The sequence below is a fragment of the Maribacter flavus genome (genome assembly GCF_008386635.1).
In the GTDB taxonomy this organism is placed as follows: Bacteria; Bacteroidota; Bacteroidia; order Flavobacteriales; family Flavobacteriaceae; genus Maribacter; species Maribacter flavus.
Genome location: NZ_VUOE01000003.1, coordinates 1 through 230,686, shown reverse-complemented (window position 1 = coordinate 230,686; position 230,686 = coordinate 1). Strand labels below are relative to the sequence as shown.

General features: G+C 40.6%; 194 protein-coding genes, 3 tRNA genes, 1 rRNA gene and 2 riboswitches (1 of these 200 cut by a window edge). Of the genes, 56 read left to right on the top strand and 142 right to left on the bottom strand.

The genetic code is table 11. The annotated features are described in order from the left end of the window. Both F0361_RS17145 and rpe read left to right on the top strand, forming a co-directional pair. On the top strand, positions 1-443 hold the 3' end of the coding sequence (locus tag F0361_RS17145; protein WP_154920651.1) for a tetratricopeptide repeat protein. It extends 541 nt beyond the left edge of the window; 443 of the gene's 984 nt are visible here — the last part of the coding sequence; its start codon lies beyond the left edge, outside the window; its stop codon occupies positions 441-443. 67 nt (positions 444-510) lie between these two features. Then, positions 511-1,176 (top strand): ribulose-phosphate 3-epimerase, encoded by a 666-nt coding sequence (gene rpe, locus F0361_RS17140; protein ID WP_154920649.1) that lies wholly within the window; start codon positions 511-513, stop codon positions 1,174-1,176. Positions 1,177-1,335: 159 nt separating this feature from the next. Here the strand turns inward: rpe and F0361_RS17135 are convergent, their stop codons facing one another. Beyond that, complete coding sequence (locus F0361_RS17135; RefSeq protein ID WP_246160924.1) at positions 1,336-1,761, bottom strand: CBS domain-containing protein; 426 nt, start codon at positions 1,759-1,761, stop codon at positions 1,336-1,338. A 274-nt stretch (positions 1,762-2,035) separates the two neighbouring features. Here F0361_RS17135 and F0361_RS17130 point away from each other — a divergent pair, with 274 nt between their 5' ends. After that, positions 2,036-3,019, top strand: coding sequence for a YpdA family putative bacillithiol disulfide reductase (locus F0361_RS17130; protein WP_154920647.1), 984 nt, complete (start codon positions 2,036-2,038; stop codon positions 3,017-3,019). Here the strand turns inward: F0361_RS17130 and F0361_RS17125 are convergent. The 19 genes from F0361_RS17125 to F0361_RS17035 form a co-directional block, all read right to left on the bottom strand. Then, a complete protein-coding gene (locus tag F0361_RS17125; RefSeq protein ID WP_154920645.1) occupies positions 3,016-4,419 on the bottom strand; it encodes a TolC family protein in 1,404 nt (467 codons plus the stop codon). The genes F0361_RS17130 and F0361_RS17125 overlap by 4 nt on opposite strands. Positions 4,420-4,434: 15 nt before the next feature. Continuing rightward, complete coding sequence (locus F0361_RS17120; protein ID WP_154920643.1) at positions 4,435-7,572, bottom strand: efflux RND transporter permease subunit; 3,138 nt, start codon at positions 7,570-7,572, stop codon at positions 4,435-4,437. Positions 7,573-7,601: 29 nt separating this feature from the next. Beyond that, complete coding sequence (locus F0361_RS17115; RefSeq protein ID WP_154920641.1) at positions 7,602-8,723, bottom strand: efflux RND transporter periplasmic adaptor subunit; 1,122 nt, start codon at positions 8,721-8,723, stop codon at positions 7,602-7,604. Positions 8,724-8,743: 20 nt separating this feature from the next. After that, positions 8,744-9,229 carry a GbsR/MarR family transcriptional regulator gene (locus F0361_RS17110; protein ID WP_138259348.1) on the bottom strand — a complete coding sequence of 162 codons (486 nt, stop codon included), beginning with the start codon at positions 9,227-9,229 and terminating at the stop codon, positions 8,744-8,746. A gap of 374 nt (positions 9,230-9,603) precedes the next feature. After that, positions 9,604-9,677: transfer RNA gene (locus F0361_RS17105), tRNA-Arg, on the bottom strand. Between the two features lie 117 nt (positions 9,678-9,794). Then, the gene (locus F0361_RS17100) at positions 9,795-10,244 is read right to left on the bottom strand and encodes a GatB/YqeY domain-containing protein (protein ID WP_154920639.1); all 450 of its coding nucleotides are present in this window, start codon (positions 10,242-10,244) and stop codon (positions 9,795-9,797) included. 85 nt (positions 10,245-10,329) lie between these two features. Next, complete coding sequence (ftsZ, locus tag F0361_RS17095) at positions 10,330-12,240, bottom strand: cell division protein FtsZ (protein ID WP_154920637.1); 1,911 nt, start codon at positions 12,238-12,240, stop codon at positions 10,330-10,332. Positions 12,241-12,280: 40 nt separating this feature from the next. Continuing rightward, positions 12,281-13,606, bottom strand: coding sequence for a cell division protein FtsA (ftsA, locus tag F0361_RS17090; RefSeq protein WP_138259345.1), 1,326 nt, complete (start codon positions 13,604-13,606; stop codon positions 12,281-12,283). Positions 13,607-13,610: 4 nt separating this feature from the next. After that, the gene (locus tag F0361_RS17085) at positions 13,611-14,330 is read right to left on the bottom strand and encodes a cell division protein FtsQ/DivIB (protein WP_154920635.1); all 720 of its coding nucleotides are present in this window, start codon (positions 14,328-14,330) and stop codon (positions 13,611-13,613) included. Next, complete coding sequence (gene murC, locus F0361_RS17080) at positions 14,320-15,672, bottom strand: UDP-N-acetylmuramate--L-alanine ligase (protein ID WP_154920633.1); 1,353 nt, start codon at positions 15,670-15,672, stop codon at positions 14,320-14,322. Before murC ends, F0361_RS17085 begins: the two co-directional genes overlap by 11 nt. Before the next feature lie 5 nt (positions 15,673-15,677). Next, entirely contained in the window at positions 15,678-16,766 is a 1,089-nt protein-coding gene (gene murG, locus F0361_RS17075) for an undecaprenyldiphospho-muramoylpentapeptide beta-N-acetylglucosaminyltransferase (RefSeq protein ID WP_154920631.1), read from the bottom strand. Next, positions 16,753-17,955, bottom strand: coding sequence for an FtsW/RodA/SpoVE family cell cycle protein (locus F0361_RS17070; RefSeq protein ID WP_154920629.1), 1,203 nt, complete (start codon positions 17,953-17,955; stop codon positions 16,753-16,755). Before F0361_RS17070 ends, murG begins: the two co-directional genes overlap by 14 nt. A 3-nt stretch (positions 17,956-17,958) precedes the next feature. After that, positions 17,959-19,293 (bottom strand): UDP-N-acetylmuramoyl-L-alanine--D-glutamate ligase, encoded by a 1,335-nt coding sequence (gene murD / locus F0361_RS17065; protein WP_154920627.1) that lies wholly within the window; start codon positions 19,291-19,293, stop codon positions 17,959-17,961. Further along, positions 19,294-20,514, bottom strand: coding sequence for a phospho-N-acetylmuramoyl-pentapeptide-transferase (gene mraY / locus F0361_RS17060; protein WP_154920625.1), 1,221 nt, complete (start codon positions 20,512-20,514; stop codon positions 19,294-19,296). A 76-nt stretch (positions 20,515-20,590) separates the two neighbouring features. Then, positions 20,591-22,054: a UDP-N-acetylmuramoyl-L-alanyl-D-glutamate--2,6-diaminopimelate ligase gene (locus F0361_RS17055; RefSeq protein ID WP_154920623.1), complete on the bottom strand. Its 1,464-nt coding sequence runs from the start codon at positions 22,052-22,054 to the stop codon at positions 20,591-20,593. After that, on the bottom strand, positions 22,051-24,057 hold the full coding sequence (locus F0361_RS17050; protein WP_154920621.1) for a penicillin-binding protein: 2,007 nt from the start codon (positions 24,055-24,057) through the stop codon (positions 22,051-22,053). The genes F0361_RS17055 and F0361_RS17050 overlap by 4 nt, the downstream gene beginning before the upstream one ends. Positions 24,058-24,060: 3 nt before the next feature. Continuing rightward, complete coding sequence (locus F0361_RS17045; RefSeq protein ID WP_138259336.1) at positions 24,061-24,393, bottom strand: FtsL-like putative cell division protein; 333 nt, start codon at positions 24,391-24,393, stop codon at positions 24,061-24,063. Positions 24,394-24,403: 10 nt separating this feature from the next. Next, positions 24,404-25,318 (bottom strand): 16S rRNA (cytosine(1402)-N(4))-methyltransferase RsmH, encoded by a 915-nt coding sequence (gene rsmH, locus F0361_RS17040; protein ID WP_246160923.1) that lies wholly within the window; start codon positions 25,316-25,318, stop codon positions 24,404-24,406. After that, positions 25,287-25,760: a division/cell wall cluster transcriptional repressor MraZ gene (locus F0361_RS17035; RefSeq protein ID WP_138259335.1), complete on the bottom strand. Its 474-nt coding sequence runs from the start codon at positions 25,758-25,760 to the stop codon at positions 25,287-25,289. Before F0361_RS17035 ends, rsmH begins: the two co-directional genes overlap by 32 nt. A gap of 259 nt (positions 25,761-26,019) precedes the next feature. On the opposite strand from F0361_RS17035, the gene F0361_RS17030 reads away from it, so the two are divergent. Beyond that, positions 26,020-26,784: an alpha/beta fold hydrolase gene (locus F0361_RS17030; RefSeq protein WP_138259334.1), complete on the top strand. Its 765-nt coding sequence runs from the start codon at positions 26,020-26,022 to the stop codon at positions 26,782-26,784. Positions 26,785-26,794: 10 nt separating this feature from the next. Then, positions 26,795-27,421 carry a ribosome biogenesis GTP-binding protein YihA/YsxC gene (gene yihA, locus F0361_RS17025; protein ID WP_154920619.1) on the top strand — a complete coding sequence of 209 codons (627 nt, stop codon included), beginning with the start codon at positions 26,795-26,797 and terminating at the stop codon, positions 27,419-27,421. A gap of 16 nt (positions 27,422-27,437) precedes the next feature. Here yihA and gldC read toward each other — a convergent pair whose 3' ends face one another. Both gldC and gldB read right to left on the bottom strand, forming a co-directional pair. Then, positions 27,438-27,773, bottom strand: a complete 336-nt coding sequence (gene gldC, locus F0361_RS17020; RefSeq protein WP_138259332.1) for a gliding motility protein GldC — start codon at positions 27,771-27,773, stop codon at positions 27,438-27,440. Then, the gene (gldB, locus tag F0361_RS17015; protein ID WP_154920617.1) at positions 27,774-28,730 is read right to left on the bottom strand and encodes a gliding motility lipoprotein GldB; all 957 of its coding nucleotides are present in this window, start codon (positions 28,728-28,730) and stop codon (positions 27,774-27,776) included. An 88-nt stretch (positions 28,731-28,818) separates the two neighbouring features. Here gldB and nadE point away from each other — a divergent pair, with 88 nt between their 5' ends. Together nadE and F0361_RS17005 are read left to right on the top strand one after the other, a co-directional pair. After that, the gene (gene nadE / locus F0361_RS17010; protein ID WP_138259330.1) at positions 28,819-29,607 is read left to right on the top strand and encodes an NAD(+) synthase; all 789 of its coding nucleotides are present in this window, start codon (positions 28,819-28,821) and stop codon (positions 29,605-29,607) included. A 170-nt stretch (positions 29,608-29,777) separates the two neighbouring features. Further along, complete coding sequence (locus F0361_RS17005) at positions 29,778-30,407, top strand: response regulator (RefSeq protein WP_138259329.1); 630 nt, start codon at positions 29,778-29,780, stop codon at positions 30,405-30,407. A gap of 61 nt (positions 30,408-30,468) precedes the next feature. Here F0361_RS17005 and dnaG read toward each other — a convergent pair whose 3' ends face one another. Then, positions 30,469-32,448: a DNA primase gene (gene dnaG, locus F0361_RS17000; protein WP_154920615.1), complete on the bottom strand. Its 1,980-nt coding sequence runs from the start codon at positions 32,446-32,448 to the stop codon at positions 30,469-30,471. 174 nt (positions 32,449-32,622) lie between these two features. Here dnaG and F0361_RS16995 point away from each other — a divergent pair, with 174 nt between their 5' ends. Together F0361_RS16995 and F0361_RS16990 are read left to right on the top strand one after the other, a co-directional pair. Then, the gene (locus F0361_RS16995; protein ID WP_154920613.1) at positions 32,623-33,228 is read left to right on the top strand and encodes an SIMPL domain-containing protein; all 606 of its coding nucleotides are present in this window, start codon (positions 32,623-32,625) and stop codon (positions 33,226-33,228) included. A gap of 11 nt (positions 33,229-33,239) precedes the next feature. Then, entirely contained in the window at positions 33,240-33,479 is a 240-nt protein-coding gene (locus F0361_RS16990) for a zinc-ribbon domain-containing protein (protein ID WP_154920611.1), read from the top strand. Between the two features lie 52 nt (positions 33,480-33,531). Here F0361_RS16990 and F0361_RS16985 read toward each other — a convergent pair whose 3' ends face one another. From F0361_RS16985 to rsgA, 10 genes are all read right to left on the bottom strand, one after another. Beyond that, entirely contained in the window at positions 33,532-34,611 is a 1,080-nt protein-coding gene (locus F0361_RS16985; RefSeq protein ID WP_154920609.1) for a coiled-coil domain-containing protein, read from the bottom strand. A gap of 120 nt (positions 34,612-34,731) precedes the next feature. Beyond that, positions 34,732-35,487, bottom strand: coding sequence for a hypothetical protein (locus F0361_RS16980; protein ID WP_154920607.1), 756 nt, complete (start codon positions 35,485-35,487; stop codon positions 34,732-34,734). Beyond that, a complete protein-coding gene (locus tag F0361_RS16975) occupies positions 35,474-36,037 on the bottom strand; it encodes an RNA polymerase sigma factor (protein ID WP_154920605.1) in 564 nt (187 codons plus the stop codon). The genes F0361_RS16980 and F0361_RS16975 overlap by 14 nt, the downstream gene beginning before the upstream one ends. Positions 36,038-36,375: 338 nt before the next feature. Beyond that, entirely contained in the window at positions 36,376-37,353 is a 978-nt protein-coding gene (locus F0361_RS16970) for a polyprenyl synthetase family protein (protein ID WP_154920603.1), read from the bottom strand. Between the two features lie 116 nt (positions 37,354-37,469). Further along, complete coding sequence (gene rlmN, locus F0361_RS16965) at positions 37,470-38,516, bottom strand: 23S rRNA (adenine(2503)-C(2))-methyltransferase RlmN (RefSeq protein WP_154920601.1); 1,047 nt, start codon at positions 38,514-38,516, stop codon at positions 37,470-37,472. A gap of 93 nt (positions 38,517-38,609) precedes the next feature. Then, the gene (gene queA, locus F0361_RS16960; protein WP_138259320.1) at positions 38,610-39,662 is read right to left on the bottom strand and encodes a tRNA preQ1(34) S-adenosylmethionine ribosyltransferase-isomerase QueA; all 1,053 of its coding nucleotides are present in this window, start codon (positions 39,660-39,662) and stop codon (positions 38,610-38,612) included. A 170-nt stretch (positions 39,663-39,832) separates the two neighbouring features. Then, entirely contained in the window at positions 39,833-41,062 is a 1,230-nt protein-coding gene (locus F0361_RS16955; protein ID WP_154920598.1) for a 3-phosphoshikimate 1-carboxyvinyltransferase, read from the bottom strand. A gap of 36 nt (positions 41,063-41,098) precedes the next feature. Beyond that, positions 41,099-41,425 carry a nucleotide pyrophosphohydrolase gene (locus F0361_RS16950; RefSeq protein ID WP_154920596.1) on the bottom strand — a complete coding sequence of 109 codons (327 nt, stop codon included), beginning with the start codon at positions 41,423-41,425 and terminating at the stop codon, positions 41,099-41,101. After that, positions 41,425-41,877: a D-aminoacyl-tRNA deacylase gene (dtd, locus tag F0361_RS16945; RefSeq protein ID WP_154920594.1), complete on the bottom strand. Its 453-nt coding sequence runs from the start codon at positions 41,875-41,877 to the stop codon at positions 41,425-41,427. Before dtd ends, F0361_RS16950 begins: the two co-directional genes overlap by 1 nt. Next, the gene (rsgA, locus tag F0361_RS16940; RefSeq protein WP_154920591.1) at positions 41,874-42,827 is read right to left on the bottom strand and encodes a ribosome small subunit-dependent GTPase A; all 954 of its coding nucleotides are present in this window, start codon (positions 42,825-42,827) and stop codon (positions 41,874-41,876) included. Before rsgA ends, dtd begins: the two co-directional genes overlap by 4 nt. Before the next feature lie 162 nt (positions 42,828-42,989). Here rsgA and F0361_RS16935 point away from each other — a divergent pair, with 162 nt between their 5' ends. Next, the gene (locus F0361_RS16935) at positions 42,990-43,430 is read left to right on the top strand and encodes a hypothetical protein (RefSeq protein WP_154920589.1); all 441 of its coding nucleotides are present in this window, start codon (positions 42,990-42,992) and stop codon (positions 43,428-43,430) included. A gap of 31 nt (positions 43,431-43,461) precedes the next feature. On the opposite strand, the gene F0361_RS16930 is transcribed toward F0361_RS16935, so the two are convergent. From F0361_RS16930 to F0361_RS16845, 18 genes are all read right to left on the bottom strand, one after another. Then, complete coding sequence (locus F0361_RS16930; protein ID WP_138259314.1) at positions 43,462-44,544, bottom strand: bifunctional 3-deoxy-7-phosphoheptulonate synthase/chorismate mutase type II; 1,083 nt, start codon at positions 44,542-44,544, stop codon at positions 43,462-43,464. After that, on the bottom strand, positions 44,544-45,404 hold the full coding sequence (locus F0361_RS16925; protein ID WP_154920587.1) for a prephenate dehydrogenase: 861 nt from the start codon (positions 45,402-45,404) through the stop codon (positions 44,544-44,546). The genes F0361_RS16930 and F0361_RS16925 overlap by 1 nt, the downstream gene beginning before the upstream one ends. 75 nt (positions 45,405-45,479) lie before the next feature. After that, a complete protein-coding gene (locus F0361_RS16920; protein ID WP_154920585.1) occupies positions 45,480-46,628 on the bottom strand; it encodes a pyridoxal phosphate-dependent aminotransferase in 1,149 nt (382 codons plus the stop codon). Further along, positions 46,625-47,452, bottom strand: a complete 828-nt coding sequence (locus tag F0361_RS16915) for a prephenate dehydratase (protein WP_154920583.1) — start codon at positions 47,450-47,452, stop codon at positions 46,625-46,627. Before F0361_RS16915 ends, F0361_RS16920 begins: the two co-directional genes overlap by 4 nt. 239 nt (positions 47,453-47,691) lie before the next feature. Beyond that, entirely contained in the window at positions 47,692-48,156 is a 465-nt protein-coding gene (locus F0361_RS16910; protein ID WP_154920581.1) for a hypothetical protein, read from the bottom strand. A gap of 114 nt (positions 48,157-48,270) precedes the next feature. Beyond that, positions 48,271-48,990 carry a head GIN domain-containing protein gene (locus tag F0361_RS16905; RefSeq protein ID WP_246160922.1) on the bottom strand — a complete coding sequence of 240 codons (720 nt, stop codon included), beginning with the start codon at positions 48,988-48,990 and terminating at the stop codon, positions 48,271-48,273. A gap of 84 nt (positions 48,991-49,074) precedes the next feature. Continuing rightward, a complete protein-coding gene (locus tag F0361_RS16900; RefSeq protein ID WP_154920577.1) occupies positions 49,075-50,172 on the bottom strand; it encodes an acyloxyacyl hydrolase in 1,098 nt (365 codons plus the stop codon). Positions 50,173-50,407: 235 nt separating this feature from the next. After that, positions 50,408-51,361: a methylenetetrahydrofolate reductase [NAD(P)H] gene (metF, locus tag F0361_RS16895; protein WP_154920575.1), complete on the bottom strand. Its 954-nt coding sequence runs from the start codon at positions 51,359-51,361 to the stop codon at positions 50,408-50,410. Positions 51,362-51,577: 216 nt separating this feature from the next. Next, a complete protein-coding gene (gene metH, locus F0361_RS16890; protein ID WP_154920573.1) occupies positions 51,578-54,274 on the bottom strand; it encodes a methionine synthase in 2,697 nt (898 codons plus the stop codon). Between the two features lie 2 nt (positions 54,275-54,276). Next, a complete protein-coding gene (locus F0361_RS16885; protein WP_138259305.1) occupies positions 54,277-55,281 on the bottom strand; it encodes a homocysteine S-methyltransferase family protein in 1,005 nt (334 codons plus the stop codon). A 93-nt stretch (positions 55,282-55,374) separates the two neighbouring features. Further along, positions 55,375-55,500: riboswitch (SAM riboswitch) on the bottom strand. A 139-nt stretch (positions 55,501-55,639) separates the two neighbouring features. Then, positions 55,640-56,701 carry an NAD(P)/FAD-dependent oxidoreductase gene (locus F0361_RS16880; protein WP_154920571.1) on the bottom strand — a complete coding sequence of 354 codons (1,062 nt, stop codon included), beginning with the start codon at positions 56,699-56,701 and terminating at the stop codon, positions 55,640-55,642. Positions 56,702-56,760: 59 nt separating this feature from the next. Continuing rightward, a complete protein-coding gene (gene cobA / locus F0361_RS16875; RefSeq protein ID WP_154920569.1) occupies positions 56,761-57,597 on the bottom strand; it encodes a uroporphyrinogen-III C-methyltransferase in 837 nt (278 codons plus the stop codon). Between the two features lies 1 nt (position 57,598). After that, positions 57,599-59,689, bottom strand: coding sequence for a HEPN domain-containing protein (locus tag F0361_RS16870; RefSeq protein WP_154920567.1), 2,091 nt, complete (start codon positions 59,687-59,689; stop codon positions 57,599-57,601). Positions 59,690-59,798: 109 nt separating this feature from the next. Continuing rightward, entirely contained in the window at positions 59,799-61,046 is a 1,248-nt protein-coding gene (locus F0361_RS16865) for a sulfate adenylyltransferase subunit 1 (protein WP_154920565.1), read from the bottom strand. Between the two features lie 102 nt (positions 61,047-61,148). Continuing rightward, entirely contained in the window at positions 61,149-62,087 is a 939-nt protein-coding gene (cysD, locus tag F0361_RS16860) for a sulfate adenylyltransferase subunit CysD (RefSeq protein WP_138259300.1), read from the bottom strand. Between the two features lie 9 nt (positions 62,088-62,096). Continuing rightward, the gene (locus tag F0361_RS16855) at positions 62,097-62,720 is read right to left on the bottom strand and encodes a phosphoadenosine phosphosulfate reductase domain-containing protein (protein WP_154920563.1); all 624 of its coding nucleotides are present in this window, start codon (positions 62,718-62,720) and stop codon (positions 62,097-62,099) included. Positions 62,721-62,727: 7 nt separating this feature from the next. Further along, on the bottom strand, positions 62,728-62,991 hold the full coding sequence (locus F0361_RS16850) for a DUF2061 domain-containing protein (RefSeq protein ID WP_094997718.1): 264 nt from the start codon (positions 62,989-62,991) through the stop codon (positions 62,728-62,730). 179 nt (positions 62,992-63,170) lie between these two features. Then, a complete protein-coding gene (locus F0361_RS16845; protein WP_138259298.1) occupies positions 63,171-63,602 on the bottom strand; it encodes an RrF2 family transcriptional regulator in 432 nt (143 codons plus the stop codon). 224 nt (positions 63,603-63,826) lie between these two features. Here F0361_RS16845 and F0361_RS16840 point away from each other — a divergent pair, with 224 nt between their 5' ends. From F0361_RS16840 to F0361_RS16820, 5 genes are all read left to right on the top strand, one after another. Then, positions 63,827-64,294, top strand: a complete 468-nt coding sequence (locus F0361_RS16840; RefSeq protein ID WP_154920561.1) for a (2Fe-2S)-binding protein — start codon at positions 63,827-63,829, stop codon at positions 64,292-64,294. Between the two features lie 31 nt (positions 64,295-64,325). Beyond that, positions 64,326-66,557: a xanthine dehydrogenase family protein molybdopterin-binding subunit gene (locus F0361_RS16835; RefSeq protein WP_138259296.1), complete on the top strand. Its 2,232-nt coding sequence runs from the start codon at positions 64,326-64,328 to the stop codon at positions 66,555-66,557. A gap of 222 nt (positions 66,558-66,779) precedes the next feature. Next, positions 66,780-67,247 (top strand): (2Fe-2S)-binding protein, encoded by a 468-nt coding sequence (locus F0361_RS16830; RefSeq protein ID WP_154920559.1) that lies wholly within the window; start codon positions 66,780-66,782, stop codon positions 67,245-67,247. Between the two features lie 5 nt (positions 67,248-67,252). After that, positions 67,253-69,523 carry a xanthine dehydrogenase family protein molybdopterin-binding subunit gene (locus F0361_RS16825; RefSeq protein ID WP_154920557.1) on the top strand — a complete coding sequence of 757 codons (2,271 nt, stop codon included), beginning with the start codon at positions 67,253-67,255 and terminating at the stop codon, positions 69,521-69,523. 31 nt (positions 69,524-69,554) lie between these two features. Beyond that, a complete protein-coding gene (locus F0361_RS16820; protein WP_154920555.1) occupies positions 69,555-71,801 on the top strand; it encodes a xanthine dehydrogenase family protein molybdopterin-binding subunit in 2,247 nt (748 codons plus the stop codon). A 15-nt stretch (positions 71,802-71,816) separates the two neighbouring features. Here the strand turns inward: F0361_RS16820 and F0361_RS16815 are convergent, their stop codons facing one another. From F0361_RS16815 to metK, 11 genes are all read right to left on the bottom strand, one after another. After that, complete coding sequence (locus tag F0361_RS16815) at positions 71,817-72,230, bottom strand: GNAT family N-acetyltransferase (RefSeq protein ID WP_154920553.1); 414 nt, start codon at positions 72,228-72,230, stop codon at positions 71,817-71,819. A gap of 98 nt (positions 72,231-72,328) precedes the next feature. Continuing rightward, the gene (locus F0361_RS16810; protein ID WP_154920551.1) at positions 72,329-73,597 is read right to left on the bottom strand and encodes an acetyl-CoA hydrolase/transferase family protein; all 1,269 of its coding nucleotides are present in this window, start codon (positions 73,595-73,597) and stop codon (positions 72,329-72,331) included. Between the two features lie 109 nt (positions 73,598-73,706). Then, positions 73,707-74,186, bottom strand: a complete 480-nt coding sequence (locus tag F0361_RS16805) for an META domain-containing protein (RefSeq protein ID WP_154920549.1) — start codon at positions 74,184-74,186, stop codon at positions 73,707-73,709. A 91-nt stretch (positions 74,187-74,277) separates the two neighbouring features. Continuing rightward, positions 74,278-74,694, bottom strand: coding sequence for a YybH family protein (locus F0361_RS16800; protein WP_154920547.1), 417 nt, complete (start codon positions 74,692-74,694; stop codon positions 74,278-74,280). A gap of 217 nt (positions 74,695-74,911) precedes the next feature. Next, a complete protein-coding gene (locus tag F0361_RS16795; protein ID WP_154920545.1) occupies positions 74,912-75,598 on the bottom strand; it encodes a uracil-DNA glycosylase family protein in 687 nt (228 codons plus the stop codon). A gap of 216 nt (positions 75,599-75,814) precedes the next feature. After that, complete coding sequence (locus F0361_RS16790; protein WP_154920543.1) at positions 75,815-76,348, bottom strand: YybH family protein; 534 nt, start codon at positions 76,346-76,348, stop codon at positions 75,815-75,817. A 398-nt stretch (positions 76,349-76,746) separates the two neighbouring features. After that, positions 76,747-77,910, bottom strand: coding sequence for a trans-sulfuration enzyme family protein (locus tag F0361_RS16785; RefSeq protein ID WP_154920540.1), 1,164 nt, complete (start codon positions 77,908-77,910; stop codon positions 76,747-76,749). 218 nt (positions 77,911-78,128) lie between these two features. Continuing rightward, positions 78,129-81,515, bottom strand: a complete 3,387-nt coding sequence (gene thrA, locus F0361_RS16780) for a bifunctional aspartate kinase/homoserine dehydrogenase I (RefSeq protein ID WP_154920538.1) — start codon at positions 81,513-81,515, stop codon at positions 78,129-78,131. 61 nt (positions 81,516-81,576) lie between these two features. Continuing rightward, positions 81,577-82,857 (bottom strand): O-acetylhomoserine aminocarboxypropyltransferase/cysteine synthase family protein, encoded by a 1,281-nt coding sequence (locus tag F0361_RS16775; protein WP_154920536.1) that lies wholly within the window; start codon positions 82,855-82,857, stop codon positions 81,577-81,579. Positions 82,858-82,999: 142 nt separating this feature from the next. Beyond that, positions 83,000-83,115, bottom strand: a riboswitch (SAM riboswitch). 202 nt (positions 83,116-83,317) lie between these two features. After that, complete coding sequence (locus F0361_RS16770; RefSeq protein ID WP_154920534.1) at positions 83,318-85,258, bottom strand: CocE/NonD family hydrolase; 1,941 nt, start codon at positions 85,256-85,258, stop codon at positions 83,318-83,320. Between the two features lie 103 nt (positions 85,259-85,361). Continuing rightward, positions 85,362-86,618 (bottom strand): methionine adenosyltransferase, encoded by a 1,257-nt coding sequence (gene metK, locus F0361_RS16765; RefSeq protein WP_154920767.1) that lies wholly within the window; start codon positions 86,616-86,618, stop codon positions 85,362-85,364. A gap of 331 nt (positions 86,619-86,949) precedes the next feature. On the opposite strand from metK, the gene F0361_RS16760 reads away from it, so the two are divergent. Beyond that, positions 86,950-87,564, top strand: coding sequence for a deoxynucleoside kinase (locus tag F0361_RS16760; RefSeq protein WP_138259619.1), 615 nt, complete (start codon positions 86,950-86,952; stop codon positions 87,562-87,564). Between the two features lie 10 nt (positions 87,565-87,574). On the opposite strand, the gene F0361_RS16755 is transcribed toward F0361_RS16760, so the two are convergent. After that, positions 87,575-88,600 (bottom strand): App1 family protein, encoded by a 1,026-nt coding sequence (locus tag F0361_RS16755; protein ID WP_246160921.1) that lies wholly within the window; start codon positions 88,598-88,600, stop codon positions 87,575-87,577. Between the two features lie 170 nt (positions 88,601-88,770). Here F0361_RS16755 and F0361_RS16750 point away from each other — a divergent pair, with 170 nt between their 5' ends. Then, positions 88,771-89,472, top strand: coding sequence for an energy transducer TonB (locus F0361_RS16750; protein WP_154920532.1), 702 nt, complete (start codon positions 88,771-88,773; stop codon positions 89,470-89,472). A gap of 83 nt (positions 89,473-89,555) precedes the next feature. On the opposite strand, the gene F0361_RS16745 is transcribed toward F0361_RS16750, so the two are convergent. The 4 genes from F0361_RS16745 to F0361_RS16730 all read right to left on the bottom strand — a co-directional run bounded on the left by F0361_RS16745 (position 89,556) and on the right by F0361_RS16730 (position 96,258). After that, positions 89,556-91,979, bottom strand: a complete 2,424-nt coding sequence (locus tag F0361_RS16745) for a sodium-translocating pyrophosphatase (protein WP_154920530.1) — start codon at positions 91,977-91,979, stop codon at positions 89,556-89,558. A gap of 103 nt (positions 91,980-92,082) precedes the next feature. Further along, positions 92,083-92,610: an inorganic diphosphatase gene (locus F0361_RS16740; protein WP_154920528.1), complete on the bottom strand. Its 528-nt coding sequence runs from the start codon at positions 92,608-92,610 to the stop codon at positions 92,083-92,085. 67 nt (positions 92,611-92,677) lie between these two features. Further along, positions 92,678-95,179: a DUF5686 and carboxypeptidase-like regulatory domain-containing protein gene (locus tag F0361_RS16735; protein WP_154920526.1), complete on the bottom strand. Its 2,502-nt coding sequence runs from the start codon at positions 95,177-95,179 to the stop codon at positions 92,678-92,680. Positions 95,180-95,280: 101 nt separating this feature from the next. After that, positions 95,281-96,258: a pyruvate dehydrogenase complex E1 component subunit beta gene (locus F0361_RS16730; protein ID WP_138259614.1), complete on the bottom strand. Its 978-nt coding sequence runs from the start codon at positions 96,256-96,258 to the stop codon at positions 95,281-95,283. 176 nt (positions 96,259-96,434) lie between these two features. Between F0361_RS16730 and F0361_RS16725 the strand changes: the two genes are divergently transcribed. From F0361_RS16725 to F0361_RS16705, 5 genes are all read left to right on the top strand, one after another. Beyond that, on the top strand, positions 96,435-97,175 hold the full coding sequence (locus tag F0361_RS16725; RefSeq protein WP_154920524.1) for an electron transfer flavoprotein subunit beta/FixA family protein: 741 nt from the start codon (positions 96,435-96,437) through the stop codon (positions 97,173-97,175). Positions 97,176-97,211: 36 nt separating this feature from the next. After that, positions 97,212-98,177, top strand: a complete 966-nt coding sequence (locus F0361_RS16720) for an electron transfer flavoprotein subunit alpha/FixB family protein (protein ID WP_154920522.1) — start codon at positions 97,212-97,214, stop codon at positions 98,175-98,177. A gap of 85 nt (positions 98,178-98,262) precedes the next feature. Further along, positions 98,263-98,892 (top strand): bifunctional nuclease family protein, encoded by a 630-nt coding sequence (locus F0361_RS16715; RefSeq protein ID WP_138259611.1) that lies wholly within the window; start codon positions 98,263-98,265, stop codon positions 98,890-98,892. A gap of 18 nt (positions 98,893-98,910) precedes the next feature. Beyond that, complete coding sequence (locus F0361_RS16710) at positions 98,911-100,377, top strand: NupC/NupG family nucleoside CNT transporter (RefSeq protein WP_154920520.1); 1,467 nt, start codon at positions 98,911-98,913, stop codon at positions 100,375-100,377. Positions 100,378-100,526: 149 nt separating this feature from the next. Beyond that, complete coding sequence (locus F0361_RS16705; RefSeq protein ID WP_154920517.1) at positions 100,527-101,351, top strand: thymidylate synthase; 825 nt, start codon at positions 100,527-100,529, stop codon at positions 101,349-101,351. A 68-nt stretch (positions 101,352-101,419) separates the two neighbouring features. Here F0361_RS16705 and F0361_RS16700 read toward each other — a convergent pair whose 3' ends face one another. Next, complete coding sequence (locus F0361_RS16700; RefSeq protein WP_138259606.1) at positions 101,420-101,716, bottom strand: isoamylase early set domain-containing protein; 297 nt, start codon at positions 101,714-101,716, stop codon at positions 101,420-101,422. 150 nt (positions 101,717-101,866) lie between these two features. After that, on the bottom strand, positions 101,867-102,952 hold the full coding sequence (locus F0361_RS16695; protein ID WP_154920515.1) for an aminotransferase class V-fold PLP-dependent enzyme: 1,086 nt from the start codon (positions 102,950-102,952) through the stop codon (positions 101,867-101,869). 135 nt (positions 102,953-103,087) lie between these two features. On the opposite strand from F0361_RS16695, the gene F0361_RS16690 reads away from it, so the two are divergent. After that, positions 103,088-103,597, top strand: a complete 510-nt coding sequence (locus F0361_RS16690) for a dihydrofolate reductase (protein WP_246160920.1) — start codon at positions 103,088-103,090, stop codon at positions 103,595-103,597. A gap of 23 nt (positions 103,598-103,620) precedes the next feature. On the opposite strand, the gene murI is transcribed toward F0361_RS16690, so the two are convergent. After that, positions 103,621-104,409 (bottom strand): glutamate racemase, encoded by a 789-nt coding sequence (murI, locus tag F0361_RS16685; RefSeq protein WP_154920513.1) that lies wholly within the window; start codon positions 104,407-104,409, stop codon positions 103,621-103,623. 8 nt (positions 104,410-104,417) lie between these two features. Next, the gene (gene pafA, locus F0361_RS16680; RefSeq protein ID WP_154920511.1) at positions 104,418-106,088 is read right to left on the bottom strand and encodes an alkaline phosphatase PafA; all 1,671 of its coding nucleotides are present in this window, start codon (positions 106,086-106,088) and stop codon (positions 104,418-104,420) included. Positions 106,089-106,199: 111 nt separating this feature from the next. Here pafA and F0361_RS16675 point away from each other — a divergent pair, with 111 nt between their 5' ends. Next, positions 106,200-106,937 (top strand): MlaE family ABC transporter permease, encoded by a 738-nt coding sequence (locus tag F0361_RS16675; protein ID WP_138259602.1) that lies wholly within the window; start codon positions 106,200-106,202, stop codon positions 106,935-106,937. Further along, positions 106,937-107,704, top strand: coding sequence for an ABC transporter ATP-binding protein (locus tag F0361_RS16670; protein ID WP_154920509.1), 768 nt, complete (start codon positions 106,937-106,939; stop codon positions 107,702-107,704). Before F0361_RS16675 ends, F0361_RS16670 begins: the two co-directional genes overlap by 1 nt. Here the strand turns inward: F0361_RS16670 and F0361_RS16665 are convergent. The 9 genes from F0361_RS16665 to porV form a co-directional block, all read right to left on the bottom strand. Next, on the bottom strand, positions 107,701-109,170 hold the full coding sequence (locus F0361_RS16665) for a DUF389 domain-containing protein (RefSeq protein WP_154920507.1): 1,470 nt from the start codon (positions 109,168-109,170) through the stop codon (positions 107,701-107,703). The two genes, F0361_RS16670 and F0361_RS16665, sit on opposite strands and share 4 nt — an antisense overlap. Before the next feature lie 2 nt (positions 109,171-109,172). Next, positions 109,173-110,252, bottom strand: a complete 1,080-nt coding sequence (locus tag F0361_RS16660) for a mannose-1-phosphate guanylyltransferase (RefSeq protein WP_154920505.1) — start codon at positions 110,250-110,252, stop codon at positions 109,173-109,175. A gap of 1 nt (position 110,253) precedes the next feature. Then, on the bottom strand, positions 110,254-110,856 hold the full coding sequence (locus F0361_RS16655) for a SprT-like domain-containing protein (protein WP_154920503.1): 603 nt from the start codon (positions 110,854-110,856) through the stop codon (positions 110,254-110,256). Between the two features lie 91 nt (positions 110,857-110,947). Then, on the bottom strand, positions 110,948-111,628 hold the full coding sequence (locus F0361_RS16650; protein WP_154920501.1) for an SDR family NAD(P)-dependent oxidoreductase: 681 nt from the start codon (positions 111,626-111,628) through the stop codon (positions 110,948-110,950). After that, on the bottom strand, positions 111,628-112,674 hold the full coding sequence (locus F0361_RS16645; protein WP_154920499.1) for a M28 family metallopeptidase: 1,047 nt from the start codon (positions 112,672-112,674) through the stop codon (positions 111,628-111,630). Before F0361_RS16645 ends, F0361_RS16650 begins: the two co-directional genes overlap by 1 nt. A gap of 79 nt (positions 112,675-112,753) precedes the next feature. Continuing rightward, positions 112,754-114,415, bottom strand: a complete 1,662-nt coding sequence (locus F0361_RS16640) for a pyruvate dehydrogenase complex dihydrolipoamide acetyltransferase (RefSeq protein WP_154920497.1) — start codon at positions 114,413-114,415, stop codon at positions 112,754-112,756. A gap of 4 nt (positions 114,416-114,419) precedes the next feature. After that, positions 114,420-115,418 carry a pyruvate dehydrogenase (acetyl-transferring) E1 component subunit alpha gene (pdhA, locus tag F0361_RS16635; protein ID WP_138259594.1) on the bottom strand — a complete coding sequence of 333 codons (999 nt, stop codon included), beginning with the start codon at positions 115,416-115,418 and terminating at the stop codon, positions 114,420-114,422. 186 nt (positions 115,419-115,604) lie between these two features. Next, positions 115,605-116,090 carry a cytidine deaminase gene (gene cdd, locus F0361_RS16630; protein ID WP_154920495.1) on the bottom strand — a complete coding sequence of 162 codons (486 nt, stop codon included), beginning with the start codon at positions 116,088-116,090 and terminating at the stop codon, positions 115,605-115,607. 76 nt (positions 116,091-116,166) lie between these two features. Next, positions 116,167-117,318 (bottom strand): type IX secretion system outer membrane channel protein PorV, encoded by a 1,152-nt coding sequence (gene porV / locus F0361_RS16625; RefSeq protein WP_154920493.1) that lies wholly within the window; start codon positions 117,316-117,318, stop codon positions 116,167-116,169. 391 nt (positions 117,319-117,709) lie between these two features. On the opposite strand from porV, the gene gldJ reads away from it, so the two are divergent. Further along, positions 117,710-119,374, top strand: a complete 1,665-nt coding sequence (gldJ, locus tag F0361_RS16620; RefSeq protein WP_138259591.1) for a gliding motility lipoprotein GldJ — start codon at positions 117,710-117,712, stop codon at positions 119,372-119,374. 63 nt (positions 119,375-119,437) lie between these two features. Further along, positions 119,438-120,709: a UDP-N-acetylmuramoyl-tripeptide--D-alanyl-D-alanine ligase gene (locus F0361_RS16615; protein ID WP_154920491.1), complete on the top strand. Its 1,272-nt coding sequence runs from the start codon at positions 119,438-119,440 to the stop codon at positions 120,707-120,709. A gap of 37 nt (positions 120,710-120,746) precedes the next feature. Here the strand turns inward: F0361_RS16615 and F0361_RS16610 are convergent. Beyond that, positions 120,747-120,821: transfer RNA gene (locus tag F0361_RS16610), tRNA-Val, on the bottom strand. 174 nt (positions 120,822-120,995) lie between these two features. Between F0361_RS16610 and F0361_RS16605 the strand changes: the two genes are divergently transcribed. The 5 genes from F0361_RS16605 (at position 120,996) to F0361_RS16585 (ending at position 129,603) form a co-directional block, all read left to right on the top strand. Continuing rightward, positions 120,996-124,196 (top strand): DUF1553 domain-containing protein, encoded by a 3,201-nt coding sequence (locus F0361_RS16605; RefSeq protein WP_154920488.1) that lies wholly within the window; start codon positions 120,996-120,998, stop codon positions 124,194-124,196. Positions 124,197-124,207: 11 nt separating this feature from the next. Next, the gene (locus F0361_RS16600; protein WP_170258014.1) at positions 124,208-125,674 is read left to right on the top strand and encodes a DUF1501 domain-containing protein; all 1,467 of its coding nucleotides are present in this window, start codon (positions 124,208-124,210) and stop codon (positions 125,672-125,674) included. A 13-nt stretch (positions 125,675-125,687) separates the two neighbouring features. Then, the gene (locus F0361_RS16595) at positions 125,688-126,740 is read left to right on the top strand and encodes a 6-bladed beta-propeller (protein ID WP_154920486.1); all 1,053 of its coding nucleotides are present in this window, start codon (positions 125,688-125,690) and stop codon (positions 126,738-126,740) included. 15 nt (positions 126,741-126,755) lie between these two features. Next, on the top strand, positions 126,756-128,117 hold the full coding sequence (locus F0361_RS16590) for a c-type cytochrome domain-containing protein (RefSeq protein WP_154920484.1): 1,362 nt from the start codon (positions 126,756-126,758) through the stop codon (positions 128,115-128,117). Positions 128,118-128,376: 259 nt separating this feature from the next. After that, positions 128,377-129,603, top strand: a complete 1,227-nt coding sequence (locus tag F0361_RS16585; protein ID WP_154920482.1) for a site-specific integrase — start codon at positions 128,377-128,379, stop codon at positions 129,601-129,603. A gap of 213 nt (positions 129,604-129,816) precedes the next feature. Here F0361_RS16585 and F0361_RS16580 read toward each other — a convergent pair whose 3' ends face one another. From F0361_RS16580 to F0361_RS16465, 25 genes are all read right to left on the bottom strand, one after another. Beyond that, complete coding sequence (locus F0361_RS16580) at positions 129,817-130,701, bottom strand: polysaccharide deacetylase family protein (RefSeq protein ID WP_161598258.1); 885 nt, start codon at positions 130,699-130,701, stop codon at positions 129,817-129,819. A gap of 310 nt (positions 130,702-131,011) precedes the next feature. Next, positions 131,012-131,929 (bottom strand): glycosyltransferase, encoded by a 918-nt coding sequence (locus tag F0361_RS16575; protein WP_154920479.1) that lies wholly within the window; start codon positions 131,927-131,929, stop codon positions 131,012-131,014. A gap of 201 nt (positions 131,930-132,130) precedes the next feature. Continuing rightward, on the bottom strand, positions 132,131-132,934 hold the full coding sequence (locus tag F0361_RS16570) for a glycosyltransferase family 2 protein (protein ID WP_154920477.1): 804 nt from the start codon (positions 132,932-132,934) through the stop codon (positions 132,131-132,133). Positions 132,935-133,172: 238 nt separating this feature from the next. Then, on the bottom strand, positions 133,173-134,486 hold the full coding sequence (locus F0361_RS16565) for a condensation domain-containing protein (RefSeq protein ID WP_154920475.1): 1,314 nt from the start codon (positions 134,484-134,486) through the stop codon (positions 133,173-133,175). 190 nt (positions 134,487-134,676) lie between these two features. Beyond that, on the bottom strand, positions 134,677-136,422 hold the full coding sequence (locus tag F0361_RS16560) for an ABC transporter ATP-binding protein (RefSeq protein ID WP_154920473.1): 1,746 nt from the start codon (positions 136,420-136,422) through the stop codon (positions 134,677-134,679). 204 nt (positions 136,423-136,626) lie between these two features. After that, positions 136,627-137,898: a hypothetical protein gene (locus F0361_RS16555; RefSeq protein ID WP_154920471.1), complete on the bottom strand. Its 1,272-nt coding sequence runs from the start codon at positions 137,896-137,898 to the stop codon at positions 136,627-136,629. Between the two features lie 22 nt (positions 137,899-137,920). Then, complete coding sequence (locus F0361_RS16550) at positions 137,921-138,886, bottom strand: JmjC domain-containing protein (protein WP_154920469.1); 966 nt, start codon at positions 138,884-138,886, stop codon at positions 137,921-137,923. A 260-nt stretch (positions 138,887-139,146) separates the two neighbouring features. Beyond that, complete coding sequence (locus F0361_RS16545; protein WP_154920467.1) at positions 139,147-140,394, bottom strand: JmjC domain-containing protein; 1,248 nt, start codon at positions 140,392-140,394, stop codon at positions 139,147-139,149. Beyond that, the gene (locus tag F0361_RS16540; protein WP_154920465.1) at positions 140,330-140,980 is read right to left on the bottom strand and encodes a class I SAM-dependent methyltransferase; all 651 of its coding nucleotides are present in this window, start codon (positions 140,978-140,980) and stop codon (positions 140,330-140,332) included. The genes F0361_RS16545 and F0361_RS16540 overlap by 65 nt, the downstream gene beginning before the upstream one ends. Before the next feature lie 227 nt (positions 140,981-141,207). Beyond that, positions 141,208-141,870, bottom strand: a complete 663-nt coding sequence (locus tag F0361_RS16535; RefSeq protein ID WP_154920463.1) for a class I SAM-dependent methyltransferase — start codon at positions 141,868-141,870, stop codon at positions 141,208-141,210. Between the two features lie 47 nt (positions 141,871-141,917). Further along, entirely contained in the window at positions 141,918-144,269 is a 2,352-nt protein-coding gene (locus tag F0361_RS16530; protein ID WP_154920461.1) for an ABC transporter permease, read from the bottom strand. Positions 144,270-144,281: 12 nt separating this feature from the next. Beyond that, a complete protein-coding gene (locus F0361_RS16525) occupies positions 144,282-144,536 on the bottom strand; it encodes a hypothetical protein (RefSeq protein WP_154920459.1) in 255 nt (84 codons plus the stop codon). After that, positions 144,533-145,084: a FlmC family 2OG-Fe(II) oxygenase gene (locus F0361_RS16520; RefSeq protein ID WP_154920457.1), complete on the bottom strand. Its 552-nt coding sequence runs from the start codon at positions 145,082-145,084 to the stop codon at positions 144,533-144,535. Before F0361_RS16520 ends, F0361_RS16525 begins: the two co-directional genes overlap by 4 nt. 14 nt (positions 145,085-145,098) lie before the next feature. Then, positions 145,099-146,022: a cupin-like domain-containing protein gene (locus F0361_RS16515; RefSeq protein ID WP_154920455.1), complete on the bottom strand. Its 924-nt coding sequence runs from the start codon at positions 146,020-146,022 to the stop codon at positions 145,099-145,101. 48 nt (positions 146,023-146,070) lie between these two features. Continuing rightward, positions 146,071-148,026, bottom strand: a complete 1,956-nt coding sequence (locus tag F0361_RS16510) for a S8 family peptidase (RefSeq protein ID WP_154920453.1) — start codon at positions 148,024-148,026, stop codon at positions 146,071-146,073. A 6-nt stretch (positions 148,027-148,032) separates the two neighbouring features. Beyond that, positions 148,033-148,767, bottom strand: coding sequence for a hypothetical protein (locus F0361_RS16505; RefSeq protein WP_154920451.1), 735 nt, complete (start codon positions 148,765-148,767; stop codon positions 148,033-148,035). Positions 148,768-148,921: 154 nt separating this feature from the next. Next, entirely contained in the window at positions 148,922-150,382 is a 1,461-nt protein-coding gene (locus tag F0361_RS16500; RefSeq protein WP_154920450.1) for a radical SAM/SPASM domain-containing protein, read from the bottom strand. Between the two features lie 470 nt (positions 150,383-150,852). Further along, positions 150,853-151,035: a FlmA family RiPP peptide gene (locus F0361_RS16495; RefSeq protein WP_154920448.1), complete on the bottom strand. Its 183-nt coding sequence runs from the start codon at positions 151,033-151,035 to the stop codon at positions 150,853-150,855. Positions 151,036-151,065: 30 nt separating this feature from the next. Next, positions 151,066-151,248 carry a FlmA family RiPP peptide gene (locus F0361_RS16490; protein ID WP_154920446.1) on the bottom strand — a complete coding sequence of 61 codons (183 nt, stop codon included), beginning with the start codon at positions 151,246-151,248 and terminating at the stop codon, positions 151,066-151,068. Between the two features lie 30 nt (positions 151,249-151,278). Continuing rightward, positions 151,279-151,452 carry a FlmA family RiPP peptide gene (locus F0361_RS18755; protein WP_161598257.1) on the bottom strand — a complete coding sequence of 58 codons (174 nt, stop codon included), beginning with the start codon at positions 151,450-151,452 and terminating at the stop codon, positions 151,279-151,281. Between the two features lie 65 nt (positions 151,453-151,517). Next, positions 151,518-153,467 (bottom strand): S41 family peptidase, encoded by a 1,950-nt coding sequence (locus F0361_RS16485; RefSeq protein ID WP_154920444.1) that lies wholly within the window; start codon positions 153,465-153,467, stop codon positions 151,518-151,520. Between the two features lie 2 nt (positions 153,468-153,469). Further along, entirely contained in the window at positions 153,470-154,366 is an 897-nt protein-coding gene (locus tag F0361_RS16480; RefSeq protein ID WP_154920442.1) for a peptide arginase, FlmR/OhkR family, read from the bottom strand. A gap of 62 nt (positions 154,367-154,428) precedes the next feature. Then, positions 154,429-155,253, bottom strand: coding sequence for a helix-turn-helix domain-containing protein (locus tag F0361_RS16475; RefSeq protein ID WP_154920440.1), 825 nt, complete (start codon positions 155,251-155,253; stop codon positions 154,429-154,431). Beyond that, positions 155,217-157,313, bottom strand: a complete 2,097-nt coding sequence (locus F0361_RS16470) for a carbamoyltransferase C-terminal domain-containing protein (protein WP_154920438.1) — start codon at positions 157,311-157,313, stop codon at positions 155,217-155,219. The genes F0361_RS16475 and F0361_RS16470 overlap by 37 nt, the downstream gene beginning before the upstream one ends. A 280-nt stretch (positions 157,314-157,593) precedes the next feature. Continuing rightward, a complete protein-coding gene (locus F0361_RS16465) occupies positions 157,594-158,112 on the bottom strand; it encodes a UpxY family transcription antiterminator (RefSeq protein ID WP_154920436.1) in 519 nt (172 codons plus the stop codon). A gap of 525 nt (positions 158,113-158,637) precedes the next feature. Here F0361_RS16465 and F0361_RS16460 point away from each other — a divergent pair. Next, positions 158,638-159,303, top strand: a complete 666-nt coding sequence (locus F0361_RS16460; RefSeq protein WP_161598256.1) for a response regulator — start codon at positions 158,638-158,640, stop codon at positions 159,301-159,303. Positions 159,304-160,196: 893 nt separating this feature from the next. Here F0361_RS16460 and F0361_RS16455 read toward each other — a convergent pair. The 4 genes from F0361_RS16455 to F0361_RS16440 all read right to left on the bottom strand — a co-directional run bounded on the left by F0361_RS16455 (position 160,197) and on the right by F0361_RS16440 (position 163,268). Then, the gene (locus tag F0361_RS16455; protein WP_154920432.1) at positions 160,197-161,558 is read right to left on the bottom strand and encodes an ATP-binding protein; all 1,362 of its coding nucleotides are present in this window, start codon (positions 161,556-161,558) and stop codon (positions 160,197-160,199) included. Between the two features lie 167 nt (positions 161,559-161,725). After that, entirely contained in the window at positions 161,726-162,178 is a 453-nt protein-coding gene (locus tag F0361_RS16450; protein WP_154920430.1) for a JAB domain-containing protein, read from the bottom strand. Between the two features lie 80 nt (positions 162,179-162,258). Next, the gene (locus tag F0361_RS16445; RefSeq protein WP_154920429.1) at positions 162,259-162,441 is read right to left on the bottom strand and encodes a hypothetical protein; all 183 of its coding nucleotides are present in this window, start codon (positions 162,439-162,441) and stop codon (positions 162,259-162,261) included. A 23-nt stretch (positions 162,442-162,464) separates the two neighbouring features. Then, positions 162,465-163,268, bottom strand: coding sequence for a M23 family metallopeptidase (locus F0361_RS16440; RefSeq protein ID WP_154920428.1), 804 nt, complete (start codon positions 163,266-163,268; stop codon positions 162,465-162,467). 63 nt (positions 163,269-163,331) lie between these two features. Between F0361_RS16440 and F0361_RS16435 the strand changes: the two genes are divergently transcribed. From F0361_RS16435 to F0361_RS16415, 5 genes are all read left to right on the top strand, one after another. Next, entirely contained in the window at positions 163,332-164,555 is a 1,224-nt protein-coding gene (locus F0361_RS16435; protein WP_154920427.1) for a hypothetical protein, read from the top strand. A 121-nt stretch (positions 164,556-164,676) separates the two neighbouring features. After that, complete coding sequence (locus tag F0361_RS16430; RefSeq protein ID WP_154920426.1) at positions 164,677-165,504, top strand: hypothetical protein; 828 nt, start codon at positions 164,677-164,679, stop codon at positions 165,502-165,504. Positions 165,505-165,553: 49 nt separating this feature from the next. Continuing rightward, positions 165,554-167,098: a toprim domain-containing protein gene (locus tag F0361_RS16425; RefSeq protein ID WP_154920425.1), complete on the top strand. Its 1,545-nt coding sequence runs from the start codon at positions 165,554-165,556 to the stop codon at positions 167,096-167,098. A gap of 15 nt (positions 167,099-167,113) precedes the next feature. Next, positions 167,114-169,636, top strand: a complete 2,523-nt coding sequence (locus F0361_RS16420; protein WP_154920424.1) for a type IV secretory system conjugative DNA transfer family protein — start codon at positions 167,114-167,116, stop codon at positions 169,634-169,636. A 5-nt stretch (positions 169,637-169,641) separates the two neighbouring features. After that, complete coding sequence (locus tag F0361_RS16415; RefSeq protein ID WP_161598255.1) at positions 169,642-170,034, top strand: helix-turn-helix domain-containing protein; 393 nt, start codon at positions 169,642-169,644, stop codon at positions 170,032-170,034. A gap of 164 nt (positions 170,035-170,198) precedes the next feature. Here F0361_RS16415 and F0361_RS16410 read toward each other — a convergent pair whose 3' ends face one another. Next, the gene (locus F0361_RS16410; protein WP_154920421.1) at positions 170,199-170,459 is read right to left on the bottom strand and encodes a hypothetical protein; all 261 of its coding nucleotides are present in this window, start codon (positions 170,457-170,459) and stop codon (positions 170,199-170,201) included. A gap of 112 nt (positions 170,460-170,571) precedes the next feature. On the opposite strand from F0361_RS16410, the gene F0361_RS16405 reads away from it, so the two are divergent. Then, entirely contained in the window at positions 170,572-171,351 is a 780-nt protein-coding gene (locus tag F0361_RS16405; protein WP_154920419.1) for an SOS response-associated peptidase, read from the top strand. Between the two features lie 102 nt (positions 171,352-171,453). Continuing rightward, a complete protein-coding gene (locus F0361_RS16400) occupies positions 171,454-171,660 on the top strand; it encodes a hypothetical protein (protein WP_154920417.1) in 207 nt (68 codons plus the stop codon). A gap of 80 nt (positions 171,661-171,740) precedes the next feature. On the opposite strand, the gene F0361_RS16395 is transcribed toward F0361_RS16400, so the two are convergent. The 8 genes from F0361_RS16395 to F0361_RS16360 form a co-directional block, all read right to left on the bottom strand. Continuing rightward, complete coding sequence (locus F0361_RS16395; protein WP_154920415.1) at positions 171,741-174,020, bottom strand: relaxase/mobilization nuclease domain-containing protein; 2,280 nt, start codon at positions 174,018-174,020, stop codon at positions 171,741-171,743. Beyond that, a complete protein-coding gene (gene mobC, locus F0361_RS16390; protein ID WP_154920413.1) occupies positions 174,021-174,512 on the bottom strand; it encodes a plasmid mobilization relaxosome protein MobC in 492 nt (163 codons plus the stop codon). Positions 174,513-175,465: 953 nt separating this feature from the next. Next, entirely contained in the window at positions 175,466-177,988 is a 2,523-nt protein-coding gene (locus F0361_RS16385; protein WP_154920411.1) for a glycoside hydrolase family 2 TIM barrel-domain containing protein, read from the bottom strand. Positions 177,989-178,062: 74 nt separating this feature from the next. Beyond that, the gene (locus F0361_RS16380; RefSeq protein WP_154920409.1) at positions 178,063-179,949 is read right to left on the bottom strand and encodes a beta-N-acetylhexosaminidase; all 1,887 of its coding nucleotides are present in this window, start codon (positions 179,947-179,949) and stop codon (positions 178,063-178,065) included. Further along, entirely contained in the window at positions 179,946-180,161 is a 216-nt protein-coding gene (locus F0361_RS16375; protein WP_154920407.1) for a hypothetical protein, read from the bottom strand. The genes F0361_RS16380 and F0361_RS16375 overlap by 4 nt, the downstream gene beginning before the upstream one ends. A 66-nt stretch (positions 180,162-180,227) precedes the next feature. Beyond that, the gene (locus F0361_RS16370) at positions 180,228-182,339 is read right to left on the bottom strand and encodes a hypothetical protein (protein WP_154920405.1); all 2,112 of its coding nucleotides are present in this window, start codon (positions 182,337-182,339) and stop codon (positions 180,228-180,230) included. Positions 182,340-182,364: 25 nt separating this feature from the next. Continuing rightward, a complete protein-coding gene (locus F0361_RS16365) occupies positions 182,365-183,159 on the bottom strand; it encodes an SDR family NAD(P)-dependent oxidoreductase (RefSeq protein ID WP_154920403.1) in 795 nt (264 codons plus the stop codon). A 33-nt stretch (positions 183,160-183,192) separates the two neighbouring features. Continuing rightward, complete coding sequence (locus F0361_RS16360; RefSeq protein ID WP_154920401.1) at positions 183,193-186,966, bottom strand: ThuA domain-containing protein; 3,774 nt, start codon at positions 186,964-186,966, stop codon at positions 183,193-183,195. A gap of 126 nt (positions 186,967-187,092) precedes the next feature. Between F0361_RS16360 and F0361_RS16355 the strand changes: the two genes are divergently transcribed. The 12 genes from F0361_RS16355 to F0361_RS16300 all read left to right on the top strand — a co-directional run bounded on the left by F0361_RS16355 (position 187,093) and on the right by F0361_RS16300 (position 199,359). Next, on the top strand, positions 187,093-187,824 hold the full coding sequence (locus F0361_RS16355; protein WP_154920399.1) for an NUDIX hydrolase: 732 nt from the start codon (positions 187,093-187,095) through the stop codon (positions 187,822-187,824). Between the two features lie 292 nt (positions 187,825-188,116). Further along, a complete protein-coding gene (locus F0361_RS16350) occupies positions 188,117-188,461 on the top strand; it encodes a hypothetical protein (protein WP_154920397.1) in 345 nt (114 codons plus the stop codon). After that, positions 188,418-188,753 (top strand): TrbC/VirB2 family protein, encoded by a 336-nt coding sequence (locus F0361_RS16345; RefSeq protein ID WP_154920396.1) that lies wholly within the window; start codon positions 188,418-188,420, stop codon positions 188,751-188,753. The genes F0361_RS16350 and F0361_RS16345 overlap by 44 nt, the downstream gene beginning before the upstream one ends. 11 nt (positions 188,754-188,764) lie before the next feature. Then, on the top strand, positions 188,765-189,088 hold the full coding sequence (locus F0361_RS16340; protein WP_154920394.1) for a DUF4133 domain-containing protein: 324 nt from the start codon (positions 188,765-188,767) through the stop codon (positions 189,086-189,088). After that, positions 189,073-191,610 (top strand): TraG family conjugative transposon ATPase, encoded by a 2,538-nt coding sequence (locus F0361_RS16335; RefSeq protein ID WP_154920392.1) that lies wholly within the window; start codon positions 189,073-189,075, stop codon positions 191,608-191,610. Before F0361_RS16340 ends, F0361_RS16335 begins: the two co-directional genes overlap by 16 nt. 4 nt (positions 191,611-191,614) lie before the next feature. Further along, on the top strand, positions 191,615-192,235 hold the full coding sequence (locus F0361_RS16330) for a hypothetical protein (protein WP_154920390.1): 621 nt from the start codon (positions 191,615-191,617) through the stop codon (positions 192,233-192,235). Beyond that, complete coding sequence (locus tag F0361_RS16325) at positions 192,222-193,148, top strand: hypothetical protein (protein WP_154920388.1); 927 nt, start codon at positions 192,222-192,224, stop codon at positions 193,146-193,148. Before F0361_RS16330 ends, F0361_RS16325 begins: the two co-directional genes overlap by 14 nt. Before the next feature lie 47 nt (positions 193,149-193,195). Then, entirely contained in the window at positions 193,196-193,813 is a 618-nt protein-coding gene (locus F0361_RS16320; RefSeq protein ID WP_154920386.1) for a hypothetical protein, read from the top strand. A 2-nt stretch (positions 193,814-193,815) separates the two neighbouring features. Next, complete coding sequence (gene traM / locus F0361_RS16315) at positions 193,816-194,832, top strand: conjugative transposon protein TraM (RefSeq protein ID WP_154920384.1); 1,017 nt, start codon at positions 193,816-193,818, stop codon at positions 194,830-194,832. A 3-nt stretch (positions 194,833-194,835) separates the two neighbouring features. Further along, positions 194,836-195,771 (top strand): DUF4138 domain-containing protein, encoded by a 936-nt coding sequence (locus tag F0361_RS16310; protein ID WP_154920382.1) that lies wholly within the window; start codon positions 194,836-194,838, stop codon positions 195,769-195,771. Further along, the gene (locus F0361_RS16305; RefSeq protein WP_154920380.1) at positions 195,771-196,310 is read left to right on the top strand and encodes a conjugal transfer protein TraO; all 540 of its coding nucleotides are present in this window, start codon (positions 195,771-195,773) and stop codon (positions 196,308-196,310) included. The genes F0361_RS16310 and F0361_RS16305 overlap by 1 nt, the downstream gene beginning before the upstream one ends. A gap of 10 nt (positions 196,311-196,320) precedes the next feature. Then, positions 196,321-199,359, top strand: coding sequence for a TraQ conjugal transfer family protein (locus tag F0361_RS16300; RefSeq protein ID WP_154920378.1), 3,039 nt, complete (start codon positions 196,321-196,323; stop codon positions 199,357-199,359). On the opposite strand, the gene F0361_RS16295 is transcribed toward F0361_RS16300, so the two are convergent. The 21 genes from F0361_RS16295 to nhaD form a co-directional block, all read right to left on the bottom strand. Next, positions 199,360-199,761 carry a hypothetical protein gene (locus F0361_RS16295; protein WP_154920376.1) on the bottom strand — a complete coding sequence of 134 codons (402 nt, stop codon included), beginning with the start codon at positions 199,759-199,761 and terminating at the stop codon, positions 199,360-199,362. Positions 199,762-200,209: 448 nt separating this feature from the next. Beyond that, positions 200,210-201,007 carry a DUF5655 domain-containing protein gene (locus F0361_RS16290; RefSeq protein ID WP_317131745.1) on the bottom strand — a complete coding sequence of 266 codons (798 nt, stop codon included), beginning with the start codon at positions 201,005-201,007 and terminating at the stop codon, positions 200,210-200,212. Between the two features lie 118 nt (positions 201,008-201,125). Further along, positions 201,126-201,824, bottom strand: coding sequence for a M48 family metallopeptidase (locus F0361_RS16285; protein ID WP_154920374.1), 699 nt, complete (start codon positions 201,822-201,824; stop codon positions 201,126-201,128). After that, complete coding sequence (locus F0361_RS16280; RefSeq protein WP_154920372.1) at positions 201,824-205,033, bottom strand: type I restriction endonuclease subunit R; 3,210 nt, start codon at positions 205,031-205,033, stop codon at positions 201,824-201,826. Before F0361_RS16280 ends, F0361_RS16285 begins: the two co-directional genes overlap by 1 nt. Beyond that, positions 205,033-205,551 carry a Pycsar system effector family protein gene (locus F0361_RS16275; RefSeq protein WP_154920370.1) on the bottom strand — a complete coding sequence of 173 codons (519 nt, stop codon included), beginning with the start codon at positions 205,549-205,551 and terminating at the stop codon, positions 205,033-205,035. Before F0361_RS16275 ends, F0361_RS16280 begins: the two co-directional genes overlap by 1 nt. Before the next feature lie 3 nt (positions 205,552-205,554). Beyond that, on the bottom strand, positions 205,555-206,571 hold the full coding sequence (locus F0361_RS16270) for an adenylate/guanylate cyclase domain-containing protein (protein ID WP_154920368.1): 1,017 nt from the start codon (positions 206,569-206,571) through the stop codon (positions 205,555-205,557). After that, on the bottom strand, positions 206,571-207,302 hold the full coding sequence (locus tag F0361_RS16265; protein WP_154920366.1) for an adenylate/guanylate cyclase domain-containing protein: 732 nt from the start codon (positions 207,300-207,302) through the stop codon (positions 206,571-206,573). The genes F0361_RS16270 and F0361_RS16265 overlap by 1 nt, the downstream gene beginning before the upstream one ends. Before the next feature lie 5 nt (positions 207,303-207,307). Next, positions 207,308-208,141, bottom strand: coding sequence for a DUF2971 domain-containing protein (locus tag F0361_RS16260; protein ID WP_154920364.1), 834 nt, complete (start codon positions 208,139-208,141; stop codon positions 207,308-207,310). 6 nt (positions 208,142-208,147) lie between these two features. Next, the gene (locus F0361_RS16255) at positions 208,148-209,419 is read right to left on the bottom strand and encodes a restriction endonuclease subunit S (protein ID WP_154920362.1); all 1,272 of its coding nucleotides are present in this window, start codon (positions 209,417-209,419) and stop codon (positions 208,148-208,150) included. Beyond that, positions 209,419-210,696 (bottom strand): phospholipase D family protein, encoded by a 1,278-nt coding sequence (locus F0361_RS16250; protein WP_154920360.1) that lies wholly within the window; start codon positions 210,694-210,696, stop codon positions 209,419-209,421. Before F0361_RS16250 ends, F0361_RS16255 begins: the two co-directional genes overlap by 1 nt. A gap of 21 nt (positions 210,697-210,717) precedes the next feature. Beyond that, positions 210,718-212,436, bottom strand: a complete 1,719-nt coding sequence (locus tag F0361_RS16245) for a Fic family protein (RefSeq protein ID WP_154920358.1) — start codon at positions 212,434-212,436, stop codon at positions 210,718-210,720. Then, positions 212,433-213,959, bottom strand: coding sequence for a type I restriction-modification system subunit M (locus F0361_RS16240; protein WP_154920356.1), 1,527 nt, complete (start codon positions 213,957-213,959; stop codon positions 212,433-212,435). The genes F0361_RS16245 and F0361_RS16240 overlap by 4 nt, the downstream gene beginning before the upstream one ends. Before the next feature lie 6 nt (positions 213,960-213,965). Next, entirely contained in the window at positions 213,966-214,520 is a 555-nt protein-coding gene (locus tag F0361_RS16235) for a restriction endonuclease subunit S (RefSeq protein ID WP_154920354.1), read from the bottom strand. 346 nt (positions 214,521-214,866) lie between these two features. Beyond that, positions 214,867-215,127 (bottom strand): hypothetical protein, encoded by a 261-nt coding sequence (locus tag F0361_RS16230; protein WP_154920352.1) that lies wholly within the window; start codon positions 215,125-215,127, stop codon positions 214,867-214,869. A gap of 2 nt (positions 215,128-215,129) precedes the next feature. After that, positions 215,130-215,399 carry a helix-turn-helix domain-containing protein gene (locus F0361_RS16225; protein ID WP_154920350.1) on the bottom strand — a complete coding sequence of 90 codons (270 nt, stop codon included), beginning with the start codon at positions 215,397-215,399 and terminating at the stop codon, positions 215,130-215,132. A gap of 253 nt (positions 215,400-215,652) precedes the next feature. Continuing rightward, positions 215,653-215,727: transfer RNA gene (locus F0361_RS16220), tRNA-Val, on the bottom strand. A 58-nt stretch (positions 215,728-215,785) separates the two neighbouring features. Next, complete coding sequence (locus F0361_RS16215; protein WP_154920348.1) at positions 215,786-216,997, bottom strand: bifunctional folylpolyglutamate synthase/dihydrofolate synthase; 1,212 nt, start codon at positions 216,995-216,997, stop codon at positions 215,786-215,788. Continuing rightward, positions 216,994-217,929, bottom strand: coding sequence for a cell envelope integrity protein TolA (locus F0361_RS16210; protein ID WP_154920346.1), 936 nt, complete (start codon positions 217,927-217,929; stop codon positions 216,994-216,996). The genes F0361_RS16215 and F0361_RS16210 overlap by 4 nt, the downstream gene beginning before the upstream one ends. Beyond that, positions 217,929-218,315 (bottom strand): ExbD/TolR family protein, encoded by a 387-nt coding sequence (locus F0361_RS16205; protein WP_094997637.1) that lies wholly within the window; start codon positions 218,313-218,315, stop codon positions 217,929-217,931. Before F0361_RS16205 ends, F0361_RS16210 begins: the two co-directional genes overlap by 1 nt. 9 nt (positions 218,316-218,324) lie before the next feature. Then, complete coding sequence (locus tag F0361_RS16200; protein ID WP_138259584.1) at positions 218,325-219,017, bottom strand: MotA/TolQ/ExbB proton channel family protein; 693 nt, start codon at positions 219,015-219,017, stop codon at positions 218,325-218,327. A 50-nt stretch (positions 219,018-219,067) separates the two neighbouring features. Further along, positions 219,068-220,402 (bottom strand): sodium:proton antiporter NhaD, encoded by a 1,335-nt coding sequence (gene nhaD, locus F0361_RS16195; RefSeq protein ID WP_138259583.1) that lies wholly within the window; start codon positions 220,400-220,402, stop codon positions 219,068-219,070. A gap of 295 nt (positions 220,403-220,697) precedes the next feature. Between nhaD and F0361_RS16190 the strand changes: the two genes are divergently transcribed. The 4 genes from F0361_RS16190 to F0361_RS16175 all read left to right on the top strand — a co-directional run bounded on the left by F0361_RS16190 (position 220,698) and on the right by F0361_RS16175 (position 228,828). Next, positions 220,698-221,837 (top strand): acyl-CoA dehydrogenase, encoded by a 1,140-nt coding sequence (locus tag F0361_RS16190; protein ID WP_154920344.1) that lies wholly within the window; start codon positions 220,698-220,700, stop codon positions 221,835-221,837. Between the two features lie 318 nt (positions 221,838-222,155). Beyond that, positions 222,156-226,664, top strand: a complete 4,509-nt coding sequence (gene gltB, locus F0361_RS16185; protein ID WP_154920342.1) for a glutamate synthase large subunit — start codon at positions 222,156-222,158, stop codon at positions 226,662-226,664. A gap of 9 nt (positions 226,665-226,673) precedes the next feature. Beyond that, positions 226,674-228,140, top strand: a complete 1,467-nt coding sequence (locus F0361_RS16180; RefSeq protein WP_154920340.1) for a glutamate synthase subunit beta — start codon at positions 226,674-226,676, stop codon at positions 228,138-228,140. A 169-nt stretch (positions 228,141-228,309) separates the two neighbouring features. After that, the gene (locus F0361_RS16175) at positions 228,310-228,828 is read left to right on the top strand and encodes a hypothetical protein (protein WP_154920338.1); all 519 of its coding nucleotides are present in this window, start codon (positions 228,310-228,312) and stop codon (positions 228,826-228,828) included. Positions 228,829-228,935: 107 nt separating this feature from the next. Here the strand turns inward: F0361_RS16175 and F0361_RS16170 are convergent, their stop codons facing one another. Both F0361_RS16170 and rrf read right to left on the bottom strand, forming a co-directional pair. Further along, positions 228,936-230,507, bottom strand: a complete 1,572-nt coding sequence (locus F0361_RS16170) for a sulfatase (protein ID WP_154920336.1) — start codon at positions 230,505-230,507, stop codon at positions 228,936-228,938. Positions 230,508-230,599: 92 nt separating this feature from the next. Beyond that, a 5S ribosomal RNA gene (rrf, locus tag F0361_RS16165) occupies positions 230,600-230,686 on the bottom strand; the annotation flags it as partial.

Below are 230,686 nucleotides of genomic sequence, written 5' to 3'. Positions count from 1 at the left end.
CATATTATCTGGAACACGACTATGAAAAAGCATATGATGCGTATCTAAACTGCAGGAAATCAGGAGAGCTGGATGACAATATTGTTTCAAGTACGCATTGGCTATATATGATTCAGCGTAGGCTTGGAAACGAAACATTGGCAAATGAAATACTGGAACCTATTACCCAAAAAATGGAAATTATTGAAAACCAAAGCTATTACGAACTTTGTAAGCTGTACAAAGGTTTGATCCCCCTAGATTCCCTCCTTCTAACCAAATCTGGAAATCCATCGAACGATGCCGTGGCCTACGGACTTTCTAACTGGTTTTTTTATAACAATGATAAAGAAAAAGCCAAAGAGCTAATTTTGGATTTAGTGGATAGCCCTTCATGGAGTTCTTTTGGATATATAGCAGCGGAAAGTGATCTGATACATTACTTTGACAAGATGAAACCGTAAAGCGAATCACAATGGGTTATGCAAAACTCAAATCACTATTTTTGCATAATCATTTAGCAGATATAAAATGCAAAAAACAAAAATAGCCCCATCACTACTTGCAGCGGATTTTGGAAATTTACAACGTGATGTTGAAATGGTGAACAACAGTGTTGCAGATTGGCACCATATCGATGTTATGGACGGCGTTTTTGTCCCCAACATTTCCTACGGAATGCCCGTTATCAAGGCTATTCAAAAACATACCACCAAACCCTTGGACGTACATTTGATGATCGTTGATCCGGACAGATATATTGGCACCTTTGCTGAACTTGGTGCTGCTATTATAACGGTTCATTACGAAGCTTGTAGCCATTTGCATAGAACCATACAGGCTATCAAGGCAGCGGGGATGAAAGCTGGGGTTGCCTTAAATCCGCATACCAATATCAATCTGTTGGAGGACATTATCAGTGATATTGATTTGGTATTGATCATGAGCGTGAACCCGGGTTTTGGTGGCCAGTCCTTCATTGAAAACACCTACGAAAAAATCAAGACCCTAAAGGAGCTTATCCAGCGAAAAAATGCTTCGGCCCTTATTGAAATAGATGGCGGCGTATCCACGGAAAATGCTAGAAAGTTGATCGACGCCGGTGCGGATGTATTGGTAGCCGGCAGCTTTGTCTTCAAAAGTGAAAACCCGTTGCAGACCATTTCGGAGCTTAAATCGGTCGCGGATGGAATTTAAACTACCCCAGACGTACTACTTGAGGCATTCATTATAGTCTTGGTTTTTGATTTCAGATGAAGCTTAAGGAAAAGAGAACCTTCGGCTTTACAATTATTAAATAGCAAAAGGTGGCCAACGGATCACAAGGATTCTGACCACCCTATGCATAACCTAAAACTAATACTGCTCCAAAAGGTATTTTATCAAATCGGTAGTGGTAACAATCCCTACCAATTTTTCGCCATCAACGACCGGAAGGGCGTGAAATTCCCTATTTGCCAAAATTTCGGCTACTTCTTTGATCGTTGTATTTGAGGAAATACTCTTCAGGTTTTTGGCCATCACTTGTGAGATGGTGAACATATTATAGACAATGGTTTCCACATCGGAATCCTCTTCGTAGGCGCCATCGGCAAAACTGATTCGAAGCAAATCCGTCAAGCTCAACATTCCAATTATGGCATCACCTTCCACAACGGGAATATGGCGAATATGGTTCTCCTTAAAAAGGCGTTCCGCAGTTTCCAATTGATCGTTACTGTTTAAGGTGATAATCTTTTTTGTCATAATGGTGGATACGGGTACTCTATGTCTTAGACTCATAACTATGATTTTTAATGATATTTAAAGTTCGGTTAAACAAAGGGCCTAAAGCATGATATAAATCATATACAATAATAAATTGCGTCCCTTTTTCAATTTATTTTCAGCCATTATTTCTAACTAAAATGGCTAGTTTTGCAAAACGGTATTTCGAAGTCTGATTGAGTAAATTACCTCTGGGCAAGCCCACGAGGTATTCTTTGGAAACGAACTTTTAATTTCGAGGCAAACCTCGGGGTATTAACCCTTTTGAGGTGCCAATAAAATATAGTCAATGGGATTATTGGATATTGCGATTATAGGAGGAGGGCCAATTGGTATCGCCTGTGGACTGGAAGCACAAAAGAAAGGACTTTCCTATGTTATACTGGAAAAAGGGCCCATTGTGAATTCCTTGTTCAATTATCCGGCGAACATGCAGTTCTTTTCCTCTTCGGAGCGATTGGAAATAGACGACATCCCATTTATCAGCAAAGAGGCCAAACCGAAGCGAGACGAAGCCCTGGAGTATTACCGAAGGATTGTGACATCCAACAAACTGAATATACAGCTTTTTGAGAAAGTGTTGGAAGTTCAAAAGGCTAACGATATTTTTCATGTAAGGACAAGCAAGGGACAGTACCAAGCAAATCACGTTATCGTAGCCACGGGTTTTTATGATATTCCCAACCTACTGAACGTACCTGGGGAGGATTTGCCAAAAGTATCCCATTACTACGATAATCCCCATTATTATGCCGGTCAAAAAGTAGCGGTCGTAGGCGCCAGCAACAGTGCCATCGATGCGGCCCTGGAATGTTGGAGAAAGGGTGCGGAAGTTACGTTGATTATTAGGGGTACGGAAGTCGGTCAGCGCGTAAAGTATTGGGTACGGCCGGATATCATCAACAGAATTGAGGAAGGCAGAATTACCGCCTTCTACAATAGCACTGTAAAGGCCATTCACGAAGATACCTTGGAAATTACAAATGAAAAGGGAGAGACCAAAACGATTCCCAATGATTTTGTACTGGCCCTTACAGGCTATAAGCCCAATTTTCAGTTCTTGGAAATGCTGGGTATACATATTACCAAAGATGAAAAGCGATTACCGGAATACGACCCGGAAACCATGGAAACCAATGTAGAAAATCTTTATTTGGCAGGGGTAATCTGTGGCGGTATGGAAACCCACAAATGGTTTATAGAAAATTCAAGGATCCATGCAAAAATGATTGTTGCGCATATTCTGGACAAAAACCAAAAAAGACATCCTTAATTCCAGCCTCCACCCAAAGCAAGGTATAAGTTTACCACGGCTTGTAACTTATTGTTTTTGGTAGAGATAAGGTCCAAATTTGTATTCAGCGCATTTTGTCTTGCGTTCAATACTTCCAGATAATTAGCCAAACCATTATCCAATAGTTCTTGGGAATATTCCCGAGCCATTGTATAAGCTTCATATTCCTTTTTCTTCACTTCAATTTTTTTCATGGCCGCATGGTAGGAATAAAGTGCATCGGATACTTCCTTAGAGGCGTTCAGCAAGGCAAATTTAAAATCCAACATAGACTGTTCTTGTTGGGCCTGACTTACTTCATATTGTGTTCGTATTCTCCTACCATTGAACAATGGCTGTGTAAGACCCCCTACTACGGATGCAAATAAGGAATTAGTATCAAACAATGTATTAAAATCCAAACTTTGAAGTCCTCCATTGGCGGTTAGGGTAATGGATGGATAAAAATTACTTCGGGCTACATTGGTTAGTTCAAAAGCATTTACCAGGCCATACTCGGCGGATATAACATCGGGCCGGTTTGCCAAGAGTTGGGTGGGTACCCCAATACTCAGTGGTGTATTTATTTTTTGCTCTTCCAAGGTACTTCTTACAATTTCCTTTGGTTCATCACCCAAAATCAAGGACATGGAATTTTCCAAAAGCTTTACTGAATTTTCCAAGTCGATCAACAAGGCTTGGGCCGTATACAATTGGGCCTCCGTTTGTTTTACGGCGACCTCCGTAACATTTCCCGACTCTTTTAATGCTTTGGTGGTCTCCAATCCGCTGGAACGGGTTTCTATGGTCAATTTCGTAATCTGGATTTGCTCGTCCAAAGACAATAGTTGATAATAGAGAGAAGCTATATTTCCCACCAAGGTACTTTTTACTGCTTTATGGGCGGCGACTGATTGTAGGTAACTCGCCTCGAAAGCCCTTTTATTACTTCTGATTTTACCCCAAATATCTGCCTCCCAAGACAGTCCACCACTTACCTCGTATTGATCCAACCTACTAAAAAGACCTCCAAACTGACTATTCCCGGAAATCTCCGTATGGGTATATTTTGGGTTGAGATTCAGGGTAGGAAAATAGCCGGCCTTTCCCTGTTTCAGATAAGCTTCAGAAATCAAAATGCGTTGAATGGCCTTTCTAATGTCAATATTATTTTGAAGACCTTCTTCTATATAACCTTGAAGATATGGGTCTGTAAACAATTCCTTCCATGAAATTGTTGCCAGGGAAACACTATCCCTCTGTAGGGAATCCGTTCTAAAATATTGTGACTCCGATACCACATCCTTTGGTCTTTCATACGTTTTGGCAGAAAAGCATGAAACCAAGATTATTGGCAAAAGTACCGTACAACCAATTTTTATATATTTTGACAATCGCATACTATATTAGTTATTCTATTTTTCTACCGTTTCGAATTTTGGCCCTCCGGATACTTTTTCCTGTAACCACTGAAAGAAAATGAACAAGGTGGGAATAACGAAGACACCCACTACGGTACCAATGAACAAACCTCCTACGGCACCAGTACCAATAGACCTATTTCCTTCTGCCCCTACTCCACCTGCGAGCGCCAAGGGCATTAATCCCAATATGAAGGCAAAGGAGGTCATCAAAATTGGACGTAGTCTTGATTCTGCACCTTCCACGGCAGCGTCTAGGATTGATAACCCATGCTTTCTTCGCTGCAGGGCAAATTCCACAATTAAAATCGCGTTCTTGGCAAGAAGACCTACTAACATGATTAAGGCGATTTGGAAGTATATATTATTTTGCAGTCCCGCCAATTGTGTAGTGAAATAGGCCCCAAAAACACCTAAGGGTAACGAAAGCAATACAGAAAAAGGTATTAGATAACTTTCATATTGCGCCGCAAGCAGGAAATACACGAACACCAGTGACAATAGAAAAATAGTCGTGGTCTGGTCTCCAGCATTCACTTCTTCACGTGTCAGGCCAGAATACGCAATTGAAAACGTTGTTGGTAAGGATTGGGCCACTTCTTCCACGGCCTTTATAGCATCTCCCGAGCTATATCCTGGATTCGTGGCGGCCGTAATTTTCGTGGAGTTGAACAAATTAAACCGTGTTACGGATTGTGGTCCATACACCCTTTCCAAACTGATAAATTCCGTAATGGGGGTCATGACACCTTCGGAAGTTCTTACGAACATTTGGTCCAGATTGTCGCGATCGGCCCTATCCTCTGGAAGCGCCTGAACATACACACGGTACTGTTTACCAAAACGGGAAAAATCCGCAGCAAAGATACTCCCGATATACCCCTGTAGGGTAGCAAAAATACTACTTATGGATACCCCAAGTTCCTTGGCCCTTGGCACGTTTATTTCCAGCTCATACTGTGGATATCCCGTATCAAATGAGGATTGTGCATATTGAATCTCCGGCCTTTGGGTCAAGCTGGAAATAAATTCCTTGTTCACTTTATCCAAATCCGTAAAAGAACCACTGGCGCGATCTAATAAATTAACCTCTACACCCGAAGAACGTCCAAAACCCGGAATACTTGGAGGGGCAAAGAATACTATATTGGCTTCAGGAATCGTTGCCGCCGCTCCAAACATTTTTGCCGTTATGGCTTCCATAGACAAGGTATCTGCTCCCCGCTCGTCCCAATCCTTAAGACGAACAAAACCTAGACCATAATTACTGCCTGCACCACCCAAAAAGCTACGCCCCTCAATAACGGACCCATCCAAAACCCCTGGTATCTGCTTGATTTTAGAATACAACTCTTCGTTGACCTCATGGGTTCTGTCAATGGAGGAACCCGGGGGAAGCTCAATGTTCATAAATACGATACCACGATCTTCATCGGGAACAAAACCAGTCCTGACCATACTTGATGACCACCAGATACCAACAAAGGCCAGGACAAGAATAAATACGGTTACCCACTTATGTTTGTACAGAAAATGAACGGAACGGCCATATTTCTGGGTAGTAGCCCTAAAAGCGCTATTAAACGCATCGAAGAATCGCTCTTTAAAATTTTTCTTTTTTCCTTCATCCTTCTCCGTATGCGGCTTTAAGAACAATGCACAAAGTGCCGGGCTCAAGGTAAGCGCATTAATTGCAGAAATAATGATAGCCACAATCAAGGTTACACCAAATTGCTCATAAAATACCCCTGTAGGTCCCGTAACAAACGTTACTGGTATAAATACGGCCGCCATGACCAGAGTGATGGATATAATCGCTCCCGATATTTCGTTCATAGCCGTTATTGTTGCCTGCTTGGCATCCTTGGCTCCCTTATCCAATTTGGCGTGTACTGCTTCCACAACAACAATGGCGTCATCCACCACAATACCAATTGCCAATACCAAGGCAAACAAAGTCAACAAGTTGATGGAATAACCAAAAAGATTCAAGAAGAAAAATGTTCCAATTATGGAAACAGGAACGGCTATGGCAGGAATGAGGGTAGACCTAAAGTCCTGTAGAAAAATAAAAACGACGAGGAATACCAACAAAAAGGCCTCTACCAAGGTACTGGCCACCTTTTTTATAGAAGCGTTCAAGAAATTGTTGGTGTTATACGGTACAAAAATGTTGATACCAGCCGGGAGGTCTTCCTTAATTAGTTCTAGCCTATTTTCAATTTCAAGAATTATTTCCCTGGCATTAGATCCTTTGGTTTGATAGATTCCCATATTTACTGCCGGATAGCCTGACGTCATAGAGCTTGCCGCATACGATTGGGCACCTAATTCTATTTCGGCAATATCTTCAAGCCTCAGAAAACGTCCATTATCCAAAGCCTTTACCACAATATTACTGTACTGTTCCTGCGTTTTAAACCTTCCTCCATATTTTATTACATAGCTAAAGGCCTCTCCGTCGTTTTCACCTAGGGAGCCTGCTGCAGCTTCTAAACTCTGTTCGTTCAAGACGGCTACCACATCCGAAGGTATTAATCCATAGGCCGCTAATTTTTCGGGCTGCAACCAAATTCGCATGGCATAATCCTTGGAGCCAAATACATTGACATTACCAACACCATTTACCCTCTGAATCTCAGGAATTACATTTATTTTAAGGTAATTCTGCACAAAGGTTTCATCATAATCCGGATTGGTACTATAAAAAGACATAAACATCAGCGCACTGGTCTGTTGTTTTTGTGTAGTAACACCTGTCTGTATAACGGCCTGTGGTAGAAGTGAATTGGCCCTAGCTACCCGGTTTTGAACGTTTACCGCCGCGATATCGGGACTTACATCTTGGTCAAAAAATACGTCAATAGTGGCAGTACCGCTATTGGTGGCCGTGGATGTAAGATAGGTCATCCCTTCCACACCGTTAATTTGTTCCTCCAAGGGAATAATTACACTTTCCAAAATAGTCTCGGCATTCGCACCGGGATAGTTGGCACTCACGCTAATAGTAGGAGGCGCAATATCCGGATATTGGGTAATGGGCAGTGACGTAAGACCCAGTAATCCCAAGATGACGATTATAATCGAAATTACGGTTGAAAGTACTGGCCGTTCAATAAACTTTTTTAGCATATTCTAATGTGTTATCCGAAGTTCTACTATTATCTGAATAAAATTTTAATGGGCTTTGCAACGCTATCGAAGGCAACGGATTTTGGAATAATTTTGGTATCCCCCCTTAATTTGTCAATCCCTAGACCCACAATTTTATCACCTTCTTCGATACCGCTTTCCACCATGTAGAGATTATCCACCTCGTTAATAACAGCAATACTTTTGGATACGGCCATACTATCTGAATGGACCTGGTATACATATACACTGCCCTGTCTGTCAAAAGTGCTTTCCTTGGGAACTACCACAACATTCTCAAACTTTTTGGGTATTCTGATCTTAGCGCTGTTACCATTGGTCAAAATCCTTGAAGGGTTGTCAAATTTGGCCCTAAAGGTGATAGCACCCGTAGCGGCGTCCACTTGTGAATTTATGGTCTCGATTTTCCCTTTTTGATCATATACCCTTCCATTGGCGAGAATTAATTCAACTTCGGGTAAGTTCTGTATCTTTTCGTTTATGGTGTTGCCTTTCGTATCCTGAATAAAATTCAGATAATCCTTTTCGTTCATGGAGAAATAAGCATACACTTTACTGATATCCGCAACAATAGTAAGAGGCTGATCGTTGTTTGGACTGACCAAAGCTCCTCTTCTAAATCTGATGGACCCTACAAAACCATCAACTGGACTTTTAATACTCCCGTAGTTGATGTTGGCATTGATGGAATTATACGTGCTCTTTGCCTGTTGCAACTTTGCCTTTGCAGTTTCCAGCTGCACACTGCTGATAATATTCTTTTCAACCAAAGGTTTTAATTTATCCACTTCCACTTGAGCGGCATTGACGTTTGCCAAAGCAGCAGCGGCATCCTGACTTAGGGATTGGGTTTCCAATTTAAAAAGGGTCTCTCCTTTTTTTACCTGTTCCCCCTCATCCACCAAAACATCCGTAATATAACCTGAGATTTTGGCCCTAACCTCACTATTAACAATGCCCTCAATACTTGCCGGATAGGTAGTAAAAGAAGTGACATCCTTGGTGGGTATTTCTATTACCTGAAATGAAGGGGCTGCGGATTGATTACCCGAATTTTCATTGGTTTTACCTCCACAGGAAATTAAGATCAGAGTCGAAATTACAAATAGGAGCGTGTAGATTTTCTTCATTTTGAATAACTAAATAGTTTTTAATTTTGTTCTTTGAAATCCCTTATTCGTTGTAAGGTCTGTTCAATATTCAATTTTTCCTGCTCTAGGAAGTCGTGGAATATATTTCCGATATACCCCTTTTTTCTATAATTTTCAGGATTGTTCTCCTGATTGAACTTATTTACTTTTTGGGTAAGTTCTAGATCAGAAATTATCGTTTCAAACCGCTCTTTTAGCATGTTTTGCAAAAAACTACCAGAACTCCTAAAATATCTTTTCCGCTTACCGGGCCGTGTATAGTATTCCAAGTACTTTAATTGCAACAGGAGATTTAAATTTGTGGAAACAGAACTTTTACTGGCCTGGGTAATCTCCATGAGCTCTTCAAAAGAAAAGCCCTCTTGAGAGGATAAAACCATTATCGCATAGATTCGGGCGGCCAATGGTGGCAAATTGTGGCGCCTTTCAAAATAAAGCCCCAATTCCTCTATCAACATTCGTTTATGTTCTGAGCATAGCCCCATAGTACAAATTCTGTAACAAAGCTACTTTACAGTTCGTTTTGTTCCGAACTAACTATAATAAAATTTCGTTAATTTTTTAAAATTAGAATCGAGAGAATTGAATGATATTTGTGGAATACCAACAAAAAATCCAGATTCATTTAAATGAATCTGGATTTAATTAGTGACCGCGGAGGGATTGGTTGCGCCTTTCCAACAAAGCTCCGCTTTGAAAATAGTCCAAACAAAAAAACGCTCAAGCGGAATAAAATCAAAATGAAGAACCATATCGGGATTGGCTGCGCCTTTCCCTCAAAGCTCCGCTTTGAAAATAGTCCAAACAAAAAAAACGCTCAAGCAAGCTTGGCGTTTTTTCCTTTTGAACTATTTATTCGTGACCGCGGAGGGATTCAAACCCCCAACCCTCAGAGCCGAAATCTGATGCGCTATTCAGTTGCGCCACGCGGCCTTATTTAATAATATGAGTGAAAAACTCAAATTTACCGTTACAATATTCAATTCACAAATCCGATGCTGAATTCTCCCGATAGCTGTCGGGAGCGCCACTTGGTCATTATATTATGAACTAAGAGCTTAATATTTGTTTTACGATGGCTGATATGGTCTTACCATCCGCCTGACCGGCCAACTCCTTGGACACGATTCCCATTACCTTGCCCATGTCCTTCATGCCAGAAGCACCTGTGGCATCAATGGTCTGGACCACAACTTTTTCAATTTCTTCCTCAGTAAGCTGTTCTGGCAAGAACTGCACGATTACGGCAGCCTGGGCCAACTCCGGTTCCGCCAAATCCTGTCTTCCTTGTTCCACAAAAATAGCGGCACTGTCCTTCCGTTGCTTAACCAATTTCTGCAGCAACTTTATTTCATCCTCTTCGCTTAATTCCTTTCCTGAGCCGCTGGTACTTTCCAACAAAAGAGCGGATTTGATGGCCCTTAAAGACTCCAAGGCCACCGTGTCCTTGGCCTTCATCGCGACCTTCATTTGCTCCATTACTTTTGCCTGTAAACTCATCGTTTGTGGTTTTTGGATTGCAAAGATAAATAATAAACCCGAAAACAAAATTTGTTTTCGGGTTCAAATAGATATCGAAATAACACTAATCTACATTATCGTGCAAGAACGAATTATTGGACCGCAATTGAATCTCATCGTTACTATCGTCACTTAAGGTCGTTCTTGAAATTTTTTTTTCCCTAGGGTTTTCGTTCAAATTAACGCCCTGCCTCTTATAGGCAGGCTCTTTCTCAATTTCATCAATATTGCTCAAGCTGTTTTTGAACTTGTAATTGAAATCCTTTAACTTTCTCCTTCGTTCGTCCGCACGCTGTCTAAGCAATTCCTCAATTGGGGTCTCCATGGGATCTATAGAGGTTTCATCCCTATTATGTTCCTTTGGGGCAACCGTTCTTTTTTCAAAAACCAGTTCGTCCTCTATAATTTTGGGCTCAAATTCCTCTGCTTTGGATTTGGCCCCGGTTAACCTATTCTCCAATTCCATATAATCGTCCAAACTGTATCGAGTCTCTCCTTTTTTATTGTACTCCAAAACAGGGATTATCTCCACGCTATCGTTTACGTCCAAATCCTTGATTTCATCATCCAAGTTAAAGACTACAACATTGTCCTTTTCATCATCCTCCAAGGGCATTTCAAAACTCATGGCAAATTGGTCCTCTTCTTCCCTTTCGTACCTTAAAACTTCAGGCTCTACCACTTCGATATCCCTAATTTTGGCCGTTGCATCTATAATTACAAAATCATCCTCGGACAAAGATTCGGCAATTACCTCGTCATAGAAGACGTTAAAATTCCGGATATAATTGGTAGTAGGAATCAAGTCAAAATCGCCCGAATCCAAAAACTGATAGCGCTCCTGGGGTTTTTCAATCACCTCCTCTTCCTCTTCAACTTCCAAGGTATGGACAGTACGTTTTGTAGTTAAGAGTTCAGCTTCCGCCTTTTGGTTGTCCTCCAATGTATGGATGATTTTTTTTGACTCGGTGTTTACGATATCATCCTGTTGTTCCACGTTAAATCCCGTGGCGATAACGGTAACCGCGATAGATTCGCCCAAGGACTCGTCCTCACCAACACCCATAATGATATTGGCACCATAACCCGCTTCAATTTGAATGTGATCGTTAATTTCCCCAATTTCGTCAATCGTAATTTCCTGCGCCCCGGAAACAATAAGCAACAATACGTTCTTGGCACCGGTAATCTTGTTATCGTTCAATAATGGGGAATCCAATGCCTTCATAATGGCCTCGTTCGCCCTTGAGGAACCTGAAGCTATGGCTGAACCCATGATTGCTGTTCCGCTATTGGAAAGAACGGTCTTGGCATCGCGCAAGTCGATGTTTTGTGTATAATGATGTGTTATCACCTCCGCAATTCCCCTAGCGGCGGTTGCCAAAACCTCATCGGCCTTTGAAAAACCGGCCTTAAACCCAAGATTTCCATAGACTTCCCGTAATTTATTATTGTTGATAACAATCAAGGAATCTACATTCTTCCGCAACTTTTCTATACCCTGATGGGCTTGATCACAACGCATTTTACCTTCAAACTGGAACGGCATGGTAACAATACCCACCGTTAGTATATCCATTTCCTTGGCAAACTTGGCAATTACGGGAGCAGCACCAGTTCCTGTTCCCCCGCCCATACCAGCGGTAATGAAAATCATTTTTGTCGTACGGTCCAGCATTCCTTTGATATCTTCCATGCTCTCCATAGCGGCCTGCTCACCGATTTCCGGATTGGCACCAGCTCCCAATCCCTCCGTCAGTGATACCCCCAATTGAATCTTGTTGGGTACCGGACTATTGTCCAAGGCCTGTGCATCCGTATTGCAGATGACGAAATCTACCCCGTTGATACCGGCCTGGAACATGTGGTTTATGGCATTACTGCCCCCGCCACCCACTCCAATGACCTTTATGACATTGCTTTGATTTTTTGGAAGATCAAAAGAGATACTATCAAATTCGTTGTGATTACTCATACTATTATTATTACTGGTTATTATGCGCTTATTCTAGTTCTTATTCGGCGTTATCCAAAAAATCCTTCAACTTTTCGGACCATCGGTCAAAAACGGATTTCCGCTCCTTCATAGGTTGATTCACCTTAACCTCTTCTTCAAAACCGGCCATGACAGGTTCCTCCTCCTTCTTGATCTTATTTTTATTGATGGCCGACTTCCTTTCTTCCTTCCTAATGGCGTTCATTAACAAACCTACGGCCGTGGCGTAAAGTGGACTGGCCACTTCCTCGTCTGAATCCCCTGCCAAATGCTCGTTGGGGTAGCCTATACGGGTATCCATTCCCGTAATATATTCCACCAACTGCTTTAAGTGCTTCAATTGACTTCCACCTCCAGTGAGTACGATGCCCGCAATCAATTTCTTCTTTTGTTCGTCATGTCCATAGTTCTTGATCTCTACATATACCTGCTCTATAATTTCGACCACTCTGGCATGTATGATTTTGGAAAGGTTCTTTAAGGTGATTTCCTTAGGTTCACGGCCCCTCAAACCTTGTATGGATACGATTTCATTGTCCTTGTTCTCCCCGGGCCAAGCGGAACCAAAACGTACCTTAAGACTTTCGGCCTGTTTTTCTATGATGGAGCAGCCTTCCTTAATATCCTCGGTTATAACGCCGCCACCAAAAGGAATTACGGCCGTATGACGGATAATACCATCTTTAAAAATGGCCAGATCTGTAGTTCCGCCCCCTATATCGATCAAAGCTACTCCCGCTTCCTTCTCTTCCATGCTCAACACGGCATCGGCAGATGCCAGTGGCTCCAGGGTAATGTTCCCCAAGTCCAATCCGGCACTTTTGATACAACGGCCTACGTTCTTGATAGAGGAAACCTGGCCCACCACAACATGGAAATTGGCCTCCAGCCTGCCCCCGTACATTCCGATAGGCTCTTTTATTTCGGCCTGGCCATCCACCTTATACTCCTGTGGCAATACATGAATGATTTCTTCCCCGGGGAGCATAATCAGTTTATAGACCTGATTGACCAAGGAATCCAAATCGTCCTCATTGATAACTTCCTCTGAATCCTTTCTGGTAATATAGTCACTGTGCTGCAGGCTTCTAATGTGCTGACCGGCAATCCCTACCACAACGGAACCTATTTTTAGTCCGGAATTGGTTTCGGCCTGTTCCACGGCCTGCTGTATGGATTTTATCGTTTGCGTGATATTGTTAACAACGCCCCTGTGCACCCCGAGACTTTTGGATTTACCGATTCCCAAAATCTCGATTTTGCCGTACTCATTCTTTTTTCCGATGATGGCCACGATCTTAGTGGTCCCTATGTCCAATCCTACCGAATAATTTCCTTGTTCCATGTTGTTATATTTTAGTGCACACTACCTGGTTATTGAATTCCAAACTTACTTCCGCAAAATCCTCCAAGGTATTATCCTTGTTCGCCTTGGCATAAAAGGCCTTAAAATTGCTGAACTTCCCTTCCAAATTTTCAATACCCCCTAAATTCACCACAAACTGGTTCAGCCTAAACTTCAATTGGTAATCATCCTCCGCCTTTATATGAATACCAATCACGTTCTTTCGTAAAAAATCGTCCTTGTTTATAAACTCCAAAATCCTGTACACATCCTCAAGGCTCTTACCCGTTATATTGCCTGTTATAATAGGCACCCTAGCCGAATAATTGGATGAAAACGGCATACGTTTTCCTTCATCATCCAGATAGTACTTTGAATCCCCCTCAATGCGTCCAATGGGTTTGCGTTGAACAATTTTAGACGTCAGCTCACCGTCTATAGTGACATAGACTTGGGCACTTTTCACCATTTCATTGGCCTCAAGGGCCTTTTCTATAGTATTCAAAACTATATTTTCTTTAGGCACATTTTCGAGCCGCCCATAATTTTGTATTAACAATTTATTAACCGCTCCCTCAGTAATATAGAGGTTTTGGTCACCCAGAAATTCCACTCTGGAACGGACTACGTTCTTCTTATTGCTCCTATTGTTAGAAAACGCGTAAAGCCCCATTATTACGAACAATAGCGCAACTATTTTCAATAAGTTCCAATCAATGCGCATACTCCAATTCTTTTGTTACTTTCATAATTTCCAACCCAATATCACCTGCACCCATCATGACGAGCACTTCTGGATTTTGGGCTTTTATTTCCGATACCAAATCCCCTTTTTCCACAACTTTTGTTTGGGCGTTGGTCATCTTTCCCATCAACCAAGCAGCATCAATTCCCTCCATGGGCTCTTCCCTGGCCGGATAAATTTCCAATAGCAAAACACTCGGAAATTTTGATAGACTTTTTGCAAAATCATCCCCAAAATCCTTGGTCCGACTGAACAAATGTGGCTGAAAAATGGCCAAAATCCTTTTGTTGGGATGCATTTCAACAATGGCATCATACACGGCATCTATTTCAGTGGGGTGATGGGCATAATCATCGATGAGGACAAAATCCTCGTTCTTGATACGGTAGGAAAATCGTCTCTGAACACCCTTGAAAGATGCCAAAGCTTCGGCTAGGCGATACGGTGGGGAACCTGCTTGTATCGCCATGGCAAAAGCGACCAAACCGTTCAACAGGTTGTGTCTTCCCGGTTTGTTGAATCGAACCCCGGTAAATGTTCCTTCCGGAGTTCCCAAATCAAAAATGTAGGTACCATGTTCTATTTTTAAATTCCGGATGCAATAATCCGAATCATCCTCTATCCCATAGGTTATGCCGTTTAAAGGCAAACCCTTACGAACAAAAAGCTTTCCTCCAGGCTTTATTCGGGCCACAAAGTCAAGAAACGACTTTTGTAGTTCCTGGGCATTCCCGTAAATATCCAAGTGATCCGCATCCATGGAAGTAATACAGGCCACATTGGGCGACAATCTCAAAAAGGACCGATCGAACTCATCCGCTTCCACCACGGAATACTCGGTTCCCTCTAAAAGAAAATTGCTGTTAAAATCCTCCGAAATACCGCCCAAAAATGCCGTTAACGGAGTTCCCGTTTCACGAAGCAAATGAGCAAGAATGCTTGATGTGGTCGTCTTTCCATGGGTGCCCGCAACGGCGAAACAGAAGGAATCCTTGGTAATCAAACCCAAGACTTCAGAACGCTTTTTGATGACAAAATCGTTCCTTAGAAAATATTGATATTCTGAATGTGTACTTTTTACCGCCGGCGTATACACCACCAAGGTTTCCTCTGGGTTTAGAAACGGTTTGGGAACCAATTCCAAATCATCCTTATAATGCACGGAAATAGCATGGTCGGATAGTTCAATGGTCAGAGGAGTTTCGGTCTTATCGTAACCAGCCACTTCCTTCCCGATAAACTTGAAATACCGGGCCAATGCGGACATACCTATACCTCCGATACCAATGAAGTAAACCCTATGTATATCCTTTATTTCCATGTTGGCTAATTCAACAATTTTTCAATTTCATCACAAATGTCCTTCGTGGCATTGGGCAGTGCCAAAGCCTTTATATTTTTGGAAAGTCGTTCCCGTTTTTCTTCCGATTCGAAAACCGACAAAAACTCTTCTTTAAACTTTTCTTCCAAATCACTTTCCTTAATCATGACGGCGGCATCTTCGGCCACCAAGGCTTGTGAATTTTTTGTCTGATGGTCCTCCGCCACCACAGGTGATGGAATAAAGATGGTAGGCTTTCCTACCAAACATAACTCCGAAACCGCTCCCGCCCCAGATCTGGAAATGATCATATCCGCCGCGGCATAGGCATTTGCCATATCGTTCAAAAAGGCATGTACCTTCACATAATCCGAATTTTTACCTTCGTACATCTTTACATACCCCTTTCCACATTGCCAGATCAACTGAAGGTTCAAGGATTTGAAAAACTCCAGGTTATCCGCAATCAAGGCATTGATTCGCTTGGAGCCCAAACTGCCCCCTAGCACCAAAAGGGTTTTCTTTTGCGTGTTCAAACCAAAAAATCGTAACGCATCAGACCTATCCTCCTGTATGGAAATTAAATCGGCCCTTACGGGATTTCCGGTTTTCACGATTTTATCGGCAGGAAAAAATCGTTCCATACCATCGTAGGCCACACAAATCTTGGCCACCTTGTCCTTAAGTAGTTTGTTCGTGATTCCGGCAAAGGAGTTTTGTTCCTGTAGTACACAAGGTATTCCGCTGCTTGTGGCCACTTTCAATAAAGGACCACTGGCAAAACCGCCCGTACCCACTACGGCGTGGGGCTTAAATTTGCTTACTATTTTACGTGCCTTTATCAAACTACTTATCAGTTTTAATGGAAACATTACATTTTTTAGGGTCAGTTTCCGTTGTATCCCCGTTATCCACAATCCCTCAATTTTGTATCCCGCTTGCGGGACCTTCTCCATTTCCATTCGGTCTTTTGCCCCAACAAAAAGGAACTCCGCATTGGGATGTCTTCTTTTAAGTTCGTCGGCAATTGAAATCGCCGGATAAATATGTCCCCCCGTTCCGCCACCGGATATGATAAACCTATAACTGCCCACTCAATACTTCTAAAGGGTTGCTTTCATCAATATCCACGGTACTTTCCGTCGTCTGCTGCATGCTTTTGTTACTGGCACTTAGAATGATGCCTATCGCCAGACAGGTCATCCAACTGGAAGTTCCCCCACTACTGATCAATGGTAAATTTTGACCCGTTACGGGAAACAGCTCCACGGCCACTGCCATATTGATCAAAGCCTGAAAAACTATGGGCAAACCAACACCTAGCACCAACAATTTGCTAAAAATGGTGGTGCAGCCATTGGCGACCACCACGATCCTGAACAACAAAAACAAGTAAAAAAACATAAGGGCAAATCCGCCCAATAGCCCATATTCCTCTACAATAATGGCATAGATAAAATCCGACGAACTCTGGGGAAGGAAATTTTTCTGTACGCTTTTCCCGGCACCTTTGCCCATAACACCGCCCGTAGCGATGGCTATTTTGGCCTTTTCTATCTGATAGTTGGCCTCGGTATCCTCCGGATTGCTAAAACTATCGATACGGCTCATCCAGGTATCGACCCTATTTGGGAACAAATCGGGTGCCGCCTTGGCCACCAAAATGAACAGGGCCAAACAGGCGATGCCCGTTCCAACGATACCCAATAAATATTTTATGGGATATCCCCCCAAAAAGCAAAGCATCAAGACCATAGAAAAAATAATCCCGGCCGTAGAAAAATTTGCGGGCAAGATCAACACCACTACCAAAAAGACCGGCAACCATAAGGTTACAATACTTTCAGAAAAGGTAACCTTTACATCCCGAACCTTGGAAAGATACCGGGCAACATAGATCATCAAAACTACGGCTGCCAAGTTGGAAGGCTGAAACCCGAATCCTACCAAGGGTAAACGAATCCAACGGCTTGCATTGGTTTCCCCCGCTGTAGTCCCCTGGGCCAGCACAAAGATCAAGAGCACGATGACAATGGGCATGGCTATTAAGGAAAGACCCTTGAAAAAATGGGTGGGTATTTTATGTACCCCGTAAATGATACCGAAACCTAAGAACAATAACAAGGCATGCTTCACTAGATGGCCAACCGTTGTGCCATTACCCACTACATAGACCAAATTACTACTGGCACTGTAAACGGGCAAAAACGAAAACAACGCCAAAAGTGCCGCAATGGCCCAAATGGCTTTGTCACCGTTGATATTTTGCAATAGGTTTCGCACGGATTATAGGTTTTTTACACAGTTTTTGAATTGATTGCCCCGATCTTCATAGTTCTGAAAAAGGTCAAAGCTTGCACAGGCTGGGGACAACAATACAGTATCGCCCCTTTCCGCGATTTTATAAGCGACCTTTACAGCTTCCTCCATGGCAAAAGTTTCCACCAATAGGTCCACTACGTTACCAAAGGTTTCCTTTATTTTTTCATTATCGACACCAAGACAGATAATGGCCTTAACCTTCTCCCTCACCAAGGGCATCAACTCCTTGTACTCGTTGCCCTTATCAACACCACCAACAATCCAGACAACGGGAGTTTTTACGCTCTCCAAAGCGTAATACGTGGCATTTACATTGGTAGCCTTGGAATCATTGATATACTGTACATGGTGTATTTTCAATACCTTCTCCAACCTGTGGGGAGCGCCCTGAAAATTAGAAATGCATTCCCGAATGGTTTCTTTACGGATACCCACCAATTTTGCCACCATTGCCGCTGCCATGGTATTCTTTAAGTTATGCTGGCCTTCCAATGCTAAGCTGTCTGTCATCATTTTTATCGTGTCTTCTTGAGTTGTTATTTTAATTTCATTTTCGTCTAAACTGGCCCCTTCCCCTATGGATTGTTTTAGGGAAAAAGGGAGTAATTTGGATTTGATCGGGTGCTTGCTCAGCCAATCACCAATAACTTCATCGTCCTGGTCATAGATGAAATAATCGGCCGACTGCTGGTTTTTTGTAATCAGGAATTTGGAGGCTATATAGTTCTCAAATTTATAATCATAGCGATCCAAATGGTCTGGCGTAATATTCGTTAGGACGGAAATATGGGGTCTAAAATCCCTGATTCCATCCAACTGAAAACTACTGATTTCCAAAACATAATAGTCAAAGGCTTCCTCTGCGACCATTTTCGCAAAGCTGTCCCCAATGTTACCCGCCATTCCCACATTCAAACCGCCATTTTTCAAAATGTGGTAGGTAAGCATTGTGGTGGTAGTTTTGCCGTTACTTCCTGTAATCCCAATAATTGTTGCATCGGTATATCTGGATGCAAATTCGATTTCCGATATCACTGGAACTCCCTTACTGGCAAGCGCCTTTACCAATGGAACGGTATCCGGTATCCCCGGACTCTTCATGACCAAATCGGCCTTTAATAGTTTGTCCTCAGTATGCTTGGATTCTTCCCAATCGATTCCAAAATGTTCAAGAACGTTCTTATACTTTTCCTTTATTTTCCCCTTATCGGAAACAAAAACCTCATAGCCTTTTTGCTTCCCTAAGATGGCCGTACCCACGCCACTTTCTCCACCGCCAAGCACCACCAAAAATGCCATCTATCGTATTTTTAAGGTAACGATTGTGGCCACGGCCAGCATAATCCCAACAATCCAAAAACGGGTTACGATCTTGCTTTCATGGTAGCCTTTCTTCTGGTAATGATGATGCAAAGGGGACATCAAAAAAATACGTCTTCCTTCCCCAAATTTCTTTTTGGTATACTTGAAATAGGCCACCTGCGTCATTACCGATAGGGACTCCGCGAAAAAAATACCGCACAAGACGGGAATCAAGAGTTCCTTTCTAACGATGATGGCGATAACCGCAATCACCCCGCCTATTGTCAAACTTCCCGTATCACCCATAAAAACTTGGGCGGGATAGGTATTGTACCAAAGAAAGCCTACCAAGGCACCAACAAATGCGGTGATGAATATTAGCAACTCTCCTACCCTTGGGATATACATGATATCCAGGTATTCTGAAAAAATGATGTTACCGGAAACCAGGGCGAATACCCCCAATGTAAATACAATAATGGCGGAAGTCCCTGCTGCCAGACCGTCAATACCGTCGGTTAAATTGGCACCGTTTGAAACGGCCGTAACGATCAAGATGATAATAGGAATGAAAATCAACCAGGCGTACTCCTTGGCGCCTTCTCCCATCCAACCAATAAAACTGCCGTAATCGAATTCATTGTTCTTGAAGAAGGGAACCGTGGTCATGGTCGATTTGATTTCCTCACCTCGTACCTCTTCAACCGTAAATTGCTCCGTAATAATGGTCTTATTATGGTCTCGCATGGTAACTGCTGGATGAAAGTATAGTACCGCACCCACAATGAGGCCCAAAACGACCTGACCCATTACCTTAAACCTACCTTTTAAACCTTCCTTGTTCTTTTTGAAAACCTTGATATAGTCATCGATAAAACCGATAACCCCCATCCATACAGTTGTAAAAATCAATAAAATGATGTAGATATTCTCCAATCTGGCAAAAAGTAGCACAGGGATCAAAGTGGCCATGATGATGATGATTCCCCCCATTGTAGGAGTTCCTGCTTTTTGCTTTTGCCCTTCCAAACCTAGGTCTCGGATGGTCTCGCCCACCTGTTGTTTTTGAAGAAAAAGTATGATTTTTTTACCGTAAGCTGTAGCGATTATCAGCGAAAACAAAATGGCCATACCCGCACGAAACGTACTGAACTGGAACAGGCTCGCCCCAGGTAGCTGGTATTGTTTCTCCAAATATTCGAACAGGTAGGTTAACATAATTTATTCAAGTTCAAGCGCAAGTGTCAAGTTCAAAAAGTATCGAATCAACGCTTAACCATTAATTTTCGTTTTCTTATTTATCCAAGCTTTGCAACAGTTCCTTAACTATTTTAAAATCATCGAAATCAATGCGTGTACCATTGGTTTCCTGATAGGTTTCATGCCCCTTTCCGGCAATCAAAATGATATCATTGGCATTTGCCAGTTGGCAGGCGGTCCTAATGGCCTGCTCCCGATTCTCAATAGATAAAATTTTTTTGGTGTTCTGCGGCTCAACCCCTGCTTCCATTTCGGCGATAATGGCGCTTGGCGATTCCGTCCTTGGATTGTCCGAAGTGAAAATTGCCGTGTTGCTCATTTCCGAAGCGATATTGCCCATTACCGGACGCTTTGATCTGTCTCTGTCGCCACCACACCCCACAACGGTGATGACGTTTTCATTTCCAGTCCTCAACGTGCCGATTGTCTCGAGCACATTTTTTAAAGCATCCGGCGTATGGGCATAATCAACTATAGCCGTTATTTTATCCTTTGATATATAATATTGAAATCTTCCATCCACATTTTCCAATTCGCTCAGCAAACGCAGGCATTCCAACTTTTCAAGTCCCAACAAATCAGCCGCGGCGTAAATGGCCAAGATGTTATAGGCGTTGAAATGACCTATTAGCTTTGTCCACAATTCGTTATCGTCTATTTTGAGCAATTGCCCGTCGAATTGGTTTTCCAAAATCTGCGCCCTGTAATCGGCATAATTTTTTAAGGCATAAGTAAACTTTCTTGCCTTTGTATTTTGGAGCATTACCAAGCCGTTCTTATCGTCAATATTCGTTAGTGCGAAAGCCTTTTTGGAAAGGTTGTCAAACAATTTCTTTTTGGTATCCCGATATTCCGCAAAGGTCTTGTGGTAATCCAGGTGATCATGGGATAGGTTCGTAAAAATGGCCCCTTCAAATACCAATCCCTCCGTTCTCTTCTGATGGATTCCATGGGAACTTACCTCCATAAAACAGTACTCTACGCCGGCATCGTTCATCAACTTAAGATGCTTATTGATGACCAGGGCATCTGGAGTGGTATGGTTAGTTGGGTATTCCGTGTCATCGATCATAATCTTAATAGTCGATAGCAAGCCCACTTTAAAGCCGGCCTTTTTGAACAGTTGGTACAAAAGGCTGGAAACGGTCGTTTTTCCATTGGTCCCCGTTACCCCTACCAGTTTTAAGTTTTTGGATGGCGTATCGTAATAATTGGAAGCCATAATGGCCAAGGCTTGTTGGCCGTTTTCGACGGCAACATAGGTAACGCCATCCACCATTTTCTTGGGAAGTTCCTCACAAATAATGGCCCTCGCCCCAAGCGCTACCGCCTTGTCCATGTATTTATGTCCATCTGTGACCGTACCCCTAGTGGCGACAAAGGCATCCCCGCTCTGTACCTTTCTGGAGTCAAAGCATACCGAGGCCACTTCACAGTTCGTGGTACCACTTACTGCGGAAATATGCACACCGTACAATATGTCCTTCAATACCTTCACGATAGTTCCAATACTATTTTTTTCACCTTCTTTAAATCGGTTCCTTTGGATATGGACTGATTTTTAACTTTTCCGTTCCCTTTCACCTCAACTTCCAATCCCAGATTTTCCAAAATGGAAATCGCATCCATTCCGCTCATGCCACGCACGTTGGGCACTTCCTTATATTCCTTTTGGATATTGGCATAATACCCCTGATAAGCATCCTCCAACCTCGTTTCCAACACCTCCTTAACATCAACTTCATCGATCAATGGGGAGGTGGCATATATTTTTTGAGCGATGGACTTAAAGACAGGACCGGATACATCGGCCCCATAATAGCCAACACTTTTATCTGGCTCATGTATAACCACGATACAAGAGTATTTTGGGTCATCCGCTGGAAAATAACCTGCAAACGAAGAGATGTATTTTAGCTTGTCCGGATCTTTGCTCACGTAATTTTTCTGGCAAGTGCCAGTTTTTCCCGCCATTGAGAAATTGGGAGAATACAGCCCATGACCGGTTCCATGCTTCTTCTCTACCACATCCTTTAATAGCTGTTGTACCTTTTTGGCAGTTTCCATGGAGCAGATGGACGGGTTCAACACTTCCTTATCAAATTTCTTGACAGTTTTGTTCCATTCTTTTACCTCCTTAATCAAGCGAGGCTTTATCAATTCCCCATCATTGGCGATGGCATTGTAGAAAGCCAAGGTTTGTAAAGGGGTCATGGCCACTTCATATCCGTAGGCCATTTGCGCCAAGGATAGTCCGGACCATCCTTTGTCCCCAGGATATCTCAATACAGGCTTGCCCTCACCTTTTACTGGGAGGCCCAACTCCTTATGGATATCCATGCTCATGAGTCGGTTTACATATTTCTCCGGGTCTTCCTTGTAATTGTTATGTATAATTTTGGCAAAGGCCGTGTTGGAAGAAACCTCAAAAGCTTCCGCTACGGAAATTTCACCATACCCGCCATTTTTTGAGTCTCTTACATAATGGTTATAAATTTTCCATCTTCCTTTTTCCGTATCTACCACGGTACTGGTATCGATAACCTTATCCTCCAAGGCTGCCACCAAATTCACCAACTTAAAAGTGGAGCCCGGTTCATGGGATTCGCCAATAGCATAGTTCAAACGCTCGTAATATTTACCTTCCGAGGTCCTGCCCAAATTGGAAATGGCCTTTACCTCACCCGTTTTTGTTTCCATGACGATAACGGTGCCATGGTCCGCCTTGTATTTTTCCAGTTGCTTCAAAAGCGCATGGTGCGCAATATCCTGGATATTGATATCAATGGTGGAATAGACATCGTAGCCATCCTTTGGTTCTACGATATTATCATAACCAATGGGTTTCCATTGGTTTTTCGCAATCTTTACTTTGGATCTTTTACCTTCAATACCACTTAAGTAATCGCTAAAGGCGCCTTCCATTCCCACCCGGGTTCTGTAACCGTTTTCGTCCACGCGTTCATAGCCTACGCTTCTCTCTGCTATTTTCCCAAGTGGATGTTCCCGTTTTGTGTTTTGGTCGATAACGATACCACCTTTAAAGGGGCCTTTGTTGAAGAGCGGAAAACTTTTCACCGCCATGTATTCGGAATAATCCAAATTTCTGGCGATCAAGGCGTACCTATTTTGATTCTGCCTGGCCTTTCTTAGAATTTGTTGGTAATAGGAAGACTCTTTGTTAAATAGTTTTGCCAATGCATCCGACAAGGGCTTAACATTTTCCTGAAAATCCTTTTCACTTACGGTAACCGCATCGAAATGTATGTTGTACTTTGATACGGAGGTAGCCAGTAGACTGCCATCATCGGAATAAAGATTGCCCCTATTGGGAGCTATGGTGAACATTTTGGTGGTTCTGGTTTCGGCCAAGGCCATATACTTCTCACCATCAATCACTTGTATGGAAACCAATTTGAACAATACCGCACCTGCAAAAACCACAAGGCATGCCGCAACGATATACAATCTGGACAATATGGATTTTTCAGTTACCGGCATTGGTTAATTAGAAGCTTTTAATGATTTTACCTTTATTTTTTTTGGAGGTGTTTCCGATGGATACAAACCCTTTTCTTCCACCGTACTTGTTATGGTGGATTCCAACTTTAACTTTTGCAGGTCTGACCGAGCGTCCACAAACTCATTTTTCAATTCTTTGACACTTTCGTTCAGAGCGGCGATTTTATGCACTTTCTTGTCCGCACTATGCGAACTGCTTATCATGATTGCCGCTAAAAAGGAGGTGAAAATGATGAACCTCCAGTTCTTAAGCGAATCCCCATCCACTAAAAACTTTCCCTTCAAAATGTCCAGTATGCCTTTTTTTACTTTCATCAATCCGTAATTATATACGTTCAGCGATTCTAAGCTTTGCGCTTCTTGCCCTATTATTATTCGCTATTTCCTCCTTTTTTGGGACGATAAGCGATCCTACTTTTTTCAAAGGCACATTGGTGTTGCCGTAAAAATCCTTTTCGGGCTCTCCCTCAAACTGCCCGGCCCTTATGAACCTCTTCACCAAACGGTCTTCCAGTGAATGGTAGCTGATCACACTCAACCTACCCCCTATATTCAAAAGATCCGGCACTTGCTCCAAAAACTCTTTGATGACCGCCACCTCTTGGTTCACCTCAATACGAATCGCCTGGTAGACCTGTGCCAAAATTTTGTGCCTTTTGTGCTCCGGCAAAAACTTCTTTAACACCTCCTTCAATTGTTCCGTAGTACTTATAGGTTCACGCTCCCTTTCTAACAGTATGGTGTTCGCCATGGCATTTGCATTTCTCAAATCCCCGTACTCAAAAAGCACGCGCCTCAACTCATCATAGGAATAACCGTTAACCACTTCTTTAGCGGATAGGGCGTTGCGCTTGCTCATCCTCATATCCAAGGCCGCGTCAAACCTGGTGGAAAAACCTCTTTCCGCTTCATCGAACTGGTGTGAGGATACCCCGAAATCCGCCAGGATCCCATCCACTTTCCGTATGCCATAGAACTTTAAAAACTGGGTCAGATACCTGAAATTTTCACTGATCAACACGAATCTACCGTCATCCAACCGATTCAATTGCGCATCCTCATCTTGATCAAAAGCAAACAACTTTCCTGTTTCGCCCAATCTTTTCAATATTTCACTTGAATGCCCACCACCGCCAAAAGTCACATCCACATACACGCCACCTTCCTTGATTGCCAGCCCATCCACGGATTCTTTTAGCAAAACTGGATTATGATACATCCCCTTCCGGCTTTTCTGCATATTTCACCTGGTAGGCCAACTGCTCCCTTTCCTCTGGGGAAGATTCCACATCCCCGTCATAAGTGGCCTTGTCCCAAATCTCCAAGTGCCGGTCCATTGGGGACAACACCACGTCCTTTTTTATATCCACAAGACCTATTACATCCTTGGGAATCAACAATCTACCCGCCGAATCTATTTCCACCTGCCTTAATCCCGAAGTAAATTTTCGCTTAAACTCACGGTCCTTCCTGCTGTCCCCTAGCTTTTCATTGAGCTTTTTGACCTCAGATTCCCACTCGTGCTTTGGATACAGTTCCAAACACTCATCGTAATAGGACTTTTTAATAAAAAAGCCATTTCCCAACATTGGAGCCATTTGATTCCTAAGGGATATAGGTAGCATTACCCTTCCCTTGGCATCCGCCTTGCAGTTGTAAACACCTGAAAAATAGATTTCCAAAATTGTTGGCCTTTCTTATATAACTCAAATATATAAATATTATTACCACATTTTACCACAAAAAACCACTTTGTTAATAAAATAGCTAATTTTTGCGGCATTTTTGACACAAGTTGATTCCAAATCACCACTAATGACATTTTCCAACAAAACTTTAATCGCATGAACTGGCCGTGACCCTGCATTTTTGGATGGTATATTAATACCACGCTATTCTATCTAAATACCTATATTTGCCCAAATGTCAGAACCCTAGTAGATGGATGACGAAATAATCAAAGACGGGAAGTTCAGGTATATTGAAAAAGGGGAAGGAACTCCCATCATTATCCTGCACGGTCTCATGGGCGGCCTGAGCAATTTTCACGGTGTTACGGATCATTTCCCTAAAAAAGGGTATAAAGTTCTGGTTCCAGAACTTCCAATATATGATATGCCCATGCTCAAGACCAATGTAAAGAACTTTGCCAAATACTTGGAAAAGTTCATTGAATTCAAAGGCCTTAAAGACGTTATTTTATTAGGAAATTCCTTGGGGGGCCATATTGGTCTGCTACATACCAAATTATATCCGGAAATGGTAAAGGCCTTGGTCATTACCGGTAGTTCTGGGCTCTATGAAAGTGCCATGGGCGACGGATATCCCAAAAGGGGCGATTATGAATTCATCAAAAAAAAGGCGCAGGATGTTTTCTACGACCCGGAAGTAGCTACCAAGGAAATCGTGGACGAGGTCTATGCAACGGTTAACGACCGCATGAAATTGGTCAAAACACTTGCCATCGCCAAGAGTGCCATTAGGCACAACATGAGTACTGATTTACCCACAATGCATACTCCCACGTGTATTATATGGGGCGAAAACGATACGGTAACCCCACCCGATGTTGCTGAACTCTTCCACGAGCTGCTACCGGATTCCAATTTGTTTTGGATCAAGGAATGTGGCCATGCACCTATGATGGAACATCCGGAGGAGTTCAATTCCATATTGGAAAAGTGGTTACAGGAGCGTAATTTTTAGACCAAACCAAATGAAAATTTCATCGGCGGAATTTGTGATGAGCAATTCAGAGGTTGCCAAATGCCCCAATGAACCCCTGCCCGAATACGCCTTTATTGGAAGGTCCAACGTTGGAAAATCGTCCTTGATCAACATGTTGACGGACCGAAAAAACCTGGCCAAGACATCCGGCAGGCCTGGAAAGACCCAATTGATAAACCATTTTAAGATCAACAATAATTGGTTTTTGGTGGATCTTCCCGGTTACGGTTATGCCCAGGTTTCCAAAAAGGACAAAAAGACCTTTCAAAAATATATCACCAACTATTTTCTAGAGCGCCAACAACTGGTATGCTCCTTTGTCTTGATCGATATCAGGCATAAACCACAGACCATTGATTTGGAATTTATGCAGTGGATGGGCGAAAACGGAATTCCCTTTTCAATCATTTTTACAAAAGCCGACAAGTTAAGGCCGATGGCCATTCAAAGACAGGTCGCGGACTACATAAACTACTTGTTAAACGATATGTGGGAGGAGGCCCCTCACTATTTCATTACATCCTCGAGCAAGAAAGTAGGAAGGGATGAGGTTCTGGCGTATATCGACGCCATAAACCTGGAATATATTGAGGCGCAGAAAAACAGGCCGATTTAGTAAATCCTAATAACAACTATTTTTTGAGTTCCAATTTTTCCGCAAAATAATCGCAGAAATCCTTCATGGTGGCCGTCATTTTCTCATCCTGGGTGGCCCTCATAAATGTATCCGATAATGAAACCAAGGTCTGATGAAAAAATACTTTCATTTCATCTACAGGCATGTCCTTGGTCCAAAGGTCAATTTTAAGGGATTCCTGGTTTTTACTGTCCCAAACGGAAAGTAACATGGCTTTGGCTTCCTCATTATCTATGCCTCCGTCCTGGGCGGACCATGAAAGTGTTTCTGGTACTCGGTTTTCGTCAAGCCCCACTTTCAGGGTAATTTCCGACTCATGTAAATCTGCCATCTAACTTCTTGGTTTATAATTCGATTTCTTGAAAATTTCCTCTGCCGGCATGGTCAGCAATTGTTTCAAATTGACCTCGTTGTTTTCCATGAAAGCCCGCACGATCTGCCAACCTATATATCTACCTAAGCGTCCAGGGGACTCATTGTCCAGTTCCAGACCAAATTTTGAAAAAGGAGCCGGATCCAAAAATCGTTGGTTCAATCGGGTTTCCGTACTATATAGGTATTCGTTCTCAATAAAATTTCTCCAGATGGGTTCTTCATTGGCCACGGCCCAATCCATTTCATCCGCTGTATATCCGATTTTGAGCTCGTCCTTGGCATAAGGCATCAATTTGTCCTTTAAATAAAGTTCCTTCCCAAAATAAATCATTCGGGCCAAATAAGTCCGTTCCCTAGGTCTGGGAACCACTTTTTTGGCAAAGGCACTTGCTACATCGCTCACCATAAACTTTCGGTCCAAAATTTTTGCAACATACCGTTGAAAACCGCCGTAATATTTATGTTGGGAACCTAGATAGTTGTCCAAGCCAATGAACAATAAGGTATCTGCCAAGATGATCCGGTTATCGTAATCCACGTCATTGGTAACGGTGATGATTTTAGGGGTTTGCTGTTCGGGAAAATAATACTTGATATGTCTGAAAAGATCCACCAGCCCTTCTTCCTCGTCCTCAAAACTATTGAAGGTATTACCTACCTGTTGAAACAGCTCAATTTGTAGTGAATCCTTCATCTTGGCCACCCAAACACTGTCAGGGGCAGGGAAAAGGTAAGGATACATTTTGCGCAATTTAGGGAGGCCTTCTTCCCCGGCATCGGCAAACAACCGATCAAACCTTTCTATTTTAAGGTCCATAGGAACTTTTGAAATCTCCTCTTCGACCTTATCGCTGTCATTACATCCAATAAAAATCAGTAAAATTGATAAAACGATAAAAATGGGTTTTCTCATACCAAGTATTTCCGAATACATTTTATTTTTAAATAAGGACAACTTATTTTAGGCAAAGTTAATCGATCCAAACAAATTTAATACGGGTATGCAAACGGAAAAAGTTATCGATCACATAGTAGGTTGGCTGAAGGATTACGCAACGAATGCAAACCAAAAAGGGTTTGTAATAGGTGTTTCCGGGGGGATAGATTCTGCAGTCACTTCGACCTTGTGCGCCAAAACGGGTCTGGACCTTCTTTGCCTTGAGATGCCCATACACCAAGCGGCCAATCAAGTGGACAGGGCTTCCAACCACATCGATTGGTTGCAAAGGAATTTCCCCAACGTGAGCAGGCAACCCGTGAACCTCACCCCTGTTTTTGATAGCCTCGTAGCGGCATTTCCCAAAGTGGAGAACGAGGAGGAGCGCTTTATGTCCTTGGCAAATACCCGGGCCAGGCTGCGTATGACCAGTCTTTATTATTTCGCCGCATTGCATAAGTATCTGGTGGCCGGAACGGGCAACAAGGTGGAAGACTTTGGTGTTGGATTCTACACAAAATACGGGGATGGCGGTGTCGATTTAAGTCCGATTGCCGACTTGTTAAAGACCGAAGTCTATGAGATTGCAAAAAAAATGGGCGTTAACGAAGAAATTATCAAGGCGGCTCCCACCGATGGCCTTTGGGGCGATGACAGAACGGACGAAGACCAGATTGGGGCGTCCTACCCAGAACTGGAATGGGCCATGCGGATGAAGAACGAAGGCAAAACCCTGGACGATTTCACGGGAAGGGACAAAGAAGTTTTTGCTATCTTCACAAGATTCAATACCATGAACCGTCATAAAATGGAACCCATCCCAGTTTGTATAATTCCAGAATCCATTAAATAACCACTCACCTATTAATCAGGTTAATAAATCGAATAATAATTCGATTTTGATCGCGTTTTAGAAAAATAGTACATCTTTGCTTTCTAAATTTGATATTTTAGTCCTACATTGCATGTACTCTTTTTCCTTAAAAAGCTAAACCGACTAAACTATCTTGAAAAAACAACATAATGATAAAAGTTTTAATTGCGGACAACCATCCTATCATCCGAATGGGAGTAAGGGCGGTTCTGGATTCCGCTAATGGTTTTGAAATGGTGGACGATGTTTCCACCACTGAAGAGCTTTTCCAAAAACTACAGATTGTAACCCCCGATGTTGTAATGCTTGAAATGGACATTCCGGAGATGAACGGAATTGCCGCTTTAAGAAAAATTAAAAAAGATTATCCCAACGTAAAAGTACTTATGTACAGTGGACAATCTGAGGATGTCTACGCACTTAGTGCCATTAGGGCAGGAGCTTTTGGATATCTATCCAAGGCCTCTGATGTGGATTATATCATCTCGGCGGTGAAAAAAGTTAGTGAAGGTAGTATGTTCATAACCAATGAGTTGGCCCAAAGATTGGCCTTTGATGAAGGAACCAAAAAACCTAGAAGGTTCTTCCGTAAACTATCCACAAGGGAAATTGAGGTGCTTAAATTGTTGGCCAGTGGAAAAAGAAACAAAGAGGTTGCCCAAGGTTTAAATCTAAACGAAAAAACCGTAAGTACCTACAAAGCTCGTTTAATGAAAAAATTGAACGTAGACAATATGGTAGATTTGCTTCAGCAAGCCAAAGCCTTGGAACTCTATTAAAAAATAGTTTGACATTATAAAGAAGACCCGCCATTAATGTGGGTCTTTTTCGTTGAGTACCTTACGATAGTACCCTATTGAGCTTTTGGTTCAACAGCTTATTTAACTGTAGGTAGTTCATTATTTCCTCCAAAATTTCCTTATTGTCCTGCTCCGGGGTTTCGGTTTCATTTTGCAGGGCCTGCATCCTTTTTTTTATCAAGAAACAACGTAGGGTAAGGATGGTCTCACTGACCAATTGGGCGATACCACTCCCCTTTTCCTTTGGGTAGATATCCTTACGTTCCCAATTATGTAGGGCATATTTTTCCTCTTCCATGAGAATGGACGATACTTCATTGGCCATTTCCTGTTCCAAGGCGGCGATAAAATCACTGACCTTAAAATCCTCATTTTCATTCAGTGCGGCAATCAACTTGTAATATACGTCCCTAAATGTTGGGTTTGCCAACTCTATCTCATCTTCCTGTAAATCCAAGTACACTTTTTCGTAGACTTTGATCTCAAGCGATTCCGGTTCCAAAACCAAGTCTCCGCTTTCGTTTTCCTTTAAAACCAGGTCTTCAAACTCCTCTTTCCTATTCCCATATAACAAAAGGCTTTCAATAATCTTGCGTTCCAGTTCATATTGCACATCCAATTTTTCACCAACCGGCTCACTCCGCACCACATCAAAGGCCTTCTGCTTCTGTTTTTCCTGCTTTAGGGCATCGGCTTGGTCCTTTTTTCCAATTTGCGCCAAGGTACTGAAGAGCACACTTTCTGAAATGTTCATGATCTGTGCACATTCCTGCACATAGATTTCCTTTTTGATCCGGTCCGGAATCTTGGAGATACTGTTTACGATATCGCGTACCGTATCCGCTCTTTTTATGGGGTCATCCGATGCTTCCTTCACAAGCAATGAGGCCTTGAACCTTATAAAATCCTTGGAATTGTCCTTTAAAAACTGTTCTACCTCGTCCAATTCATTGTTCTTGGCAAAACTGTCTGGATCCTCACCTTCTGGAAACGTACAGATACGCACGTTCATTCCCTGTTCCAAGATCAAATCCACACCCCTCAACGAAGCCCGTAAACCGGCGGCATCCCCATCAAAAAGTACGGTAACGTTTTTCGTCAACCGGTTTATCAATCGGATTTGCTCCGGGGTCAAAGCCGTACCACTGGACGAAACCACGTTGTGGATTCCACGTTGATAAAACTGGATAACATCGGTATAACCCTCCACCAAAAAACAATTGTCCTCCTTGGCAATGGCCTGTTTGGCATGGTAAATACCATAGAGCACCTTGCTTTTGTGATAGATATCGCTCTCCGGCGAATTCAGATATTTCGCCGCTTTTTTGTCATTGGTCAGGATACGTCCGCCAAAACCCAAGACCCGGCCACTAAGGGAATGAATGGGAAACATGACCCTTCCTTTGAACCGATCGAACTTTTTTGGGTTGTTCGGGTTATTGGTATCCTCTTTGACTATTGTAAGTCCTGTTTTTTCCAGGTATTCCAATTTATAGCCTTGGTCGAGTGCCGCTGTGGTAAAACCGTCCCATTGGTCCAGACAGTATCCCAGACCGAATATTTTAATGGTCTCCTCCGTAAAGCCACGCTCCTTGAAATAGCTAAGTCCTATGGCTTTTCCAAATTCCGACTCCCAAAGTATGTTCTGGAAGTAGGTACTTGCATATTCTGAAACCAAATACATACTCTCACGTTCATTGGCCTGCTCCTTCTCCTCGTTGGACTGTTCTGTCTCCTCAACCTCTATATTGTATTTTTTTGCCAGATATTTTATAGCTTCCGGATAGGTAAAATGTTCGTGTTCCATTAAAAAGGCCACCACGTTACCTCCCTTTCCGCTACTGAAATCCTTCCATATCTGTTTGACCGGGGAAACCATGAAACTCGGGGTACGTTCATCGGTAAATGGGCTGAGTCCCTTAAAATTGGAACCGGATTTTTTCAATTGCACAAAATCTCCGATCACTTCCTCCAAACGGGCCGTCTCATAAACTTGATCAATCGTGGTTTTGGAAATCATCTAGAATCAGTGTTTTTGCTCCTTGAGTTTAAAAGGGAATATCAAATGTATCAAAATGAAGTGAATATTCTTTCCTTCGAGGGTAATGGGAACCACTACAATTTTAAAAATTACGCCTATTCCAAAAAATGGAAACTAGTAGTACCTTAGTACTATCTCTGAAAACAGAAAAACATGAAAAAATCATTTTTGCTTCTTATGTCCTTTTGCTTTATTAATTCAATTCTAGCACAGGAAACCCCAAACTCCATTAACGTCAATGGAGCCTACGAATACGAAATTGAACCTACCTATACCAGTAGCATGATCGTAAGCCTCAATAACGTCTACTACGACACACAAACGGTTAGCCTTGAAGAGTTAATAAAAACTTATAAGGACAAACTGGGGCAGGCAGGTTTGGACGTGTCAAAACTGAAAAATGACCCTTTGTCCTACGCATTGATGGGATATGAAAAAGATGGAGTAATCTTGACCTTCACTACGGATTCTTTGGAAGAGATGCAGAATTTTCTTCTAGTTAGGGCCTTGGGCGTATCCCGTTCCGAAACGTCCATGAAAGCGACTTTGACCGATAGCCAAATGGCCGACTATGCACAGAGAGCCTATGAGAACGCAAAACAGAAAGCAGAGGCCATCGCCAAAAAGATAGGACGATCCATAGGAAAGGCTGTCTATATAAGCGACGGAAACAATCAGGAAATAAACGAATCGCTTTATTACGGCAACACGCTGAAGAAACGCACGTACTTTCTTGATGCCTCTTTTGAACTGCTTTAGATACCTTTGACATGATTCTTTTCTTTGGTACACGGCCCGGAAAAACAGAAATCAAAAACCTGGATAACCTAGCCTGCCCTTATTGCAATCAAATAGGTACCTTAACATCTTATATTTCAGGAAATTACTTTCATGTTTTTTGGATAAAACTTTTCAAGATTTCGGCATCGAAAATGGTGGAATGTAGCCATTGCAAACGAGTGTACTACCCAGATGAATTTTCAGAGGAAATGAAAAGGCTCACAAATTAAAAAAGGGCATACCGTACAGGTATGCCCTCACCAATTCAAATAATCATATAATTTAGAGATCGAAACGAAGACCCAAGGACACATTTCGTTGTTCAATGGCCGCATCCTTGAAAATTGGATTTAGGTCATATTTGAGATACAACAGCACGCCGTCAAATCCCGCATAAGCACTTAGACCATAGATAAGGTTGTTGGTATTGTAATCCCTTTTCAATTTATCTTTCACACTGCTGCCATCTTGGTCGTATTTCAGTTTTTGCCTTGTACCGATGTTAAAACCTCCATAACCCCCTATTCCCAAACGAAACTGATTGCGAAGGGAATATCTTATGGTTTTCTCCGTTTGTTTTAATTTTGAGGGACCGAATTCAAAATGAACGGGAAATACAAGGTTGTCCATCCTAAATTTGGATTTGTCAAGATCAAACTGAAACGGTTGAAGCTCGGCAACACCTTGGTCGTTTAGAACAAGATACTGATTGTCCTTCATCTTAAGACCGTTGAACTGGAATGAAAACCCATAGTTCAACCTTAGAAAATTGGTATTTTCAAACACCCTGGTCCGCCACTGCCAACCCATTTCAAAAAACCGACTCCCTCCTAACTGATATGGAGAATCGTTCAGGGATTGACCGTCGATAATGGCATTGTTAAAGCCTGTTGCAAGAACAAAATCAGAATACGTACGTCTATCATATCTCAAATCCCGTTTCCAATAATTGGTGTTAAAAACGTAGCTTTCCGCGGGCTTTCCCCCAATATCGATACCTATTCGTATTTGACCCTCGGGTACGGAATCTACTTGGATATCGTTGAACAAAATCCCTTCATTACGTTGCAGTAAGGAAATCTGATTATCGATAATCGCGAGCCTGTTTTCTATATTCAAAGCACGCTTTTCTGCAGCTTCCTCTTTTAGTTTTTGGGCATCCTCCTCAGAAATTATTCCATCCTCAAGTCGCTTGTTTATTTCCGAAACCTCTACTTTCAAGGCCTCCTTTTCCTGTTTTGTTACTTTTTCTTTTTGACTCTTCAGGGCTTTGACCTTTTTTTCATAATCTTCCTGTGCGGAGATTGATTGAACCACAAACAAGGTGATACATAGCAAGACAAATGTTGTAATTGTTCTCATTTCTTTTTTCGATTTTGATTTTGATTGACCCATTGCTTCGACTTCGCTCAGGGCAAGTGAATAAACTCCAGTCCCTGTAGTAAAATACAGAGCTCAATAAATAATAAATGATTAAATGATTTAGTCGTTCCTGTCGGCCACGGCCGTTCTAACCTTCAGAAAACCGGCCTTTAAGGTTTCAAATAGTTGATCTCGGAAGGATTGATCAAGTTCTTCCTCCACCTCGGTCAACAAGGCTATTGCATTGACCGTAGTATTGTTTTCAACTAATTTTTGTCTCAGGATTTCCTTTTGTGCGTTCATTAAAAGAGAATCTACTTCCGCATCCGTTATATTTCCATGAAGTTCCATGACATTTACCTGGGCGATGACCTCAGCGATTTTTGCATCTAGAATTTCCACGGGGACCGTAGGAATAATTTCATCCTCCAAAGGTGCCTTGGGCTTATTGGAAACTAGCATGTCCATTTCTTGAGCCGACCCCTGTTGGCCCTGTGACGTTGGCCCTAGGTCTCCATCCTGATTCCCTTTTGTTTCCTCATTTTTAGTTACTACAAAGGCTTCGGGCCGTGTAATTTCAAAAACAGTGGAGTCATTGAAATCCTTGTTTTGTTCAATGATTTTGGGCTGTTCTACATCGACCACTATATTCGGGGATATCCCTTCAATTTCTTCAGATCGGGTAAAGAAAAAAAGCGAGGCTCCCAAAAGTAGGATAAAACTTGCCGCTATTCCCATCCAGAAATAACCGTTTTTTCGTTGCTCCGTTGAGGTTTCCAATTGACCTGAAATCCTTTCCCAAGCCCCATCCGAAGGAGCGATTCTCCTTTCTTCCAACTTGCTTTTAATATACTTTTCAAACTTATCTGGTTCCATACCCAATAATATTTTGTTCCTGTAATTGCTCTTGGAGCATTTTCCGGGCCTTAAAAAGTTGGGATTTGGAGGTGCTTTCCGCAATATCCAACATTTTGGCAATCTCTTGATGTTTGTATCCTTCTATGGTATACATTAAAAAGACCATTTTATAGCCTTGTGGCAAGGCATCAATAAGTCTTTGGATGTGTTCCGTATCCAAATCGGAAACGAGTTCAGACGAATTGGATTGATTATCCTCATATACTTCATCGTCATACACTACAAATTGCTGTTTTCTAAGGAAGGAAATACTCTCCCGAATCATGATCCTCCGCACCCAACCTTCAAAGCTTCCCTCAAATTTAAAGGTGTCCAAATGTTTGAACATCTTCACAAAACCTTGGATCATTACATCCTCTGCAAAATGTATATCCTTTATATATTGTCTACAGACACTAAGCATCTTTGGGGCATGTTGGGTATACAAAACCTTTTGGGCTTCCCTATTCCCATTAATGGCCTTTTGTATCAGTTGCCGTTCGTTTCTATAAAAGGGTATAATTTTCAAATCCTTTATGGTCTTCTATTTACTTAGACGCTTACCAAGTCTATTTGGTTGCCCAGAAATCAAAATAATTTTAAATTAATTGGTTACTATCATTTAAAGTACACCTTGATAGGCTATCACACCTTTGTTTTCAAGACCTGACAGGTTTTCATTCTCAATGGAGCATGCCAACCATTATAATTCTTATTAAGTAGTACTAAAATTAAAATAGGGTCTCAACTACCTGTCCAAAAGAAAATTTGATTCATGTAGAGGTACGGTACTTTAATGGTTCATTAATTTGTACGGGAGTCCTTTTGTTAATGGATATCCAGATTACAAAGTAGCCAAAATAGAAATTACTTTTTACGCTCTACCACATAATTTACCATGAGTTCCAAGGAATCCCGGTAATCTGATTTTGGATATTGATGCAGCAAGGAAAGGGCTTCGTCTTTAAATTGGAGCATTTTGGCAACCGCATATTCCAAGCCGCCCACTTGTTTGACAAAGGCGATGACCTCCTTTACCCGCTTTTTGTTTTTATTGTGGTTCTTGACCGAATTTATCAACCAGCCCTTTTCCTTTTTAGAACAGTTGTTCAAGGCATAGATCAACGGAAGGGTCATTTTTTGCTCCTTGATATCGATTCCGGTCGGTTTCCCTATTTTCTCCTCCCCGTAGTCAAAAAGGTCATCTTTTATCTGAAAAGCCATACCACATAATTCTCCAAATTTCCTGAAAGTTTCCACATCGGGACTATCGGGTTTTACGGAACAAGCGCCAAGGCTGCAACAGGCTGCGATCAAAGTTGCGGTTTTTTGCCGTATGATATCGTAATATACATCTTCGGTAATATCCAATCTTCTGGCCTTTTCTATTTGTAGCAGTTCTCCTTCGCTCATTTCCCTTACGGCAACGGAAATAATTCTGAGTAGATCAAAATCACCGTTATCAATGGAAAGCAACAGTCCTTTAGACAAGAGGTAATCTCCCACCAAAACGGCAATTTTGTTTTTCCAAAGGGCATTGATAGAGAAAAAACCGCGACGCTTGTCGCTTTCGTCCACCACGTCATCGTGGACCAAAGTAGCCGTGTGTATCAATTCGATAACGGAAGCCCCTCTATACGTCCGCTCGTTTACCTCCCCTTGGTTCAATAATTTGGCCGTGAGAAAAACGAACATGGGTCGCATCTGTTTGCCTTTCCTGTTGACGATGTAATACGTAATTCTATTGAGGAGGGCAACCTTAGAGGTCATGGAATCCCGGAATTTGGTTTCAAAGAGATCCATTTCCCGGGTGATCGGTTCCTTTATTTGAGATACGATTTTCAAGCAGTCTGGCTTAGAATGTCAAAATTAGGGAAAAGAGGGGATTAAGCAGTAATTAGGGAATAGGAATTAGGGGTTAGCTGTTTGCAAAAAGACTTTTCATTTCTCACTTTTAACTTTTAACTTCCCGACTTATTGGCCAACTGTCCGCAGGCCGCATCAATATCCTTACCCCGGGACCTTCTAACCGTCACCGTGATTCCGTTTTTCTCCAAAGTTTCTACGTACATCTCAATGGCTTTATTGGAGGCCTGTTGAAAATCACCGTCATCAATGGGGTTATACTCGATCAGGTTGACTTTGGACGGGGCAAATCGGCAAAATTCGACCAGGGCATCCACATCCTTTCGCTGGTCGTTAATACCTTCCCAGACCACATATTCATAAGTAATCCTGCTTTTGGTCTTTTGGTACCAATATACCAGTGCCTCCCTTAGGTCGGCCAATGTAAACGTCGCATTAAAGGGCATTATGGACGTTCTGGTTTCGTCAATGGCGGAATGCAGAGAAACAGCCAATTTAAACTTCACGGCTTCATCGGCCATTTTTTTGATGAGCTTTGGAACGCCTGAAGTAGAAACGGTAATCCGCTTTGGGGACATGCCCAATCCTTCTGGAGACGTTATTTTTTCAATGGCCTTCAATACATTGTTGTAGTTCATCAACGGCTCTCCCATTCCCATGAATACGATGTTGCTCAAGGGCCTGTCAAAATACAATCGGCTTTCATTATCTATGGCCACTACCTGATCGTAGATTTCATCTGGATTCAGGTTTCGCATCCGTTTTAAACGGGCCGTAGCGCAAAATTTGCAGTCCAGACTGCAACCTACCTGACTTGATACACAGGCCGTAGTCCGTGTTTTGGTAGGAATCAAAACCGACTCCACCACCAAATCGTCATGCAACCGAACCGCGTTTTTTATAGTTCCGTCGGAACTGCGTTGCATTTGATCTACCTGAATATGGTTGATTACAAAATTCTCCTCCAACATATCCCTGGTCGCCTTGGACAAGTTGGTCATTACATCAAAAGAATGCGCGGATTTTTGCCATAGCCATTCATACACTTGATTGCCCCGGAACGCTTTGTCTCCTTGGGATACAAAAAAATCCCGAAGCTGTTCCCTGGTCAATGCCCTAATGTCCCTTTTCTTGCTTTCCATATGAAAGTTGTAATGCATATCGACAAAAATCCCGCTTTTCAACGGACTGATAAAGCGGGATTTACATCGTCGGTCTAAACTATTTAAGGCTAATTACCGTAAAATGAGCATGGCATCGCCATAGGAATAAAACCTATAGCTTTCCATAATCGCCTCCTTATAAGCCTTTTTCATTAAATCATGGCCCATAAAAGCCGATATCATCATCAGCAACGTAGATTTTGGCAAATGAAAATTGGTGATCATCGAATTGGCAATGCTGAACTCATACGGAGGAAAAATGAATTTATTGGTCCACCCTTCAAACGTATTCAAGGTGCGATTGGAAGAAACTGCACTTTCCAATCCTCGCATGGCAGTGGTTCCCACGGCACAGATTCGTTTTTTCTTGGCAATGGCATTATTGACTACTTCAGTGGCCTTTTCATCAATGATCAACTCCTCGCTATCCATTTTATGTTTGGATAGATCTTCTACCTCAACCGGGTTAAATGTTCCAAGTCCAACATGTAAGGTTAGTTCGGCAAAATTTATGCCCTTGATTTCCAACCTTTTCAACAAGTGTTTTGAAAAATGAAGTCCCGCCGTTGGGGCAGCTACCGCACCTTCATGCTTGGCATAAATGGTCTGGTACCTTTCCTCGTCCTCAGGCTCCACGTTCCTTTTTATGTATTTGGGTAACGGGGTTTCGCCCAGTTCCCTAAGTTTTCTTCTAAAATCCAAATAAGCACCATCGTAAAGGAACCTCAACGTCCTACCACGGGATGTAGTGTTGTCGATAACCTCGGCGACCAAGGTTTCATCATCTCCAAAATACAGTTTGTTTCCAATTCTGATCTTTCTGGCAGGATCTACCAAAACGTCCCAAAGGCGCTGCTCCTCGTTGAGCTCGCGCAAAAGAAATACCTCGATACGGGCCCCTGTTTTTTCTTTGTTACCGTACAATCTAGCCGGAAAAACTTTCGTGTTGTTGAGTACCATCACATCGCCCTCATCAAAATAATCGATCATATCCTTGAACATTTTATGCTCAATTTTACCAGTTTTGGTATCTATGACCATTAATTTGGATTCATCCCTATTCTCGGACGGATGTTCTGCCAATAGCTCCTTGGGAAGCTCAAAATTAAAATTGGATAGTTTCATTCGTTTAATATTAGGTCAATAGCTTGATATTTAAACATTTCCTTTTGTAGAGGTATTTAACGTATCATAACAAATCCCTGGATGAGGGTTTCATTTAGCTATTTATTGTATTGCATTTTGCGGCTGCAAATATACGACCCATAACAGGGGGTTGTCAAGTAAAAGATAAATTATAATTCCCGCACCTTAAAATGCAGTTTTTGAAGATCGTACCAAAAATCGGGATAGGACTTTGTAACCACCATGGCATCGTTGATGACCAATGAAGTTCTCAAGGCCAAGGGAGCAAAGGCCATGGCCATTCTATGGTCATTGTAGGTATCTATAGCAACGTCGCTGTTCATTAGGGTTGAAGTCCCTAGGGTAAGCGTTTTGTCCGTTACGGAAATATCCGCTCCCAGTTTTGTAAGCTCGGTGTTTAGGGCTTCCAATCTATCGGTTTCCTTGATTTTTAGGGTATGAAGTCCCGTCAGGTGGCAACCGATTCCCATTCCAAAACACGTAACCGCGATGGTCTGGGCGATATCCGGGGCATTTGCCAAATCAAATTCAATAAAGGAGGTAGGATTATTGGAAACTTTTTTTAATGTAATCCTGTTTTCTCCGAAGGAGGTCTCCACACCAAAATCGGTATAAATCTCCTGAAGCACGCTATCGCCTTGGAGACTATTTTTTTTGTAGGCCGATAATGTAATTTCCGTCCCCACCTCCGATAATGCCACGATGCCGTAAAAATATGACGCTGAACTCCAGTCAGATTCCACTACCAAGGTAACAGGGTTGACCGATGCTTTGGGTTTAACCGAAATCGTATTCCCTTGAAAACTAGTTTCTATTTCAATTTCATTCAGTAAACCCAAGGTCATATTTATATAGGGTACAGAGGTTATTTTCCCAACAAGTTCCAGCTCAAGACCATTTTCCAAACTGGGTGCTATCAACAATAGTGAAGAAATATATTGGCTACTAATATTGGCCGGCAGACTTACCCGGTTTTTGGATAGCTTTTTCCCTTTGATGCGAAGAGGCGGATACCCTACTTCCTTCTCATACGAAATGTTGGCCCCGAGTTCGTTCAAGGCATCGACCAAAATTTTAATAGGTCGTTCCGTCATTCTTTTAGAGCCGGTCAGCACAACATCGCTCCCTTCAAGTGCCGCAAAATAACCTGTCAGAAAACGCATAGCGGTACCCGCATGGTGAATGTCCACAGTACCTTCCCGCTTAGTTAGCCCTGCTTCCATGACTTGGGCATCATCTGAATTTGAAAGGTTCTCTATTTTGATACCGGGATATAGTGCCGATAGTAAAAGTGAACGGTTGGATTCACTCTTTGAACCCGTTATTTTAATCGTATCCTTAAGTAAATTATTCTCAGGACCGGAAAGGTGAAGTTTCAAGATAAATGAAATTAAAAACGAAGGCCAAAGATACTATTATTTCAGCTTTTTGTTGTTGTGATGACGATCATGATCACGCCTAGTTTTCAAATCTAACTTTTTATCAAAAGCAAGTTGCAAATCTACACCGGTCTGGTTGGCCAAACATAGTACTACAAAGAGGACATCCGCCAGTTCCTCACCCAAATCCTTGGATTTATCGGACTCCTTTTCGCTTTGCTCACCGTACCTACGGGCAATAATACGGGCTACTTCACCCACCTCTTCGGTCAATTGCGCCATATTGGTGAGTTCATTGAAGTAACGGACACCATGTTGCCGTATCCATTCGTCGACCGCCTTCTGTGCATTTTCTATGTTCATTATTCCTTGTTTTTTGTATCGATGATTATTGTCACGGGGCCATCATTTAGAAGATCTACCTTCATATCCGCACCAAAAATGCCCGTTCCTACTTTTTTACCAATTTCCAACTCCAATTTGTGAACGAATTTTTCATAAAGTGGGATGGCGGTTTCTGGTTTTGCAGCCTTAATGTAAGAAGGTCGATTGCCTTTTTTGGTCGAGGCGTGCAAGGTAAACTGACTTACCACAATAATTTCGCCACCAATATCCAATATGGATTTGTTCATCACTCCAGCCTCATCATTGAATATTCGAAGATTTAGAACCTTTTTAACTAGCCAATCGATATCCTCCTCGCTATCCTCGGCAACAATACCTAGTAATAAAAGAACGCCTTGTCCAATTGAAGAAATGACTTTTCCCTCAACGGTTACACGTGCCTTGGCTACTCTCTGTATGACCGTTCTCATTTTCTTTCTCCGTACATATCCATCCTATAAGTATCGTCCTCGCCATTGATCATTTGTAAATAGCTTTTATAGCGGCTCCAGGAAACCTTACCCGCTTCCAATGCCCTTTTTACCGCACAATGGGGCTCATCCACATGAATACAATTGTTGAACTTGCAGTCCTGCTTCAACTCAAATAGTTCCGGAAAGTAGTCCCCTATTTCTTCCTTTTCCATATCCACGATACCAAATCCTTTGATACCGGGGGTATCTATTATTTGTGCCCCAAAACTTAAATCGAACATTTCGGCAAAAGTGGTTGTATGCTGTCCCTGTAAATGTTGTTGGGAAATCTCCGCGGTTTTTATTTCCAAATTGGGTTCTATGGCATTGATCAAGGTAGATTTTCCAACACCGGAATGTCCGGAAAACATGGAGGTTTTTCCTTTCATCATTTCCTTGATTTTGTCCACATTCTTTCCAGTCTTCGCCGATATTCCTATACAGGTGTACCCAATTTCCCGATATAGGGACGCCAAAAACTTTATCTCATCGGTTTCTTCTTGGGAATAGGTATCGATCTTGTTAAAGACCAATACAACTGGAACATCATACGCTTCAGCGGTTACCAAAAACCGGTCAATGAATATCGTGTAGGTAATCGGGTTGTTCAATGTAATCAACAAAAAGACCTGGTCAAGGTTGGCGGCGATGATATGGGTCTGTTTGGAGAGATTTACGGATTTACGGATGATATAGTTTTTTCGGTCTTCAATACTATGGATGACACCTACCTTTTCATCACCCTTGTCATCCAATTCAAAATGGACATGGTCACCAACTGCTATGGGATTGGTACTTTTTATACCTTTAATCCTGAATTTGCCCTTTATTCGGCATTCATAGAAAGAACCGTCCGCACCTTTTACGGTATACCAACTTCCTGTTGATTTATAGACTTTTCCTTCCATTTTGTTCATGTTTCCAGCTACAAAGAAACGACAATACTTTTAGAATCCATTCGCTTACATCTTTTAACCCATACTTGTAATTTATTGTGCCGCCTAATAGTAGTTTACAGTAAATTTGACGTATAAGAAAACTAATTATTCATCCATTTAAAAACCAAAATCATGAGAAAATTACTATTTATCCCTTTTGTTACTTTTTTAGTGGCAAACGCCGCACAATCCCAGGAATATAAAATAATTACCACCGTAGAATCCATAGTACCCAGTGGATTGGGAAGATCTAGGATTATTGATGGAAATGCAGATAGGGATTACAAAGAATTTTCATCCATACAAACAGAAGACGACAATTCTAGGAATAAAGCGGACCGCTCCGATATACGGGTAAAGGATTTTGAGGAAACCAAACTGCTTAATTTCTATAATATTGCTGGTATCCGGTTTCAAAATATTGCTGCCAACGATGCCCTGATATCTTCTAAACTTACGGCCATGGCCGCCGAGGGATGGGAGCTTGTTTTTGTGACCAGTGGGGTTGAAGCGGACGCTGGAGAAAAGGACGGGCAGGGAATTTTTGTAACTCGCTTCGTATTCAAGAAATAAAAAAATCCCGGTCAATGACCGGGATTTTATTTTATCCATTTACAATCTTCTCCTGATGGTTGATGGACTCTTGGTGAATGGCCTTGAACATTCTCAAGATAAATTCTTCGCTCAATCCTTTACTTTCCCCTTCCAAAATCATGGCACCCAAGATTTGGTTCCAACGGTTGGATTGTAGCACGGCAACGTTACGCTCCTTTTTCAATGCCCCGATACTATCGGAAATCTTCATACGCTTTCCTAGGATATCTATCAATTGATTATCTATTACGTCAATTTGGGCGCGTAGATTGCTTAATTTAGAATTATACTCCGCCTCAACATCGGTCTCCTTTCTAATCTTCAGATCTTTCATAATCTGGATTAGCCTTTTTGGTGTTACCTGCTGGGCGGCATCGCTCCAAGCGTTATCGGGATCGTGGTGCGTTTCGATCATCAAACCATCAAAATTAAGATCTAGGGCGGTTTGGGATACATCAAAGATCATATCCCTTTTTCCTGTAATATGCGATGGATCGTTGATCAATGGTAAATCTGGAAACTTGTCCTGAAACTCGACCGCCATTTGCCACTCCGGGATATTCCTATATTTGCTTTTCTCGTAGGTGGAAAAGCCACGGTGAATGGCGCCCAATTTTTTGACTCCAGCGGTATACAATCTTTCTATACCTCCCAACCAGAGGGCCAAATCCGGATTTACAGGATTTTTTACCAAAACGATTTTGTCGGTTCCCTCCAAGGCATCGGCCAATTCTTGCATGATAAATGGACTTACAGTGGAACGGGCCCCGATCCACAACAAATCCACATCATACTCCAGCGCCAATTCCACATGCGCCCTATTGGCAACTTCGGTGGCCGTTTTTAACCCGGTTTCCTCACGTACTTTCTGTAACCATTTTAGGCCCAGGGCACCTACTCCCTCAAAGTTCCCAGGACGTGTTCTTGGTTTCCAAATACCTGCACGGTAATAATTTACATCGGTATCCTTTAATTCATGGGCGATTTTTAAAACCTGCTCTTCTGTTTCAGCACTACACGGTCCTGCAATTACCAGCGGATGGCTCAAGTTCATATCATCCAACCAGGATCTCATTTCTTTCTTGTTCTCCATTACTTCTTATTTATCGGTATTCCTTTTAAAATTGATTTTATTTTGTTCGTATTGTTCATTTCATTGTAAATACCCTCAAAATCATCCTCTTTCAACAATTCCCTAAATTCCATCAGGTTTTGAATGTATTCGTTTAAGGTCTCTATGACGTTTTCCTTGTTCTGCTCAAAAATGGGCGTCCACATGGCAGGTGAACTTTTTGCCAAACGCACGGTGCTTTCAAATCCACTGCCTGCCATGTCAAAAATATCGCGTTCATTTTTCTCTTTTTCAATTACCGTCTTTCCTAACATAAAAGAGCTTATGTGTGACAAATGGGAGACATAGGCGATATGCTTGTCGTGGGCCTTTGGGTTCATATACCGAATCCTCATTCCCAACAGCTGAAAAATCTCCAAGGCCCTTTCCTGCAATTTAAAGGCGGTCTTTTCCACTTCACAGATAATATTGGTTTTGCCCTCGTACAAGCCCAGTACGGCTGCGGATGGCCCTGAAAACTCCGTACCCGCTATGGGATGACAGGCCAAAAAATTTCGTCTTTTGGGATGGTTGGCTAAGGCCTTGCAAATGAGTTCCTTGGTGGAACCGGCATCGCATACCACACAATCATCATCAACAACATCCAAGATTCTTGGCAATTCCTTCACCATTTCGTTCACAGGAATGCTTACCAGAACGAAATCCGCTTCGGGCAAATCCCCATAGTTGGCCTTATGCTCTATTAGTCCCAGAGACAGGGCCTCCTCCAAATGGTCCGGATTCGCATCTATACCAAATACGATAGCATCGGGCATTATTGCCTTAATATCCTTTACAAAGGAACCTCCTATTAGACCTATTCCAATTACAAAAACGTTCATAGGTCTCCCTTTGCCCCTCCCAAGGAGGGGAATTTTGATGTTATTATCATGTTTTCTAACCTGTGCATCTACTATCTATTCAAATCTTGAAATAGCCTCCTGAATCTTCTCTTTTGATACGCAAAGGGAAAATCGGATATACCCCTCCCCGTTACTTCCAAAAATGGTTCCCGGTGTGATGAAGATATCCCTATCATATAAAATATTGTCTATAAATGCTTCTGCCGAGGTAATACTCATGGGCAATTTGGCCCAAACGAACATACCCACGGCATCTTCATCATAAATACAGCCCAATTTTTTCGCCAATTGGAAAATAAGTTGCCTGCGCTCCCTGTAAAGCTCGTTGAGGTCACTATACCACGCATCCGTGCTTTCCAAAGCGGTTATGGCTCCTTTTTGAATACCATAAAACATTCCGGAATCCATGTTGCTCTTCACCTTTAGCACGGCCTCCAAAAATTCTGCATTTCCCAAAACGAAACCAACGCGCCATCCGGCCATATTGAATGTCTTGCTCAACGAATTCAGTTCCAAGCAGACCTCTTTGGCTCCATCGATCGAGAGCATACTTTGCGGATTATCGTTCAGTACAAAACTGTAGGGGTTATCGTTCACTAAAAGAATATCGTTTCTTTTAGCAAAGGCAATCAATTTTGAAAATTGTTCCCAAGTCGCGGTTGCCCCGGTGGGCATGTGCGGATAGCTTACCCACATCAGTTTCACTTTTGAAAGGTCTTGGGCCTCCAAAATGTCCAAATCCGGGAACCAACCATTACCTTCCGTGAGATCGTAATAAACCGGCACCGCCTCCACCAAGTTCGTAACGGATGTATAGGTAGGATACCCCGGATTGGGCACCAACACTTCATCGCCCTTGTTCAAAAAGGCCATGCTAATATGCATGATTCCTTCCTTGGAACCCATTAAAGGTAGTATTTCGTTTCCAGCATCGACCGTTACCCCGAATTTCCTTTTGTAGAACTCGGCAATGGCATTTCTAAATTCGGGCAAGCCCTGGTAGCTTTGATATTGATGTGCACCATCGTCCAGAATGGCCTTTTGAACGGTTTGTATAACTGCTTCGGAAGGGGCCAGATCCGGACTTCCAATACCCATGTTTATAATGGGCCTACCTTTGGCCATAAGCCCTCTTACCTCCCTCAATTTCTTGGAGAAATAATATTCCTGAACCGATTCCAATCGTTTGGCAGTTCGTATCATAACATGGCGTTTTTATATTCTCCCAATATCTTTACCTCCTCCAACATGATATTCAAGAGTGATTTTGCTTTATCAAAATCCTCGTATTTGTTAAATGTCACATCCACAAAAAAAGAATATTTCCAAGGTGTTTCAATCACGGGGAGGGACTGAATTTTGGTCAGGTTTAAATTACAGTCGCTCATCACGTTCAGCACTGTGGCCAAACTACCGCGTTTGTGGTCCGTTAAAAACCGTAATGACGCCTTGTTTATCTCTTCCTTGGATAGTTCCTTGTTTTTTGTTTTGACAATGATAAAACGGGTAGAATTATTTTTGATGGTCTGTATATCGTCCGCTACGATGTCCAAATCGTATAATTCTGCCGCGACCTTGGGAGCGATGGCCGCAATATGCCTTAATTTTTTATCGTGTATGCGCTTTGCCGTTTCTGCCGTATCCACATCCTCCACCAGTTTAATATTGGGATAATCCTTAAAGAACTCCTTGCACTGCAATAATGCCATGGGGTGGGAACTTACCTCCCTAATATCCTTGAATTTCTGACCTTTCAACACCATGAGATTATGATGGATATTCAGATAATATTCCCCTATGATATGAAGGTTGTTCTTATGCACCAAGGCATAGTTTGGAATGATGGACCCGGCGATGGAGTTTTCAATGGCCATGATACCTTTGTCCGCATTCTTTCTAAGTAATTCATCCACTACGGCATCAAACGAAAGACATTCTACCAAATCCACTTGCTCATCAAAATAATCCTTGGCTACTTGATGGTGGTTAGACCCTTTAATTCCTTGTATGGCTACTCTTATTGGCACGACTTTTTTCTAAAAAAAAAGTCCCGTTTTTCACGGGACCTTTCGTATTATTTTGTTTGCAACATACTACAACAGTCCCGTACCTCTCTTAAAAAAGAAGTAAAAATAAAAACCATTCCAGAAATATTGCTTTGTCATAATCTTTAAAACCGGGGCTAAAGTAATAATTATATTCAAATCTCCAAGTGAAGTCCCCAGACTTTTTTAAAAAATTAGATAAAACATTGAAAAAGTGATTCCTAAAACTTCAACGCCAACCCAACGCCCCTATCCGAGGGCACCAACCTATAAGTCGTTTTTCCCAGACTGTCGTTGAATTCCAATATGGCATCTTTCTTATTCTTATTGGCAAGGCAATAGAAGATGGATCCCACGACCGCCGTACCTGCAAAGCCAATTATTGGCGCTGTGGTATCATTGTCATTGTTCTCATTGACCAAGTACCAAATCCCAAAACCTAGGTTGGCGGTCGCTGCCGCGAAGGTAACGCCGTATTGCTTTTTGGCCTTGGACCAATATACTTCCGAAGCGGGATTTGAATCCATGGCCATACCAAATTCCTTCCAGGTCATTTTATCCTTGTCCTGATAAAACTGATCTCCCCACATTCCTTGAAAAACGGTTATTTCTTGGGCAACGGAATTTTGCAGTGCGAACATGAACGTCACTAAAGTTACAAACTGAAATATTTTTGATGAATTCATAGTATTTTTTTGTTTAAAGATAAATAAGAAATATTGAACAAGAATAAGTCGTGTATCCTTTAACATGTTTTTAATATGCAGATAGGGTACATCGGTTGGAAACGGGTTCCAAAACTAGTCCCTAAAGACCAACCTTCCGTTGAAGATTACGGATACGTCCACGGTGTTCGGTCGGTTATAGGAAATAACATCCCCGTACCCCCTTATGACCCCGGAAATGGATTCCTGCGGATTGACCAAGATATCATTACTTCCCCTATGATTTATGGAAACGTTTTGGGAGACCAATGCTTGCGCTTCCACCCTGGAATCCCCTGCAGCTATGTTCACATTCAAATTTTGGGTGTTTCCCCTTAATGTAAAATAGGCTATACCGTTTACGACAATGCTGAGGTTTCCCGTATTGAGATTTAGGTCGAATTCGCCGTCCGTGGTTTCCGCCTCAGAAACCAAAAAACTTTCAGAAAGCAACGTGAGGGTTGGATAGGAGAGCACACCATCGCTCGTTATGGCCAATCCCGTGCTACTTCTGATTTCACTGATATTGGGCGAAGTTACATATACGGTGGTCAGCCCGTACTCCCTAAAAAAATTGCACCCATTTTCATTTCTAAGTATGAGTCGGTCACCCTCCACCGCAACAGATATTTCTTCCCACAAATTCTCCCCTGTCGCTACCTCCACCTTCTGGGTATCCCCTTGTTTCAAAACCAAGGCAATTTTTTCAAAAACGGTTATCTTATCGAATTCAGGCACTTCAACTTCCTCACGTATGATTTCACCTGAAGTTTGTAAGCAATCGGGTGCATTTTCGTTACTACATGATGTAGGCACTAAACAAATAATGAAAATCACAAAGCAATGATGCAACCATCGCTTACATTTATTTTTTTGATGATTTTTGTTCCTAAACATTTTCTATAATCGTATTCCCATTCCAAATTCGACGGCTTCGGCAGCGGCACCATGTGATTTCAATGTAATGGCACCAAACCATTGCTTTCCAAAATAGCGTTTTAAACCAACTCTATTATACACACGTCCCTCAAAATCAAAGGGATAATACACATAATAGCCCAGCTGCGTGATAACAGACACTTTATTGATGAACAGTTCATGACCCAAGAAAACGCCAATTCGTTTGTAATCATCATCGGATTGGACATCCATTTCGGGAAATGACGTGGCCTGAAACCGAATCAGTTCCTTCAAAAAACTCGAGAAAAACACATCGGCCCCTACGTGAATGGCACTTTTCCTCCCCAATCTTTTATCGGCATATCCAGAAAAAATAAGAAATCCGTATTGTCCAGAGCCTATTACATCGCTTTCGTTGAGTCCCCCGCGCAAAATCAGATTATAACGGACCGGTTCAGTCACTTTTTCACGGTTGGGAGTCCTTATATAGGCCAATTCCTCACCACCGTCCAAATCATAGGTAAGTCCCAAATTGAGCGCAAAGGTATTGGTAGACGTATTGGGTGCCCTAAAATTACCATTGGAATAATGAATTATGGAGATTCCCCCCTTCATCCCCAGCCCAGATATTAGGTTCTCCTTATGATAATTGAGCATTAAGTAGGTAGAACTCATAAAGTCCGAGCCATAGGCATTGTTCCTAAAATTTTCTTCTCGATCATACGGATTGGTCGTATAAGCTATCCCCTGCCCGATCCTAAATTGGATTTTCCTTTTTAAGAAATAGAAATTGTAATGCGCGTATAGCCCGTAGTTCTCTCCCAAGGTTGGATTGTTCATGTCCTGATATATGAAGGAAGCCCCATAATCCGGATAGTTATACAATTCCTCCCATTCTTGGGAACCATAGGTTTTTCGGTTATATCCTAAAATCAATCCCCCGGGGTGATCGGTTATTAAATGGGAAATATCCGTATTATGAAGTAGGACCGAGCCATAGAACTGACTTAGGTCTAAGGTATGCTTTTTGACCTCCGCATCTTGGGAAAAACACAAAGTTCCCAAAAGGGATAAAAACAAAAAACATTTCCAATTCATGAATGGCAAAGGTAGTGAAGTTGGGGGATAGTTTTTGGTTGTTCGTTGTTGGTTGTTAGCGGTTGGCGGTTAGCAGTTGGCGGTTAGCAGTTAGCAGTTAGCAGTTAGCAGTTAGCAGTTAGCAGTTAGCAGTTAGCAGTTAGCAGTTAGCAGTTAGCAAAAAAACATTTTTCATTCTTCATTTTTCATTTTTCATTATTTGCTTTTCACTTTAACCATTTGGCGTCCAGCGAACCTAAAACACCTCTTTCGCTATGGCCTTGATATTGTCGGATTTTCCCATGGAATAGTAATGTAGTACAGGTACACCGGCCGACTTCAATTCCTTGGATTGCTGAATGGCCCATTCTATACCTACTTGTCGTACATCTTTGTTATTCTGACAAGCTTCCACCGCATCTATTAAATCCTGGGGAATATCGATCCGAAACACCTGCGGCAACAATTGCAGATGTCTTTTTACCGCAATGGGCTTGATTCCCGGAATAATGGGCACGGTAATACCTATATTTTTGGCAGCTTCCACAAATTCAAAGAATTTTTGATTGTCGAAGAACATCTGCGTCACCACATAGTCCGCCCCGGCATCCACTTTTTCTTTGAGGCGTTTTAGATCGGACTGCAAAGAAGGAGCCTCCAAATGCTTTTCGGGATATCCGGCCACGCCTATACAGAAATTAGCATTATCATCAGAGTCAATGGTTTCATGCAAATATTCCCCACGACTCAGATTCCGTATTTGGGAAACCAATTCCTTGGCATAGCAATGGCCCCCTTCTGTGGGCGTAAAGTATCTTTCTTCTTTCATAGAATCCCCCCGGAGCGCCATTACATTATCAATACCCAGATAATGACAATCCACCAACACATATTCCGTTTCCTCCTTGGTAAAACCGCCGCACAACAGATGCGGAACCGTATCCACATGATATTTGTGCTGGATGGAGGAACAAATCCCCACCGTACCGGGCCGCATACGGGTTACCTTTTTCTCCAAAAGTCCACCTTTGTCTATATACACATACTCCTCCCTGGAGGTGGTCACATCGATAAATGGCGGTTGGAACTCCATCAGCGGATCTATATTATCATACAGTTCCTGAATGCTTTTGCCCTTCACGGGCGGTATCAATTCAAAGGAAAACAAGGTCTTACCCTTGGCTTGTTTTATATGTTCCGTTACTTTCATAGGCTTCTCCCCCGCCCTCTCCCAAGGAGAGAGCTTAATTGGGGACTCAATTTATTATTTTAAAATTTCAACCTTCTACAATGAACATGACCGATACTTTTATTCCCCCTTTGGGGGCTAGGTGGCCTTCGTTTTTTGGGCGTTCGGGCGGGCTTTCCGCTATATTTTTATAAATCTACAATTTATAAAAGATGCCGCTTCAATCCCTAACGCATATCAATCATCGGCAATATTTGGCGCGAGCCATTTTTTGGCCTTTTCCAAACTGATTCCTTTTCTTTGGGCAAAATCTGCTACTTGGTCTTCCTTAATTTTTCCCAGTCCAAAATATTTCGCTTCCGCATTGGCAAAATAATACCCTGAAACCGATGCTGCCGGCCACATGGCCAGACTGTCCGTTAGCTTTACCCCTATTCTTTCCTCTACTTGAAGTAATTCCCAAATGGTCAGTTTTTCCAAATGATCAGGACATGCTGGGTATCCCGGGGCCGGGCGTATTCCTTTGTACGATTCCTTAATCAATTCCTCATTACTTAAATTTTCATCCTTGGCATAGCCCCAATAGTTGATTCTCACCTCCTTATGCAAATATTCCGCAAAGGCTTCGGCCAAACGGTCCGCCAATGCCTTGACCATAATGGAACTGTAATCATCCAAATTCCTTTCGAATTCCGCAGCCAATTCAGCGGTACCAAAACCTGTGGAAACACAGAAAGTCCCAATATAATCCTGGACACCGCTTTCCTTTGGTGCAATAAAATCGGCCAATGCATAATCTGCAACGCCTTCCCTGCGCTGTAACTGTTGTCTTAGTGTCCTAAACTCATAGGTATTTCCATCATCAGGATTCCTGACCTCGATATCATCAGCATTTACGGTATTTGCCGGAAACAATCCAAATACAGCTTTTGCTTTTAGCTGTTTCTTGTCTAATATATCCTTGAGCATTTTTTGCGCATCAGAAAATAAATCTCTTGCTTGTTCCCCAACCACTTCGTCGGTCAATATATCGGGATATTTCCCATGTAATTCCCAACTTCTAAAGAAAGGGGTCCAATCAATATAGGAGACTAATTTATCCAGCTCTTGATTTTCTATCACCTGTATCCCCATCATATGAGGTTCCTTTATTTTAGCGTTGCCCCAGTCGATTTGAAACTTATTCTCACGGGCCTGCACTATGGTTTTATATTCCTTCTTTACGGAACGCTTTAAAAATTTGTCCCTAAAGTCATCATAGTCTTCCTTAATTCTGATTTTGTAAGCCGACGAAGTTTCTTTCTGTAGAAGATCGCCAACGACGGTTACGGCCCTGGAAGCATCGTTTACATGGACCACGGCCTCCGTATATTGGGGATCAATTTTGACTGCGGTATGGGCCTTGCTCGTCGTTGCCCCTCCAATCAGTAATGGGATATTAAAATTGTTTCGTTGCATCTCCTTCGCAAGATGTACCATTTCATCCAAGGAAGGGGTGATCAATCCGCTCAGGCCTATGATATCCACATTATGGTTTATGGCTTCCTGTATTATTTTTTCCGGAGGTACCATTACCCCCAAATCAATAATCTCATAATTGTTACACGCCAGCACCACACTGACAATATTTTTTCCAATATCGTGGACATCCCCCTTCACGGTCGCCATCAATATTTTTCCATTACCTTCGGAGTCCCCTTCCTGCGGATTGGCCAATTTCTCCTCTTCAATATAGGGCAACAAATAGGCAACGGCTTTTTTCATGACCCGCGCCGATTTCACTACTTGGGGCAGGAACATTTTACCGCTCCCGAATAAATCCCCTACCACGTTCATCCCGGTCATCAAATGTCCTTCAATGACTTCAATAGGTTTGTCAGATGCCTGTCTGGCTTCTTCCACATCCACTTCAATATACTGATCGATTCCTTTGACCAATGCCCTTGTAATTCGTTCCTGCAAGGGTTCCTCTCTCCAAGAATTATCCACCTTGCTTTCCTTGGCCTTACCTACAAAGGATTCCGCAAATTCCAGGAGCCGCTCCGTTGCATCTTCTCGACGGTTTAACATTACGTCCTCTACGTGCTCCAGAAGGTCCTTGGGAATATCGTCATATACCTCCAACATCGTTGGGTTTACGATACCCATGTTCATTCCGGCCTTTATCGCATGATACAAAAACACCGAATGCATGGCCTCCCGAACTGGATTATTACCACGAAATGAAAAAGAAACATTACTTACACCACCACTAACACTGCAATAGGGTAAGTTTTCCCTAACCCATTTCGTAGCTTTTATGAAATCGAGCGCATTCAATTTGTGTTCGTCCATCCCCGTAGCTACTGGAAATATATTCAGGTCAAAAATGATGTCCTCTGGAGGAAAGCCCACTTGGTTAACCAGAATATCGTAAGAACGTCGGGCGATTTCAATACGTCTTTCGTAATTGTCCGCCTGGCCAACTTCATCAAAAGCCATAACGATGACCGCAGCCCCATATCGCTTTATCAATTTGGCGTGATGTATGAATTCCGCTTCGCCCTCTTTTAGACTAATGGAATTAACAACACATTTACCCTGAACCACTTGCAGACCTGCTTCGATAATCTCCCATTTGGAACTATCGATCATGATGGGGACACGCGCAATATCTGGTTCGGCAATGACCAAATTCAAAAACTTGACCATGGCTGCTTTACCATCGATCAGTCCATCGTCCATGTTGATATCGATTATCTGGGCTCCTCCTTCTACCTGTTCCCTAGCAACATCCAATGCTTCTTCAAATTTTTCCTCTTTTATCAGTCGCAGAAATCTTTTGGAACCAGCTACGTTGGTCCTTTCTCCTACGTTAATAAAATTACTTTCTGGTGTAACCACTAAAGGTTCCAGACCGCTTAGTTTAAGGTATTTTTTTTGTTTGCTTTCCATATCTATACCTGCTCTACCATTAATGGCCTTGGCTTGTAATCCTTAACCAAATCAGCAATTGCTTTAATATGGGCGGGCGTAGTTCCACAACAACCCCCAATAATATTAATCAACCCTTTATCCAAATACTCCTTAATTTGACTCGCCATTTGTTCCGGATTTTGGTCGTATTCCCCAAAAGCATTGGGCAGTCCGGCATTGGGATGGGCCGAGATTCCGAACTCACTCTTCTTGGAAAGGACCTCTAAATGGGGCACTAAGTCCTTAGCTCCCAAGGCACAGTTGAGTCCTACAGTTAACAAAGGAATATGGGATACGCTAATAAGAAATGCCTCCGCGGTTTGACCCGTTAACGTTCTGCCAGATGCATCCGTAATGGTCCCGCTTATCATGATTGGAACGTCTATATTTCGTTCTTCCTTTACTTCTTCTATTGCAAATAAAGCGGCCTTACAATTTAAGGTGTCCGTTATGGTTTCTATCAACAAAACATCCACACCACCATCCAAAAGGGCTTCTACTTGTTGTTTATACGCTATGCGTAATTCCTCAAAAGTAATGGCCCTGTAACCTGAATCATTTACATCTGGGGACATACTGGCTGTTTTATTCGTTGGTCCCATACTACCTGCTACAAAGCGTGGTTTTTCTGGTGTTGTCAATGTGTATTCTTCGGCAACTTTTTTGGCGATGACGGCCGATTCATAATTAAAATCATAGACAAAATCCTCCATCTCATAATCTGCCATAGCTATGGTGGTGCTGGAAAAAGTATTGGTCTCAATGATATCCGCCCCAGCCTCTAGATATTTACGATGTACCTCCGCCAAAGCTTCTGGCTGCGTAAGGGCCAACATATCGTTATTTCCTTTAACATCAATGTGCCAATCCTTAAATCGTTCACCACGAAAATCCGTCTCTGTAAACTTGTATTGCTGCAACATAGTGCCCATCGCACCATCCAATACCAAAATTCTTTTTTGAATTTCCTCTTTTATATTGCTCATTTCTGTTTCATATTGGACGTTATAACCTCCTATTTTAAATCATTTAAATGTAACGTAAGGAATCAAGAATAGGAATTTGGGCTAGGCCTTTTGGGGTTATCTTTCCCGATGGCATTCGGGATAGAACGTAGCACCTACTTACCTACTGACCAAATCAGACTAGACCAAGGGTTGCCAAGGCTTCAATGGGTCTATTCCCTCCACCTTTCTTGATAACAATACAGTTTTTAATAGAACTGGGGCAAAGTAACGGCTCTACCCGTTCAAAACCAAATAATCATTTTTGTAAAGACTTTTCCATAACAAAAAACCCTTCAATTAGTATTCTTGAAGGGTTCCTTAGTCGTTTCAAAAATTACTATGCTATACTTTGTACCACTTCTTTTTTAGCCTCTTTTTTGGAGCCATCAAATCCTTCTACACCACCAACCGTAGTATATTTCATCACATATCGTTTGCCGGGATTGATGATTTGATAAGCATACTGACACATTACCGCCGCTTCATGAAAACCGGAAAGAATCAATTTCAACTTGCCCTCATATGTATTGACATCTCCAATGGCAAAAACTCCCGGTATATTTGTCTGATAGTCCTTGGCATTGTTCACCTTTATAGCATTCTTCTCAATTTCCAATCCCCAATTTCCGATAGGACCCAATTTCGGTGAAAGTCCGAAAAGCGGAATAAAATTATCCACTTCTAGGTAGGTTTCACCCTTTTCGGCGTCGTTATGTTTGATGACAACGGCTTCCAACTTCTCATCGCCATATAATTTTTTAACCTCGGCTTCCGTGAATAATTTTATTTTACCCAATTTGGCCAATTCCGATGCTCTCTCAACGGAGTCCAAGGCTCCTCGAAATTCATTTCTACGGTGAACCAAGGATACTTCCGAAGCGACATCGGCCAAGAAAATGGCCCAGTCTAGGGCAGAATCTCCTCCACCGGCAATAACCACCTTTTTACCACGATAGACCTCCGGGTCCTTAACCATATAGGCCACGCCTTTATCCTCAAAATCCACAATATTGGAAATGGGAGGCTTTCTTGGCTCGAAAGAGCCCAAACCGCCTGCAATCACCACAACGGGTGCATGGTGCTGTGTACCTTTGTTCGTGGTAACTATATAGGAGCCATCTTCTTGTTTGTCCAAGGTTTCCGCCCGTTCTCCCAAGGTAAATCCGGCTTCAAATGGCTTTATCTGTTCCATAAGATTATCCACTAATGTACCCGCCAATATTTCCGGAAAAGCTGGAATATCATAAATCGGTTTTTTGGGATAAATCTCCGAGCACTGACCACCAGGCTGTGGCAATGCATCGATAAGATGGCATTTTAATTTTAGCAGTCCTGCTTCAAATACGGTAAATAATCCTGTTGGGCCTGCACCTATGATTACAATATCTGTTTTTATCATACTTCTTAATTAGGATTTAGTGGTTAGGAGTTAGCTGTTTAGGTAAAAAAATCTTTTATCTATTCACTTAGAACTTTTAACTCTTTACTATTTACATATCGTTTTTTTATTTCGATAAGCTTTTGCCGATGTCCAACCACTTCACCAATAATAATGATGGCAGGATTGGACAACCTATTCTTCTTTACTTCGTCTTCTATATTGGAAATAGTCCCTACCGCTATTTTCTCGTCTTTCCAAGTACCATTTTGGATAATGGCAATAGCTGTTTCGTCCTTCCCTTCCTTTTTAAAAAAAGAAACAATTTCGGGTAATTTGGACATTCCCATGAGAATGACAACCGTAGCATTACTTTTAGCTGCCAAGGCTACGTCTCCTGATAATTTATGCTGTTTTGTAGTTCCCGTAATGACCCAAAAACTCTCCGAAACCCCTCTTTTGGTAACTGGGATATTTTGGTAGGCCGGCACACTTAAACTGGACGAAATTCCAGGAACCATTGCCGTTTCCAGACCGTGGGAAGCTGCAAATTCCATTTCCTCCGCACCACGGCCGAAAACAAAGGGATCACCCCCTTTTAACCGGACTACGTGTCCGTGGGATTTTGCTCTGGAAACAATCAACTCATTTATTTGGTCCTGTTGATAGGTGTAACAACCTTTTCTTTTTCCAACGAATATCATTTCTGCCTTTGGGGCATATTGTAAAAGCTCTTCGTTAACAAGAGCATCATATAAAACTACATCAGCGCTTTGAAGGGCATTTATTGCCTTAACGGTAATCAATTCAGGGTCACCCGGTCCTGCTCCCAAAACAGTTAACCTCCCCCCCGTTTGGAAGGGAGTGTTTACTGCCGCTGCGATTGTTTTTTGATTGGGTTGTTTGTTAAACTGCATTTTAAACTTGCGCTAATTCTCGTTCCCTATACTTTTCAACGGTTTCTAAAAACAATCTTGCATTTTTCAAATAGGAAGTCGCAAATTCTCTCGTGGGCTCATTTTTGTTGATTTGCAAAACCATGTTCTCAAAACCACCCGAAACCTCGATTCTACCATTGGCAACAAACTTCTCATCGAAATCCTTGATAATACTGGCGTGGGTGTTCACTTTGGTATTTTCTGATGTCAATAAGGCCTTGGCCGAATTGACCATTGAGGCATAGGCATAATAAATACTGGCAGCCCATTTTTCCTCCTCAAATTTCTCTTGGGCATTCTGAATTTTTTCCTCACTTTCAAAAAGTAAGGTGGCTATCAAATCAATGACAACCCCGGCACACTCTCCCACACCTATAGCCTTCTCATATCTTTCGGTATTTCCCCAATCAACAAAATCATCGGCAGTTAAATCATCGACATTGGATAAATGGGTCAAGAAATCGTAGAAATACATTTGTCCTTTTTCGGCATAATAATCGGGAAAGGATTTTCCATTGCCGTTAGCATCAAAATCGTCCAATATCAATCGTAAGGCTTCAGGTCCCCGCTTACTGGGCACTTTTACTACCTTATCCGCAAAACGTCCATTTCCATTTCCATCATTTCCACCTCCCAATAATACCTGTAAGGCAGGGGCCACCAATTTATCCTTAGTTCTAACGGACATTCCTTGGAAACCAATATTGGCCATATTGTGCTGTCCACAGGCGTTCATGCATCCGCTTATTTTAATGACCACATCTGGATTTTCAATATATTGTGGATATTCTGCTTTTATTACCCGTTCCAACTCCTCCGCTATTCCCGTACTACTCGCAATACCCAGATTGCAGGTATCCGTTCCGGGACAGGCGGTAATATCCAAGGCCTTATTATAACCGGCTTCAGCAAAGCCTAGTTTTTTTAGTTCCGCGAAGAAAAATGGAATGGCATCCTCTCTTACATGGGGAATCAATATATTTTGGCGCAAAGTCAACCGGAATTCACCCGCAGCATAGTTCTGTACCAAATCCGCTAACAATCTGGCCTTTTCCGTATAAAAGTCTCCCAAAAGAACCTTAATTCCTATCGCCACAAAACCATCTTGTTTCTGTGGTAGGATGTTGGTAGACTTCCATTTTTCAAATTCCTTGATATCGTCAATTTCTACTTTTGGAGCTTCGAGCTCGGAAACTTTTATTTTAGGGTATTCCAAGGCATCAATGGGATAGGTTTTAAAGGGAATTGCCTTGCATTCTTCATCGATCAGTTTTCTAAAACCATCCAAGCCCACATCTTTTAATAAGAACTTCATTCTGGCTTTTGCCCTGCTTTTTCGTTCTCCAAAGCGGTCAAAAACACGGACCACTACTTCCATCAGAGGAATTATTTTATCCGAAGGCAAAAACTCATATAAAACATCTGCATGCCTCGGTTGTGACCCCAATCCCCCACCAAGCATCACTTTAAAACCTTTAATACCTTCTTTGATTTTGGCAATAAAACCAAGGTCGTGCATGTAGGAAAGTCCGGTATCTTCATCCGAAGCGGAAAAGGAAACCTTAAACTTTCTTCCCATTTCCTGACTCACGGGATTTCTCAAAAAATATTGAAAAAGGGCGTGGGCATAGGGCGATACATCAAAAGGCTCGTTTATATCGATGCCTGCGGTTTCACTGGCCGTTACATTGCGTACCGTATTACCACAGGCTTCCCTGAGGGTAATATCATCCTTTTCCAACTCCGCCCAGAGTTCAGGAGTCCTGTTCAAATCCACATAATGAATTTGGATATCCTGTCTGGTCGTAATATGGAGCCTACCTCTAGAATACTCGTCCGAAACCTCACAAATACGATGCAATTGTTTAGATGTTACCTTTCCGTAAGGCAGCTTAATCCTGATCATTTGAACCCCTGGTTGACGCTGTCCATAAACTCCCCTGGCCAAGCGAAGACTTCGAAATTTCTCCTCATCCAACTTACCCCCGTGGAATTCATGAATCTTTCGTTCCAACTCTAGGATGTCCTTTTCAACAATCGGATTTTCTATTTCTGTTCTAAAACTTTGCATTGCTATTTTTTATTTGATCTTGTCCTGCTGCTTTTATAATAATATAAATCCTATCGGATTAATATGTTTTAATTTAAAATTATATTCAACATTTAATTCAGGATTACGACTAACTTATAAACCCGGCTCCTACCGTATTATTTGATTGTGTATCGATAAGAATAAAGGAACCATTGGTCCTATGATTTTTGAACTTATCGTAAAAAATAGGTTTGTTTAACCTAAAACTCACCTCCGCAATATCGTTCATACCCAACGACTGGGCTTCGGCATCCACTCCGGAATAATCCGGTGCAATTTTATGATGCACCTGATCAACCTTGGCCAATACCTTATTGACCCCATGCTGAACCACATATTTGTTCCCTGCCGCCAACGGCTTGGAATCCATCCAGGAAATGGTAGCTGTAAATTGCTTTTCTATGGTTGGGAGGTCATTGGCCTTGACCAACATATCACCCCGGCTCAGATTAATTTCGTCTTCCAACGTAATGGTCACAGATGACCTTCTAGAAGCCGTTTTATATTTTTTATCGTAAACATAAATGTCCTTGATTTTAGACCTTGTCTGTGAAGGTAGGGCGACTACCTCATCACCCACACTCAACTCACCTCCGTAGACCTTACCTGCAAAGCCCCTAAAATCATGATGCTCCTCTGTTTTTGGACGGATAACATACTGCACGGGAAAACGAGGCGTGCCCACATTGGAAACCGCTGCAAGATCCAAAGCTTCCAAATGCTCCAATAAAGTTTCCCCCTTATACCAAGGTGTATTTTCGGATTTATTTACGACATTATCACCCTTAAGGGCACTGACCGGAACAAACGTGATTTTTTGATCGGCATAATCCCGTTTCTCCATCAGTTTTTCAAAATCGGCCTTAATTTCATTGTATCGTTCCTCTGAAAAATCGACGAGATCCATTTTATTGATGGCCACCACTACTTCCTTTATACGTAGAAGATTATTGATGAAAAAATGCCTGTTGGTTTGTTCAATAACCCCTTTACGAGCATCGATCAAAATAATGGCCGCTTGCGAGGTAGAGGCACCCGTTACCATGTTTCGGGTATATTCCACATGTCCTGGGGTATCGGCAATAATGTAGCTTTTCTTCGCAGTGGAAAAATAGATATGGGCTACATCTATGGTAATTCCCTGTTCTCTTTCAGCCACTAAACCATCCGTAGCCAAGGAAAAATCCAAATAATCGTATCCTTTTTGCTTACTGGTCCTTTCTATGGCTTCGAGTTTATCCGAAGTCAAGGATTTGGTATCGTAAAGTATCCTTCCAATCAAGGTACTTTTACCATCATCCACACTACCTGCCGTTGCTATTTTTAGTACTTCCATTTTTATGCGGTTAGCCATTAGGTTTTAGCTGCTGGCCATTAATTATTATTTGATTTATATCCGATAGCTAATAGCCAACGGCAGAATTTTCAAAAGAAAATTCTAAAAATATCCTTGTTGTTTTCTTTTTTCCATGGCCGCTTCGGAACGTTTGTCGTCTATACGGGCACCTCGTTCTGAAATGGAAGAATCCCTAATTTCGGCTACCACCTTATCTATACTAATGGCATCCGAAAGAACGGCCGCCGTACAGGACATATCACCTACCGTTCTAAAACGGACCATCCGTTCTTCCACAACCTCATCCTCATCCCTGAATACAATTCCATCTTCGGCCGACCATATCATACCGTCCCTAAGAAAGGTCTTGCGCTTATGTGCAAAATAGATGGAAGGAATCTCTATTCCTTCATCCTTTATATAGGACCAAACATCCAGCTCCGTCCAGTTGGAAATAGGGAACACGCGTACGTTCTGACCCAACTCGATCTGACCGTTCAACATATCGAACAATTCCGGTCTTTGGTTTCTTTCGTCCCATTGTCCAAAATCGTCACGAACAGAAAATATCCTTTCCTTGGCCCTTGCTTTTTCCTCATCCCTACGGGCACCTCCAATACAAGCATCGAACTTAAACTCTTCAATAGCATCCAACAGCGTCGTTGTCTGCAAACTGTTTCTACTGGAATATCTTCCAGACTCTTCCTTGACCTTTCCTTGGTCAATGGAGTCCTGGACATTTCTAACAATAAGTTCCAATCCCAGTTCCTTAACCAAACGATCTCTAAATTCTATGGTCTCGGGAAAATTATGTCCGGTATCAATATGCATCAAGGGAAAAGGAATTTTAGCGGGCCAGAAGGCCTTTTGGGCCAACCTTACCAAAGTAATCGAGTCCTTTCCTCCCGAAAACAATAAAACCGGTTTTTCAAATTGTGCCGCTACCTCCCTCAAAATATAAATGGCCTCATTTTCTAGGGCATTGATATGGGCGGTATTCTCACCGATTTCAACTGGTACTTCCAATTCTTTTACTTCCATAGGTATTCTTTATGTATGTAATCCGCACTCCCTATTGGCCAAAACCTTGGTGGGATCAAAATAGTTATGTTCATTGGGAAGATCGAACTTCCTTAAATAGGTGTCTAATTGGGTATCATTGTAATGATAGAAAGGACTCACTTTTAGCACCCCGTCCTTGCTCAAACTTAATATATCCAAACTATCACGCAAAGCTGTCTGACCTTTGCGCAAGTTCGTAAACCAAACATCTGGTTTAAAGTCGGCCATGGCCCTGGCGAAAGGTTCCAATTTCACTTGCTTGGTAAATTCCTCATGTCGTGGATCATCTATTTGTGGAATTCCCATTATGGCATCCCTATGGGCAGAGGTCTGTCTCGGAACATATAATTTGATGTTCAATTGTAACCTTTCAATTAGCTCCTCCGCGTGTTTATAAGTCTTTGGGGTATTGTATCCCGTATCGCACCAAATCACAGGAATGTCCTGACTTACTTGCGATACCGCATGTAAAATAGCGACTTCATAAGGCCGAAAATTGGTAGTAACCACTGGGGTATTACCGTGTTTCACGGCCCAAGAGATTATTTCCTCTGGTGGTATACCCTTGAATTGGGCGTTCAATTGTTGAATTTGAGATGTTGAAAATGCCATACCTTTTTTATTTGCCCCATTTTATTAAGTTCCACAACCTTTCATGAAAAAAATAGAGAATCATTTTCGTGACAAAATCTATTGACGCTATGGATGCCGCAATTGAAATCTTACCTGTAAGGATGTATGAAATAACAAGTGTGTCCAGAGTTCCTATGATACGCCAGCTAAATGCCTTGGCAATACTTCGTATAGGCTTTTCGGATTTTTTATCCTCCGCGTAGGTCGTTTTTGTGGTTTTCTTATCTAAAACAAGTTGATCTGCAATCATCTTAAATTGTAAATTTTATTACCCTACTTATCTAGTAGAGTTTTCAAAAATAGAATTTAATTTTTACCTATCACCAATGAAATCCTTAAAATTTATAATTACCCTATAGAATTAGTAGATTATTAACAAAACAGGGGTGAAATTGAGATATTTCCAACAAGAGGTTTAGATGGGCAAACTTATTTCTCGTCTTTGGGTTGATTGCAAAGAATATCCTGTAAGGTATTGTTTCGGTATACCGCCAAGGCACTGTCCCTAACTTGGAGCATCAATTTGTGGACGGAGCATGTCCTTTCGTCCGGGCAATCGTCACAGCTTTCGTAAAAATTAAGGCTTACACAAGGTACCATGGCAATAGGCCCTTCCAGTACCCGCATAACATCGGTCATATATATTTGGTCTGGGTCCTTCAAGAGGTAATATCCACCACCCTTACCTTTTTTGGAACTCAAAAATCCAGATTTACGTAGGCTTAGGAGAATACTTTCCAAAAACTTTTGGGATATATTCTCATGCTCCGCTATTTCGGAAATCTGGACGGGTTTTCGATTTTTTTGGTTTCCCAAATACGCAAGGGCCTTTAATCCGTATTTTGTCTTCTTGGAAAGCATATTTCAAAGATAATTAAAATTAAGGTTGAGAAATTTGGTGTAGCGATTTAGTCGATATAAACGTAAACTGAAATAACACTGATTGCCAGTTACGTGTGAGTTCAGTTAGCAGACTCTTTCTATGGCCAGTATCAAAATAAAAAAATGTTAATCTAAGACAATACTTGCTCCATTACTTATAAATATTTAGTAACTTAATGCATCCGATTCAAAACAAACTCACTATGTCAAAATTCAGCTTAAAGATAAATGGAAAGACCCTAGAGGTCGATGTAGACGATAGCACACCCATGTTATGGGTGCTCAGGGACCATCTTAATTTGGTGGGAACAAAATATGGTTGCGGCATTGCCCAGTGTGGTGCCTGCACCGTTCACTTGGGAGATAACGCGATTCGTTCGTGCCAATTACCTGTTTCCTCTGTTGGCGACCAAGAAATTACAACCATAGAAGGACTTTCTGAAAACGGCGATCATCCAGTACAAAAAGCATGGCTAGAGATAGATGTTCCACAATGTGGCTACTGTCAAGCCGGTCAAATCATGAGTGCAACGGCCCTACTAAAGCGAAATCCTTCCCCCAGCGATGAAGAAATAGAAACGGCTATGAACGGAAACATTTGTAGATGTGGAACTTATGTACGCATCAAGAAAGCCATAAAAATGGCAGTCTCAGAGACTCAGAATGCATGACTCGTACAAAGCACCAAAAAAATCAAAAAAAATGACACTCGTAAAAACAAAAATAGGAAGACGATCTTTTATAAGAACTTCGGCACTTGCCGGTGGTGGTATGATGGTGGGTTTTAGTTGGCTCGCCTCTTGTAAAATGACCCCTGAAGAAGTGAACAGCCTTCCAAAAGAATGGTTTGACATCAATGGTTTTCTAAAAATTGGTGATAATGGATTGGTAACAATCATGTCTCCCAATCCAGAAATCGGACAGAACGTAAAAACGGCCATGCCTATGATTGTGGCCGATGAATTGGACGTAGATTGGAAAAACGTCATTGTGGAACAGGCGCCGCTAAATTTGGATGTTTTCCAGAGACAGTTGGCCGGCGGAAGCCAATCCATCCGAGCAGGATGGGAAGGGTTGCGTATGGCTGGTGCTACAGCGAGAAAAATGTTGAGACAGGCCGCTGCCAAAGCTTGGGAGGTCCCCTTGGAAGAGGTGACCACATCCAACGGAACGCTCTACCACAAAGCAAGCAACAAATCGGCCGGTTATGGTGAAATGGCATCTGCAGCGGTGGGTGTAGCTTCTCCCAATGACCCACCAGAAAATATTGAAGTTCCGGAAGAAGTTGAGTTAAAGGACATAAATGATTTTACGATAATAGGTACGGACAGATTAAATGTTGACGGACCAAAAATAGTTACAGGAAAACCATTGTTCGGAATCGATGTCCAAGAGGAAGGTATGCTTACAGCCATGATAGTGCATCCTGAGGCTTTTGGGCAAACCTTTAAATCAATGGATGCCGAATCAATCAAATCCATGCCGGGAATCATAGATGTTTTCCCTGTTGATGTATATCCAGAAGGGGTTGAAAAACAGTGGTCCGATGGAGGTGGAATACCACAACTAGTTGCAATTGTGGGTGAAAGTACGTGGCAGTGCATGCAGGCCAAAAAAGCTTTAAAAGTGGAATGGGAAAGCCCATCTAACTTGGAAAGTACCGAAAGCTATGAGGACGATTTAGCAAAATTGTTGGATGCTCCCGCAAAAGAACCTGCTCGTAGCGATGGGGATTTTAACAAGGCCATTAAAGGTGCGGCCAAAGTCATCGAGCGAACCTATAGTGCTCCATTTTTGGCCCACAATACAATGGAGCCCATGAACTTTTTTGCCAACGTAACTGCGGACAAGGCCGAAGTGAAAGGTCCTATACAGACTCCTGAGTTTTTGGAAAAGACCTTATCCTCTGTGTTAGGATTGCCCATTGATAAAATAGATGTTGGCATGACTCGTATGGGTGGTGGATTTGGACGTAGGCTCTACGGACACTTTGGTGTAGAGGCAGCCGTTATTTCCAAAAAAGTACAGGCTCCGATCAAATTGGTGTATACCCGAGAGGACGACATGACCCAAGGAACCTACCGCCCTGCCTACAAAGTGAGGTTCAAGGCAGGATTGGACAAGGATAACAATCTAATAGCTTGGTCCGTGAAGGGAGTTGGAACTAATGATGATTTAGTTTTTGAAAATAGATTCCCTGCGGGAGCGGTAGATAATTATTTAGCTGAAAAGACAAGCCTACAGACCAAAATTACGACAGGGGCATGGAGAGCACCTAGGTCTAACTTTATGGCCGGTGCAGAGCAGTCCTTTATGGACGAGGTAGCCGAATTGGCCGGTAAAGACCCTATCGAATTCCGTTTGGAATTGTTCGACAGGGCGATAAAAGACCCCGTTGGACCACCTGAGAAAAATGATTACGATCCCGAACGCTATGCCGGTGTTTTAAAATTAGTTAAGGAAAAAGCCAATTGGGACGGTTTGGATAATGGTAAAGCCAGGGGAGTATCCGCCTATTACTGCCACAATTCCTATGTAGCCCAAGTATTGGATCTTACCATGGACGGTAACAAACCTATGGTAGAAAAGGTTGTTTGTGCCGTGGATTGTGGAATCGTAATCAATCCAATCAGTGCCAAAAACCAGATTGAAGGGGGTATTATAGACGGTATTGGACATGCTACTTATTCTCAAATGACCTTTGAGAACGGGGTTCCGCAGCAGCAGAACTTCGACTCCTATCATTTAATTAGAAATAGCGAGGCGCCCAAACAGATAGAGTCCTATTTTGTGGATAACGGTATAGACCCTACCGGACTTGGAGAACCTTCGTTGCCACCTGTTATCGGGGCATTGGCGAATGCCATGTATAAGGCTACCGGAAAACGCGTCTACAATCAACCCTTTATTCTTGAAAAGGAAATAGTGGGATAGTATATTGCTTAGCCTATAATTGCTAGGTATTACCGTTACGACCCCACGGCCGTAAATTTGAAAAGTGTTATCGAAGTTTTTTTCGGTAACACTTTTTTAATTCCACGCCAACCAAAGCTAAAAGTCATATAACCTACTTTATTTTGAACTTCCCTACCTTAGTTTTCCTTTTGTATATCAATATTTTGTAATTTCAACAAGGACAACAACTTATCAAAAATTATGGCAGCATTCTCATTAAAAATCAACGGAACACAACATGAAATCAATGTTGACCCAACAACTCCCATGCTTTGGGTACTTAGAGATCATTTACATATGGTAGGAACCAAATACGGTTGCGGAATTGCCCAATGCGGTGCCTGTACGATACATCTGGGCGACAATGCCGTTAGATCTTGTCAGCTTCCTGTATCATCCGTGGGCGACCAGGAAATTACCACGATAGAAGGGCTTTCAGAAAATGGGGACCATCCGGTTCAGAAAGCTTGGCTAGAAGTGGACGTTCCTCAGTGCGGTTATTGCCAGGCAGGTCAGATTATGACGGCTTCCGCCCTACTGAAGAAAAACCCAAATCCATCGGACACCGAAATTGAAAATGCCATGAATGGAAATATATGCCGATGTGGAACATATACCAGAATTAGAAAAGCCATAAAAATGGCTGCCAACACTAACCAAAATTCATAAAACAGATGACCCATATCAAAACAAAACTAGGAAGACGTGCATTTATAAAAAACACCAGTCTTGCGGGAGGTGGACTGGTACTAGGATTTAGTTGGCTAAATTCCTGTAAACCTAAGGGTGCGGATGCCGTGGCGATGGAATTGGAAATGCCAAAGGAATGGTATGAAATCAATGGATATTTAAAAATTGGGGATAATGGGGTCGTTACCATTATGTCCCCCAATCCAGAAATTGGACAAAACGTTCGGACCTCGATGCCCATGATCGTTGCGGACGAACTGGAGGTGGACTGGAAAAATGTGGTCGTTGAGCAAGCACCCTTAAATACAAATCTGTATAGTTGGCAGGTAGCCGGCGGCAGTAGATCGATAAGCAGTTCTTGGCAAAACCTACGTATGGCGGGAGCCACCGCCAGACAGATGCTAAAAAATGCAGCGGCACAGGCGTGGCAGGTGCCCGCTGGAGAAATTACCGCTATTGCAGGTGTTCTTTCACACGAAGCAAGCGGCAATTTCGCCGGATATGGCGAAATGGCTTCAGCTGCGGCGAGCTTGGAAGTGCCCGAAGAAATAGAATTGAAGGAGATTGCAGATTTTTCCATTATCGGAACATCACGTAAAAATGTGGATGGCAAAAAAATAGTAACGGGCCAACCCCTATTTGGATTGGACGTACAGCGGGAAGGTATGTTGATCGCCTCATTGGTTCATCCGCCTGCCTTTGGCATGAAACTTAAATCCTTTGATGCGGAGTCTGCCAAGCAGATGCCAGGAATTCATGATATTTTTTCCATCAAACTATACGATGAAGATTACAAAAAAAATACCTTTCACTTTACGGCCTTCAATGAGTTGATCGCTGTGGTAGGGGAAAGCACTTGGCAGGTATTTCAGGCCAAGAAAGCTTTGAATATCGAATGGGAAAACGCTTCCGATATTACAGAAACCGTAACCATGTTCGGCAATGATATGGAAGTTAACTTTCCCGCCGGTATGGAAGATTCGGAGACCCATACCACCAAATTAAAGGAATTGGTGACTTCCAAAGGAAAGGTAACACGCAAAGATGGCGATCCTGAAACCGCCTTTAAAAATGCCGCCAAAATTATTGAGCGGAGTTATAGTTGTCCGTTTTTGGCACACAATACCATGGAACCCATGAATTTCTTTGCACATGTAACGGAAGACCATGCGGAGTTATTAGGTCCTACACAAACCCCAGAATGGATGGAACCCGCCGTTTCCGAAGTTTTAGGATTACCCTTGGAAAGCATTGATATTCAAATGACGCGACAAGGAGGTGGTTTTGGTAGGAGGCTTTATGGCCATTTTATGGTGGAGACCGCCTTGATATCCAAAAAAATGAAAGCTCCCGTGAAATTGGTCTATAGTCGGGAAGATGATATGACGCAAGGGATTTATCGCCCAGCGTATTATGCCACCTATCGTGCGGCCTTGGACGCAGATAATAAATTGATAGCCTTTCATGTAAAGGGCGGGGGAATTCCGGAAAGCCCAGTATTCGCCAATCGATTCCCTGCCGGAGCCATTGACAATTATTTAGCTGAAGACTTTACCCTTAATTCCAACATTACCACCGGTGCATTTAGAGCGCCACGCTCCAATTTTATCGCCGGGGCGGAACAGTCCTTTTTGGATGAACTGGCCGAGGAAATGGGCAAGGATCCCATCGATTTCAGATTGGAACTACTAAAACGAGCCCAAGAGAACCCGGTCGGGGAAAAGGAATCCAACGATTATGACGCGGCCCGATATGCAGGGGTGCTGGAATTGGTAAAAGAAAAAGCGAATTGGGGCCAATCCGAAGCGGGAGTTCACAGAGGGGTTTCAGCCTATTTCTGCCACGACAGTTACGTTGCCCAGGTATTGGATATGGTACTGGAAAATAACAAACCCGTCGTTCAGAAAGTTACGGCTGCCATCGATTGTGGTATTGTGGTAAACCCCGATGCGGCATCGAACCTATCCGAAGGGGGAGCTATTGACGGAATTGGCCATGCTATGTATAGTGGCCTTACCTTTAAGGACGGTGCTCCAGAACAGAACAACTTTGACCGGTATCGATTGATTCGGCATAGCGAAGCACCAAAATCCATTGAAACGCACTTTGTGAAAAATGACATAGACCCAACAGGCATGGGTGAACCGCCATTTCCTCCCGTTATGGGGGCCTTGGCGAATGCATTGTATAAGGCTACGGGCAGAAGACATTATCATCAACCCTTTATAACGGACAAACCGCCATTAGTAGGATAATGCTCAAAACGAATCTAAAATATCAGAATAAGTGACCACCGTTAAAACTAAAATTGGACGTCGATCATTTATAAAAAGTAGTGCCTTGGCCGGTGGTGGAATGGTACTGGGCTTTAGCTGGTTAGCATCCTGCAAAATGTCAGCGGAAGAAGTGAACCAACTACCAAAGGAATGGTTTAAAATCAACGGATATTTAAGAATAGCGGACAATGGTCAGGTGACCATTCTATCACCTAATCCGGAGGGAGGTCAAAATGTAAAGACCTCCATGCCCATGATTGTTGCGGATGAGCTGGGCGTGGATTGGAAGGATGTAATCGTGGAGCAGGCACCCTTGGATACGGCGGCTTTTACACTTCAATTTTTGGGTGGAAGCCAATCCATTCGCAGGGGTTGGGAAGGGCTGCGTATGGCCGGTGCCTCCGCTAAGGCCATGTTGATTGCTGCGGCGGCCCAAGATTGGCAAGTACCATCAGAAGAAATCAGTGCACGTAAAGGCATTTTAACACATACCGAAAGTGACAAAAGTGCTTCCTATGGCGAAATGGCATCCGCTGCGGCAACTATGAAGGTACCCGAAGAAGTGCAATTAAAGGAAATCAAGGATTTCACCATTATTGGTACATCCCAAAAAAATGTGGACGGCCACAAAATCGTTACGGGTAAACCTTTATTTGGAGTAGACACCTATAAAGAGGGCATGTTGACCGCCATGATTGTAACGCCCCCGGCATTTGGGCTCAAACTAAAATCTATTGACGACAGCGAGGCAAAAAACATGCCCGGTATCCAATCCATCTTTACCATCGAGGTATTTAATGACGACTATGAGAAAGCCTTCTTTGATACGCGAACGTTCAACGAGGTTGCGGTCATTGTGGGCAATTCCACATGGGAAGTCATGAATGCAAAAAAAGCCTTGAAAATAGATTGCGAACCCATTGAAGGTATTACGGAGACCCGAAACCGCTTTGGCAGAAAATGGGAGGAATACACCCCGGGCGGACTGGAAAGCACAGCCAAACACTATGCGGAGATGGAAGCCATCGCTTCCAAAAAAGCGACGGTGAAACGTAGGGACGGCCATCCTGAAAATGCCTTTAAAAATGCGGCCAAGGTTTTGGAGGCCACCTACACGGCACCTTTCTTGGCGCACAATTGCATGGAGCCCATGAACTTTTTTGCCGATGTTTCCGATAATAAAGCCTTGCTCATTGGTCCGTTGCAAAAACCTGAACTAACGGAACAGACCCTTTCGGCCCGATTGGGCATACCCATTGAAAATATAGAGATACAGATGACCCGTTTGGGCGGTGGGTATGGCCGAAGGTCCTATGCACATTGGCTCGTGGAGGCGGCCCTTATTTCCCAGAAAATGAAGGCCCCCGTAAAATTGGTGTATTCCCGCGAGGACGATATGACCAATGGTATTTACCGACCCTCCTACAGGGCCACCTATCGGGCGGCGCTGGATGCCAATAACAACCTCATCGGCTTTCATGTAAAGACGGGTGGAATTCCTCAGAGTCCCCTGCATGAAAACCGCTTTCCCGCCGGAGCCGTTGAGAATTACTTGGCGGAAGATTGGACCATCGACACCAACCTGACCGTAGGTTCCTTTAGGGCACCCAGCTCCAATTTTATCGCCTGTGCAGAACAGTCCTTCCTGGATGAAGTGGCCGAAGCCACTGGTAAGGACCCCATAGACTTTAGGTTGGAACTATTGGAACGCGCCCAGCACAATCCCGTTGGGGAAAATAATGATTATGAGGCCCACCGCTATGCCGGCGTATTGAAACTAGTAAAGGAAAAGTCCAATTGGTCCAATAGGGATAGCGTGGCGCGAGGCGTGGCCGCCTATTTCTGCCATAATTCTTATGCGGCCCAGGTATTGGACCTGACGTGGGAAAACAATGAACCGGTCGTTCAAAAGGTAACCTGCGCAATCGATTGTGGAATCGTGGTCAACCCGGATGCCGCAACGAATCTGGCCGAGGGCGGTATCGTGGACGGGATAGGCAATGCACTCTACGGCGAAATTTCCTTTAAGGACGGTGTGCCGGACCAACAAAATTTTGATACCTACCGCATGATCCGCATGCGCGAGGCGCCCAAGGAAATCGATGTGCACTTTGTGGAAAGTGACATCCATCCCACGGGATTGGGGGAACCTTCCTTCCCTCCTATTTTTGCCGCCTTGGCGAATGCCATGTACAAGGCGACGGGAAAACGCGCGTACAAACAGCCCTTTTTAAAGGAACGGGAACTGCTGGGGTAATTCGTGGATTACTTCCTAGGGATTGGAAAACAATAGAAAAGGAGTTTCTTTGTTCGAAGGCTGCACGGTGCCGATTTCCGAAAAACCCAGTTTTGACAGTAGTCTTTGGGAGCGTACATTATCGGATGTTGTCAACGCCAGCACTTTTGGGAAGTTCAGTGGCGATACACCATAGTCCATGACGGAGCGGCACGCTTCCAACATATAGCCAAAGCCTTCAAATTGGGGTAATTGGGCAAAGCCGATATCGGGTGCATCGAGATAATCCCTTTTTAAAAATCCGCAGATACCCAAAGGCGCATTGGTATCCTTTACCGAAACCATCCAAAGTCCGAAGCCACGCTCCCTATATGATGCCAACAAGCTATATTCTATATACGCCGCCGCATCGGTCAATGAGATTATGCCGCGATCGCCAATATGTTCCAACTAGGTGGGACTGTTCAAAAGTTCATAAATGAAATCGGCATCGGCTAGGGTAGCCTCCTGGATGTGGAGTCTTTCGGTTTCGATTGGTATCATGTAAATCAACTTCTAAAACGCTCATAAGCTGCGCGTTCCAGTTCCTCCCTGTGGTCCGGATGTGCAATTGCTATAGGCGACTTTGCACGTTCCTTCAGGTTTTTCCCGAAGAGATTGGTGGTACCATATTCCGTCACTACATAATGTACATGGGCGCGGGTGGTCGTAACGCCTGCACCTTGTTTTAAATAGGGTGTTATTTTGGATATTCCCTTTGCGGTAACCGATGGCATGGCAAATATAGGTTTCCCCCCTTTGGACAAGGAAGCGCCCCTAATGAAATCCATTTGTCCCCCTACCCCGGAAAATTGTCGGTTTCCTATGGTATCGGCGCAAATCTGTCCGGTCAAATCGATTTCTTGGGCACTATTGATGGCCGTTACTTTTGGATTTTTACGAGTGATCGCCGTATCGTTCGTATACGCCGCTTCCTTAAAATGAACCAATGGATTGTCGTCCACAAAATCATATAGTTTTCGGGAGCCTACGGCAAAACAGGTGACGATCTTGCCCGTTTTTACTTTCTTTTTTTCAGCTGTAACCACGCCCGATTCTATCAGGGGAAGAATCCCGTCCGTAAACATTTCCGTATGGATGCCCAGATGTTTGTGTTTCTCCAAATTGTTGAGCACAGCGTTGGGAATACTCCCTATGCCCATTTGCAGGGTAGCCCCATCCTCGATGAGTGCGGCCACATGTTTTCCAATTTCAGCTTCCACAGGGGAAACCTCGGTGACCCCATGAATATGTATGGGACTTTCCACGGCAATGGCACAATCGATGTCTTTGATATGGATAATACCGTCGCCATGGGTCCTGGGTACGAAAGGGTTTATCTGGGCGATTACCTTTTTGGCCGTTTCAATGGCCGGGAGGGCTACATCGACCGAAACTCCAAGAGTACAATATCCATGTACATCCGGGGGGGAAACCTGCACGATCGCCACATCCAAGGGCAAAATTTCTTGACGGAACAGCAGATGGATTTCGCTCAAAAAAATAGGGATATAATCGCCCAAGCTTCTGTTTACAGCGCTTCGCACATTGCGAACCACAAAACAACTGTTCATCTTAAAACTTTGGCTGTAGGGTTCCACGGTATATTTGGCATCCCCTTCCGTATGGATGGAAATGATCTCAACGTCTTTAAGTTCCAGGTACCTATCGCACAGGGCGTCGATAAGAGCATTGGGTGTCATGGCGGCACCTTGGATAAAGACTCGGTCACCTGATTTTACATTACCAACGGCTTCTTCCTTACTTACTATGTTCATGAATTCTGTTTTAAGGGCTCAAAGATGGCCCCGATACAGCGATTAAAACATGAGGAAATCATGCTTTGAAGAATTACCGGTTTGGGTTAAAACCTAATAAAATAATGCTTTAGTTTCGAACAAAGACGATTGCATTCAATCTGTCATTGTAATAAATAAAAAGCTGACCATTTTTAATTTCAAACTCTTGTGCTGCACTTATGTTGTACAAGGATGTCCATTCCGGTTCAGTGGCAAGCGTAGAAGCAATGAAACCAATGGTCAGTTCGCCATTACTTTTCGCCGTATAACTTCCAGCATAGGAGTTGCTTACTGAGGTCCCAGATAATGTTCCTTTTCCATTTCCATCAGGCTCACCGAATGTTGCAGTGATTTCACCATCGTTAACTTCTGGCCAAGTGGGATTATCTTCCTTGGTAATTTTAAGGTCGCCGTCAGTAATAAAGTACGCAACCGTCCAACTGCCTACCGGTGCATCGGAACTGTTGTCATCGTCTTTGGAACAACCTAAGAAAAATATAAATGAAAGAAAAATAACGATGTGGTTCTTTAAAAAATAGCGGATTGGCATCTTAATGGTTCTTTTCAATTTAGATGTACTTTTCTTTAAATGGTTGCGTCAGAGTTCTATGGAAACAAAGATTCTTTATGCAATTGTCCCATCTATATTTTTTTCCAATTTAAAGCTCCAGGACAGCAGTAAGGTCTGAAGAACTTACCGGGGCCGAAATATGTTGGTGGACTACCTTCCAACCGCCATTTTCCGTGGTAAAACCGACCGAAATCCTATTGATCATTTCCCGCAAGACCCTTCCATCCGGTGCAATAGCCTTGAAGGAAATGTACCCACTGGCAAATCCAAGGGTGTCCGATTCATGAAGCCTGATACGGTCAAAATCCACTTGAACCCTTTCCTCACCAAGAGAACCCAACCAATGCTCCATTTCTGGAATCCAATCCGTCAATGAACCATAAAAACCTTGGTCCCACATATCAAAGGCCACTATTTCTGGGCTATATAGGTTTATCAATGCCTTGGCGTCCTTCTGCCAAACGGCATCCTTATAAATGGTGAAAAAGTTCTTGATTTCGGTCATAGTTTTCTATGGATTGAATTTCGCATTCTAAGATCAAGATACGTCTTCCAAAGCAGATAAACATGCAGTGACCACCACTATAAATGAATAAAATACGTAAGCAGAAAGGTTATACCAGTTCTGGTTTGGAAAGAGGCCAAAATTAGCACCGTTGCCATCTTCTGCGCCGAATCTGTTGGGAATAAAATTAACACAATTAATGCTAAAAAATAAGGAACTAGGCCCCTAATCCCCTCAAATACTGCTCAATATAGGCCTCCTTTTGTTTGAGTTTATACTGAACGATGTACCTTGGATGGTCAAAGACCACAAAAGAATCGAACAGCTTGGCCTCATCATTGATCTTCTTGAAAAATTTGGCATTCTTCTTTCCCAGAATGTAGCAAACCGAGGTATCGATACCAAAGGCGATCTGTTCCTTTAGGGTGGTGATGATAAAATCCTTGGTGGCTTCAAACAGTTCCGGGTAATCGTAATAATTGCAATTGACCCAATTCCCTTTTTTGTTCTTTTCAATGAATCCCAACGGGCAGATGGAATTGATGTAATAGTGGCTATAAAATTTTTCACTACCGCCATAGGCCCTGATCATATCGTAGACAAAGACCGAAGACGGCTCATGCGTCTGGATGGCTTCCGTTTCTATGCCACAATCCTCCGCCAGGCGTTTGGTGTCCGTAAAGGGAATGCCCGTGGCCCCGGCTCCCAGCCTACCCGGGTTGATTCCCAAGACGATACGTCGAGACAGAGTATCCCTAAAAAATTGGGTATAGAATTGCTCCAATATGTGGAGTACCGCTTCATTTTCCGAAAAGGGGTTCATCACCTGGATGTTTTCCCCCAGGGGCGCGTCAAAGCATAGATATTTATGAAAGGAGATTACTTTCTCCGCAAACGTGGTCATGTTAGGATGATTTTAGCCGACAAACTACAAAACGATCCGCAGTTCCCCAAAGCGACTCGGAATTTGAGATTTTAGTCTGCCTAAAAAAATTGAAAATACCCGTGGAACAATTATTTCCATAATTCAAAACCATGGCCTACGAACCAGTAGTTACCTTGTTTCTTTATAAATGGTCTCTTTTAAGACCATACGATTGGAATCGTGAGGGAGCGAGAGCTATTGGCTGGGGATAGAATCCGTTGCCTGCATGGGCATGGGTACGGAACTTACCGGGGCATCCCACAGAACCTTCCAATCATCATCGATTTTTTCCCAAAGCACCACATAATTCCCCATGTCCTCCATGGCCGGAATGGGAGAATTCTCGTTAGGACTAAAGGTCAGGGAATAGGAGCCGTATTCCGTAGCTAAATCACCACTGGCTTTTACCTTTTCGGTGTTCAGGTCAAATTCCCAAGTACCGAATTGCATGTTCTGCTTCCAAGCCGCTTTATAATTTTCATTCCCAATGATAGCCGGTTGGTTGGGCGGTAACTGGATACAATCCTCGGCAAAATGGGTCGCCGCCGAGTCGATCATTCCCTCCGCATACAACTTTTCTATTTCGGCGTTCTTCGCCATGATGATTTCTTTGATTTCCTCCGAATATTCTTTTCCAGATTGCATTTCCATTTCTTTGGATTCCTTACAACTCCAGCATAGGGAAATTACAAATAAAACAATTATTGAGTGCACGCATTGATTTTTCATAATTAAGATGGTTTATTAATAAACGGTTACTGCAACTTTCAAAAACTTTCCGAACGGGTAAACGATCAAGTTATGCCCGTCCTTAAACGTAGTCTGCGTTTTATGGGTTCATAAAAAATAATAGGGGAAGTCATTGAATATAGGTTTTTTGTCAAAAAAAGTAACTATTTACCGTAAAAAAAAGAAAATTATAGGCTGTGGTTCAGGCCTTTGGTGATTTCCAGACGCACTTTCCTCACCATTCCCGGCCCCTCAAAATGAATGGCAAGACACTTTTATCACTACGAGTGAAATCGCATTGTAATTTTGTATCGAGAAGGACACGTTTAAATCAAAATGTTCTCGATACTATTTTCTAGTGAAAATCACTCGAACTGACAATTTTGAAGAATTTGTAATTACCCCAACGCCTGGGAAATATCGGCAATTATATCATCAATATGCTCCAGACCTACAGAAATACGGACCATACCTTCGGTAATACCACTGGCGGCACGCTCGGCCACGGACAGCTTGCTGTGGGTAGTCGAGGCCGGATGGGTCACGATACTACGGGAATCCCCCAAATTGGCGGAGAGGGACAACAGTTTTATGGAATCGAAGAATTTTCGGCCAGCTTCCAGTCCGCCCTTTACCTCAAAGGCGACCACACAGCCACCGGCCTTCATCTGCTTTTTTGCGACATCGTATTTTGGGTGCGACTTTAAGAAGGGATATTTTACCCAGTTTACCCGGTCGTGCGTTTCCAAAAATTCGGCCAATTTAAGGGCATTGGCACAATGCCGATCTACCCTTACTGCCAGGGTCTCCAAGCTCTTGCTCAATACCCAGGCGTTAAACGGGGAAAGGGCAGGACCCGTAATTCGGGAGAAGCGGTAGACCTTGTCCATCAGTTCCGCCTTACCCACGGTAATACCTGCCAAGACGCGTCCCTGACCATCCATTAGTTTGGTACCGGAATGGATGACCAAATCCGCGCCAAACTTAATAGGTTGCTGCAAATAGGGCGAGGCAAAACAGTTATCGATTACCAACAAAACGTTATGTTTTTTCGCAATCTGGCCCAACACTTCCAACTCCAGCACATCCACACCTGGATTCGTGGGAGTTTCGGCATAGATCAATTTGGTATTCGGTTGGATAAGTCCTTCTATGGAGTCCAAATCATGTACATCAAAATAACTGTGGGAAATATTCCACTTCGGAAAAAAGTTGTTGAACAGGGAATGGGTAGACCCAAAAATACTGGCTGCCGAAACCACATGGTCGCCACTCTCCAACAAGGCCGCCAAAGTCGAGAATACGGCCGCCATACCCGAGGCAAAGGCAAAGCCCTGCTCCGCCCCTTCCATTTGGCAAACCTTATCCACAAACTCATTGGTATTGGGATTGGAATAGCGGGAATAGATGTTACGCTCCTTCTCCTCCGCAAACGAGGCGCGCATGTCCTCTGCATCCTCAAAGACAAAACTGGACGTTAAGTACATAGGTACGGAATGCTCCAGGTTTTCCGTGCGTTTCAACTGATTCCGTATAGCGTTCGTTTCGAATTTTTTGTTCATTGGTTGTTGGCTTTTAGCGATTAGCAATTAGCAATTAGCAATTAGCAATTAGCAATTAGCAATTAGCAATTAGCAATTAGCAATTAGCAATTAGCAATTAGCAATTAGCAATTAGCAATTAGCAATTAGCAATTAGCAATTAGCAAAAAAACACTTTTCACTTTTCACTTTTCTCTTTTCTCTTTTCTCTTTTCTCTTTTCTCTTTTCTTCTTAAAAGTCAACTTTTCTCCGCAATCCTTAATATATCCCCAAATACCCCACGGGCGGTCACCGCGGCACCCGCACCGGCACCTTGGATGACCAAAGGGTTTTCACCGTAAGACTCGGTATAAATTTCGATGATGGAGTCAGACCCTTTTACCTGCCCCAAGGCACTTTCTTTGGGTACGGAAACCAGTTTCACATCCAAAATACCTTTTTCCTTTTGCAAGTCCCCATGCAGGTCGCCCACATAGCGCAATACATGGTTCGGTTTTTGGTTCCTCTTGATTTCGTTGAAGGAATCGTCCAACACCTCCATATGTTCCATAAAGAAATCCACCTCTCCTTTTTCCAAGGTGGAGGGAATCAGATTTTCAATGTTGATATCAGTAAATTCGTTGCTCAGATCCAGTTCCCTTGCCAGAATCAACAGCTTTCGGCCCACATCGTTCCCGGAAAGGTCTTCCCGAGGGTCAGGTTCCGTAAAGCCTTTTAGTTTGGCATCCTTTATAATGGAGGAAAATGGGGCATCCACCTCGGAAAAGGTATTGAAAATATAACTCAAGGACCCTGAAAATACGCCTTTGATACGGGTGATATTTTCGCCCGACAAATGCAATAATTTTATGGTGTCAATCAGCGGCAAGCCAGCACCTACATTGGTCTCGTACAGGTATTGCTTTTGGTGTTTGTCCAGCTCTTCACGTAATAATTGATAGTAATCGAATCCAAGGGTATTGGCAATTTTATTGGAGGAAACAACATCGAAGCCGTTCTCCACAAAATCGAAATAATGGGCCACAAAATCCCGACTAGCGGTGTTGTCGATGACGATCAGGTTTTCCAGATGATTGCTTTTGGCAAACTCGATGACATCCTTGACCTCATAGGATTTTCCCTTGCTTTGGATGTTGGTCTTCCATCGACCTGTTACCCCGTTAGCGTCCAACAATACCTTTCTTGAATTGGCAATGGCGAAGACTCTCAAATCGATACCTTTTCGGGCCTCGATATTTTTGGCCGATTTCAAGATCTGGTCGATCAGTGTTCCTCCAACGTTTCCGTGACCGAAAACCGCCAGATTTACCTTTTTGCTCACCCCGAAAATCTGCCCATGCATCACGTTTACTGCCTTGGTCAAGTCCGATTTCCGCACCACCAAACTCACGTTTTTGCCCGATACCGTATTGTTGAACAACAGCGGTACGATCTGGTTTTTGATAAGGGCATTGAAAGGTTTATGGAAGGTGCTCAGATCCTGACCTACCACGGAAATGACCGATACGTCGGCTACCACCTTGATCATATTGATGTCCTGACTCTGGAAATCGCTCGAAAACTCGTTCTCCAAGGCTCGCTTGGCGCGTTCCGCCTTGTCGCGCTTCACCACCAAACCGATTCCCCGCTCCGAAGAACCCTGGGAAATAATGCTTACACTGATGTTGATGGCCTCCAAAGTCTTGAAGATACGGGCATCGATACCCACTTTCCCCAACAAACCGCGCCCTTCCAGGTTGATCAAGGCCACATCCTCAATGACCGAAATGGAGCGGATACCTTCCTTGCTGGCCTTGGCACTGATCAAAGTGCCTTCGTTATCGTCGTTATAGGTATTTAGGATCCGCAACGGAATGTTCTTTTCAATCAACGGAATAATCGTCTTAGCATGCAAAATCGTGGCTCCAAAGTTGGCCATCTCGTTCGCCTCTGCATAACTCAAGTTGCTGATTCGCTTGGCCTCCTTCACATAATCCGGATTGGCGGTAAAAATTCCATCGACATGCGTATAATTTTGCAACTCTTCGGCATCCAAGAAATTGGCCAAAAGTGCGGCACTATAATTACTGCCGTTCCTTCCCAAAGTAGTGGTTTCCCCCTCCTCGGTAGCGGCAATAAACCCCGTAATGATGGGAACGGCATCGTGGGGCAATTCCGCAAACTTCAACAACACCTTTTCCTTGGAAACATGCTCCAGCACCTTGGCATCCCCAAAAGTGGCATCGGTGGTAATGAGTTCCCGTGAATCCAAAAATCGGGCATTGATGCCTTTACCAATCAACAGTTTGGTCACCAATTTAGCCGAAATCAACTCCCCATGCGCCAAAACCTCATCCTTGATTTTGGCACTATAATCGCCCAATAAGGAAACCCCTTCGAACAACTTGGCCAAGCTCTTGAACTCCTTGGAAAGGTTTACATTGCCGTACGTATGCTGTTGGTAATTTTCCAGTGCCTCGAAATCTTCCTTGTACGGTTTTCCCTTGGCGGCCTTATCCAACAGACTTTCCAATTGATCGGTCGCTTTTTCACGTGCGGATAACACCACGGCAATATTCTCGCCTGACTTCACTTTGGAAACGATGACGTCCAACACGCGTTCCAATCCCTCTCCGTTGCTCAAGGACTTGCCCCCAAATTTCAAGACTTTTACCTTTCCCGATTTTCCGTTGGTATTGAAAATGGAACTGAGCAGTTTTTCCATTTGCTCGAACTCGATCAGAAAGGCATCATGACCATGGAGCGATTGTACCTCTCCATAGGTTACGTTACTATTGGCCTGGGCCAACTGTTTAAAGGTATCCTTGTTCTCCTTCGCCGTAAAAAACAGGTCGGAATCCACTCCAATGATATGGATGTTGGTAGCACTATTTTGAAGTTTGATGAAGTTCTCCTCCCCGTTTCGGGTCACATCGATGGTCTTCAACAATTGGTTCATCAGCTTATAGGCCGATAATTGAAAGCGTTCCTGTAACTTTTCCCCGTGGTGCATCAGCCAGCTTTCCACATTGAACACCTGAAGCTCCTCGTTCGTACTACGTTTAAACCGCTCCTTGAAGGACTCGGGGGTACGATAGCACAACATGGCGTGCATGCGGGCGTCGTGTACGGGCTGTTTGGAATTTACCAGAAACTGTTCCTGGATCTGACAATTGGCGATGAGCCAATCGGTCGATTTCCAGTCGGACGCCACTGGAACCAGGTGCTCCGTCAAATTCGAATTAATGGCCGCCATTTCCCAAGCGATACCACCTCCCAAAGAACCCCCGATGATGGCAAAAAGCTTTTTAATGTTCAGTTTTTCCAGCCCCAATAAGAAAATGCGGGCCATATCCCCGGCCACAAAATCCTTATAATTTTCAATGACAAACTTATCGTATCCGTTTCCGGGGATGTTAAAACAAAGAATGGTATACTTTTTCGTATCGATGCATTTTCCTTCCCCAATCAACGCGGACCACCACCCATTTTCTCCCGTAACGTTGGAATTACCCGTGAGGGCATGGTTCACCAAAATTATGGGAGCCGTATGGAGCTTGGCCCCAAACAGTTCATAGGACAGTTCTATATCCTGGGTCACTCCTGAAAGCGTGGTATATTCCTTTATATGTAAATGATGTAGCATAGGATGCCAAAATTATCTATTTATCAGCGTTTTGCCGTGTATTGACTCGTTTCTTTTACCGCTAGATATTCGCTGCGGCAAAGGCCTGTTCCAAATCGGCCTTTAAATCATCTATATCCTCTAGGCCAACGGAAAGTCGGATCAAATCCTGACTCACGCCCGCACCCAGTTGCTGTTCTTGCGTCAACTGCTGATGTGTGGTACTCGCCGGATGGATGATAAGGGATTTTGTATCGCCAATATTTGCCAAAAGCGAAAATATTTTGGTAGCATCGGTCACGTTTTTGGCCGCTTCAAATCCTCCTTTAACCCCAAAGGTTACCAAGCCGCTTTGCCCTTTGGGCAGGTATTCCAGTGCCAAATCATAATAATCGTCGCCCTTTAATCCGGGATATTTTACCCAAGCGACCTCGTCCCTGCTTTGCAGCCATTCTGCAAGCTCTAAGGCATTCGCACTATGTTGCTTGATACGCACGGGTAAGGTTTCCAATCCCTGTATAATTTGAAAGGCATTGAACGGACTCAAAGCACCGCCAAAATCCCTAAGACCTTCCAAAATCAGTTTAAAGGTAAAGGCTGCAGCTCCCAAGGCTTCATGATATACCAAACCGTGATACCCTGCGGAAGGTTCGGTAAATTCCGGGAATTTTCCATTGGCCCAGTCGAAAGTACCCGCATCAATAATGGCACCGCCCAAAGACGTACCCTGACCCCCAATATATTTTGTCAAAGAATGGATAACCAAATTGGCGCCATGTTCAATAGGGTTCAATAATGCCGGAGTAGCTACCGTATTATCCACAATGAACGGAACGCCCGCTGCTTTGGCTTCTTTGGATATGGCCTTTAAATCCAGGACGTCCAGTTTAGGATTTCCGAGAGACTCCACAAAGATAGCCCTGGTATTTTCCTTTACGGCCTTCCCAAAATTTTCCGGTTTTGACGCATCTACAAAGGTAGTATGGATTCCCATTCTTGGGAGCGTCACATTCAACAGGTTGAACGTACCCCCATATAAACTGCTGGAGGCTACAATATGGTCCCCGGCCTTTAACAGTGTCAACAACCCCGTAGAAATGGCGGCCGTTCCAGATGCGAATACCACCGCACCAACTCCACCTTCCACAGCGGCCAAACGGTCCTGAAGAATCTGGTTGGTAGGGTTGTTCAATCGGGTATAGATAAAACCCAGTTCGGCCAAGGAAAATAGATTCGCGGCATGCTCCGTATTATTGAATACGTAGGATGACGTTTGATAAATTGGTACGGCCCTAGTACCTGCGGATTGTGTAGTGTCATGCCCGGCATGAAGTGCATTCGTTGCTAATTTTTGATTGCTCATGATTTTTGTTTTTTAATAGTTAAGTCCTTGATTGATCGCGGACATCATAAATTGATTAAAAAAGCCAAACCCGAACCTGCCGACAATACGGTTCGATAAAATCAAAAAGTTATAAGAAAGTGAATCGAAGAAATTTCGATGACTGTTATCCTTCCCCAAACGGGGTAGAATGTAGCACCTTCTTGTTTCCGAAAATCGGGTGAACAAGGGTTGCTAAGGCTTCAAAGGGTCCAATCCCTCCACCTTTCTTGATAACTATTCAATACGTGTTTGAACTTAACGGGGCAAATATAAGGGCAGGAACTTTTAAAATCCTAATCAAACCTAAAAATTTAACAAAACCCTAGTGAAACGATAGGTTTAAACCTCTTTCCCTTTTACGGCAAAACTTAAAAAGCTCCTCCCTTTAGAAAAGGGAGGTAGCGCGATACGAAGTATCGGGTCGGAGTGATTGAAATACTTACGGTAATACCGTAAACTCAATCTTGGAATCCGTGAAAACTGTATGGGTCTGGGTCTTAAAGTCGGTTTCATCCGCCTTAAAAATATTTTCCACATACGTTTGGGGGTTTAAATCTATCAAAGGAAACCAGGTACTCTGCACCTGAATCTGTAATTTGTGTCCCTTTTTGATTGTATGGAATACATCCTGAAGCTTAATATTTACAGCCGTTTTTTCATTGGGCACAAAGGGTTCCGGGTCTGAGAAACTGTTCCGAAACCTTCCCCTTAATACCTCACTACGCACCATCAAATGGTAGTTGCTCATTTTAAGATGGTCCTGCATCTCCTCATGATTTTCGGCATCGGCAGGGTGCACATCGATAACCTTGACAATCCAATCCGCAGCCGTTCCTGTGGTGGCCACGTTCAAATTCGCCATAATGTCTCCTGCCAAGGTAAGGTCCTCTGTTAAAACATCGGTCTCAAAAACCAATACGTCCGACCTTCTTGCGGCGAATCTCTGATCGTCCGTCATATATTTTCTAGGAGTGAAAACCGATTTAATATCCTCAGAATAGGGTACCGGTTTCTTAATATCACTGACGAACTCTATGCCTGATTCACCCTGCTTCTCCGTGGTTAATTCCTGGTTTTCGCTCAGGTACATTTCCTGCTTCTGGGCCCCTGCAGGTGGCCAGGTGTCGTATTGTTTCCACTCCTTCCTACCGGAATCGAATACATAGGCTTCGGGGAGTCCACTGTTCTTGCTTCCATCGCCTTTAAGAAAATGTTGGAAAAACTTTGTCTCAATGTTTTCCTGAAAAAATTCCGAAATACCATCACCAAAATAATAATTCCCAACGATGTTCTTACCCCTGCTTCGGGCCCATCCACCATGGTCCCAAGGACCAAATACCATAGTGTTATAGTTGTCCTTATTATATTTTTCAATGTTTTTATATGTTTCCAAGGGACCGTACAAATCCTCTGCATCGAACCAACCCCCAACAATCATGGTCGCTACATGGCTTTTTACGTCCTTCAGGTGTTGGATAAGTCCACGGCTTTGCCAAAGTTCATCGTAATTGGGATGCTCCTTTAACTCGTTCCAAAAGAAATCGTCCGTCTGGCCGTCCATGGCCATCCTTGGGGTATCTCCGGTTTCGTACTCAAAAAATCGATCGAGATTTTTTAAGGGCCCTGCATCCAGGAAAAACTGATACTGGTCTTCCGTTCCCAGGTCCGGAAGGTCATACCATGCCGTATCAATGGGCTGATCCCCATTGGGCCTTGGCGTCCCGAAAACGCTCGTCGCCCTAAAATAACTCAACAAATAGGCGCCGTTGTGGTGGAAATCGTCAAAAAAGAAATCGCCAATACACGCCTGGGGCGAAGCCGCCTTTAAAGCCGGGTGTGCATCCACCGTGGCATAGGTGGAATAAAAGCCGGGATAGGAAATTCCCCAAATTCCTACCCTGCCATTGTTGTTTTCCACGTTGTTCACCAACCATTCTATGGTATCGTAGGTGTCTGAACTTTCATCTATGTCTTGATCCGATTTCTTATTGGGAATATAGGCCCGCATATTTTCATAATGGCCCTCGCTCAACCACCTGCCCCGCACGTCTTGATATACCACGATATAACCCTCCTTCATCATATGCTTATTGGGTGCGATAGCTTCCTTGAACTGACCTTCACCATAGGGTCTGGAACTATAGGGGGTGCGTTGCATAATGATAGGATATTCTATGGAAGTATCCTTTGGGGAATAAATGGTGGTGTGCAACTTTATACCGTCACGCATTTCAATATCCACCTCCTTTTTGGTGTAATTGTCAGCTACATAGGTATCCGAAACCTCAACGGTTTCCGTAGTTTGGTTCGTTCTTTTGCAGGAATACGCAAAGGAAGTAATAATGAACAATGTCAGTAGATACTTTAAGGTAGATTTCATTATGGTTGAATTAATTGTCCTTAAAGCTAGGAAAGAATGGTTATTCCTGAAAATAAAAAGGAGCTATATATAGCTCCTTTATGTAAATAGTATTGAAAATTTGTTATAGCCCAAAGGCGACTTTAACCTCCTGCACCATATCCAATTTCTCCCAGGTAAACAATTCTACTTCCATTTCAACCCGACCATTATACGGGGATTCGAAAACTTTGACCACTTTTTTGGATTCCTTGCCCATGTGACCGTAGGCAGCGGTTTCCAAATAAATGGGGTTTCTGAGCTTTAGGCGTTCCTCGACCGCAAAAGGTCTTAAATCGAACAATTGCCTTACTTTTCTAGCAATTTCACCGTCGCTCAAATTGACATTGGACGTTCCATACGTTTCCACAAAAATAGACGTAGGTTCCACTACCCCAATGGCATAACTTACCTGAACCAAAATTTCATCGGCGACGCCGGCAGCAACCAAATTTTTGGCTATATGACGCGCCGCGTAGGCCGCGCTGCGGTCTACCTTGCTGGGGTCCTTACCGCTAAAGGCTCCGCCACCATGGGCTCCCTTGCCTCCATAGGTATCCACAATAATCTTTCTTCCGGTCAAACCGGTATCCCCATGAGGTCCACCGATAACAAATTTTCCTGTGGGATTGATATGATAGGTAATCTGGTCATCGAACAACTGCTGAATTTCCTCTGGCAATTGGGATTTCACTTTAGGCATAAGGATGGATATGATGTCCGATTTAATCTTCGCCAACATAGCCTCATCGTTGGAATCAAAGGCATCGTGCTGGGTGGACACCACAATGGTATCGATACGTTGCGGTACATTATCATCCGAGTACTCGATGGTTACCTGTGCCTTGGCATCCGGTCTTAAGTATTTTATTTCCTTCCCTTCCCTACGAAGTTCTGCCAAGGTGTGCAATATTTTATGGGAAATGTCCAAGGCCAAAGGCATGTAATTATTCGTTTCCTTTGTGGCATAACCGAACATCATCCCCTGATCCCCGGCTCCCTGTTCCTCTTTGGAACCTCTGTCCACACCTTGATTGATGTCTTGGGATTGTTCGTGAATCAAGGAAATCACGCCACAGGAATCGCCACTAAATTGGTACTCGCCTTTGGTATATCCTATTTTATTGATGACCTCCCTTGCAATATTCTGAACGTCCAAATAGGTATGACTTTTCACTTCTCCAGCCAATACTACCTGACCCGTAGTGACCAAGGTTTCACAGGCCACTTTACTTTCTGGGTCAAAAGCTAAAAAATGATCCAACAGGGCATCACTGATTTGATCTGCCACTTTATCCGGATGTCCTTCACTAACGGATTCCGATGTAAATAAATAAGCCATTTCTTTTTCTTTTAAAAAGGATTTGGAAGTTGCCCGACTAAAGGAGGTATTGTTTCTCAGGAGAGCGCCGGAAACGTTCCCGACACAAAACTGCTTTAGCATTTTTAACGAGGTTGCAATCAGTCAAATCCTTCCTCTTAGTTCTGGGCAAAAGTATAAAAATAGTTTCTTTTTAAAATGATTTAAATACTTTTTATGATTCCAATTCCCGGTATGGAAAACTCCAAAAATATTGTAGGCATTTCAACTACTATTTTTTTTGAAAGTTAATATACTTCGTATATTGTACGCTACAACTTTTTCAGAACAACTAACCGTTAAATAACACCAAATGCACATTGCCGTAGCAGGAAACATTGGAGCAGGTAAAACCACATTGACAAGATTACTGGCCAAACATTATAAGTGGGAAGCGCATTTTGAGGACGTTGTGGACAACCCCTACCTCGATGATTTTTACACCCAAATGGAACGTTGGAGCTTTAACCTTCAAATCTATTTCCTAAACAGCAGGTACAGACAAATTGTCCAGATCCGGGAAACCGGTAAGGACGTCATACAGGACCGTACCATTTATGAGGATGCCCATATTTTTGCACCCAACCTTCATGCCATGGGCCTTATGACCAATAGGGACTTTAAAAATTATTCCAGTCTGTTTGAATTGATGGAATCTTTGGTGGAACCCCCTGAACTGCTTATTTACCTTAGAAGTTCCATACCCAATTTGGTAAAACAGATACACAAACGAGGCAGGGATTATGAAAACAGTATTTCGATTGATTATTTAAGCCGATTGAACGAACGCTATGAAGCGTGGGTCCACGGTTATGATAAAGGTAAATTGTTGATCATTGATGTGGACGAAATTGACTTCGTGGACAAACCCGAGGATCTTGGTAAAGTAATTAACAAAATCGATGCGGAAATAAACGGCTTGTTTTAAACTTTAAAGTTCAAATAAAGCCTTGTTTCTTGGCATGGGCAATGGCTTCTTCCGTTTTGTTGACCATTAAAAAGGGAATGTTCTTGTGGGCCGAGAACAAATTGGATACCCTGGCCATTCTTCGGCCGTCCGATACACTCCTCAAGTAAATGGCCTTTATCCGGTTGGGAAACAACTTTGCAATTTCAATGTAAATATCCGCGTCCTTTTCACCACTATCTCCAATTAGAATGAAGGAAAGCTGCGGATAAGTATTTAAGATTCCCGTGATTTCCTTTTGCTTTTGGGGTTTCTCACTTCGTTTTCTTCGGGTAAAACTGGACATACTTCGCAGTAAAATGGGACCTTTTGGGAATTTGTTGATCGTAAGAAAAAGTTCCAAATATCGGTATAGGTTCCAAGGACTATGGCTTACATAGAAAATAGGGTTCGCCTCTTCCCCAGCTTTGCCTTGATGAAGTAGATGATAAAATTCCGCCGCCCCTTCCAAGGGCCTTCTGCTTGTCGCCCTTTTAAACATGGTATTGATAATCACTTTCCACTTTAAGGAAGAGACCACGCCCGTATGCAAGATGGTATCATCAATATCACTAATGACCCCAAATTTTGCCTTAGCACTGGGAATCAACATTTCCCCGGGAAAGCGGTTTTGGTTTATTATTTCCCTTTTTAGTTTGGTGTCCTGAAAGGAGATTTCAAATTTCACCCACCCTTCCCCGTTCACATATTCAGAAAGGTTCTCCACTTGCTCGTTCACCAAATAATATCCTTCATGGTCCGTCTTTCCTTGAAGGATGATGGTATCGCCAATGGCAATTCGTATTGGGGTGTTTTTAATCTCGTCGGTCTCGAACCGCTTCCAGGTATTGATCAATAACTTAAAAGCGCCTTTATGCCCCAGGTCGATATTCTCATCTTCCAGCGCCCTACCACGGACATAGAATCTATGAGAAGTCCCATATCCATTAAATGCGATAATCTGAAGTTTATCCTTTTTAAGAAATCCCATATGCTCAAAAATACATTCATTTTCCATTGGGCATGAAAAATTTTACCGTAAAAATATCGCTAGTAGATTTTCACTCATTCAAACAGACCCTTCACTCATTGGCCATTTTAAGACCGAGTCCTTTAGTATAGCTTTAGTTCATAACAAAACGCATGTATAATCAGGCTTGCACCATGGAAGCCACAATTTTTTAAAAGATGAAACCAAAAAAGAACCCGAAAAAAGACCTCAACAAAAAAAGTGGCCTTTTCTTTGTTTTAGGACTCATGCTCGTACTAGGGCTGGCATTTGTTGCCTTGGAATGGAAAACGTATGAACCTAACTCCATCTATGATGTAAGCATGAATGTTGCTCCAATTGAAATAGATGAAGAACCGCTAGAAATATTTAAGATTGAAAGACCCAAAATTAAACAAGTGCTTCCCCCTGAAATAAAAGTGGAAGACAACGATGTTGAAATTGATGAAACTGAAATATTATCTACAGAAGCTGATACCGAAACCGAAATAATTGAACCTGAAGATTTAGTGGTTGAAGAAATAGAGGAAGAGGTCAATGTAAACTGGATAACTATAGAAGATGTGCCCGTTTTCCCAGGTTGCGAAAATGCCAAGGACAAACGGGAATGTTTTAACGAAATGATGCAAAAGCATATCCAAAAAAACTTCCGTTATCCAGAAATGGCCCAAGAAATGGGGATTCAGGGTAGGGTCAGTACCCAGTTTGAAATCAAAAGCGATGGATCTATTGGAACCATACAAAAAAGAGGACCCCATAAAATTTTGGAGGAAGAAGCTATTCGCATTCTTTCAAAACTTCCTAAAATGACCCCAGGAAAACAAAGAGGAACTCCTGTAAAGGTCTCTTTTAGTATTCCCATTCATTTTAAACTTCAGTAATACTTCGGCATACAAAAAATAAAACGGTCCCGCCAATAATGGCAGGACCGTTACTATTTTAGAAATAATTAAATAAAAAGGTCTTACTGAACTTCTTCCTTAACCTCTTCGACTACTTTTTCGATTTGGACTTTAACACCTTCACTAGATTTGTTGAAGGCCTCGATTTTGGCTTTCACTTCCTCCTCAGTTCCTTCAAAAACTTGCTCGCTTATGGACTTTTGACCATTTTCGGTTAAAGTAGTCACCACAGTAGCCTTTACCATGGTATCTCCAGTTTTTTCCATTTTTACCTCAACTTGTTTTTCAACTTGCTTTGCAACAACTTCGGTAGCGATTTTCTCTTCGTTATAAGCCGTCATGCTATCGCCGCTCATTGCAATACTTGGCGCAATTACCAAAGCCACAACGGACATTAACTTCAAAAGAATATTCAAGGAAGGACCTGAAGTATCCTTGAAAGGATCTCCTACCGTATCACCTACAACCGCCGCTTTATGGGCGTCCGTACCTTTACGTCCGTCACTTTCTATGGTTTTTTTAGCGTTATCCCAAGCACCACCGGCATTGGACTGGAAGATGGCCATCAAAACTCCACAAGTAGTTACACCTGCCAAAAGTCCGCCCAACATTTCGGCACCACCTATAAAACCAACGGCAACAGGAACTGCAATGGCCAAAAGACCTGGCAATACCATTTCCTTAATGGAGGCCTGTGTAGAAATGGCCACACACTTATCATATTCCGCAACACCATCGGCTGCATCAAAAGTAGCTCTCTGGGCTTCGGTAGCTTTGGACATATCGGAATCCACCGCTCTCATAACCTCCAAGGCAGCCTTTAATTGGGGGATATCCCTAAACTGTCTACGAACCTCCTCGATCATGGCCATAGCCGCACGGCCCACCGCATTCATCGATAATGCAGAAAATACGAATGGTAACATACCACCAACCAGTAGACCGGCCATTACAGTCGGTTTTGAAACATCGATTGCCGTTACATTAGCCGTTTGCATAAAAGCAGCAAAAAGGGCCAAGGCAGTCAAGGCTGCAGAAGCAATTGCGAATCCCTTTCCAATAGCTGCCGTAGTGTTTCCTACCGCATCCAATTTATCGGTACGTTCCCTAACCTCGCTAGGCAATTCGGCCATTTCGGCAATACCACCTGCGTTATCGGAAATGGGTCCGTAGGCATCCACGGCCAATTGGATTCCCGTATTGGCCAACATCCCTACGGCAGCAATCGCAATACCGTATAATCCCGCAAAATGATAGGAAACCAAAATCGCAGCGGCAATCAAAAGAATAGGGAACATCGTGGACATCATACCCACACCTAATCCAGAGATAATGTTCGTAGCAGCTCCAGTTTCGGACTGTCTTACAATGCTATTAACAGGTTTTGTACCTGTTCCCGTGTAATATTCGGTAACCTTACCTACGGCAAGTCCGGCCACGAGTCCGGCCAATACGGCTATGAAAACACCTATTGAACCATACTCTACACCCCCAAAAGTCCAGCTTTCCGGTAACATATTGGTAATTATAAAATAACAGGCGACCAACATCAGACCAGCGGATCCAAATTCCCCAATGTTCAATGCAGTCTGTGGATTTCCGCCATCCTTTACCTTAACGAAGAAGGTTCCAATGATGGACATAATGATACCGACAGCTGCCAGTACCAATGGAAGATACACGGCACCAAGACCATCGAACGAACCTGCAAAAGCGGGAATCTGAACAAAAGCGGCTCCCAATACCATGGTACCGATGATAGAACCCACATAGGACTCAAACAAATCCGCGCCCATACCGGCAACGTCCCCAACATTATCACCTACGTTATCCGCAATGGTAGCAGGATTCAAAGGGTGATCCTCTGGAATACCCGCTTCTACCTTACCAACCAAATCCGCTCCTACATCCGCTGCCTTAGTATAGATACCGCCACCAACACGTGCAAAAAGCGCGATGGAAGAAGCTCCCAAAGAGAAACCTGACAATACGTTCAAAACTTCACCCAAGGACCAACCTTGACCACTATATATCATAAAAAGACCGCTCAAACCTAATACTCCCAATCCTACAACACCAAGTCCCATAACGGCACCGCCTGCAAAAGCGACCTCCAAGGCCTTTCCTAAAGAAGTCCTAGCGGCCTGCGTGGTCCTAACATTGGCCTTGGTAGCGACCTTCATTCCAATGAATCCGGCCAAGGCGGAGCATATAGCACCTACAATAAAGGATACGGCCACCATACCGTTGGAGCCAACTTCATTGGTCCCCTTAAAAAACAATAAAACTGCCACGGCAGCTACAAAAACGGCCAAGATTTTGTATTCGGCCTTTAAGAAGGACATTGCTCCATCCGCAATGTTTTTGGCTATTCTCGCCATCTTTTCACTACCTACATCTTGCTTGGAAACCCAGGAGCTCTTAATAAAAACATATGCCAGTGCCAAGAGGCCAAAAGCAGGTAAAAACTTTACGATTAAATCCATTTGATTAGTTATTTTTTTGTGGCTGCTAAAGTAGTAAAATAGAATATAATAAAAAAAGCCCCCTTTTATAATAATAAAGGGGGCTTTACATTCCTTAAAATAACTATATCATAAAGGTACGCTTATCTTTGTGCTCACTCTCCTGATACCTTGTAACACACTCATGATAGATTTTAATGGCCTCTTCATGATTGCCCCAGCCACCGGTGTCCACTTTCTTTTTTTCCAGATCCTTGTACACCTGAAAAAAGTGTTCTATTTCCTTGAGCCTATGCGGATTCAAATCGCTAATGTCATCCCTCTTGCTCCAAATAGGATCCGACACGGGAACACAAATGATTTTCTCGTCCGGTCCTTTTTCATCGGTCATGTGAAATACACCTATGGGCTTAACTTCCATGACCACCATAGGGAACGTTGGTTCAGTGCCCAAAACCAAAACATCCAGTGGGTCCCTGTCCAAAGCAAGGGTCTCCGGTACAAACCCGTAATCCCCCGGATACATCATGGAAGAAAACAAGGTCCTATCGAACCGTATTTTGTGTAAGGTAAAATCATACTCATATTTGTTCCTGCTCCCTTTGGGAATCTCTATCAAAACATCAAATGTTACGTCTTTTTTTTTGGCCATGTTCGTGTATAAAATAAATTCTGTTTGTTTTAGTAACGAAGCCTACTTCCGATAATTGCCCTGAAAATCAAAAACTAAATCCGAAGCTTCCGGTAATACCAAAGGGTCTGGCATCGGGATTGTCCAAGTAGTTGCCCCTAAAATTAAAGTCGACCCTGAAAATCCGAAAGATATTCCCAATTCCCAAGGAGTATTCATAATATATTTTCTCCGAAGGCGCCCTTAGCGGCGTATTCACGTTCGCCGGAGCACTTAGGGCTATATTTTCCTCCGATAGGCTTCCCCAAACACCCCTGAGTCCCACAATCTCCCTTAGGTTCAATTTACGCAAAAACGGTATTCTGGAGAAGAGTCTCCCGTTAAAATTGTGTTCCAAATGTACCGATGCATAGGTATCGGTAACAAATTCATAAAAATCGAGATTGGGAAAAGTCCCATAATTTGAGAAAAAGGTCTGGTTTCCGGGTACCACGCTCAACAATCCCAAAGGGACCTCCCCAAAGGTCTTGCCCAACTCCACGGTACTCATCAATCTTCCAAAACCTCCCAATTGCCAAGGCTGGCTATAGGAGAATTGTAATTTCTGATAATTAAAATCACTTCCCAAAACACCCTCCGTTCCTTTCGTATAATTGAGCAATAACGTACTATAGGTATCGTTTACATCCCGTCTTTCCACGCCGTAGCCTATCGTTTTTTTTCCTGGCGTATAGATCAACAGGGTATTGAAGTCGAACTGCCGTATTTCGGATGATACGCCACTGGGTGCATCTGGGTCTATATAGTCCAGACTAAAATCGTTGGGCAGGGCAGAGCTCAGGGTCCTGAAGGTTCCGCCCAAGGAAATCCTAAAATTGGTAATGGGTTCCATTTCAAAATTAAGGGCGCTCAGGTTGATATTCGTCAGTCTGTTATTGGCTCCCACGGTCAACAACGAAGAAGAGGCGATGCTACGTCCAAGCACATCACGGGTCGCTGTGAGGCTAACACCCAATTGCTCTATATCGCGCCTGTTCCCACCGGAAATTATCAACCGGGTCTTTGGGTCGATCAGAAACTTTCCGTTCAATCCATGTTTCACCTTTTGGTCCGTAAATCCATAGGCCATGTAACCCTCCAAGCGCCATAGGTCGTTCTGGCCCCTATAGGTCCTTGCCCCCAATCGCAACCTTGGTCCTTCCGCCGGATTGAACCCAAACACATCGTAAACATTACCAATATCCAAGTCCCATGTATCGATCTCCACATATCCAGACCCAAGTATGCTCACCAAATTATAGTAGGATTTGAATTTTGGAACCGTTTTAAGGGTATCCAGCAGGGTGTAAATGCCCGCTTCATCCTTATTTAGGGATTCCAATCGGTTTTTCTGCCAGAATTCATCGTCCCTAACGATCAAGTTGATATCCAAAGGATTTTGGTCCTTTCGGTAAAAATCCTTCGGCTTTTTGTCGTTGAACACGTAATTGTCATAGACCGTGGTCCGTTTGCCATAAACACCTCTAGATTCCTCCTTTTTTTGAAAGCTGAAATCGCTCAGCATATAATCTCGCTTCAAAAGAAAAAGGGAATCGTTGACCACCTCAAAATCCTGCTCAATATATATTTCCTTGACCCAGTTGATGTTGGCACTTTTGGTAACTTCCAGATTAATGTTCTTGATAGCCCAGGTAGAGTCGTTCACCCAAAAATCGCCCTTAAACGTTAGCTCGTTTTTACGTCTGGGATAGTACACTATATTGTAGCACCACTTAGTATCGATAAAGGCACTATCGCGCAATGCGTAGTTATAGGTGTCTATTCCCGTTCTTGACAGCGGACTCGTAAAACTCTTGTCAAAAAACTTGAGATAGTTATCATAGATATCATAGCTCTGGTAAAGGTCCTGAACAAAGGCAATGATAGCTTGATTATTCTCAAAGCCGGAATTTTTATTGCCCAACACGTCCTCTTTTTCTTCGTTGATGATATTATCGCCATACACCTTTGAAAACGTTTCGTTCAAAAAGATGGGAAGATAGGTTTTACCCGTGATGCGGGAGGTATCCAGATCCTGAAACACGAATTCCAGCCCCTTGAAAATCTTCCTTTTCATCAAGGCACTATCAATGGTGTTCAAATCGAACTCCACCTTTTCGTATTTATCAAAGGCATACTGGTCGAATTTGCGAATACCGTTTTCCCGCTTTTTGGCCCATATCTTTCGTAGGATATCCACGGCGGGATTATTTTTTTTGGATTGCTTTCCCGATATCAAAACTACCTCGTTGAGTTGCTCGGCAGCTTCGGAAAGGACAATTTCCATGTTGAAGTTTATCTTGGAAGTGAGCGAAATCTCCTTGTTCTCATACCCGATGAACGAAACCACCAACACATCATACGTATTGTCAGACTCCAAATAGAACCGACCATTATCATTGGTTATGGTACCTTCCGTAGAACCTTGGAAGAGGACATTTGCAAAGGCCACAGGCTGACCGCTTTCATCCGAAACGATACCTCCAACCTTTGTCTGGCCTAGAACACCTAAGGTAAAAAGAAGAAAAAAATGGAAAAAGAATCTATTCATGTATATCATGTACCATTAGGCCCCTGTACAAATAGCGTACCAATAAAAAAGCTTCTTCGACATAGGTCGAAGAAGCTAAGATACTTTACAAAAACTTCCAATTATTTATATAACACTTTTTTAACTGCCTTGATAACATCTTCGTGGTTGGGCAGCCATTCCTCCAATAAAACTGGAGAGTAAGGTGCAGGTGTATCCGCCGTATTGATTTTTATGATGGGGGCATCCAAATAATCAAAGGCATTTGCCTGAATATGATAGGTGATTTCCGTGGCTACATTACCAAACGGCCAAGCTTCCTCCAAGACGACCAAACGGTTCGTTTTCTTTACAGATTTAACCACCGCATCGTAATCCAAAGGCTTTACGGTCCTTAGGTCGATTATTTCGCAGCTGATGCCCTCTTTTTCAAGTTCATCGGCCGCTTTGTAAGCTTCCTTAATAATTTTTCCAAAGGAAACGATTGTTACGTCGCTACCTTCTCTTTTGATATCCGCTACGCCAATAGGAATGGTGTATTCGCCCTCGGGCACTTCGCCCTTGTCGCCATACATCTGCTCGGATTCCATAAAAATGACGGGGTCGTCGTCCCTGATAGCAGATTTCAATAATCCTTTTGCATCAGCCGGATTTGAAGGAACTATCACTTTTAACCCGGGACAGTTGGCGTACCAACTCTCAAAGGCCTGGGAATGCGTTGCCGCCAATTGACCTGCAGAGGCAGTAGGTCCCCTAAACACGATTGGACAAGGAAACTGTCCGCCGGACATTTGCCTAATTTTGGCAGCGTTGTTTATGATTTGGTCGATTCCAACCAATGAAAAGTTAAAGGTCATGAATTCCACGATGGGCCTGTTGCCAGTCATGGTGGAACCTACTGCCACCCCGGCAAAGCCCAATTCCGCAATAGGCGTATCTATAACCCTTTTGGGTCCAAATTCGTCCAACATACCTTTGGAAGCTTTGTAGGCCCCGTTATACTCGGCTACCTCCTCGCCCATTAGATAAATGGACTCATCCCTACGCATCTCCTCGGACATCGCCTCCGCAATAGCTTCTCTAAACTGTAGTGTTTTCATGTCAATAAGAAATAATAGTCTTTAACCTTTCAATTGAAAGCAAGCAAAAATAGGAAATTATATATCAATTAATGGGATGGCCGTTTTAAAAAAAGTGATAAAATTTACTATGCATGCATAGTAAATTTGGAAAATATTGGTTATCTTCGTCTCCAACACAAAAAAGAATTTATTCAATGAAAGTACTAGTTTGTATAAGTAATGTACCGGATACTACTTCCAAGATAAACTTTATAGATGGCGACACCAAATTTGACACCAACGGGGTGCAGTTCGTTATCAATCCAAACGATGAGTTTGGACTTACCAGGGCCATGTGGTTCAAGGAACAACAAGGTGCCACCGTACATGTGGCCACCGTTGGGGACGCAAGTGTTGAACCTACCATGCGAAAAGCCCTTGCCATTGGCGCCGATGAGGCCATACGGGTAAACGCAACGCCCACAGACGGATTCTTTGTGGCCCAGCAACTCGCCGAGGTCGTAAAGAACGGCGGATATGATTTGGTAATCGGCGGTAGGGAATCCATCGATTATAATGGAGGAATGGTACCTGGAATACTTGCTTCCCTACTGGACATGAATTTTGTCAATACCTGCATCAAACTTGATATCGATGGCGACAACGTAACGGCAATCCGCGAGATCGATGGAGGAAAGGAAACCTTAAGTACTTCGCTACCCTTAGTTGTGGGCGGACAAAAAGGCCTGGTAGAGGAAAGTGATCTTAAAATACCCAACATGCGTGGCATCATGATGGCCAGACAAAAGAAATTGAACGTCGTAGAACCTATTGAAGTTATCAAGGCCACCCAAGATGTAAAATTTGATAAACCGGCACCAAAAGGCGAAATAAAACTCGCCGAAACCGTTGATGAGCTTGTTGATTTACTTCACAACGAAGCCAAGGTAATTTAAAAGCTTTTCTAAGCGGTAAACCAAAAAATAAAAGAAATGTCAGTTATAGTATATACAGAATCAGAGAACGGAAAATTTAAAAAGAACGCTTTTGAAGTCGCTTCCTATGCTGCGGAAGTGGCCAAACAATTGGGTACCACGGCCACGGCGGTTTCCATCAATTGTACGGAAAATGAGAGTTTGGGAACCTATGGTATTTCCAAGGTGTTAAACGTTCAGAACGAAGCCCTAAAACCTTTTAATGCAAAGGCCGCGGCAGAAGTAGTTTCCAAAGCTATAGAAGCTGAGAACGCTACGGTGGTCATTGTAAGCTCCAGTTCAGATGCAAAATATATGGCCCCGCTTTTGGCGGCCACACTCAAAGCAGGGTATGCCCCAAATGTGGTAGCGGCTCCAGAAAGCCTCTCCCCGTTTCAGGTGAAGAGAACGGCTTTTAGCAACAAGGGATTTGCGCACACGGTTATCGATACCGATATAAAAATCGTTGGGGTGTCCAACAATGCCTTTGGAACGGTGGAGATCCCTACCGATGCATCGGTGGAAGATTTTAATGTATCCTTGGATTCGGAATTTAATACCAAGTCCACGAACATCGATAAGGTGGTAGGGAAGGCGACCATCGCCGATGCGGATATCGTCGTATCCGCAGGAAGGGGGCTAAAAGGACCAGAAAACTGGGGAATGATCGAGGAATTGGCCGATGTTTTAGGTGCTGCCACAGCCTGTTCCAAACCGGTATCGGACCTTGGATGGAGACCGCATGGCGAGCATGTAGGTCAAACAGGTAAACCTGTTGCGAGCAATCTGTACATTGCGATAGGAATTTCAGGTGCCATACAGCACTTGGCGGGCGTAAGTGCCTCAAAAACAAAAGTGGTCATCAACAACGATCCAGAGGCACCATTTTTCAAGGCCGCGGATTACGGAATCGTGGGCGATGCGTTTGAAGTGGTACCTGAGTTAATCGAAAAATTAAAGGAATTTAAAGCTCAAAACAGCTAATTTTTGTTAATTTGTGCCCCACAAAGGGCTGTTCGAATAGTTGGGGTCCCAAGTGTTTGAACAGCTTTTTTAGTTTATACGATTTATGAGTTTAGTACGATTGAAAATAAAGGGGATTTCTTACAGCCAAACGCAAAATGGCGCTTATGCCCTTATATTGAACGAAGTAGAGGGAGACCGTAAATTGCCCATTGTCATTGGAGCTTTTGAAGCGCAGTCCATAGCCATTGCCCTTGAAAAGGAAATTAAGCCGCCAAGGCCCTTGACACATGACCTTTTTAAAAATTTTGCGGACCGTTTTGACATCGTCATCAAACAGGTAATCATCCATAAACTGGTGGACGGGGTTTTCTATTCCAGTATTATCTGTGAGCGTGATGGCATTGAGGAGATTATAGATGCCAGGACTAGTGATGCCATTGCCTTGGCACTTCGGTTCAATGCCCCCATTTTCACGTACAAGACCATTTTGGACAAGGCGGGTATCTTCTTGAAGTTTTCCTCCAAAGAGACCGAAAAAAAGGAGAGCGACGATAGTATCGTTGTAGATGAGATTCTGCAGGAGGGCGAAACCGTGGAAATAGATTCGGGTGCTACTGATGGCTATACGGAATTGACCATAGACGAACTCGAACAAGAACTCAAAAAGGCCGTGGCCAACGAAGATTACGAGAAAGCGGCAAAGTTACGGGATGAAATATCCAAAAGAAATTGATTGGACAAGCCCTAGCGCATGAAAAAAAATCCCTGCCTTCAACTTCTCTTATTTTTCCTTTTTCCAGTACTATTGTTTTCCCAAACCCCGGATGCATCGGAGACGATACTAAATTCCGTTGATAGTACCATCCTAAATGATATAGTCGATAATCAATTGACCTCCTCCATCCCCAATGAGGGTTTTTCTTTCCATAGTTTGTGGCGGGGCATCCTGGGCATGCTGGTATTGATCGGTCTGGCGTTTTTGTTCAGTTCCAACCGAAAAGCCATCAATTGGAAGACCGTGGGAATAGGACTTGCCATACAATTGGCGTTGGCCATTGGAATATTGAAAGTTCCGTTCATCCGAGCCATTTTTACGGTGCTAGGGAAAATATTCAACGAAATCCTAAACTTTACTGTTGCCGGAAGTCGGTTTTTATTGGGGAACCTCATGAATCTTGACAACCCTAATATCGGATACGTATTTGCTTTTCAGATTCTACCAACGATCATCTTTTTTTCAGCTTTGACATCCGTACTTTTTTACTTGGGAATCATTCAGAAAATCGTGAAGGGCTTGGCGTGGCTTTTGACAAAATCCCTGGGAATCTCGGGTCCCGAGAGCCTTTCGGTAGCAGGGAATATATTTTTAGGTCAGACCGAAGCACCCTTGATGATCAAAGCGTATTTGGAGCGCATGACCAAATCTGAAATCCTGTTGGTGATGATCGGCGGTATGGCCACCGTTGCCGGGGGCGTCCTTGCGGCGTACATAGGGTTTTTGGGAGGAAATGACGAAGCCCTCAGATTGGAATTCGCCCGGCACCTGATCGCTGCATCCGTTATGGCGGCACCAGGGGCCATCGTCGTTTCAAAAATACTTTGCCCACAAACCGAGGAGGTAGATACGAACATAAAGGTTTCTACAGAGAAAATTGGGACCAATTTGCTCGATGCCATAGCCAACGGTACTACCGAAGGACTAAAATTGGCAGTGAACGTAGGTGCCATGCTTTTGGTCTTTGTAGCCTTTATTGCCATGTTGAATGGTATTTTTGGGTATGTTGGCGATTTAACCAATATAAATCAATTTGTAGCGGAGCATTCGTCATTTGAAAAACTTTCCTTGGAAGCCATTCTTGGAACCATTTTCGCGCCATTGATGTGGCTCATTGGCGTGGCGAACGAGGACATCGCGTTGATGGGCCAATTGTTGGGCATCAAATTGGCTTCCAGCGAATTTGTGGCCTATACCCAATTGGCCGAGTTAAAAAATGTAGCCATTACCCCAAGCCTGTCCTACCAAAAATCGATCATTATGGCTACATATATGCTTTGTGGCTTTGCGAACTTTGCTTCCATCGGCATTCAAATTGGGGGAATTGGCTCCTTGGCCCCGGGACAGCGCAAAACCTTGTCGGAGTTTGGAATGAAGGCAGTTTTGGGTGGGTCCTTAGCTTCCCTACTATCGGCCACTATTGCCGGAATGATATTGGGGTAACGCCCTCAAGCCCCCAAAGGGGGAACCACAATTTGCCGTTAATAAATTTTAATAAAAGCCTAGAATGATTTGGATAAAGACCAATAGGCATTCCTTATTTTTACAAAAATAAACCAAAGGGAATTCCCCCTTTGGGGGTTAGGGGGCTTATGAAACAATACCACGACTTACTAAAGCATGTTTTGAACGAAGGGAACCAAAAAGGTGATCGTACCGGTACGGGAACTTTAAGTGTTTTTGGCTATCAGATGCGGTTTGACCTGAGTGAGGGATTCCCTATGGTCACTACCAAGAAATTACATCTAAAGTCCATCATTTATGAGCTATTATGGTTTTTAAACGGTGACACCAATATAGCCTATTTGCAGGAAAACGGGGTGCGTATTTGGAACGAATGGGCCGATGAAAATGGGGACTTAGGTCCGGTTTACGGACATCAGTGGCGAAACTGGAACGGCGACGAAATCGACCAGATAAAGGAGGTCGTGGAAACCTTAAAAAACAATCCAAATAGCCGACGTATGTTGGTATCCGCGTGGAATCCAAGTGTGTTGCCAGATACCTCCAAATCGTTTGCAGAAAACGTAGCCAATGGAAAAGCGGCCCTTCCCCCTTGTCACGCGTTTTTTCAGTTTTATGTGGCGGACGGAAAATTATCCTGCCAGCTTTACCAACGCAGCGCCGATATATTTTTGGGCGTACCCTTTAACATTGCTTCCTATGCCCTTTTTACCCTGATGATGGCGCAGGTCTGCGGTTATGAACCCGGGGAATTCATACATACGTTTGGTGATGCTCATATTTACAATAACCACATGGAACAAGTGGAATTACAATTGAGTAGGGAACCTCGGCCTTTACCAAAAATGGTCCTAAATCCCAATGTAAAGGATATCTTCGATTTTAAGTTCGAGGATTTTACCTTGTTGGATTATGACCCACACCCCCATATCAAGGGCGTTGTGGCGGTTTAGTAAGAAAAAAAGATAACAATAAAAAAGGGAACTTAAAAAGTTCCCTTAATTATCTAGTTTAAAATTATTTACAACTCCAATACCGCATTTTCAGAACCGGCATAATCGTTCCACTGGTAACGGTCCGCCTCAGTTTCGTTTACATAAGTGCCGTCTACCAAGTATTTAAATTCGAACGTACTTTCCTTTGGAAGGTCAAAAGTTCCCTTAAAAGTTCCGTTTTTTAATTTTTTCAATGTGCTTCCCTTAGGGCTCCAATCGTTAAAGTCACCTACTACGGCCACTTTCTTAGCGTCCTCTGCAGGAACTGTAAAAGTTACCTTACAAACCGGTTTTGTCTTTAGATATTGTTTTGCGATTGCCATGATTTTAGTTTTTAAATTTAGGGCAAAGCTACGGCATTAAACTCCTCATTGTCAACGGTTAATGTCATTTTTATGAAATTGGCAAAAATTTAGCTGAAATTAACGACTGTCCAAAAATAATGTCTTTCAAATGTTGCAAGTAGGTAATTATCAATAGGATGTTTTTAAGACTTTTATAAGATGTTCAAAGTCATCCATTCCATTATAGAAGTTAAAGCCCACCCTAATTCCGTCTCCCCGCATAGCGCACAATATGTCATTGTCAGACAAGGTCTTAAACACTTTTTGACCTGCCTTTATATTAAATATGGTACTATGGGCTTCCCTGTCGACTATATGTTTCTGTAATAAGCCCATGCCATTTAAAGCTTCCTTTATTTTTTTGGACATATTTTGATTATGCTGAGTAATCTGTTCCTTTCCAATGGAGTCCAAAAAATCCAAGGAGAATTTTAGACTTCCAAAGTTCAAACTGGACAAGTGACCAGGTTCCAACTTTTTTGCGAGGGCTATGGTTTCCTTATTGTCGAAATTTCCATGCGCTGCATTGAAACCTGTAGTAGGTACCTTGAGCTCGTTCTCCAGATTGTCGGCAAAGAGCATAAACCCATTTCCATAACCGGACAGGAGCCATTTATAGCCGCTAACCCCCAAAACATCGATTCCCGAAGCTTTAAAATCAAAGGACATGGCTCCACAAAACTGTGTACCATCGGCAATAATCAAAAGTTTTGGGTTGTCACGTTTTAGTTTTTTGATGAACTCCAAATCGATTAAAAATCCGTCCAGCCACTGCACAATGCTAAAGGCGAATACATCGATATTGTTTTTTTTGACAGCCTCTACTATTCTTTCCTCAAGATCGGAGGTAATTCCCAAGGTTGTAATAGCAAACTCCCTACTCTCAAAGGGCCAGTTCACGGAAGGATAGTCGTTCTCCAAAAGCAGAACATTCCTTTTCGCCTGTAACCCCTCCAATAATAGGTTCATTCCCAAGGAATAATTATATACCAAAGCGACCCTTTCCCGGTCGCAATTAAAAAATTGCCCAATTTTTTCACGTGTATCGGACAAGGTTTTAAGTGTCTGTTCCCATAGTTCACTACCATGTAATAAAGCATCCAAATCATGTTCCTGTCTCCAATCGATCAAGGAATCATACAATGGCCCAAAAACGGCCGTATTTAAATAGGTACACTTTCTTAGCAGGGGAAACTCCTTTTTTATTTTATCCATTAATCGTTTCTTTTTTGGAACGCATTTGTTCGCTTTTCAAAACAGCAGCTATCTATCTGTACAAATCCGTAACTTTGAATTATAAAGATAGCCATAGCAATTTATATGGCTCGTTTTTTGTTCAAGCATAGCTATATGAAGGCCGAAAAAAATATAACAATGATTGCTGCGGCAGGTGAGGATGATTCCCTTGGAAGGGATAATGATTTGCTATGGCATCTACCTGATGATTTCAAGAGGTTCAAAAGATTGACCTCGGGACATAAGATCATCATGGGTAGAAAAACATTTGAAAGCTTTCCGAAGCCCTTGCCCAATCGGTTGCATATTATCATTACCCGAGACGAAAACTACAAAGTGTCTTTCCCAGATAGCATCATTGTGCATTCCCTGGAAGAAGCCCTGGACCTAGTCAACGAAGAAAAAGCCTATATAATTGGTGGCGGAGAAATATACAAACTTGGAGAAAAATATGCCGATGGTATCGAACTCACTAGGGTTCACGGCACTTTTAACGCGGATACCTTCTTCCCGCCTATCGACGCTACGGTTTGGGAGTTGGTGGCCGAGGAATACCATCCAAAAGATGACAAACACCAATACGATTTTACCTATCGTACCTATACTAGAAAAAACAAAAAATAAAATAGTTTAGCGCATCTCAAAGATTAAAAATCCAAGTATTGGGCCGTTACGTTTTTAGCAGCGTTTAAGACAAACCTTTCCAGCACTTCCAAATTCCCGTTCGTATAAAATTGGTGCCTTCCGGTAGCATCGAAACTATTTTGGAGGTGTTGTTTGGCTAGGATCGCTTTGGTCTGCCTTGCCACGGCCTCGCCAGAATCGATTATCTGTACGTCAGCGGGCAATATCTCCCTTAAAATCGGTATCAAATAAGGATAATGGGTACAGCCAAGTACCAGGTAATCAATGCCCTTTTCCAACATAGGTTGTACAAACTGATATAAAAGCTGTTTTAAGGAATCACTTTCCATATCACCTTTTTCGATCAATTCTACCAATCCCTTTCCTTGTCTTTCAATAACCTCGATCCCAGCTGCATGATTTTGGCTTGTGCTATGGAACAAGGTACTGGACAAGGTTCCCTTAGTGGCCAAAATTCCAACTTTCTTGGACTTGGAGTTTAAGGCCGCAGGTTTGATGGCCGGTTCAATGCCTATAAATGGAATATCGTACGAGTTCCTGAGATAATCTATGGCGTTTGTTGTAGCGGTATTACAGGCGACAACGATCAACTTGCATCCCCGTTGAATCAAATACTCGGTATTCTTAATACTCAGTTGTAGGATTTCCTCGTTCGATTTTTCACCGTAAGGAGCGTTTTTACTATCTGCCAAATAGATACAATGTTCATAAGGCATAAGGGTTTGTATTTCCTTCCAAATGGAAGTACCCCCAATACCGGAGTCAAAAATACCTATGGGATTATCGTTCATGACCTTATTTATTCCAATACCTCTGAAAGGGGCTTTCCTGTTGTTCCACTGGGAAAAGCGATTCCCAACAAAGATGAAATTGTAGGGGCGATATCTGGAATTTCGGTTCGCTCCACAGTACTTCCCTTTTGTATCCCCTTTCCAAAGAACAGTAAAGGTACGTGGGTATCATAAATTTGGGGCGATCCATGGGTGGAACCGGTTTTAGGATAGGTAATGGTTCCCGGTTTTAGGACAAGAAGTACATCCCCTGATCTTTTTTGGTTGTACCCATTTTGCAGAATATAGGGAATACCGGAGGAATAATTATTTTGCCACATTTGATAGCCGGTATACACGCGATCCACGTAATCATAGCTTAAAAACTCCTTGGCTATAGCTTCCTGCACATCCTTGATTTCCAAATCCAGATTTTTTACAATCTTATGATCCAGAAAAATTTGATAATTTGAAAAATTCTTTACGATTTCCTCGGTTCCATAGGTATATCTTAAAAACTCCGTAAACTTTTCCTTTGTAGTGCTATTGTCCACATAACCGGCGGGAATTCTTGTCGATATTAGATATGATGGCACGTCGATTGCAGCGTGGTCTGCCGTCAAAAAGACGGTGTACTCCCCTTCGCCCACATTTTTATCCAAAGCCTTGAAAAGTCTGGCCAAATCCAAATCCAAACGGATATAGGTATCCTCCACTTCCTTGGAGTTCACCCCAAACATGTGTCCGACATAATCCGTGCTTGAATAGCTGACCGCCAAAAAATCAGTAATCTCGTCCTGACCCAATTGTTCACGTACTAGGGCCTCAATGGCAAAATCGGTCGTGATGCTATTGCCGTAGGGAGTTGCCTTTATGATTTCAAAATTATTGTTTTTGTCCAACAGGTCTTGAGGGTTGTGAGGGAATGACGACGAGGTTTCACCATCAAATAGTCCTTCAAAAGCATTGTCGTCCACGCCACTTTCTACATAGGTACTTATATCCTTCAAGGTGTTCCATCCTTTTTTATAGGATTGGGCCACTCCAGAACTATTAAAGTCTTCCACCCATTTTGGAAGGGCATCCATGTAGTAGCTGCTCGTAATCCACTTACCCTCATTTTTGCCATGAAACCAATACGCGGCATTGGCGGTATGTCCGCCAGGGAGTACGGCTCCTCTATCCTTAAGGGCGATGGCGATGGTCTTTCCCCTCATTTGCGTATGTAATCTGAGTTCATCCGTTATGGTCGTAACGGTCATTCTATGCGGGGACATTTGGCCGGCATCTGAAGTGGTACCCACGGATGCATACCTATCGTCCGATGCACAATACACATCCACATCATTTTCCTTGTCGTACCATTCATTGCCAATAATACCATGCGTAGCAGGTGTGGTCCCAGTATAAACCGATGTATGCCCAGGTCCCGTACTGGTTGGGGCATAGTTAAAATGGTTGTTCTTACAGTTGAAACCCTCTTCCACCATTCTTTTAAATCCCCCTTCTTCATATTGATCATAAAAGCGGGTCAGATAGTCGTACCGCATCTGGTCCACAATAATCCCAACGACCAATTTAGGCTTGGTTCTCAATGCATCAGGCTCCTCAACCTTGTTCTTACGTTGGGAATAGCCTTGGAAACAAATCAATAGGATGGTAAAAATACTGGGTAATACAGTTGTGAAACGAAAGGTCATGCCTAAAATATTAAGGCGTAAAAATAAAGAAAATAGCCCTGAAAAAATTAATTGGAAGTTAAATCAAATCCATTATTGTTATTTTTACCGTAACAAATCTATTTTAAAGGGATGAATTATTTAGCGTCGATTGGCAGCTATTCCATGATGGTCGTAGAGGTTTTTAAGAAGCCCACCAAATGGCGCATAATGAAATCCCTGATTTTAAAAGAAGTAGATGAACTAGTGTACGGATCACTTGGCATCATTATCTTCATTTCCTTTTTTATTGGCGCCGTTGTTGCCATACAGACCGCACTGAATCTCACGAATCCCATCATTCCAAGAAGTCTCATTGGATTTGCCACAAGGCAGTCCGTTATATTGGAATTTGCACCTACGTTCGTATCCATAATCATGGCGGGAAAAGTGGGTTCTTACATTACTTCGAGTATTGGAACCATGCGGGTCACGGAACAAATCGATGCCTTGGAAGTCATGGGCGTAAATTCCTTGAACTATTTGGTATTCCCAAAAATCATTGCGATGCTCTTTTACCCTTTTGCGATTGCCATTTCCATGTATGTTGGAATTTTTGGAGGTTGGCTCGCTGGGGTGTTTGGCGGATTTTTAACGAGTACCGACTTTGTGACCGGGCTTCAGACCGATTTTATTCCCTTTCATATTGCCTACGCCTTCATTAAGACACTGATCTTTGCATTCATCATAGCCACCATACCTTCCTTTCATGGATACTATATGAAAGGCGGGGCCCTGGAAGTAGGAAAGGCCAGTACCACGTCCTTTGTCTGGACCAGCGTGGTCATAATCATTTTGAACTATTTGCTAACCCAACTACTTTTAGGCTAATGATCGAGGTGAACAACATACATAAATCCTTTGGTGACGCACATATTTTAAAAGGTATCTCCACCACCTTTGAAAATGGCAAGACCAATTTGATTATAGGTCAGAGTGGCTCCGGAAAAACGGTATTCCTCAAATGCCTTTTGGGGTTGTTTTCTCCGGAAAAAGGAAGTATCGTGTATGACGGAAAAAAATATTCAGACCTCACCGAAAACGAGAAACGCGATTTAAGGCAGGAAATGGGCATGGTCTTCCAGGGAAGTGCTCTGTTCGATAGTATGACTGTAGCCGGCAATGTGAAATTTCCTTTGGAAATGTTCACAAAACAATCGGCATCTGAAATGGACGACCGTGTGAATACCGTTTTGAAACGGGTAAACTTGGTGGATGCACATCATAAGTATCCGGCAGAAATTTCCGGAGGAATGCAGAAACGTGTCGCTATTGCCAGGGCCATCGTTATGAACCCCAAGTACCTATTTTGTGACGAACCCAATTCTGGATTAGATCCAAAGACGGCTATCCTCATCGATGATCTTATCAAGGAGATTACGGAAGAATATAACATTACTACGATAATCAATACCCATGACATGAATTCCGTAATGCAGATTGGAGAAAAAATTCTATTCTTAAAAGATGGTCTTAAGGAATGGGAAGGCACAAAGAACGAAATATTCAAGACCGAGAACGAGGCGGTCACCAATTTTGTCTATTCTTCCGATCTTTTTAAAAAAGTACGGCAGATGTACATTGAGGAACGAAATTAATCCTCCATTACTTCCTTTACCTGAATATTGTCATTGTTCAAACGAAGCTTGAGCCAATTCAATAACTTTTGGGTATCCTTGACCGTTTGGTTTCTCCTGGCTTCCTTTTTCCAAGTAATTTCGAAAACCGGTATGGTATCCGTCTTTTGGAAATCTGTTGCTATTAAATAAGAATATCCCAAGCGTTCCAAATTCTCGTAATTTGTTTTGGCCTCCATACTTATTTCTTTAAAGGGAATCTGACCTACTGCCCCTTTACTTAATCTTGACAATTCACTTTCCAAAAAGGCAATTTTTTCGTCCTTGCTGCTCAGCTGGTTCTTCTGGGTCTCGTAAAGTTCATTAATGTATTTGAGCTGGTTTACCTCCTCGCTTTGCCCTCCTTGTATAATCTGCAGATCCGTGTCCTTCAGTCGGGGGTTATCCGCCAATTGGGCACGCCAGGTAGCGATTATATTATCGGGGATGGCCTCATTGCCCATAAAAACCAGTTCTATTGTAGAATTCTCCCCGTTGTTATATTCCAAATCCGTGAAATTCTCCAAAAACCTTCCCTGACCTGAAAATTGATAGGGCACTACATTCTCATCGATAAAAATAGTGGCTTGTTTCCTGAACAAAGATTCCTGTAACGCGTTCCAAAACGTGATGCTCGCGGGAATCATGACCGCAATGGCCACAGCTGAGGCCAGCCTTGCGATGAATTTTCTTCGTTTTGAGTTGACATAGCGTACCATTGGAAAACGCAACAACTTAATCACCAGAAAGGTGGCCAGTGCAATGAAGATGGTGTTTATGGTGAATAGGTACATGGCCCCACTGGCATAGTCCCAATTACCTATTGCCAATCCAAAGCCAACGGTGCATAATGGAGGCATCAAGGCTGTCGCGATGGCCACACCAAAGATGACACTTGCGATGGTTCCTTTTTTCGCCCTTGCGATTACCAAGGCCAATCCACCAAAAAATGCGATCAACACATCGCGTATATCCGGGGCGGTTCTTGCCAAAAGCTCGGAGGACTCGTCCCGCAGCGGAAAGAACCTGAAGAAAAGAAAAGCGGTCAGCACGCTTAAAACCACCATCACCCCAAAATTCTTTAAAGATCTTTTTAGTGTATCGATATCATTGATACCTACGGAAAGCCCAATACCTAAAATTGGGCCCATTAGGGGAGAAATTAACATAGCGCCAATAACTACCGCAGTAGAGTTTGCGTTCAACCCGATGGAGGCAATAAAGATGGAGCAAACAAGGATCCATGAGGTATGTCCCTTAAAGGGAATATCTGCAATGATCGCTTCCCTAGTGGCATCCTGGTCCGTGTTGGTCCTTATGTCCAGCAATTCCAGAAGAAACTTTTTTATACTGCCCAAAAGTCCCTGAAAGTCCCTTTTTACCTCGTCCCCGCTATCCGGGGTATTGTCCGTTGGAGTAACGTTGTCCTGACCGAATTTATCCTGCATAGTTACGCGTACTTATCACCAAAATTTTCCTTGACCGAATTTAGTACCTTTTTAATATCCTGCTCCTTGGCTTTTGGATAAATTAACAATACTTCTTCCTTGTCCACTATGATGTAATCCTTCAGCCCGTCAACAACTACTATCTTGTCTTTAGGGGTACGGATCATATTCCCTGTGGCATCCTCGGCCGAAAGTTGGGCGTTGACGACTGCGTTGCCCATGTTGTCCTTGTTCAATTTATCGAACAAGGAACCCCACGTGCCAAGGTCGTTCCAATCAAATGTGGCTTCTAGAACAAAAATGGCATCGGACTTTTCCAAAATAGCATAGTCAATGGAAATATTTTCAGCTTTCGGATAATTTTCAGCGATAAAATCTTTTTCTTCGGATGTATTCAAACAGGAAAGCCCATCATGGAACAGATTAAATTGCGTTGATTGATACTCTTTAAAAGCATCCACTATGGTTTTTACGCTCCACATGAAAATACCGGCGTTCCACAAAAAATTCCCCTGAACCAAAAATTCCTTGGCCGTTGAGTAATCGGGCTTTTCCCTGAACTGATTTACCTTTTTGATCTGGTTTTCATCGGATTTATCAAACTCGATATATCCAAAACCGGTATTGGGAAATGTGGGTTTTATACCCAATGTACAAAGCACTTTTTCCTTTTCACATTTATCGAAGCAAGCCGTTACGTCTTTAGCAAAAGCCACTTCGTCCTCGATCCAATGGTCGCTAGGTGCCACAATCATTACCCCATTGGGGTTCATTTTCTGAATCTTGAGGGCCGCGTAAAGGATACACGGTGCGGTATTTCTCATGGCAGGTTCCAAAACCACCTGCTCTTGAGATACCATGGGCAACTGTTCCAAAACCAAATCGTTGTAGCGTTCATTGGTTAGAATTAGAATATTCTCGGTTGGAACGAACTTATTCAGCCTTTGAAAGGTCTTTTGAATGAGCGTTTCACCCGTGCCCAACATATCATGGAATTGCTTGGGATAATCCGTTGTACTTATGGGCCAGAATCTTGAGCCCACACCCCCTGCCATTAAAACGGCATAATAATTTTTGTTCATGTTAACTGGTTATAAGTTCCACCTCAGCATTGGGCTGAAAAAGGTATACCCTTCCCGTCTTGACCTCAACGCATTCAAATCTTTTTACTCTTTTATTGCCTTTCTTGAATAGCTTTCCATTATATATCCTGAAAACACTTCCAAAAGGTAATTGAAAAACGTATGTTTTGTCATTTTCTTGCGCATCAAATTGCTGTAAAGCAATGGACAATCGCGCATCCGTACTACTACTGGCCTTGGGGCTTTTAAAATGAATGGCCAACAAGGGCAATAATTTGGACGGAAAAATTTCCGGTCGTAAAAAAGGTAACATTAAATACTGAAACGTTCTTTTCCACTCCAACCCGTGCGGCTTAATCCTGCGTCCGTATTTTTCAAAAGCGACCAAATGCGCAATTTCATGAACCAAGGTAATTAAAAACCGATATTTATTGAGGGTAGCGTTTACGGTAATCACGTGCTTGCCATCAGGGAGCCTCCTATAATCCCCATGTCTGGTAACCCTTTCGTTTACAATCTTAAGATGCACACCATTATCCTTAATGAGTTGCAGACAGGGATGTACAGACCTTTCCGGCAAATATTTACCTAAAATAGCTTCCATTAAAACAAAAATACCCGAAAAAATAAGAATTGAGCGGAATTGATTTTAATTAACAAAACACTGGTAGTCATAGCCTTAAAACCATCACTATTTAGGGGGTAGAATTTGAAACCTGAAGTAACTTCCCATTGAAGAGGGTGTGGCCGCCAAGCGCAAATTCCTTGATATATGTTGCCATTTCCAATGCCGTTACCGGGGCTTTGTATCCCGGAAAAGCTTCCTCCAGCATTTCGGTCTGGACAGCGCCCAAGGCCAATACATTGAACGAGGGACCTGTTTCCTTGTATTCTTCCGCCAGCAATTCCGTAAGTGTAATAACTGCACCCTTACTCGAACTATAGGCCGATAAGCCTGGAAACTTCATACTTCCCTGCACTCCTCCCATGGAACTGACCGTAATCACATGTCCCGTTTTTGACATATAGGGTACTACCAATTTTGTCATTGCCGCAACCCCAAAGACATTTACATCATATACCTTTTTAAATTCATCCAAAGAAGTCTCGGCAAAAGGCTTGTTCAAAAGGGCACCTGCATTGTTGATCAGGATATCCACTATCTGCCATTCTTTTTTTAGAAATTCTTCAACTCTTACAAAATCCGAAGCAAGGGACAAATCGAACGAAAACGCGGTAATGTTTTTATTTTCAAGGCTTTGTATGGGCTCCTCATTTCTGGAAAGCGCCAAAACGGAATGTCCTTCATTGGCAAACAATTGGGCCATTTCAAAGCCTATACCCCTGCTTGATCCTGTTATGATGACGTTGGCCATTACTTATATTTTATTTCCTTAACCGGCGAATTGGCGATCCCTTCCACAATGGGTATCATTTTGTTGACGATAATGGCCATATGTCCATAATCCATTTCGGAGGTTTCGTCGTCCACTTTGTGATAGTAGGGAAAGTTCGTAAAGTCAAACGTACTGTACGTTTGGGAGGGAATATTGAACTCTTGATGGAATGCATAATTATCCGATCTTTTAAAGAGATTGAATTCCTTGGCTTGGGGCAAGAACCCAACTACCTTTTCCCCGGCGTAGGCGTTACTAACCTCGGCCATGTTCGATAATTCGTACCCCGTGAGATACACCAAATGGTCCTTGTCCACCATGGGTACGCCCACCATTTCATAATTCAACATGGCATACATATCCAATCCTTGATCTTTCAGCTTTTTGGCCAAATGCCTTGAACCTAAAAGTCCTTTTTCTTCCGCACTGAACAATGCAAAAATAAGACTTCTTTTATTCGATTTTTCCTTGCCAAAATATCGGGCGAGTTCCATGACCGTTGTGGTTCCAGATGCATTGTCATTGGCGCCGTTTGCAATATCGTCCCCATTCTCAGGACTTACAATCCCAAGATGATCATAATGTGCGCCCAGCATCACATATTCGTTCTTCAAAGCTGGGTCTGTACCCTCCAAAACCCCTACAACGTTGAACGCTACTCCTTCAAAGTTTTCCAAGGTATCCTTATAGGTCGTAAAATAAGGTGCGATGCCACTGGATGAAAATCGGTCTTCTATAAAGTCGGCCGCCATTTCGATGCCTTTGGTACCGGATCCTCTTCCCTTTAATGCATCGGATGCCAAATAATCCATAAGTACGGCGATATCCTCCGAAGTTGAAAAAACAACCTCCTTGCCACTGAATTTTCCCGAATCGTTCATGGAAGTCTTAATTTCCTCCGAAACCATTCTTCCTTTAAGTCCCTCAGGACCATCTGGGTTCAATACCGTTTCATTGTTTATCTTTTTGGACCCACAGGAAACCAAAATCAGGACGGAAAGAAAACTTGTCAGCGTTCGTATCATATAAATGTGTTTGAGTGATAAAGATAAAAAAAAGCATCTCCGTTAAGAGATGCTTTTAGACTATATTGTTCTGAGCCGATTAGGCCAACATGGTCACAGGGTTTTCCACATAGTACCTAAGCGTCTGTAAAAATTGCGCTCCCACGGCACCATCAACAGTTCTATGGTCGCAGGCCAAGGTCAATTTCATGGTATTCCCTATCACGATTTCCCCATTTTTGACCACCGGTTTTTCAACGATGGCCCCAACGGAAAGTATGGCGGAATTGGGTTGATTTATAATCGATGTGAATTCCTGTATCCCGAACATTCCCAAGTTGGAAACGGTAAATGTACTTCCTTCCATTTCAGAGGGAGCGATTTTCTTGTTTCTTGCCTTACCGGCCAACTCCTTTACTGCTGCACCAATCTGCGTAAGGCCCAGTAAGTCCGCATGCTTAATTACCGGCACAACCAACCCTTCGTCCACAGCTACGGCAACACCCATATGGATATGTTTGTACTGCTTAGTGGTATCACCGTTCCATGTTGTATTAACCTGAGGATGTTTTCGTAATGCCATGGCACAGGCCTTTAGTACCATGTCATTGAAAGACACCTTGGTATCTGGTAGGCTATTTATCTGGGCCCTTGAAGCGATGGCGTTATCCATATCCACCTCAATGGTCAAATAGAAATGGGGTGCGGTAAACTTGGAATTCCCCAATGCCTTGGCGATGGCCTTTCGCATATTGGAATTCTTGCTTTCCTCCACACCTTCCTCACCAGCAGGAATTGCCATGGAAACAGCAGGCACACTGGCCTTTTCCGATTTTGAAACTTCCGGTGCAGCTTTTGGTGCTTCCGCAGGTTTGTAGTTTTCTATATCCTTTTTAATGATTCTCCCATTATCGCCCGTACCGGACACTTTAGAAAGGTCGATTCCCTTATCCTCTGCTATTTTCTTTGCCAAGGGCGATGCAAAGATTCTATTGCCATCCGAAGTTGCGGAAGTAGATTCCTTACTCGATGTATCTTCTGTTTCGGAAGCCTTTGATGCTTCTTCTTTTTTTGCTTCTGTCTTTGTACTTTTTTTGGAGCCCGACTTTGCGTTCAAAACCGCATCAACATCGGTACCATCGGGTCCTATGACGGCTAAAACAGCATCAACGGGCGCGGATTCCCCTTCCTGGATTCCAATATGAAGTAACTTTCCGGAATAGAAAGACTCGAATTCCATGGTTGCCTTGTCCGTCTCGATTTCGGCCAAGATATCACCTTCCTCAACCTCGTCTCCCACTTGTTTCAACCAACTGGCGACGGTTCCTTCTTCCATGGTATCGCTAAGGCGCGGCATCTTCACGATTTCAACTCCTTCAGGAATTTCAGTGGCCGATGTGTCGCCTTCTTCATCCTTCGAATCATCCGAAGTTTCAGCGCTCTTTTCTTCGGCTTTGTCTTCCGAAGCATTTTCTTCTTTCTTTTGACTTCCCCCACCGTTCAAAAGTCCGGAAATGTCCTCTCCTTCTTCACCTATAATCGCCAACAATGTATCTACAGGAGCCCCATCACCTTCCTCAATACCAATATGAAGCAATGTACCTTGGTAAAATGATTCAAACTCCATAGTGGCCTTATCCGTTTCGATTTCAGCCAAAATATCGCCTTCTTCTACCTTATCCCCTACGTTTTTCAACCACTTTGCAACGGTACCTTCTTCCATGGTATCGCTTAATCGCGGCATATTAATTACTTCTGCCATTTAATTACAATTTATGTTGAACGAATGGAAAATCTTCTTGCTCGTATACCATATCGTACAATTGTTGTACGGGCGGATACTCTGATTTCTCCGCAAACTCTTCGCATTCCTTAACCAAATCCTTGACCCTTTTGTCGATCTTCTTGATTTCCTCGTCTGTTGCGTATTTATTTTCCTTGATAATATCCAAGACCTGGGTGATCGGATCAATTTTCTTGTATTCCTCTACCTCCTCCTTGGTTCTATAATGTTGGGCGTCTGACATAGAGTGACCCCTATATCTATACGTTTTCATCTCTAGGAAAGTTGGACCACCTCCAGAACGTGCCCGTTCAATGGCCTTGCTCATCTCTTGGGCAACGGTTACCGGATTCATTCCGTCTACCGGACCGCAGGGCATTTCATAACCTAATCCCAATTTCCAAATATCGGTGGAAAAGGAGGTTCTGGCCACGGATGTTCCCATGGCGTACCCATTATTCTCACAAACGAAAACCACGGGCAATTGCCAGAGCATGGCCAAGTTGAAAGTCTCGTGAAGCGACCCCTGCCTTACGGCACCATCTCCCATGTAACATAGGGTTACGGCATCACTACCGTGGTATTTATCACCAAACGCCATTCCTGCCCCTAATGGAATTTGTCCACCAACGATGCCATGGCCTCCGTGAAAACGATGCTCCTTTGAAAATATGTGCATGGATCCACCCATACCTTTGGAGGTTCCGGTCACCTTCCCATATAATTCGGCCATCACCTTTCGTGGGTCCACTCCCATCCCAATGGGCTGAACATGGTTCCTATACGCCGTAATCATTCGGTCCTTTGTCAAATCCATGGCATGCAAGGCTCCCGCCAATACTGCCTCCTGACCGTTATACAAGTGAAGAAAACCTCTTACCTTTTGCTGAATGTACACGGCAGCAAGTTTGTCCTCGAACTTGCGCCAAAACGACATGTCCTCGTACCATTTCAAATAAGTTTCCTTGGTGATTTTTTCCATCGATTTTAAAATTTATTACAAATTAATCGGACTCCGTAGCAATGTTCAAGAAGCACATCACAAGAGAACAAAAATACACATATAAATGAATGGATAAAAATAATAGAAATAAAAGCGAGAAGAAATTACACCCTTAACAAAAAAAGGAATTTACGTGTTTAAAAGGTCTTCTTAAAACCTATCTAATCATAGATAGGTTTTATCAAAGCCCAAGGGTAAAATAGCGGCAACCGATGGACATTCTACGACCTTTCCTTGGGCTCCCATCATCAAAATCCGTATGGGCGATTTTTGTCGGTGTTCATATTCGAATAAGGACTGCCTGCAATTACCGCACGGAGCGGCCGGTTCCAACACCTCACTGTTTTTTGATTGTACGGAAATGGCCAATGTTTTGATCGCTACATTGGGAAACTTCGCCCCGGCATAAAAAACGGCCACTCGCTCCGCACAGAGTCCAGAGGGATAGGATGCATTTTCCTGATTATTTCCAATGACAATTTCACCATTTTCCAGTTTCAAGGCGGCACCTACCTGAAATTTGGAATATGGGGCATAGGCATTGTTTCTCGCCTCAACCGATTTTTTCAATAACATTCTATCCCCTTCCTGCATTTCTTCAAAGGAATCATAAATCACTATGTCAAAACCTATTTTCTTCTTTATTGCCATTTCTTGTGTTTGAGAAGTGAAGATACAAAACAAAAAAACCCGCAAAATGCGGGTTTCTATTTATTTTTTTCGGAAATTAATCGTTATAAAACTCCTCGCCCAAACTAAAGGTCAACCCAAAGCGTAGCGTGTTTTCCAAAGGGTTTCTAACTTGGGAAGTAGAGAACAAATAGGATAGGTCGATTTGTGCCGACTTAAACTTGAATCCCGCTCCCAATGTAAAAAACTTTCTAGAGCCCTTTACCTCGCTTTCGTTAAAGTACCCTGTTCTTACCATGAAGGAATCTTGGTATACGTATTCAGCGCCTAAGGCCCAAGTCATCTCTTGTAGTTCCTCACTAAAACCATCTGGGGCATCCCCAAAGGAGCTGAATATTCCACCAAAACCACTTTCGTTTTGGTAGATATCGTTATCCGCAGAATCTATTACCCCATCACCATTTTGATCTTGCGGTGTTGGAACCAACAATTTGTTAAATTCTGAAGTAATTCCAATAACGTTGTCCTGATCTAAAATAAAATCAAATCCAACCCCAAATTTTAAGTTGCTGGGCAAAAAGTTTTCCTGACCACCCTCATCATATTGTATCTTACCTCCAATATTGGAAATATTGAAACCTGCCCTCCAACGCCCATCAAAATTATTGTAGGCAATTTCCCGGGAACGATAGAATCCGGCCACATCCACTGCAAAAGAGCTCGCCGCTTGGGAATCTACGGAACCGCTCTGTTGCGGCAAACGTAGGTTGGAACGAATGTACCTACCAGCAACCGCCATGGAAAAAGTTGGGCTTAGTTTTAGAGAGTAGGAACCATCCAACGCCAATTCATTAGGTTTTGCCAAAGTACCAGGGTCATTCGCAAATTGGCGCAATTCTATTTCACCTAACGTAAAGTATCTCAAACTAACGGCAAAAGCGCTCTGCTCATTAATTTTATTATAGTAACTACCGTTCAATAAAGAAATGTCTGTAATGATACTTTCTAGATACGGGGTATAGCTAAGCCCTATTCCCATTTTGCGCTCCGCAAATGCAAATTTTGCAGGGTTCCATTGTTGTGAAAAAGCATCGGTAGAAGTTGCGACCCCCATATCACCCATACCTGCGGAACGAGCATCGGCCGCAATAGTCAAAAATGGGACCGCCGTAGTTATAACCCTATTATCGTCTTGGGCATTGGCCTTCACAAATAAGGCAAGCATTAAAATAAATGTAAGTTTTTTCATTAATTCAATAGTTGATATAAAGTGGGCCAATTTAGTGTTTCGATGACTTTGGTCCACATAATTTTATATGTAAACGCTGTTTTCAACGTTATCTTGCACCATTAAGTATATATTTTTGGTTTTTTTTAATACTCGCGCGAAAGCCAAGGCATTCTCCCTTTTTAGTTAAGCCTCGAATATACTATATCCTTTTTTGCTGCGTTATTCCTCATAGAACAAAATTGCTATCAAAAATATTTTAAGGCTGGATTTACCAAAAATATTTTAAACGATAAAATATAATAATCAAAACATCGTTTTAACCAGCAAAAGCGATAAAATTAAATTAAAATCCAAATCAAATTAGACTAGCGAACTATTAGTTTAAACAGATTGAACTCAAGTCCTAATTATGAAAAAACAGTTTATTAAAGTTGTACTCTCATGCACCGTGATTGCGGGAGGTTTTACAGTTACCAGCTGTTCCAAATCTACATCCTCCAAAAATGTGTCCAGAGCTACAGGTTGGAAGATAAATGAAAAGGAAGGTGGTTTTCAATACAATACTGACTTCAAAGAGCAAGAGACCGCTCCTGGACTAGTGTTTGTTGAAGGTGGAACTTTTACGAAGGGAAAAGTACAGGATGACGTAATGCATGATTGGAACAATACCCCTACTTCACAACATGTTCAATCCTTCTATATGGATGAGACAGAGGTCACGAATGTCATGTATCTGGAATATTTGGATTATCTAAAAAGCGTTTATCCTCCTGAAAATCCCAAATACGCTAACATTTACAAAGGTGCCTTACCTGACACCTTGGTTTGGAGAAACAGATTAGGTTTTAACGAAACCATGACCAACAACTATTTAAGACACCCTGCCTATGCAGAGTATCCGGTAGTTGGAGTAAACTGGATCCAAGCGACCCAATTTGCGGAATGGAGAACGGACAGAGTAAACGAAATAATGCTTGAAAGGGAAGGTTATTTGGCAAAAGACGCAAAATATCAAGCTCTGAATGGCGAAGTTGCCGGAACTTTTAGTACGGAGGCTTATTTAAACAGACCGGAATCCGTTTACAATGGTCAAATCGACTCCCTACAAGGGAAGATGAAAAAGGATAGTGTCCCTGCCTATGCAAAAAGAAGTAGCGGTATTATTATGCCAGAATATAGGCTCCCTACGGAAACTGAGTGGGAATATGCCGCACAGGCACAAGTAGGACAAAGGGAGTACAACAACTACAGAGGTAGAAAAAAATATCCTTGGGAAGGTGACTATACCAGAAACGGACAGCGAGTTGGACGTGGTGACCAATTGGCCAACTTCAAGCAAGGAAAAGGAGATTATGGCGGAATCGCCGGATGGTCCGATGACGGTGCCGATATTACCGCAGAGGTTATGTCCTACAAGCCTAACGACCTTGGTCTTTACGATATGGCCGGTAACGTAGCTGAATGGGTAGCCGATGTTTACCGACCCATAGTCGACGATGAAATAAGCGACTTCAATTACTACAGAGGAAATATCTACATGAAAACAGCCATTGGCGAAGATGGAAAAGTAAATATCCTACAGGATTCGATTGTTTACGACACGTTGCCAAATGGAAAAGTAGTTGCCGTTAACCTACCTGGTGAGATTAAAATGGTTCCTGTTGATGAAGAAGAGACCTATTTGAGGACAAACTTCTCTTCCAGTGACAATAGAGGTTATAGGGACGGTGACCCTGGATCTTCAAGATTTTTTGACAGATTTAGCGACGAAGAGGAATCTGAAGAACTATCCATGTACAACTCTCCAAAACATAAAGTTGAGAGAGATTCAGCCGGTAACCTTATCAGACAGTACGATCAGTCAAATGATAGGACGTCTTTGATAAACGATGAAGTTCGTGTATACAAAGGTGGTTCATGGAGAGACAGGGCATACTGGTTAGATCCTGCACAGAGAAGGTACCTACCACAGTATATGGCAACGGATTATATAGGATTTAGATGTGCCATGTCCAGAGTAGGTTCTAAATCCAAGACAAAGAACAAAACTGTTAGAGGACAAAAAGCCAAATAATTTTTGGTATCCAAATAAGATAAAGCCCTTTGAAAAAAGGGCTTTTTTTTTATCTTCGATTTCATGAAAATAAACGAACTGCACAACCTTTTTTTAAATTACCCTAGTGTTTGTACGGATACCCGAAAAATCAAACCAGGAGATCTATTTTTTGCACTGAAGGGCGATAATTTCAACGGGAACGAATATGCAGGGGAAGCTTTAAAAAAAGGGGCGGCCTATGCCATTATCGATGAAGAGAAATTTTCAGGTAAGCAAAGAATCTTAGTTGCAGATGTGCTAAAAACACTCCAGGACCTAGGTACCTTTCATAGAAAATTTTCCAAGGCAACAGTAATTGCCCTTACTGGAAGTAATGGCAAGACCACTACAAAGGAACTTATCAATTCCGTTCTTTCCCAGAAATACAGGACCATTGCAACTTCCGGCAACCTCAACAATCATATAGGAGTGCCATTGACCTTGCTCTCCATTAAAGAGGACACGGAGATTGCTATTGTGGAGATGGGTGCCAACCATCAAAAAGAAATCGCTTTTCTAAGTTCCATTGCGGCACCGGATTTTGGCTATATAACGAACTTTGGCAAGGCGCATTTAGAAGGTTTTGGCGGCGTGGAAGGGGTTATTAAAGGGAAAAGCGAACTATACGATTTCTTGATGGCCAATAACAAGGGGATCTTCATGAATGCCGATGACCCTATTCAAAAAGATAAGCTCAAATACTACATCAAAAAATACGGGTTTAGCATCTCCGACTCCAAATTCTATCCGATTTCACTAGTAGAATCGAATCCATTTGTAGTCGTAAATGTTGAGAAAAGCATTATCAGGACCCAACTTATTGGGGCATATAATTTCTCGAACTGTTGCGCCGCGATTATCATGGGAAAATACTTCAATGTACCATTGGAGAAAATTAAAGAAGGGCTTGAAGGCTATATTCCATCGAACAATAGATCCCAAATCATTGAAAAAAATAGTCTTAAGATTGTCCTGGATGCCTATAATGCAAACCCTTCAAGCATGTCTGCCGCTATAGAAAATTTTGCAAAAATGGCAGGAAATACTAAAGTCCTGTTTTTGGGCGATATGTTCGAGCTTGGGGAAAGCGCCCATGAAGAACATCAGAAAATAGCGGATTTGACCAAGGAACTAGGTTTCGAAAACATTTTTCTGATCGGTGAAAATTTCTACAAAGTAACGAGTGAATTCAAAAAAATGAAATCGTTCGACCAACTGAAACAACACCTTCAAACCGATAAGATTCAAAATGCCCTATTGTTTATAAAAGGTTCCAGGGGAATGGCCATGGAAAGAATTCTGGACCTTCTCTAAATTAGTTCTGGATATCAAACCAAATACAAAAAGAGAGTGGGATATACTGGATTCGAACCAGTGACCTCTGCCCTGTCAAGGCAGCGCTCTAAACCAACTGAGCTAATATCCCATTTTGGAGGGCTAAGGTACTACTAAATTTTAGTTCGATAAAGGAATAAAATCCAATTTGGATAAAATTTAAAAATCCATTTAGTCCAAACTTTGGAATTCAAACCAATCTCCTTTCTGCTCTTTTTTCAAAAAAAAGTGTACATTTAAAGGAATAACCTCGATTTCTATTTAGATGGATTTCAAGTATTTCGGATACTTCGTTCTTGCCTTGTTGCTTAGTGGCTGCAAGTACAATCTCCCGGAAGAATTGGAGATTGCATATACGGACCTACCTGAAAAAATCGACTTCAATTACCATGTAAAACCAATTTTGTCAGACCGGTGCTATGCCTGTCACGGTCCGGATGAAAATACGCGCAAAGGAGGATTGCGATTGGATATTGAGGAATCCGCATTTCAGATACTTCAATCGGGGAATAGAGCATTCGTTAAGGGAAATCCTGGCGATAGCGAATGTATTCAACGAATCCTAAGTGACGATCCGGAACTTCAAATGCCTCCTCCCGAATCGAATCTATCACTTACAAAAAGGGAGAAGGCCCTATTGATCAAATGGGTAGAACAAGGAGCCCAATGGAAGAATCACTGGGCGTTTCTCAAACCAATGAAACAAGCCGTTCCTTCACGAATAAACGAGGATTGGCCATACCAAAATGAAATAGACGGTTTTGTACAGGCAAAATTGATAACTAAAAAATTTGTCCCCTCACCAGAGACCGAAAAGGAAAAATTGATTCGAAGGGTAACCATGGATTTAACGGGACTTCCTCCTACCATTGGGGAAATCGATGCATTTTTAAAGGACCCAAGTATTGATGCCTATGAAAAGGTAGTGGATAGGTTGCTTAAAACCGATGCACATGCAGAACGGTTAGCCTTGGACTGGATGGACCTTGCCAGATATGCCGATTCCCATGGACTACACGCCGATGGTGCACGTTTGATGTGGCCATGGCGGGATTGGGTCATAAAAGCCTTCAAGGATAATATGCCCTACGACCAATTTGTTACTTGGCAATTGGCGGGAGACCTTTTCCCCAATCCAACAAGAGAGCAAAAACTGGCCACGGCGTTCAATAGAAATCACCCAATGACAGCTGAGGGTGGAGCTATTGAGGAAGAATTTAGATTGAACTATGTCTTTGACCGCACGGAAACCGTTTCTACCGCTTTTATGGGACTTACAGTAGCCTGTGCAAGATGCCATGATCATAAGTTCGACCCTATAAGCCAGAAGGACTACTTCCAAATGTCGGCGTTCTTTAATAATGTAAAGGAATTGGGAATGACCGGCGACGATGGTAATTATGGGCCTATGCTCCCCCTTCCTAACAAAAGTACCGAGGCCAAGTTGAACGACCTTCAAAATGAAATTACCGAAAAAGAAAAGGAGCTCGTGCTGACAAAAAATGAACTCGCCCAACTTGAGGAATATATCAAAACCTTACCTGATTCCTTTATTGAAACCGGAAAATTGAATTACTATCCTTTGGACAAGCTCTCCAAATCCAATAAAGGTCATATTGCCGACCAAAATAAGGATGCTACTACCAAGGAAGCACCAAAAGTAGTTGAGGGCATAAAAGGCAATGCCTTTCTTTTCAATGGGGAATATGACGAATTATATCTTCACAATATTCCAAATTTTGAATGGATGGATTCCTTTTCGGGAAGCATATGGATCCAAACCTCAAAAAGAGATTCGGCCAAAACCCAGACCATCATGGGTACGTCCGGGGACAAAAACAACTTTTGGCGCGGTTGGGATTTCTACTTGGACGGGTCCAATCGGCTCAACGCAAGACTCATACACTCCCTACCCCATAATTATATTCATGTTAGGTCCAAGGATTCCATCAAAACTAACGAATGGAATCATGTGGCCTTCACCTATACAGGATCTTCAAAAGCAAAAGACCTGAACCTGTTTATCAATGGCGAAGAGGCAGATTCAGAAATAGTTTTCGATAATTTGTATAAAAGCATAAAGACAATCCGAAGCGGTGATCATTCCGCTTACCATGCTCCAGTAAGGGTGGCAAAGAGTTACAGAGGTTTTACTGGCGAAAATGGGATTTTTCTAGGTAAAATTGATGAAATCCTATTATTTAATAGAGGCCTATCCCCTATTGAAATAAAAAGATTGGCCTCGTTACAAAACGAAACCAACACACCTACAGTAGACAAGAAATATTGGATACAGCAATCCGATGCAGTTCAAAACCTGGAAAAGGAATTAAGAACGTTACGGGCAGATTGGTTAACAACCATGGAACCTGTCATGGAGGTAATGGTTATGGAAGAAATGCCCACAAAAAGGAAAGCCTATTTGTATGACCGTGGAAACTATGACCAACCCACCCAGGAGGTCGAAGCGAATACCTTATCCATTTTACCAGAATTTTCGGATGATTTGCCAAAAAATAGATTGGGCCTCTCAAAATGGCTATTTTCAAAAGAACACCCTTTGACCGCCAGGGTAACGGTCAATAGATACTGGCAACTACTTTTTGGGAAAGGATTGGTGGACACGCCTACGGATTTTGGTGTACAGGGATCGCTACCCAGTCATCCGGAACTATTGGATTGGTTGGCCATTTCGTTTATGGACAGTGATTGGGATGTAAGGGCATTACTAAAAAAAATGGTGATGTCACATACCTATAGGCAATCTTCCAAGGTATCTGAGGAATTGTGGCAAAATGACCCTGAAAACATATACCTGGCAAGAAGCAATACCTACAGGTTACCTGCGGAGCTTATACGCGACAATGCATTGGCAGCCAGTGGTCTTTTGGTACCAACGGTTGGCGGTAAAAGCGTAAAACCGTATCAACCCGCGGATCTCTGGATTGAAAAAACAAGCTTTTCGCATGAATTGATGCGATACAAAGAAACCAAAGGCGATAGCCTGTACCGGAGGAGTCTCTACACGTTTGTTCGACGAACACAGCCCCATCCGGCCATGATAGCTTTTGATGCCCCATCCAGAGAGGTATGCACCATATCCAGGGAAAATACCAACACACCATTACAGGCATTGGTCCTATTAAACGACAAACAGTTTGTTGAAGCATCCAGGATCTTGGCAGAAAGGATTCAAAAGGAAGCGGGAGACACTTTGGATAAACAAATAACCCATGCTTTTAGACTTGCGACAAGCCGTAGGCCCAAAAAAGAAGAATTGCAATTGTTAATCGAGTTTTACGACCAGCAAAAAAAGAGATTTCAAAAAAATCCGTCCGAAGCAACCAAGCTTTTGTCCGTTGGGGAAAAAATTGTCGATAATTCACTAGACATGACAAAAACCGCCGCCCTCACCATGGTAACCAATACCTTATTGAACCATGATGAAGCATATACCAAAAGATAATCCAAAAAGCTATGTGCAACAACCATAATAAAAATTATACACGAAGGGATTTTTTGACCAAGACATCTTTGGGCATGGGAGCACTTAGCCTTGGTTCCCTGATGGATTCCTCGTTACTTTTTGGAAATACCCCAAAAACAGTCCAAAAGGATTTAGCAAAAGGCGGAGGGGTTTTGGGTCAGCCTCATTTTGCACCAAAGGCCAAGCGAATCATTTACCTTTTTCAGAGTGGTGCCCCGTCCCAATTGGACCTGTTTGATTACAAACCCCTGTTGAACAAGATGCAAGGTCAGGATTTACCAGAAAGTGTCCACGGGGGCCAACGTCTGACGGGGATGACCTCCGGCCAGGCCTCCCTGCCTTTGGCGGGTACCTTATCTACTTTCAATCAATTTGGGGACAGCGGTGCATGGATGACGGATTTAATGCCGCATACTTCCAAGATAGTGGATGATCTATGCTTTATCAAATCCATGTATACAGAAGCCATCAATCACGATCCCGCCATTACGTTTATGCAAACAGGTTCCCAATTACCGGGTAGGCCCTCCATGGGTTCATGGCTTAGTTATGGTCTTGGTACGGACAACAAAAACCTTCCAGAATTCGTAGTACTCGTGACCAAAGGAAAAACGGGAGGACAACCGTTATATTCCAGATTATGGGGCAATGGATTCCTGCCTTCACAGCACCAGGGTGTACAATTTAGGGCAGGAAAAGACCCTGTGCTTTACCTAACAAATCCACCAGGTGTGGATTCTCAAGGAAGAAGGGAGCAATTGGATTACCTACAAAAGTTGGAACAATTGAACCAAAAGGATATTGGGGACCCGGAAATAATGGCACGTATGGCGCAATATGAAATGGCCTTTAGAATGCAAACCTCCGTACCTGAAATTATGGATACTTCAGACGAGCCTGAATATATTTATGACATGTACGGCGAGGACAGTAAAGTTCCAGGAACTTTTGCAGCTAACGCCTTATTGGCAAGAAGGTTGGCCGAAAGAGACGTGAAATTCATACAATTATACCACCAAGGATGGGACCAACACGGAAATTTGCCCAGTGCCCTAAAGAGACAGTGCAAGGATACCGACCAAGCAACGGCCGCCCTTATAACAGACCTTAAACAAAGGGGGATGCTTGAAGACACCTTGGTCATATGGGGTGGTGAATTTGGCCGGACCAATTACTCCCAAGGCCAATTAACGGCGACGAATTTTGGCAGGGACCATCATGGTAAATGCTTTACGATTTTTATGGCAGGTGCTGGAATAAAGGGAGGAATGACCCTAGGTGCCACGGACGAATTTGGGTTCAATATTACACAACGGCCCGTTCACATCCATGACTTCCAAGCTACAGTAATGCATTTACTGGGTATAGATCATGAACGCCTAACGTTTAAATTCCAAGGAAGAAGATATCGCCTTACGGATGTACATGGAGAGGTTGTAAAGGAAATTTTGGCCTAAAATATATCGGTATATGAAAAATAAAAGACGAATATTTTTAAAAAATACGCTTGCCGCTACTACTGCAAGCATGATCGTACCAAAGGAAACTTTCGGTATTCTAAAATCCAAAAAATATATGGAGGGTATTGTTGGACATGGTGATTTTACATATCAAGTGGATAAGGAATGGGGAGTACAAGATCCTTCCAAAGTACCCGTAAATGATTGCCATGAAATGGTAATGGACAGCCAAGGAAGAATATTGATGACGACTACCGGTGCAAACAATGATAACATCATCGTTTATGACACGGCCGGTAAGGTATTAACATCTTGGGGCAGGGAATTTCCCGGGGCACACGGACTTTCCATCATGGGGGAGGGAAGCGACCAATTTCTACTCATTACAGATCCGGAAACCCATAAAGTCCATAAAACAACCTTGGATGGCAGGATTATATTGACTCTGGAGCGACCTAGGGAAGTTTTAGGGTATCAAAGTGATGAACAGTTCAAACCTACCGAAACGGCCATTTTACCCAATGGGGATTTCTATGTGGCCGATGGCTATGGGGAAAACTATATCATCCATTACAACGAGAAAGGCGAGTATTTAAACCATTTTGGGGGAAGCGGTAACGGGCCGGGCGAATTTAACTGTTGCCACGGAATTACCCTTGATAAGAGGGACGCCTCCAACCCAACGCTTTTGATTACGTCCAGGGCGAGTCAGGAATTCAAAAGGTTTTCTCTGGATGGAAAACATTTAGAAACCATTAAGTTGCCAGGGTGCTCCATTTGTAGACCTGTCATTCATGAGAATCATCTCTATTTCGCGGTGATCGTAACCAAAACATGGGACACTTGGGACGGTATGTTGGCGGTACTGGATGCAAACAATAAAGTAGTTTCCCTACCTGGCGGAAGCGCTCCAGAATATGTAAACAACATTCTGGTAGAACCTCAGTACGACGGTAGCACTTTTAGAAACCCCCATGACGTCTTGGTCGATGCGGATGGTAACCTTTATGTTCCGCAGTGGGCTTCGGGAAAGACGTATCCCATCAAACTCCATCGAGTTTAAATCCCGACCATTAAAATGACATTGTTCCTGTTTACAGACTATACCTATTTTTTGGGTCGGTTTCATCCTGTTTTGGTCCACTTGCCGATCGGGTTTCTTTTGCTGGCTATCTTACTGGAATGGTATCAACGTATCAGAGGAAGAAAAATAGGTCAATTAATAGCCTATGCTTGGTTATTGGGCAGCCTTGGCGGCTTGGCATCCATCATTTCCGGATGGTGGTTGGGCGATACGGGATTATATCTGGAGGACGATCTGTTTTTTCATCGCTGGCTTGGAGTCTCCTTGGTGTTTATGGGTTTTATAGGCTGGTGGCTTAAAAAAAATTGGAAACGCTATGCCCCTGGAATTCAGAACACCATAAATATCCTCGTCCTATTGGTGATTTTTATAGAGGGACACTTGGGGGGAACGTTGACCCACGGACCGGACTACCTTTTGGAATATGCCCCTGCCTTTATCAAAAACAAGTTTGCCGAAAAGGAATTTGGTAAAACCGATTTTTCAAACCGGGATTCCATAGTGGTTTACGAAGATTTGATAGCACCTATTTTCCAGGAAAAATGTTGGGCATGCCACAATGCCGAGATCCAAAGGGGACAATTAAATATGGAACACCCGGATTCACTGTTCAAGGGCGGTGAAAGTGGTCCAACTTTAATAGCCCGTATCCCTACCGAAAGTGAACTTTTTAAAAGGGTTACCCTATCCCCAAAAAGTCAAAAATATATGCCACCCGTAGGGGAGCCCCTTACTTATACCGAAATTCAATTATTGGATTGGTGGATTACCAATGGGGCCGATTTGACAATGAAAGTTGAGGAAGGAAACGCCATAGGTCCCATAAAATCAATATTGTCTAAAAATTATGGAATCGATACCACCCCAAAACCTTGGTACGAAACGGTAAAACTAGAACCGGTGGATTCCCTTGTAATTGATAAACTCATTGATCAAGGTTTTTCGGTCAAAAAATTGGGACAAGAAAATTACCTATTGGATATCAAATACAACGACCAAGAACTAACAGAAGAAAAATTAAAATCATTGTTGGAAGTGTCCGATCATATTACATGGCTATCGTTCGCCAAAAGTAATATTTCCGATAGCCAGCTCAATTATATATCAAAATTCCCCAATCTTACCCGGCTTCAGTTGGAAAAGACCCCCCTCACCGATACAGGAATAAAACAGCTTTCGACACTTAAGCACTTGGAGAGTATCAATCTATATGAGACCAATGTTTCGGAAAAATGTTTGGAGGACCTGTCCAAAATTGCAAGCCTAAGACGCATTTATCTTTGGAATACATCGACAGACAAAAACATAGTTCAGGAATTCAAAGTGAAAAACCCCCAAATGGAAATAATTTTCTAGTAAAATCAGGAAAAAGTAACTCTTTGTCCAAGCAGAAACAAAAAACCCGTACTATGTTAAGTACGGGTTTTTTTAATTCGTGGGCCCTACTGGATTCGAACCAGTGACCCCCTGCTTGTAAGACTGTTAATTTATGGTTTTATATGGCTCCATAAATTTTTATTTGACTGTAAAACAACCACTTATAAAATATAATATTTCAAATAATACCGAATAAAACCTATATTTGTTTATAAATAGTTTATAAATTTTAAAACAGATGCTAACCACTAAGGTTCTACTTAATAAAGTTAGACAAAAAAAAGATGGAACCTATCCACTGGTAATCAGGATAACTTACGACCGTAAAACTACCTATCTACCTCTTGGAATAAACATGACAGATAAAGACTTTGATGCAAAGAATCAAAGAATAAAATCTACTAGTATAATTACATCTAATGTTACCCGATTAAATAATACTATTCAAGAAAAAATCAAGAAGGTATATGATACAGTAACGCTACTAGAACAAGAAGGAAGGGCAGAAGGAATTTCAATGCCTGCTCTTAAAAAAGAAATACAAGGCAAAGGTAGGCAGGATATCGATTTTTTTGCATTTACTGACCAAGTAATATCCGATTTAAAAACGGCAAGAAAGTTCGGCAACGCAGGAGTCTATAGAGATTTGAGAAATTGGATTCTTAGGTCGTATGGAGAAAAACCTTTACCCTTTAGGCGAATAGATTATACATTTCTTAAAAAATTAGAGACCAAGCATTATGCCATGGGAAATACGGCTGGCGGTTTAAGCGTTTCTATGAGGACACTTCGTGCCGTATATAAAAGAGCTATCAAATCTGGAATAATCAACGAAAAGTACAATCCCTTTAAGGATTATGCTATTAAAAGCGGTACCCCAAAAAGAATGTTTTTAAATGAAGAACAACTGGATATTCTGAAAACTGCTGAATTTAAAGAAAATGTGCTTACAAAGGCAAGAGACCTATACCTTGTTTCATTTTACTTAAGAGGTATGAACTGGATGGATATGTCTTTATTAAAAGGCGGGGATATTCAAGGAGACTTGGATCGAATTACTTATATAAGAGCTAAGACAAGAAATAAATTATTTTCCATAAAAATTGTTCCAGCCTTAAAGGAACTATTGAAAAAGTATAATGAGGTCGATTTTGATAAAGACTCTTTCGTTTTACCAATTTTACCTAACAAGAAAATGAGTCCTGGTCAATTATATGAAGCAGTTAAAAACAAAAGAAAAAGACAAAACGCATACTTGAGGCGTATTTCCAAAGTACTAGATCTTCCTCATTTTACAATTTATAGTGCACGACACACTTATGCCAATATTCTTAAAAGAAGCGGTGCACCAAGTAATATTATTCAAGATAGTCTTGGCCACACGACTGAGGCTATGACACAGGCATATTTAAACTCATTCGAAACCAATATTATTGATGATTATGACTCTAAAATTATGCTATAATATTGTTTTTTTCCACAACTCAAAGATTCATTCGATTTCTAAATTTATCAAACTTTGTATAAAAACATTTGTAAGTTTAATAATTGGCTTATATGAATCAAATCTTTTAAAAGGTATTTTTTTCTGATTTCTTTGGGCTAAATAGGTATACAATTGTTCGAATCCCCTCATGGTAGAAGATTCCTATAGATTCCTATAGATTCCTAAGAGGTATTAGCCATCACTTAAAATTATTTTATCTTGTATGTCTCTCCATGTTATAAATTTTATTCCTGTTTCTTCTATAATCTCCCGATAATCCATACTCGAAAAGAAATCATAGTCCATTTGCCTCCAACGTGAACCCCAATTTAAATGACCGACAGTAATTGCTTGTGTTTCTTCATTATCAAAGGCTGGATGAATAAGTAAACAAGATAATCCACTTGGAAGATTTTTTAATACTTCCAGATAATACTTGTCCAAACCTTTTTCATAGTCCATTGGCGAAGCTTGATACAGATAGTCCACAGTAAAAAAGTTTTCAGTATTAATATCCTTATCATAATGGGAGAACAAGACAGGCAAATTATAGTCTCTACCTATTTTATGGTAAATTTGGGCAAATTCGCTTGAAATTTTTGTAACATGCATATGGGCATCCAAGTGTGTAATCTTTATTCCAAAATCCAATGCTCTTTTGACCTGATTTCGCAATTCCAGTTCCACTTCAGAGACATTCCCCTGTTTTCTTACAGAATTGACATCTGAAAAGAAAAAACCATGATCATCGACTAAGGTAGGAACTTCATTTATAGAAGATACTGGGCCCCATTTATAATATTTCCATTCACTTGTAAGTGTTAGGTGTACCCCAAAATCAAATATGTCCTTGTTTGTTCGTGCAAACTGTGCGATTTGAGGAAACCAAGGACAAGTGACCATTAAACTAGCAGAATTAATAAATCCCTTTTTAAGTAAATCAACACATGCATCATTTGTTGAATTACTTAAACCTAGGTCATCTGCATGTATAATTAGCAGTTTTGAACCTTCATCATAACCTAGATATTTTAAATTTTGGATTTTCGCTAAATTTGGTTTGTTATGTTTTTTCACCAGATAGAAGTTATTTTTAAAAGTCATTATTTCAAGCTGATTTTTCCATAATATCTCTACACTTGCACAATGTCCAAAATACTATCACCTAATTAAAATTTTCATTATTTAACTTGTTATGCGATTTTATTTCAAGAGATTACTCTACTTACAGAGTAAAATATAGTTTTTTTGAAACCAAAAGCAGTGCTTTTGAATAATGAAATATGAAAACTAAAGGTATATAAGAAAATAAAGTACGACTTTAGGAAACTGAATACCAGTTTGTTTATGTTTTATATATTGAAAGAGGATGTAACAATTTGAATAGTTATGCTCGACTAGTGACCTTCTTTTTTTCTAATAAAATTTTATTAATGTCAATGGATTCTACCATGGTCATCTCTTTATAATGATTAAGAAAGAGTCGAGTCTCCTCCGTATTATACTTAGAGTTGAAGTACACACAATTATGGTATCCTTGTTTTCTATTTTCATTGACATCTATTTCATGGGGATAATGTAACGATTCGGCATCTTTACTTATTTCCAACCTAATTCCAAGCCTGTTTAGCCTATAACCCAATTCTTGATCTTCACACCCCCAATTTCCATCAAAATTTTCATCAAACATTCCGACTTTTATCAAATTTGAACGACTTACAGAAACATTACCGCTCATAAACATTACCCAAGGAGCTGGTAAGTTGGAAATATTATATTTATGATTCTGAAAATAGTTTTCGCGAACATCAGGTGATATATTTCTCCTTTTAATTTCTTGTATACTTGTAGTGGGATTCATACAATCAATTAATTTCAATATAACTTCTTCATCCATTGGCTTATGATAAATGCCATAAACCAGACCAAGTACAGAAATTTCATGAAGGTTTTCGGAATTATAATATGACAAATGTGAGGATAGAAATTTATTACTTAGCAATAGTCCTGAATCTACAAATAAACAAATCGGACTACTAGAATTCATAATTCCAATGTTTCTTGATGAGCCGGGACAATATCCCCTGTCCTTTTTAAAAAAATATTTAATATTAATAACTTCCTCGTAAGAGTAAACAATTTCTTTAGTATTATCTGAAGAGCCATCATCGACAACAATTACTTCAAAAGATTCTCTTGAAATGTTTTGTAAGGTAATGGAATGGAGCGTAAAATCAAGTAATTTACTTCTATTATAAGTGGGAATGATTACTGATAACTTTAAATTTTTAGTTGACTGTAACATGAAAATTAATTTTTAGTTAATACTCAAATTTTAATCGTTAATTTTCCTTTTGGTAAGTATCCGTATTAGATAATTCCAGATTGTCTAATTAGATTGATTATTTTTTAGATAATTATTAGGAAATCAAATAAAATAATCTTAATCAACTATCACCAAGTTGAATTAGAATAATAAATTATAAGGTCGATTGATAAAGGTTTATTAATCTGTTTGGATTGTCTTGTTCCATAGGATTGGACGCCACCCCTGTTCATTTATTAAGTATTCAAAGACCTTTTGTCTGACATCAATAAAATCTTCATGAAGACAAGATGAATATTGGTCAACACTGAATTTCTTTTTTAAATTACCTGATGTATCAATATTTTGTTTTGGAACAATCGTTGGGATTGATTTTAAAATTTTAAGAGTGGCGGATAGATGAATATCCTCTCCTGAATCAAATGTAGCTGGCCAGATGCGCCAAAAGTTTCTTATCCATTCTGTTTTAAAAAAATAACTATTGCAGCCGTAATCAACCACTGTATCCTCAGGGAAGCAGTTGTATTCTTCTTCGTTATAATTATCACCAATGAAATATTTGTTTAGAATTTCATTTTTATTACCTAAATCAAATTCTTCCGGTCTATAATTTTTGGGTCTTATGATTCTACCTGTGCATGAAATAATAGCATTGTATTGGCCACTTTTTTCCAAACAAATTTTAATCCATTGTGAAGACGGAATTACATCGTCATCGATTATTAATGTAAATCTAGTTTTCACATTATAGCAAATAGAAAATCTACCAAAATATTTTAGATTTATCTCAGAATGTATTACAGATATATTCGGAAAAACATCACGGTATTTTGATGATGTATTTTTGGTTTCAATATAGTTTTCATTATGAATTATCCATATTTCTTTGGGTTTTATAACCTGATTTATAAGACTTTTCAATTGTAAATCCAGATAAGGTCTTTTCCATACCGTAATAATTACTGTAACATCGCTTACATCCATTCTTTATTGTTGTTTTATCTAAAGATTAATTCTTTTGGGCATAATTTGAATATGTAAGGACATTATGTGTTTTGAAATAATTGAGAATTTAAGTTTTCCGAAGCGGATATAATTCTCAATTTAAAGCCTTAATTTTCTGGCTTTATGATTCTTGTAATTGTATTTTATGGGGTATTTAAGTTTCTTTTTGAAAACCTACTATATTTTTTTAAGTCGACACTAAAATTCCAGTTAATTCTTAAATGGAAGTCAAAATTTGTGCCTTAAGAGCATAGAAAAGACTCTTATAATTTTCGAACAAATCCTTTACCTTTTCCCTGCTTAATTGAGAGCCATCAAATCTCCAATCTATGGTCAAATACCCATTTGTATACAAATTAAAAACTGGTTCGAGTCTTAGACCAACAAATTTTATTTTTCTGAAATCATTGCACTGTTGTTCCTCCGGATTATAATTTAAGCTGGACTTGCTGAAATTAAAAAATCCCACACACCTATCTCGGTACAAGAGTTTTTCATCAACCCCATACAGATTATAATTAAAAATCAAATGCCTTGACAATTTAATGACTTCACTATTAATTTCGAGCAAAGAACTCAAAGATAGATTCTCTTCACTGTTTACACTTATAAAAGACTCTCCTGTATATTCACCTATACTTTTTTTAGAGTATACATTATATCTATCGTCAAATAGAAGACCGACCAAAACATGGTTACCATAAAACTTGCGAATTAATTTCAAATATGGTACTAAAAAAAAACTCATTAAATGGATACTTTTTTGTTCAAGCAATGCAACTACTTCCTCTAAATTTTCTATTTTAAAATATGTAGTTATTGAGAGAGGCCTGGCTTTAGGGGAATCCACTATAACATAATGATTTTCATTGGATAGATCGGTCAATAATTTTTCTTGGTCTATCGGATTGTAAACTTTATTGAGAGCATTTTTTTTGGAAATTGGCAGCTTTAAATTCCTAGTTAGAAATGTACTTGTCACATCATACCTATCAAAAATTTTTCGATGGGTATATTTAGTATAATATCGAAACTGATACATAACAGTGTGCAATGATTTTTCGTTTTTATAGAGGTCGATAAATGCCTTTATCAACAAATTCATAGAAGATCCACTACATATCATATGGTGAACGAAAAACATGAGGTATTTTGTTTGACCTATTTCAATGATAAAAGATCTAAATAGGGGTCCTCTTGTTAAAGAAACTTTTTCGTTATCTTCTTTAATATTATCCAAAACAGCTTGAAAATTATCACCAATGATATAAACTGGCTTGAACAAATCATTTTCGACTTCCAGCAATTTATTAATTATCAACCCATTCTGGCTTTTATAAAATATCGAACGTAAAATCTCTTGCCTATGAAGTAGCGAATAAATGGTATTATGAATTTTTTTTTTGTTAAAATTTACAAGTTTAATCCCTCTTTCAACAAATGAATTCCCTTGGGTATTGTACCTATGCCAGTCCTTTATTTGTCTGACAAATGGCAAATACTCTTTTTCATTCGTTTTTTCCAAAAGCATAGGATATTTCTTTAAATGATTGCCAACTGTTTAAGAATAATCAATATGTGTTGTAAAATATAGGTTTATATAACCTAAAAAATCTATTAAAATGTTTAAATAAAAATTTTGGTTATAGCTGTATGCATTCTGTAAATATTGAAAATCAAAATTTCTTTTGTTTTAAGAGAAAGAAAAAGCAAATCAGGACCTATTTGAATTTATATTTAGACCCTACAATAGTGTTCTGATCTTTAAATAATTCACAGTAGTAACTATTATTTCTTGACAACTGACTATGATTACCTATTTCGGCAATTTCTCCATCCTTGAAGCAAATTATTTTATCGACATTTTTTATAGTACTTTGTCTATGACTTATTAAGATGAATGTTTTATCTGGAAAAGTGTCGAATAAATTTGAGATAATCTTACTTTCTGTAATTGAATCAAGTGCAGAAGTTGCTTCATCTAAAATAATGATAGGCGAATCCTTTAAAATACATCTTGCAATTGCAATACGTTGTTTTTGCCCCCCTGAAAGTTTTGCGCCTTGGTCACCGATTATAGTGTCATATTTATGTTCCATAAGCTCAATTTGATCATGAATTAAGGTCAAGGAAGTAATAGCACGTATTCTTTTTTCATCCGCGGTATTACCGTACTTCAAATTGTCAATAATTCTTTCGTTAAATAGTAGTGTGTCCTGTGAAACCAGAGAAATTTGATTACGCCAACCATTGACCTCAATATGATTTAGAGGCAAACCATCAATAGTAATCATGCCTGAATCTGGTTCATAAAAATTACACAATAGATTTATTAATGTACTTTTACCACTTCCACTTTTTCCAACCAAGGCATATTTTTTACCTATTTCCAAATTCAATGTTAGACCATCAATTATGCTACGTTTATCATATTTAAAAACTATTTTATTAAAAGAAATCTTGTTTGTTGGTTTAAAAGCTTCTATTACCTTGCCTGAATTGGAATGAATTGGAGTATTTAGAAACTCCATTATTCTATTTATTGATACCGATGCACCAATTATTTCAACATACAATCCCATTATATCGCGTAAAGGGCCATAAAGGCGGTTTAGATATTGTAAGAAGGCAATTAAAATGCCCAAAGTCATTGAACCGTTAAGTACCTGTTTCCCTCCCCACCCGAAAACTAATATGGGAGATAATGCGATTAAAAAGGTTGACACGCTTCTCGTACCCGATGATAAAATGGTTGTTTTCAAATCAGTTTTAATGTATTCATCCTGAATATTATTAAATTTTTCCCTTTCGAATTTGTAGGCATTATAAATCTTGACAAGTTTAATACTTACAAAGCGCTCGGATAAATAGCTTAGGATAGCAGAGTCTTTTAATCTGTTTTTTTCGACTATTTTCTTGATTTTCGGTTGAAAATATCTAACATTTAAAAAGGTAAGAGGAAAAATTAAAGATGTAATTAAAAACAATTTCCAATTTAGAAAGCTTAACATTATGACTATAAAGATTATTGAAAATAAACTATCTATTAGTTTGATTAGGCTTTCGGTAATAGCGCTTTTTACATTATCTACTTCACTACTTATTCTATGGAGAATATCCCCAGATTTGTTCTGGCTGAAAAAATTCATGGGTAAACGGATTATATGAAGAAATAACTCGTTTCTTAAGGTTTTAACAATGCGGTTACTTACCCATGTATCTAAATAGTCAGAAAAAAAGGAAAGTACAATACGAATTACATAGATACCAACCAGTATTGATAATATCTCTACCAGAAATGCATAATCCTTGCTAGGGAATACCTCATCAATAATGACTTTTATAATATATGGAGATGCTAGGGAACAAGCAGTTGTAATTAATAGCAATAGTAATAAAAGTAGTTCCCACCCCCAGTAGGGTTTTAAATATTTGATTACAAAAGAAAAAGTATCATTCCTCTTCAAAATAGTGGATTTGATATATTAGGATAGCTTAATTAGAGGTGATTTGTTGTTTCAATTTCATACTTGCCGGTGAATAAGAATGTAATAGGTAATCACAAAATAGCTACTAAACAGCTTCTAAAATATATAGATTGTTTTCCCTTATTGAAATTGCCCAAATTTTAAACGCTCATAGAGCATTTCTTCCAATTAATTAATACAAGATTAATTTCGACCTAGCAATTTTATGGCTCTACAATTATATAGGTTTGATAGTATTGTTGCTATGGTCTCTCCTTCTTCTTCATTTTGATTAAGACAATTCGTTTTGAATATCTTTCCTGTATTTAATTCATCGATGGTTTTCAAAAGAACCTTTTCGTAAGGGAAAGTTAGCATATGTCCCCTGGCAAATACTTTCAAAAGTTTGTTATCCAAAACTGTATAAATCTTAAATGGTTCGACTAACTGAACACTGTTTTTAAGTACCATATCTGTATTTAGAATATTGTAATTGATTTCCTCTTCAAGTGTGGTAGTATTGGCGGACCATCCACAGTTACTCAATAACAGTAACATTTGGTTGTTATATGATTCTAGAAAATAATGCCTAAGTGGTTTATCCAAGGAATCCAGCGATAGATAATTCTCAATAAGATGAAATTTTTCTTTATAAGAATCATATTTGACTAATTCTGGAATAGATTCTTTTCCTTTTTCTAATTTATCAAACAGTTTAAAAAATAAATTTTCCGAAACGTACTTTGTAGTGTGGTTATCAAACCAAACAGATAGGCTTATGGAAAAGTCATCAGTTTTTGCAACATGAAATTTATCCCATGGCATAAAGTATATGCTTCCTGAATTCAAATTGAACTCTTTTGATTCTGACAATAGTGGTTGTACGTTAATGTTATTATGAGTACCCTTTAATTTTGCATACTCATCTTCATTCCAGTTATACATCACCTTTTCTCCTGGTCCCAAATGAAAATTAAAGAAATATGCGCCCATTGGATCTTGATGAATACCAAATGGGGTAAAACCATAATTACCTATGAAAATCCCTATGTGCATGCCATCCATTGGAATTCCAATTTGTGAAACCAAAGGCTCCATTATTAGAGACATTTTTTGCGTTAACGAATCAGAAAACTTATTCGCATGATTAATTACAAAACAAAATTTCTTATTTGGTAATATTCTGTCTGCCCAACTTTCTACATTCGTATCGTTTTCTGGCAAATTATTGAAAATCCTTTTTCTTATAAAATGGATATTTTTCTGCTCATTATCAACCCAAACTCTAAAACCATATTTTAAAGTCCTTTTCGAACAGATTTTACTAATTACTTCGAAGACCATATCTTCTAGTTCGGCCAAATCTTTTTTTGGCAGTACCTCTTCTTTTAAGAGAGAATCAGTTAGGTCATTACTTTCTTTTCGAAAAACTTTCCACCATTCATGTGTTAAGTTAAATTGTGCAGTAGATTTCATTTTAGTCCTTTTTTTAACTTAACTACAATTCCAAGGGGGCATCAGAGGCCATTTCCTCGTAATCATTTTCATGAAATATTTTGTCTATGGTATCAGGAAAAATGCTATCATCAAGGCTCGACAAGAATTGTTTAATTTTGTCATGTAATAATTTGTTATCATTTAATATTTCTAGAGGAACACTTTTTCTTACCTCCGGGATTGAATTCAAATTCGAGATAAGACTTTGTATTATATCAATCCATTTAATGGGTCTTAGTCCAATGGTTATATGATGCGAATTGGTTTTAACAGATGAAGCTTCGTGAGGAAAACCCCTAGGGATATATAGAACATCCCCTTTCTTTATTTCAGAATCAAAAATGATATCCTCACGCGGAGGATTTGACTTTGGTATTTCGGATTCCAACGGTAAAGGTTCTTTTGGTTTATAGATTTTCCATAATTTGCTACCCTCTAGTTGAATAATTACGACGTCGTGATTATCGTAGTGGATATTAAAACCCTTATTGTTCCGGGGTGTGATGTAAGCGTTGACACCTGTCAAAGCACAATTGATTGAGTGATTAAAAATCTCCTTTAGTATATTAATTGAAGGATGAAATAAATGAACATTATTAAATACTAGTGAGCCTCCATTAGCAAAATGCGGCTCTATCATTTTCTTTTTTACATAGATTGTGTTTACTCCACCACAATTGACTATCTCGGTGTATTCCTTGTAGTGCAGAGTTTTGCCGCTACTTACCAAACTTAAAGTTGGAAATCGCAAATCAGAATTTCTAATCAGTCCTTCAAAATATTCTTTATTTGGCAAATCGTCCAGCATTTCAAGAGCATTTCCACTTCCATAAAAGAATTCCTTCTCATACAATTCCATTAAAAATTTTTGAGGAGTGTAAGGAAAAAAAATCTTTTCGAATAGACGAACGAATTTGGCCTTGCCTTGATTTACATCTGGGATAGATTGAGTATCTGAATTATTCATTTTATTTGTTTTTTAATTAAAAAAAAGAATTTTGAAATTTGAAAGACTTATATCATTTGAGAGATACCAAGTAGACTTTACCCTTTTTATAGAGTATACAAAGGGTAAAAAAATCATTCAGATAAAGAGTTGAGTAAAATAGAAATACAAAAGCGTTGGTATCTAATTAATGGTTTTAAAAAAATTGATATTAGATTTAATTACCTGCTTTGAATTTTTTATTCTTAAGTGTGATTCACTAGAAGAGAATCCATTTTAAACTATTTAATTTTTCTTACCAAACCTAGCTTAAGCAAATCTTTGATTAATTGTATAATTTGACCCTGGGTCAATTCTTCGTCCGCAAAGTCTTTAACTAATTCAGAAACTCGAAGTTGCCGTTTTATAATTAGTCGTTCCAATATTGGTTTAGTTGTAAGGGAAAACTTCCATTGCCTATTTAGTATGTTGAAAATTACAAGGTCTCCTTTCGTTTGTAGAGCTTTTAATTGAATTCTTGAGCTGTTTATAACAATAATAGAATCAACTGGGAGAGTTTCACCGTCAAGTACATAAGGAAAGTTAAAATATGGCCTTTCCGGAGATTTAGCATCGGTAATCCCTATATATTTTTCCAAAGAGCTCTCATTGATATTTTTAGTTAAGACCTCCTTAATATTTTCTAACACTTCTAATTTTAATTCTCTTGTATGATAATTGTTTAAATCCGAATTAAAAATTGCATTTAAACTTAGTTCTCGAAGCACCCATTTTATATAATGTTCAACACGTCTATTGGTAAAACCGAAAGTTATATGTATGGTGGGGCCAATTGATTTGGCTTCGTGCCAATAACCTCTTGGCATATATAACAATTCTCCTTGGTTTAATACATTCGACCAAATTGGTTTTTCAAGATAATTAAAGCAATCCTTATTTTCGGTTGGGTTGTAAACAGTCCAGTCCTTTGAACCCAACACTTGCAGCACAAAGACATCATGATTATCCCAGTGCACATCAAATCCTTGTCCTTTTCCAAAACATGCGTAAAGATTTGCTTGTACTTTTTCATGAACGAGACTTTCTATTGCGTACACAAGGCCAGCAATATTTTCCATCAATTCTTCAACGGCATGAACAATTAATGTACAGCCATCATTCATTAATCTATTGATTCCAACGTTATTGAGATAGGCTATCTTTTGATTGGGATTCTTATTATCCGTTCTAAATGAGAAAATGGACTCGAAATCAATATCCTGTCCACCTTTGACAACTCTAACTTGATCTGTATAAAACCTTCTCCTACTAAGAATTTCATTTAAATCGTCCCAATTAAACGATAGGGCAAATTTTCTGTTGCTGTTTGAAAAATGAATAAACTCCTTTGATAAGTAGGAATTTTTAAATTTTTCAATATCAATCGGCTCTAACAAATTGGAAGTACTATACATCGATTCTGATTTAGGATTTCTTAAAAATGGTAATACTATCAATGATTTGGTTGGCCCAAATTTCATATTTTCCATTTTCCCATGAAGTAATTTGGTCGATGACCTCCAATCTATAACGATTACAATACTCCTTAACCATCATATCTGTCACTTCTGAACGCCATCCGAGTTTCTTCCTACCATTCTTGGAATGATGGATGAATCCAATCCCATTAGTTTTAAGTTTCTGTGATATTTGACGAAAATATTGTTCCATTACCGAAGGTGACATCTGGATAAATACATTCATTGAAAAGACAAAATCAATAGAATTATCTTGAAGAAAGTCAAGTGATTCTCCATCGTTTACGTGGTAATCAATATTAGAAAAATTTATAAATCTTTCCTTGCATATTTCTATACATCTTGGAACCAAATCAACAATAATTAGTCTGCTAGCCCGCGGTATAAGTTCTTTTGTCCATTCCCCTGCACCCGGCCCTATTTCAAGAATGGCTGAATCTTTTTTTAAGTGCTTGAGAAGTACAAAATCTATGAAACTTCTCTTCCAAAGAGGAGAAGGTATCCATTCGGCTCCAAATTTTGACCAGTCATAGGTGCTCCAAATCAAAAAATTATTTCTTATTGTATGCTCGAGCTGCAATTGATCATTTTTTTTCATAGCCTTTACTTTTTCTTGTACAGTATACTATTGAGAAGAATTTGTTAAGAAGAGAAATTGGATTTTAATATGACTATTTATTTCTGCTGAAAAGTAAGAGGGTCTGATCTTAATATTTCAATTGAAAGGTAGATTTTGTTGCTATGTCGGAACCTTGTGAGAATTCCTGCCAACTATTATCAAATAGTTGGAGTGTACATTTTGATTTATATTATACTAAATTAAAATCACAGCTTTTGAAAAATGGTAATGCTATCCACATCCTCTCCAGGCCATATCTCGTATTTACCATCCTCCCAAGATGTGATTTGATCCAATACTTTCAAGCCATTTGAATTGCAATATTCCTTCATAAGTTCATCGGTAACCCCTGATCTCCATCCTAACTTTGCGACCCCATTTTTTGAATGGTGAATAATTCCTATCCCACCGGAAGACAATTTCTTTGATAAATTCAACATGTACTTATTAACGTCCTCAGGTGAAATTTGTACAAACACGTCCATAGAGAATACTAAATCAACAACACCATCCTCGAGGAATTCCAAATTATTTCCTTCATTGACATAGTATTCAATTCCTTCAAAATTCTTGAACCTTTCCTTGCAAATTTCAATGCATCGAGGCACTATATCTACCAAAATTAGTCTATTTGACAGCGAAATAAGCTCTTTAGTCCATTCACCGGCACCCGGCCCAATTTCCAAAATAGTAGTATCATCCTTTATATGCGGAATTAATATGTTTTTAATAAAACTACTTTTCCAGCTTTGAGAGGGAATCCATTCTTGACCCAAATTAGACCAATCATAACTTCCCCAAATGAGGAAATTATTTCTTACACTATGCTCAGGCATTTTTTCTGACAATCTAGGAGCTGCCTCTTTCATTTTTTAGAGATTTATAATGATTAAAAAAATTGGATACGTAAAGACTATTAGTTTCTTAAGATTTTGCTCGGATTTACCCTACCGATATTATAAACGTTATAAGAAACACAGAATGAGGATAAAATTAAAATCAATAAACAAGGAAATAGAAATATGATTATTGATAAAGGAGTTTGATACGAATAGTTTGCTAACCATTCCTTACCAAAATAGATAACAAAGGGAAGTGAAATTAAAACAGCAAAAAGAATCAACTTAATGAATCTTATTGAATAATTTAAAACAACGTTGAATATTGAAGAACCATATACTTTTCGAATGCTTATATCTCGATCATACTGCTGCACAGCAAATGCACTAAAACTAAATAGACCCAATGAAGAGATAATAATTATAAATACTGAAGCCCAGCTAAAGACATCCTTTAGGAGGGCATCACTTTTGTACTGATACTTCACAATATCCGATAGGTTCTCATAATTGAAAGAATAATATGGACTAAACTGAACTAATTTGGATTTTAAGGCATCAAGTTCAGAATTAGAAATCTTATCTATGGTTTTAACAAATAAATATTCACATTCATCTGGGTCGAGTTGCATTATTACCGGCTCAATGGAATTATAGAGAGGCTTTATATTAAAGTCCTCCACAACACCGACTATATTACCCGTTTTCCCCCACATACTTAACTCTTGATTTAATGGATTCTCCCAGGGTAAGCGCTCTGCAGCAGCTTCGTTTATTATAAAACTATATAAGTCGCTACTGTTTTGGCTAAAATCTCTTCCCCTAGTAAATTTTAGGTCCAATGTTTTGGTAAAATCTTGGTCAACAAGTATCGGAGCAATTGAAAAACCATCATACTCCTTTCCCTTACCATTCCATGTGATATCACCCGTAGTTCCTGGGTCAAAATCAAAATCAAAAGCGGAATATCCAATTTCATCAATAAATGAAAGTGATTTTAGCTCTTGTTTTAATGGAGTCAAATTTGTATAGAGTCCTTCGTCCATTAGTAAAACAATTACATTTTCGAAATTAAAGCCAAGATCTTTATCGTAAAGTGCCTTCATTTGCCTACTAACAATAGTCGTAAATATTAGCAACCCTGTTGTTATAGAGAATTGTGCAACTAAGAGAAGTTCGTTGAAGCGTAATTTAGAATTCTTTACTTTCTTTTCATTCTTCAATGCAGTTATTGGTTTTACAGACCAAAAATGTATTGAAGGAAAAATACTGATTGCACCAGCCAATAGAATGGCAATAAATATGGTTAATATCAAAGGATAAATAAATCCATTGTATTGAGTGAATAGTGAGGCTCCTATTAGCGATTTAAAATCAGTGAATAATATGATTATTAGAATGGTCGATAAGATTAGGGAAAGCAATATGACAAGAACTGCATCCGAAAAAGAGGATAAAAATATTTTAAATTTACTTATACCAAGTATTCTTCTCATTCCTATTTCCTTCGTTCTTTTATAAGAAAGTGTAATTATAAGGTTTGAATAATTGACTATAGTAATAAGTAATATGAGAATAAGGACTATTATGGCCAGTCGAACATACTCAATCCTACCTCCGGTATTTATTCCATCGACAAATGTGTCGTATAAATGAATATCCTCAAATGACTGTAGATATGTACTATTCTTCCATTCTGGATTCATTTTTTGCACAAAGTCATTTATAGTCTCATTCAGAGCAGTTTTTTTTACTCCCTCGTTTGCAACGATAAAAGTTTGAAGCCAATTATTTTCCCATGAATCTGGGTATTTATTTCTTTTAATAAAAGCTTCCAATGGTAAAACAGCGTCAAATTGTAATGATGAATTAGAAGGTACATTTTCAAATACTCCAGTTATTTCATAATTAATATAGTCCTCAACAGTAAATATTCTTAGTGTTTTTCCTAAGGCCTCTCCTTCAAATAGTCTTTCAGAGAGACTTTTGGATATTGCGATTGAATTAATATTTTCCAATACTTGGTTGGTATTTCCCTCAATTATTGGAAACGACATAATATTGAAAAAGTTAGGACTTGCCGTAACTGCTTTAGTCTTATAAGCCATATCGTCATAGATGACATCCAGATCGTCTTCAATTGTAATCTGCAAAGTACCTTTTACATTGGCAACTTGATCAAGAGAGGAAGCTAAGGGATATGGTGTTGTCATATTAGTGCTTATCACTCCATCAGAGTTTTGACTGTTTAGAAGCACTTTAAATAAGCTGGATTTATTCACATGAAACTCATCGTAACTAGTCTCGTATAAAACCCAGGCAAGAATAAAAAAAGTTGAAGTAAGCCCAATGGTTAGCGCTAAAATATTGGTTGCAGCGAGAACCTTATATTTTTTGAAAATTCGATAACTGGTCAACAAAGGATTCATTTTTCAATTTTTTTATAAATACTTCTTAACTCTATTGATTATGGTATTAATTTCAAGAAAAAACTTGATATCTATATCATCGTCATCAAAGGAAATACTAAACTCATCTTCTAAGGTAGTAATTAATGTCAATGCTTGTATGGATTCACTTAGTATAATGTGCAGCTTATCATCGTATCCAAGTTCATGATTATCTTCGAATTCCTCTATGTCGAAAAAGTCATCAATTATCCTTTCCACCTTTTTTTGAATTATTCCTAACTTCATTCATCAGTAGTTTTGAACTTCATTGCAACGGTAAATCTCGAAACTTTGCATATTCTTGTTGGAATACTTCCCATATGTTCAATAGCACCATCGAAAATAACGAATCGACCGGCATGAGGCAGTATACTGTAAATAGTGTCCTTATTTTCATAAAACTTTGTCTCCCCTCCCCAGGTATAGTCCCATTGCTGATTTGCATAATATAATACCGTCACATCTTTTTCATCAATTTCGCAATCCCTGTGCGGATACTCTACGTCACCATAATGGCTCATGTTCACATAAGACCTGAGCAATCTATAATGATTCGATTTTAGTTTGTTCAATAATTTTAATCCCATCGAGCCAACAGCAGTATCCTTAACAAACTTCATAGGTTGAAAATCTACACTAAATATGGGGTACTCATCAGAATCGTCATCACGTTCATGTTTACGATATGATAAACCAATAATCAGGTTATAGAATTCCTCAATATCCTTTCTTTTTAATGAATTATCAATAACAAAGAGTTTTTTACCTTCGATTTCTTTTTCAGTAATCTTCATAGTGCTGTATTATTTTAGAAGTTCAAGTTTTTTTCAACTATTCTCATCATGGATTGGTAAGCTTTATTTGCTTTTTGGGAATCAAAAAAGTCCAATACATTTTGATAATTTGTTTCGTTGATAAAGTTTTCTGTAATTGATATGGTAGTTTCTAGGTTGTAAACCGTATGCCACCACATACTAGGGGTAAATACTACGTCACCCGGGTTTTGTATACAGTAGATTGGATCGGTCTTTGAAAAATTCGGATATTTTTCTAAATCAGGACTAAATGGATTTACTTGTCCATCATAAAGCTGAGACCCTTGATTTGGTTCATAAAACAACCAAAGCTTTTTACCTGAAATCAAACAGTTCCAGGCACTGGTTTTCCAAATATCCAAATGCAAGGCAGAATAAGTTCCTTTTGCTCCTATATAAACCCAAGACAGACTATGTTTTCTTTTTTCAACTGGAATTTCACCATACCAACAACTAAAATAATCAGGAACATCGTAGTCCCTTTCCATGGTGGTGTTTAAATGAAATTTACCATTGTTTAAATAATAAGGGATTTTATCGTCATTAGTTCTTGCATATTCAAAATATTGCCTGAGCGTGAATTTTTTAAATTCCGATTCTTCTTCAACCTTTCTTTCGCAAACTTCCATTTTGCCTTCACTTTTTTCAATCAAATAATCTTCCGTCCATCTTGATAATGCCCTCCAATTTTTTGAAATATCCTTAAGGACTATCGGAATGCCTTCAAATCCGTACTTTAGATTGAACTCATCTTTTGATGGCGTCCCTTCCACTACCTCCATATGATTCAATCCTTCTAGGTCGAATGGTAATTTCTTTACTTGATTTTGTTTCATTTGAATAAATTTTATTGCTGATTGGCCTGTTTTTTTCAATGAGTTGTAGAAAACGGAAGTGGCAATAAGTTTTAAATACATTAATGCCCGTATTGATTTCAAAAAAATGACAACCCAGACAAGGCTGTTTTAAGGAATCTTTGTGACTTGTTTATATTCCTTTGGTTCCTTTTCCGCCGTAAAAGCATTTTGAATAGAACTAAGAATAAAATCGTTATTGTTTTTATCCATTATATTAATGACTGGAGATTTCAGTTTTTTTTCCATTTGGTCCATCCTCTTCTTATAGTCATCCTTTGACATTAAACGATTATGGACCACATATTTTCCATTTTTTGTTTTGATAAACTCGGTTTGCCAAGGAGTCATGGCAAAGAACAAATTTTTAGCTCCACAAAAAGTTCGAATCGTCTGCAGAGTCCTATTGATGATTTTTTTTGTATCCGTTGGATTGATGCAGCATATAACATAATCTGGGTTAACGGCAATCAAATAATTTAGGGCAGACAGAATATATCCTGATTGCTGTTGATTATCTCTTGGAATAACTCCACCTTGGATACCTGTTAATATCAAATCTGGGGTATTAATATCCTGAATACATCTTAGGCCCTTTTCAAGAAATATTATCCAATTGGAATCAATTAAGTCTACAGTCGATTTGTACCCTATTGGAAATTCCAGATCAGATCCGAAAAGGAAGGACTGGGGTTCAGTGCCAACATGAGATATTTTATAGCCCTCGTTAGTTAAAATCTCCATTACTCTTAGTTGAGTGGTAAATTTTCCTTGTTTGCTACTAGTCCCTACAACAGATAATATGGGCGATGCCATTTTTGGTAGTCCAGGAATTCCCTGAATCTTTGTAAAAAGCTCCTCCGAAACTTCACTAAAATATATTTTGCCTTGATAAGATGGATTAATCTTCGGGATTTGATCTTGTATTAAATCATATGTAGTTTTATCCCAAACAATAAAATTCTTTGATTGCTCTATACATTTAGCAACGATTGCAATACTCATCAACAGATTGGCTTCAAAATCGTCATCCAGAATGTACCCTAAGACAATAGTATCAAAAGAATCAAATTCAGATTCATTCGGTATTCTTCTTACTATACGATGTTTGTTTTTTGATTTTTGATCTGAACCTAATCCTGAAAAAGATTTTGGGTAATCAAGATATAGAACAATCTCAAAACTACACAAATGTTCTTGTTCCATTATGGTTTTGAGTTCCTTTTCTGAAATGGGATATAAGGCAACTTTTCCGACAAATTTTGACTTGTTCTGAAATGAAAAATGCTCCTTTTTAAATCTTTCTATTTCATTCAAGGATTGGTTTTGTACCAAGAATTTATTTCCACCTTTAAAATGATTAAGATTTTGAACATCATTACTAGAATTCCTTTCAATTAACTTCTCCAATTCTAGATATGACATGCCTCGATTTTCTATAAGTGTACTTAAAATTCCACTAAAGTGGGCTGTAGCATAACTTGTCCCACTTGCTATTCGAAATGAACTATTGCGCCATGCTACCCTCTGAACGCTACCTTTAGCCAAAATATTAATAGCACTGTCTTTTATAAAGGAATATTGAGTTTTCCTTGTTACAAGACCGGTTCCAACTCCAAAGACAAAAGGAAAAAATGCCGGATAGCAGTTGGTGGAACTAAGATGGTATGCCGACGCTATTACGGCAATACCATTTTCAGATGCCTTCTTACAAGCGAGATACAGATCTTGAGGCGGGTCATCAGAGGGTACACCTAAACTTAAGTTAATGATCTCAATGTCATCCAAAGCTGTACAATAAGAAATTGCCTTGGCAATTAAGCTGGTTTTTACACCAGTTCCCGACGAAGTTATTTTTATGGATAACAATTCGGCTAAAGGGTTTATCCCATGAATTATGCCAGCTATTGCCGTACCATGGCCAGTTAAATCATCTGAATCATTATGTCCTATTTGATAGATACCCTCAGTACTTTCTGTGATGGTAATTTGACTAATAAGGCTATTCGCCAATCGAGGATGGTCAATCTGAACTCCTTGGTCGATTATTGCAACTCTATTCCTCATCTACACTTATTTTTGTTTCAAAAAAGCATGGTCGTTTCTATAATCATAGACTTCATCAATAATTCCTAGCAGATTCAAAAAATGTTTGTAATTTCCAAAACCTTGTCGAATACTTATTCCTGGGAATACGCGTTTTGAAAAATTCTCGGAATGATTGAAAAGCTTGTACCCTTCGGCAACTTCTATTACCAACTTCAAGATTTCAGAAATTATTGGATTTGAGATATTTACGATTCTTTCCTTATCCAATAAGATTTTTATGGTAGGAAGTTCATTCTCAACTAGAGTAACCGTTGGGACATACGACTTTAATATTTCTATTCTCTCTATAAAATAAAATAACCTTGGCTTTTCGCCTAAAATATTTGTTAGACCCTTCAAAAAAGAAATTATGCCGGATTGGGGCACTCCTATACCAATAACAAAAAATGATTTAAATGTACTTTCTACATCGATGAATGCTTTCTTGATTACAGCGTACTTTGATGAATTTAATTTTTTATCAAAAAAGTCAGTTTTACTTCGCAATTCATTTATACAATCTGTCGCTTCGGGAAGGGTTAAAAAATGATTGTTTCGTTCTAGCTTACCCCTCCAACTTATCAAGGCTTCTTCAGCCTTTGTACAGGCTTGTTCTTCCTTCAAGGTATCCCAACACAATTTTGAAAAAAGAAAAAGATTTGCGTTTGCCTTATTTAATTGTTTTAAACTATTACCCCTGAAATTTTTCAAGATTTCCAAATCATATCTTTTGTTAACAAGGCATATTGAAAAATTGTTTGGGTACGCACTATGAAACAAATCTGAAAATTCTTGTGTTCGACCAAACTCTCTTAACTCATTCCTTAGGCTTTCACTCAAATGTAAATTCGACATGAGGTTGAATCATTAGAACTTATTTGTTGGCATGGCCCTGCATCTCCTTAACTTCAAAAACCGGTCTTTCAATTGCATTTGGATCTCTTTCAAGTAATAGATATTGTTCCTTCAAGACTTTTTCGGTCCTTGTTTTCCAATATGTGCATGGTGGCTTTGTATTGTTTTCGGTCTGTACCGAGCATGAAAGCTGGTCGCACACTGGTATATATGGGCAATTATAACATTCTTCATGAACGTCAAAACGGTCATAGTTGACATATTTTTTGAACCTTTCAACATCGTATCCTTCCGAAACATGATGAATACTCAACTTATCGTCATGTATTGTTTCCCAACATTTGTGGATATTTCCTTCCGGGTCAATGACTATACCATAAGGTGATACCCATGTAGGACACTCCTTTTCTTGTGATGGCATTATAAACTTTAATTTCCCATTTTTTTTGTTATTCTTAAGGGCCCAATCATTATAGATTTTAAGTTGAATTGTTCTCAAGTCTTGAATTGCATCAAAGTACTCATCATATTGATATCTATCCATTGTATCCGTTTCTCCGGCTTCTTCATAAGTTCTTAACCACGCAGGGGAAATGGTTACTCGGTCATTCAATTTGGGCCAAATCCCATATGAGTCCAAATCTTCAAAGAATCTTTCGAATACAGCGGCGACTTTTCTATCTACATTCATCCTCAAGTTCAGTTCCATACCTTCAGGTATAAGCGAAAGGTTTTCAAGAATTTTTTCATAGTTTGGACCTTTTTTCCCTTTTAATGGTCTGCTCTTTTCGTGAATTTCCTTTGTTCCGTCTACTGTTACCTGCACTGTATTAACCTTGTGTTTTTTTAGGAAATTCCAAGTATCTAAATCCAGCAATAGTCCATTGGTTATAATATTGGAATGATAATCTATGTTATGTTTTGAGCAGAGATCAAGAATTTCAGGAGTTAAGGTTTCTATTACCTTCTTATTGATTAGTGGTTCACCTCCGTACCACGTAAGGTTAAAACGGGTCCATTCACCCACGGGTGCTTTTTGTATCATATCCTCTAGAAATCGGATAATTCCTTTAATGTTACCCTCATCTTTGAGTGTTTTGTTTGGTTTAACAAATTCAAAGCAATAGGGACAACCCATGTTACAAATGATAGTAGTGCCTATCGTTAAATTTATACTCGTCTTATCTAAATATTGATTTGCCCTTTCCCGTTGAGCTAAATAATTGTCATGAAATTCCTTTTTTTCATCGATTTTAGCATCGACTATAAATTTTTGATCATACAGATTATTAATTTCTTTTGTATAACCGTTGAAATCTTGTAATGGCATATTCCCTTGGGCTTTAAGATCTTGAAGCGTGCTACCGAGTTTATCATCTAAAATGGACAAGCCACCCGTTCTCGTATTGTATAACATAAACTCACTCCTCTCTTCTACAGGGAACAGAATACTATAATGACTTAATTTTACATTTTTCATAATTGAATTTTTTAAATTGTTCTGGAAGCAAATTGATAGACTGTGTAGATATTTCTTTAATGATGATACCTTAGCCTCAAAAAATAGCAAAGTCAGTTTCTTATTAAATAAAATACTGTATTGACCACTCCAATTCTATGGAATGCGATTTCAAGTCATTGGAATATTTTCAAAGACTTGAATATGAATTTTATAACCGGGTCGGATGATAAGCCTGCTTAATGACAATGAAAGCCATTAGTAAGGAATTATGAAATGGATTAATAACAGAAAAATTATCTGTAAACCAATTAGGGATAAACTGAAGCTAAATATACTTTAGCCATACGATGTATGGCGCTTTTAATAATTAAAATTTCCCTCGTTTTACAATAAAAGTTTAGGAGGAAAAACTTATATACAAGGAATTTCTGTTGAAAAAATATTCTCAACAGAAATCCCATAATTTCAGAAACTTCTTTTAACTTGATTTAGAATAAGATATCATCTTCATCAATAATGCTATTGTTTCTGCGACATGCAGCATTGTGCTCACCACATAAAAACTCTGCCTCCTGTAGCAAGCTTTCACTTGCTGTCGGCTTTACCAATTCTTTCAATCGGTTACTGTTGTCAACAACTTGACCTGCTTTTTTCGATACTTCTTTTTTCATGACTTATTAAATTAAGGTTAAACAATAAATTCAAAATAAAATATCATCTTCATCAATGATACTACCATTTCTTCGACAGCCAGCATTATGTTCTGTACACAAAAACTCTGCTTCTTGAAGTAAGCCTAAATCTTCACGATTTGGCTTTACCAACTCTTTTAGTCGATTGCTCTGGTCAATAATTTGACCCATAGGTTTTGATGTTTTTTTCATGACTTATTAATTTAAGGTTAAACAAACTATTTAAAATAAAATATCATCTTCATCGATAATACTGTTATTCCTACGACAGGCAACATTATGTTCCCCACATAAAAACTCTGCCTCCGCAATAAGACTTTGACTAGTATTATCGGGCTTGATTAATTCTTTTAAACGATTACTTTGATTTTCTAAATTCTTTTTTACTTTTTTCATTTTAAGAGATTTTATTTTTATTATTAACTGTTTACTCTAAAAACAATTATTTAAATTCCAAATGCTTATTCGTACTCTTGACTTCTTAATTCGCCAACATTCTTATAATTTGCATTAGCATGAGTTTGCCGTGAAATTTTTAATGCTTGCAATAATACCTTGTCATTATATGGGACTAAATCCGATACATTCTTAAGTTGGACCTTTACGTCTGGTGCTATACCTAGATTTTCAATTTTTTCACTCAATTTATCCTTTGGATTAATGCAGTTTACAGCAATTGTTGTATTTGATGGGAAATTAATGTCATATCTACTGGAAAGAGCGCCGTAGGTTTTTTCGTCTCCCACTATTATCGTATTCGGACGGTCATTGATAGCTGAAATAAATGATTCAGATCCACAAGCGGTCCTGGCATCTATCAATAAAATCAGCAATTGCTTATCCGGAAAAAAAAGTTTTGAATTTGGTTCCGTAATAAGGGTACTACCATCTTCGAATGAAGTAAACCTTTGGGGCGAATTAATAAATAATGAATGCATCCTCAGTGTAGCAATCTGTTCTCCTCCGCCATTGCCTCTTAAATCTAAGACAAAGGTGTCCGAATCAACTATTTTATCCCAAACATTGACCATTCGAGTGTGAACATCCAAGCCCCATGAATTAAGTTTTAGATATGAAATTGAATTGTTGTCGAAAAGCTTAAAATCGCCATGCTTTGGAATCTTAAAGTCCCTTGGTATTGTTGGGGGTCTATCGTAGTACATAACCAAGTTATATAACTCGTTATCTGAATTTTCTAAAAGTAGTAGGGTCGAATCATTGCTGGTCTTTTTAAGTAATGATTGAATGTCTTTTGAATCTTTTATTTTCTCAACCTGAAATTCATCAATCATTATCAAATTATCCCCCAATGAAGAATTTGCATAAATGGTATCTAAAATTGCAGCAATTTTAAAGTCATTATTAATTTCGACAAATCTTATAGGACCGGATTTAAAAACGGTATTATCTTTCCTGCAGTCTTTGGAAACCGATATCTTAAAATGTGGGTCATTAAATCTTACCTTGATAAAATCAGATAACTTATTAATAAATAAGCAGTATTCATCATTCTTTATTTCATTGATTAGGATGTCAAACGACAACTTAGTTTCTGATTTTTTTATGTTTCTCTCTATATAAAAGGGGTATTCTTCGATACATTTAGAAAGTAAACCCACAATTTGTCCTTTTTCCTTTTCTAGATTCCAATCTAGGGTTTCCAAATACACTCTGCCATCAATCTTGCCATAGATATGATCTGACGATGGTGTATGGATAACGGGATTCACATAATCCACCTTCATCTCTTCAAGTGTATGATTGAAACCTAAAAGGTCATCGAAAAATGGGTGGATAACTTCTTTACGAATGCTTTTTTCATTACCAATTAAGAAATAATCCACAATTAATTTTCCTTCTTTTGAGCCTACTGATTCTATATTTATTTCATCTATTGCCAATATAGTTTTAGTCAAACCATCTTTAATAGGTTGATTTTCAGAAAAGAGATTGAATTCACTCAATGATATAGTTCCCGGAAATTGAAATCCGCTATAATCGAAATTTGTTTTATAAACCAACCAATTATCTGTTAAACTATCATGAAGAGAAATTACCATAGAATTTACATCTTGTACAGATACCTTATAGTAAACTTGGGTGATATCAGACTCTGTCTTTATGGACTGATTCAATTTTTTACGCCATGTACTATTATTTTTTTCGGTATCATTATATACTTTTGGTAATCTAAATCCATTTTGAAAAGTCCTATCATAATATCCAAAGGCCGGGAAAGAAATTTGTTCATCAAAGATTACTTGGTCATCCCCTCTAATGGAGTATAATGTATCCACTAATGTTTCTTCAAAATAATAGGCACTCCAATCGGCATTTTGGCCAAATATGGCAAATCCATTACTCAGATTAAGTACGATATAAACCAGTAAATACTTTATGATATTCTTCATCTCTAGTAAACTAAGCTTCCTTTCATTTCAATTTCCAATGGGTAAATTTTGCTCAGGGCATCTATTAAATGCTTCTCTATGAACTCCCATTGATCCTTTGGGGTATAACCGCTAAACCTGGAACGGCAGATATCTATTAGACTGGGCCTTATATTATTTATATCCAAATAACCCACAAACCTTTCTATTTCTTCTTTTATCTCACTTTCGGTAAGTCTTTGGTTTTCAGTTTGCACACCCTCATAATCGTTGAATACATAGTAATATTTGCCCTCCCTTTTTAATGTTCCAATTTTACCAATATTTACATATCTCAATCTATGATAGCGGTCACTATTGAAGTTATCGTATTCAGATTTTGAAATCTCAACGAATAATTTTTCATTAAAATTTGGATTACCACTGCATGAAAAGAAATCCAAATCTATATCTAGGATAACATTCTGACAATCTCCTTGAATTTCGTGAGGCTCCAGCTTTAAGTAATTAAATCTTTTGGATGTCATATCCAATTTTCCATTGTCCTGAATCTCACCTAACATCAATTTTCTACCTTCGTCGTTATGAGATCCAATGAATAAATCAAAATTTTTTGCTGATCTTTTGCGGTGCTTTCTTTTAATCCAATAGACGTTATCAAATATGCCCATATAAACAGCCGGGGTGATAAAACCAGCAATGGCAACTTCTTCGTCGGTAAAATCATCAACTTTTTGTAAGTCACCATTTAAGTCGTTTATGGATGTATTAAAAAAAGGAACATTCATGTCAGAATGCTCATCGATGTGAAAAAGACAATTGCCCTCTTTTTTTATATATCCCTCCTTAATTGCATAATGCCACACGAAAAAAGCTTCGTTGTGTTCTTCTACTATAATCGTCTTGATTGCATTATCCATAGCGTAAATGTCCTAACTAGTTGTATATGAGACAATACCTGTTTATTGTCATGCGTTCCGTTTTATTGACTTAAACTACTTTTTTTGAACATAAAGTTTTTCTGAGCCTGGAATAGCCCAGGTGTCATATTAATGATTCTATCGAAACATTCAATGAATCGTTTTTCATTGGTGAAACCAGATGAATAAGCGATTTCCTTTATAGAAAATGTTTCTAACTCAATTAGTTTAAGGGAATGGAATACCTTAAAGTACATCAACAACTTTTTAGGGCTGTACAGGTCATATTTTTTGAACTCCCTTATTAAAGTACTTTCATGAATACGCATCCTATTTGCAATTTCCTGTGTACTTTTTATTTGTATATAATCCTTTTCAATAATTTTCAATCCCTCAACTGCCATTTGTGAAAGACCACTTTTTTTTATTCCGAAATCTTTTAAAGTGATGCGTGTCCTTTGAAAATTAATTTGATCTAAGACATTTACAATTCCTCCAAGTTCACTTACATGCAATACTTTATCTATACCCTTTTTGCCACACAATCTTGCGAAATCAAAAAATTTCTCCTTAAGAACGATTAGAACAAATAGATTTTTAAAAGTTGATTTTAGTTCAAAAATTTCATTTGCCAAATCGCTCTTATCGGCCAAAGCAGCGATTAAGACCATAGATGAATTGTACTGCCCTTGGCCAATTTTTCCTTTAATAAGAGATAAGTCCTCAATCCTTGTTTCAACAGGAATATATTCTTGGACAATCTTGCTTAAAAGACTATTTCCACAGATGAATATTTTTTTTGGTATCAAAATATTTCTCTTAAATAATGAAGGCTTTGGGGTTTCTCTTTCTACTTTTGAATAAGGTAGTTCCCTAATACGAGGCAATCCAACTCACAATTGAAAAAAAACTCTATAGCATCCAAAGGGGTTTCTACTATGGGCATACCTTTGCAATTAAAAGAAGTATTAAGTAGTAAAGGGAGTCCAGTAACTTTTTCAAACTCTTTAAGTAAATTATAGAATTTATGGTGTTGGGACTTTCTTACCGTCTGTACTCTACTTGATAGATCGATATGTATTACAGATTTAAGTTGGGGTATCCACTCATCTTTAATTTTATCAATCAAAATCATGTAGGGACTTTGAAACCCATTCTCAAAATAGGTATTTACCTCTTCTTCGATTATCGAGGGAGCAAAAGGTCTGAAGTCCTCCCTAAATTTAATCTTTGAATTAATGTAATTATCCACGTTTGGTGTCCTTGGATCGGCTAAAATACTTCTCCTACCCAATGCTCTTGGACCAAATTCGGACTCATCTTGAAACCAACCGATGATCTTGCCTTGACTCAATAATTTTGCCGTCTGCTTTATCAAATCCGCATCATTGCAAAAAATAGGAGGGTTTTGAGCTGTACTGTGCTGGTCGGATATTAGTTTAAACGCCTTAATTAGTCCAAAAATATCAACATTACTAAATAATGTTTGTAACATGAAATGATTATCTATCGATATCTCCGGCGTATCAAGTAATTTTTTGCAGAATATTATTCCTGAGCTGAATAACCCTGGAGAGTATAAAAAATCAAAGAAATCCTTGATTTTGCAACTAAGTGTGGCTGATGGGTTTTGAACGAATGTAGAATGGATTGAAATCCCACTAGATTGGACAAAAATGTAATAATTTTTTATGTCATCAAAATTGAGTTTAATCCAATAGGGTGCGCGTATCTGCAAGGTTTTTTTGAAATATAACGGCAATAAATACAAAAAACCTTCGATGAGTTTAGTTGAGTCACTTTTCTTTTTTTCAAACAAAGCAATTGACTCTGAAATCTCTTTATTGGAATACACTTTCCCAAAGCAAGTAGATTGATCATGTAATTCTCTTTTGTTGTCCAATACACTTAACCATCCGTAGTAAGCACAACCAAGAGCAATTCCATTGTCACCAGCAGCAGGTTGCATGAATAAGTTCTTAACTTCAGTTTTATTAAGTATTTGAGCATTGGCCACTGCGTTTAAAGCAACTCCACCGGCATAACCTATATTGCTTTTGAATCCCATAGATAGCCTACTTTCAAATAAATACAAAATTGCTCGTTCCAGCTCCTTTTGTGTCCAATAAGCAATATCTGCGTAATATTGAAAATTCTCCTTAAACTGTTTAAAGGACCGAACAGGATTTAAGAATTGATGCATCCAATCATATTCTACGAATACTCGGTTGTCTTCGAGTCTAAAAATTTGATCTGTGAAGACTCCCTCTTTTCCATATGGACTTAGTCCCATTAGCTTTCCGGTATCACTAGTACTGCCGAAGCAATATCTACTTACAGCTGAATAAATCCCACCTATTGAATGTTTTGTCGAGTTAGGATGCATGGGATATAACTTTTCCTCGTATCCGAATTCGGAAAAATCTTTGAATAGTGTTGTCAAGGATCCATTTTCATAACTATAATAGCTATCCTTCTCCGCAAATAAATGATCCAATCCACATGTTATAAAATTCGTTGGAGACCCATACGGATTTAAATCCAAACAGTCATCAAATTGAGAACCACAACCATCACTAACCAAAATATTAAAATTGTCAAAGGGGCAGGTACCTATTACACTATAACAATGTGCTAGATGATGAGATATTGTAAATACTTTATCATTCATATCATCCGTGACTAGTCTATCTCCTTTATAATAAGAATTACCGTACTCAAACATGCCAAAATTGGCATTCTGGACAATGACATCAACATCCTTTAAGCTTATACCCTCCGCATCCAAGCAATATTTCATTGTTAACTTATCATTTCCCCCGTCATGTTTCACTCTTGTAATTCTTTCTTTTTCAATGGCGACAACGACTTTTCCGTCCTTTATAAGGCAAGAGGAACCATCGTGGGATAAATTGGTTCCTAATACATACTTATGTTTCTTGGGCATACGTGCAAAACATTATTTAGCGTAAAACAATTTTTTCCTATTTTATCTGTTTTCCTCTTCCGTATCTTATTTTTGGAATCTTGGTTTAACATCGATAATCCATTATTGGTTCATGACCATAAAATTATTGTGACTAGGCACTACTTCAAAAAATGGAAGCTCCACTATTGGTATAATCGATTTTTTAAGATTTTCAATTCCAAAGTGGTTGTCACCTCAGTTCAGTAAATGCCAGTTGGAATTACTTTTGTTACTTCATTGGACATTCCACCTTTCTTTTCTATGTTAAAACTTCTTCCAAATGGTGGAGGGGTACAGTGGCCATGATATTTTGTCTTAGCGAGTTGATTTGCACAAAAATTTTACCGTAATTATCCGCCTTTAGCACCTCACACTCCAACCCTTTCAATGGTCCGAATAAAATTTTTTTGTAATCACCGATTTTTGGCATTTTTACCCCCGTTTCAATATTGGTTATTTCCTTATCACCTATTAAAAGGCGAATATGCTCAATTTCCTTTTCCCTTACGGTTGCATATTCATTTCCAAAACGAATGTAGGCACATGCTCCATCTATTGACAAAGCTTTGTAGAATTCCAGGGAGGATTTGATATAGACAAAAACATAACTAGAAAATAACGGTTTATGGACCGCTTTTTTCCTATCCTTCCATTGGTTAATCACTTTTATCCTAGGTAGAAAGGCCTTCAATGAGATTTCTTCAAGTGAATCGAAAACCTTTTTCTCCCATCGTGATTTAACATACAATACATGCCATCCTGATTGATTAGTGTTCATATCGATTTAATTTAGATATATAACAGATATCACTGCTAGTAGGTTAATTGTAGAATTTGGTAAACTATAGACTATAAGAAATAATTAATTCTTTTAATCCATAGGGTAAAATATCTAGACGGTGTTTGACGTGTAATAAATAGATAGGGCTACGCCACTTCGACTTACATCGAGATATTTACTGAACTAAATTCGGGGCATTATTCAATAGTAAGAAAAATCTTCCAATGTTATTGAGGGTATTCCCCTCAATATTTATTGTGTTAGAGCTTAACTGTAAAGAACTTATAAAAAATGGTTCTGTTTCCCTTTATTACGTCACATAATATAAACTATTGATGGATTTTCCCTCAATTTAAGTAGATTATTACCTATTTATATCTAAACAAGTTATCTTAATGTTTTAAATAAGAATTAGTTAGTGATTGTAACAAGGCGATTTTATTAATATATATAAGATAGGTCTAACTATTGTTGATTAAGAATATTAGTATCCCCCCAATCTAACACATTAATTTAACCATTTTGACACCAAAAGCATCAATATTGGTAATAGATGATCATCCCATTACGATAACGGGGTACAAAACATGCTTGGAAGATTCTGGACTATCCCTCCATATTGATGGTGCTTGTAATTGTGATGAGGCTATTAATAAATTAAATAACACTAAATCGAATTTCTTTAAGATGGTATTTTTAGACATAAAATTACCTTCTTCAAAAACATCAAAGATTACTGGAGGTGAAGATTTAGGTCTTTTTATAAGGAAGCAATTCCCAGAAACAAAAATAATAGTTCACACTTCATTAAGGGATGAACAGCGGATAACTAACATTATAAAATCTTTAAGCCCAGAAGGGTTTCTAATAAAGTCTGATTTGTCCATTAAAATTTTGAGCGATTCTGTTATTACGGTACTAGAAGGTAACAAATATTATAGTGATTCAGTAAGGAATTTGTCCAAACAAAGTACTTCCTACGATGACTTTTTCGTTGATTCATTGGATATGCAAATCATTTATTTTCTATCCAAAGGAGAACTGACAAAAAATTTACCTCGGCTGGTCCCCTTATCAATGGCTACCATAGAACGGAGGAAAAAAAGATTGAAAACAGTATTCGGCATTCCATATGGTAGCGATAAACAATTGTTAGATGTTGCCCGTGAAAAAGGCTATATACTTTAACAAACCGTTGGTGAAATATCAAAATTATCCTAAAGGTCTGACTTGATTTTTTTTGTAAAAAGACATTTTAATCTTTTTAAACCCGATTTAAAATTTCGACGAATTTACTCTCTTAACATTTTTTCCTAAAAGGCCATTCCTTTTGAATTAAATTGTAGTACAAATTTAGGAATATGGAAATCAAGCATAAATAACAAACACCTCGTTCTTGAACTAGGATTACCAATTCAGTAATCGCGAGGGAATAGCCCACCTCTTGAATGAAAGAATTACCTAGGTTCACTATATGGAGAAAAAATCAAGAAAAAGTTTTAGGTTGCCCGACATTTAAAAATCGTCCTTTTTCTATCTTAGATTTTTTCTTCATCAAAGTCTTAAAACCGAGCCGCAAATTCATACTATTCCTTTATGCAGCAAATAGCATATTGTTCTATTATCCTATCTATAGAATGTGCAGAAGATCTGTCAACCCAAAAGAATTTCAAAATGGACAGCATTCTCACAGAGAATGATATTGTAATGCTTAATTTCCTAAATATTCCGAAATACATCTATTGGGATCACCTACCATTGTAAGTTAAATTCCAACTGAATTTACTAAGGACATTCTCTACCTTAAATATTCCCAAATCATAAGACTTTTCCTGTTATATTCCTTTTATGAAGACCTACTTCCAACTTGAATCATTGGCACTGAAAAAGCTATCGCTTCTGAAATATTCCAAGGACTATCTGTTGTCATATTATATTTGCAAATAGATTTTTCACTTGTTTCCTTTCTCCAACAAAGCCCTTTGGTCGTTTCTCAAGACAGATGTGTCTCCGATGGGCAGGTAATGTGAAAACTACCATGTTTGTACACCGGCCCATAGCACCAAGATATTCAAAGCGATTCAAGATAAAGAAGCATTTTCAGTAAACATTTTGATGTAGGAAGGAAGCATCGTCCCAAGGTAATAGGGAAGGTTCATTAACAGGAATTTAGTTCCTGAATCAGTTACCGCTTCATCCATTTTAAATTTGCCTGCGTACATTCGAATCGCAAAGGGATGGGGTGCCCGGTCCATGAATTGGTGTAGGGATTTGAGGGAACCAGTGGGACCCGATTTGATTTCAATTGGGATGACCAAGTCCTTATACACGTAAACCAAATCCACTTCCGAGGAAGCCTGGTTTTTCTCACGCACCCAAAAATGGGGTTTAAGATACTGAATCGTTTGCAAGGAAATCAGTTCTTGGGTAATCAGGTGGGGGATGATGCCTCCCCTTGTGGCATCGTTTAAATCTGATAGACCCAATAGCTGGCCTTGAATGTTTAGGGCATGGTTCACAAGCCCAGTATCCAAGAATTGGAGCCTTGGAGATTTTCTAAGGTTGGGTTTTATGGGTGGTGTCAGTTCCGTGGTGGGATATATCAATTGAATGATTTTGGCCGCATCTAGGTTTCGGAGGGCTTCCCCTACCTCTCGGGATCTGTAATTGGAATTCCCGAAGTTTTGGAATTTTATGCGTTGGTCCAGATACATGGGGGCCGTATCCATGATATGTCTTATGACCTTCCGTTCCGTAGCATTGGATGCATATTTTTCTACGTCCTCCTTGTAGGTTCCCCAGATACTTTCATAGGTGCGTGGTAATTGCGACAAGGTTTCCCCATCGATGGTGCGTTGAATGATTTCCGGCATGCCTCCAAGAATGGCATACCGATGAAAAAGTTGTAGCAGGGTGTCATGGGCAATGGGGGAAACGGGGGCCGTTTCCAATTGCATAAACCCAGTGTAGTGACCAATGGCCTGTAAATACTCCGAAAAATTCAGCGGAAATAGGTATAGGAATTCGATACGTCCCACGGGAAAACTTTCCACCTCTTGAATGGCAAATTCCAATAAGGACCCTGCAGCGATGACATGCAATTCTGGTATTTCTTCATAGAAATAGCGCAATAATTGAATGGCTTTGGGTTCCTCTTGGATTTCATCGATGAAGAGCAGGATTTCCTGTCCTTTCTTGGGTATTATGTTATGGGCCAAATAAAGGGCCTCCATGATGGTCGGCACTTCCCCGTATTGGGTAAAAAAGGCCTTATCCCTTGATTTTTCCAGATTAAGGGAAATAAGGACATCGAAGGATTTACCAAATTCCTGTACAAGGGTCGTTTTTCCCACCTGGCGGGCACCACGGAGGACCAGGGGCTTGCGGTTTTTGCGGGTTTTCCAGTCCTCTAGGGACTTCATTGCATGTCTATAGAAGGCCATGTATTGATTTTTGTAACAGAATAAAGGTAGTTATAAATAATATTTGTAACAAAATAAAGGATGTTTTTATGATTTTATGTATAGAAATAAGGGGTATTTAACCACAAAAGCCCCAAGAATTTGGGGCTATACTCTAGAAAAGAATGGAAAAAAGCTATTAACTATACTTATAGGATACCGTTATCCGCAAAACTGAAATAGTCTTCCTCCAATGGAGAGAGAATAATATGATCAAGTACCCGTATGTCGAAAAATTCGGCCGCCTTTTTTATTTTTTGGGTAATCTGTTTATCGGCTTCACTGGGTCGCAGGGTACCGCTGGGGTGGTTATGGGCCAATATCATGGCCACGGAAAGGGATTTTAGGGTCACCGCGAAAAGGATCCGTATATCTACAACGGTGCCGGAGATACCCCCTCGGGAGAGTTCAAAGATACCGTTGACCTTATTGTTGTTGTTGAGAAGCAGTACTTTAAAGGATTCGTGTAGGCCGATAGCATCCTTGTTCCAAGAATGATAAAGGAGGTCGGCCACCGATTTGGAATCCACAAGGGGCTTTTGGGATTGAAAAAGGGCTTGGTTGTGATAGCTGACCTGAATTTCGCTGACGACTGTTTCCATGATGTGAATCCTTTGGTTTTGAGGGTACTTCCTTTACTACAAGATACCTCCTATCACTTGGAAAACCGACCAAAAACCCCTCAAACCCCTCCCCCGTCTTTCTTTCCCTTTCCACAAAAAAAGGCCCCATAGGGCCTTGCGTTAGGGATAGTAGCAATATCGCCTTGGTAGGCCGGACGGCCTGTTTCCAACCGATACCATTGCAGTACCCTATCCCCTTTCTTGGGCAGCCCAACCGGCGGTACCGCGTATAGCCCGGCCAACGCCAATATAACTTCTTACCCATTCAAGGAATTTCCGATCCATTTTCTATTCGGCCTAGCAACCACTTTCGGAGTATGCTTCGTTTACGTCCAAAAGACTTTTGAGGGTCGATAGGTTTCCCATGGCGGATCAGTTCATAGTGCAGGTGAAAACCCGTAACGTTTCCTGAATTTCCAACGCTGGCAATTACCTGGCCCTGTTCGATTCGGTCACCGACCTCAACAAAGGATGCTTCCAGATGGGCGTATAAGGTTTCAAATCCATCGGAATGGCCAAGGACAATGACCCGTCCATACCCATCCTTAACGTCCACTACTTTTACCTGGCCACTTGCCGTGGCATGGACAGGAGTTCCTTTGGGGGCCGCCAAATCATAGCCCTTATGATTTTTATACCTTCCTGAAATAGGATGTTTGCGCATACCATAGGCACTTGAAATCCGGAAAGTCTGTATCCGCAGTGGAGTAATGGAGGGTATTTGTGACGCATGCCGTAGCACCTCATTACATCTATAGAAATCCGCACTAGGATTTATACCTTCTAAACCTTCAAAGGTTTTCTTTGCCTCTCCATAAAAAGCTACCGAATGGATATTTTGTTCTGAAAGGTCCTTTGAATCTATACTAAGGAGAGAAACTGCTTTTCCTATGGATCGGGTATCTCTCGTACGGGTACTTCCAAGTGTAGGCCCTTCCTTTGTTGCTTTGGGGCTATACAGCACAACACATAACAATAACCCCGCTAGATACATCCAGTAGCTGATTGTCTTTTGTGGAAAGCCACTAGGTTGTCCCCGTAACACTTTTTTAAGGAAAGACTTTGTCAATTCAAATATTTTAGTAGATTTGTTATAATTATTTACAATAATAATATTTATTTACAAATAATAATGAATACAAACAGGGAACATTCAAATTTACATTTGCACCTTCCACGGTTGCTTCGTCACTTCGGAGGCGCTTGTTTAAAACAGGAGGATAGCTATGCCCTATATCGATTTCAGGGAAGCCATGTAATCTTGATTCATACCGAGGAAGGCTATCGGTATTACGAAGTTCAAAGCCCTGAAAAGAAGTTGGAAGCCTTTGATTTGGTTGTTTCCTATATGGCCAAAATGGAAACCAATCCTCGCATACCTCTTTGGGACAAGGTTTTCGAATTTTATAACAAGCTTTCGAAAGACTCCGACCTTGTACTTACCGAAAAGTATGAACCAGCATTCAAAACGGTCAAAAAGGATTTCAATCATTTCCATACCTATTTGTCCCGACCTACAGCATTGGAACATCCTTTGTACACGTCCGTGGCCGGGGATTCAGTTTTCGAAAATCGTTTTGGACAAGGCCCCGACAAACGCATTTTGTTCCCTTTGTATAATATACAAAACGAAGTATGCGGGTATTTTGAGGACGACTTGGAAGACATTCATCCCTATGGGGAATCAGCGATGGAACATGGTCTATGGTATTCCCAAATCCCCGAAAAAATCGAGGCCCTTTTTGTTTTTTCGAATCCTAAGGAGGCTATGGCCTTTCACCAAAGATTCCAATTGAAAAATGCCGTATATCTGGCCTTAGGAAGTATCAATCATACGACTACCCGCATTTTATTCCAAATCCATCGACTGACCAAAGTGAAGAAGATAATGCTCTCCTTTACAGGCGACAGTAAAATTGCAGGATTTGTTCGGGATTTGCATTTTATATCCTTCATGGAGGAAGATTTTAGATTGCGTGTTGCGGATGGGGCCATTCAAATTCAATGCAGGCAAAAAGACCCGAAGGCCTTTGCCCGATTCTACACGCACTGTAGGGATTACAATGAGGGATTGCGGAAGCACTTTTTAAAACACCGATCCATTTTGGACCAGCACTTGGTGAACGCCTATAGTTTGGTGTTGTCCCAGGACGGGGAGCAAATAAACTTAAGGGTTCCTTTGGAAATCAATGCGCTACAATTGATGATTTGGAGCTATTACAAAAACTTTCTACATACGACCTTGGACATACTCAAGCCAAAAAAAGTCGATTGGAATTTGGAATGGGAGGAAATCCCTCCCCTACAAAACGAAGGAAAGGAGGTGCAAGTGGAGGAGTATCGTATCGCACAATAAAAAGAAAAAGGGCGCTCCCGCCCTTTTTCCATCATATTCCTTAACGAGTGAACAACTCACATTCATTCGTTATTCAAAAGTAACCATAATCATATTCTTTAACAATTTAAATTACTCACACATGGAAACACAGATTGAAAAAGTGTTCGTTAAGATGAACCAAGTATGGCTAAAAGGGGAAGCGATTCCCGCCACAGAAAACACGTATAAGGTACGGGTACTCAATTATCCCGACTTTACGATTGAAAAGGACAGTGAATTTTTGGAACACCAAAAATTTCCAGCACAACGCTTTGCCATTGGCGATGCCAAGGAGCGATTGGAAGGCGCTTATATCAGCTTTGGCAAGCTTCCGGACAACATACAGGATGCCATCATCAAAGGCGAGGAATACCTTCATAATAGTACCTATATCGCTGACGGATCCCTGAAGCATCAAGTAAAAATGGTTCAGATGGTCTACCAGCAGAATACAGGTTCCAAATTGGATGTACAGATTAAAAGGAACGAACCGGTCCCACCCGGAGAGGCCAAGGCCTATAACTATCAGTTCACAAAGGAGGAGTTCAATCAGATGAAGGAACAAGGAAAGGTAATCTCCTTTACCGGAACTTCAATGAATGGCGAGCAATTTACCAAACTGGCCTATTACGAGCCACGCCTGAACGACATCCGTACTAAGTCCGCTCTTTCCGAAAAGACCTATTTTTATGGGCAGCCTCTTACCAAGGAACAGGCGGACGCCTTGAACAAAGGTGAGGAGAGGGAGATTACCATACCCACAAAGCGCGGGGAGAAAACCTATTTGGTGAGCTGGAGTCCCAAGGCCGAGCGTTTTATCACTAAATCCGTAGAGCAATCGAAGCTCAACAATATGGAGGTGACTGCAGAGACTGTGCAGCCTGATGTAAAAAAAAAGCGTACTAGGGGCCAAACCGTAAGATTATAGTTCCATCCAATGTAACAGGGTAGGTCCTTTTGACCTGCCCTTTTATCTTATGAATACCCTACCCCCATATGCGGAACATATTGACTATTACAAGGACTGTATCGCCCACATCAACTCGGTCATCGATTTTCCAGGGTATCTGCAACGAAACGGCTATCAATTGATTGCCAAGAGTGCAGGATCTATGGAGTTCAAAAAAGATGGAGAACGTCTGGTGTTGAACACCCAAAGAAATCCCATGAGCTATTTCAACCGACACGACTCCTTGGATAAGGGACGCTTTTTCTCCTATCTACGGAAACGCTCCGAAACCTTCTATAAGGCCATTTCTCAGGGCATGGACCTCAGCGGGGAATACTTGCACCTACCGCCTGTAACCCAGCCCAAGACACTCCCTAAGACCAAAACAACGGATTTATCGAATCGGTACCGTATGGTGCCTTTGAAAAACGCCGAATATCTCACAAAGGACCGATGCATTTCCGAGGCCACACTTCAGGACCCGGTATTTAAAGACCGTATTTTTAATGCCATGTACGAGTTGAAACGGGGTGGCACCATTGCCAATATGGCCTTCCCCAAACTCGATGAATACGGTACCATACAGAACTATGTCCTATACAATAGACCGTACAAGGCCAAACCCAATAAACCTCCACAAAAGTTTCAGGTGGTTTTGAATTCCAAAGACCATTACCTCTTTCATTCCCAAATTCCAAAGGAAAAAACAATACATATCGTTTTTGGGGAAAGTGCCATCGACCTGTTGTCCTATCATGAGTTAAATGGTACCCACCAGAATTGGTACATCAGTTTTGGAGGACAGGTATATCCAAAAAAGATACACTCTTTTATAAAATTATTGGACGGGCAACAACACCGCAAATCCATGCAACTGATATCGATTATGGACCATGACCTCCAAGGAGCCCGTTTCGACTTGGATATCTTTTCAAGTCTAATCAACCATGGCCAGAATAAGGTTCATATTGAAAACACCTATGAAAAGCACAGATGGACCATCCATATTCGATATTCAGATAAAAACCTTACACAACAACAAAGCCATTTTGGAGTAGTAATAAAAGCCTTAAAAGCCCATGAGATGTCCGATGTCTGCATCCAATTAAAAGACAGGATTATAATCACCCTGGAAGTTAAAGACCCAAGGACGAATACCCTACCACCGAATCGGCTGGAACTCCTACGATCGTTGACCCTGACATTGACCAAATTGTATATAAAAATTCCTGTCAACATCCATAAATCGCACCATAAGGATTGGAACGAAGACCTGAAGCATACCAAACAACCGCGATACGAATTAGTCCCATGGAACCGAGATAGCCAGTTGAAGACTGGTGATCGGGTGCATTTGAAAATGGCTACAGGTCCCGAAGGCACTACCCACCCCGGCACCGTAATCAAAGTCATGGAAAAAGGGGTGCTATGTGATTTTGGATTAAAGACACCGTACGCCATTCCCTTTGTTCAGGTTCGGGCCCTAGAACGGCCCATACCTAACGAACAAACGTCACTTTCCAAGGCCGTGGGAGAAACGTCCAAGAGAAACACTCCAAACCTAGACCTATAACAAAAAACAGATCCCATGGAATCCCAAAAAATTGCCTTTTCCGCCATGTTCATCTCGGTCATCTGTTTTCTATCGATTGGCTTTTTAGATCATTATCCTACCATCCAGCAAGAGGCGAACGTACCAGGTTTACAATGGGTGTATAGTTTTTTGAAACGTTTTGGCCCTTTGGAACGACCTTACTTTAACCGCCTGTTTTTATTATTGACCGTTATTGGGGCCGTTATGTGCTACTACCCTAAAAAAGTACCTGGCAAAACCATATCAAAAGGTTTATTCCTATGGTGTTTGGGGGTTGGACTTCTCCTGCTATCACAATCTCTTATAGCATCCGAACGGCCCATAATTATCGTTACCATTGCTTGTTATTTCTTGGGTTTTGTGTTAAGTCTTTGGGGTACCCTCCACCTTTTTCAGGTAGTACCTTACGAACCCCTATCCGAGATAGACCCATTTAATGTTGAAAACGAGACCTTCCAACAAATGGAACAGCGTATCGACACCCCTTACTCTGTCAATATACCGTATGACTATTACCATAAAGGGCTACTACGTAGGGGATGGATTAATTTCATCAATCTGTTTCGGGGCCTGTTGGTCGTAGGAACCCCGGGAAGCGGGAAGTCCTTTGCCGTCATCGAGGAAATCTTGGAACAGTTGATTCAAAAAAAATTTACCCTGCTATTGTATGATTTTAAGTTTGATACCCTTAGTACCATTGCTTACAACTATTGGTTACGGGAAAAGCAAACCTATGGGAAGGAAAACCAAACAGCGCCCTATTCAAAATTTTACGTATTAAATTTTGACAATGTGGAACAATCCCATCGATGCAATCCATTGGATCCTTACCTATTAAAAAGTCAAATGGATGCTTCGGATGCCGCTACCGTCATTATGAAAAACCTCAATAAGGAATGGATCAAGAGAAACGATTTCTTCTCCCGGAGTGCCATCAGTTTTGTGTCGGGACTTATCTGGTATTTGAAGCGCAAATCCGAGGAATATGGTAAAAATATTTGCACCCTACCCCATGTCATTATACTATCCACCGTCAACATTGAGTATTTGCTTTCCATCATGTTGGAAGATATCGAAGTCAGAAACCTGATGATACCCTTTAAGGATGCCTTGGAGCGGGAAGCCGGACAGCAATTGGCGGGACAAACTGCAAGTGCGCAGATTTCCTTATCTATGTTGGCCAATAAGGAAATATTCTATGTGATGACGGGAAATGATTTTCAATTGGACATTAATAACCCAGAGCAACCCAAGATCGTCTGTATCCAAAACAACCCCAATCGTTCTGAAATCTATGCCGCACCTATTGGTCTATATATCAACAAGACCCTGCAATTGATCAATCGACCCGGTTGCCGACCCTGCGGTTTGCTATTGGACGAGCTACCCACGGTATTTATTATGGGACTGAGAAAAATCATCGATACCGGTCGCTCCCATTTGGTGGCCACAGTCTTGGGCATACAGAGTATCAGTCAATTGATAGCTGATTATGGCAGGGAATTAGCCGATGTTATTTTTGACAACTGTGCCAATATATTCAGTGGTGCCGCCAAAGGGGAAACAGCTCGGCGTATCAGCGAGATCTTTGGGCGTATCCATCAGTCAAAAAAAGCGCATACCCTGTCCAAGCAGGATACCACCATGAACATCAGTTCAGAAATGATGGACTTATTGCCCAAGAGCAAGATTTCCGGAATGTCCACTGGATATTTTGGAGGGATGGTAGCCGATACCTTTGAACATCCCATACCCCAAAAACTCTGTTATGGATTGTTACGACCTAATTTGGCTTCAAAGCGGGTACAGAAGAAATATGCCTTACCTGCCATTCGCACCTTCGTACCCGAGGACTTCGAGGAACAACTGCAGCAACGAATCCAGGATTTGGAGGACCTTCAATTTTATAATGTCTTATACCGATTGGATTGGCATATTTCCGATTATTATGGGTTCTATCATGACCACATTCCGACAATTGCCGCAAATTCTTATATCTCTGAGATTGAACAATGGGACTTTATTAATTTGGTCAAGGACTATGGCCTGTTTGATTATCGTACGGAGCTGTCCCATTGTATCCAAGATAATCCGAAGGAAGACCACCTATTGAAAACAGTATTAAAATCACTGATAGCACGGTACATCAAAAACAAGGAAAAAAATCGGGTGTTGGACGCAAATTTCCATAGTATTTTGGAAGATGTCGAGGAATTGGTCCAAAAGGAGTATGTCAAGAACCATGGGACATCCCCATCATCGGGCGTATTTGATACGGAAAAGGTGGTCGGCATGGACCATAACACCAAAGAAAACCAAAGTTCCACGGAGCCTTCCGGAAATACCGACACCCATTTGAATCCGGAGGAGCTCTTGGACCGGTATACGGGTAAACAAGAAAAACCTACTTTTGGGGATAGAAAACCAAAATTGAAGGAGGATTTGTTTGTTTTTGGCTCTTTATTACAAGCCAGCGAACCATATTCCAGCTATCCCGTAGAAATCGTCGAAACATGAAAACAATGGAAGATATATTTAACGGCAAGGCCAAGGACTTTTATTTTATAGGCGAACGCTTACAACAAATCCGGGAGGAACTCATTGAAAAGGATCCTACTGAGGATAAGCGTCAAAGCCCATTTTCGAGGAAGGCCATGGCCGAACGCCTGGGAGTGGACTATCAAACCATTACCAACATCGAACGAGGCCCCTTGTCTTTTAATACCATCAAGCTTTTGTTGTATTATTATTCCTTGGGGTACAATCCCATTTGGGTAATGTCCCCAGACAATGAGTTTATCCCTAAAATGAATGTAGGAGCCAATCTGGTCTACCAAGATGATGTGCAGCAACATTATAAGGAATTGGAGTCCTCGATAGTAACCGCCTTGACCACATTTAAAAATCAGATATAGCACGTTATAACCTTACCTATTATTTATACAATAAGCCTTTCCTTAAATGAATTAAGTCATATCTGGGATATTTTATTTCCTGAAAAAGGAGTTGGCTTCATCTGTGAATTGATGGTAAAAGAAGTATTTTTATATCCTGAATCCGTACCGCATACCCATAAAATTTAGGCAACTTCGAAGCGTTCCCAGCCCTTTTCCGGCAAATCGTATCGATCTATGACCATAATGGTATTAATGCCTATCATAGGATACTTATATTTTAGGGTTGTTGGGAAATCACCACTTTCCAAAAAGAACAAGGAGATGCGCTTGGGAAAATTCAGTTTTCTATTTTCACATTCCCTATGGAGTCTATGATGCCCTATTTCCATCAAAAGATGTTTGATGGCATATCGATCATAATTCCTAAAAACCACATGTTTCATAAAATTGGATATTTTCCTTATTTTTGGATTATTTCCAAATATAAAAAATCATAAAAAGGTAGAAACACCTTTTAACACTGAAATTAGTACCTTAAAAAAATAAACAAGAAGTATGTGTTATGATGTCAAGGCCCAGTTGGAAACCCAATTACGAAGGGCGAAACGTGATTCTGATGTCCATGCCATAGCGGAAATCAAGGACCGTTTGGCTGGACTAACCGATCACCCTTATCACCATGTTTCTGGATTTAAGCATCCAAAATTAGTGATATATACGAATGAGCATCCCATGGAACCTGTGATTTCCCAATGGGGTCTCGCCCCCCATTGGGTAAAGGACAAAAAGCAATTATATGGTGCTTGGAATAAAACCCTGAATGCAAGGGGGGAGACCATTTTTGAACTTAAATCGTTTAAGTCCTCGGCCATTCATAGAAGGTGTATCATTCCTATAGACGGTTTTTATGAGCATCGGCATTTCAAGGGCAAAACGTATCCTCATTACATCTATCGAAAGGATGGGAAACCTATGAATTTGGCAGGGCTATGGCGTGAATGGACAGACCAGGTCACAGGTGAAGTCTTACATACCTTTTCCATTGTAACAACTACAGCCAATCCTATGATGGAGAAAATACATAACAACCCGGCGGCATCAGAAGAACCGCGTATGCCCGTAATCCTCCCGGAGGAATTGGAAGAGCAATGGCTTCAGGATTACGAGGAAGAACTTACGGAACAGGCTATCAACCCACTTCTACAGCCTTTCCCGGAGAAATTAATGACCTTTCATACCGTGGGCCGTTTGAGAGGGAAGGAATATGCAGGGAATATTCCTGAAATCAATGAAAAAGTTTCCTATCCGGAACTAGACCAGCAGCTATTATTCTAGACCCGAATTCCGTTTTCCGGTGCGGTACGTGATAGAATATTTGGATTATTTTTTCCTTCCAAAGAAGTTTTCAAAATATATTTGCGGCATCAAGACCCAGCCATGACCAAAAACATAATACGACTCTATACTGCCATGGACGACGCGACCCGTATCAAGGCGTTACACTATGTCAAGGATGACATCATTTCAGATCCAAAATATTCTTTTGATGAATCCTCGATTATGAATGAAACTATACCAGAGTCCATTCAAGAACGTGTTGTTGTATTATTTCAGAATATGATCAATGGGCCAATGATTAAATAGGGGAAATACCTTTCCATGTAAACCCTCTAAAATTGTTTCACTCAAAGAAGTGTACTTTTGAGATGATGGGTTTCCAATGATTATAGACCTTGTTTATTGAACTTGGAATAATCTGTCAACTCGTCCTTGAATGGATTAAATTCCAATTCATTTCGCCCCTTTTGGGAACCCAATAAGCTATCAATCGTATAGGCGCTTGCAAGTATCAACTTTCGGTTCTTATAGTTATTCTGATTTTGCGCTACTTCCAATATAACTTTTTTAAGCCCCTTTTGCATATGAAACTCCATTATCTCAGGAGCCAAATTGGGACGAATTCCCTTGAAGACGATGAGATAGGCCGCTTTTTTATAATATTCATTTTGTATGAGGTAAGCTGTCCAAAGATGGTCGAAGGAATCCCTACCACTATGTTTCAAGAGGGTTATATGAGTATGTTGGTTCTTGAATACGATATTTTTATCAGGTAGGGAGTTCAGATAGGCCTTGGTTTTCTGATCTAAAGGAATTGTGGCATCTGTTTCCCCGTATATAGCATGCAAATACATATCCCCATCTATTTCACTAACGTGGAAACCTTGATGATTTAAAAGATGTACATAGTCCTTGGGAGATTTTTCAAATGACTGGTTCATTCGCTCTATGGTCTTCCAATAAGCATGTAGGGAATATGTTTCAAAGGTTTTTCTATCCTCTTTTGCCATTTGTGAATAAAGTTGTTTAAAAAACATCGGAAGAAAATAAGAACGGGCATACAAGGATTCGCTTTTCGGATTTGCCCCTACCAACAATCGTAGCACCTTTTCATGTTCGCGAATAAAAGCCGAAGGAAACTTCATTTCATTTGGCCTTGTATTGAAATTTCCCATATCCAAAGAGAGGCTATGCACTGATGAATCCAAGTACCGAACCGAACCATTTTCATATGCCAATCCAAGGCTTTGGAATAGTTCTCCCCGGGTATCCGTCGTAAGATTTAAACCAAAAACACACTGTTCAATGACCTTGGAAATTAACCGGGATTTGGATTCCAGCAACTGGGTCTCCCTTTTATGATGCTTTTGGACCAGTTTGTTCTGTATTCCTGCATACTGGTCATTCAATTGCTTATGTAGGTCGAGACCCTCTTTTGGGCAATACTTTGACAAAAGGGCGAATTTTGGATGTTCCCAAAAATCATTTTGAATAGCGGAAAAAGTTTGTCTTGCTATAAATTCTGAAACAACAAAACCTGTATGCATCCTTGCATGTCTATTCAAAAGAACTTCTTCGACGCACTTAATTAGTTCCAGCTGAAATTGAGACCCGTTAACCTCGAGAACCGAATTTGAGTTAGACGAAAAAGAGCGGATTCTGGACCAGAGTTGACCATCAATTTCACTTGGATTAAAAATATATCCCGATTTGTCATAGATGGTAAACGATTTGGGCTGACCCATTTTGTTGAATTCCAAACTAGTATCCAATTTCTGAAACTCCATTAGGATAGTTTCGAGTTCTTTTAGATCTATGGATTTGAATAATTTGAACACGGTATCCAGTTGCTTTTTTAAGCGTTGTCTATGGGTAGGCAGTAGTTTGGAACGGGCATTTTTTTGAAATAATCGTTCCATTTTTGGTCCGCTTAGGTTTGGATGTACTTTGTATCCTTGAATGAATCTGGATTTGTAGCCCAAAACTTTTTCTATACCGTAGGAAACCCCCACTCTTCCTGATTTATTTTGGGTTATACTTAACGCTAGATGGTACGCCTGTATTAAATGTTTTAACTCCTTAAAAGATCGGGGTTTGTATTGTTGACAAAGGGTGTTGAGTATATCCTGCATGTAGAAGCGTACTCCAAGACTGTCATCGGGAAGGCTTCTTTCTTTAGGTACCCGAATGACCGGAAGGTTTTGACTACATTTGGATTCAGGGGAGGGTGTTATACCAAACATTTGCTCCAAGTATTTTTGAACGGCCAGATTTCTAGAAAAGTCGTGGGAGTTATCGACAAGTTTTCCCGATTCCTTTACCCTGGTACTTACGATATGTACATGTTCATGTTTGGTGTCGTCATGCCGAACAATGACAAAGGGCTGTTCTCCATAGCCCATTTCTTGCATATAGATTTCAGCCAGTTTGAAAAATTTGGAATCATCTAAAAATTCACCATGAGGTAAATTCAATGTTATATGTACAAATCGTTTGTTGGATTCGTGCCTACTCCCCAAAAAGTGGAAATGCTGTTTTAATAGTTTGGGATATTGAAGTATTTGTTTTGGGATATTACACATTCCCAATACAGAGGCGTGTGGTTTATCGAGTACATAATTCAATACCCCTTGTACATTTTTACGATATAATATTCGGGCAATCATCTAGGTCGATATTTCATTTAATAGTTTTAAGATGTCCAACAACAGGGTATGCATTTGCCTGATTTCCATATTCAGCGAAGCGTTCGGTTGTCGTTTATCCTTATAGTGGACGACCTTTGTCAATTGATTTATGTTTGTGCCAATTTTGTTGATCTCATAAACCACTTGGGTCATCGAATCGGGTAAACGATCATCTTTCTCATACACATCCTGTAAAATTTGTTTTCTTAAAAAGGGACCCACCGTTCCCTTATTATCCATGTCCAAATGAAATCGTTTCATAAGGGCACGCAGACGCTCTACCTCGGCCTGGTTCATACGAACCTTGAAGGCATGATTTCTCTTTTTATCCCCTAATTGTTTTCTCCCTCCCTGGTTCTTCATGGTATGGATAATAACTACATAATGCGACAGCACCACTTCGTAGAAGTAGACAGTTTTGGGACCCCCAAAACATAACTTGCTATCCGTTATACGGATAAATATAGGCAAGGAAAATTATTTTTAATAATTTGATTATCAATATTTTATATCATAAAACCATATAAATTCATATAGAGCCATATAAGACTAATTTGATATTTGAGACGGCTTAATTTTCAGAAATAGGAAAGTAAAAACTATCTTGATGAACATGTGGTGAGGGAAAGAAAAACACGAGCATACTGAATTTAATTTCCAAACTTAGATCATCTCGTTAGGGAAAAATAAAATGTGTTATATGGATAAATCTAAAATCTAATTTTTAAAGTTCACCACTATTAACCTGTTACAACCATATGGATTTTAATTCTTAAAAGACAGCGTAAGAGGGATTGAATGCACCCTCCACATGTCTTGTCTTGTTGAATAACGGAAATCTCAACTGATAAAAACAAGAAACGTTCATTTCAATAAGCCCTTTTCAAAAGTGAATGACCAATGTTGGTGAGGTAAATCCTTTATCGTAAAGGCTTGTTACAGCATACTCATCATTCCAGAGTTTAATCTGAGGTAGCAAAAGTTTTGTTGCCATAGGCCTTATAGTTATGAAGAATATTTTTGCTCAGAAAGCACTTCAATGAATTGGTTACTAAATAATGGTCTTCCCCGATCCATCAAACATTTGGGTCGGCGTATGGCCCTTACAAAATGGGATTTCTGAATATATTACTTAAAGGAATAGCATAAACGATATTGAAGGGAGTGTTATAATCTTCCCTGATTATCCTATTTTCCAAATTCTAAGCCCATTGAAATCTAGGAACTATTAAAAACAACAAAGAAATATTTGGATTCATAGGATACTTCAACAAAGGTTGAAAAGAAGTTTATCAATTCAAATAACTGTTACCAGGGAAAGCCACTAGATGTCTACAATACAACATCATTTTGGATTCCCTGGAAACAACAACTCAACTACAATATTATCTTTCAATAGAAAAATTTTGTACGCACACTAGAGATTATTCTACTAGGATTTTTTCCACAGCAGATTTGAGATCCTTCGAAGAAACTTTCATAGTTATTTCACCTTTGGACTTGCCAGGTCTAATAATGGCTTGTGCCTTACCGTGAAATGTTCGAAGAGTAGTATTGTTAACACTAGCCAGATCTCTAGGGTTCCCATTACCAGATCCGATCAATTCTCCAACACCGTCAATTTGAATAGTTATTTCAAAATCCTCCTGTAAAATCCTCTGATTTTGATTATCAACGACTTCAATTTTTACAAATGCCAAGTCTTGTGAACCTGCCTTTACCGATTTTCTTTCCGAAGTCAATCGAATGGATGTCGCCGAACTTGTGGTAGTCAAAATCTTGCTGGTTACTTCGTTGCCATTGTTCAAAGCAATAACCCTCAATTCTCCTGGCTCATAGGGTACCTTGAATTCGGCAATGTATTCATCACCTTCGGAGATCGTTTTTTCAGCAATTATTTTTCCATTCAATTCCAACCTCACTTTTTCCGCTTTGGTAAATACACGTACCTGTAAAGCTTTAGTTTCATATCCCTTCCAATTCCATGAAGATATTTCATTTGGCCATCCCCATGGACTTAAATCTTCAACCATACCATCCGGAATCGGTTCATGGACCAAAACTTCAAGCGGACTCCTGTCCCAAAGAACGTCACGATACTGACCTTGAGGTTTTTTATCACCCATAATATCCAGATCCCCGCACCAGGAAATGTACGCTGGCCATTTAGACGGGGACATCATTGCCATCATATCGTACACAAGGTTTGGGTTGGTGCCTTCAGGAATTCCATCCATCGATTGAAATGATCTTTTATCTATTTCATCCGGTCTTTTATATGTTGCATTTGCCAGTTCAACTTCCCCAAAATAGTCCATAGCGGTCCATACAAAATCACCAATTACATAGGGATGATTTTCAACGGCTTTCCAATAGTCATAGGCATCCTTTGGAAAAGATTCAGATGCATAAATAATTCTCTTTGGGTATAGTTCATGGTCAGAGGTATACGCTGGTTCCATGTAGTTATAACCTGCTATGTCAATAACATCAAAGTACTCTTTCGAATTTTTCCAACCACCATGGATCAAAAAATTTGGTATGGCCTCCGTAGTTGGGCGCGAGTTGTCCAATTCGTTTACCTTCGCTACTAATTCTTTTGCGATTCGAACACCATCCTCAACATTTTTTTTAGGGATTTCATTACCGATACTCCACATAATTACACTGGGATGGTTGCGGTCACGCATTATAAAATCGGTCATATCTTGCTCCCAATGTTCGGTAAAGTGAAGGTGGTAGTCCTGTTTGTTCTTATAATCTTCCCACATATCGGTAAATTCATTGATTACCAGCATACCAAGTTCATCACAGGCGTTCAAAAAACTCTCGGAGAATGGGTTATGTGCCAATCTAATGGCATTGTAGCCATTGGATTTCATCAATTCCACTTTTCTTCTTTCGGCAGCTTCTATGGCAGCGGCACCCAAGTAGCCATTATCATGGTGCATATTCCCTCCTTTTAACAATACAGGTTTTCCATTTAATAAAAATCCTTTTTCGGCTGTAAATTCTATGGAGCGAATTCCAAAGGTTTGGGTATAAACATCTGATATCTCACCATCAACTTCAAGTGTTACCTCGGCCGTATATAGGTACGGCGTTTCCAAATCCCATAATGAAGGATTTTGAATCTCGATAGTGTCCATAACTGTTTTAGCAGAGTTGGCCGATATGGAAATTGTTTGAGTAACACTATTTGCAACCGAACCATCGCTATTCTTAATAACCACTGTTACCTCGACTTCCGAATCGTTTTCCATTTCGTTTTCAATCGCCGTTTCCACCTTGACTGAAGCCTTGTCCGTTGTAATTTCCGGAGTAGTAATCCGAGTACCCCATACCGCGACGTGTACGGGTTCTGTGACGATTAGATGGACATTTCGGTAAATTCCCGAACCACTATACCATCTGGTGTTTTCACCAGGGTTATCTGTTTTTACTGCGATAATATTAGGCGCACCGACAGGGTTTAGGAATGCTGTGATATCATACCAAAAGGGTGTATAGCCATTTACATGCTTTCCCACTTGCTTCCCATTTACCCAAACCTCGGATTCCATATAAACCCCATCGAATTTTATTATAAAGGTTTTCGTACGATCGCTTTCATCTACCGTAAAACTTTTTCGATACCATCCCGTTCCACCTATCGTATGGGCATTACCATTTCCCCCACCTACGGCATTCCTCGAAAAAGGTCCGATTTGATTTTCGGTATCTCCACCGGGCAAATCCATAATACTAAAATCATGAGGCAAATCTATTGCCATCCATAGTGAATCATCGAAATCGACTTGTTCGCCCAAGGGTACGCTATCCCTAAGGAATCGCCATCCATCATTAAAGAGGAGATTTCGTCCATTGCTGTCAAATTCCTTTTTCTCACCGCAGGAAATCATAAAAACCATAAGGCTCAATAATCCCAAAAACTTGTATATTCTCATTTTAAGCCTTTTCTAACTTGTTTTAACTGTTACCATTTTTTTCGGTGCTTATTCATTAAAAATTTCAGGGAATGTCAATACATTTTATTCACCGTTGTCAATTCCTTTAATTCTCCGGACAATAAGGCCTCTATTTCATCTAAAATTCTAATTTCCACGGCATCGGTTCTTACTTTCATTGTTCCCAATTCTTCCAAGGAGGATTTTTTTTCTGAGTCATCCATGGATGCGGATATTGCCAGAAGTCCTATTTCAGAAGCTCTTATCAATCTATCCGCGTAGGTCTCGAGCATTTTTAGGTTAGGAGCTCCCTTAATTTGTTCCTTGGTCTTCAATGCGGCATCCTTCCATTCGTTGAATTGCTCCTCTAGCATGAATTTAACATTGATATCACCATCCAAAAACTTTTGAATTTGTGTCCTAAGCTTCCATTCCATTTCGGAATCAACAGATACAATGTCCGCTAAATTGACCAATGGTACCGTTTCATATTTCAGGGATGCCGGCATCATCATGATCGTGGCCAGTCTTCTATATCCCTGAAACGGAGCAAGGGTTTCCAATACTACTGCCGGGGCTGAAATATCGGTTCCATTGGCAAGTTGACCCAACCATCTTCTGGTATTTAGACGATGGTCCATGCCATTCGCTTCGAGGTCATCGCTCAAAGCATACAGTCTATTGTACATGTTATTAATATCCGTAATCGAAACGGGGGACCAAAGGCGTTCGGCAATTGCAGCTGCCCTAGGCCATGCCCTATTTTCAAAACTATTGACGTCAACCAATTCCGACCATAAGGCTGCCTCACCACCTAACACGTTATCATGTACATCCGATAAATACTCAGGATTTGAATAGTGCACATGAGATGGTAAGAAAAGATCTAAATAAAAACCCGTTGAGATTAGGACCGAATTACCACTTTCTGCAATTTCTTTTGGTGGAACTGCTTCCATGGGTGCTCCTTCCGGTATCCATGCCTGCACCATAACGTCTTTTGGCAATGACTTGGAAAAAGCTTCCTGCCATGCAATCATAGTGCGGCCATGTTTCTTAACAATTTCATACAACCTATTTACAAAATAACTATGCAGTTCATGGGTATCGGCAAGTTTGTTTCTTTTCATGAATCTTACAATATCCGGGTTGTTTCTCCATGCAGCACCATTGTTTTCATCTGCACCTATATGGAAATAGGGTGCAGTGAAAATGGTAACCATCTCACCAAAAAGTTGATCTAAGAATGTATACACTTCTTCGCGCGAGGGATCAATGGTGGGAGTTGGAGCGGACTTAACGGCCTCTCCAAGTTCCTGTCGCGAGGCGTTTTCATCAAAAATAAACCGGGGCCCAGGTTTGTATGGACCGGGCGCACTTGCCAATTCAGGATATGCGGCAAACCAACTCCTAGTATGCCCTGGAAGGTCAAATTCGGGCACTATTAAAATCCCTCGATCGGAAGCATATTTAACCAATTCTTTAAGCTGGGACTGCGTATAATAATTACCGTAGGAACCATTTTCGTGCAGTTTGGGAAAAAGCTTTGACTCCACCCTGAACCCCTCATCATCTGAAAGGTGTAAGTGAAGTACGTTTAGCTTGACCATGGCCATGGCATCAATATTTTTTCTCAATAGTTCGATGGGGAGAAAATGCCTGGCCACATCGACCATCATTCCACGCCATTTAAATCTTGGGGCATCATTGATTTCCAAAACTGGTATAAAATAACCATTACTATCCACCTTTACTATTTGGTTCAAGGTTTGAAAACCTTTTAAGGCACCCATGGTTGTATTGGCCTTTAGGTTGATTTTATTCTCAGTTACCTTTAATACATAGGATTCATCAACTCCAATATTTGGTTGGGAACTAGTTGTAATTTCTACGATAAGATTGGTGTTTTCCTGAACACCAGCCTGCTCAATTCTTTCTTGACCAAAATAGATTTGTGTCATTTCCGGAGTCCTTCCATAAATCGATTTGCTGCACTAAGGGCAATCCCATCGGTACCATCACATGCAACCGAAACTACTAACTTCGAATTGATTCTAAATCCACCTTTGCCCATTAAAACGTTCTTTGGATAAGGCATCACCTCTAATTCAACTTGTTGCGCCACAACGTTACCTGAAACCATTAAAAGAATGAACATTGACAAAAAAAACATTCTATTAAGCTCTTTTTTAATTATAGTCCCCACTTGATTACTTGATTTTAATATATATCCGAATTATTATTTTACTATTACCCTTACTCTATCCAAATTTCTTATGAGGGTGAATGGGATGTCCTTGTTTCCATCTCTTTGGGATGCTATTCTGACCGTAGGAAAATGAGTACCTTTCTCGTTAAAGGCATGACTTGTTTCCAAGGTAAGTTCAGATTTGCCTGGAGGTATCCTAATTTCATTTTCAAAATTTCCCGAACCATCAAAATCCCAAGCAACTGAAACAATGTATCCTGTATCTTTTGGTAGCGTAATCTCAGTGCTAAAGTGTACCTTTTCACCGACCTTGACATTAGCCCTCTCTCCACCGTTAGCCTTCGCTATGACCAAAGGTTGAATTCCTAAGCGGACATCGGCATTATCAGAAACAACCACTTGACCATCTATTATCTCATAGTGTGTGGATTGAGCCGGTGCAATACCCTTTTCAACCCAATCGCTCAAGTCTAAAAGAGCCTGTTGAACCACTCCCAAATAACTTACAATATGTAACTCATGTCCCGAATTGGAAGCATCAGCATGGTTAGCATGATCCGTAAACCAAATTCTAAAATTATCATTGGTCTTATCACCTAAGTGCTCCTTTACCCTATCGTGGTACCATGCTTGCTGCCAAGGATGGGCCTCACTATCCCATAAAGAACCCAAAAGAATCACTTTTCCATTATACTTTCCGGTGGGAACAGATCCAGCTGCTCCCATAGTAAACAATGGCCCCAGTAACATGGGCCTTTGAGGGTATAATGGATTTCCCAAGCTATCCTTAAACTGCTCATAAACAACGTATTCCGGTCCAGGAATTTGATGTCTGTGATACGTCTGTACTGCCAAAAAGTTAGAATTATCAACTTGAACCTCATCGCCAGGTTTCAACTTTGCAAGAATGTTCAAGGGATTTGTGGGTGCTAAACTTACCTTATCAGCATCCAATTTATCTATTTGTAGTCTTTGTCCTTCCGCTTCCCCACTTAATATCAGTAAATCGCCCCCCATAAAACCTACTTTAGGCATGGTGTTTTCCAGAAAATATCCGACAGGTTTGCCTCCTTTAACTTCTCCCGTATTTTTCCACGCTTTATCTGCACTTCCCCGATCTTCTTCGGATAATGGTTCCGACAGGCCTATGGCGACCGCTTCATCAATTTCAATTATCCTTTTAATTTTTGTTTTTTCTTGAATTCTTGCATCCAAAAGAGATTGTGTGGGATGGGCCCCTAAATAACCTTCTTTACTCCAGAAATCTTCATTAAAATATGCTTGGTCAGCCATGACAACTCCATTATAAAGGACCAAAAACCCATGTATCCCCATTTCCTTATAAGCAAACCAAGCTTTTGGTGGGAATCCCATTTTTGTAGCTTCTTCCAAAGCCGCTTTTTCTTCTTCATTTAGCCCGGCATAAGGATCACCACTTCCGCCAGGTTCCAATGCATCTACAATTTGGGGAAATTTATCTTTTAAAATGCGCATAGCATGCATACGGAATGTAAATGAATTTGGGATTGCCATTGGCGATCCCATAACGAAAGGTACGGCACCATCCCATACTGCATTGGTGTTCTCCAAGCCTCCGACCGTTCTATAAGCCCCTCCGCTACCACCAAAACAATATCCGAAAGGCCTCGATCCACCGAACAAAGTTTGAGCAACCAGTCTTGAAAATTGTGCCGCGGCCGCATTTGCCCGATAGGCGCCAATGGTCGGGTCATTCGCCATGGGATTAGAAAAATCGGTTGGTCCACCACCATTGGTTTCGACCAAATAGGCTCCGTTTGATACCGAAAACCCGATTACATCTGATTCTCCTTGATTACCTTGTGCTAGATTCTCGTTGTCTGGAAAGGGAGTGATATATTGAAAAAATCTACCTGAATAATTTTTCTTTTCCGGAAAGTAAAAGGAAAACTTAGTGTTCGTACCAGTAAATCCGCCGTGTATATAGCGATAGCCTCCCGAAGCATCATACCATTTATCAATATCTATATATGGTTTTGTAAAAATGGAATCATTAGTATCGAGCACCCAATTTTTCATAGTTAAATCATCTTGGGCCATACTATTTTGCCCAATCAAAATAAATAGGGTCGTCAGCAATATTGAATTAAATAAATTTTTCATTTGATTTGTTCTTTAAGGAAATATTCTAGTTTCTAATGTCTTTCATTTTTTTTGCAATAAAACGCATGGCCCAATTTGGGTTAATGCGGTACATATAATCCATCAATCGGGAATCGTTGCCTACGAAAATGCGTTGCTTGTCCTTTTCAATATTTTCAATGATTATGGCTGCGGCCTTTGAAGCTGACAACGTGTTATTATTCTCCATTTCTCCCACACTTTCCTTGAGGCCTGAGTTTTGCATGATATTTGTTCGAATTGCTCCTGGAAAAACCACGGACACTTGTACCCTCGTCTCCCGTAATTCTTGTATGAGCCCCTCCGTAAAGAGTTTTACGGCTGCCTTGGATGCCCCATATATATTTTGCCCTGGAAAGGCAAAGAATCCACCCATACTGGAAATGTTTACAATATGGGCTTCCGGACGTTCCAATAAATGTGGCAATAGGATTTTGGTCAAATTCAAGGTTCCCCAAAAATTGACATCAAAAACTTTGTTTATTGTCGAATAATCCAAATCGTTCAATGCCTTAAAAGGTTGAATGATTCCAGCGTTGTTAATGATACCATCTACATATCCAAATTCATTTAAAATAGTTTCTAGGGTATCCCCTACCAACTTTTTATCGGTTATATCCAATGCATAGATTTTCAAATTACCGGTCAACACGCCCGCCAACGATTTAGTCTCCAAAAGGGAATCCACATTGATATCGATAGCGGCTATTCTTGCATCCTTTTTTAAGAGCTGAAGTACCAGCTCCCGGCCCATACCACTACCACCCCCGGTAACCACAAAAACTTTATCCTTTACTTTCATCTATTAAAGTACTTGTTCCAAATAAAATTGTGTTTACAGACGTACGGCCAAAGCATCGAACATGCCCATCATTTTACCGACTAGGTTTGCTTTATCCACTTTTTCAAGTTCAACTTTTACATTAAACCCTTGTGTGATAAATGTAAATTCAATACCTGACGATGATTCCTTAATATCCTCCAAGGGAATTGCATCGTTTTCTCCCTTAATATCTTGAACACTGCCCGATAAAACACCACCTTTATTCATGATTGTAGCTACCATTTCGGTATCTCCATTTGGCGTGCCTTTAAAAGTCAATTTCCATTTACCTGAAAAAAAAGAATTGCCAACGGAAGCGGAGCCGTTGTCGACGACCTGTATTGGTGCCGGCTCAGGGGTGCTGATCATGGTAAATTCCAGTCCGCTAACGACCATGATCGTCCCTCCTTTCCCAGATGTGTCATTTGTAAACACGATGTAAAGATCCTGCTTACTTCCAGAAAACTCCATTGGCAAATTTATGGGTGCCTCAATGATATTTCCGCGAGTATCCGAGGCTTCCAAAAATTCCGACTCCCCAATCAATGTGCCATCTGGACTGCCAACATGCAATTCTACTTTCCCACCGATACAGGATAATTGTGAGATAGGAGCCGACGCACTGATTTTCAACGATTTCAACCCATCCAGATGAATCTGGTTTAACTTCATGTATGCCCCTGACCTGGTACCAATGGCAAAATTGGCGCCACCGAATGCCATTTTACTTACATCCACATATTCATCCATGCCATGCGCGTCCAAGATGGTAGATCGCAACAAAAAGGATTCCTCGGAACCCATTGATGGCATATTGTTCGCACCCTTGTCCTGGTAGGAAGCCCTGACAATGTATGTTCCCTTTCCGGGGTCTCCGGATGGAATTATCGTAGGATAAGCACCACTGGTAGGCAATGTGTTTTGCGTTCGGTTTTCGTTTGCCAGGCTTAAAATATAGCGCGAAATATCCGCTGCTTCCTCCGTAGTTATCTGTGGATGGGCGGCCATGGGAGTTTCCCCCCATACGCCACCACCACCGCTAATAATTTTGTTGCTTAAATGTTCAATGGCAGTCTCATCGCCTTTATATTTTAGTGCGACTTCTTTATAGGAAGGTCCAATTGATTTTTCCAATTGCTTGTGACAAGCCCTACAATCACTACCTTCAATCAATGCCTTCCCTGTAGCATACTGCGCCGATTCGTCTGCACTTCTATGACCTTGGGCAATGGTAATCTTGTCATATCCTTCAGGAAGGTAGTCGAACGAAACCGATACCTCGGCAGGTTCAATACCATCTTTCAACGTACCGTCCTCCTTGTCACTCACTTCTATCACATAATCCAATAAGGTATTGGGAACAAAGAAACTACGATTACCCTTTGGCATGTCCATGCTTAAATTGGGCGGCTCATTGCCCGCCACAATTTCCATAGTTTGGCTGGCAGTTCCTCCATGGCCATCCGAAACCGTTAATTTGGCTTTGTAGATACCTATTTCATTTAATGTTACACTAGGATTTGGTGTTTCAAAAGTTTCTTTGAAACCGTTATCGGAAGATATTTCCCATTTAAATTCAAGCTCATCGCTATCGGGATCCGTAGTATTATCAGCATTCAATTCCAATTGAAAAGGCAAGGCTCCTCCCATTTTATTGGCTGCAACTTGAATTTTTGGTGTTCTGTTTCCTCCATTGTATTCAATACGGACTAGTCTTGCGTCGTCATTGGCGGTAAACCAACCGGAACCGTATTCTAGCATATATAAGTCTCCGTTTGCCGCAAATTGCATATCCATGGGATTACTGAAGCGGTAGCTGGGCATAAAACGTTCCATAGATTTATAATTGCCGTCTTCGTCCATTGTTACTGCCATAATCCAGCCACGCATCCACTCATACACCAACAACTTACCATCATAATATTCTGGAAAAGCCCTTTCCGCCCTTTCAAAATCCTCTTTATAAAAGACTGGACCTGCCATGGCATTCCGTCCCCCGGAACCCACTAGAGGAAATTCCTTTGATTCCCCATAGGGATACCAAATAAATGCATCCTGTGCCGGAGGCAATTTTTCCAATCCCGTGTTGTTGGGAGAAGTATTAACGGGAGCGTTGGCATTCCATTTCTCCAGGGATTCTTCTTTCTCAAAGTCATATTTGTTATATGCCTTATTATTCCCCACAAAATGTGGCCAACCAAAATTACCGGCACTTCTGGCTTGTCCTATCTCGTCATGACCTGCTGGACCTCGAAGGGAATCCGGTTCGCTACTATCAGGGCCTACCTCGCCCCAGTATAAAAATCCGTTATGGCTATCCACTGAAATGCGAAAGGGATTTCTGTGCCCCATAGTGTAAATTTCAGGACGAGCCTTTTCCATACCTTTTTCAAAAAGATTTCCATCAGGTATGCTGTAGGTACCATCCTCATGTGGTTTAATACGCAGAATTTTTCCTCTTAAATCGTTGGTATTTGCAGAGGACTTTTGTGCATCCCAAGCGCTTCTTCCCTTTCGTTCGTCACTTGGACTGTAACCATCTGATCCGTGTGGATTAGTATTGTCACCTGTGGATAAAAAGAGATTGCCATCGCTGTCCCAAGCTATTGATCCGCCAGTATGGCAACATTCCTCGCGTTGTGTTGGAATTTTTAAGATAATTTTTTCGGAGTCCAAATCAAGTTCATCTCCCTTAAGAACGAACCTTGAAAGGTAATTAGCAGACTCTTTAGGGGTAGAATAATAGAGGTAGATCCAATTGTTCGTAGAGAAATTTGGATCAATATTCATCCCTAGTAGACCGTCCTCAGCGACAGATTCCTCCCCAGCATTATTTATATATTTTAAATTGACCGGTAGTTTTGCAATGGTCTTTAATTCATCGTTGGCGATGTCGAACAACCTTACTTCACCCTTTCTCTGAATAAAAAGAATTCTATTTTCATCCAGCACCGCCAATTCCATTGGCTCATCCAATTTATCCGCCAAAATTACTTTTGTGAATCTATTTTCTTCGGGTCTTGCCAATGCATAGTTCAGTGGCTTTGGATTTTCACCACCTAACACATAATCGATGCCTGCCCACAGATGCCTTAAAACCAAGTCTTCGGTGTACGTTTCATCGGTATGACCCATGGCGGTATAAAAAGAACGTCCACCATCAAATTCCTGATACCAGCTCATTGGATGATAATCTGGGTTTTTGCCCCCCTCGTAGCTCGTTTCGTCAATTTCCAGAACTACCTCTATATCTGGGGAAATATTTTTGAAGCTGTAAAATTCATCTTCCCGTTCAAAAGTGTCGGGCATACCTTGTGTAGCCCAATGATTCTTTTTGGTTACCAGAAATCTTCCCTTTTGCACATTACTGGGATCCATTGGATGATCCAAGAACCAAGCTCCCGCCAGTTTACCGTACCAAGGCCAATCGTATTCCGTGTCCGTAGCGGCATGTATACCTACGTAGCCACCGCCAGCTTGGATGAAGCGCTCGAAACTATTTTGTTGTTCTTCATTCAAAATATCTCCGGTAGTATTTAAAAAGATAACCGCACGAAATTGCTTAAGGTCCCGTTCATTAAAAATGTTTGAATCTTCGCTAAAAGTGACATCGATGTTTTTTTCAAGACCCATTTTCTTTAACGCTTCCTTGCCAGCTTCTATGGCCTCATGTCTGTATCCGGCCGTTTTACTGAAGACCAAAACACTTGCTGCCGGGGTAGTTTTGCAAGAAAATAGTGTAAAACCAAGGACGGCTACAAGAAGACAAATTAAGTGTTTACGCATGTATAACAGGTTAATATTCCGTCAAATATAGCATAATATTTTATATTGTCTAAAAAAAAGACATTAATGATTTGTATCTGATTTAAAAAAACCTTCAATTTGAAAATAAAATAGTATTGGTTTTTTATGAGTTCTTACAATCCCAGCAATTTCATCCAACAAATTTCGATTGACTGTACTATCTTCGGCTATGCCGAAGGGAGTTTAAAAGTTTTGGTAACCCATCTTAATTTTAATGGTGATTTTAAAGCATTACCAGCTGGCTTTGTGTATCAAGATGAAAGTTTGGATGAGGCGGCCTATCGAATTCTAGTGGAGAGGACAGGATTGAAGGATATCTATCTGGAACAATTTCACACCTTTGGGGGCAAGGAAAGAAGCCATAAAGATTTTTTGAATAAATTGATATCGTTGAATCCTGAAATCCTACCCGAGGATACTATATTAAGGCAGGAAACGGAATGGTTCACCAAGCGTTTTATTTCGGTTGGTTACTACGCCTTGGTGGACATTAATAAGGTAAGACCGACGACTAGTACTATAGATAAATACATTGGTTGGTATGATGTAGATGAACTGCCACCTTTAATTTTTGATCACAATGAACAGGTAAAAAGAGCGCAAACAACCTTACGATTTTTTTTGGATGAAAAACTTTTGGGCTTTAATCTACTTCCGGAAACCTTTACGATGAAAGAACTAAAGAATGTGTATGAAACAGTGTATGACCGACCATTTAGAAGAAATAATTTTCAGAAAAAAATGCTGGACTTGAATGTTTTGGAGCGATTGGACAAAAAGTTTACCGGTGCGGCTAACAAGGCCCCATATTTATATAGATTCAAAAAAGTACCCTAAAGAAATCCCCTCTATTCCATTTTTTATTTTGGTTATTTTGGACGCGCTGTGTTTTGAATAATACTGCCCTACTACAAAAAACTACATTATGTATATGGATATGATAATTCCATACTGCATAGTTCAAGCAGCATGGGATTGAAGGAGTGCTACGGGGTACTTCTCCTGCCCATTTATAAGAATGTTAATTATTTCATTCCGACTACTTACATAACCATGAACATTTATCATCAATTATAAGATTTTATTATTTAAAACGTTAGAAAATAAATACTTACAAAAAACATCGTCATTGAAAATCTTCTGGGGTATTATTTCATTATTGGTGGTTATCTATTATAGCTATGTCATCTGGATTCTAAGAAAAGATAGAAAGAGGGCAAAAAAATATTCAAAAATTTCAGATAATTTGCAAATAAATAATATATTTGTAAATAATTCGGATAATAAAAACACCGATTTAGAGGCAATACTCAACCAAGTTAAGGAAGTGGAAGACCATTCCAAACTCTTGGATGCCTTTAATAAGGAATCATCCGAAGAAGCATCATATTCCTTAACACTCAAAAAAAATGAAAAACTCAAAATCGTTCGTGACGATTCCTCGTCCGACCCTTCCGACGACCCCCAAACCTAAGTTACTATTACTCCTTTCAATCCTTCTTTTCTCCCATTCGTCCTTTTATGGGCAATTTGAAGAGCTCATTTCAGAAACGCAGGAATTCCAACAACATACCCGAACACTTTCCAATCATATCATTGGCATTATCAAAATGATTGCTGGGGTAGCCGTAGTGATTAGTGGACTTACCTATGCCTACATGAAAGACCAACAGAGCGACCTTACCACCAGGTTAGGACGAACTGTGATTGGTATTGCCATCTTTTTGGCCCTTATTGCCGTCGGAGAGGAAATAGCTGCCTTGTAAAACCCTATGTCATGGAGGAAGTATATTATCCAATCCATAAGGGATTGCAGAAAGAGGTATTCTATTTGGGCCTAAAAGCCAAGTATATTTATTATGGACTCTACCTTGGTATTGGCATAGTCCTAGGTGGCTTATTATTATCTGCCTTTCTCCCCATGCTTTGGTCGATGGCCATTATCGCCATCTTTCTTTTCGCTCTGTTTCTTACTCTATTGGCATATTCACGTACCTATGGAGCTTATGGATTTATTAAAAAAGTAGCTGACAGAAAACTCCCAGCTGGAATTAAACAGCATACACCGTTCAAAAATCTTCCCATATGGAAAAACGTCTAGACCTATGGGATGCTTTTCCCATCTATGGATATGAAAAAGGAACCTTGATTTCCAAGGAAAAAGGATGTATGACCATACCATTGCAGTTGGTTCTTCCGGAGGCATACACCTTGAATAAGAAAGACTTCGTAAGACTTCAAGAATTGTTCTACAACATCATTCACGTTTTAGGACCCCATTCCATGCTACACCGCCAGGATTACTTTACCCAAGAATACTATCGGACTATACCTGGGCATTTGCAAGGGGACTTTTTGGAACGGGCCAATGAACACTATTTTGAGGATCGTCCCTTTTTGGAGGCCACCCACTATTTATACCTCAGCAAAGTGCCCAAAAATTATATACGACTCAATTCCAATCGGGTGAATAGCCATATGAGTAAAAACCGGGAATTCTTTTTGACCCATTCCGTTCCTGAGGAGTTTATGGACTCGGTATATATCGAATCTTTCAAAACACAAGTGAATCAAGTAATCAAACTTATTAAGGAAACGGGCCTGATAGAAGTGCATCGGTTAGGGTATGATGACCTCTTTGACATCCAAGGGCTTTATGCCCGTTACTATCGCTTATTGGATAGATCCGGCAACTTAGGGGATGTAGACTTTCGTGGAAACGACATCCGAGTCGGCACGAGATCGGCCCAATTTTTTACCCTTGAAAATCTTGAACAATTTACCAAGGACCATATTACACCCTTCGAGTATTATGGGGGGTATACCACGGACAAGAACCCTTTTCCGATTGGGAACCTCTTTTCATTGGGCTTTAAGATTCCCTGCGAACATATCGTCAATCAATACATTTATATTCCAGATCAGGAAAAGGTACTCACACAATTCCGAAAAAAAATAAAACGCTTCCAGAAATTCAGCTCTGGAAAAACTACGGATGCCAATCAAATATATGCTGGGCAAGTCCAAAGCTTCATAGGGGACTTACTGGAAAATCATAAACAAGCCGTCTATTATCATTTAAACGTCATGGGGATTTCCAATGGACAAGAAAATACGAATCGTATATCCAATAGTATAACGACCGCTTTTAAAAGACTGCGTATTCAAGCCAAGTACAACACCCTAGATCGAAAAAATCTATTCTTTGGAGGGGTGCCCGGTCATTCCATCGGATTGCCAACAGAGCTATTTCTACCCATGGCGAGTGATATGGCCGCATCCCTCTTGTACTTTGAAGGAGGGCCCAAGGAGTCTACACGTTTTGAAGAGAAATTTCGGTTGGTCGATCGTATCACCGGTCGCCCATTATATGTAAGTATGTATCGTGAGCCTGAAAAAAAGCATTGGATATTCAACCGTGGCATGCTGGTCGCTTCGGGATCCGGTGGCGGAAAGTCCTATTGGACCAATCATTATATCGCCTCGGAACTGCGTAAGGGTGGGGAAGCCATACTTATGGAGGATGGCCATTCCTATGATAAACTGACCGAAGTGTTCAACGGAGTAATTCTAGAACATCGGGATAATGCGCCTTTTACATTTAATCCATTTCTACTGGATTCCCATGATGTTCAAGTTTCTGATCTTGGAAAGAAAAGACTAACAGAGGGCAAGCTATTGTTTTTGGTTACACTTCTGCAACTGATTACCAATGAAGATAGAATGCCTAAGGAAAGCGAAGTAAAAAGCACTTTATTGGAGCATTTAATCACGTCATATTATGATACACAATGGCAATCAGAGACAAGGAATTTCAAATTCGACAGCTTTTTCGAATTTGCCAAAACCTCGCTCTTCTCCCTGATACGTACCCATAGTATTTCCCAAGAGGTATTTGATCCACATGTCTTTCTTTTTCTACTTCAAAAATACCACAGTACTGGGGTCCGCGGAAAACTATTGAATCAGGCAGATGAAAGATTGGCTGGGTTAAGCGCCAAGAAACTGGTCTATTTTAAAATGGGACGCTTGATAGACAATGCCTTGTTATTTCCTATCACGGCTTTGATGATTATGGACCTTTTCAATAAAAAGATGCAAGATCCGGGGAAACTGACCATTAATAAAATATTGGCCGTAGACGAAGCTTGGAAAGCTTTGGAACGCCCCGAACTTGCCCATTATTTCAATGCGCAGTCCAGGATGGCCCGAAAGTTGGGCGGACAACCCATTTTCATTTCCCAAAAGGTGGACGACTTCGTAGCCTCGGAAATTATCCGGGATGCCATAGTTGTCAATTCCCATATAAAGGTGTTTTTGGACATGCGTGATTTTAGTGCGTCTTTCGACCGTATCCAATCCCTATTGGGTCTAGGAGAAAAACAAAAGCAACTGATCCTCTCATTGAACAAAGATACTCCCGAAGACCGCTCCTTTCGGGAAGTGGCCATTTGTTGGATGGATAGGGTCAAGGTGTACGGGGTCGAAACCTCTTTGGAGGAACGCTGTATCTACGAAACCAATCCCAATGATTGTGAGACCATCAAACAATTACATAAAGAACATCAAGAACATTGGCCGTTAACGGCAAAGGCCTATGCCTTTCACAAAACAAAAAAATAAACACATGAAAAATTCACTACTGCTCATGATGCTCATTTTACAGTATCCCCTTCTATCCCAAATACCCGTCACGGACGCGGCAACCAATGGTAGTTTGGGACTGGTAAATAGCCAACTCATTCAGAACAATATTCAATTGAAGGCCATGAACAAAAACCTGTTGCGCCTTATCCAATTGATGGAAAAGAACAATCGTATCACCACCAATTCCAAGGATATCCTTCAAGAAGAGTTGGAAGCAAAGAAAAAGACCCCCAGCTATGTGCTGCAATCTTCCGATGTAAGCCAGAATTTGAATTTGAAGTCGCAAATAATGGACACCTATCGGATTCTACGGCAGACCGTACAACAGTACGATTATCTAACATCTAAGGAGAAACAGGAATTTTTACGCTTTGTGACCGAGGTAATCTTGACGACAAAAAACCTATTTACCCAAGGTCAGCATACATTGACCACCCCTTCCCTTTTACCTCCTGGCGAACGATTAAATAAGATTAGGAATATTAATGCCGATTTGGAAGTGTTGCTAAAAAAACTTCAGGAATATGGGGACCGTTTAGCCCAGAGAAATGCCTTGCGAAAAAGCAAGCGGAGTATAATCCAACTCAATGAACCACAATAACGGAATTATGGCTGAACAAGGAATTAGAGCGACCGTAAACCAATTATTCGACCAATATGTACTGGATGCCTTTGAGGCTGCCAATCATATTCTAGGCATCGGTCAACAGTTTGCAAGCATAGGTATCGTCATCACGGCCATAGGTTTATTTATGATTCCGCAACGTAGGGCGGACCTTTTAAGTTATTTAAAATGGGTTCCCCTGGCCCTTTTGCTGTTAAATTATAAAATCATGGTTTGGACCATTTTTGAATTTTATGAAGGCTTGGGCCGAGCCTTTCAGAGCAACGACCTATCCTGGGACATTCTTCATTATAAGATTATGGGGGCCCAAATCAAGGCCATGGAAGACACCGATGGCAATTGGAGTCTATTGAATTTGGATGCGGAGGCATTAGAGTCTTTGGCGATGGGGGCAATGACCTTTGGGGCGACCTCCATATCCTCGGTAATTTCTGTCATAGTCTTCGTGGGTATAAAGGCCCTTTCCATTGTTTATCTGTTTGTGCTCATTGCCTTTGGTCCTCTTAATATCGGTCTGTCCTTTATTCCTGCCTTCTCTGGAATGTGGAAGGCCTGGTTACAAAAATTCATGAGCGTTTGTCTTTGGATACCCATATTGTATCTCATAGACCACTTTTTATTGCAGCTCATGGACCGATTGATAGAGGTCTTGTTATATCAGGACAAACCCAATTTGGGAATGGTCCTTACCACAGCCCTGTTATTGATCATGAACGTTTTTGTGTATCTGAAGGCACCTACCCTTTCGAATTTCATTGTGCAGGGTATGCAAGTTAGTGCCAATCATTTTAAAGACAGGACGAAACATTATACCAAAAAGGCCGTACAGGCTGCCGCGGATACCAAGTCGGGAGGACTTAGCAAGGGCATTCGAACGATGATCCAGTAAAACCGTTGACCGATGAAATCTGAAGTTGACCGAAAATGAAAAATCACATGACCGAGAAATACATGATTTTCAACGATTTAAGCAAAATAAGAAGTCAGAGCAATCGCGTTCTATACCTATCTTTAATACTCACGTTTGTCGCCACCCTCCTCAATGGCTACCTAACCTACCTGACAAACGAAAGTGCTAAGAATAATTTCTATTTGTTGGACAATGGTCAAAAATTGGCCGCAGTCCGCATTCGAAGTTACCAAAGAGCGGTTGATATACTTTGCGAGGGCCATATACGGAACTTCCATCAACTGTTTTTTGGTTTAGAAGCAGATATGAGGTATATAAAGAGAAATATAGAGGGGCAGGCTCTTTACATGGGCGATCATTCCATACAGCGGATGTACAATCGCTTGGTGGACCAAAACTATTATGAGGACGTAGCCAAAAGTGGATATTCCATTGAAGTGGAAATGGATTCCATTCAAATTGATTATGCCAAGTATCCTTTCGCCTTCCGATTTACGGGAAAGCAACGCATATTAAAAAACGGGAGAACGGAATATCGCAACCTGATTACCCAGGGTTATCTGGAGGAAACCAAATCCTCACCCAATAACCTGAACGGACTTAAAATCATCCAATTCCATGTAATGGATAATCAAGACCTATAACCATGGAGAAAATTACCACTCTTATTACGGAGTTCAATACATGGATCAACAAGCATCAAAAGTTTGCCTTATCCCTTCCTATCGGAATTCTACTTCTATTATTCTTTATCACGAACAGCTTAAGTTCCATGCGCGAAGTGTCGCCCTCTGATACGGAAAATAAAGGCTATAATAATTTTTTGCCCAATCAAGAGAACGAACTTGAGGTGAAGGATCCGCAATCACTTTTCAAAAAAACACAAATGGATTCTTTGAAGGCACTTAGGAAAGACAATGTTCTAAAAAATATTGTTGGGGCTCCGCAGGAGGTGGATTCCTTGCAGGAATTACTCCAGGAATTGGACAATTTCTCCATGGATTTGGAAGATGAAACCAATGATACCCTATTGGAGGATACTAAAAATGGCACTTCGGAAATGTCACCCTACGAAGCAAAAAAATCCGAGGTTTCAGAAAAACTGGCCTATCGTCAAATGCTGATGCGTGGCCGGGAAGAACGCTTATCCCAAAGTCAGGACTACTCGGCGCCCCGAACCTTTACGGACACCGTAGCCATCAATAAGGGACTTCACTGGAACGTAAGCATTTACAAAGACCAATTCATACTTCCTGGATCTCGGGTCACCCTCTTATTAAATGAATCCGTTCATTGGAGGGGACATACATTCCCCAAAAACACTTTCGTATATGCAAATAGCAACCTGCAAGGAAACCGGGTTGTTCTGGAAGTTTCACACATCGCTTCCGTTCCGGTAAACCTGATGGCCATAGACCCTTTAGATGGTATAGAGGGATTGCACAACGAAAGAGCCGGGGAGCTTTTACAGGAGTTTAAAACCGATTTGGAAAAACAGGGAATCGACGAAGTTTCCCGATTGGCCGGAGCCAGCATCAATAGCCCATTGGCCTCAAGACTGATAAGTTCCTTTGGGCAATTCTTCCAAAAAAGGAAATACAGGGAACAAGATAAAATTCTGTTGGTCCATGGTGACCAATTGTATTTAGTAAACAAAGACTAGCCTATGACCAAACTTATACTTCTATGCATTGTGATGGCCCATGTAACCTTTATAATCAATGGCCAAAACCCTACAAAAAAATCCTTGGACACCATAGAGGTTTCCAGAGGATATAAGACCATACTCAGTTTTCCGGAGACCATTGTAGAAAGCATTGTGGGTAATGAAATAGGTTTCGTGGCCAATGTTCCCCAAAGCGAGGCCAATCGCTTCCATACAAGAATTTTGAAGCTATTCTATGATGATTTGGTTATGGAGGAAATACCCTATACCAATTTGCATGTTATTACGGAGTCAGGATTGGTTTATGATTTCATGTTAAGGTTTACCGAAAAGCCCAAACAGTTGAGTTGGTATATCACTCCTGAAATGGCTTCGGCACATATGGATAAATATCTTAAAACATCGAATCCATCTACTAATGGGTATTCCAAAACGGTTAACGACCCAACTATACAAAACCCAATTATTCGGGTAGCATCAGAAATTCCTATAGATTCAGAACAAAGGAGCTTGGAAGGGAATTGCGCAAAACTACAGTTCGAAAAGGCCCGAATCCATCGGTATTTTTCCAGGGCCGACCAAGTGTATCTATGGCTAAAGGGCATCTTTTATCAGGATGAAACCTTGTATTTCCAGTTTCGGATTGTAAATGACGAAGGTCTGGATCTGGACGTCAACTTCATCAAGTTCCATATAGCTACGGAATATGACCGTAGCCCTAGCAACCAACGTCGGGAGGTGGAACCAATATATGTGTATAAGCTACCGCAAACTGTTTCCGGTAAAAGTGAAAATCATTTCATCGCAGTCTTTGAAAAGTTTGCTTTGGACAAGCGGAAAACCATGCTCGTCGAATTGGACGAGGCCTCTGGATCCCGCAACCTTTCCCTTTCTATCGGACATGAACTGATCAATAACCCTGTAGCCTTTAAGTGATGAAAAACTACACCCTTTATTTACTTCTTTTAACTGGCCTTTTTACCTACAGCCAAGGAAACCGATACGCCTCTTCCATTGGAATTAGTGGAGGTTATGCGGAGGATGGGATTGGCTTCATGGCGACGTATAATCACCACACCAACCGGAATCAATATGCCCAACTGAGCATTTTTGGTGCCATTGCCGAGGACCAAGGCGAATACAATATTCCCTATCGACTTTTTACCGTTCAGCCGGGTTATTTTCTAAAGGTATTGGAGCAGCGAACTTTTAAGCGGTATGGCCTTTATGTTGGTGGGGGTGGGGTCTTTGGTTATGAGGTCATCAATAATGGCAGTACCGTTTTGGATAACGGGGCCCTTATAGATGCAAAAAGCCAGTTCCTTTATGGACTATATGTGGGAATAGAAGGAGAGTACACCTTGGGCGACTCGATCTCCCTATTGCTTAAAGCCAACGAATATTATCATATCAATAGCGATGTCGGAAGCTTATACCCGTATGTCGGCATCGGGATCCGTTATTTTCTGTTTTAAATGAAAGCTTATGAAAAAATCCAACCAATCCATACTGCTGTTTATACTTCTATTACTTTCAATTTTATTCCTTGCCTATGCCTGTAGCAAGGATTTTGATGAATTGATCTTGGACGACTTCGACTTTACCTTGGAGGTGGTACATTCAGAAAAGGGTTTTGTTTTTGAGCCTAGAAAGACTTCTTTCCTATTGACACCCGAAAAGGAAATATTAGATGTTTCCTACTTTACTACTTTTCGACATCAAAAAGGGAAGGGATATTATTTAAACGCAGTAGGTGATACCTTATCTTCCTTGGACACCTTAAGTATTGACAAACTGGCTTGGGATTATGAATATATGCCATTGGAGACGGGTACTCACGATATTGGTTTTAAGGTGTGGGATTCCAATAAAAGGGTACATGAAATGGGCATTCGATATGAAATTGAATATGCCCCCTTTACGTTCATCCTAACCAAGGGCAGCAACGAAAACATTATAAATTCCAAAAATCCTATAAGTCTTTCACTCATACGCGAGCTTGGCGGCCAAAGCACAAAGAGCGAGGTTGGTTTTGAAATCGCCTATACCATTGAAAATGGTTCGGGCACCCTCTACCATGGCAATGTTGTATACGAACCAGGAAAGACCTTCACTTTTGAGAAAGGCACCCACGCCTTGGCATATGAACCTACCACTTTGGGTAATCACACGATAATCATGACTGCAACGGCCCCGGACGGTGCCACGGTATCAAAAACACTGGAATTGGAGGTACGACAATTGGATTTTAGTTTGAATGTTACAGCATCGGCCTCTCAAATAGAGTTAGATTCCAATTTGGGAATTCGCATTCATTTAGCCAATGAAGATGAGGATTCCAATGTTACCTATGAAATCACCCATTCCTTTTCGGCTGACAGTGAAGGCGCGGGTACCGTGAGGAACCAGAATGGAGGGGTACTGACCCCGGGAGGTTATGAGCCCATAGACCCTGCATCGTACAATTATACCTTCACCAGCAATACCCTGGGAAAACGCACACTTTATTTTGACGTCCGGGATTCCAACGGGCAAACAAAACGAGATAGTGTCCAATTGGAAGTGGCCAATATTCCCTTTAGCTTTCAAGGCGATGCAGAAAGTAATGCCATTTATATGGGTGAACCCACTTTGCTGAATTTCGAACTGAAATCCAACGGGAACACGGAAAATATAGACTACACTATCTCCTATATTTTAGAAGAGGGCGATGGCATGCTTACCGACAATTCGGGTACCTCCTTAAATACCGCTACCTCCTACCCTATAGATTTGGGTGCATTCGCTTTAGTATATGCTCCCAGCAGTGTGGGATCCCATACCCTTGCCTTTATGGTTACCGATAATTATGGTCAGGAAGTAGGTCCCGTCGTAATCGATTTAGAAGCCAAAGCCTATGATTTCGAAGTGGCCTTGACCCCGGCCCAGACTACTACTTTTGTAAATTCCTCGATAGACTTACTCTTGGACATCAATGAAATTCCCGAGGATATAGGTATCAATTATGAGGGATATTTCACCTCAACACGTAGTGGAAATTTAATACTCAATGGAACATCATATCTCCCTGGCCAACGTTTTAGTCTGAACCCCAATCAAAATACCTTGCAATATTCGGGAAAGGAAACGGGTCCACATGGAATTACCTTCAGTATTGCTTCTGATGCCGGGGTGACCAAAACTGTTCAGACCACCCTTACCTTTGACCAATTGGATTTTTTCTTCTCCGGAAATGCCCAAAGGGACGAGCTGTCCGTAGGGGAACTCACGGATATAAACTTTAATATATCGGAACCCTTAGGTAATTCCACATTCACCATTCGCTATACTATTTCAGGAAATGCCCTTCTCCGGGATGAAAATGGGAATACTTTAAACGCAGGAACCATTTATGACATCACAAATACCAACTTTACTTGGGTTTTGGAGGCTACTAGCCCAGGTAATATTGGTTTGAACTTTATTGTAGCCAATGATACCGGTCTGGAAAAAACAGTTGCTATTCCGATAGAGGTATCTCCCAAGGACTATAATTTTACGGTCAATGCAAATCCTTTGGAAGCCTATACAGGAGAATCGGTAGCCATCAACTTTTCCCTCAATGAGTTGGGAATAGGTGGTGACACCTATGAACTCTATTTCTCCAACGGTTCGCAAACGGGCCAATTTGAATACGACGGAAATGTTTATTCTGCAGGAGAACGTATTCCTGTTCCAACCGGCACATTTCAAGCCAGATATACAGGAATTTCCGAAGCGAACCATGCTATCCAATTTACGGTACAATCCTCTTCAGGGGTTCAAAAAACAGGATCTATAAATATCGATTTCACGGACTATGAGGAGGAATTCGATTTGACGGTGAGCGAACCTGCAGTGAACATTTATAAGGACACCCCTTTCCCATTTTCCTTTGTAGTCAGTGCCCCCCAGGGGCATCAACCAGAGGTTACGTATACATTGCGCTTTACTTTCCCGGATAGCTATGCGGGGTATATGACATACAATAACCAAATTTATCGGGAAGGGGAACCCATACCCTTGGACTATGGATCCACGCGCATGGACTTTATGCCCGTGACCGAAGAATCCTTTGATATTGACTTTACTGTAGAGAATTCCACGGGAATAAGCAGACAGGTGAGTGAATCCGTAACGGTCCTTAAAAAACCCAAGGTAGCTGCCAAGGGTGAAAAAAGGAACATCAATTGTGGTGGTTTGAACGGCTGTGATTACGAAGTATTGTTGTTCACCTGTTTTGAAACCAATTGCTCGGAGGCCTATCAAGGAGCTTCTTTACAACAAGTGGAGATACGAATTTACAACCGTCAGGACAGGCGATGGGATACTTTTCTATACAATTATGACGATGCAAGGGGTGATGGTTCCAACCGCTATTTTAAGCTAGAGGAAGAACCTAGTGAAGGAAGGCTAAAGTATTTGGATCAAGAATATGAAGTAAGAGTAATGGATACAAACGGTCAATGGAGTGAAACAGCAACTGGACTTATAATGAGAGTATAACTATTTCACATAGGTAATGGTAACGATGACCGATTTACCTCCCAAAACATCATCGGTATCTACAACAAACCTTTCTTTTGTCATTTCAACAATGCGCATTTCATTGCGGTTATCAAATCGAATAATGGAATTATCATTTATAAGTTCATAGTTGTCCTGTTCAACGTTGGTGAACTCTGAATCTTCAGAACAAGGAAGGCTATTTTCGTTTAATGAATAAGAACCCTTCTGGTTCTCTCCTCTTTCTGAAAATGAAGTGATATTATCTTTAAGGCATTGTTGCATTTCTTGTGTATTATACAAGTCGATATTTACAATTCCATCTCCATTTATATCTACGGCCCTATCAGTTGTAATAGCAGCATATTTCCATTGACCTAATAGGGCTTTGGCTCTATCCACTCCTTTAATTTCATCGTTTTTATTACAGGATAGCAAACTAAGAACAAATGCCACAATCAAAAAAAAATGAAATTTATAACTCATGTGAAAAATAAATTAAAACCCTTGCTGTTAGTTAATTAAACTCAAAAAAAATCTATTCATTGCATTGTAGTTCAATAAAAGTATGAGTAATCAGGATTCTAATTTGAACATTACATTTTTTAATAATTTAACCCATAGTACTGGCTAAATCTTGAACAAGTGTAGATACTCCAATAATAGACTATTTTGATCTTCAATCGTTCTCAATTAATTTAGTTTATTTTAAAATAGAAGACTGATTTTGATATGAGCAATGTTACGGAAAAAGTAATTCGAAGCTCCTTTTTTATCTCACTAACCTACAATATTAGTAGCAGGGTCGAGCGATAGATTTAATTAGTCTTAGTTTGAAAACAACGAGCATTTAAATAGCTTGCTTTATCAAACTCAAAACATAATCAAGTTGAGAATCATCTTTTAAATCTATCTCATAGTCGCCATAGCCATAATGTCCTTTGTTTGCGACATTCTTGGATATCCCCATCGAGTCTTTTACTTCTCCCCATTTTGCATTAATCCACAGCTTAATGTTTTTCTTCTGCAAATGTAGGTAAGCTATATTTCTATTATCCTTATTAAAAGCTACGTATAACTTCTTTGGAACAATTTCAACATCATTGGTAAGATTTACAATCGCATCTCTGTAAGTTTCATAAAGCTCCACAATAGTGTCTGATTTGTCCTGAAGGTGGTCATCTTCTGTGTAAACCTTGATTTCTCTTGTTACTGCTTCTAATTGATTATTTCTGGATGAAAGTGGTTTAATACTTTCTGCTGACTTGCTCTTTTTGACTTGATTAATACTTACTAAATCATTCTCATATCTTTTTACTTCCCAGAGCTCGATTGCAATATCTTTAAAATTGGTAGCTATCTTTTGGTTTTCTGTAAAACCCGTAGAAAAAAAAACTACTCTTGTTTGGCTCCAATCAATGTTAGAACGTTTTAGTGTGCGTTTTTGGGTTTCGTTGTACTCTACAATGAAATCAGCCTTGTTTTCCAACATTAAACTTAAATAGGTGAACCCTTGGTCAACGACACTAATGTTTTTACTTCGCTTATACTCAATTATTACGAAGGCTTTGGATTGAATATCGTAAGCCAAAGTATCTATCCGTTTACCTTTAATAGAAAATTCAGATTTTACAAGTTGCAATCCCATTATTATTTCTAGGTTATCTTCAAAGAGGGATTGAATCTCCTTTTATAGTTTATAGGGCTTTTCTTTTAGGCTTTTAAGCCGTTTCTCTTTAGTATTGTATAAATTCATTTTGGTCAGTTTAAGCCAAAGTATTTTCAAGTTTGTTTCTCCACTTTTCCCAATCGGGCATCTCTTTAGTTTGTAAATCAAAGAAAGCCATGGTATGGTCTCTATGGACCAGATGGCATAGTTCGTGAATAATCACGTATTCAATACACGCTTTAGGAGCCTTAATTAATTCAGGGTTCAGAAGGATTCTTCCATGAGTAGAACATGACCCCCATCTGTATTTCATTGGTTTAATTTCAATTCTTTTGGGAACAACATTGTACTTTTTAAATCTATCGATTAAAGGAGTGGCTAGTTTTTCGAACCAATTCTCAGCTTTGTGGTGATACCAATCCAAAAGTAATTGTTCTACTTTTGATCTATCTCTTGTGTTTACTTCAATAAAACGCCCGGTATACTTAACTTTTTCTACTGTAGTGTCAGTAATAATTTTAAGTTGAAACTGCCTTCCAAGATATAAATGAGTTTCACCCGAAACGTAACGTCTTTCCGGTGTTCTTGGCTCAAAGGATAAAAAATGGTCTTTTTGCTTTAGAATCCAAGGGGCTTTTTTTCTGATTTTCGATTGGATTTTATTCATCGAACTACCTAAAGGGGCCTTGACCAAAACATGCCTATTTGGTTGAACCGTAATTCCTAAGGTTTTTCGAGCAACAAAGGTTAATTGATACTCGATTTCTTCTGAACCAAACTGTAAAACTTGTCTCATTATTTATAGCGAATTTTAGCAACATCTACCATCCTTTCTGCAATCTTGTCAATTTCTTTAAAGCTTAATTTCAATTCATATTTGTCCCGGACTTCGTCAATGATATAATCACCAATTAAAAAAATCATTTTCTTAGGAATATCAATACTTTTTGACCAATCCACTTTTTTCAAATCTTTTATTATTTCATCACATTTTAAGGCTAGTGCTTCTGAAACCATAGCCAATTGTGCCTTATCTTTAATTTTTGATTCAAATTCCTCCAAAGAAATACCATAAAATGCCCGAGCTACCTCCTTTTCTTTTAAGGAATCAGGTAGTTCCGAATCTGTTTTGTTCAGCACAGCTTCCATAATTTCTTCCATCTTTTTGAGGTATTCGGCTTCGTTTATTCGCTTTTGTAAATAGTCATCTATGGCTTCCTTGATCAACTGTGAAAATCTTTTATAGAAAGCTGGATCTTCATCCATCTTTTCACTGATATGCTTTGAAGTACGCGATGCAATCATATCAGCTTTGGCAGCCTTTCCAACTACTTTTTCTACTTCCTGTTCAAAGGCCTCTTTATCAAAGATGTTCACCAAATCCGTTAACTTGACCACTCCTTCCGTAGGTATATGCGTGTCGATTAATTTTTGAATTTGACCTTCATATTTCTTGTAGTCAATTTTGTCCGAATATCTTGATATTACGGAATTTCTGAGCTTTACGAAAAATGCTAAATCATCTTTATATCTATTAAGTTGTTTATCCGGGGTAGATTTATGAAACTCAATAGAAGACAATGCTAATTTTAGAATTCTGGCGTAACTGGACAACCTATTGTAAAATTTTGTCCTTATTGCCTCATCCCTCAATAATTGTTGATATGCCTCCGCATCCTTTTTATTTTCTATGGAGTTGAACAACTGCCATAAATCTGAATGAACCTGGGGCAAGCGTTTTACCTCACTGGCAATGTTTGTTATAGTTCCCTGTAATTGTAATTCATCAAAATCCTCGAACGTAGAATACGTTTTAATGGCACTATCCAATTCTTGGAGCACACCATAATAATCTATTACATAACCATAATCTTTATCAGGGTAGACACGATTTACCCTGGCGATTGCCTGTAACAGGGTATGCCCCAAAAGTTTCCTTGTTAAATATAAGACCGTATTATTTGGGGCATCGAAACCTGTAAGAAGCTTGTCCACCACTATTATCAATTCCGGTTGATTATCATTCTTAAAACGGTTCACAATATTCTGTTGGTACTTATTTGCAGAGCCATGTTCATCCATCATGCGGTGCCAGAATTGTTTTACAGAATCCGGGGTTTGGCCAAAGGCGGAATCTTCCCCTTCCCGTTCATCGGGAGGTGAAATGACCAGTTCAGAAGTCACCAACCCTATACTATCCAAAAAATTCTTGTACTTAACTGCGGCCGCCTTGCTTTGACAAACTACCTGACCTTTGAAACCAGTTCCTTGAAAATTCTTTTGGTAGTGCTTGGTAATATCCCAGCAAATGGCATAAATCTTTTGTTCCGCGATATTTAGTTGGTCTGCCTTACTAAATTTCTTTTTCAAATCTGCCCTTTCATATGGGGACAAAGGCTCGGAAATCATATTGAAGTAATTATCCAAAGCGGCTGCGTTTACATCTTGGAGTGCATGTCTACCTTCATAGAGCAGAGGCACTACTGTTTGGTCCTTAACCGCTTGGTCTACGGTATAGCTATCGATAATAGTTCCAAACTTGGATAATGTATTCTTGTCCTTTTTAAACAAAGGTGTACCAGTAAATGCGATAAAACATGCATTGGGCAATGTTTTCTGCATTTCAATATTGAAAGTACCGTGCTGCGTACGATGGCCCTCATCAACCAATACGAAAATATTGGGGCTTTCCAAAGGTGTGTTGATTCGTTTTACGGCGGTTTCAAATTTATTGATGATGGTAGTTACAACTGCATCATTTTTATTTTCCAAAAGCTCTACTAACTGACTTCCTGTCTTCGCATTTTCTACATCATCGTAACCACATTTTTGAAATGTCCCAGTTATCTGCCTATCCAAATCCGTTCTATCAGTTACAAGAATAATTTTAGGATTCTTAATAGTTGGTTCCAAGGCTATAGCCTGTGCCAATAGTACCATGGTCAATGATTTTCCACTACCCTGTGTATGCCAAACAACCCCTCCTTGACGTTTGCCGTTATTGAGTTTGGTTAATTGCTCCATAGCCTTTTTAATAGCAAAATACTGTTGGTAACGTGCTACCTTTTTGATGCCGTTATCAAATAATATAAAATCAAAGGCCAGCTCCAACAGTCTCTTGGGCCTACAGAGGTTGTATAAATATGCATCCTGGGGCGTTGGTTGTATTTCTTCCCCTTCAAGTTGTTCAAAATGGGCCTTTACATATTTAAAACGTTCTACGAACATTTGCCCTTTTATTTCTTTGGGCAATGCTTGATTTTTAAGCCGAAATAGTTCTTCATTAAAGGTAGCTTCTTCTTTTTTTGAACGGAAGCTTTCCTTCCATTTGGCCCAAAATTTGGGTTCCGTACCCGTAGTAGCATAGCTACCTTCATTCACCGTTAACACCAGCAGTAATTGTGCAATCGCATACAAACTTCTAATGCCATCATCTTGCTGATTTCGCAATTGCTGTGAAATAGCCTGCTCTAAAGGTTCCTTTAAATCCGGGCGTTTACATTCAATAACAGCTAGTGGAATACCATTAACAAACAGGACGATGTCTGGGCGATAATGATCTTTGCGTCCACTACGGAGTACATTAAATTCCTCGGTAACATGGAAAACATTATTCTTTGGGTTTTTCCAATCTATGTAATGTATGTCAAAACTTTTACGGTCGCCATCCACGATTTGCTCTAGGGATTTCCCTAAAGTGAGCAATTCATATATTTTTTGGGAGGTGGTCAAATAGCCATCAACCAAGGGTACGTCCCGTAAGGCAATAATGGCGTTTTCAATATTGCCATCGCTAAAGGGCACTTCTTTTGTCGAAGACAATTTAACTGAATTTATTTTGTGCAACTGCTTTCGCAGTATATCCTCCAGTAATACATTGGACAGTTTGTTACCTCGAGCTTCATTGGCTTCTTGCTGATTTATATAGGTATACCCCATCTTAATAAGCAGTTGCAATGCTGGGATTTGCGAAATATGGTCTTCTTTGAAGGATGGTGTTTCCATTATTGCTTTGTGTAGTTATAGATAAAAAAAACAGCACCCAATATTGGTGTGAGAAATGAAGAGATACTCAACCAAAGAGCTAAAGTAAAATAATCATATTTCCTTTTTGTAATCGTTGCATTAGTTATGATTTGCTCCGCTAAATGCTTATGATAGTCTTCTATTTTCTCATTTTCATTTCTATATCTATTGATAATATCATTTGCCGTTTTACAACGAAGAACATCAAAGTATAGAAAATTGTCATTTTCCTTTTTAAAGTCGAATGAAGGTCTTAATATTTTCAAATTAGGTACAAACGATAATAACGCTCCTAGTGAACTTACAGAAAGCATTATCATTGCTGAAACTAAATAAATTTTTAAGGAGAGAACATCAGGGAAACTTTGCCAAATAAACAATTTGAGAATACCAAAAAATACTACGCCATTAAACCCAAGAAGCATAGCATTTTTTGTTTCCGCAAACTTCAACCAATCGTTAACATTCTTAAAAATAAGTTCCAGTTTTTCTTCCATACCTCATAATTTTTGTGCCGCTATATAGAATGTGTCCGCACCGTAAACAACTCCAGAATAAAATGATTTGTCAATATGACTTTGTACTTTCCAATGGCCCTCTTTTACGCATTGCATCTCAGGATAATTTTTAGACAAAAGCTTATAGACTTCTTCTGTAATAAGAATGGATTTGGTCTTGATACTTTTGTGGTTTTTTTTAAAGGACTTTATCTCTCCAAGAAGGTCAAATCCTACTCCGAGTGTAGAGTCACTAATTCTTCTTAAAAATTCCTTTTCTGACAAGGAAACTTTTCTTTTTGTTGGTTCACTTGGCAGTGGAGTCAATGCTCCCAGAAAAGGAGATAATTTTGAACTATCAGGATTCATTAGTCCAGAAAGAAAATGCCAATTGTCCATATACTCAATTACATATTCCGTGTACTCAATTTTTTTATTTGCTACATCGGTTAATTTAGACGCTATATTGGCTGTATTACCAAGCCAAACAAGGGCTTTGTACTCACGATTTTCTTCTCCTCGTTTTTTGGAGCCTGTTTTGACAACTTGCATTTTGCCATAATCAATTCCAATCCCACATTGAATCTCATTATGTCGAAAGTGTTTGTTGATGATATACTTGGAAACAGAGTTTAGTAATATTGCGGTGTTTACAGCATTTTTGATACAATCCTTGCTATCAAAAACAACCATCACCCTGTCTCCAATGATGTTACGGACTTTACCACCATGATAATTTGCTGCCTGTACCATGGATCTTACAAAAGCGCTATATAATTTCACCAGGGTTTTATTGTGATGGCTTGATGAAATTTCAGTGGATTTTCGAACGTCGATGAATAAAACACAAGTTATTAATTCTAAGGTGTCAATCTTATTATTGGAAACGCTTGGAAAAGTCAACCCTGAATCATCAATACTTGGAACCAACTCAGTATATGATAGGTTAACAGCAAAATTGGAGTCAACCATCGTTTTGACTTCCTCATCGATTAGTGCCAAAGTATCTTCTAGAGCCATTATATCTTATGTTTTGTTTTAAAAGCAGTGTAGCTTACCCCTTTCAAACTTCCTGTACTAAAAGGACCTAATACTTGCCATCCGAATTCATACAATCCAATATTGTAATAATCAATTTTAGAAACTCCTGAATAATAATTCACCCTTTTATCAACACTAACGCCTTCAAGCCTAAAAAGTTCTGTTACGGGCTTGCCTACAACAGTATATTCCTCATAATGTACTGAAGTATTATTGTAGTAAACAATTGTACCGAAATGCAATGCGACCTTTGAATAAAAAATTGTGGAATTGGTTTTCGATATAATTTCTTTGGCACATAAATCAGCTTGCTTTATACATTGATTTGCATTACCCTCATAGAAAGGAGGTCCGAAAACACAAATAATGCCGTCCCCTATGATTTTGTCAATTTCGCCATTGTATTTATATATAATGGGAATTACAATCTGATAATACTGATCTAGAATATTTGCAATACCATTTCCATCTAAATGGGAAAAACGGGTAGAGAAACTACAAATATCAATAAATAAAAAGGCTAGATCCGCGGGCATCCTATTTTGGAAATGATGTGTATAAAGATTTCCCTGTCCTAGATTTCTAAATTTCCTTGAAAGTGCACTAGAAAACGATTCATTTAAAGACCTTGAGTCTAAATCTAAATTTCGAATCACACTTTGTTTGCCATAAGCCTCGTTCAACCTTTGAATCATTCTTAAATTTGCCATAGTACTTAATCTTTTAACCTGTCGTAAAACTGATAAAAGGGCTCTAGTTCAGATTTTCTAACAGTGATGTTATTACCAAAGGATTCAAACTGTTTCTTGTATTTTCGAAACAAACCTTCATTCATTGCGGGATGTATAATTATTGAAATGGGTAAATCGTCGAAATTTTCCAGTTTGTATAATAAATTCCCTTGCTTGTCTTCGGTGTTGGTGGTGTCTATTACAACCACTCTATATTCATTTTCATGAGCAAAAGATTCATCCTTTCTGAAAGCCAAATAGAGAACAGTATTGTCCTGTTCATTTTCAATTACCCTTGGATAATCCTGATATTTTATCCTTCCAACAACGACTCTTTGTTCCTTGTTGTTAATATTCGATTCAACCGAATCCTTGATGGTTCGCTGAAACACTTTCCTATCTATTTTGACTGCAAATCCATTTTCCCTTGCATAGAATCTCCACATCCCATCTGATTCTCTGTCCGAGTTAAACCAGCAGCTTACATAGTGTGCAGACTGCGTTAGTTTCAGTTTATGTCCTATGTCACTCAGCTTCTTTTTTGATTTTGTTTTTAAATCTCTCCAATCTGCCAGCATTTTTGGATTAATTTCTTTCTCATTATCCACAAAACAAATATCATAGCCCGTTCTTACCTCCGTTATATCGTAGGTGGATATTCCTTCAAGCTTATCATCGAAACGGTACATCGCTGGCATATAAAGTGCTTTTAACTCCAAAAAGCTTGTGACCTTTGCTTCATCCATATACCTAAAAACATACTTCTTTCTAATGCCCTTGGTATGATACGTGTTCCATTTCTTGCCTAATAAGCCCATAGTACTCTAATTATTAATTAACCTCCTTTTACCTGTCAAAAGTTGCTGCATCATACCCTTTTTCTGTAGTTCAAGCTGTTTCAGTTGCTCTTGAAGCAATTGAATTTCTTTATCCGCTGCATTTAAGATTTGTGCAATAGCTGTCTGCTCCTTATGTGACGGTATTTGTAATTTCAATCCAAAAAAGTCTGAAAGGCCAATATTGAGTAGTCCATGTGCCCTACCACCTTCTTGGGCTATTCGCATCAACCCTTGTATCATTCTTCCGGCCTCAAAAAATTGATTCATAAAATTAGAATATACATTCTCTTTTAGTCTAAAACAGATGTACAGGGTTGTAACTACCGCCTTATCAAAATCATCCAATCGCTTAAAAGCTCCCATTGGATAACCATTCGAATAACTCTTGTTATAACAGTATTCACCTCTGTTCACCAAAGTGTAGTTCAAAAGGGTGCTACTTGCTACTCTCTTATTGAAGAAATCTTCTTGTTTTATAAATCCTTTTTGTGCAGATATGGTAACAACATTATCATTTAGCTCTGTATTTTTTCTGGTAACTCGTTTTGCTATGTTTGACAGACTTACCTCTTTCCACTCCCCATTAAAGCCAGGTAGCCGTTTTTCACCTGTAAGCAATTGCTGCATCAAGCCTTTTTTACGTTTTTGCTTGGTTTTGATAAGTTTGTTAAGTTTAGTGATTGCGGTGTCCCATGTTAAAAGGCATTGGGCAATGGATTTTTGTTCCTCTATTGGTGGAGTAACAATTTTAAATGGAGCTAAAAATTCAATATTGATATTTTTTTGCGCTCCGGCCGGCGCTAAGTATTCAATTCTTTTTTGATTATAATTAAATTGATAGTTTAGAAACTGATTATCAACTGACTTGCCACAAACTATCCCGATTAAGCTATCCGGACATGCCATATCATATGCTAGGATTCCGGTATGTCCAATGTTTGCGGCAATCGTCATCAGTATAGTACCTTTTTCGAATAGACAAGACACCTTTAATCCCTCCTCATTCAATGTTTGGCTGTGACTTCTTACATAATTACTGGAATTAGAAACATCACCTGTTTGAACGAATGGGTAATCTCCCCCATAAAATTTTGGGTCATTTCTAGGTCTTGGACTAAAACGACCTCTTTTAATCACTGCCAATTCTTTTAGTGAAATAACTTTCCATTCTTCCGGAATCCAACCCAACTTGGTATGTTTATAGCCAGGTCTTTCGCCCACAACTTCGTTACTATTTATGATATTCGCTTTTTGCATTAAAGGCTATGTTTAAATAGTTGGTAAATAGGGTACAGCTTTTCAAAATCGTTCATGATAGTACCCACAATGTGTTGGTTGGATATGGCCTTGTCATCGGGCTGGTATTCCCTACCAATCCTGAAATAATACTTACCTGGATTGTCCTGTAGGGTAAATTGTTTTAAGTCCTCTTTATCTTCAAAATCATGTACCGGTACTTCTTCGTTCGCAATGGTGAGCGTGAATGGTGGATCCAATTCTTGAAGCAACCTGAAATATTCAGAGGTAAAAACTTCATTCGATTTAAGCTGTTCTCTAATATAGCCCCGGTCAGGATGACTACCATCTCGTTTACCCACGCGAAGTTCTATCCAAAGATGACTCTTGAACACCAAGACTTCCAATCGCATATGAAATAAGGAGGTCATGTTATCCCCATAGGCTTTTTGGTACGCATCCAGCTCTTCTTCACTTCGCCCATAATGAAGCCAAAGGGCTGTCAATTCTTTAGATGCACGCTCATTGTGCCAATAAGAAGAGGTAATGTGCTGCGGCATGTGATGCTCGTAAACTTTCCAACCCCGTTTTTGAATTTCAGGATACAATTTTTCGTGAAGGTCGAGTAATTTTTCCTGTACCTTAAATCGTTCCTGCCTTGCCTCAGGGGTGTCCAAGATAGGCTTGCTTCCCGTAAAAGCGTTGTAATGTTCAAACTGAAAAAATTGATCCGTAAAGACGTAGTCAGACAGCTTCCTTCTTCCTTTAGAAACACCCGTTTCATTTTTAAATTTTGAGACTTTGGCAGCCAATTCCTCTTCCAGCTCCTTTCGAGCACTATAATGTACTACGTATTCATCAATAAATTCTTGGGTAAGTGGCGTACCGTGTTTTTCGAAATACAAATCAAACCATTCGGCTAATTCTATAAGTGTATCTTGGTCTTCTGTTTTGAGGGTCATTTCCAAATTAGATTCGATTCCTCCCTTGGTACAATTTCCAGATCCGACAAAACCTGTCCATTGTTCTCCAATTCTGAACAAGTAAACTTTTGGATGAAAAAATTGCCCTTTGATGTTGTATATCTTGGCATCAATCCCATTGTCCAACAATTTTTGAAGGGCCTTGGGCTGTGTTGGTAGGTCTATACCGACCAAAATATTGAAAATGCATTCCGGCTTGCGTCTTTCAAAATAGTTTAACCCGTCCAATGTCAACATAGCTGAAGCCACGAGTATCTCATCTGCCCTTCGGACGATTCGTTCAAATTCTGATTTAAGACGAAGTACTTTTTGCATATTTACCCGATAGTATTGATTTTAATTTTTAACCCTTCTTCTAATTTCGGTTAAACAGTGATTCCCAAAAGAATCGACTATTTCCTTATGCTCCTCAGCACTTATATTTTTATGGTATAACTTGACCCATTTCATACTGTCACCCTCGTAATCAAATTTTATTGTATACCCAACACGGCCAAAGTCAAGGGTACATTTCCAAACGACATTAAAAGAATTTATACCGTTTTTTATAAAATCTACAAGGCTAATATCAATTTTGAAATCATAGGTGTTTTTAGGTTCAATTTGATGGAGAAGTTTATTAAAAAGGGCATGCGCATTATTAAAAGTGGTAGTCTCCCATTTTTGACCTATGTGAATTGATATCTGATTTTTTTTAAATAATTCTTCCAACTTTTTGCCTTTTTCACATAAATTCAACAATAAGGGAAGGGCGTTGTCCTCTAAGAAATCAACTAAATTTAAATCGTCATATCCTATAATTACTTCATCTTCCTTAGTGTTCAATTCATTTTTCAACAAAGCTATTTCCTTATCAAAATCATCATCTTCACTGATATCTTTACCATCTAAGGCATCCAAAATTAATCGCTGCGTTTCCTGCAATCGTTCTCCCATAAAGGCGTAAAAAAGTTCTTTATCCGCACCATAGGATTGAACTTCAGAAATCAACCTGTAATAGACCTCTTTAGTTCTATCGGTAATTATGATTGGCGGATATCCGCAGCTGATCAGGATCAAATTGGTCAATAATCGGGCTGTGCGCCCATTGCCATCATAGAAAGGATGAATATACAGGTACTTTAAATGAAAGTCCGCTGCGATATACAAAGGATGCCTAGATTGCTTTTTTGAATTAAAGTGGGCATCCAATTCAGCATTGGTTTTATCGATCAATTCATGAATCCTCAGTGGTACTTCTTCATAGGAAAGAAAAACCTGCTTTTCGCCCTTATGATTAATGACCTCATTATTTTCCTCCTTCCAAACACCTATCAGTGCCTCTTTTTTCTCATCATCTTCACTCATGATGAGTTTGTGCATGTTCTTAATCCTACTTTCCGCAATACGTAAACTCCCTTGAGCAACGTGCAGAATTTCCTGAACCGCTTTATCATGGCCGCTCATTTCCTTAACATCGTTCAAAGGTTTTGCTCCCACGCTCACTCCAAGCATTACTTGCCTAGTCTCCGGTTTGGTCAAGGTCCCACCTTCCATTCTGTTGCTGTAGTAATTCCAGTCCAACCGGAGTTTATAATTTATCTTATTGAGCGTATCGTCACCTATTTTGCCGTGATCAATTATCTTTTTGTGAAGGTTCTCGATACTATCCAAATAAGGAGTAAATTTTTTCATCAGCATTGGTTTAATAATTTCAAATCCCTTTGTTTTGGCCAGGTCCATAATAGTTCCCTCAACAGCTAATTCCTCAATGGAAAAAAGGAATCCCGTCTTATCCCTGTCGTAAATATGGGCGGTCATAGTATGCGTTTCATCCCCTTTTTTGAGGGCGAAAAAATATCTAATATGAGTAATCGTACCATGGTTGGGATTGTCCTCAAGATATTCAGGAATTGTATCATACACAGGTCGGGGTTCCATGGAATAGGATTTATCATTGTCCTCCAGATAGTAACCCATAAAGGAAACCATAATGGATTGCTTCTCCACCACTGAAATAATATTTTGCTTGATGACCTGTTCGTTGTCAATCACCCAATTGTGAAAATTGCTCATAGTTCCAATTTTTTTAAATAACCCCTCATTTCTTCCTGAACTTTGGCCAACTCTTTTTCCAAAGTATCTATTTCCTGCTGTACAGCAGTAATATCAATTTCCGCTTCTTCCTCAAAGGTGTCGACATACCTAGGGATATTGAGGTTAAACTCATTCTCTTGCAACTCTTTATAAGTAGCCACATAGCTATATTTTTCCTCGATGATTCCAGGACTCAACTTATCCGCCTTAAAGTCCTCATAGGTAAGAACTATACGTTCTATATGTTCAGGCAATAATTCATTTTGGTTTTTACCACTTACATAATGGTCACTGGCATCAATGAACAGTGTTTCCTTTCGATTTTGTTTTCCCTTATTGAAAATGAGGATTGCCGCAGGAATGCCGGTACCAAAAAATAGATTGGCAGGCAGACCTATAACGGCATCCAATAAATTATCTTCAATTACCTTCTTCCGAATGCGCCCTTCGGCACTTCCACGAAATAGTACTCCATGAGGAACTACCACGCCTACTTTTCCGGTTCCTTCATAGGCGCTTTCAATCATGTGGGAAATAAAAGCCCAATCCCCTTTACTTTTTGGCGGCAAACCTCTTGAGAACCGACTGAACTTATCATCTTCCAATTCATCTTGGCCCCATTTATCTAAAGAAAAAGGAGGGTTGGCAACTACCGTATCAAATTTCATAAGTGCATCCCCTTCAATGTGTTTTGGGTTACGAAGAGTGTCCCCCCATCGAATGGAAGCATTATCGAAGCCGTGCAGGAACATATTCATTACAGCAAGGGCCCATGTGCTGCCATTAGCCTCTTGCCCGTACAATGAAAAATTGTTGTCCTCTGCCTCTTGAGCCGCTTTGATAAGCAATGAGGCGGAACCACAAGTTGGGTCATAAATACGAGCTCCAGATTTTGATTTGGTCAATTCGGCCAAAAGCGTTGAAACACCGGCCGGCGTGTAAAATTCACCCGCCTTTTTTCCTGCATCACTGGCAAAATTTGCAATCAGAAATTCATAGGCATCGCCAATAATATCTTTTCCTTCAAGGTGCGATGGGGTTAAGTCTAGCTTAACGAAGTCCTGAAGAAGGTTTTTAAGACGTGCATTCTTTTCCTTTTTATCGCCCAGATTGCTGCTATTGAAACTTATGTTTCTAAAAATTCCTGCTCCATCCGCACTGGTCAATTTTTCCCTATTGGATTCCTCCAAATCCGCCAAACCGATATCAATTAATTCACCAATATTGTCCTCGTTTCGACTATCGTAGAGAAAATTAAAATGACTATTGGAGGGCACCACAAAACGTTCGAGCTGCATAGCTCTATCCGCCCGCTCCTTATCTCCATTGTATTTTTTTAGGTAATCTTCATGCTTTTCAGAATAAACATCTGAAACATATTTAAGGAACAGCATAACCAAAATGTAATCTTTGTATTGACTTGGATCGATTACACCCCTAAATGTGTCACAAGCGTTCCAAACTACAGAATTGATATCTTTTGTTTTTACTTTACTTTTCATGATTATTTATTGAATTCTCTCTTTTAACTTTATTTCTAACTCTCTTAATTTCAATAGATCTAATTTATTAGCCAACCTAGTCTCCTCAGCTTTAAGCCTGCTCAATGTTACAATGTCACTTTGAACTTGCAAATCTGGAACAGGAACCTCTAAATCGGCCAAAATACCTTTGTTAATTGCAGGCAAGGCACTTCCTCTTCCGGAATTTATCAACTGTAGTTGTGTGGATTCCAAATTGATAAACCATACTAAATATTCTGGAAGGACCTTCTTGGCCACATGCCTTAAAACTAGAAAAATTGACGAAGCTACCGCAGGCGACTTTTCTTCATGATAAAGGAACGCATTAAATCCATGGTGACCCTTTGCTAAAACTAGCACATCCCCTTTTGACAAATAGTGAGATTCTAATTTTGGATAATCAAGTATCGTAGGCTTTAAATTTTTATCCAACATATCATCCTGCATAAAATCCCTAGCTTGCAAATAATAGACAGTCCCTTGCGGGTGTCTTTTCTGGTTTAATCCAGAAACTATTCTTGCCAACTTTGATAGTTTCATTTATTTTATTGTTATTAGCGTACAAAAATAAACTAATAAATTGAAATTACAAATTAATTTTGTTGTTACTGGTGTACAATTAGTGTTTCTCGGATTTATAAATGATTTTCATACTGATATCCAATATGTTTAATGAAGTTCAAAAAACAAATCTGTAATATTAGAAGAAGGTTAATGTTGATTTTAAGTTATTGAATTACAATATACTGCGAGTGCATTATTTCATTAATTGGTAAAAAAGAAAACCTTTCAAAAATAACATTAAACCATTTGAACCAATATCAATTCAATTAAGAATAGATTATATTAAAGGAATGCAGTAAAGAATGAAAATTTAAATTTTGTCTTAAAGGGACATACCCTTATTTGATTCATTTTCTTTGGAATGCATTTTTCTTGTTGAGACTGAATTAGAAGCACTCAACTCTTTAATTAGATTTTGCTCATATAAATATTGAACCACGCCGTCATGATGCGGAATAAGTGAGTTTGGTATAGGTGCACCTGATTCAAAAATCGGTGATTTCAAATCTAGTTCTCTGGCCATGCTATAACCAAGATTAAAGCCTTTCTTATACTCCTCAGATATTTTGATTTGTTTATCCATACTTAAAAGGTTTCTCTTGCATGTTTCTCGAGGTAGGCATTAATTGAATCCCGGTCGTATAGAATTATTTTCTTCTGAGGTTGGGAGTATCGAATTTTTCCTTCATTTCGAAGTTTTTGTAAAGTAGTAGTCGATTTAATGCCCAATTCTTTCATGGCCATTTCGCCATCAATCCACTTTTCAGGTTTATCCTGACGTTTGGATTCGATATGCTCAATCACCTTATCGAATAAAGCATAGAATGCATCCTCTTGTAAACAAACTACTTGCATGTCCCTAATGTAATAAATTAAAAAATATACCTCCTATTTAATTGGACGTGTCACCATTTATTCGGGATGTGGGGAAATTCATACTAGAAATTATTCCCAGATTTTTCAATATTATAGGGAAATTTAAAAATAATATATAACTACCTAAATATCAGCTTGTAAAGAAAATTGGAAAGAAAAATATATGTTTATAAATAGTTTATAAACCGAAAATAAAAAAGCCTCCACATCTGTGAAGGCTTGATTTTACTAGTGGGCCCTACTGGATTCGAACCAGTGACCCCCTGCTTGTAAGGCAGGTGCTCTGAACCAGCTGAGCTAAGAGCCCTAAAAGGAGTGCAAATATAGAATAGTTTTATTTACTCCAAAAGAAAAAAATAAAAAATTTAAATAACTTCTGCCACCACAAAAGTACTGCCTCCCACAAAAATGAAATCGGATTTTGTAGCAGCTTGTTTTGCAGCAGTATATGCTTTTGAAACGGTATCAAAAACAGTCCCATGCAAATTATAGTCTTCGGCCATTTCCTTTAGTAAATTGGCAGGGAGACCTCTGGAAATATTCGGTTGGCAAAAGTAATAGACGGCATGGACTGGGAACATGGGCAGTATCGAATTTAAATCCTTTTCTTTTACAAAACCTAGGACTATGTGCAATGTAGCATAAACCTCTTCCTTTAGCTGATCCAATACCAACTGCAATCCTTCCTTGTTATGTGCCGTATCGCAAATAATCTTTGGCACTTGTCCCAATTGTTGCCAGCGACCCATCAGGCCCGTATTTTCGATAACCTTGTGTAATCCTTTCGCAATATTTTCCTTTTGAACGTTAAAACTTGGCAACGCCGCAATGACAGCCAAAACACCTTTGATGTTCTTAGTTTGATATTTTCCTTTTAACGATGTCTGGTATGTTTCAGAAATTTCCTTTTCCGCAAATATCAATTTAGCATTCCTTTCTTTAGCTATTTCCATAAACACAGGTGCGGTTTCATCGTGATATTCACTTACGACGACAGGAACATTTGTCTTGATGATTCCTGCTTTCTCAAAAGCGATTTTAGGAAGGGTATCCCCTAGCATGTCCATATGGTCAAAGCCAATATTCGTTATCAAGGAAATTTCAGGTGTGATGATATTTGTAGAGTCCAATCTTCCTCCCAGTCCTACTTCAACCACGGCAATATCCACCTGTTGTTCCGAAAAATACCGAAATGCCATACCTACAGTCATCTCAAAAAAGGATAGGTGTCGGTTATCAAAAAAATTCCGATTTTCCGAAATAAATTTTGTTACGAAGCCTTTTTTGACCGGTTTTCCATTGATCCTGATACGTTCTCTGAAATCCTTAAGATGGGGCGATGTATAAAGACCCACCTTGTATCCTGCTTCCTGTAGAATGGACGCGAGCATATGGCTGCTCGACCCTTTACCATTGGTTCCCGCTACATGGATACTTTTAAAGGTTTTGTGTGGATTCCCTAGATATTCTGAAAATTCTAGGATACCATCCAATTTTGTGTTGAACGCAATCTTGCCCTTTTGCTGGTACATTGGAAGTTGTGCGAACATCCAATCCAAGGTCTGCTGATAGGTCACTCCCCTAGTTTAAAGTTCACTACTACAAATCCGATCTGTTGACTTGGTGCATTGGAATCAAGGTTCCATTTGTGCATAAAGGCCGTTTTTCTAGCGGGTTCCAACAGACATGGGTTATTATTGGTGGTACCTCGTACACCTGGCGTTGCGGAAATTACCTTACCGCTCCTATCAACCACAATTTTGACCACAACCCGTCCGGATTCGTTACAATCTTGGGGTACTTTTCCCTTATCCACCAAAGAGCGTCCATTAAGGCCGTAACCTCCAGTTCCACTACCGGAACCCGGACTCCCATAGTAACTAGTTGCATAAGGGTCTCCATCTGGGCTGCCTTTATCACCGGCCCTGTTGTCATCGCCCTCACTCCCGGAAGCCGTTCCGTCAGATTTATTTAGTCCGCCCATAAGTTCGTCCAACTTACGTTTTTTGGCCTCCTGTTCCTGCCTGGCTTGTTCTTCGGCTTCCCGTTTTTGTTGTGCAATTCGTTCCGCTTCGGCCTTTGCTTTTTGTTCGGCGGCCTCGGCCTTTCGTTTTTGTTCCGCTGCAGCGGCATCTGCCTTTCTCTTGGCCTCTTGGGCCTGCTTTATCCTGATAGATTCCTCATCCTCTTGGGTAAGCACTTTTTCTGATGGTGCCTCCTTGACCTGTTCTTCCTGCACTTTTTCCGGAACCTTTTCAATAGCTTCCGATACTTCTTGTTTTGTAGGTTCTACCGGAGGAGTTTCCAAAGGTTCCGAACGTACGCGCTCCTTAGGTTGTACCCTTCCGCTACCAAAATCGGTCGTGCCAAAATTCACGGATATTCCGTTTTCAATCGGTGGATCCATATAGGTCAGACCAATATAGAAGAGCACCAACAACAGAATGCTCAAAAGCAAGGTCGTTAGTGTTAGGGATTTTTTCTTGTGTCTCGTGTCTAAAAATGCCATTAGTTAGGCCGCACCGCCAAAATGACCTTGTAATTATTCCTATTGGCAATATCCATTACGTTTACCGCCTCTTTTATGGCAACGCTCTCTTCTGCCCTTAGGATAATCGTAGGCTTTTCTTGGCCTTCCAGTGCTTTTTTTAATTCAATTTCAATGTACTCTCCGTTAATTCTCTGGTTGTTCACAAAGTACTGTAAGTTCTTATCAATACTCACGGATACATTTTGTGTATTGGTGGACTTTCCTTTTGCCTTTGGCAACAATAAATCCAGTGCATTTGGTGAATTGGCCGTTAACATGAAGAAAATCAATAATAAAAATACGATGTCCGTCATGGACGACATGCTAAAGTCTGGACTAACTTTATTCCTTCCTTTTAATTTCATATTGAAATATTAAAGTGGTTCGTTCAAAAGATCCAGAAACTCTACGGCATTGGCCTCCATTTTATGGACAACCTTATCCGTTCTGTTCACCAAATGGTTATACCCCATATAGGCGATGATACCCACGATTAGACCCGCAACCGTTGTAGTCATTGCGGTGTAGATACCGGAAGCCAAAGAGCCCATTTCCGCTTGACCACCACTACTGGCCATTTCATGGAAAGCCAAGATCATACCGATTACAGTTCCCAAGAATCCGATCATGGGTGCCGCCCCGGCAACGGTAGCAAGAACGCTCACGTTCTTTTCCAATTTATAAACTTCAAGGGTCCCCGCATTTTCAATTGCGGTGTTGATATCGTCCAATGGTTTTCCAATTCTGGAAATACCTTTTTCGGTCAATCTAGCCACAGGAGAATCTGTTTGGGCGCATAGAATTTTGGCAGCCTCCAATTTTCCGGAAGTGACATGATCCCGTATTTGGTTCATGAAATTCTTATCGATTTTGGAAGCGGCATTGACGGCCAAAAGCCGTTCAAAGTAAATGTAAAGGGCCACGCCCAACATCAAAAACAATACGGTAATGATAACGACGCTACCCGTACCGCCATTAAAAACCAAGTCCATTACGGAAAGTGTTTTCTCTTCGGAAATCACTTCGCCCATAGCCGGATCTTGTGACAAATCTTGTATTAACAACATAGTATTCTATAAATGAAATTTGCCATTATAACGGTGAATTGCAGATTAAATTATCCGTGCAGGACAAAATCTCTTAATAAAATGAACACTCCGGCACCTGCGATAAATCCAACAAAAGCAAGCCATGCTATTTTTTTCAAATACCAGAAAAAGTCGATTTTTTCCATGCCCATAGCAACAACCCCTGCCGCAGAACCAATTATTAACATACTTCCGCCTGTACCGGCAGAATATGCGATAAAATGCCAAAGAGGATTATCCATAGATTCCCCGAACATTCCCATACTAGCGGCAACCAAAGGCACATTATCAATTACTGCAGATCCTACACCAAACAACATCACCACGATATCCGTATTGGGAATCGCCTGATTCAAACTTTCGGCATAATGGAAAAGCATTCCCAGGGATTCCAAGGCGGCAACGGCCAAAAGGATTCCCAAGAAGAATAAAATACTGGGCAATTCTATTTTTGATAAGGAGTGATGCACGGGGCTATGGTGTCCTTGTGTATCGCTGTGTTCCCCATCTAAAGAAGTAATACTAAACTTTTTGTTACTATAAATCTCTGCGAACGTCGCAACCACGGCCAAGGAAAGCATCATACCAACGTATGGCGGTAGATGTGTAATAGTCTTGAAAAAGGGTACAAAAACTATGGCTCCAAGACCTAAATACAACATTGTAGAACCATACTTGGATTTTGGCGTCTCTTCTTCAAAACTACCTTCTATATTTCCTTTAAAAGCACTATTTGTTCCCGCGATAAGTGTGGGGACTACCATACAAATTATTGAAGGAATCAATACATGTATTACCAACTGCCCAGCAGATACCTTGTTGGCTATCCATAACATTGTGGTTGTTACATCACCTATTGGGGACCACGCACCCCCTGCATTGGCGGCGATGATTATCATACCCGCAAACCAAAGTCTGGTATTCCTATCGTTGATGACCTTTTGCAAAATGGTAATCAGTACAATCGTTGCGGTAAGGTTATCAATGATGGCAGATAGAATAAAGGCCAAAATAGAAAACAACCATAATAACCTTCTTTTGCTCCTAGTCCTAATGTATCCTTTGATGGTGGCAAAACCGTCAAAATAATCGATAATCTCAACAATGGTCATGGCTCCTAAAAGAAAAACTAAAATTTCCGCCGTCTTGCCTAAATGGTGGAGCAAAATCTCATCCAAGTGTGTCGGCTCCAATTCCCTTAGCTCCGCATTCACTTCAAAAACGGGCATATGGTTCAAGGCGATGAGCGCCCACAATATGGCCATCATGGCCAAAGCTGGAATCAGCTTATCGATTTTTAAATTATGTTCCAGGGTAATCGCGAGATATCCCGCTAAAAAAACAATGATAATAATGGTTTCCATGCGCTGTTGGTTTTTAGTTTCCTCCTATGTAAGGTATCAAATATAAGTCTGAATTATAAATTTTGAAATTCCCTAAAGATATCCAAAATTGTCAATCCTACCATAGCCAAAAATAGATTATCCTAAAGGCGTTTGAAAGTCAATCCATTACATCGCATTTTTTAACAAAATTATGTCTCTCGGTAGAATTAAGTCGGTAGATATCGTAACATAGAATTGAACTGATTCAATATCAGATTAAATAATTAAATGGTATAGGCTTATATTTGTTGATATACCTTTTTAAAAAAGCACGATGGATTTTAAACTTACCGAAGAACAGGAACTGATCAAACAAGCGGCACGCGATTTTGCACAAAACGAATTGCTCCAGGGAGTAATTGAAAGGGATGAGCAGCAGAAGTTTCCAAAAGAGGAAGTAAGAAAAATGGGGGAACTGGGTTTTTTGGGAATGATGGTGGATCCAAAATACGGTGGGAGCGGATTGGATACCCTCTCTTATGTACTGGTGATGGAGGAACTATCCAAAGTTGACGCCTCCTCCTCTGTAATCGTATCTGTAAACAATTCATTGGTCTGTTGGGGTCTTGAAACCTATGGGACCGAGGAACAAAAGGAAAAATATCTGCATAAACTGGCAACGGGGGAAATCATTGGGGCGTTCTGTTTATCCGAACCCGAGGCGGGCAGTGACGCCACATCCCAGAAAACCACTGCGATTGACAAAGGAGACCATTATCTTTTGAACGGTACCAAGAATTGGATCACCAACGGTGGAACGGCAGGCGTATATTTGGTCATCGCCCAAACGGATAAGGATAAAAAGCATCGGGGAATCAATGCGCTCATTGTAGAAAAGGGAATGGAAGGTTTTGAAATTGGCCCCAAGGAAAACAAATTGGGTATCCGTGGTAGCGATACCCATTCCTTACTATTTAATGATGTAAAGGTGCCAAAGGAAAACAGGATCGGTGAGGACGGATTTGGATTTAAATTCGCCATGAAAACCTTAGCAGGAGGAAGAATAGGAATTGCCGCCCAAGCTTTGGGCATTGCCGCAGGTGCGTATGAATTAGCCTTGAAATATTCACAGGAAAGAAAGGCGTTTGGAACAGAGATCAGCAATCATCAGGCCATAGCCTTTAAACTTGCGGATATGCATACCCAAATACAAGCGGCAAGATTGTTGGTTTATCAAGCAGCAAAGGAAAAAGACAATGGAGCGAACTATGACCTTTCGGGTGCCATGGCCAAATTATATGCCTCACAGGTAGCCATGGAGACCACCGTTGAAGCCGTACAGATTCACGGAGGAAATGGATTTGTTAAGGATTATCATGTGGAGAGACTAATGCGAGACGCCAAAATTACACAAATTTATGAGGGCACATCTGAGATCCAAAAAATCGTTATTTCACGGTCCATCTTAAAATAAACCTTTTTTAAGTTAGTAACACCCTATAGAAATTAGGGTGCAAGCAATAAAAAACAAATCCCATACCTGTTACCCATAACATAAGTAGGGGTTAAATTGTGATATACCTTCATTTCAATACCACGACCCCCAATATAGTCAATGGGCTTACTTAATATTATCATACATTTATCAATATGATAATTTGACCTACTCAAAAATTATGATTTAAAGATATTTTAAGCTTTATTTAAAAACGTTAAATATTTTACTTGATTACCCTTTAATCACTGATTATAATTTAAATAAAATAATATTTTTGAAGAAATACGATAAATTATGAGATTGAAGAAGCAAGGACTTTATCTACCAGAATTTGAGCACGATAACTGTGGTGCCGGTTTTATTTGTAGCCTTAAAGGAAAAAAATCCAATGATATTATTCATAAGGCACTTGAAATTCTGGAACGGCTGGAGCATAGAGGTGCTGTAAGTGCAGATGGCAAAACAGGGGATGGTGCAGGTATATTGATAGATATACCCCATGTCTTCTTCAAGGAGGTTTGCACTTTTGAACTTCCAGAACAAGGTGAGTATGCTGTTGGCAACGTGTTTTTCCCACAAAAACAGAATCAACGGGAGTATTGCATTCAAGTATTCGAGGAAAACATAAAGAAACAAGGGCTTAAATTACTAGGCTGGAGAAACGTTCCGGTAAACCGTTCCGTACCCGGAAGAATTGCTGCCGAAACCGAACCTTTTGTAAAACAAGTTTTCATAGCAAAGGAGAAAAAGGAACAATCCTACTTCAATTTCAATTTGAAATTGTTCATAGCCAGAAAGGTCACTGAACACGCCATTATAAAATCAAAACTTTCCGAAAGTAAGTTTTTCTACGTACCCAGCCTATCTACCAAGATTATAATATTTAAGGGGCTTCTGATGCCCATGGACATCAGTCTTTATTATTCCGATCTCATGGACCCAAGGGTCGTGACAAGATTGGCCTTGGTACACCAACGCTTTTCTACCAACACATTCCCAACATGGGATTTGGCACAACCATTTAGGTATATGTGCCACAATGGAGAGATAAACACCTTGAGAGGAAACGTTTCAAGGATGTTCTCCAGACAAGAGCTACTGGAAAGTGAAATGTTTGGCGATGAAATTAAAAACATACTTCCTATCGTTTTACCGGGCAAATCGGACTCCGCCACTATGGATATGGTCGTTGAGTTATTGCTCATGACAGGACGCTCATTACCAGAGGTCATGATGATTTTGGTTCCCGAAGCTTGGGAAAAAAATACGGAAATGTCCGAAGCGAAAAAGGCCTTCTACGAATACCATTCCTGTATGATGGAACCATGGGACGGCCCTGCCTCCATACCCTTTACGGATGGAAACTACATTGGTGCATTGCTTGACAGAAATGGGCTTAGACCTTCCAGATACTCCGTTACAAAGGACGATTATGTGGTGATGTCTTCCGAAACGGGCGTCGTTGAAATCGCACCTGAAAATGTGGAATTCCATGGCCGTTTGGAGCCCGGAAAAATGTTCTTGGTGAACATGGAGGAAGGTCGTATCGTAAATGACGAGGAAATCAAAGAGGAGATAGCCAAAAAACATCCGTACAAAAAATGGTTGGACAAAAATCTGGTCCATTTAAAGGATATACCTTATAATGATTGCCCATTGTTCTTGGGAGAAGCTTCTTTGGAAAAGAGAAAATCTGTTTTTGGATACACTTTGGAAGATATCAACACCATTATACTTCCCATGGGAAAAACAGGTAAGGAACCAATTGGGTCCATGGGTTCCGATACGCCCATTGCCGTGTTGTCAGAAAGGCCACAACTTATCTACAATTATTTTCAGCAGCTATTTGCCCAGGTAACCAATCCGCCTTTGGATGGTATTCGTGAAGAGCTGATTACTGATATAAGTCTAACCTTAGGCAGTGACCATAATATCTTTGAATTTTCGGAACTGCATTGCAGGAAGTTAAAGATCCAGAACCCGGTAATTTCCAAAGAGGATTTGGACAAGATCAAGAATTATGACGCCAGTCCGGATTACAAGGTGGTTTCCATTTCCATGCTATATCCAGTGGAAAAGGGACATAATGGCTTGGAAGATGCCTTACAGTCCATATTGACGCAAGCCTCGCAAGCTGCGGACGAGGGGGCGAATATTATTATTTTATCCGATAGAAATGTGAACAAGGAGAACGCACCCATACCGGCGTTATTAGCTTGTTCCTATATAAATAGCGGACTACAAAAACTGGGCAAACGTTCAAAACTTAGCATCATAATAGAATCAGCGGAACCAAGGGAAGTACATCACTTTGCTTTGTTGTTCGGGTTTGGGGCAAGTGCCATCAATCCATACTTGGTAAACGAAATCATCGGGGAACAAATCGAGGAACAGGATATCCATGAATTTACCTTTGAAGAGGCCATTAAGAATTACAATAAGGCCATTGGGAAAGGTATCTTAAAGGTCATGAACAAAATAGGCATCTCTACCTTGAACTCCTACCGTGGTTCCCAACTGTTCGAGTGTATAGGTATCAATACAAAAGTGGTCGATAAATATTTCCCCAATACGCCTACAAGGATTCAGGGAATCGGCCTTTACCAAATAGAGAAAGAGGTAGCAAAACGCCATCAGAAGGCATTCTCCACCAAGGAGGTCGATGCCAATTTGGACCTGGAAATTGGAGGCGAATACAGATGGAGAAGAAATGGCGAAAAACACATGTTCAATCCTTTGACAATCGCCAAACTCCAAAAATCCGTAAGAAACAACGAACCTGAAACGTATAAGGAGTTCTCACAAATGGTGAACGAGCAGGCCAAAAACTTGATGACCATCAGGGGACTTTTCGAGTTTTCAAACTATGACCCAATTCCTTTGGACGAGGTTGAACCATGGACGGAAATCGTAAAAAGATTTAAGACTGGGGCGATGTCCTACGGCTCCATAAGCAAGGAAGCCCATGAGAATTTGGCCATTGCGATGAACCGAATTGGAGGTAAAAGTAACTCCGGTGAAGGAGGTGAAGATGAGGAGCGATTTTACAAAAATGCCACCGGGGATTGGCGTAACAGTGCCATAAAGCAGGTTGCTTCGGGAAGATTTGGGGTAACATCCAACTATCTCACCAACGCCAAGGAAATCCAGATTAAAATGGCCCAGGGGGCCAAACCAGGGGAAGGCGGACAATTGCCGGGACCCAAAGTAAATCCCGCCATTGCCAAAACTCGAAATTCCACACCGTATGTAGGGCTGATCTCGCCACCACCGCACCACGACATTTACTCCATTGAGGATTTATCGCAGCTGATATATGATTTGAAATCGGCCAACAGGAAGGCCAGGATCAACGTAAAACTTGTATCGGAAGTAGGTGTTGGAACGGTCGCAGCCGGGGTTGCAAAAGCCAAAGCCGATGTGATTTTGGTATCCGGTTTCGATGGTGGTACGGGAGCCTCTCCCCTCACCTCCTTGAAACATGCCGGGTTGCCATGGGAGCTTGGTATTGCCGAGGCACAACAGACATTGGTACTCAACGACCTAAGGAACAGAATTGTTTTGGAATGTGACGGACAGTTGAAAACGGGCCGCGATGTTGCCGTAGCCTGTTTGTTGGGGGCGGAGGAATTTGGCTTTGCCACCGCACCTTTGGTCGCATCGGGTTGTATCATGATGCGCGTTTGCCATTTGAATACCTGCCCGGTTGGTATCGCAACACAGAATCCGGAACTGCGTAAAAAGTTCGAAGGAAAGCCGGAACATGTGGTCAACTACATGTATTTCATAGCCCAAGAACTAAGGGAAATTATGGCGCAGCTTGGCTTTAGGACCATCAACGAAATGGTAGGTCAGGTGCATAAGCTAGACCGAAAAAAGGCCATAGATCATTACAAAGCCAATGGCATCGATCTGACACCAATATTGCATCAGGTCGATGTACCAAAGGGAACCAAATTCTACAATACGGAAAAACAAAAGCACGATGTATTCGATTCCATCGAGTTCGACATCATAGAAAAAGCAAATCCGTCCTTGTTCCGAAAGGAAAAATTGACCTTGGATTACCCTATTAGCAATACGGACAGGGCCGTAGGTGCAATCATTAGCAATGAAATATCCAAAACTTATGGTGCGGAAGGTTTACCGATCAACACCTTGAAGCTTAACTTCACAGGTTCTGCAGGTCAAAGTTTTGGCGCCTTTGCCACCAGAGGTTTGACCATGATCGTCAATGGCAATACCAACGATTATCTAGGAAAAGGTCTTTCGGGTGCGAAGTTGGTAGTACGGGTTCCGGAAGGCTCTACTATTGTTCCGGAAGAAAATGTCATCACAGGGAATGTGACCCTTTATGGTGCTACTGCCGGTAGGGCCTATATCAATGGTAAGGCGGGCGAGCGTTTCTGCGTTAGAAATTCCGGCGCAAAGGCTGTTGTGGAAGGTATTGGTGACCATGGTTGTGAGTACATGACCGGCGGAGTTGCCGTTATTTTGGGAGAAGTTGGAAGAAACTTTGGTGCCGGTATGAGTGGCGGGATTGCATACGTACTCGACGAGAAAAAGACATTTAGAAACAGATGTAGCGGTGAAGGTCTCAATCTTTTAAAAGTAGAAGAAGACCAGGACATCAAACAATTGAAGGATTTGATTACAAGCCACTATAACTCAACAATGAGTCCATTGGCCCAACGTATTTTGGAAAATTGGGAAGCTTATCTACCTAAATTCATCAAGGTCTTCCCAGAGGAATATAGACAGGCATTGATCCGCTTGGAGAAAGAAAATTTACAAACAATATAAAATCGGGAAATGGGGAAGATAACAGGATTTTTGGAAATCGATAGAAAGGTAGAATCATATGCTCCTGTGGAGGAGCGTATAAAAAACTATAGGGAGTTTACGCTGCCTATGGAGGAAAAAGATGTTAAGGACCAAGGTGCCAGATGTATGGATTGTGGAATCCCGTTTTGCCATAGCGGTTGCCCTTTGGGAAATTTGATACCAGATTTTAATGATGCAGTTTATCGTGGTAAGTGGGAAAAGGCGAGTGAAATACTACACTCCACCAATAATTTCCCAGAGTTTACCGGTAGATTGTGCCCGGCACCTTGTGAAGAAGCATGCGTTTTGGGTATCAATGAAGATCCGGTAACCATTGAAAATATTGAAAAAAACATTGCTGAGACCGCATTTAAAAAAGGATGGATTACAGCAAAGCCTCCTTTGGAGCGAACAGGTAAAAAAGTGGCCGTTGTAGGTTCCGGACCCGCAGGTTTGGCTGCTGCACAGCAATTGAACAGGGCAGGTCATCAGGTAACTGTTTTTGAAAGGGATGAAAAACCGGGTGGTTTGCTGAGATATGGCATCCCAGATTTCAAAATGGAAAAGCATGTAATAGACCGAAGATTGGAGTTATTGAAAGAAGAGGGAATCGAATTCAAATGTGGTGTGCATGTTGGTAAGGATATTAAGGCCGATGCCCTAAAAAATGATTTTGACGCTATTGTGCTAACAGGTGGCGCAACCGTAAGAAGAAAGTTACCCATTGAAGGAGCCGATTTAAAAGGTGTAGTGCAGGCCATGGACTTCTTGGGACAAAACAACAGACGTGTTGATGGCATCAAGGATTTGGGTGAAGAGATTTTGGCAACGGATAAGGATGTCGTCGTTATTGGTGGTGGGGACACTGGTTCCGACTGTATTGGGACCTCGTTTAGGCAGGGGGCCAAATCGGTTTCCAATTTCGAGATTATGCCCATGGGCACACCCGATAGACCCAAGGACCAACCTTGGCCATTCTGGCCAATGCGATTGAGGACCAGTTCCTCCCATAAGGAAGGGGCCGAGCGTTTTTTTAGTATTTCGACCAAAAAGTTTATAGGCGATGAAAAAGGCAACCTAAAAGGGTTGATAACCTCTGAAGTGGAATGGGTAACCGTACCCGGTCAAAGACCACAGTTAAAGGAAGTGGAAGGCACCGAGAAAGAGTGGAAATGTGAACTAGCTCTTTTGGCTCTAGGTTTTACAGGCTCTGAGAATACCATTGCTGAACAACTAGGTTTGGAAATGGATAATAGGACCAACATAAAGGCTTCAGAACTTAACTATAAGACGAATGTTCCGGGTATTTTTGTAGCTGGAGACCAGCGAAGGGGCCAATCCCTTATTGTTTGGGCCATTTCGGAAGGTAGACAGGCAGCGCACCACATTGATAAGTATTTGATGGGTGAATCTGCATTACCATTAAAGGGCGAGGGTGATTTGCCAAGGGTTTAAGAACCCTTAACAAAATAGCAAACCGTCTCGTTCTGGAAATGAGACGGTTTTTTTGTGTTCTACTTGGCTCAATTTTTGATTCAAAAAATTATAGGTTTTACGGCCTTCATAAAATAGCCAATAAAGAAACAGTCTTTTAAGAGTGCAAATGTCAAAATATTTAGTAGTTATGTCCTTGCTTATATTCACCTCTTGTATCCCAATAAGAATAGCTCCCTCTATACGGGACTACACAATTTCCAAAGGCAAAAAGTTTAAAAGACAGCTTCCAAGGCGACAAATGTACATTTTTGAAGACCCTAAGCAGGCGAATGAATTTTACAATTATATCATTATTAAATATTCTTTAAATGATGTAGATGTTTGGCTCGATGTTCCATTTACCATTGATGATAAGGAATTTTTATTTTCATTTTATGAAGTAGAAATACCAACAAAAACTGTCAACTTAGTACCATTGGCAATTGACGGGGTCTTGCATAGTGCCGAAATTGACCCTGTCATGGATACGTTATATGAAACAAGGAAAGGGAACTGGTATATAGGAATCGAAGTATACGATGCCAATGATAAGGATTGCCTTATGGAAGATTTCGAATATAGGAAGGATATTATTGAATATCTCTCATTGTTGAAAAATGAATATTTGGCAACGCACAATTACAATGAAGTTCTATTTAAAAGGTAAAGCTACTGGACAACCTTTAATCTTATATTTATCCTATTCCGGATTTATTATGTTCGATCCGAAAACAGTACAAACGAATGATTTTAATATTTCATAAAAATCAATGGTTAATCCTTGGTTGTCCTACTTCCCCACCAATCAACGTTTGGCTCAAAATCTAGGGAAAACATTTGCAAGCGTTGGGCTTCCAATTCTGGCCATTTTTCTTCGATAATCATGTGTTGTCTTTGTGCCGATAATAAAGAATCATATTTGGGATCGGGTTCTGGTACATTTGCACCTACATCGTACAACCATTGAAGTAATTTACGTCTTAGTCTCTTAGCAGTTTCCGGTTGTTGCCCTATCAAGTTTTTTTGTTCCCCGATGTCTATAGAAACATCATAAAGCTCATCGGAATCGTCTTCCCAGTAATGAATAAGTTTCCATTTGCCTTCCCTTATAATTGATGAAGGATTACCACCCTGATTCCCATAATGTGGATAGTGCCAATACAAAGGACGTTGTTTTTCCAATTTTTCCCCTACCAAAATAGGTTTAAGGCTAACACCATCCACATGCTGTCCCGGTCTCAGGCCAATACCTGCCAAGTCCAATAGGGTCGGATAAAAATCAGTTCCTGTAACAGGATAATCACTGGTACTTCCACCGTTTTTCAACCAAGGTACTTTGATAAAATAGGGCTCCCGTATACCACCTTCCCATTGATATCCCTTTCCGCCACGGAGTGGTAAGTTCGAAGTTGAGAAAGAATCCCCAGAAGCCACTCCTCCATTATCCGACGTAAACACCACTATAGTATTGTCTTCTATTCCCGCTTCCTTCAGTGACTTCAGCACTATGCCTACGGCATCATCCATGGCTTCTACTAGCCCTGCATAAATTGGATTATCCTGTACAGTTCTAATAGGTAATATACGTTCCATTTCATAACCCTTTTCAGCTAAACCCATTGAATCCGCTTTGTCACGATATTTTTGCCATTTTTGCTGGGATGTTTGAATGGGTCCATGCACGGCATAAAAGGAAAGAAAGGCAAAAAAGGTACTATCCTTGTATTTTTTAATAAAGTCCGATGTTTCCTTGGCTAATCGTAGGGAAAGATTTTCCCCTTCCGCTCTATTAGGCAACTTAGGATTCTCCCATGGAGAAAAATATCCACCCATAGGACTACCCTTGTGCCATCCCCCCACATTGATATCAAAACCATGGTTTTCTGGATAAGAACCTTCACTTCCTAAATGCCACTTACCGGCAAAAAAAGTTTTATAACCTGCACCCTTAAATGCCTCAGCCAGGGTAACATCATTTTTGGGCAAAGCATGCAAGTAACTTGCCGGCAATAATTTATCGTATCGTTTATTGGCACGCCAATCCGTTCCAGAGCGTGCTCCAATCCAGTCCGTGATACCATGTCTAGCAGTAAATTTACCTGTCATAATGCTAGCTCTTGAAGGACTACATACCCTACTAGCGGCATAACCTTGGGTAAAAACCATGCCTTCTTTGGCAATCTGATCTACATTGGGAGTTTCATAGAATGTACTTCCTGTGCCACTCAAATCATGTAATCCTAAATCATCGACAAGAATGAATAATACGTTTGGTGTTTTTGGGAACACGGAATGTTCTTCTTGACACGAAATGAATATGAGTATTGGTAAGAAAATATACTTCATGACTCTTTGGTTGTTTTCTCAAATATAGAAAAAACCAAAAGTAGAATATCAAAAATAAAAAAGCCCCCTTACGTTATGTAAGGGGGCTTTGAGGAAGGCGGCTACCTACTCTCCCACTTGGTATAGCAGTACCATCGGCGCAAACGGTCTTAACTTCCCTGTTCGGAATGGTAAGGGGT

What these genes read in the sequence shown, in the direction of transcription:
- rpe (WP_154920649.1), top strand. Translation starts at nt 511, where the DNA reads ATGCAAAAAACAAAAATAGCCCCATCACTACTTGCAGCGGATTTTGGA.
- F0361_RS17135 (WP_246160924.1), bottom strand. Translation starts at nt 1,761, where the DNA reads ATGAGTCTAAGACATAGAGTACCCGTATCCACCATTATGACAAAAAAG.
- F0361_RS17130 (WP_154920647.1), top strand. Translation starts at nt 2,036, where the DNA reads ATGGGATTATTGGATATTGCGATTATAGGAGGAGGGCCAATTGGTATC.
- F0361_RS17125 (WP_154920645.1), bottom strand. Translation starts at nt 4,419, where the DNA reads ATGCGATTGTCAAAATATATAAAAATTGGTTGTACGGTACTTTTGCCA.
- F0361_RS17120 (WP_154920643.1), bottom strand. Translation starts at nt 7,572, where the DNA reads ATGCTAAAAAAGTTTATTGAACGGCCAGTACTTTCAACCGTAATTTCG.
- F0361_RS17115 (WP_154920641.1), bottom strand. Translation starts at nt 8,723, where the DNA reads ATGAAGAAAATCTACACGCTCCTATTTGTAATTTCGACTCTGATCTTA.
- F0361_RS17110 (WP_138259348.1), bottom strand. Translation starts at nt 9,229, where the DNA reads ATGGGGCTATGCTCAGAACATAAACGAATGTTGATAGAGGAATTGGGG.
- F0361_RS17100 (WP_154920639.1), bottom strand. Translation starts at nt 10,244, where the DNA reads ATGAGTTTACAGGCAAAAGTAATGGAGCAAATGAAGGTCGCGATGAAG.
- ftsZ (WP_154920637.1), bottom strand. Translation starts at nt 12,240, where the DNA reads ATGAGTAATCACAACGAATTTGATAGTATCTCTTTTGATCTTCCAAAA.
- ftsA (WP_138259345.1), bottom strand. Translation starts at nt 13,606, where the DNA reads ATGGAACAAGGAAATTATTCGGTAGGATTGGACATAGGGACCACTAAG.
- F0361_RS17085 (WP_154920635.1), bottom strand. Translation starts at nt 14,330, where the DNA reads ATGCGCATTGATTGGAACTTATTGAAAATAGTTGCGCTATTGTTCGTA.
- murC (WP_154920633.1), bottom strand. Translation starts at nt 15,672, where the DNA reads ATGGAAATAAAGGATATACATAGGGTTTACTTCATTGGTATCGGAGGT.
- murD (WP_154920627.1), bottom strand. Translation starts at nt 19,293, where the DNA reads ATGGCATTTTTGGTGGTGCTTGGCGGTGGAGAAAGTGGCGTGGGTACG.
- mraY (WP_154920625.1), bottom strand. Translation starts at nt 20,514, where the DNA reads ATGTTAACCTACCTGTTCGAATATTTGGAGAAACAATACCAGCTACCT.
- F0361_RS17050 (WP_154920621.1), bottom strand. Translation starts at nt 24,057, where the DNA reads ATGCCGGTAACTGAAAAATCCATATTGTCCAGATTGTATATCGTTGCG.
- F0361_RS17045 (WP_138259336.1), bottom strand. Translation starts at nt 24,393, where the DNA reads ATGAAAGTAAAAAAAGGCATACTGGACATTTTGAAGGGAAAGTTTTTA.
- rsmH (WP_246160923.1), bottom strand. Translation starts at nt 25,318, where the DNA reads ATGCAGAAAAGCCGGAAGGGGATGTATCATAATCCAGTTTTGCTAAAA.
- F0361_RS17030 (WP_138259334.1), top strand. Translation starts at nt 26,020, where the DNA reads ATGGATGACGAAATAATCAAAGACGGGAAGTTCAGGTATATTGAAAAA.
- yihA (WP_154920619.1), top strand. Translation starts at nt 26,795, where the DNA reads ATGAAAATTTCATCGGCGGAATTTGTGATGAGCAATTCAGAGGTTGCC.
- gldC (WP_138259332.1), bottom strand. Translation starts at nt 27,773, where the DNA reads ATGGCAGATTTACATGAGTCGGAAATTACCCTGAAAGTGGGGCTTGAC.
- gldB (WP_154920617.1), bottom strand. Translation starts at nt 28,730, where the DNA reads ATGAGAAAACCCATTTTTATCGTTTTATCAATTTTACTGATTTTTATT.
- nadE (WP_138259330.1), top strand. Translation starts at nt 28,819, where the DNA reads ATGCAAACGGAAAAAGTTATCGATCACATAGTAGGTTGGCTGAAGGAT.
- F0361_RS17005 (WP_138259329.1), top strand. Translation starts at nt 29,778, where the DNA reads ATGATAAAAGTTTTAATTGCGGACAACCATCCTATCATCCGAATGGGA.
- dnaG (WP_154920615.1), bottom strand. Translation starts at nt 32,448, where the DNA reads ATGATTTCCAAAACCACGATTGATCAAGTTTATGAGACGGCCCGTTTG.
- F0361_RS16995 (WP_154920613.1), top strand. Translation starts at nt 32,623, where the DNA reads ATGAAAAAATCATTTTTGCTTCTTATGTCCTTTTGCTTTATTAATTCA.
- F0361_RS16990 (WP_154920611.1), top strand. Translation starts at nt 33,240, where the DNA reads ATGATTCTTTTCTTTGGTACACGGCCCGGAAAAACAGAAATCAAAAAC.
- F0361_RS16985 (WP_154920609.1), bottom strand. Translation starts at nt 34,611, where the DNA reads ATGAGAACAATTACAACATTTGTCTTGCTATGTATCACCTTGTTTGTG.
- F0361_RS16980 (WP_154920607.1), bottom strand. Translation starts at nt 35,487, where the DNA reads ATGGAACCAGATAAGTTTGAAAAGTATATTAAAAGCAAGTTGGAAGAA.
- rlmN (WP_154920601.1), bottom strand. Translation starts at nt 38,516, where the DNA reads ATGGAAAGCAAGAAAAGGGACATTAGGGCATTGACCAGGGAACAGCTT.
- queA (WP_138259320.1), bottom strand. Translation starts at nt 39,662, where the DNA reads ATGAAACTATCCAATTTTAATTTTGAGCTTCCCAAGGAGCTATTGGCA.
- F0361_RS16950 (WP_154920596.1), bottom strand. Translation starts at nt 41,425, where the DNA reads ATGAACATAGAAAATGCACAGAAGGCGGTCGACGAATGGATACGGCAA.
- dtd (WP_154920594.1), bottom strand. Translation starts at nt 41,877, where the DNA reads ATGAGAACGGTCATACAGAGAGTAGCCAAGGCACGTGTAACCGTTGAG.
- rsgA (WP_154920591.1), bottom strand. Translation starts at nt 42,827, where the DNA reads ATGGAAGGAAAAGTCTATAAATCAACAGGAAGTTGGTATACCGTAAAA.
- F0361_RS16935 (WP_154920589.1), top strand. Translation starts at nt 42,990, where the DNA reads ATGAGAAAATTACTATTTATCCCTTTTGTTACTTTTTTAGTGGCAAAC.
- F0361_RS16930 (WP_138259314.1), bottom strand. Translation starts at nt 44,544, where the DNA reads ATGGAGAACAAGAAAGAAATGAGATCCTGGTTGGATGATATGAACTTG.
- F0361_RS16925 (WP_154920587.1), bottom strand. Translation starts at nt 45,404, where the DNA reads ATGAACGTTTTTGTAATTGGAATAGGTCTAATAGGAGGTTCCTTTGTA.
- F0361_RS16920 (WP_154920585.1), bottom strand. Translation starts at nt 46,628, where the DNA reads ATGATACGAACTGCCAAACGATTGGAATCGGTTCAGGAATATTATTTC.
- F0361_RS16910 (WP_154920581.1), bottom strand. Translation starts at nt 48,156, where the DNA reads ATGAATTCATCAAAAATATTTCAGTTTGTAACTTTAGTGACGTTCATG.
- F0361_RS16900 (WP_154920577.1), bottom strand. Translation starts at nt 50,172, where the DNA reads ATGAATTGGAAATGTTTTTTGTTTTTATCCCTTTTGGGAACTTTGTGT.
- metF (WP_154920575.1), bottom strand. Translation starts at nt 51,361, where the DNA reads ATGAAAGTAACGGAACATATAAAACAAGCCAAGGGTAAGACCTTGTTT.
- metH (WP_154920573.1), bottom strand. Translation starts at nt 54,274, where the DNA reads ATGGAAAGCAAACAAAAAAAATACCTTAAACTAAGCGGTCTGGAACCT.
- F0361_RS16885 (WP_138259305.1), bottom strand. Translation starts at nt 55,281, where the DNA reads ATGAGCAATATAAAAGAGGAAATTCAAAAAAGAATTTTGGTATTGGAT.
- F0361_RS16880 (WP_154920571.1), bottom strand. Translation starts at nt 56,701, where the DNA reads ATGATAAAAACAGATATTGTAATCATAGGTGCAGGCCCAACAGGATTA.
- cobA (WP_154920569.1), bottom strand. Translation starts at nt 57,597, where the DNA reads ATGCAGTTTAACAAACAACCCAATCAAAAAACAATCGCAGCGGCAGTA.
- F0361_RS16870 (WP_154920567.1), bottom strand. Translation starts at nt 59,689, where the DNA reads ATGCAAAGTTTTAGAACAGAAATAGAAAATCCGATTGTTGAAAAGGAC.
- F0361_RS16865 (WP_154920565.1), bottom strand. Translation starts at nt 61,046, where the DNA reads ATGGAAGTACTAAAAATAGCAACGGCAGGTAGTGTGGATGATGGTAAA.
- cysD (WP_138259300.1), bottom strand. Translation starts at nt 62,087, where the DNA reads ATGGAAGTAAAAGAATTGGAAGTACCAGTTGAAATCGGTGAGAATACC.
- F0361_RS16855 (WP_154920563.1), bottom strand. Translation starts at nt 62,720, where the DNA reads ATGGCATTTTCAACATCTCAAATTCAACAATTGAACGCCCAATTCAAG.
- F0361_RS16850 (WP_094997718.1), bottom strand. Translation starts at nt 62,991, where the DNA reads ATGATTGCAGATCAACTTGTTTTAGATAAGAAAACCACAAAAACGACC.
- F0361_RS16845 (WP_138259298.1), bottom strand. Translation starts at nt 63,602, where the DNA reads ATGCTTTCCAAGAAGACAAAATACGGATTAAAGGCCCTTGCGTATTTG.
- F0361_RS16840 (WP_154920561.1), top strand. Translation starts at nt 63,827, where the DNA reads ATGTCAAAATTCAGCTTAAAGATAAATGGAAAGACCCTAGAGGTCGAT.
- F0361_RS16835 (WP_138259296.1), top strand. Translation starts at nt 64,326, where the DNA reads ATGACACTCGTAAAAACAAAAATAGGAAGACGATCTTTTATAAGAACT.
- F0361_RS16830 (WP_154920559.1), top strand. Translation starts at nt 66,780, where the DNA reads ATGGCAGCATTCTCATTAAAAATCAACGGAACACAACATGAAATCAAT.
- F0361_RS16825 (WP_154920557.1), top strand. Translation starts at nt 67,253, where the DNA reads ATGACCCATATCAAAACAAAACTAGGAAGACGTGCATTTATAAAAAAC.
- F0361_RS16810 (WP_154920551.1), bottom strand. Translation starts at nt 73,597, where the DNA reads ATGAACATAGTAAGTAAGGAAGAAGCCGTTGGTAATGTAAAATCAGGT.
- F0361_RS16800 (WP_154920547.1), bottom strand. Translation starts at nt 74,694, where the DNA reads ATGACCGAAATCAAGAACTTTTTCACCATTTATAAGGATGCCGTTTGG.
- F0361_RS16795 (WP_154920545.1), bottom strand. Translation starts at nt 75,598, where the DNA reads ATGACCACGTTTGCGGAGAAAGTAATCTCCTTTCATAAATATCTATGC.
- F0361_RS16790 (WP_154920543.1), bottom strand. Translation starts at nt 76,348, where the DNA reads ATGAAAAATCAATGCGTGCACTCAATAATTGTTTTATTTGTAATTTCC.
- F0361_RS16785 (WP_154920540.1), bottom strand. Translation starts at nt 77,910, where the DNA reads ATGAACAAAAAATTCGAAACGAACGCTATACGGAATCAGTTGAAACGC.
- thrA (WP_154920538.1), bottom strand. Translation starts at nt 81,515, where the DNA reads ATGCTACATCATTTACATATAAAGGAATATACCACGCTTTCAGGAGTG.
- F0361_RS16775 (WP_154920536.1), bottom strand. Translation starts at nt 82,857, where the DNA reads ATGAGCAATCAAAAATTAGCAACGAATGCACTTCATGCCGGGCATGAC.
- F0361_RS16770 (WP_154920534.1), bottom strand. Translation starts at nt 85,258, where the DNA reads ATGAAATCTACCTTAAAGTATCTACTGACATTGTTCATTATTACTTCC.
- metK (WP_154920767.1), bottom strand. Translation starts at nt 86,618, where the DNA reads ATGGCTTATTTATTTACATCGGAATCCGTTAGTGAAGGACATCCGGAT.
- F0361_RS16760 (WP_138259619.1), top strand. Translation starts at nt 86,950, where the DNA reads ATGCACATTGCCGTAGCAGGAAACATTGGAGCAGGTAAAACCACATTG.
- F0361_RS16755 (WP_246160921.1), bottom strand. Translation starts at nt 88,600, where the DNA reads ATGGAAAATGAATGTATTTTTGAGCATATGGGATTTCTTAAAAAGGAT.
- F0361_RS16750 (WP_154920532.1), top strand. Translation starts at nt 88,771, where the DNA reads ATGAAACCAAAAAAGAACCCGAAAAAAGACCTCAACAAAAAAAGTGGC.
- F0361_RS16745 (WP_154920530.1), bottom strand. Translation starts at nt 91,979, where the DNA reads ATGGATTTAATCGTAAAGTTTTTACCTGCTTTTGGCCTCTTGGCACTG.
- F0361_RS16740 (WP_154920528.1), bottom strand. Translation starts at nt 92,610, where the DNA reads ATGGCCAAAAAAAAAGACGTAACATTTGATGTTTTGATAGAGATTCCC.
- F0361_RS16735 (WP_154920526.1), bottom strand. Translation starts at nt 95,179, where the DNA reads ATGAATAGATTCTTTTTCCATTTTTTTCTTCTTTTTACCTTAGGTGTT.
- F0361_RS16730 (WP_138259614.1), bottom strand. Translation starts at nt 96,258, where the DNA reads ATGAAAACACTACAGTTTAGAGAAGCTATTGCGGAGGCGATGTCCGAG.
- F0361_RS16725 (WP_154920524.1), top strand. Translation starts at nt 96,435, where the DNA reads ATGAAAGTACTAGTTTGTATAAGTAATGTACCGGATACTACTTCCAAG.
- F0361_RS16720 (WP_154920522.1), top strand. Translation starts at nt 97,212, where the DNA reads ATGTCAGTTATAGTATATACAGAATCAGAGAACGGAAAATTTAAAAAG.
- F0361_RS16715 (WP_138259611.1), top strand. Translation starts at nt 98,263, where the DNA reads ATGAGTTTAGTACGATTGAAAATAAAGGGGATTTCTTACAGCCAAACG.
- F0361_RS16710 (WP_154920520.1), top strand. Translation starts at nt 98,911, where the DNA reads ATGAAAAAAAATCCCTGCCTTCAACTTCTCTTATTTTTCCTTTTTCCA.
- F0361_RS16705 (WP_154920517.1), top strand. Translation starts at nt 100,527, where the DNA reads ATGAAACAATACCACGACTTACTAAAGCATGTTTTGAACGAAGGGAAC.
- F0361_RS16700 (WP_138259606.1), bottom strand. Translation starts at nt 101,716, where the DNA reads ATGGCAATCGCAAAACAATATCTAAAGACAAAACCGGTTTGTAAGGTA.
- F0361_RS16695 (WP_154920515.1), bottom strand. Translation starts at nt 102,952, where the DNA reads ATGGATAAAATAAAAAAGGAGTTTCCCCTGCTAAGAAAGTGTACCTAT.
- F0361_RS16690 (WP_246160920.1), top strand. Translation starts at nt 103,088, where the DNA reads ATGAAGGCCGAAAAAAATATAACAATGATTGCTGCGGCAGGTGAGGAT.
- murI (WP_154920513.1), bottom strand. Translation starts at nt 104,409, where the DNA reads ATGAACGATAATCCCATAGGTATTTTTGACTCCGGTATTGGGGGTACT.
- pafA (WP_154920511.1), bottom strand. Translation starts at nt 106,088, where the DNA reads ATGACCTTTCGTTTCACAACTGTATTACCCAGTATTTTTACCATCCTA.
- F0361_RS16675 (WP_138259602.1), top strand. Translation starts at nt 106,200, where the DNA reads ATGAATTATTTAGCGTCGATTGGCAGCTATTCCATGATGGTCGTAGAG.
- F0361_RS16670 (WP_154920509.1), top strand. Translation starts at nt 106,937, where the DNA reads ATGATCGAGGTGAACAACATACATAAATCCTTTGGTGACGCACATATT.
- F0361_RS16665 (WP_154920507.1), bottom strand. Translation starts at nt 109,170, where the DNA reads ATGCAGGATAAATTCGGTCAGGACAACGTTACTCCAACGGACAATACC.
- F0361_RS16660 (WP_154920505.1), bottom strand. Translation starts at nt 110,252, where the DNA reads ATGAACAAAAATTATTATGCCGTTTTAATGGCAGGGGGTGTGGGCTCA.
- F0361_RS16655 (WP_154920503.1), bottom strand. Translation starts at nt 110,856, where the DNA reads ATGGAAGCTATTTTAGGTAAATATTTGCCGGAAAGGTCTGTACATCCC.
- F0361_RS16650 (WP_154920501.1), bottom strand. Translation starts at nt 111,628, where the DNA reads ATGGCCAACGTCATCATAACAGGATCAAGCAGGGGTATAGGCTTTGAA.
- F0361_RS16645 (WP_154920499.1), bottom strand. Translation starts at nt 112,674, where the DNA reads ATGATACGAACGCTGACAAGTTTTCTTTCCGTCCTGATTTTGGTTTCC.
- F0361_RS16640 (WP_154920497.1), bottom strand. Translation starts at nt 114,415, where the DNA reads ATGGCAGAAGTAATTAATATGCCGCGATTAAGCGATACCATGGAAGAA.
- pdhA (WP_138259594.1), bottom strand. Translation starts at nt 115,418, where the DNA reads ATGGAAAAAATCACCAAGGAAACTTATTTGAAATGGTACGAGGACATG.
- cdd (WP_154920495.1), bottom strand. Translation starts at nt 116,090, where the DNA reads ATGGCAATAAAGAAGAAAATAGGTTTTGACATAGTGATTTATGATTCC.
- porV (WP_154920493.1), bottom strand. Translation starts at nt 117,318, where the DNA reads ATGAAAAAACTTACATTTATTTTAATGCTTGCCTTATTTGTGAAGGCC.
- gldJ (WP_138259591.1), top strand. Translation starts at nt 117,710, where the DNA reads ATGAAAAAACAGTTTATTAAAGTTGTACTCTCATGCACCGTGATTGCG.
- F0361_RS16615 (WP_154920491.1), top strand. Translation starts at nt 119,438, where the DNA reads ATGAAAATAAACGAACTGCACAACCTTTTTTTAAATTACCCTAGTGTT.
- F0361_RS16605 (WP_154920488.1), top strand. Translation starts at nt 120,996, where the DNA reads ATGGATTTCAAGTATTTCGGATACTTCGTTCTTGCCTTGTTGCTTAGT.
- F0361_RS16600 (WP_170258014.1), top strand. Translation starts at nt 124,208, where the DNA reads ATGTGCAACAACCATAATAAAAATTATACACGAAGGGATTTTTTGACC.
- F0361_RS16595 (WP_154920486.1), top strand. Translation starts at nt 125,688, where the DNA reads ATGAAAAATAAAAGACGAATATTTTTAAAAAATACGCTTGCCGCTACT.
- F0361_RS16590 (WP_154920484.1), top strand. Translation starts at nt 126,756, where the DNA reads ATGACATTGTTCCTGTTTACAGACTATACCTATTTTTTGGGTCGGTTT.
- F0361_RS16585 (WP_154920482.1), top strand. Translation starts at nt 128,377, where the DNA reads ATGCTAACCACTAAGGTTCTACTTAATAAAGTTAGACAAAAAAAAGAT.
- F0361_RS16575 (WP_154920479.1), bottom strand. Translation starts at nt 131,929, where the DNA reads ATGTTACAGTCAACTAAAAATTTAAAGTTATCAGTAATCATTCCCACT.
- F0361_RS16570 (WP_154920477.1), bottom strand. Translation starts at nt 132,934, where the DNA reads ATGGATGTAAGCGATGTTACAGTAATTATTACGGTATGGAAAAGACCT.
- F0361_RS16565 (WP_154920475.1), bottom strand. Translation starts at nt 134,486, where the DNA reads ATGCTTTTGGAAAAAACGAATGAAAAAGAGTATTTGCCATTTGTCAGA.
- F0361_RS16555 (WP_154920471.1), bottom strand. Translation starts at nt 137,898, where the DNA reads ATGAAATCTACTGCACAATTTAACTTAACACATGAATGGTGGAAAGTT.
- F0361_RS16550 (WP_154920469.1), bottom strand. Translation starts at nt 138,886, where the DNA reads ATGAATAATTCAGATACTCAATCTATCCCAGATGTAAATCAAGGCAAG.
- F0361_RS16545 (WP_154920467.1), bottom strand. Translation starts at nt 140,394, where the DNA reads ATGGAAAATATGAAATTTGGGCCAACCAAATCATTGATAGTATTACCA.
- F0361_RS16540 (WP_154920465.1), bottom strand. Translation starts at nt 140,980, where the DNA reads ATGAAAAAAAATGATCAATTGCAGCTCGAGCATACAATAAGAAATAAT.
- F0361_RS16535 (WP_154920463.1), bottom strand. Translation starts at nt 141,870, where the DNA reads ATGAAAGAGGCAGCTCCTAGATTGTCAGAAAAAATGCCTGAGCATAGT.
- F0361_RS16530 (WP_154920461.1), bottom strand. Translation starts at nt 144,269, where the DNA reads ATGAATCCTTTGTTGACCAGTTATCGAATTTTCAAAAAATATAAGGTT.
- F0361_RS16525 (WP_154920459.1), bottom strand. Translation starts at nt 144,536, where the DNA reads ATGAAGTTAGGAATAATTCAAAAAAAGGTGGAAAGGATAATTGATGAC.
- F0361_RS16520 (WP_154920457.1), bottom strand. Translation starts at nt 145,084, where the DNA reads ATGAAGATTACTGAAAAAGAAATCGAAGGTAAAAAACTCTTTGTTATT.
- F0361_RS16515 (WP_154920455.1), bottom strand. Translation starts at nt 146,022, where the DNA reads ATGTATTTAAAACTTATTGCCACTTCCGTTTTCTACAACTCATTGAAA.
- F0361_RS16510 (WP_154920453.1), bottom strand. Translation starts at nt 148,026, where the DNA reads ATGAGGAATAGAGTTGCAATAATCGACCAAGGAGTTCAGATTGACCAT.
- F0361_RS16500 (WP_154920450.1), bottom strand. Translation starts at nt 150,382, where the DNA reads ATGAAAAATGTAAAATTAAGTCATTATAGTATTCTGTTCCCTGTAGAA.
- F0361_RS16495 (WP_154920448.1), bottom strand. Translation starts at nt 151,035, where the DNA reads ATGAAAAAAGAAGTATCGAAAAAAGCAGGTCAAGTTGTTGACAACAGT.
- F0361_RS16490 (WP_154920446.1), bottom strand. Translation starts at nt 151,248, where the DNA reads ATGAAAAAAACATCAAAACCTATGGGTCAAATTATTGACCAGAGCAAT.
- F0361_RS18755 (WP_161598257.1), bottom strand. Translation starts at nt 151,452, where the DNA reads ATGAAAAAAGTAAAAAAGAATTTAGAAAATCAAAGTAATCGTTTAAAA.
- F0361_RS16485 (WP_154920444.1), bottom strand. Translation starts at nt 153,467, where the DNA reads ATGAAGAATATCATAAAGTATTTACTGGTTTATATCGTACTTAATCTG.
- F0361_RS16480 (WP_154920442.1), bottom strand. Translation starts at nt 154,366, where the DNA reads ATGGATAATGCAATCAAGACGATTATAGTAGAAGAACACAACGAAGCT.
- F0361_RS16470 (WP_154920438.1), bottom strand. Translation starts at nt 157,313, where the DNA reads ATGCCCAAGAAACATAAGTATGTATTAGGAACCAATTTATCCCACGAT.
- F0361_RS16465 (WP_154920436.1), bottom strand. Translation starts at nt 158,112, where the DNA reads ATGAACACTAATCAATCAGGATGGCATGTATTGTATGTTAAATCACGA.
- F0361_RS16455 (WP_154920432.1), bottom strand. Translation starts at nt 161,558, where the DNA reads ATGGCCTTCTATAGACATGCAATGAAGTCCCTAGAGGACTGGAAAACC.
- F0361_RS16450 (WP_154920430.1), bottom strand. Translation starts at nt 162,178, where the DNA reads ATGGAAACAGTCGTCAGCGAAATTCAGGTCAGCTATCACAACCAAGCC.
- F0361_RS16435 (WP_154920427.1), top strand. Translation starts at nt 163,332, where the DNA reads ATGAATACAAACAGGGAACATTCAAATTTACATTTGCACCTTCCACGG.
- F0361_RS16430 (WP_154920426.1), top strand. Translation starts at nt 164,677, where the DNA reads ATGGAAACACAGATTGAAAAAGTGTTCGTTAAGATGAACCAAGTATGG.
- F0361_RS16425 (WP_154920425.1), top strand. Translation starts at nt 165,554, where the DNA reads ATGAATACCCTACCCCCATATGCGGAACATATTGACTATTACAAGGAC.
- F0361_RS16420 (WP_154920424.1), top strand. Translation starts at nt 167,114, where the DNA reads ATGGAATCCCAAAAAATTGCCTTTTCCGCCATGTTCATCTCGGTCATC.
- F0361_RS16415 (WP_161598255.1), top strand. Translation starts at nt 169,642, where the DNA reads ATGGAAGATATATTTAACGGCAAGGCCAAGGACTTTTATTTTATAGGC.
- F0361_RS16410 (WP_154920421.1), bottom strand. Translation starts at nt 170,459, where the DNA reads ATGAAACATGTGGTTTTTAGGAATTATGATCGATATGCCATCAAACAT.
- F0361_RS16405 (WP_154920419.1), top strand. Translation starts at nt 170,572, where the DNA reads ATGTGTTATGATGTCAAGGCCCAGTTGGAAACCCAATTACGAAGGGCG.
- F0361_RS16400 (WP_154920417.1), top strand. Translation starts at nt 171,454, where the DNA reads ATGACCAAAAACATAATACGACTCTATACTGCCATGGACGACGCGACC.
- F0361_RS16395 (WP_154920415.1), bottom strand. Translation starts at nt 174,020, where the DNA reads ATGATTGCCCGAATATTATATCGTAAAAATGTACAAGGGGTATTGAAT.
- F0361_RS16385 (WP_154920411.1), bottom strand. Translation starts at nt 177,988, where the DNA reads ATGAGAATATACAAGTTTTTGGGATTATTGAGCCTTATGGTTTTTATG.
- F0361_RS16380 (WP_154920409.1), bottom strand. Translation starts at nt 179,949, where the DNA reads ATGACACAAATCTATTTTGGTCAAGAAAGAATTGAGCAGGCTGGTGTT.
- F0361_RS16375 (WP_154920407.1), bottom strand. Translation starts at nt 180,161, where the DNA reads ATGTTTTTTTTGTCAATGTTCATTCTTTTAATGGTTTCAGGTAACGTT.
- F0361_RS16370 (WP_154920405.1), bottom strand. Translation starts at nt 182,339, where the DNA reads ATGAAAAATTTATTTAATTCAATATTGCTGACGACCCTATTTATTTTG.
- F0361_RS16365 (WP_154920403.1), bottom strand. Translation starts at nt 183,159, where the DNA reads ATGAAAGTAAAGGATAAAGTTTTTGTGGTTACCGGGGGTGGTAGTGGT.
- F0361_RS16360 (WP_154920401.1), bottom strand. Translation starts at nt 186,966, where the DNA reads ATGCGTAAACACTTAATTTGTCTTCTTGTAGCCGTCCTTGGTTTTACA.
- F0361_RS16355 (WP_154920399.1), top strand. Translation starts at nt 187,093, where the DNA reads ATGAGTTCTTACAATCCCAGCAATTTCATCCAACAAATTTCGATTGAC.
- F0361_RS16340 (WP_154920394.1), top strand. Translation starts at nt 188,765, where the DNA reads ATGGAGGAAGTATATTATCCAATCCATAAGGGATTGCAGAAAGAGGTA.
- F0361_RS16335 (WP_154920392.1), top strand. Translation starts at nt 189,073, where the DNA reads ATGGAAAAACGTCTAGACCTATGGGATGCTTTTCCCATCTATGGATAT.
- F0361_RS16330 (WP_154920390.1), top strand. Translation starts at nt 191,615, where the DNA reads ATGAAAAATTCACTACTGCTCATGATGCTCATTTTACAGTATCCCCTT.
- F0361_RS16325 (WP_154920388.1), top strand. Translation starts at nt 192,222, where the DNA reads ATGAACCACAATAACGGAATTATGGCTGAACAAGGAATTAGAGCGACC.
- F0361_RS16320 (WP_154920386.1), top strand. Translation starts at nt 193,196, where the DNA reads ATGACCGAGAAATACATGATTTTCAACGATTTAAGCAAAATAAGAAGT.
- traM (WP_154920384.1), top strand. Translation starts at nt 193,816, where the DNA reads ATGGAGAAAATTACCACTCTTATTACGGAGTTCAATACATGGATCAAC.
- F0361_RS16310 (WP_154920382.1), top strand. Translation starts at nt 194,836, where the DNA reads ATGACCAAACTTATACTTCTATGCATTGTGATGGCCCATGTAACCTTT.
- F0361_RS16305 (WP_154920380.1), top strand. Translation starts at nt 195,771, where the DNA reads ATGAAAAACTACACCCTTTATTTACTTCTTTTAACTGGCCTTTTTACC.
- F0361_RS16300 (WP_154920378.1), top strand. Translation starts at nt 196,321, where the DNA reads ATGAAAAAATCCAACCAATCCATACTGCTGTTTATACTTCTATTACTT.
- F0361_RS16290 (WP_317131745.1), bottom strand. Translation starts at nt 201,007, where the DNA reads ATGGGATTGCAACTTGTAAAATCTGAATTTTCTATTAAAGGTAAACGG.
- F0361_RS16285 (WP_154920374.1), bottom strand. Translation starts at nt 201,824, where the DNA reads ATGAGACAAGTTTTACAGTTTGGTTCAGAAGAAATCGAGTATCAATTA.
- F0361_RS16280 (WP_154920372.1), bottom strand. Translation starts at nt 205,033, where the DNA reads ATGGAAACACCATCCTTCAAAGAAGACCATATTTCGCAAATCCCAGCA.
- F0361_RS16275 (WP_154920370.1), bottom strand. Translation starts at nt 205,551, where the DNA reads ATGGAAGAAAAACTGGAACTTATTTTTAAGAATGTTAACGATTGGTTG.
- F0361_RS16270 (WP_154920368.1), bottom strand. Translation starts at nt 206,571, where the DNA reads ATGGCTCTAGAAGATACTTTGGCACTAATCGATGAGGAAGTCAAAACG.
- F0361_RS16265 (WP_154920366.1), bottom strand. Translation starts at nt 207,302, where the DNA reads ATGGCAAATTTAAGAATGATTCAAAGGTTGAACGAGGCTTATGGCAAA.
- F0361_RS16260 (WP_154920364.1), bottom strand. Translation starts at nt 208,141, where the DNA reads ATGGGCTTATTAGGCAAGAAATGGAACACGTATCATACCAAGGGCATT.
- F0361_RS16255 (WP_154920362.1), bottom strand. Translation starts at nt 209,419, where the DNA reads ATGCAAAAAGCGAATATCATAAATAGTAACGAAGTTGTGGGCGAAAGA.
- F0361_RS16250 (WP_154920360.1), bottom strand. Translation starts at nt 210,696, where the DNA reads ATGCAAAAAGTACTTCGTCTTAAATCAGAATTTGAACGAATCGTCCGA.
- F0361_RS16245 (WP_154920358.1), bottom strand. Translation starts at nt 212,436, where the DNA reads ATGAGCAATTTTCACAATTGGGTGATTGACAACGAACAGGTCATCAAG.
- F0361_RS16240 (WP_154920356.1), bottom strand. Translation starts at nt 213,959, where the DNA reads ATGAAAAGTAAAGTAAAAACAAAAGATATCAATTCTGTAGTTTGGAAC.
- F0361_RS16235 (WP_154920354.1), bottom strand. Translation starts at nt 214,520, where the DNA reads ATGAAACTATCAAAGTTGGCAAGAATAGTTTCTGGATTAAACCAGAAA.
- F0361_RS16230 (WP_154920352.1), bottom strand. Translation starts at nt 215,127, where the DNA reads ATGGATAAACAAATCAAAATATCTGAGGAGTATAAGAAAGGCTTTAAT.
- F0361_RS16225 (WP_154920350.1), bottom strand. Translation starts at nt 215,399, where the DNA reads ATGCAAGTAGTTTGTTTACAAGAGGATGCATTCTATGCTTTATTCGAT.
- F0361_RS16210 (WP_154920346.1), bottom strand. Translation starts at nt 217,929, where the DNA reads ATGGCATTTTTAGACACGAGACACAAGAAAAAATCCCTAACACTAACG.
- F0361_RS16205 (WP_094997637.1), bottom strand. Translation starts at nt 218,315, where the DNA reads ATGAAATTAAAAGGAAGGAATAAAGTTAGTCCAGACTTTAGCATGTCG.
- F0361_RS16200 (WP_138259584.1), bottom strand. Translation starts at nt 219,017, where the DNA reads ATGTTGTTAATACAAGATTTGTCACAAGATCCGGCTATGGGCGAAGTG.
- nhaD (WP_138259583.1), bottom strand. Translation starts at nt 220,402, where the DNA reads ATGGAAACCATTATTATCATTGTTTTTTTAGCGGGATATCTCGCGATT.
- F0361_RS16190 (WP_154920344.1), top strand. Translation starts at nt 220,698, where the DNA reads ATGGATTTTAAACTTACCGAAGAACAGGAACTGATCAAACAAGCGGCA.
- gltB (WP_154920342.1), top strand. Translation starts at nt 222,156, where the DNA reads ATGAGATTGAAGAAGCAAGGACTTTATCTACCAGAATTTGAGCACGAT.
- F0361_RS16180 (WP_154920340.1), top strand. Translation starts at nt 226,674, where the DNA reads ATGGGGAAGATAACAGGATTTTTGGAAATCGATAGAAAGGTAGAATCA.
- F0361_RS16175 (WP_154920338.1), top strand. Translation starts at nt 228,310, where the DNA reads ATGTCCTTGCTTATATTCACCTCTTGTATCCCAATAAGAATAGCTCCC.
- F0361_RS16170 (WP_154920336.1), bottom strand. Translation starts at nt 230,507, where the DNA reads ATGAAGTATATTTTCTTACCAATACTCATATTCATTTCGTGTCAAGAA.